Source organism: Exiguobacterium sp. J17977 (assembly GCF_018616375.1).
GTDB classification, from domain to species: domain Bacteria; phylum Bacillota; class Bacilli; order Exiguobacteriales; family Exiguobacteriaceae; genus Exiguobacterium; species Exiguobacterium mexicanum.
This window is the reverse complement of the sequence record NZ_JAEQBB010000001.1, coordinates 286,465-516,490: the sequence shown is the minus strand read 5'-3', so window position 1 is coordinate 516,490 and position 230,026 is coordinate 286,465. Positions and strand designations below refer to the sequence as shown.

Genomic DNA, 230,026 nt, shown 5'->3' with positions numbered 1-230,026 from the left:
CAAAACCACTTTTCATAATAAAAGTGGTTTTTTTTGCATATTCGGTTTTGAAACGCTTACATTTGGGGCATATAATGAAGTGGTAAGCCAAATTTAATATGGAAGGAAGGGAGTATCACATGTCAGCATTCGTCAGCGAAATTATTGGTACAATGCTACTCATCTTGCTCGGTAACGGTGTCGTCGCCGGCGTCGTCCTGCGCCATTCGAAAGCGGAGAACGCAGGCTGGGTCGTCATCACGTTCGGTTGGGGCTTCGCCGTTATGATCGGGGTATACGCGGCCGGAATTTATGGAGGGGCGCACTTGAACCCTGCCGTCACGGTCGGTCTCGCCACAGCAGGCTCATTCCCTTGGGCTGATGTGCCAGCCTACATCTTGGCGCAGTTTATCGGGGCATTCATCGGGGCTTGTCTCGTCTTCCTGCACTACAAACCGCATTACGATGCAACCGATGACCCAGGCGGCAAATTGGCCACGTTCTCGACTGCACCGGCCATCCGCAACACGCCGTTCAACTTGATTTCTGAGATTATCGGTACGTTCGTCCTCGTCTTCGGGATTTTGTCATTCGGGGCCAACACATTCACGGACGGTTTGAATCCGCTCATCGTGGCATTCCTCGTCGTGTCAATCGGGATGTCGCTCGGGGGACCTACCGGTTACGCGATCAACCCGGCACGTGACCTTGGGCCGCGGATTGCGCATGCGATCCTTCCAATTAAGAACAAAGGCACGTCGGACTGGGGCTATTCATGGATCCCGGTCGTCGGACCGATTATCGGGGCGATCATCGCCGCATTGATTTACGGTATTCTCGTACCATAATCTTTTAATTTCTAAGGAGGCTCTCTCATATGGAGAAAGAAAAACGTTACATTTTAGCACTGGACCAAGGAACGACAAGCTCACGCGCCATCATCTTCGACCACGACGGAAAAATCGTCACGGTCGCGCAACGTGAGTTCAAACAATACTTCCCAAAACCAGGCTGGGTCGAGCATAACGCCAACGAGATTTGGGGTTCTGTCCTCGCCGTCATGGCCGAAGCGTTCGGCTCGGCGGATATCGATCCAAAAGAGATTGCCGCCATCGGTATCACGAACCAACGGGAAACGGCCGTCGTCTGGGAAAAAGATACGGGTCGCCCGGTCTACAACGCGGTCGTCTGGCAATCGCGGCAAACGGCTGGCATCTGTGACGAGCTAAACGCGGCCGGACACGGGGACTTGTTCCGCGACAAAACGGGCCTCTTGATTGACGCCTACTTCTCAGGAACGAAAGTCAAATGGATTCTCGACAACGTCGAAGGTGCCCGCGAGAAAGCGGAAGCCGGCGACCTTCTCTTCGGGACAATCGACACATGGCTCATCTGGAAACTGTCAGGCGGTCACGCCCACGTCACGGATTACTCGAACGCCTCGCGGACGCTCATGTACAACATCTATGAGCAGAAATGGGACGATGAGCTCCTCGAAATCTTGACGGTACCAAAATCGATGCTCCCTGAAGTCAAACCGTCAAGTGAAGTGTACGCCAACACGATTCCGTACCATTTCTTCGGCTTCGAAGTGCCGATTGCCGGTGCGGCCGGTGACCAACAGGCGGCCCTCTTCGGTCAAGCCTGCTTCGAGTCAGGTGAAGGGAAGAACACGTACGGGACGGGTTGCTTCATGCTCATGAACACGGGCGAAGAAGCCGTCAAATCGGACCACGGGTTGCTCACGACGATCGCTTGGGGTTACGGCGGCAAAGTCGAATATGCGCTCGAAGGATCGATTTTCGTCGCCGGTTCCGCCATCCAATGGCTCCGTGACGGACTCCGCATGCTCAAGTCGGCGAAGGATACGGAACAGTACGCCAACCGTGTCGAAACGACTGACGGCGTCTACGTCGTACCGGCCTTCGTCGGTCTCGGTGCGCCGTATTGGAACTCGGACGTCCGTGGTGCCATCTTCGGCCTCACACGCGGTACGGAGAAAGAACACCTCGTCCGGGCGACGCTCGAGTCACTCGCTTATCAGACGCGCGACGTCTTGACGGCGATGGAACAAGATTCTGGCATCGAGTTGAAGACACTCCGCGTCGATGGTGGTGCGGTCAATAACAACTTCCTCATGCAGTTCCAATCGGACATCTTGAACGTACCGGTCGAACGGCCGGAAGTGAGCGAGACGACGGCCCTAGGTGCCGCCTACCTCGCCGGACTCGCCGTCGGGTTCTGGAAAGACCAAGCGGAAATCAAGCAACAGTGGAAACTCGATCACAAGTTCGAACCGAACATGGACGAGTCACACCGTGAACATCTGTATAAAGGCTGGCAACATGCCGTCGAAGCGACGATGGGCTTCAAACCATCGAAGCTTGAAGCATAAGGCCACACGAAAGGGAGCATCCATCGCGGATGCTCCCTTTGTTTTGGTTTACGCCCTTGAATCGAATCAAGAGCATCCATCGCGGATGCTCCTGATTATAATTTCCGTAACCGCAGACGCGGGCTCGCCGGCTCGGCGACGAACAAGATACCGAGCTCGTGCGGGTCGGTCTCATACATCGCCCGCTGTACGAAACGGATGTCTCCATTCAAGTTGAGCACCTCGAGCTTGATATACGGCTTATGGAGTTGGAGCGCCTCATAGAAGCTGCTCCCGCCCGTGATGACCGTCCCGTTCACTTTATAAATCGATTCGCCCGGTATGAGCTGCATCGATTCACCTGGCGAACCCGGGAGCGTGTCGATGATGACCGCGCCCCGGTTGCCGTTGATGAACACCGGTGTCGTCCCGCGGTTCTCGCGCTTAATCAATTGCAACGCGAGCTCATACAAGACGAACACGCCGAGCAATCCATAGGCCGCATACGGCACGTCGATCACGTACGACGCCCCGAACAAGCCGAGGGCGACGAACGCGAGCAGACCCCGATACAGGCTCAGGCGACCGAGGAGCGTCCCTGGCAAGGCTCCGGTCGATAACAGGCTGACCCCGATCGGAATCGGTAAGATGACCGGCACTGGCATGTCGAGACCGAACGACGGTGGCAAAAAGACGACGAGCGGGAAAAACCAAAGCCGTTTGACGACGTGTCCGCCGATGAACTGACCTCGTTTGGACAAGATGAGCGTCGGTGACGTCTCGACGGGTCCGTTCCAACGTAACAGAATCGCTTCCGCCAGTGTGACGACGCCGAATACGAGCGCGTATACCGGCCACTCGACCTCGGCCAACCGGTCCACCCAGCCCGTGACGGCGCCATACTCGACGACGTCACGCAGCGCGACGGCTGTCAGCATGAGGAGAAACGGGAACGCCGGACTGCTGAAGCGCGGGTGCATCGTCAAGACGATGAGCGCATACAGCACGCTGAACGTCACGAGCCACTCCCAGTTGACGGTCGTCTCGAGCAATATCAATACGGCTGAACCGATGACGGCGAGCAATAGGCTCGGCCATACGAAATGGCGCCAATCCGATTTCGGCGAACGTCGCCGCGAGCGGAACATGCCCCGCTCCCGTTTGATGCGCGTCATGGATATGTAAGCGAGGGCGACGAGCGTCGCCCAGAGTAGCGGACTGCCGATCAAGGTCAACAAAGCAGTAAAACTCATTCGTAGAACGTCCACACTTGTCCAATCCTTTCCCTAATCCTTATTTTGCAGCTTCTTCGAGCGCACGGTTCAATTGGGCATCGTTCGCCTCGTCTTGAATCACCTCGAGCAAGCGTGACTCGAGCGCCGACGCCGTCGCCTCGTTAACGACCCCGTCTTCCGGCAAGTTGTTGTCGGCTTGGAAGTCGCTGACGGCGCGGGCCATCGTGTCGCCGTAATACCCTGGCTGTCCGCCCGGCTCATAGCCGATGCCTGACAAGACCGTATGCAGATTCGACACCGCTTCGCCGAAATCTCCGACTTTGAGCTCGTCTGTGTCGGCGAGGATGCGGTTGACCCCGAAGTAATCAGGTTGATTGACCTCGACGTCCGGCTCGATGCCTTTCTCGTTAATCCAGTTGCCGTCGGGCGTGAGCCATTTGCTCGTCGTCAGCTTCAAATTGCTGCCGTCCTCCAAATCGAACGCCGTCTGGACGACCCCTTTTCCGAACGTCTTGTTACCGATGATTGTGGCACCGGCTCCTTCTTTGAGCGCCCCGGCCAAAATCTCGGATGCCGACGCTGATCCCTCGTCCGTCAAGACGAACAAATCGTATGGCTTCGCCTCTCGGGCGCGGCCGCTCTGCGATTCGCGTTCCCCGTCCGCATTCTCGATTTGGACGACCGGTTTATTCGTCGGGACGAACCCTTCGGTCATCTCGATAACGGCAGGAAGCAAACCACCCGGGTTCCCGCGCACGTCGATAATGAGGCTATCGATGTCTTCTGACTCGAGCGTCTCGAGCTGCTCCAAAAACTCATCGGCCGTCGGCTCAGAGAACTGGGTCACCTCGATATAACCGATTTTCTTACCATCCTGTTCTTTCACTTCTGAATAGACGGTCTCAATCGGAATCGTATCGCGTGTAATCTCGTAGTCGGCCTCTTGGCCGCCGCGACGAATCGTGAGCGTGACGACGGTCCCTTTCTCGCCTCGGATGAGTTGGACCGCTTCTTCAACGGCCATCCCTTCGATCGACTCCCCGTCGACCGCCGTGATGACGTCACCGGCCCGGAGGCCTGCCGCTTCGGCTGGAGCGCCTTTGATTGGAGCGACGATTAAGATGTCTTCTCCTTTCTTCTCCAAAGTCGCGCCGATTCCTTCAAAGCTCGACTCGATCGAGTCGGTGAACTGTGACGTCTCTTCGGCGTCGAGAAAGTCCGAATACGGGTCGTCAAGCGCTGCCGTCATCCCGTCGAGGGCACCGGTCAACAAGTCCTCCTCTGAGATATCCTTCAATGAATGCGTCTCAATCAACTGTCGGACTTGCTCGACTTTGTCCCAACCTTCTGCTTTCGGTTGGAGCGGTAACGGCGCATCGGTGAACGCCATCGTCGCGAGCCCAGCACCGGCTCCGGCGACGAACGTGGCACCGGCTAATAAACCTGCGGTTGTATTTTTCACGGGTAGTCCCTCATTTCTCTTTGTCAGTCTTTCATCCAGTATAGCAAAAAGTTCAGAAAAACGGACGTGTTCCAGAAATTTGGAACACGTCCGTCTCATCAGTAACCGATGTATGGACCCGGGTCGACCGCATTCGGTTGCCCTGGCGCCCATTGTCCTCGATGTAACTCGAAGTGGAGATGCGGGCCTGTCGACCAGCCCGTGTTGCCAAGCGTGCCGACGGTCTGACCGGCACCGACCGTCTGTCCCGACGTAACCGTGATTGCGTCGAGGTGGGCGTAGACGGTCGTCCACACTTCCCCGCCGACGATATGGGACACGAAGACGACGTTGCCGTAACCGGTCGCCGGTGCCGCCTTGATGACGATACCAGGAGCCGCCGCGACGATCGGTGTCCCGGTCGCATTGACGAGATCGATGCCGCGATGCGACTCCGCCACGCCCGTGAGCGGATTTTGGCGAGGACCGAACGGGCTCGACACGTAACCCGAGACCGGACGCACGAACGAAGTCGCCGGTCCGGTCACGTTCGTCGGCGCTTTTGCAGGCGGTGGTGGCGTCGGAGCAGGCGCCGGGGCGGTCGGCGCGTTGTCGTCCGACCGCTTATCCGCTTCCGCTTTGGCATCGGCCCGTGCTCGCGCCTCCGCTTCAGCTTTTGCCTGTGCTTCCGCTTGGGCCTTGGCCTGTGCTTCTGCCTGGGCTTTCGCTTCGGCCTCGGCACGGGCGGCGGCTTCTCGTTCCGCTTGGGCGATTGCCTCGAGCTGACCTGCGATGATACGGCTCTGCTCACTCATGAGCGCCTGTTCTTCCTCACGGCTCATCTTCTCAAGCTCGAGCAGTTCGACTTGTTCGTTCAGTTCGCTCAACAAGTCACGCTTCTGTTCAGCGGCGACGTCGAGCGCCTGTTTCGTCACGACGAGTTCGCGCTCTTTCTGTTTCAGGAATGAGAGCTGGGTCCGTTGTCGTGCCTCGAGCGCTTCTAGCCGCTCGACTTCACCCATATAGCTATGTATGAGGTCCCGGTCCTGATCAGCAATCGTCTGCGCGGTCAAGAGCCGCGTCACGAAGTCTCCGAATGAACGGGACTCAAAGACGACTTGGAGATAGGACCGATCCTCGTGTACTTGAAGCACACGAAGACGCTCACTAAGGAGCGCCTTCTGGCTGTCGAGGTACTGCCCTTGGGCAGTGAGTTGATCACGGGTGACCTCGAGCTCGGTGCGCGCCGCGTCCGCTTCTTCCTGCTGGACGGCAATCTGTTCACTTAAGCCTTCGAGACGTTCATTGACGGCGCGAATCTCTGTCGATACCGCGTCGCGTTCCGCCTCGGTGACTTCGAGCTCGGCGTCCGTCTCGTCTTGCGCTTTCTTGGATTCCTCCAATTGATTGGATAAACGATCTTGTCGTGCTTTCAGCGTGTCTTTCTCCGTCGCCCATACAGGCGAGGCAAGTAGCGTCAAACTTAATCCAAGCGCAAGCGAACGTTTCATCCGCCAACTCCTCCTCATATTTAAATTAGATTAGACTTTCAAGAATCGACCGAGCGATGTCGTCGAACCCCAGATCCCGATGAAGGCACCGAGCGCTAAGAGGACGAGTGACACTTGCGTCGTCAAAATCGATGGATCAATCAATTTAAATATATCACTATTCAGTTGATCTAGCGATGGTTGTAAAGCACTATATGCGACGTCATAACCGAAGTAGATGACGGCAATCGGGATGAGCGCACCGAATACACCGAGGAGAAGCCCTTCGATGAAGAACGGCCAGCGAATGAAGCTGTTTTTCGCTCCGACGAGACGCATAATCTCGATTTCGCGACGGCGTGAGAAGATCGTCATCTTGATCGTGTTCGAGATGAGGAACATCGCCATGAGCGTGAGACCGACGATCAATACGAGTCCGCCGATGCGAATCCCGTTGAAGAAGGCGAACATCTTGTCGATATAGTCCTGTCCATATGTGACCTTATCGACGTTAGCGAGCGATTGCACCGCATCCGCGACCGTTTCTGTCTCGAGCGGGTCTGACGCCTTGACGATATAGCGGTCATGGAGCGGATTGTCTTTCTCGACCGTTCCGTAGGCGTTGGCATCTTCCCCAAGTTGGTTGCGGAAGTTCTCGAGTTCATCCTCTTTCGAGCTGAACGTGACCGACTCGACGCCTGGAATCTGCTCTAAGTTCTCGCCGAGCTTCTCGACGTTCGCTTCCTCTGCGGTCCGGGTGACGAATACTTGAATCTCAACGTCGTTCTCGACGTTCTCTGAAATCTCATTGACGTTGAACATGACGAGGGCGAATACCCCGACGAGTAACAAGGTGATGGTAACGGCACTGATGGCCGCGAACGTCATCCAACCGTTGCGTAGTGTTCCCTTGAACCCTTCGCGTAGATGACGGAATCCACTTTTAAATATCATAGCCATATGCTCCTTTCTCTTCATCGCGTACGACTTTCCCGTTCTCGATCGCGATGACGCGATGGCGGATTTTGTCTACGATATCACGGTTGTGGGTCGCCATGACGATGGTCGCCCCGCGACGGTGAATCTCTTCAAACACTTCCATGATGCCCCAAGCCGTATCCGGGTCTAAGTTACCCGTCGGCTCATCGGCGATGATGAGTTTTGGCTTGTTGACGATGGCACGAGCGATCGACACACGCTGTTGCTCCCCACCCGAAAGTTCATCCGGATAGTTGCGCGCCTTATGCTTCAGTCCGACGAGGTTCAATACGTCCATGACTTGCTTGCGCATCGTGTTCGTATCGGCCTGGACGACTTCGAGCGCGAAGGCGACGTTCTCATAGACCGTGAGCGACGGCAACAACTTATAGTCTTGGAAGATGACGCCGAGTTGGCGGCGTAATTTTGGGACGTGGCGGTTTTTCAACTTGCCGACGTCAATCCCGTCAATCAAGAGCAGACCGCTCGACGGCTTCTCCTCCCGATAAATCATTTTCATAAACGTCGATTTCCCGGCGCCGGATGGTCCGACGACGTATAAGAACTCGCCGTCTTGAATCTCTAACTCGAGGTCATCGACGGCGACGACGCCGTTTGGATATACTTTGCTGACTTTTTGCATCGAGATCATAACGTATTCCCTACCCTTTTTATATATTTTTCATGCATCTATCACGTTTCATGCATTTATGACGAAGAATCGATTAGTTAGTTAAGTGAATATTTTCGTCTAGCCTCTGTTCTACACGATAAGCAGTCGTCCTGTCAAGGGACCCTGTTCGTGCCCACCCGTCCAAAAAAGGCGACAGGCGATATAGTTCAAGCGCCTACAATTATAGCAATCGGACTTTTAAATAACCATTACAGGAATGTTTCAGTTGGATTGAGTTCGGTGTGAAATTGTCGCGTTGAAGACAGGTTTCACGACTCGGACACAGATGATGAAACGCACATTCAACAGGCACCCGCGTCTGCTTATATCTTCCTTCATTCATCGTAGTTTCATTTGAGAAAATAAAAAAACCACGAGTCGCCTCGTGGTTTCCCATGATTATTTTTTCTCGGCGAGCCAAGCCGCGACGGCTGTGATCTCTTCTTCGTCCTCAATCACGTTCGCAGGCATGGCGCCTTTGCCGTTCTTGATGACTTCTTCGATTTCACTGGCCGATAGACGTGAACCGACGTCCGATAGTTTCGGACCGCTCATGCCTTCTAGGTTCGCACCGTGGCATGCCGCACAGTTTTGTGCGTAGACCGCTTCCGCGTCGACCGACGCCGTATTGGCACCGTCCCCGTTGCTTGTCGACTCTTCTTCATCGCCACCGCCGCACGCACCGAGCGTGAGCATGGCGCCAAGCCCAATCGCCATCATCCATTTCTTCATAATCAGGTTCCCCTCCTAAGTCGTAGAAATAACCTACTTTTACCATTATAGCCGTTATGAACCGCTTTCTAACCTAACTCACGAAAAATACACAAAGATTCCACATGTTAGGGAACGTTAATATAGCGCTTGTCGGACGTGAACCCTTGTCCCATCACCTCGTGCGCCTCGCTGAAGATGAGGAACGCGTCGGGATCGATGCGGCGAATGATCTCCTTCAGTCGGCTCACTTCGTTCTGGCGGACGACGACGAGAAGCATCGGGCGCTCGAGACGCGAATACGCTCCGATCGCTTGAATCTCTGTCGCGCCGCGGTCGAGCTCGTCAAAGACGGCACGCGTGATGACGTCCCGCTTCTCCGAGATGACGTACGCCATCTTGTCCTGCGTGAAGCCGAGCTGGACGAAGTCGATCATCTTAATCGTGATAAACAAGGCGATGAGTGCATACAGCCCCGTCGTGAACGAGAACGTGACGGCAGCGACGAGGACGACCGCCCCGTCGAGGATGGCGATACAGAGGTAGAGCGGGATATGGGTGAACTTATGTAAAATTTGCGCGAGCAAATCCATCCCCCCGGTCGAGGCCCGTCCCCGGAAGATGAGGCCGAGCCCGATGCCGACACCGGCCCCGCCGAACACGGCCGCGAGCAACGTGTCATTGACGGCCGCACCCGCGTCGATCGCTTCATAAAATAAGATCACGCCCGGCAAGAAAATCGACCCGACGAGCGACTTCACACCGAAGCCGAGCCCGAGAATCATCCAGCCGACGAGGAGGAGCAACACGTTCGACACGAGCTGGAACGCCCCCGGCGAGATGTTGAACAGCTCGTACGTGATGATCGAGATGCCGCTGACGCCACCCGAGGCGAGGTTGTTCGGCAACAGGAATAAGCTGAACGCCGAGGCGACGAAGACGGACCCGGTCAGTAAATAGATATAGTCTTTGACGATTTGCTTCATTAAAGGTTTTCTCCTCTACATACAACGTGGCCCAAAGACAGGAGTCCTTGAGCCACTTGCATCACATATTTGTCTTGCGGAGGTAAGCGTCGATGAAGCCCATGATGTCCCCATCCATGACGCCGCCCGTGTTCCCGACCTCATAGCTCGTGCGGTGGTCTTTGACCATCGCGTACGGGTGGAAGACGTACGAGCGGATTTGACTGCCCCAGCCGATGTCTGTCTTCTCGCCGCGGATCTCATCGAGCTTGCGTTGCTGCTCGTCGAGTTCGCGTTGATACAGCTTCGCTTTAAGCATCTTCATCGCCGACTCACGGTTCTTGATTTGCGAACGTTCCGTCTGACACGAGACGACGACACCCGTCGGCACGTGTGTGATTCGGACGGCCGAATCGGTCGTGTTGATGTGCTGACCGCCGGCGCCTGACGCGCGGTACGTGTCGACGCGAAGGTCCTCGGTCTTGATGTCGACTTCGATATCGTCATCGAATTCCGGCATGACGTCGCACGAGACGAACGACGTATGGCGGCGGCCTGACGAGTCGAACGGCGAGATACGGACCAAACGGTGAATCCCTTTCTCTGCTTTCAAATAGCCGTAAGCGTTATGCCCGACGATGCGGAGCGTGACCGATTTGACGCCGGCCTCTTCGCCCGGTAGATAATCGACCGTCTCGACTTTCCAGCCTTGCTTGTCAGCGAAGCGCTGATACATGCGGAGGAGCATCGATGCCCAGTCCTGTGACTCGGTACCGCCCGCCCCCGGATGAAGCTCGAGGATGGCGTTGTTGGCGTCGTACGGTCCGTTCAAGAGGATCTCGAGCTCGAACGCGTCGAAATCGGCTTTGAGCGCCGTGACCATCTCGCCTAACTCGCCTTGCATCTCGGCGTCCGGCTCTTCTTTGATGAGTTCGAGCGTGACTTCGCCGTCTTCATGCCCATCGGCGAGCTCTTGGTATTTGTCGACCATCGCTTTGAGCGCATTCGACTCGTCGATGACTTTCTGCGCCTTTTCTTGGCTGTCCCAGAAGTCTGGGTACGTCATCTCGTTCTCGAGCTCGGCGATGCGGGCCTGCTTCTCTGTCAGGTTGAGCGATTGGCGATAATTCTCGAGGCGTTTCGCCATCGCCTCGAGTTCGTTGCGAATATCTGAAATTTCCATAGTGTAGGTCACCTTTCCGTAGGAAAGAGGCGAGCGGGCCCGCCTCTTTCAAAATTAAGCCTGTTGTTTGCCGTGGCAGTTTTTGAACTTCTTGCCTGAACCACACCAGCACGGGTCGTTGCGCCCGAGCCGTTGGTCTTCCGTACGACGGACCGGCTTCTTCTTGAGCGGCGTGTCGTCCTTGCCAGACACCGCCACTTCCTCCTCGACGACTTTCTCGCGTCGGAGGTTGTCGCCGACTTCGGCACGAAGCACGAAGCCGGTCACTTCTTCGGAGATGGCCGCGTTCATCGCGTCGAACATGTTGACACCTTCCGCCTGGTACTCGCGGAGCGGGTCGTTCTGTCCGTAGGCACGCAAGTGAATCCCTTGACGGAGTTGGTCCATGTGGTCGATGTGTGCCATCCAGTGTGAATCGACGGCACGGAGCACGATAATCTTCTCGAACTCGTTGAAGCGTTCCGGCGGCGCGAGTTGGCGTTTCGCCTCATACTGCGCGTTCGTGCGTTCAGCGAGGAGCTCGATGATCTCCTCGCGCTCTTTGCCGTAGAAGTCCTTGCCTTCGACCGGCTGCTCGAGCGCGAGCGTCTGGTTGGCCCAGTGCGCAAGCTCGTCGATGTTCCACTCTTCCGGCACGAGCTCGAGCGGCGTATATTGCGCTACACCCGTCTCGACCGTCTCTTGAATCATCGAACGGACGATGTCCGTGACCGACTCGTTCTCGAGGATGCTGGCCCGGTCTTTGTACATGACTTTCCGTTGGTCGGCCATGACGTTATCGTAACCGAGGAGCTGTTTCCGAGCGTCGTAGTTGTTCCCTTCGACACGTTTCTGGGCCGACTCGACCGCTTTCGAGACCATGCGGCTCTCGATCGGTTGCGTGTCGTCCATGCCGAGGCGCTCCATCATGTTCTGGAGACTGTCCGTCCCGAAGCGGCGCATGAGCTCATCTTCGAGCGACAAGTAGAACTGGGATTTACCCGGGTCCCCTTGACGTCCGGCCCGTCCACGGAGCTGGTTGTCGATCCGGCGCGACTCGTGGCGCTCGGTCCCGACGATGTATAATCCACCGAGCTCGATGACGCCTTCGCCGAGCTTGATGTCGGTTCCGCGTCCGGCCATGTTCGTCGCGATCGTGACCGCGCCTTTTTGACCGGCGTTCTCGACGATTTCAGCCTCACGGGCGTGGTTCTTCGCGTTCAAGACTTCGTGTTTGATTTTCTTCTTCGAGAGAAGCTTGCTCAAATGCTCCGACGTCTCGACGGCGACCGTCCCGACGAGGACCGGTTGTCCCGTCGCGTGGGCTGCCATGATTTCTTCGACGACGGCTTTGAACTTGCCGTCCATCGATTTGAAGATGAGATCCGAACGGTCTTCCCGAAGGATTGGTTTGTTCGTCGGAATCGTTACGACCTGCATGTTGTAGATGTTACGGAACTCTTCTTCCTCCGTCTTCGCCGTCCCGGTCATCCCGGCCAGCTTCTCATACATCCGGAAGTAGTTCTGGTACGTGATCGTCGCGAGCGTCATCGATTCGCGCTGAATCTCGACGCCTTCTTTCGCCTCGATCGCCTGGTGCAACCCTTCCGAGTAGCGGCGTCCGTCCATGACCCGACCGGTGAACTGGTCGATAATCATGACTTGGCCGTCACGGACCATATAGTCGACGTCATGATGCATGACGGCGTTGGCACGAAGGGCGAGCCCGACGTGGTGGTTGACCGAGACGTGCTCGATCGCGAACAAGTTGTCAATGCCGAAGAACTTCTCGGCGAGGTCGACCCCTTTGTCCGTGAGGAGGACCGACTTCGTCTTCACGTCGACCGTGTAGTCGTCCTCGATTTTGAGCGTGCGGACGAAAGCATCGGCCCGCGTGTAAAGCTCAGTCGATTTTTGAGCCGAACCCGAGATGATGAGCGGGGTCCGCGCTTCATCGACGAGAATCGAGTCAACTTCATCGACGATCGTGAAGTAGAGCTCGCGTTGGACACGGTCTTCTTTGTAAAGGACCATGTTGTCACGCAAGTAGTCGAAACCGAGCTCGTTGTTCGTCGAGTAGGTGATGTCACAGTTGTACGCCGCCTGCTTCTCAACACGGTCCATGTTCGACACGTTGAGGCCGACCGAGAGGCCGAGTGCGAAGTAGAGCGGTTCCATGAGTTCTTTGTCACGGCGGGCCAAATATTCGTTGACCGTCACGACGTGGACGCCGCGGCCCGTGAGCGCGTTCAAATATACCGGGAGGGTCGCGACGAGCGTCTTCCCTTCCCCGGTCTTCATCTCAGCGATGTCACCGTTATGGAGCACGTAGCCCCCGATGAGCTGGACGCGATAGTGGCGCATACCGAGCACACGCTCAGACGCCTCGCGACAGACCGCGAACGCTTCCGGCAAGATATCGTCAAGCGTCTCGCCCTTGTCCAAACGCTCCCGGAACTCGACCGACTTCGCCTGAAGTGCTTCGTCAGACAAGGCCTTAATCGGTTCGGCGAACGACTCGACGAGGTCGGCCGCTTTTTCTGCTTTTTTCAATACTCGTTTCTGTGGAGCAAATAAATCTTTCAAAAAGTTCGCCATACGCTTTATCTCCTCTGCATTCACTGAAAAATGCATGTTTTTTCCCTAATGTACAGTTTAACCGAAGTGACCCTCGCTTTCAAGGAAAGGCCAAACGAAACGGCCCTCCGAGTTGGAGGGCCGTGTGGTTTCAAGGTTGAATTATTCTGGTTCGATCAAGCCGTATTTCCCGTCTTTACGACGATAGACGACGTTCGTGTTGCCCGTTTCTGCGTCTGAGAAGACGAAGAAGCTGTGGCCGAGCATGTCCATCTGAAGAATCGCTTCTTCCGTATCCATCGGTTTGAGCGTGAAACGCTTCGTCCGCACGAGTTCGAGTTCTGCCTCGTCCTCGTCGTATACGACCACGTCCTCAGGACCTTCGAGTGATTTGAAGTACTCGCCGATACCGCCTTCTTTGGCACGCGATTTACGGTTGAGTTTCGTTTTGTGCTTCCGGATTTGACGTTCCAATTTATCGACGACGAGGTCGATCGCCGCGTACATGTCGAGGTTTGTCTCTTCAGCACGGAGCAACAAGTTCGGCATCGGGATCGTCACTTCCACTTTTTGTTTCTCATTGTACACTTTCAAGTTGACGTAAGCCGTCTGTGCATCCGTAGGAGTTGTGAAATACCGAGTCAATTTGTCCAACTTTTTCTCGACATAGTCTTGAATAGCTGGTGTGACTTCAATGTTTTCGCCGCGAATGTTATAAATCATCTGAACTCCTCCTTAAAATAACCGCTTGACCCAATGATTCGTCGATGTGGACCGAATCTCCTGCTTCATTTCTGAAAAGAAAGTGGAACCAGGTGGCTCATTTATAGTATACCCCGAATTCAAATCGTTTGAAAACGTTATCATCAGAAAATAATGACAATTTTGTTCCGATTAGGTCGTCTTCAACTTGATTCGGCGGTATAAAAACAAACTACCCGTTCTCCCCGTTCTTAAACGCGATTTTGATGCGAAAGACGTTATGTAAAAAAAATAAAAGCCGGTTCCACGAGGGAACCGGCTTACGGCTTGAAATTATAATTTTGTAACGTTAGCCGCTTGTGGGCCACGCTCGCCATCAACGATTTCAAATTCTACCTCTTGACCTTCGTCAAGTGATTTGTAGCCGTCAGTTTGGATTGCAGAGAAGTGTACGAATACGTCTTTGCCGCCTTCTACTTCGATGAATCCAAAACCTTTTTCTGAGTTAAACCATTTTACTTTACCTACCATGTGTAAATCCATTCCTTTCACCATTGAAGAATACAGAGGCTTTCCCTCTATCGGTAATCTTACCACCTTCTTGGAAGCGTGACAAACACTTTCTCATATTTTTGTAAATGAATCGTCTTTTGGCTTACATTGGAATTCTATTCCCCTACTTTTCATATAGAGTTATTGAATTTACATATTTTGTGATATATCATGAAAGGGATGATTTAGGTTTGTACGCCATCTGGGCGAGCCGAGCCTGAAAATCTAATACGAAAAGGACGGTGCAGCCATATGCGCCCCTACCATTCCGAGGAAAAGTACCGTATTACAAAGCGGACGGTGGCCATCCTACCTTGTTATGAGATGTCCGCGCAATCGCGCGTCATTCTCGAGGATGGCAGTGAAATCACGACCCCGCTCCGGCCCTACCAGCTCCTGCAGCTCTCATGCCGCCAGTACAGCAGTTCGATCGAGGAGCGCATCTTCGTCGCCAAGCGCGTCGCCGGCATCAAAGGCAAAGTGCCCGTCGTCATCGAACCGACGTCCGGGCTCGTCTTCTTCCCGACGATGTCCCCGAAGCGCCCTGAATGTGAATGGTACGCCTGGTCGCACATCCGTGACATCACGAGTGACCCAATCGAGTCGAAAGGCTTGGTCGTCACCCAGAACGGTCACCGGATCACCACGAACGCGACCTCATACGTCCTCCGCAATCAATTGAAAGCGACGGGCGAACTCGTCGCCCGGTTCCAACAATTAAACCAGAGCACAACGCTCCACTCTTGACCCTTCCGTCGAATCGACGGGAGGTTTTTTTCTGTCGGTTTCGCTTCACTTTTTGAAAAAGAGGTCGATATATTGGTCGAGGTGACAACTATGCAAATCCAAGCCCCCATGACCGCGGCCGTCGCGGTCACAGCCGGCATCCAGACGAACCGCATCTATAAAGCCGAGCTCGTCAAACAGACCGGACCCGACTCCGGGATCGTCAAAATCAACGGCGAGCACGTCGAGGTCACGTTCGAGGGCGGGCTCCCGAAGACGAACCCGTTCCAACTGACGCTCGCCGAACAAGATGGCCAGCTCATCGCGACAATCGTCGTCAAGCCCGAACCGGAGACGCCGGATATACCGAGCGGCCAACCGGTAAAACTCGATACGAAAATCCATGTCTTGCTCGCATCGCTCCCGCCCGAGGTCCGGAGCGCCGTCAGCCGTCTGCTCCAATCGGGACGGTTGCCGATGAACGAGGACACGGTGCGACTGCTCGAGACCGTCTTCAAAGGCGACATGCGCGATGCCGTCCTCTGGCTGAAGACAGTCGAGGTGCCGACGCTCCCGCGTGACGTCGCGCGCAATCTCGCCGTCGCGTCATTAGATGAAGCGAGACAACAACTCAAACCACCGGCGCCCGACGCGCCGTACCCGCAGAAAGAACGGTTCATCGAGCACGTCAACCTGTCGCGCCCTGTCAGCGAGCGTATGACGCCGACACCGGAGACGGTCGACCGGCTCATCAACGAGTTGCCGGAGCCGCGCCCTGTGCGCATTGAGCCGCGTGAAGCGTTACCGCCCGTCCTCGGACGACCGGTGCTCGTCAAAGAAGTGACGACGCATCTCGCGACCGTGACGAACACGTTCCGAAGCGAACAAGTGACGGTGACGAAACAGCTCGGCCAAGTCGCCGCCCTCGTCGAGACGAACCCACATCAGGCACGTCCCGCGCTCGAGACGGTATCGACCCGACTGACGCAACTCCTCCAAAAGACGGACGCCTTGTTACATACGAGTGCGACCCAAGAGAAGGCGCTCGTCGCGATGACGGCGAAGCTCGACGTCGCCCTCGGCCTGCTGTCGACGAAACCTGTCGAGAGCGCGGTGCTCATCAAAGAAGTGCGCGCCAGCTTGAACGAGTTCCGTTACGTGCCGAACCACGTCCGGCTCGAATATATCCCGCATCAGGCGACCCGCGCCGGCGAACTGCCACGCGTCACGCCGTTCAAGGTCGACCCGAACCTATCAGGCCGCGTCATCCAAGAGACGGCGCAACGCGTCCAGGCCTCGACGTTGTCATTGAAAGCCGACGCGGCGACGCCCGAGGCGCAACGGCTCGCCTCGTTCTTCCAAGTCCAACAGACGTTGAACCGGCTTGACGGCGGGCAGCTCCATCAGCTCATCCTCGCCTTGCCGGCGAAAGTCCAAGAAATCGACACCGGCATCCACGTCCATATCCAAAACCGGGAGGCCGGGGACATCGTCGACTGGGAGAACAGCGTGCTCTATATCCGCCTTGAGACACCGCGACTCGGCGAGATTGGCGTCAAGCTCGAAGCGATTGACCGGAATCTCCGGCTCACGCTCGAACACGATGACCCGACCGTCGAGTCACTCGCGCGCCCCCTGCTCGGCAAGATCGAGACGACGCTCGAGGCGATCGGCTACAAAAGCGTGACGACCCAGTTCCGCCCATTGACGAAGACGGACCGACCGGAGACCGAGCGCCCGACGCTCGAGACAACCGGCTATGATTTCCGCATCTAGGAGGCTGCTATGTATCAACGTATGGATTTGACGAAACGCAAGACGGCCGCCGTCGTCCGCTATGATGAGACGGTCGACCGGGCCCCGGTCGTCGTCGCCCGCGGAACGGGCGCCGTCGCCGATAAAATCTTAGATGAGGCGAGAGCGCGCGGCGTCGCCATCGAGCACGATCACTCGCTCCTTGGCCACCTGCTCGACCTTGACCTCGGGGATGCGATTCCGCCCCAACTGTATGACGTCATGGCCGAAGTGCTATTACTGATTGAAGAACTCGACACCATCAAAGGAGACCCATCATGAATTCGAATCGACTATACGAAATGAGCCCGGAAGAGCTGACCCAAGCGATGCTCCACGCGCTCGTCTATCATTATGCAAACGCCAGGACGGCGACCATCGCCGAACGAAATCGCCATTTGCGTCAAGCACGCGAACTGCTCGCGAAACTCCATCAAGGACTTCACGACGGCGGCGGTATCATCTCGGCCCAACTCGACGAGCTGTACTTGTATATGGCGAAATCGAGCCTCGAGGCATTGATTGAACAGGACATGGACAAAATCGAGGAGCTGCACGGCCTCGCGACCGAGCTCGACCAGACATGGGCCGAGGCGATTGAGAACGCCCGACTTCAACCCGTACCGTCAGGAGGAAACCGTTATGAAAATTACCAATAACGTTCAGGCGCTCAAAGCGTATTCGTCGCTCACGGTCAACCAGGCGACGATGAAGAAGACGATGGACCGCCTCTCGAGCGGTGTCCGCATAAACAAGGCGTCCGACGACGCGGCCGGGCTCGCCATCTCTGAGAAGATGCGCATCCGGCTCGACTCGCTATCGATGGCCGAACGCAACACGCTCGACGGTATCTCGCTCACGCAGACACTCGAAGGCGGGATGAGCGAGACGCACGCCCTCCTCCAGCGGATGCGCGAGCTGTCGGTCCAAGCGTCGAACGGGACTCTGAGCGGTGATGACGCCAAGGCGATTCAAGATGAGATTGCGGCGCTCACGGACGAAGTGACGCGGATCGCCGAGACGACCGAGTTCAACTCGAAGAAAATCATGAACGGTGACTATATCGCCGGCAATGAGACGCTCTTCTTCCAACTCGGGGCCGGCAGCGGCGAAGGCGTTGTCTTGAACGTCGATGACATGCGCGCCGCCGCGCTCGGAATCGACGGACTGGATGTGACGACGCAAGATGGCGCCAATGACGCCATCGCCAAGTTCGACGCCGCTATCATGTCGGTTTCACTTGAACGATCTAAGCTTGGCGCCATTCAAAATAGACTTGAAGCGAACATGAATGTCGTCACAGTTGGTTCCGAGAACTTGACGGCTTCCGAGTCACGCATCCGCGACGCCGACATGGCGCGCGAGATGATGGACTTCGCCCGTCTCAACATCTTGAACCAGTCCGGCATGGCAATGATCGCCCAGTCGAACGCATTGCCGCAAGGCGTGTTACAATTGTTGAACTAACTTAAGGAAGGTCGGATTTTATGGACATTCGTCGCATCATGGAGACGCAGTCGCTTCACGGCGCCGGCAAGGCGAAACGCCCCGAGGCCGAGCCTGGCGTCTCGTTCCAGAACGTCATCGGTCAAAAACGGGAGGACCGCGAGCACGAGCGCTTCCAACGCCAAATCGCGGCCATCCACGAGAAAGGCGAACTTCTCGCCGAGAGCCAGACGGTCGAGTCGCTCGCCGAATATAAGCAACTCATCAAAGACTTTATGAAGGACGCCGTCGACGCGGCGCTCCGCCTCGAGGACAAGCGCGGCTTCAACCGCCGCGGCCGCGCCAAGATTTATAAGATTGTCGAACAGGTCGACCAGAAGCTGCTCGCCTTGACCGATCAAGTCATCTCGGGCGAGGCGTCACGTCTGTCGCTCCTCGACCAAGTCGGTGAGATTCGCGGCCTGCTCGTCAACGTATACGTGTGAGGTGAGATGATGGCAGAACATATCTTTTCAAAAAAAGTGAAATGTCCGTATTGTTTGAAACAGAGCGAGACGCCACGCGTCCTGTCGCGCCACATCCGACCGCAGGACGTCGCGAAGGACGGCTATACGACGTACGATGGCGCCAACCCATACTTTTATGAGCCGACCGTCTGTAGTCACTGTCAACTCGTGTTTCACGACTCTTTTGACAAAGTGCGGAAAAATAATCGTGAGGCGCTCGAGTCGGGCTACTTCGACCGCGTCAACGCCGAGGCGCTCACGGGCGACCGTTCGGCCGAACACGTCATCCGGCTGTATAAGTTCGCCGTGATGACGGCCCAATTGAGCGGCCAGAAACCGTCCGTCGTCGCCATGCTCGGCATGCGGCTCGTCTGGATGTATCGCCTGACGGGCGACGAGGCGTCCGAGAAGGAATGGATGAAGCGGACGCTCGACAAGTACAACGAGGTGCAAGAGGCGTACACGGACCAAGTCCGGACCGGCCTCCCGTACGACCAGCTCATGCTGCGAATCGCTGACTTGTCGGCCGCGCTCGGTCTGTATGAGGACGCGCGGCGTTGGTACGGCATCTTGCTCGGCAGCAAGGAAGTGTCGGAGCGAATTCGTACCCAGGCCCGGTCACACTGGGAAGACTTTAGAATCGAACACGTCTAAAAGGGAGAGCCGCGGCCCTCCCTTTTCGCATACAAAAAAACCGCGCTCATCCACTCACGGACAAACGCGGTCGGTTCTCTTTGCGAGTGAACCCCCAAACCGAAAAGAGATAGACGCGACATGACTCACGTCAAAACCTAAACAGGGCACCCAAGAACCGATCGCGCGGTGGCGTCTTGCACGGTTCATACTCAATTATAATTTGATTTTCACTATTTTACTATTATTTTTTATCACGTTTAGATTGAGGTATGCTTAGTAGGAATCCAAAGGAGGTCATTCCATGTTTGAAGCTCGCTATCTTGAAACGGTACGCTCGATTTTCCAGGAACAGAAACAGCTCGCCGAGGACGCGTTGAAGCAAGTGAACGACGAGGACATGCATCGTGTGCTAGCGAAAGATACACTCTCGCTCACGGTCATCGTGCAGCACATCTCGAACAACATGAAGTCGCGCTGGACCGACTTTTTGACGACGGACGGCGAGAAGCCGGACCGGAACCGCGACGCCGAGTTCGAGGATCAACAACAGTCCCACGCCGAACTGATGGCGACGTGGGACGAACGTTGGCAACTGTTGGACGACGTCTTGGCAAGCCTCACGCCAGAAGACCTCGGCAAGACCGTCTTCATTCGCGGTGAAGAGAAGACCGTCATCTGGGCGATTGAGAAGCAAGTGTCGCACTACAGCTATCACGTCGGACAGATTGTCTTTCTCGCGAAAGTATTCGCGGGCGAGAACTGGAACGTGTTGACGATTCCGTTGCCGCATCAACGGAACGACTGAGGTCTCATAAGAATACTTACCCGCCCGTTCCAGGCAGACGTCGTCACGCTTGGAGCGGGTTTTCTATCGAGGTAACAACAAGACGGCTTTCCTGATCAAGTAGATGGAGACGAGGACGATTGTTCCTTGGCGAGTGTCAGGAGCCGTCGTTCAAGTGACCCGTCGAACGGAAAAGTACCCAAATCGATTCGCCGTTTCACGTCTTCGATTGTGTTCCAAACATGTGTCACCACATCGTCCGGATAGCCGAACCGGACCCGATTCACTGCGAATTCCGCTTCGTCGACAAGCTGCCACTCGCCTCCTCTGTCAGCCACGAGGTCGAGGTCTAAATCGATGAATTCGATGACGTCCCCGTCTAATCGAGGAACGATACCGATGTTGCAATAATGACGGATTGACCCGTCCGGCTCTAAATCGAGCTGGACAGTGAATCCGTCGTGGCGCATGAAACACTCGAGCGAGTGCGATTCATATGTATAACAGGCTTGCCGGGTGTGGTGCTGTAGCGTCCGGCCCGGTCCGGCATATAGCAGGATACGTTCGTCATTCTCCTCGATGAGTCGGCTCGTCCACTCGTAATGGAGGATTCCATGATATTTCCTCACTTGAACGGTGCGTGTCTCGTTCAATGCAAACTCTCCTTTGGCAATTTCGATTAATCTCATCATGTCTGAAGCTGAAGTGAGATACAACTAATTTATGGATTTGACACACATAAATGGCCGCCGCAGTTCCCTGGAGCGGCCATCCTTTATTTCTCGACGTTGATTGTATATTCGTAGCGGGATTCCCCAATCGACTCATAGTTCGCGTCCGACGGTCCATCGATGACGATTTTCACGTCCGCCAACTCTTCCGGCATCGCCTTGACAAAGAAGAGGACGTTCCCTTCCTTCTTCACTTTCCCGAGGAACTCACCGCCGACATCATCTGAGAACCACAAGTCGGCTGATACTTGTTCTCCCGTGTTCGTGACGAGCGTCGCCTGGTTAGGGTGGAAACTGATGGTGTCGTCAATCGTATTCTCGACGATGACATTCATCGCGACGACCGTCACTTCTTCTTGCCCGTCAAACGAGTCGCGATACGCTTCGTTGACAGTGAGTCGGGACGTCTGCACTTTATCGATGGCGAAGTTGACGGAGCCAATCGTTTCTTTAATGTCGAGCGCTTTGTTATTCATATAAATTTGGTTTGACCCAAGTTCGCTCTCCTGCACTTCTGCTTCTTCTGTTGATTCTGCCGCCGGTTCTTCTGTCTTCTCTGCCTCTACAACTTCCTCCGTATCGGTCGCCGTCGTCTTCAGTTCATCGGCTTCCCCGCAGCCTACAAGTAGCGTCAATGGTAAGGCCAGCAACAATCCGTATCGTTTCATGTTCATCTTCATTCTCTCCTTTTTCGTGTGAGTGGTGGTTGATAAGATGAGCATACTGGATTGTCTAGCCTGACCGGTGTAAGAAAACGTATAGGGTCTTCACCCTGAATAAATAAAAGTCAAGGTCCGCGATTGGACCTTGACTTCAACTGATTTATCCTCGTGATTTGAGCTCTTCTTCCTCATACGGATCGGGACCGTCTTCGAGCGGCGCATCGTCTTCGACATACGCCTCAATTTTCGGGTCGCGTTCCACATACTCATCGTACGCCCCTTCTGGACCGTAGACGAAGTAACGACGGTCTTTCGCTGACTCAGGTTTCACTTTTTTCTCACTCATCTCGTTTCCCTCCCCTTTCCAGAAAAGAAGCAACGGTTATAGTGTTATTTACCCGGTTTTCAACCGGTTTAAATGGTATTGAGTCGATTGTAAATGAAATCAGACGTCTTTGCATCCCCATCAAATGGAATGAAACTTTCTCGGAGTTGGGTCGTAAATGATGATAACGAATAGATGAGGGGACGATATGGATGAGTTTATTGAAAACAGGATTCGTTCGTGGCGTGAAGTGGTTCGCGCTATTCGGATTGCTGGTGACGTATCAGTGGTGGAATGAAAATGTGGAAGGTGTACATAACATGCTCGTCTATGGTGGGATGGCATTCTTCCTCGGACTGACGAGCGTCATCTATGAAGTGAGACGGTGGTCATTCCGGAAACAGATTCTGATTCATTGGGCCACGATGCATGTGACGATTCTGCCGCTTATCATATTCAGTAGTTTTCTCCCGGTGACGTCGCTGCAAGACGCTTTACTCACGTATTTAAAATTCAATGTGAGCGGATTGATATTGTTTACCTTGTCTAGAATTCTGTTGAAAGTACGACGACAAATTAAAGCTTCATGAACAAAAACAGCTCGAAGGCGCGCCTTCGAGCTGTTTCATGTCTGTTGATCAAACAATCCCGAGAAGTTCGAGTCGACATCCTCGTACGGGTCGACGTACGACTTAACCGTCTTCCGTTCTTGACGCGCCGTCCCGAGCGTCATCCCGAGCCGTTGATGCTCCGCCTCAATCAAACGCGCGATTTGTTGACTGTCATCGACGAGCTGACGAATCACCGTCTGGTCGGCGTCCTTTAAGTCCGGTCCGTGCGCCGCGAGCAACTGCTCGCGGTCGTCGAGCAACTCATGGATTTGATCCATCCACGTGTCATACGTCGGCTCTTCCGGTACTTTCGCCAATAGGTCTTTTAATCGTTGTGTTTTAAAGATGATCTCATCGATGGGTCTCATGCTTGCTTCGCGAGTTTCATCGCTTCCTTCCACGCGTCGCGGAGTTCCGTTGTGAAATCGAGTACTTCGTCGAGGATGGTCGTATCGTTCTTGACGTTCGCATCGACGAGACGGCGCCACATGTATTCGTACAGCGAGTCCAAGTTCGCTGAGATGGCAACGTCCTTATTCAACGTCAAGCGCATCTCTTGAAAGATGGCTTGCGTCTTTTGGATGTTCGTGTTCTTCAAATCTGGGTTCCCTTGCTCGATGGCGAGTTTGGCGAGGCGCATGAACTTGAGCGCCCCATCATACAACATGAGCGTCAATTCCTGTGGGTTCGCGGTCGTGACCGCATTGTTTTGATATGCTGCATATGGATTGGCTACCATTTTAGTTCCTCCTTACATTCCTCCGCCTAAAAACTGTTGCAGTGAGGCGGCTTGCGAGTTCGCCTGGTTCATCGCCGTTTCCATCGCTGCGAAGCGACGGTAATAGGCGTTTTCTTTATCTACTAATAAATCGTTCAGACGTTGAATTCGATTATCTATTGCTGTCATTTCACGACCTAATGAATAGGCAGGAGCACCAGCTCCATCTGCACCAGCAATTCGAGTAATCGATGCTCGCGAAGAAATGGCAGTATCACGTATTTGCGGAAGTAAACCGTTCTCGGCATTTGTGAAAAGTTGATACACTTGTTCCGGATCTTTTTCAATCGCCGCCTTTAGCTTCTCTTCATTCAATTCAATTTTTCCACCGTTTGTGAAATCCGCACCTGTCGCAAGACCAATTTGGAACAATTGTTGCATCGTATCATCATTTGTTGACGAAGAGCTGCTCGACCACTTACTACGCATCGTATCCATCGCACTGCGAACAATCGTATCGCCACGCAGCATACCGCTCATTGCCTTCTCTTCCCACTTCTTAATTTCATCTTCAGACAACTCATCTCGTTGCGCTTGCGTGAGTGGTGTAAATGAACGGAAACGTTCTTCGCGGACTTTCTTATTCATGAGATCAATTGTCTCGTTATATTTATCGACGAATCCCTTAATGTTATCAAAGATTTTTTGAGTGTCAGTTGCCGCAGACAGAGTAACTGGCGTAGGATTGTCAGCAATTTTGAACTCAGATTTCAGAGTAATCGTCATGTTATCAATCGTCACCGTGTTAGTACTACGCGTCAGCTCAATCCCGTTCACATTAAAAATTGCATTTTCCCCTTTGATTGCGTCTGCAACACTCGCGTTGAAGAATGTTTCAGCTTTTCCAGTGAATGCAATAGTAGACTGACTACCAGTATTCCGATGAGTCAATGCCAATTCACCAGATGCTTCATTGAAAAAGGCTGAGTAATTCGTATCTTTCGAACTTAATTGAGTAATAACATCACTAAACTTTGCATCTGCTCCAATCGTCAATTGAGCTGGAGTACCACCTTCTTCATTAATATATTCAATTTTAAAACCAGATTCATATTTTAACTCTGCGCCTTCAGGAATTGCTGTATTAAAAGTTACTTTTTTTGTAGTGGAATCATACGTATATTCTGTTGGCAACAACTCTACATTATTTACAAAAAGCTTTCCATCATCATTCAGCTTTGCATCTAACGTAACTTCAGTCGGGGAACCCGTGAACGCTTGTATTTTCGTATTGATGTCTAGGTCTAAATCTTTTACAGCAGTCTCGCGGGTTACAAGGTTATTATTTTTATCTCTTAATTGGATAATATGACTTGCAGATGTAGCTAAATTTTCTACACTACGAATTTCTAGTGCTGCGTTACCGCTTGACGGAGCAGATGTCACCTCAATACGAGACGAATCAGAAGAGGAAGCCGTTTTAGCTTGAAAATTACGGCTAAACATAAGGTCAACCGCGCTATTACGTAATGTCATGAGCGAGCGATTGATTTCACGATAGGCATCCCGTTTCCATTCTGTCGTCTGTTTCTTTTGTTCAAGTTTGTCGACTGGTAATCGTTCAACTTGCATCAATTGTTTAATAATTGTATCGGTATCGATTCCACTGGCTAGTCCGCCAAATCTAATTGGTGTTGTCATTATGTACCTCCTTTAGACACGCTCATCAAAAAGCTGATTGAACTCCATGAACGCCGCGAAAAAATCGAGCGACTTCTTGCTTGGGATTTCGCGAATGACTTCATTGTTTGTATCCACGATTTGAATATAATAGTCATTTAATTTCTCATGTTTCATAAATTTTAAGCCGGTACGTTGTTGGTCCAGTACTTGATTTGCCTTCTCGACAGCCGCCTCTAGCTTTGTCACGTGTTGAGGCGTCGGAAGAATGACGATACCTTCGTCAGCGAGCGTTTTTTGATTCGCTTCTACGAACACGTTTTTTGTTTGCTCATACGGCAATACAGAAGAAGGTAGGTGAAGCCGGACTTCAGAAATAATTGGATTCATTAGCATTCACACCTCGTTATGATTTCTTCATTATCTATATCGGCATTTAAATGATAATTTTCAACGTTAATACGTTCACTAATTTGTCTAAGGTAATGTGACTACACATGCATGTAGGTACAATGTATGGGTATATAGTATACGAACGTACATTCTTATCAGGAGGGATATTTGGTGAGATGGGGAGAGTTAACGACTTATGAGAAAAGTTTATTGTTGGGAACACTGCTTGGAGACGGTCACATCAGTATGCATATGAAGAAATATCCGAATGCGAATTTGCGGTATGGTGAACACTTTTCACTAAAGCAGCTTGAATACCGTGAATGGAAACTGAAGCAGGCGCCCCGGATTTTTTCGAACATCGTTAAGAATAATAACGGAACAAGTGCATCGCTTACGTCAAGATACGATGAGTTGTTCACGTGGCTACGGAATCAACTCTACATCGCAGGAAAAAAAAGCATCCCGCTTCACCTACTATCTGAGTGTACGGACTCGGTGTTTTTGCTTGCCCTTTACCTTGATGACGGTAGTCTCTGCTTGACAAGATCTAATCGTTCAAATAAAAATCAAATCATCTTGACACCTCATATCGCACTCTATTTACAAGCCTTCCATCCTTCAGAACTAAACTATTTAAGTCAATTCATTCAAGAGACGTTCGGTCATCAATTCGTGTTAAGCCGACGAAATGACGGGCACAACTATATTCTTAGAATACAGAAAACGCAAGAAGCTCTCAATTTTCTGGAGTTCACCAAATCATATGCCATCGAAATCCCGTCGATGGCTTGGAAACTAGACTGGGAGTATCGATTGTCGTTAGAAAGAGATGCATATCCAGATAAGACTGTCATTACATCGAAACCTAAAAATGACTATACAGAGGAAGAGATTGAGTTTATCGTCACTTCTAAATTGAAAGGTCGAACAGATAAAGAAATTGCCGAGGCATTAAATCGAACCTATTGGTCTGTTGTCTACAAATGGCAGGATATCAAAAACAATCGATTACGCGAAGAACACACTATGTATATAAGTTAAAAACTCCCCCGGCTCTTGTGGAGTCGGAGGAGTTAGAGAGCTAATTAAACAGCTGATTAACGGAGCAATTGAAGAACAGCTTGCGGCTGCTGATTCGATTGCGACATCATAGCTTGTGCAGCTTGGTTAAGGATGTTGTTCTTCGTGAAGTTCATCATCTCTTTTGCCATGTCTACATCACGGATACGTGATTCCGCAGCTTGGAGGTTTTCAGCACCAACGTTCAAGTTGTTGATACGGTGCTCTAAACGATTTTGTTTAGCTCCGAGATTTGAACGCTCTGTTGAGACCGCGTTGATTGCTGCGTCTACAGCATCAAGTGCTGTCGTAGCATTTGTACGATCTTGTAAATCGTTAGAGTTGATTGAAAGTCCCGATGCACTCATGTTACCGATTGCTAAGTTCATTGTTTCACCAGAGTTAGCACCTGTTTGGAATGTGCCACCAGCACCAGCAGTCGTTACTACATCTGTTCCATTAAGGCTTGCAGCAACAAATCCACTGTTTGTTTGAATCGTAATTCCCCATTCACTGATGTTAAGTGATTGAGCACCATCAGCCATAGTCCCACCAGCGATAGTGATAGAATCTCCAGCGCCGTTAGTTACAGTTAAATCCGTACCATCATCTGCAAATGTATACGTATCAGCAGGACCACTTGCTTCGATAGATGCAACACCAGCAACTGCTAAAGCAGTAGTGTTAGCTGGATCAGTATCTACTTTATTACCAAATGAACCATCCAATAGATTCATTTTGTTGAATTTTGTTTGCGAAGAAATATCGTCGATTTCTGACTTGAGCTGTTGGAACTCTTGGTCCAATGCATCACGGTCAACTGAATCTTGGTTTGTATCACTTGAACCTTGTACTGCTAATTCACGCATACGTTGAAGAATAGAGTGCGTTTCGTTCAATGCACCTTCAGCTGTTTGAATCAAAGAAATGGCATCTTGTGAGTTACGTGATGCTTGATCAAGACCACGGATCTGGCCGCGCATTTTTTCAGAGATTGCAAGACCAGCAGCATCGTCACCAGCACGGTTGATGCGAAGACCAGAAGATAATTTCTCCATCGCTTTACCAGTTTGTGTTGTGTTGAATGACATGTTGCGGTGTGCGTTCATTGAGTTAAGGTTGTGGTTAATAATCATTGTAATTTCCCTCCATAGGTTTGAGTTTTTCCGCTCTTCCAAATCCATTTGTCCGAGCATACAAGGCTTAGGCCGGCCCCTCACCTTGTATTAGTTGGTAACGTTTTTGCGTTTCCATACTCTATATCGGAGTCATTGCGAATCTGTTTAGTGTTTTTATCAACTTTCTACTCATTTTCCGTAGTTTCTTACTTTTGAATAGAAAAACGACCCATCACTGGGCCGCTCCTCCTTACACTTCCACCTTCACTTGCTCCGTCTCGTTCTGTAAACTCTCCGCGACACGAACGAGCTCCGTCATCGCGCCGTTCACTTCACCGAGACTCGCCGCTTGTTGGCTCGCCGCTGACGTGACTTCCGTCGCGTAGCGTGACGCCTCTTCGACCATGCCGACGATGCCGGCCGAGTTTGTGACGACCGAGTCGATCTGGCCACGCGACTCATCTAAGAGCGCATCGACCGAATGGACGTGGCTGTACACTTCGTTCGCCGAGTTGTGGATTGACGCGAACGCACCGCCTGCCTTCTCGACGAGACCGACGCCCGTTTCCACTTCCGCTTTCACGTTCGCCATCGATGACGACGTGTCGCCGACGAGACGTTTGACGTCGACAATCAAATCCGTGATCTCTTGCGTCGAGTTCGCCGTCTGTTCGGCGAGCTTTTTGACCTCGGCCGCGACGACCGCGAAGCCGCGTCCATGTTCGCCAGCCCGAGCCGCTTCAATCGATGCGTTCAAGGCGAGCAAATTCGTCTGCGCCGAGATGTCGCTAATCACGTCCGTAATGCGCGAGATTTCACCTGTCATCTCTGTCAACTTGCTGTTGAGCGTCGATGATTGCTCGACCTTACCAGCAATCGCATGCATCGCATCGACCGACGACGAGGCGAGGCCTTTGCCGCTCTCTGCCTCTTGTTGCATCTCACTTGCCGCATTCAAAGCCGAGCCCATCTCGTTACGGATATTCTCCATCGTCCGAGCGACGGCACCGAGCAGATCCATCGAGCTGTACGTCGCACTGACGTTGTCCTCGAGCATCTTGTTCAAGGCGTCCATCGCTTGGCGGATATTCTCGCCGGCGATATTCCCTTCTTGGACCGCTGCCGCAATCTCTTGCGCCGAACCGGTGAGCTGGTCCGCTGTGTAGCGCATGTTCGTCCCTTGTTCACGAAGGTGTCCGACCATGTTGTCCATCGAGAGGAGCAGACGGCCCATCTCTGAACGGTCTGTCGTCGTCTCGTCCGCGAACACGACCGTCAAGTCGCCGTTGCCGACTTCGACCGCCTTGTCCGACGCCAATTCGATTGCCTTGAGCGGGCGACGGGCGATCAAGTAGATGACGGCACCGCCGATTCCTGAAATGAGCAAGGCCACGGCCGTCCCGACGAGCATGACCTGCCCTTTCTCCATCTCAAGCTCGGTGAGCAGCAAAAGCGTGATCCAGCCGACCGCTCCGCCCGTGATAAAGGATGTGACCAAAATCCAAGCGAGCAGTTGGGTCGTAAAGTTTTTGAATAGCTTCACTATGAGTTCCTCCTCTTATGTCTTCATCACCTTTTATATCGTCCGAACCCCAGCTTTTGTATAGCGTTTTCAGTTGAAGTTTTGGTCAATGAAAAAACGCCCTCGTCACCGAGAGCGTCTTCATTAAAAACGGTCATCTTCTTTTGTCATGTGCACCTGTTCGCGCGGGGTCAGGAGCGCATCAATCGCGAGTGCGATCGCAGCCGCCCAATGTAGCATCATGCCGAGGAACGGGATGAACCCGAGCACCGACGCTGTGATCCCTACGAGTGCCCCGACCGAAATCCGTTTCAGCCGCGACAGCGACACGACGAGCAAGACGATGTGGAACACGAGCATGAACCCGAGCGGTGTGTAGCCCATGCTGATGATGAACAGCCCACCGAGTGCTGGGATGCCGAGAAACGCCTCAAAGGCGGCCCCGAGCCATTTCAAATTCCGAACCATTTATCTCATCTCACAGTTCTAATAGATAGAACTCATAGCCACCGTTTTCCGCAAATCCGGCCCGCTTGTAAATCTCGAGCGCGGCCTTGTTCTCCGTCTCGACGTCGAGCTCAAGCTTCGTCCGGCCCATGCGGAACAGCTGCTGGACCATCTGCTTCAACATCTTCGTGCCGTAGCCCTTGCCTTGCTCGTCCGCCTTGACGCCGAACGCATGGATGCTGCCGGCATCTTCGCCCGAAAGGAGCGCGCGAATGACCCCCACCGGACGACCATCAACCTCACCGATATATGTCACGCGGTCCGGCGTGTCAATCTGTTGATAGATGTTCTCCGTCACGTCGAGCGGGTCGCCGAATGCCTCACTGAGCGTCTCGATGATAAGCGGACGGTCGGTGTCCGTCGCCTCGCGGAGCGACACCTCAGTCGGTTTCAAGAACAACTCGGCTTTTTTGAGCACCAAGTTGTATTCTGAGAATTGGTACGCCGCGCCGAGATGGTCGATGACCGCCTTGCCGTCCTTCGATTTGCGATCGATGACGAACGTGAACGCTTCACAGCCATTCTGTTTCGCGTCCTGCTTCGCCGTTTCAAAGAGCGCCTTGAAGACGCCTTGTTTCCGATAGTCCGGATGTACGAGCGCGTTCACTTCATACTCGTTCGGGAGATACGGAAAGAGCACCATATAGCCGACGAGCGTGTCCCCATCATAGACGGCGTAGTCGTTCTGACCGACCGCCACGTGTCCGAGTTTCACGTCAATCTTGTCATGTGCGTTGACCGTTGCCTCGAGGGCCCCTACCTGTTCTGCCTGTCTCACTTCTTCTACTGTCCAATTCATGAAATCACCTCACGTCATATTGTAGCATAATCGAAAAAGCCCGCCGTAGCGGGCGGACTCATAACGTCCGGAATTCGAGCTCCGGTAATGTCTCGAGCAGTTCGGCAATCTCGTCCGTGTGCGCCTCGGCACCCGGGACGGCCTCGGTCGGTTCGACCCAGAAGAACGTCTTGTCGCTCGCACCGAGGTAGTTGCCGTAGCCGACTTCCTGAGCGAACGCCTCTTCCGAGAGTTCACGGTCAATCAAGTCCAAATGGAACAACAACTGGTCGTCACCGTCCTCGACGTTATAGTAGAGATCGAACGTGCCGTAGCTGTTCTTGTCGCCGACATCGACGACGTCCTGCGCCTTCTCGATATAGACGTCCCCACGCTCAATCGCCTCGACGATTTTTGACGGGAGAATGATCTCGTATCCAAGCTCACGGTCACGAATCGTCTGCGTCGTATCCTCCGTCCGTCCCCGGGACGAGACGACACCGACCGTTGCGACGAGGGCACCCGTCACGCCAAGCGCGACCGCCCATTTCATTGTTTTATTCATCTGAACCACTCCTTCTGTGAAGTCTGTCATGACCTGATTATCTCATATCTCATCGAGCGTACACTAAATATTCTGAAAAAATGTTTTAGGATGCGTTGACGCACGTCCGTCAATCCCATACGATGAAGATATCGTATTATAGAAAAGAGGAACTGATATGTCAAACGAACAACAATTGTCACGCGCACAGCTCGACGCGCTCTTAAAGAACGTCTTCGCCCTTCAAATCCCGGTCATCGAGAAGTTCATGACCGACCTGTTCAGAAAGTACGTCTCGACGGCGTCCACGTTCAAGCAGGACATGGACACGATGAAAGCGACGGAATGGCATAAGCAGTTCTTCGGTCAAAAAGTGATGCCGCACTTGTTCATCGAGAACCTCGGCTTCGGCGCGTCGTTCCGTCATCAGGAGCAAGACAAAGTCGTCAAAATCCCGGACAACATGACCGTGGTGAAACCGGACTCGGACGACCAGATTGAAGAGATTCTCCAAAACCTCGACAAGACGATGGCGTCGATGGACAACATCAAAAACAAAGGACTCGTCAAAAAGTTCTATAAAGAGACGCTCGAACTCATCTGCCAGCTCGGTAGCCGAACTGGGATGATGGACGAGTTTTATGAGCAAGTCAAAGGCAGCTTGACGAAAGCATGACCTTTCATCCACGTCCACGGACGTGGATTTTTTTAATGACCGTTCCTCGGCTCGAACACGGCCAAGCGCTCGATATTGGCCAAAATCGGTTTCGCCTTCCCAATCAACGTCTGCGTCGTCTCAAGCGACAGCGATTGTTGATGCGCCTCCATACTTTCCCACACCTCATAGACGACAATCGACTCATCGTCGAGCGAGACGTTCACCCGGTACGCCGTACACGTCGGCTCTCGTTCCATCGCCGTCGCCGCCTCGAGCAAAATCGCGAGTAGCGTCTCACGCTCGCCCGGTACGGCCGTCAGTTTCCCAATCAATCCATAGGACATGTTCATCCCTCCTTCCCGTATCGATTCGCCGCCGGCACCAGACTCTCCTTTACGTTGAACTGGCTGCGGCTATGCAACACGACCCCAATCATGACGAGCGAGATGCCGACGAGCGACAGCCCGGACGGCAGATGCGCCTGCAGGAAAATCAACTCGCCGATGAGCGCGAACAGCACCTCGAGCGCCTGGGTCGCCTCGACCGTGGCCAGTTTCCCCATATCGTGTTTAACGAGATCGGTCGCCTTGAAGAAGAGTACTGTCGCGACGACGCCCGATAACAGGGCGACGAGAAGCGTCTGCGTCAGTTGCGAGCTCGATGGCGCCCCCGTCGTCAGCCCGTAGCCGAACAAGAGGAGCCAGACCGGGAGCGAGCCGATGCACATGCCGAGGATGCGCTCGAACACGTCGAGGTCGGTGTGAGCCATCATCTTCCGGTTGCCAAGCGGATAGGCGAACGCGGCAATCAACACCGGCACCACCCCGATCCATAGGAAGTGTGGCTCGAAGTCGGCGAGGAATTCGACTTGCATCAAGACGACGCCGAACAGGATGAGTCCCGAGAAGCGGAGCGCCGTCCACGGAATCCGCTCCCGCGTCCCGTCACCTCGACGGAACAGCGGCGACAACAGCGCCCCGGCGATAATCGTCACTTGCCACGTGCCGGCGATAAGCCAAGGCGGTGCGACCTCGGCGGCGAGACAGATTGGGACGTAAAACAGACCGAAGCCGACCGTCCCCCAGACGAGCCACGGCCATGGCTGATCGACGATGGCGCGGCGCACCCTTGTCATGCCACCCCGGACGGCCACGACGAGCATAAGTAGCGGAATCATGAACAGGAAGCGGAGCGAGGCGCTATACGCCCAACTGCCACCACCGACCTGCATCGATTCATTCAAGACGAACGTGCTCGCGAAAAACAAGGCGGCGAGTACACCTAATAACAGCGGACGCATACGGTCTCTCCTTTCTGAATCCCCACTTGTTCCCTATCCGTCCCGCATTTCCCTGCCTCCACCAAAAAAATCAAGCAGCGCCGGCTGCTTGATTCGTCTCAATGGATATCGCGTTTTCGGAAATTCCCGCCTTTGACCTCGGACACCTCGTACACGACGACGAACGCCTCGGGGTCGACTTGGTTGATGATTTCTTTCATCTTCCGCTCCTCGAGCCGGTTGATGACGCACGTGATCTCGTAGTAGCACTCTTTCGAATAAGCGCCTTGAATCTGGTTGAGCGTAGCGCTCCGGCCGAGCCGGTCCCGCACCGTCTCGACCATGACGTCCGGTACGCTCGTGATGATTTTGAACGTCTTCGCGCCGCTCAGTCCTTCCTCGACGATGTGAATCACTTTCGAGGCAATGAAGTAGGCGATGGCTGATAGGACTGCTCCTTGCAGGCCGAACACCGTCGAGACGACGATGAAGACGAACACGTTCAAGAAGAGAATCAAGTCGCTCGTCCCGAACGGCAACTTTTTCGATAACAAGACGGCCAGCATGTCGATGCCATCGAGCGCGCCCCCGTTCCGGAGCGACAGCCCCATCCCAAGTCCGAGGATGATTCCGCCGACGACCGTGACGAGGAGCGTGTCCCCATCGATAATCGTCGGGACGCGGTGCATGATGAGCGTCCCGACCGAGAGCGAGGCGATGCCCGTGACCGATAGGATGGCAAAGCTCTTCCCGATTTGCTTATAGCCGAGATAGACGAACGGGATGTTCAAAATCCCGAGGAACACGCCGAGCGGGACACCCGTGAGTTGGGAACCGACGATGCTGATGCCGGTGATGCCCCCGTCCGATACGCTGTTCGGGATCAACACCGACTCGAGGCCGTACGCCGCGATCATCCCGCCGATGATGTTCATGATGATTTGAAAGCCCATGAGCCAGGCTCGATTGTCACGTTTCATGAGTAACGTCCTCCTTTTGATTTCAACTTTCCTAGTCTAGCATAAAAAAATAGTGAAATAACATTCGTGGCATCAATCGAAAAGTTGTGTCAGATTGTCTGCCGCTTCTGCTTCATCCGGTGTGAGGTTTGCTATACTGAAAAGAAAAAGGAGTGACCCCCGATGCAGCGTCCACCGATGCCTTCCCCGTCCCCGGAGGAAGTGCTCCGTTTGAAACGTGTCCATAATCCAATCAAACCGACCGAACTCCTCGCCAAGGGGCTACTCCTGTTAATTGGGTCGTTCATCTTCGCCATCGGGCTCGAGGCGTTCCTCGTCCCGAACCAAATCATCGATGGCGGCATCGTCGGCGTCTCAATCATCACGTCGTATTTGACGGAAACGAAACTCGCCATCTGGCTCGTCCTGTTCAACTTGCCGTTCATCTTCTTCGGCTATCGCCAAATCGGGAAGACGTTCGCCATCGTCACGTTGATTGCCATCATGCTCATGTCCGGCTTCACGATTTTACTTCATACGATCGAGCCGTTCACGGACGATTTGCTTCTCTCGACCGTATTCGGCGGCTTCCTGCTCGGAGCCGGCATCGGCCTTGTCATCCGGGCCGGCGGGTCGCTCGACGGGACCGAGATTTTGGCCGTGTCGTTCACGGACCGGCTCCCGTTCTCCGTTGGTGAGATCGTCATGTTCTTCAACATCTTCATTCTCGGGACGGCCGGCTTCGTCTTCAGCTGGGACCGGGCGATGTACTCACTCATCACGTACTTCGTCGCCTTCAAGACGATCGACATCGTGCTCGAGGGACTCGACCAGTCGAAGGCGGCGTGGATTATCACGACGGCGCCGGACGACATTGGGCAGGCCATCATGGATCGGCTCGGTCGGGGTGTGACGTATCTGCACGGGGAAGGGGCGTACACGGGCGACGGCAAGAAAGTCGTCTTCACCGTCATCAGCCGGTTAGAAGAGACGAAATTGAAGGACATCCTCGACGACTATGACGAGAAGGCGTTCCTCGCCATCGGCAATATCCACGACGTCCGAGGCGGCCAGTTCAAAAAGAAAAATATCCACTAAAAAAATCGGCCCCTCGGGACCGATTTTTTTGTTTATCCGATTTTCGCTTGATCGCGCCCGCTCGTCTTCGCCGTGTAAAGCGCGGCGTCGGCCCGTTCGAACACGACCGTGCCCGGTTCTGCCCCGGCGAGCGAGGCCCCGAGCGATATCGTCATCGGGATATGCGTCCCTTCGAACGAGAAAGGGGTGTCGCGGATGACCGTGACGAGATCGTCAGCGATCAATCGGACATCGCCTGCATCCTCGAGCACCATCAGAAACTCTTCCCCGCCATAGCGGCCGACGAAGCCGTCCGGCGGACAGTTCGCCTGTAACGTTTGACCGATGTGATGAAGCGCCGCGTCGCCAGCCCGATGGCCATATGTATCGTTCAGCTGCTTGAACCGGTCGACGTCGATGACGAACAGCGCCCAAGGGAGACCCGACATCTCGACCTCGTTCAACCGTTCGAGCGTCATATAGCGGTTCGGAAGACCCGTCAGCTCGTCAATCGTCGCCCGCTGCGCGTGCAGCCGGAACATGCGCAGGTGCGTCTCGATCTGTTTCGCGACCCAATAACACATCCATCCGCCGAGGAACGTCATGACGAAATACGGCAAGAACACGGTCGTGAACGCCTGCATCGGGACGTTGCCCGCAATCCGGAACAAGACGAGCACGGTCCCAAACACGAGATAGGCCGAATACAAGTGGCCACGGCGTAGCACGATGCGATTCAACACGAGCGACAACATGAAGAACAGGGCAAGCGTACCGAACGAGCGGATGAATTGGTCGGTCATACCGTCGAGACCGAAGCGACCGAGCAGGGTCAGCCCCATCGTGACGGCGACCCCGACCGGTCCGGCATAGGCACCTGAGAGCGCGAGCGGGATCACCCGGAGGTCGACCCGCGCCTCCCCGACTTGAAACGAGTTGACCGTCAACAGCACGGCCGCGAGCCCCATGGCAATCCCGAACCAGATGCGGATTGCATAGGGGGAGCCTGCCTGAATCGGCAACAGCTGGCGCATGAGATACAGAGCCAGCGATAAAACGAGATAGATGATACTGACATTGATGAAAAAGATGTTGATGACTTGACCCAAGCCTTGTCCTCTCCCGCCATTTCTTTCCTCCTATCCTATCGTACAAAAGTGACACATGTCACCCTATCCAAATTTTAGGATAGCTAAAAAGCCGGAAGCTCACGCTTCCGACTTGTTTTGCATCATCTGTTTCATCAAGTTGGCGCTGGCGCGGGCCGACTCGTTCTCGGTCTGCATCTGGACGTACACCTCATGACGATGAATGTCGATATGGCGCGGGGCGTCGATGCCGAGTTTGACCTGGTCGCCTTCAATGGCGAGCACGGTGAGCGTCACATCGTCCCCGATATGGATGGCCTCGCCTTGTTTTCGTTTCAATACGAGCATCAGCGCACCTCTTCTTTCTGACCACCGAGCGGGAACCGGGCCGGGTAGACGTCATCCAAGATGACTTGCTTCCCGCGGCGCTCTTTCGTCTCGATGACGATCGGGGCCTTCAAGTTGAGCGTCGAGGCGTCGAACGGATCGCGGAGCGTCACGATGGCATACACCGAGACGTGTTCCGCCTCATCGATGCCGAGTTGCTCTTTCGCGCCGTCGGTCAATTCGAACGCATAGTCTGACTTGTGCCAGAACGGGTTCGTCACGACGAAGGCGCAGGCCGGGTCCTCGAGCGACTGGAGCGACCAGAACGGGAGCTCGTCGCCGTACGGGATGAGGGCGAACGTCTTTGATTCCGGGAACCCGGGAATCTCGCTGACGAACGAGATCGTCTCGTCTTCATTTACTTCGATCTTGCCAAAATAGTCTGTCTCAATGAACATGGGTCATCCTCACTTTCAACGCGTCTCATCATACATGCCACCGACCGGCCACATCTCGAGCGATGCCTGTTGACGGAGCGAGATGTCCGTCGTCCATGGCGTGAACGAGATGTCGGCCGGGGTGAGTGATACATCAATCTGTGCCGGCGTCAGGTTCCACTCGATTTTGACATCCGCCGGCGTATACGTCAACTTCACACGGTCGAGCGACTTCGGCATGAAGTCCATGTCGACGACCGGGTATGGGGAGCTCGTCTTCTCGGCGGCCATCGCGGCAATCGGATTGCCGTTCTCGATGCGCATGAGCCGGTCCCCATCCCGGGCCGTGGTCGACGTCGCTTCCCGGGCCGCCTGTTCCCCGAGCTGACCGAAATGGCGGCCGAGCTCGAGTGCGGCCTTTAGGTTGCTTTCACTGCGCGCGACCGACGAGTCGACTTCGAGCGTGCCGCCTGTCGTCTGTTGCGTCATTTCGACCTTGCCTTGTGTCATCGACACGTCGGCCCGGCCTTGCCGCATCTCGAGGTGCGGCCGGTTCGACGTGATTTGAATGGCGGCCTGCGTCTGCCGCATCTCAAGCCGGGCGATATTCATCGCTTACCGGAGGAAGTCGAGGAGCGTCGGTTGGATGATACGTGCCCCGGCCGATAGTGCGGCCCGGTGCACCGTCTCGTGCGACTTGAGCTCCATGATGACTCGTTCGATGTCGATGTCCTCGTTATCGGACATGATCGTCTTGGCAATAATCTCATGTTCTTGCAGGCGGTTGTCGACGAGTTCCAACCGGTTGGCGCGAGCCCCGAGCTCGGCCCGCTCCGTGATCAAATTTTGGGCGATGACGTCGAGGTCGGCGAGTTCGTTCGAGAGCACTTCCCCGGTCGTGTTCGGGTCGGCCAGTTTCGTGACGAGGTCGTGCAGTCCGGCGAATACGTCACTCCCGAACACCGTCTCCGGTTGCATGTTCACTTGAACGGTGATGCCTTTCGATACTTCGAAGGCGACTTTCCCGCTCGCGGTCGGTGCCCCACCCGGATAGATGCTGTTGACGTCCCCGTTCGGGTCGGCGAGATACGCCTTCAAGGCGTCCATATCGACGAGCGGCTGGTCCGTCTTCGTGCCGTTGTAAATATATTTCTCGCCCGACTTCGCGTTCGCGAGCGAGCCGAGATGTTCGATCAACTGATTGACCTCACTCTGGATGATTTGACGCTGCGACGACTCATACGTGTCGTTGGCCGCCTGTGTCGTCAATTCGCGGATCCGTTTGACGGCTTCCGTCACTTCGTTCAACGTCGAATCGGTCAAGTCCATCCAGCTCGTCGCCTCGCTGACGTTGCGACGGAATTGGTCGACCTCGCGTACCTCGGTCCGGTAGCGCATGCCCTGCATGGCGACGACCGGGTCCTCGGACGCCTTCTGGATCCGTTTCCCGCTGATGAGCTGTTCTTGGACTTGGGCGAGCTTGTTATAACTGCTCGATAAATGTTTCAAGTTCGTCTGTGTGAGCATCGTCTGTGTGACTCGCATCAAGCATTACCTCCCTACGACACCCATGCCGTTGATGATTTTGTCGAGCATCTCGTCGACGGCCGTGATGTTACGGGCCGCCGCGTTATAAGCGTGTTGATATTGAATCATCATCGTCATCTCTTCGTCGAGCGACACGGCGCTCACCGCTTGGCGACGCTGGTCTGAGCTCGCCATGAGCGCGAACGTGCTCTGGGCGAGGCGTCCGCTCTGGTCGGCGGCGACGGCCATGTTGCCGATGACGTTTTGATAGTATTTGCCGATTGACGTGTCCGTCTGGACCGATCCGTCGAAGCTGAGCGTGGCCGACTTCAAGTTCGCCAAAGCGAGGGCACCGCTACCGTCCCCGATGTTGCCGTCCTGTGACGCGGCGATCAAGTCGAGGTTGTTCATGACGGCGTCGCTCACTTTGATTGTCGCAGCGCTCGCCGTCCCTTCGAAGAAGTTCGCCGTGCCGGCGTTGCCTTTGGCGTCCATGTTGTTGCTGTGGGCCGTGTTGAACGCCGAGGCGAACTTGCCGGCCATCTCGTCCAAGTCTTTCAACATCGTCGCGTAGACGCCGTTCACGCTGCCTGATGCTGGCGTGTCCGTGCCGTACATCTCGACGAGCGCTTTCCATTTGCCGTTCGGCATCGTGGCGTGCGTGAGGGCCACGTCCGCTCCGCTTGCATCGGTCATATCGAGACCGTCGAACGAGCCGACCGTGCCGTTGATGCCGTCGACGAGTTTGTGGTCGACGCCATTGATGGAGACGACGATGTCGATGCGGCCCTCGGCGACCTTCTGTGAGTTCCCGCGTGACTCGCCGTTCGTATAGTCGACCGGGACGCGGGTGAAGTCCATATATTGGGCGAGCTCGTCCATATAGCGGTCCCGTTCGTCATACAGTTCGTTCGGGAGCACGCCGAGCGGCTCGGCATCCCCAATTTGACGGTTGACCTGACTGATTTTCGTCATCAAGTCGTTCACTTTTTTGACGACGACATCGCCTTCTGACGCCAGGTCGGCCTGCACTTTTTGGAGCGAGGACGACATATAGTTGAACGTCTCGGCAAGTGTCATCGCCCGCTGGCGCACGACGCTGCGCGCGCCGGCGTCATCCGGGTTGACCGACAAATCTTGAAGCGAGGCCCAGAACAAGTCGAGCGATTTGGCGAGTCCCGTCTCGGACGGCTCGTTGACGATGTCTTCCATCCGGCCGAACGCCGCCTCTTTCGTCGCGTAGTAGGCGTTCTTCACCGACTCGTCGCGGTACTGTTGGTCGATCATCAAATCGCGGATCCGGGCGAGCGTCTCACCGCGGACACCGGTCCCGAACTGCCCGGCCTTCGTTCCCCCGAAGTTGACACTGAGTTGTTCGGTCATGCCGAGCGACAAGCGTTGGCGCGAGTAGCCCGGGTTCGAGGCGTTGGCGACGTTGTTCCCTGTCGCCTGGAGCGCCCACTGGTGCGTCGTCAAACTGCGGCGCGCCGTCTCTAATCCCATAAATGTTGAGCCCATCAAACTTCCTCCTTATACATCCCGGCTGAACGAGCGCGTCTCGAGCGCCTGTTGGCCGTACGTGAAATCATCTGCCTCTGGCATGAGCATGTCCAAATGCCATTCGATATACCGGAGCGACTGTTCGAGCAGGACGGCGTTCAATTCATTCTGCCGTTTCAGCTCGAAGAGAACCGGTCGTAACGCTTCCTTCTCTTCATCGTCCAAAACGAGCGTTCCTTGAAGTCGTTCCGCTTCTTTTTGTTTGATTTGTCGGAGGAGCGTCGCCTCTTCTTTGACGAGTGCGCTGAAAGCGGGCATGTTCCCGCTCACGAGCAGCCGTTCTTTGTCATAAGCCAGTTCGAGTAAACGTGTATGTAATGTGAGCATAAGTCTCTCCTTTGTCCAAAAAAAGAGCCGACTAAAGAAAGGGTGCCCCTTGTTTAGTCAGCTTCCGTGCCATCTTATTTATGCGAAGGTCTCCCTCGGACCCCGCTTTCATTCATCCTTGTAGAAAGCGTTTGGCGATGTCGCGCGCGTCCCGTGAATACGTCCCGGCGTTAATCTCTGCCTTCAAGGCGTTGATCTTCTCCAGGCGCTCCGGGTGTTTCACCGGTTCTTCAAACCGGGCGCGGGCTTCGGCCGATATCGATAGTTGGTCCGTTTGGCGTGTCAGCTCGGGCTTCGTCTCAGGTTGCGTTTTCTTCTCGTAAGTGTTCGGTAAGTGTACCCACTTTGCAGAATCGATGCGCATACGTGTCCCCCCTCTTCTCAGTTGTTAATCCAAACGATAAGCGCGAACGCTTTGTTTCGTGACGCTGGCTTGTAGCCCTTTCAGTTCTTGCTGCATGTCGGTCTGACAGTCCGCGCATACCTTTCCTTGGTTCGTCGGATTGCCGCAACGCACGCAGGCGATGTTCAGTGACGGGTTGTCCTTGATGATCAAGCGTCCTTCATGGATATATCGCGTGATATCAAGTTCGGAGACGTTCGTCGCTTCGACGAGGGCTCCGATTGTCGTCTGTTTGTTGGCGGGTTCGCGGATGAAGTCCCGGACTTTCAAGAAGTTTTGGAAATCGACTTCCGCGCAGGATGGGCAGTATGGCGAGCGGCTTTGTTTCATGAACAGCCGTCCGCACGTTTGACAAGTTGTTGCTTCCACAGTCATTCACCTCTGCCCTTTATATCGGACGCATTTTTGATTTGTTTAGCGTCCGGAACAGGCAAACAGCAGAAACTTGTTCCGCCCCGGCCCGGCGCAAGGTGAGCGCCGCCTGATGGAGCGTCGTCCCCGTCGTATAGACGTCGTCGACGAGGACAATTTTGCCACAGCGCGGCAACTGCTGTACAGCGAACGGATTCGTACGGTGCCGCCTTTCTTCTTTCCCAAGTTGGCGTTGACTCGAAACCTCGGCTTTGACGAGCACCTGCTCCGTCGGTCCGATCATCCTTGCGAGCAGCTCGGCCTGATTGAAACGGCGTGACCGCAACCGCTCCTCACTGAGCGGGATCGGGACGTAGACGGCACCTCGTTCCCGCGTCGCTCGCAACACATCGCGTAGCTGTCGCGCCAAGACGACGTCGCCGCCGAACTTATAACGATGGAGCCAATTTGCGCCCGCCTCGTCATAGGCGTAGAGCGAATGGACGGTCAAGTCGAGGCCGAGGGCAAGCCAACGGACGCAATCTCCGCACGTCGCCCCGTCCACGGTCGGATGCCCGCAACGCGGACAACCCTCGTTCAGCGGTGTCAACATCTTGTCACAGTCTGGACAGGCCCAATCCCGCTTCAACAGCGTCGCCGGGCTCCACGGGACGGCGAACGGTTTCCGGCAGACGAGACAGTTCATCGCCGGTTCGCCTCCTCAATCTCACGGATGGCTTTGTCTTGGCGGAACGTGCGCTCGTCGTAAAAGAAGACGACGTCCCCGGTCGGTGCGGTCGGTTTGCGCCCGGCTCGGCCCGCCATCTGGATGATGGCGCGCGACGAGAACAAAGCGTGACTGCTGTCGAGGACGGCGACGTGCACCCCGGTCACGGTCATCCCCCGCTCCCAAATCGATGTCGCGAGCACAATCCCGTTCGTCGCCTCGAGCCACTCGAGCACGTCCGTCCGCTCGTCCGTGTCGGCCGAGACGGCCTGATAGGTGAATCCGTTCGCCGCGAGCAATTCCCCGTAACGGACGAGGTCCGGTTTCGTCGGGACGAACAACAGACGCGGTGCCGCCTCGTACCGGCGACAGAAGTCGAGGATGGCTTGCTCCGTCTCACGGACGAGCCGGGGCACGGGCAAATCGTGACCGTGATAGCGCCGCGACAGATGCACGGTCGGGAATTGACGTTGCCAGACGGTCGGCGTCGCCGTCACGAACAAAAACAGACCTTTCCCGGCCCGACGGAGCGTCCACCAGAGCGCGAAGTCGAAAGCGAACGGGAAGGCGTCAGACTCGTCGACGAGGATGTAATCGAATACGTGACGGAGGTTCACGAGGAGGGGCGCCGTCGCGACGGTGATCATCCCGATCGTCTCCTTGTCCCCACCGCCGTAGCGTCGGGTGATGGGAACGGAGAAGGTCGCCTCGAGCCGGTCGGCCCACTCGATGGCGACGTCACGTCGCGGCGAGACGATAAGGACACGCTTTCCATCATTGACGACGCGCGCGATGACGGGGAACGTCATCTCCGTCTTCCCTGCCCCGCAGACGGCATGGACGAGCCCGCTCGTTCGAGATGCCCACCATATGAGGAGCTGCCGGCTGACGTGCCGTTGCTCGGCTGACAGCTCGAACGGCATGACGAGGTCAGTCGTTTCAATCGGTGTCGTGATGTCCATTTCGGTAAGACAATCACATTGACAGACACGACCGAGATGAAGGCAGTTGCGGCAATAGCGGCACTGTCCGTGATGGCACGTATAAGCACGCGTGTCCATGCTCAGACAGCGCTGGCAGACGCCGAAACGGATGGCGGGAGTTCCTTCGGGTGCCACGATGAGTTGGCCCATAACATCAGTCCTTTTTCTGTTCACGCTAGCATATCCTCATCACATCCACATGTCATGTTCGTCGACGGAACGGGGACGGCTAACGGAAACACGTCTCTTCATTTCATACTGTAGACGGAGGTGAACGAGCAAACAATCGACTATACTCCAAGTAGACCAGTTATTGGAAATGAGGCAGATATCATGTTCAAACGACCCATCCACAACATCTTGACCGGTTTAGGCATGCTCGGCGTCCTGCTGGCTGGTCTCTGGCTTTCCTACGAGGTGCTCGGGAGCGACAAAGCGAAACAGCGGGCCATCACCGCGGCGGAGGCTTACGTCGCGACGACGTATCCCGCGCTCACGCTCGACGTGTCGGACACGCAATACATGTTCCCGTACGGTTCGAGCTATGCCGTCACGTTCACATCGCCTACGAGCGTCGACACGACGTTTGCGGTCCTCGTCACGAAATCCGGCGACGTCATCCATGATGAGTATGAGGACGTCATCAGTGGCGAACAGACGTATCAACGATTGAACGACGCCTACTTCGAACTGACGGACCGTCTGTTCACGTCGGGGCGTTTCCCGTTCGCGGTCACGTATGGGCATGGCCACATCCCTCGGGAAGACGATCAGACGAGCCCCCCAGGTGTCCGGCTCGCAGACCTTCAGCTCGATGAGACGCTCGACGTGTCCCGCTATGCGGCCGAGTATGGCCACATCCACCTCGATTTGCCGGACGGGCCGTTCTCGCCTGAGGCGATGGCCGACTCGTTGACGGCGACGAAGCGCTTCTTCGACACCGAAGACGTCCCGTTTCATTCCATCAGCCTCAGCCTCCTCGACGACGAGACGGTCTACTTCGTCCGCAGCATCCTGTACGAGGAGATCTCGTCACCGCGTCTTGCAGAGATCATCCGGGACCGCACATCCACTGACTGACAAAAGGTTCAACCGACGGCCGTCGGTTGAACCTTTTCGTCGTCCATCATGAGCAGACAAAAAAAACAGGCACGCCATTTCTGGCGCACCTGTGTTTATGATTCGTCCGTGTCTTCCGACGCCGTCTCACGCAAGGCGAGTCGCACCCGCTCCACGTGATTCTCCGTCATCTCGATGACGGTCAAGACGTAACGGTCGAACTCGAGCGTGTCACCGACCTCGTGCGTCTCGCGGTGGACTTGGAGCCAACCGCCGAGCGTATCGATGCCTTCTGAACGTTCGAACGTGATGCCGAAGCGTTCCTCGAGTTCTTCGAGCAAGACGCGCGTATCGATTTCATACGTCGTGTCGTCGACCGTATGAATCGGGTCGACCTCGTCCTCGTCGAACTCGTCACGGATTTCTCCGACGATTTCTTCGAGCAAGTCTTCGAGCGTGATGAGACCGGCCGTCCCGCCGTATTCGTCCAAGACGATGGCGATGTGGGTCCGGGCCTCACGCATCTGTTTCAATGTATCTTCCAAAGGCGTCATTTCATGCACGACCGGAAGCTCTTTCACATAAGTGGAGAGATTGATGGACGGGCTGACCGCGAGTCCCATCAATACCTCTTTGACGTTGATGTAGCCGATCAAGTTGTCCTTGTCGCCGTCTTCAGTGATCGGATAACGGGTATATTGACTGTCCGCGAACGTCTCGAGCACCTCGGCCCGTGTCGCTTCGATATCAATCGCCTCGACCTTCGTCCGGGGCACCATCACGTCTTTCGTGACGTGCTGGTCGAACGAGAAGATGTTTTGCATCATCGCGAGTTCCGTCTGGTTGATTTCACCGCTCTGAAAACTTTGCGCCATGATGATTTTCAACTCTTCTTCCGAGTGCGCTTGTTCATGTCCGGCCGGTTTGACGCCGAACAATCCGAGCAACAATCGGGCCGATCCGTTCAATAACCAGATGAACGGGAACATGATCCGTCCAAACCAGAACAACGGTCGGGCGAAGATGAGCGTCATCCGTTCCGCATATTGAATCGCGAGCGTCTTCGGTGCGAGTTCCCCGATGACGACGTGTAGGAACGTCACGATCGCGAACGCGACGGCGAACGAGATAATCGATGCGAGCGACGCCGGGATGTCGAACTCGTTAAAGAGCGGGGTAAGCAATCGCACGACCGACGGTTCCCCGAGGAAACCGAGTCCGAGCGCCGTCACCGTGATGCCGAGCTGACACGCCGATAAGTAATAGTCGAGGTCAGATGCGACCTTTTTCGCGAGAATCGCCGACTTGTTCCCTTCCGCCACCAATTGATCGAGTCGTGACATCCGCACTTTGACGACGGCGAACTCCGATCCGACAAAAAATGCAGTGAGCGCGATCAATAACGCCACCAACAACAACAATACCCAAATCGGGCCTTCCACTTCTCCGCCACCGCCACCGGCAGCCATTACGTGTGTAGAGTAGATCCTGTCCACATGTTCCTCGAGAGACTCGAGGGTCACCTCCATATAAATAATTTACAAGGTCACACGACTGTGTCCTTGCCTAATGAATAACCTACCATGAGAGCCCGCCTCTCGGCAACTAAAAGGAGGCGCTCACATGGAACGCCTCCGAACACTCAGTTTTGTTTATAGAACATGATCGCCTCGTACGCCCGGAGCGACAGCGTCGTCCCGTCGAGTTGCGGCACGTCATAGTTATGACTGACGACGTCGGCATGCGTGAAGCCGGCCGGAATCTCATACGTCGTCTCCGGTCCATAGAAGTTCGCGACGACGAGCACTTCCTCGTGTTCCGTCTTGCGCGTGTATGCCCAGACGTCGAGCGCGTCCGGCGTGAGGATCGTATAGTCCCCGTCCGTCAAGACGTCGAGCTCTTTGCGGAGCGAGATCAAGTTCTTGTAGTGATAGAACACCGAGTTCGGGTCGTCGAGCGCCGTCTCGACGTTCACATCCGCATAGTTCGGCGCCACGTTAATCCACGGCGTCCCGCTCGTGAATCCGGCGTGCGGCGTCGCGTCCCACTGCATCGGCGTCCGCGAGTTGTCCCGCGACTTTTGTTTGATGGCGGCCATCATGTCCTCGTGCGACACGCCCTGTTCGCGCTTCAACTTATACACGTTGAGCGTCTCGATATCGCGGTACTCGTCGAGCGAGTCGAAACCCGGGTTCGTCATCCCGATCTCCTCGCCTTGATAGATGTACGGCGTCCCTTGCAGGCCGTGGAGCACCGTCGCGAGCATCTTCGCGCTCTCGACGCGGTGGTCGGTGTCGTTGCCGAAGCGGCTGACGACGCGCGGTTGGTCGTGGTTGCACCAGAAGATGGCGTTCCAGCCCTTGCCGTGCATTCCTTCCTGCCACGTCGACATGATGTCTTTCAGTTGGACGAAGTCGAACGGTGCGGCGACGAACTTCTCGCCGTTCGGATAATCGACTTTCAAATGATGGAAGCTGAACGTCATGCTGAGCTCGCGCTCGTCCGGACTCGAGTAACGGACGCAATGGTCGAGCGTCGTCGACGACATCTCGCCGACCGTGATGACGTCGTGCCCGTCGAATACTTCGCGGTTCATCTCTTTCAAATATTCGTGGATGCGCGGCCCGTCCGTATAGAACTTGCGGCCGTCCGAATCGTCTTCTGGGAAGTCCTGCTGCTTCGAGATCAAGTTGATGACGTCGAGGCGGAACCCTTTGATGCCTTTGTCGCGCCAGAAGCGCATCATCTCATAGACGTCCTCCCGCATCTGCTCGTTCTCCCAGTTCAAATCGGCCTGGGTCACGTCGAACAAGTGAAGGTAATACTGGCCACTTGCCTCGTCATACTTCCAGGCGTTGCCGCCGAACTTCGACTCCCAGTTCGTCGGTTCGTCGCGCCAGATGTAGTAGTCGCGATACCGTTCGTCCCCGGCGAGCGACTTCTGGAACCATTCATGCTCGGTCGAGGAGTGGTTGACGACGATGTCCATCATGAGCCCGATGCCACGTGCTTCGGCCTCGCGTACGAGCTCGTCGAGGTCGTCCATCGTCCCGTAAGATGGGTCGATTGCATAGTAGTCGCTGACGTCATAGCCGTTGTCGTTTTGCGGCGACTTGTAGACCGGGGTCATCCAGATGTATTCGATGCCGAGCTCGGCCAAGTAATCGAGCTTCGCCGTCACCCCTTTGATGGAGCCGGTGGCATTGCCTTCCGGGCTATAGAAGCTTTTCGGATAAATTTGATAGACGACAGATTTGCGCCAGTTTGGTTGTGTCATAGATGTAGTCTCCTTTTGTAAGAGTTTTCATTTGTACAGGAAAAGGGGAAGAACCTCCGTCCCTCCCCTTGTCCGTAATCTTCTTATGCGACTTTATTTTTCTCAATCTCGCCTTTTTTCATGTAACGTTTCGACAGTGCGAGTGTCAACACGAACGGAATGACGAGGGCGATGACCATCCCGACGATGAAGATAAGAATCTTATCGGTGAAGATTGACAGGAATCCAGGAAGACCCCCGACCCCGACAGCGAACGCCTGGACGTCGTTCAACGTGATGAACACCGCCGCGACGGCCGACCCGATCATCGCCGAGTAGAATGGGAACTTGTTCGGTAAGTTCACCCCGAACATGGCCGGCTCGGTAATCCCGAAGAAGGCCGAGATCGATGACGTCGACGCCATGCTCTTTTGTTTGGCGTCATGTTTGAACACGAGGAACATCGCGAGTGCGGCTGCACCTTGGGCAATGTTCGACAAGGCGAGCATCGGCCAGAGGAACGTCCCGTTCGTCTCCGCGATGAGCTGCAAGTCGATGGCGAGGAACAAGTGGTGCATCCCGGTGACGACGAGCGGTGCGTAGAGCAGACCGAACAGGAGTGCCCCGACGACCGGTACCGCTTCGAACACGTTGACGATTCCCGTCGCGATCACGTTACCGAGGCCGCGTGTGAGCGGTCCGACGATTGAAAGCGCGAGGAACCCGGTGATGACGATCGTCGTGATCGGCACGACGAGCAATTGAATCGCGTTCGGGACATGTTTTTTCAAGAAGATCTCAATGTGGCTCAAAATGAAGGCCGCGGCCAAAATCGGAAGAATCTGACCTTGGTAGCCGACTTTCTCGATCTCGAACAAGCCGAGGATGTTGAACGTCGGAACGTCGCCTTCAAGCGCCGCCTGTCCGTAACCCCAAGCGTTCAAGAGATCCGGGTGGACGAGCAAGAGACCCATGACGATCCCGAGCACTTCGCTGCCGCCGAACCGCTTCGTCGCCGACCAACCGACGAGGGCCGGGAGGAAGACGAACGCCGTGTTCGCCATCATGTTGACGAGATCCCATAACCCTTGCAAGTTCGGATACTCCTCAATCAGCGTCGCACCTTCGACGAACAGTCCTTCTGAAGCAAGCAGGTTGTTAATCCCCATCAACAGACCGGCAACGATGATGGCCGGAATGATCGGCATGAACACGTCCGAGAAGACTTTGACGAGTTTCTGGAGCGGGTTCATCTTCTTGCCGCCGGACGATTTGACCTCGGCGACCGTCGCCGCTTCAAGCCCGGCGAGTTTGATGAACTCGGCGTAGACACGCTCGACGTCCCCGGCCCCGATGACGACCTGGTACACACCCGAGTTTTCGAATGCCCCTTTGACGAGATCGGCTTCTTTCACTTGCGCTTCATTGACGAGCGACTGGTCTTTCAACGAAAGACGGAGCCGCGTGACACAGTGTGCCGCTTTGTCGACGTTATCCTTGCCCCCGATGGCTTCAAGGATATCCGCGGCGATTTGACGATAATCTGCCTTCATATTGTAGGCCTCCTTTGTTTGAAAGCGTTTGTTGAAAACGGTTACTTATGAGTACAAACAAAGTTTAACTTATCTATATAAGTCATGTCAACAACTTATCTATATAAGTTAGATGTGACAACTTGGTGACAGGCGTTCAGTATTTTTGTTCCCTCTTGCCTTGATTCAAAACGAAAAAAAAAGACCCCTTTTGAAAAAGGAGCCTTACCGGCGCGCCACATCACTGAATTGGAACTTGTCGAGCCGGTGGCGGGACTCGGTATATTCGAACTGTCTGCCCTCATAGAGGAACGTGTCGTTCGTGATGACGATGACGTACTCGTAATCGTGCAGGTCGAGCCGCAACCGGTCGAGCTCGGTCACGTCCTCGGCCGCAATCTTTCGTTTGGCGTAACTGATTTGCATCCCGAGCTCGTGCTCGACATAGGCGTAAATCGATTGCGCGGCGATCTCTTCCGTCAGGCCGGGCACGAGGTCTTTGACGAAATAGTTCACGTCCAAGATGACGTTCTCGCCATCGAAGTTGCGGACCCGCTCGATCCGATACATCCGTGTCCCCGGCGCCAAGTTCATCCGGTCAGCGAGCCACGCCGGCGCCTCGATGTCCTCGAACGAGGCGACCGACGTCTGAATCGAGCGGCCGAGCATGCTGGCATACACTTCCGAGAAACTGACGATGCCGTTGAACTGGAACTCGATTTGATCGCGTCGCAGCACGAACACGCCTTTCCCGTGATGCTTCCGGACGTAGCCGTGCTCTTGGAGCAAGTCGAGCGCTTTCCGGACCGTGCCTCGGCTCGCCTCGTACTCGTGCATGAGCTCGGTCTCGGACGGCAGTTTCGACTCCGCCGCATATTCACCCGTCTTCATCCGCTCGGCGAGGCGCTCATAGATTTGACGATATTTGGCCACAGGCTCACTCCTTTCTATCGAAAAAGACGACCGGATGGCCGTCTTTTGTTTACCATTCGCGGCGATACCACGTGATGCCGATCGCGCCTGGTCCGAGGTGTGTCCCGATGACCGGTCCGAAATAAGCACCGGTGACATGCGCCTGCGGAAACTTCTGTTTCATCGAGGCGATTTCCTCGGCCTGACGTTCCGGGCAGTTGGCGTGGATGATGCCGATACAGTAGCCTGCCCCGTCGCCTTGAATCGACTGTTCCATCATCTCTTCGATGCGACGGACCGCCTTCTTGTACGTCCGAATCTTCTCGAACGGGACGATCATCCGGTCTTGGAAATGGAGCACCGGCTTGATTTGAAGGAACGACCCGACGAGCGCTTGCGCCGCGCTGAGTCGGCCGCCCCGTTGGAGGTGGTCGAGATCATCGACGACGAAGTACGCCCGAATCAACTCGCGCATCTTTTCAAGGTGGGCCATGATTTCTTGCGCCGACGCGCCTGCGTCGCGTAAATGAATCGCTTCCTCGACGAGGAACGCTTGAGGCATACATGAGATCTCCGAATCGAATGCGTGGACGTTGACGTCGACCATGTCGTTCAACGCGATCATCGATTGATACGTGCCGCTGATCCCGCTCGAGAGCGTGATCGCGATCACGTCCGTCACTTCGTCCGGGAGGCGCTCAATCAGTTCAATCGTTTCTCCGATGCTCGGTTGGGACGTCGTCGGCAAGTTCCCTGCCTCGATCCGGTCATAAAAAGCCTCGGTCGTGATATCGACGGCTTCGCGGAACGACTCCCCGTCAAAAATCACGCTGAGCGGTGCGACGTGGACGTCGTGGCGCTCACAAAATTCGGCCGGCAAATAGGCGGTACTGTCGGTCAAAATGGCTATGTTTCCCATGCTATATCCTCACTTTACATCGTTTCATTTTCCAATTGAATGTGGATTCCATTCCATATTGTAGCATAAAAACGATGCATTGCATCGATAGAGGTCAAATCTCGACCCATCCGCGACGGATGGCATCGACGACGGCTTGCGTGCGGTCGTTCACTTCCATCTTGCGGAGCACCGACGAGACGTGGTTCTTGACCGTCTTCTCGCTGATGAACAGCATGTCGCTGATGTCGCGGTTCGAGCGGCCCTCGGCGAGCAAGTGCAACACTTCGACTTCACGACGTGAGAGCAATTGGTAGACAGGATCGTCGGTACGGCTCTCGACGTTACGACCGGCCTGTTCGCCTTTGAATTGGAGCAAGCGACGGTACTCTTTCAAGACGTTCGTCGTCACTTTCGGGTGCAAGTATGCCCCGTCCTTCGCGACCGAGCGCACGGCCGAGATGAGCTCGGTCGATGCGACTTCTTTGAGCAAGAACCCAGATGCACCGGCTTCGAGTGCATGCGTGATGTACGACTCATCGTCGTGAATCGACAAGATGAGGACGCGCGTCTCTGGTGAGAGCACAGACAACTGTTTCGTCGCTTCAATCCCGTTCAATTCAGGCATGTTGATGTCGAGAATCAAGATTTCCGGCTTGTGGTCCGCGGCGATGCGAATCGCCTCGATTCCGGTGCGCCCTTCGGCGACGACCGTGAACTCGTCCTCTAAATCAAAAATCCGTTTCAAGCCTTCTCGAAACAGCTCATGGTCATCCACAATCGCGATGCGTGTTTGTAATTGTTCCATCTGGATACTCCCCCTTGTTCTTGTCTTACGTGATCGGAATCGACATGCGGACGACCGTCCCTTTGCCGACTTCCGAATCAATGGTCATGCTTCCGTTCACCAACTCGATCCGTTCTCGCATCCCAACGATCCCGAATGACTCTTCGCCAATCGAACTCGGCACGAATCCGACCCCATGGTCGCGTACATGAATATGTATCGCATCATGCGCTTGCTCGACGTTGACGATAATCTCCGCCGTCTTCGAATGTTTGATCGCGTTTTGGACGGCCTCTTGGACGAGCCGGAACACGTTGATTTCCAATTTCTCGGGAAGTCGGGCCCGTGAGCCCCGGTAGTTGAGCCGGGTCTTGATGGCCGTGTATTCCTCGGTCTGATGGAGATAGCGTTCGAGCGTCGGCAAGAAACCGAGGTCGTCAAGCGACATCGGACGAAGGTCGTAGATGAGACGCCGGACGTCGACGAGCGCACCGCGGATGAGGCGTTTCAGCTCGTGTAGTTCGGCGAACGCCTCGTCTTTCCCACGCTTGTCGAACGTCTTCTCAATCAAATCGGCCCGAATCAAGATGTGAGCAAGCGATTGCGCCGGTCCGTCGTGCATTTCACGGGCAAGGTGTCGCCGTTCACGTTCGGCCGCCTCAAAGACGCTGATTGCCATCTCTTGCTTCTTCATCATGTCCGAGTACTCTTGCTGCAAGTCGTCTCGTAGGAAGTTCAATACGACAGAGACGCGGCTGACAAGTCTGTCGGCCCGCTCGATCGTGTCCTCAAGGATGAGCAGGCGGCGTTCGAGGTCGTTGCGGCGTTGTTGGCCGGCCATCTCTTCTTTTTGGATGAGAAAACGCTCGAGCTGCATTTGGTTGGCGCGTTCGTACGCCTCCCGAATCTCTTGCTCACTATGTATATGAAATTTCTTGCTCACTTGGACGAGTTTGTTCTTCGCCGCTTTCACGAGCAGGTCGAGCCGTTCCGACTCCTCGATATAAAACTCAATCTTTTGCGTCAACTCTTTCAGTTCGTTCTGGATCAACGAATACTCGTTGGCCGAACTCTCGGTAATCCGGACGATCTCCTCTTTACTTTCCGTCACCGTATCAATCATATTTGTTATGATATGTTCTAAAGCTGTACGATCGGTAATATGATTCACGATGCCATCCCCTAATAATTCGGTAGTAAGTCCTCATCTATTCCTATTATCGTCTGCGGAACGTTCGTTTACAGTATAACGTGGAGGCTCTCCTTCCCATTTCGCCGCAACTGGCGTTGACGCCTACTTGAATTTTAAAAAAAATATTCAAAAATAGAAAGGAGAATTTTCAGAAATGTCTACTGAACCGAATTATACTATAAAACAAGACGGAGAATACGAGGTCGTCATTCAAAAGTCAAAATTTATCGCCCACTTCAAACGGGTCACGTCCGAGGACGAAGCGCAGGCGTTCATCCAAGCCATCAAGAAGGCGCATTGGAACGCCAATCATAACTGTTCGGCCTACATCATCGGCGAACGCAACGAGTTCCAAAAAGCGAATGATGATGGGGAACCGAGCGGGACGGCCGGGTTGCCGATGCTCGAGGTGCTCCGTAAACGCGGATTGAAGGACACGGTCGTCGTCGTCACCCGCTATTTCGGCGGCATCAAACTCGGCGGCGGCGGACTCATCCGCGCCTACGGTGGCACGGTGAGCGAAGGGCTCGACGCGGTCGGCATCGTCGAGCGCATCCCGATGCAACGGTTGACGCTCACGGTCGATTACGGCTGGATCGGCAAGGTCGAGAACGAGTTGCGGCAATCGTCATACCTTCTCGACGACATCGTCTATGCGGACACCGTCACGTTCCATATCTCGGTGCCGGTTGAAGAGACCGAGGCCGCCCTCGCCTGGCTCGTCGATTTAACGAACGGCCAAGGAGGACTCGAGACCCAGGACCAACGTATCATCGAACGTGATTTTGTGCGGTAGGTCACGTATACTAAAGGAAACGAATGAAATGAGGAGACGACATGGAACAAGACTCCCGCAAGAAACGTCCCGTGTGGAAAATCGTATTGCTCGTGCTCTGCCTCGTCCTACTGATCGGCGGGTCGGCCTTCGGCTACTTCGTCTTCAAGGCGAACGAGACGGCGGAGAACACGAACAGCGAACTGACACGCGGGGACAAGTCGGATCGCCGGGAAGAGACGGTCGATTTGACGAAAGATCACTTCTCCGTCTTACTCGCCGGCGTCGATGGCGGCGCCTCGCTCGAGGAAGGACGGACCGACTCGCTCATGGTGGCGACGTTCAACAAGGAATCGCGCCAAGTGACGCTCGTCAGCATCCCGCGTGACTCGTACGTCGACATCGTCACAACCGACGGCGAGTTCAAGGACAAAATCAACCACGCCTACGCCTACGGCGGCATCGACACGACGATCGCGACGGTCGAGAAGCTGTTCGACATTCCAATCGACTACTATGCGACAATCAACTTTGATGGCATCGAGGATCTCGTCGATGCGGTCGGCGGCGTCGAAGTCGATGTGCTCGTCCCCATCTCCGGGCGGGCGACCGGCAATGTCGAACTTGAGCCGGGCGTCCAGACGCTAAACGGCAAGGAAGCGCTCGCCTATGCGCGTATGCGCAAAGACGACCCTGAAGGCGACGTCGGACGGGCGAAGCGTCAACAGCAAGTGCTCGAAGCCATCATCAACGAGGCGACGACGATCAATTCGTTCACGAAGCTAAACCGGATCATGAATGCGGTCGGCGATAACATCCGAACGAACATGTCCCTCTCCGAGGCGTCACAGCTACAGCCGTACACGAAGTCGCTCCGCTCGTTCAATCAAGAGACGCTCGCAGGCGGCGATTTGACGATCGGCGGCGTCTACTATTACGAGCTCGACCCGGCCGACTTGAGTGAGAAGCGTTCACTCTTGAAGACCGAGCTCGGTCTCCCGCTCACGGCGGAAGACAGTGACAACGGGACGGGCGACGGCTTGAATGAAACGGAAGACGGTTTCAGCGAGACGACGACCTACTGACCACAACAAAAGCCCAAGGACACGATGTCCTTGGGCTTTTGTTGATGACTCACGTCTTCGGCCGTCCGAGCAGACGCCGGGACGTCTGGATAATCGGCTTATAGTTCGGGTGAATCAACTCGGTCGACTCGACAATCAGCTCGATGACGACGAGGACGATGACGAACGTGATGATGGCTCCGAGCATTGTCGTCTTAGCGAACAGAATCGAGGCGATGCCGAAGAAGAATGTCATCCCATACATGAGCAGAACGGCTTGCCGCGTCGTGAAGCCCATATCAATCAGCTGGTGATGCATGTGCGACTTATCGGGCGACATCGGCGGACGCCCCTGCACGAGCCGGCGGACGATCGCGAAAATCGTGTCCGAGATCGGCAGACCGAGCAAGAGGACCGGGACGACGAGCGAGAACAGCGTCACGTTCTTGAATCCGATTAACGAGAAGACGGCGAGCATATAGCCAAGGAAGAGCGCCCCGGTGTCGCCCATGAATATCTTGGCTGGATAGAAGTTATGGACGAGAAAACCGAGCGTACTCGCCAGGAGCAACAGCGCCATCATCGTCAAATAGACGTTCCCTTGGATGATCGCCAGCAAGGCGATCGTCCCGAGGGCGATGCTCGAGACCCCTGCGGCGAGACCGTCGAGACCATCGATCAAGTTGATGGCGTTCGTGATCCCAATCAGCCAGAGCACCGTCACCGGGATGCTCCATGAACCGAGATACAGCTGTTGGTCGAACGGCAGGTTAATCAATTCGATGCGCATGCCTGAATTCAAGACGATGACCGTCGCAATCATCTGACCCATCAGTTTGACACGGGCCGTCAGTTGGAAGCGATCATCAATCAAGCCGGTCAACAAGATGACGACAGCTCCAATCAAGATGGCATCGTTATAACGGCTCGTCGGCAACAGTAGCGCATAGCCGATAAAGAAAGCGATGAAGATGGCGAGGCCGCCGATCCGTGGCATCGTCCGTAAATGTACTTTTCGGGCGTTCGGGTGATCGACCGCTCCGATCAGAAAAGCAAACCGGCGAACGAGCGGCGTGATCAAGATGGCCATCACAAAACTGACCAACATGGCAATCCATAGCATGGGCCAACGTTCCTCTCTCATAAAAAAATAGACTCTGGCGAATTATAGCATATTTCCCGTGAGGCGAGACGTATCAGAAATGTTACAGCGAAAAAATCCCGACGAGCGCGTCTCGTCGGGTCTGGTCAGGCGTGGGCCGGGTGCGTCGTCACGTCATCCGTGGCTTCGTATGTATATAACCCGCGTCCCACTTTTTTAATGTCAGGATTGACGGACTCGATTTTCACCATCAATTGGTAAATATTACTAATATGATGGCGATAACGCAACTCGAGCTCCATTTGGATATCGCGTACGCTCATCGTCTTGCGTTCCTTCAATAGGTCTGTTACCTGATGGACGTAGACCTCGAGCGGATAACGTTGATTGACGCGGCGTGGACGCATCCGTTTGGATGGATCGAGGAACGACTCCTCTTCCCGTTTGCTCCGGTTCAATTCCGAAATCAAATATTCGGCTCGGCGCTGCAGCTGACGATACGATTCCTCGATCTCCATCAGTTCCCGATAAATGTTTTCATTGACGCCCGTAGATTCCATGCACAAATCCTCCTCTACACCTAATTGATGCTCCCCATTACCCAAATTCATCAATTATTGCCAGTTATTACTTGTTCCCATATAAAAGTGTAACGGTTTTGTAATGTACTTGTCATCTATTTTTAGGCATTTCTATCTATTTTAGGCCTTTTTACCCACAAAAAAAGATGACGACTGTTCGGGGCAGTCGTCATCTCACGGAAGATGATCGTAGTCTTTACGCGCCGACGCGTTCGAGGATGCGTGCGAGCGAGAGTTCGTCGGTCGAAGAAACGATGAGGTCTGCATGACCGAGCATCGACTCTTCCCCGACGGCGACAGCAAACATGTTTGCCGCTTTGATTGCAGTTACGCCTGCGGCTGCGTCTTCAACGCCGATGGCATGTTCGGGTTTCACGCCAAGGGCAGAGGCAGCCTTCAAAAACACTTCGGGATGTGGTTTTGATTCGGCGACAGTTGCTGCATCGACAATGTGATCGAAGTAATGACGGACACCAAGTGCGTCAACGACCGCGAATGCGTTTTTAGAAGCCGATGCCATTCCGATTTTGAGACCAGCCTCTTTAATTTCATCGAGGAATGAAATGATGCCTGGCAACAAGTCGGCTGAAGAGATGTGCTGAATGAGTTCAACGTAATGCTCGTTCTTCTTCTGCGCGAGTTCCGCTTTTTCATCCGGTGTGAAATCGTCCTGTCTTCCACCGAGCGCGAGGATGCGCTCGAGCGAGTCGGTCCGACTCACGCCTTTCAGCGTCTCATTGAACTCGCGGTCAAACGGAATATCGAGCTCTTCTCCAAGTTGTTTCCAAGCGAGGTAATGGTACTCCGCGGTGTCAGTGATGACACCGTCCAAATCAAAAATGACTGCTTCAATCGTCGACATACATGCTTTCCGCCTTTCCTTCTAATGCTTCTGTCGTCAGACTACATTAAGGGAACTTGACAAGTACCCGTTGCACGATTGGTCATTGATGCAAACGGTTGCACTTGTTCGATTTCTATTATAAATGATAAAGCCATCATCATGCAACCGCTTTCGCAAAAAAATAAAAAAGCAGGAGAAGCAGGTGCTTCTCCCACGGCTTATAATTGGATTCCGACGACTTTCACGTTCACCGATAACGGTGTCATGGCCAACATCGTGTCCATGTCTTGCGTGATGCGTTCTTGCACGGCCGTCACCGTCTTGACGATCGATTGACCGTATGCGATGTAAAGTGACAAGTTGATCGTGACGCCTTCTGACGACTCGTCGACTTTAACATGCTTCATGAGCGCGCGCTCTGACAATTTCGTATCTTCTTGTGTGAACGACACGTGTTTCGTCTCTTTGACCGCGACAGCGGCGATCATTTCCACGACGTGGCGTGAGACGTTGACGTCTCCTTCAGTGTTGTGCATTCCATTTTCGTATGGCATGGTGTCACTTCCTTAACTCTAGTTTCGCTTCCCATCTTAAAGTGTAGCGGAAAACCGCCATTTAGAAAAGGGTTTACGATTTCGCGTCTTTCACATCTTGGGCGCGGCGGACGTCAATCTCGACGAGCGGCTTCAACAGCTTGACGACCGGCGGGCTGATAATGACCACGACCATCAAGAATGAGACGCCGAACAAGACGAGCAACTGGAGCCACGACGTCGGCATGAAGCCGGCCGGGATGAACGCCTTCCACGCGACAACGAGGAAGACGTGCACCAGATAGACGTAAAGACTATACTTGCCGGCCCGGGTGAACACCGGCAGTTCGCGGCCCGGAATCATCAAGGCGAAACTGATTGCCATGAGCGTCGAAACCGTATAGACGATCAAGAAGGCGAACGGTCCGCTCCAAATCGCCTCCGGCACCGCCGATTCATAGGCGAACCGGAACTTGAACAAGTTACCGATATGATAGAACGCACCTTCCTGTTGGAAGCTCATCGAGGCGAGCAGCCCGAGCGTGAGCGTCGTGAAGACGGCAAAGCCGCCGATTCGGTAACGGTTGCGTTGCTCGGCCCGCTTCGGCAGTTCGAAGAAGTTCATCGTGTTCCGCTCGCTCATCCAGTTCCCGATCAAGAAGAACGGATAGAACATGATGACTTTCCGGAGCGCGAAGAACCCGGTCGACTCGGCTTGGAAGCCGAACAGGAGCGCGAACAAGAGCGCAAACAGCACGTATCCTTTTAATTGCGTCACGTACGGTGTGATGACATACCAGATGATGATCGCCATCAAGTACCAGAGCGCCCAATACGGCGTCAAGATGTTCAGCCCAGGATTTTCGAGCGACAAGAGCGGAATGCCCTCAGTGAAGGCGAACCATGAACCGAGAATCACTTGCCAGATGACGTAGACGACGAACAGCTGGATGACGCGCAAATAGCGGTTCTCCCGGAAGAAGTACCCGCTCAACATGATGAATAACGGCATGTGGAACGTGTATAAAAATAAATAGACCCATTTCGGCAAGATGTCGTCATAAGCGCCGCGCACATCGGTCAACAAGTGACCGAACACGACGAGCAGGACGAGCACGCCTTTAATATTATCGTACCAATGATTTCGCATGTCTTTCCCTCTAGTTCTGATTAGTTTTCTGATGTTCTCTCTTTTTTGCCTCATCTATCATAGCCGATTTTTTGAGCCGTTGAAATTACGATTCGACAAAAAAATGATGACGTCACTGTCATCATTCCCCGGATTTACATTCCGCAAGCCGAAACGTCAAGAAATCTTCATCCGGCAGCACGTTTCGCGCGTATTCAAATAGACGAGAGTGGGTACAGTATAGTATAGTAGTCTTACTAAATAATCAGAATATTCTAATAAAAGGAGGTGTGGAGAATGGCTTCCGTCATTCGTAACCGTCATCATATGGTACATGACCCGAAACGTTCATTCTCTAACTTCGGATTTTGGTGGTTCACCGGCGCCTTTTCCGTCGGACTGCTCATCGTCGCCTTCGAATCCATCCGGGAACGATTTACCGCCATCCATCCGATTTTGTCTGTCCTGTCGTTCGTGTTCATCTCGTTCTTCATCGGAGTCGCCATGAAGCTCGCCCGGGACGTCTGGTGGCTCAACTACTTGCTTGAGCGCACGGCGAACCGGTATATGTACATCGGCGCGGACACGCTCCGCGGTTGGCAGTACACGCTCGACTCCATCTGGTTATTGACCCGCACGTCACAAAAAAAGCTCGGCCGATTGTATATCCAAATCGACCGAACCGTCCGTTCTGAAGAGGCGAAACGTCTGTTCGCCGCCTATTTGATTGATCGCGGTGTGCTCGTCGTCTACTCGAGACCACCGAAACCGAAGAAGATGGCTTAACCGAGGAACGGTTCCAGCCATGCCCGAGCCGCATCGACTTCTTCCATGCGTAGCTCGTGCCCACCTCCGTGATAGAAGAGTTCAACGTCCGCTCCGGCATTCCGTAGCGTCGACGTGAGCTCTTCTGTTTCTGTTTGCGGGCAAATCGGGTCACGCTCCCCGGCCGAGATGAACACGTTCGCCCCAGTGAGGTCCGGTAGCGTGAGCGAGCGGTCCGGGACCATCGGGTGGAACAAGAGCGACGCGTGGAACGCGTTTTGCCGGTACAGTGCCGAGCCGATCAAGTTGGCCCCGTTCGAATAGCCGAGCGGAATCATCTTGTCCCGGTCGATGCCGTACTCCGTCGTGGCGTCATCCAAGAACGTCAAGAACCGTTCCGTCTGTTTCTTCAAGTCCTCGAGGTCGAGGACACCTTCCGCGTGACGGCGGAAGAAGCGGGACATGCCGTTCTCGAGGACGTCCCCGCGCAGCGTCAAAATGTTCGCCTCCGGGGCGAGGATGCGGGCGAGCGGAATCAAGTCCTGTTCCGTCCCTCCTGTGCCGTGTAATAAAACGAGTGTCGTCTCGGTCGTGCCTTTGATGAATTGATGAATCATGTCATATCTCCTTTCGGGATTGTAATTGTCGGTAACGTGCGTGTGATTGCCTCACGGTCTTGTTCGAACCAGGCCGGGAGTTTGAGCGTCGAGCCGAGGCCCTCCAAGCTCTCATCAATCAAGAAGCCAGGAGCATCGGTCGCCAGTTCATAAAGAATCCGGCCGCCGTCATGGAAGTAGACCGAGCGGAAATAATGACGCTCTTTCACCTCGGTCGGGCGCAACCCGAGCTCGAAGATGGCGTCTTGCCACGAGGCATAGTCTTCCCCGTCATTGATGCGCCAGGCGATATGATGGACCGTTCCCGATCCCGGAACTCCATTCGGCAGGATGGTCTTCTTCACGTCGATGACGTTGCCATAGTCGGCCGTCGCCTCGAGGCGAATCCATTCTGAATCTTCCCCTACCGTCTCAAAGCCAAACAGTCCGGTCAATAGGCGGACCGTCGCCTCCGGGTCTTTCGACAACAGCGTCGCCCCGGCGAACCCCGTAATCGCTTCCTGTGACGTCACACCCGGCACGACCCAATTGGTCTGTTTCGTGCTGGCCCGGGCGACGAGCTCGACGACGAGTCCGTCCGGGTCTTCAAAGAGAAGCGACGGCTCACCGAACCGTTCGGTCGCGACCGTGCCGACGCCGTGGTCGTTCAGTCGTTTCTCCCAGAACAAGAGACTGCCTTTCGGGACGAGATAAGCCGTGACACCGACCTGTCCGCTACCGACGCTGCCCTTGCCGATGCCTGGGATCGGGAAGAACGTGATGACCGTCCCCGGTGCTCCTTGCTCGTCCCCGAAATAAAGGTGATACGTCCCAGGGTCGTCGAAGTTGACCGTCTGTTTGACGAACCGAAGTCCGAGGACATTTCCGTAAAAATCGATGGTACGTTGTGGGTCTTTCACCATCGCCGAAATGTGATGGATACCCGCTGATTGCTTCGTCATATCATGTCCTCCTTTTTATTATCTTGATTTCAAGATAAATCATTTTCGAAGAAATGTGAAACTTTTTGCTCAACATGGCGTACGCTAGTAGTAGACACTAATAAGGAGGTACATACTATGACGTTACAAATCGAACGTGTCTCAAAACAGTTCGGCGACTTCACGGCCGTCGACGACTTGAGCTTCCACGTCCCGAAAGGTGAGATGTTCGGCCTGCTCGGGGCGAACGGGGCCGGGAAGACGACGACATTCCGCATGATTCTCGACATCCTCAAACCGAGTGCCGGGACGATTACGTGGGACGGCCGCACCGTCGACCATCGTATCGTCGGCTATCTGCCGGAAGAACGTGGCCTGTATCCGAAGTCGCCCGTCCGTGACCAACTCGTCTTCTTGGCGAGCCTGAAAGGCATGCGCCAGGTCGAGGCGAAAAGGGCCGTCAAGACGTGGCTCGAACGGCTCGAGATCCCGCAGTATGAGACGATGCGCGTCGAACAATTGTCCAAAGGGAACCAACAGAAGATTCAACTCGTGGCCGCCCTGCTCCACAACCCGGAACTGCTCATTCTCGATGAACCGTTCAGCGGACTTGATCCGGTCAACGTCGAAATCTTAAAACGTGAAGTGCTCGCCCTCCGTGATGCCGGGACGACAATCGTCTTCTCGAGCCACCGGATGGAACACGTCGAGGAGCTGTGCCAGCATATCGGCATCTTGAAAGGCGGCCGTGCCGTCGTCAGCGGCGACGTCCCGACAATCAAAACTCGTTATGAGGAGCCGATACTGTTCATCGAGACCGATCGCCCTGACCTGCTTCAAACCCTCCCGGTCGTGCGGGCGGTCGAATCACATAAGGACGGCCACTTCGTCCGACTCGACTCGTTCGACGACAGCGATGCGGTGCTCGGCGCCCTCGTGGCGAACGGCGCCGCCATCAAGACGTTCATGCGCCAGCCCGTCTCATTAAACGATATCTTCATCAAGGAGGTCGGCCAACATGTTTCATAACTTCGGACCGCTCTACTCGTTCACGTTACGCTCGAAACTGCGCTCGAAAGCGTTCCTCATCTCGACGCTGTTGACAGTTCTATTCATCTTCGGCTTCACGAACATCGACCGCTTGCTCGCGAACTTCGAGGACACGGACCAGGCGCAAGCCATCCTCGTCACCGACAATAACGAACTGACGACGCTCATGCAGTCGCTCGGCTATGAAGATATCGAATCGGCCTCCATCAGCGAGTCCGAGGCGCGCACCGGGCTCGATAACGGGGACTATGAAATTGTCGCCTTCATCGAAGGGGACTCGGCCCGCGTCCTGTCAGAACGACCGGAACCAGATTTCACGACGGTGCTACAGACGGCGCTACGTGAATTCCGGAACGCCGAGCTGATCGAGGCGTCGAACATCGACCCGACCGTCCTCGCGGCGTTGAATGCGCCCGTGACGGTCGAGGAATCATATCTCGGCCGCGGCGGAGAGAACTCGGACGAGCTGTTCTCGTCATTCGCCTTCGTCTACGTCATGCTCATGTTGCTCTACGTCTCGATTATCACGTACGGATCGATGATTTCGACCGAGGTCACGACCGAGAAATCGTCGCGTGTCATGGAGCTCATCATCTCGACGACACATCCGGTGACGCACATGCTCGCTAAAATCTCGGCCATCGGGACGCTCGCCTTGCTCCAAATCGCGATTTTCCTCGGCTTCGGGTACTTCAGCGCCCGCAGCAACGAGATGGCCCAGTCGGTCATCGACAACGCCGGCAACGTCCGCGCCGTCGTCTATCTGTTGACGTTCTTCACGCTCGGCTACCTGCTCTATGCGGCCATGTTCGCCGTGCTCGGCTCGCTCGTCAGCCGGGTCGAGGAGTCGCAACAGATGACGATGCCCGTCATCATGCTGCTCGTCGCCGGGTTCCTCGCCGCCATGTTCGGCTTGAACAATCCGGAGGCGCCGATCGTCACGATTCTGTCGTACGTGCCGTTCTTCACGCCGATGCTCATGTTCCTTCGCGTCATGCTCGTCGACGTGCCGGTGTGGGAAGTCGCGTTATCGATTGGCATCATGATCGCCACGATCGGTGTGATTTTGTGGGTCGGCTCGAAATTTTATCGCGGCGGCGTCTTGTTCTACGGCAACAATGCGATTAAACAATGGCGACAAATATTACAGAATCGACAATAACGTTTACAGCATTTTCGTTTTCGTATACTCTAAAGAATGTGCAAAATGAGGAGGAAACGAACTATGCGATCACGATTACTCGCAGCTTTAATCTTTACTTTCATGACGACGCTCACGACGTTCATCTGTTATACCGTCTTCTTGGACGCCGATGCGCTGTGGCAAATCTTGCTCGCATACGCAGGAAGCACGTTCCTCGGGACGCTCGCTTTTTGGTATCCGGTCAGCCGGCGTCCGGAGACGTCGCGGTTCGGCGGCGCGTGGATCGGCATCTTGATCACGGCGACGACGCTCATCGGATTCACCGCAATCCGCTTCACCGTTCGCGGTGACGCCTCGTCCTTACTCGACTGGCAGACGATGCTCGCGAGCCTCGCCTATACGTTCGGTTACGTCGGCTGGGTGCTCACGATTCTCAATATCGTGCTCGGCTTCCTACTTGCCGGGACACGACCGAAAGTACGCTATGACGCGCGCATGGCGCGTTAACAGAAAACAGCCGTTCCTCGGAGCGGCTGTTTTTGTATGCAAAAACCGCGGTCTCCCACGGCCCTCACTGCAGTTTATACGATTTAGCGACGACTCCGAATTCCGTGTATTGGAACGAGTTGTCCACGAACTGGTCCGGTACGAGTTGCTCGATGTAACGAGCGAACGGGACGATTCGATGCGTCGGTTCGTGCGAGCGGCCCAGGTCGAGTACAGCATCGACGAGCGCCTCGAGCGCTTGATGTGACGTCGGTTCCTCGTCTTCGGCGAAGATGCGGCGAAGTTCTTCCTCGTGCATCAGGTCGAAGATGCGCATGCGCGCCTCGAGCTGTCGCTGCATGTCCTCGGTCGACTTGCCGTGCATCGCCTCATCGTAGGCGAGCTTCATCTGCTCGAGCTCCGGGACCGTCCCTTTCATGAGCACTTTGAGCGACTCGCCCGTCCAAATATGGCGAGCCAAATAGTTCGCGTCAATCTTGAGCGCCTCGGCGAGCGCCTCTATGTAAGGCATCGTCGGGTAGACTTCACTCAGTTCGGTCCGGCGAATAAAGTACGGGGCGACGCCGATGCGATCGGCAAGCGCCTCGACCGAGATACCGGCCCGCTCACGTAAAATTCGAATCCGATCCCCATACCCCCGATACGGTGCGTTCTTTCCATCCATGTGTCTCTCCCCCTCTCTTTTTAGTATAGTTCCCGAATCCATAAAAAAATACTCGGAAGCGTATGCCTCCGAGTAAAATGTTCAACTTATTTTTTCGTCAATTCGACGACTTCTGAAGAACCGGCTGTGACCGTGTCGCCTTCAGCAACGAGTTTGTTCACGCCAAAGCTGTCATGGTTCGTGATGATCACCGGTGTGATCGTCGACGGCGCATTCGCTTTGATGAAATCGAGGTCGAACGTGACGAGCGTGTCGCCAGCTTTAACCGCTTGACCTTCTGTCACGTGCGTTTCGAAGCCTTCACCTTTAAGGTTGACCGTGTCGAGACCGATGTGAATCAAGTACTCGGCACCGTTGTCAGCGTTGATCCCAATCGCATGTTTTGTCGGGAAGACAGTCGCGATTGTACCGTTGACCGGCGAAACGACTTTGCCGTCTGTCGGTTCGACGGCGATGCCGTCACCCATCATTTTTTGCGAGAACACTTGGTCAGGAACGTTCGTGATGTCAATGACCTTCCCTGTAAGCGGTGAAACCGCGTTAAGTTGTTCTTCTTTACCACCGAATAGTTTTTTAAAGAATCCCATAGCTTAATCCCTCCAACATGTTCTGTTAATCGAAGTCTTAGCTTTTATACCCGAAAAGCTTCCTCTTCAATCCCTACCCTAGAAACGGTATAGTTGTAATAAGGTAGTGCGAATTCGTTTACACATCGTAAGAATACGAGTGTGCAATCGCTTTTGCAAGCCCTTTTTACACTTTATAAAAATTTCACATGATGGAGGCGCTTACAATGACGACTTTCACAAAATTGTCATATGAACGGCCCGATTTGGACGCTCTAAACAGCCGATTGTCGGACTATTCAGTCGAATTGCAACAAGCGAGCACACTCGAGGAAGCGAACGAATTGATTCGCCAAATCAACCAGGAACGGAACGAATTCGAGACACAAAGTCAGCTCGTCTCGATCCGCCACTCGATCGACACACGCGATGCGTTCTACGAGGCCGAGCAGACGTTCTTTGACGACGCGTTGCCGGTGTACGAGAAAGAAGTACAGGCATATTATCGCGTCTTGACCGAGCACGACCTCCGCAGCCAACTCGAACAGGAATGGGGCACCCAGTTGTTCGAACTCGCCGAGCGCGCCCTCAAGACGTTCGACGAATCGCTCATCCCGAAACTGCAGGAAGAGAACCGTTTGGCGACCGCTTATCAGAAAGTGATGTCGGCGGCCCAAATCGAGTTCGATGGCAAGACGCTCAACTTGTCCCAGTTCGGCCCGTATCTGCAATCCCCTGACCGTTCGGTACGTAAAGCGGCGTCCGAGGCCCGTTATACATATCTCGCCGACAACGGGGACGAACTCGACCGCATCTACGGCGAACTCGTACGCGTCCGGACCGACATCGCTCACGCGCTCGGCTTCCCGTCGTTCGTCGAGCTCGGTTACGCCCGGATGCAACGTGTCGGCTATGACGAATCAAAAGTCGATAACTTCCGCAAGCAAGTGCGCGACGTCATCGTCCCACTCGCGACGACGTTAAAAGACAAGCAGGCGAAACGGATTGGCGTCGACGCGCTCACGTACTACGACGAGTCGTTCGTCTTCCCGGACGGCAACGCGACACCGAAAGGCGACGAGGCGTTCATCATCGAAGGCGGCAACACGATGTACCGCGAACTCTCGAAAGAGACGGACGAGTTCTTCCAGTTCATGCAACAGCGCGGCGCCCTCGACCTCACGGCGAAGCCAGGCAAATCAGGCGGCGGTTACTGCACGTACCTCCCGTCAGAAGGTCTCCCGTTCATCTTCTCGAACTTCAACGGGACGGCCGGCGATATCGACGTGCTCACGCACGAGGTCGGTCACGCCTTCCAAGTGTATGAGAGCCGTCATTTGACGACGCCGGAATACGCGTTTCCGACATACGAGGCGTGTGAGATTCACTCGATGTCGATGGAGTTCTTCTGCTGGCCATGGATGGAGCTGTTCTTCGGCGACCAAGTCGACAAATACAAGTTCAACCACTTGGCCGGAAGCATCACGTTCCTCCCGTACGGCGTCCTCGTCGATGAGTTCCAGCACGTCGTCTACCGTAATCCGGACATGACGGCCGCTGAGCGTCGTCAGGCGTGGCGCGATCTTGAGAAAGTATACCTCCCGCACCGTGACTATGAGACGAACGACTATCTCGAGTCAGGCGCTTGGTGGCACCAACAAGGGCACATCTTCCAGAGCCCGTTCTACTATATCGACTACACGCTCGCCCAAGTGTGTGCCTTCCAGTTCTGGGTACGCATGCATGAGGACCGTGAAGCCGCATGGAGCGATTACCTCACGCTCTGCCAAGCCGGCGGCAGCCGCTCGTTCCTCGAGCTCGTCAAATTGGCCGGACTCAAGTCGCCGTTCGAGGATGGCGTGTTGAAACAGACGGTCGGACAGATTGAAGACTACTTGTTGAAGCACCCACTCGCGAACTGAACTAAACGAACCCACTCACGCTGACGTGAGTGGGTTTTCTGGTTCCAGCCCAAGCATGGCGCCGACGTATTGTGAGGCCGTCATAAAGGCGATGAAGGCGCACAGTTCACTGATCTCGGCATCCGTGAACACGTCTTGGAGCACACGGATCGACGAGGCGGGCGTGTCGCCTTTCAGTTGTAAAAACACCTCGGCGAACCCGACGGCGACTGCCGTCCGTTCGTCGAAAATATGAGGTTCAGGATTTCCTTTCGCCCGGCAGTAGTCACACCCGTTCTGTTGGGCGAGCGTCCGTCGTACCTGTTCTTTCAACTCGGCGGACAGCTTCCCGTCGCCCGTCAACGTGTCTCCGAGCGCGGACCATATCGTCATCATATCTTCGTCATGTCCAAGCAAGCGCTCGAACGGCGTCTTTCCAATTATCGCTGGTTGGATTCGACTCATCTCAACACCTCCTATCTGTAGTATAGAAGGTGATTATACGGATTCCCATTTCATTCATAACGAGTTCACGGTACAATACATGACATATGAAACGAGATGAGGAGGATTTCATTCCATGCTGAAAATCGACGATACCGACCGGCTCATTCTGGCTGAACTGACCGCAGACAGCCGTCTCTCGATGAGCGAGCTCGGACGTCGCATCAATTTATCGGCCCCGTCCGTCGGTGAACGCGTCCGCCGGCTCGAATCGTTTGGCGTCATCAAAGGCTATACGATCGAGGTCGACCATGACTTGCTCGGTCACCCGATTCAATGTCTGATTGAGGCGACCGTGAAAAACGGCAACTATGAGGCGTTCACTCAGTTTTTGGGCCAGCAATCGAACGTGGCGTTCTGTTACCGTATCTCCGGGAGCGCCTGCTATATGTTGAAGATGCAGTTCGCGACGTTCGCTGAGGCCGAGCAGTTCATCGATGCGGCCATCCCATATGCACAGACCGAGACTCGGTTCATCTTTTCCGAGGTCGACTTCAAAAACAGGTGAGCCCCATCAATGGGACTCACCTGTTTTCAGATTACATCTAACGGCTCTTTCCCACTCGGTGGCGGGAACGCCTCGTCGAGCGCGTTGAAGTCATCCTCGCTCAAATTGAGCAGCATCGCCGCTCCGTTCTCTTCGACGTGCGCTTTTTGCCCCGCTTTCGGGATAGCGATGATGTTTCCGCTCCGCACCGTCCACGTCAGCAGAATTTGGGCCGGTGTCGCGCTATACGCCTTCGCAATCCGGTTCACCGTCTCATCCTCAAAGATGTCCGCTTTCACGTCGCTACCTTCCGCGAGCGGTGAATACGCCATCATCGGGATGCCCTGCTCCTGTAAGAACGGCAACAAGTCGTACTCGATGCCACGGCTGCCGAGATGGTACAGCACTTGGTTGACGGCGCAATGCTTCCCGTTCGGCAAGGCGAGCAGTTCTTTCATGTCGTCGACATCGAAGTTCGAGACGCCCCACGCCCGAATCTTGCCGTCCGCCTTCAATTGCTCGAGTCCATCGACCGTCTCCTCGAGCGGGATATTCCCGCGCCAATGGAGCAAATATAGGTCGAGGTAATCGGTGCCGAGCCGCTCGAGGGTGGCGTCACACGCCTGGACGAGTTTGTCGCCCCCGGCGTTATGTGGATACACTTTCGAGACGAGAAACACGTCCTCCCGTCGATCTTGAATCGCTTCGCCGACGAGCGATTCCGCTTTCCCTTCCCCGTACATCTCGGCCGTGTCGATGAGGTGTAACCCGCAGTCGAGTCCCGTCCGGAGCGCCTCGATTTCAGCGTCCCGTTTCGATTCGTCATCCCCCATGCGCCACGTGCCTTGCCCGAGGACACGTACCTCGTGCCCGTTCGGCAGTTTGACGACGTGTTGTTTCAACGCTGCCAAAATCAAGCTGTGTGGAATTCGATTCATACCCTCTCCTCCTTCGTCCATTGTTCATGTAACGGCCCGGTCGTCCCGAAGACGGGATCGGTGGCCGGCTTGTCGACTCGTTCAATACGCAACACACTGTCCGGCCGTTCTTCAGGTTTTCCCGTCAACGTGTCGTAGTCACGACCTTCTGGATACGCGCCGACGATGGCGAAGTCCGCACTCGCCTCGAGACGGCGATGTCCCGTCCCGGCCGGTAAAATCAAGACATCCCCCGCTTGAAGCGAGACGAGGTCTCCTGTCGCACCGCCGAGTTGGACCGTCGCCCGGCCCGACTTCACACCGAGCACTTCATGCGTGTTGCTGTGATAGTGGTGATAATCGAACACGCCGTTCACCCAGCTATTTCCCCATCCGTTATGTTCGAACGTCGCCTGTATGCCGTCCGTCTCGTCGAACACGCCCCGGTATAACAGCACCGGAAAATCTGGATTGTTCGGGATTGACCCGTCGTCTTCAAATCGATATGTCTTCACATCCATTTTTGTCCCCTCCTTTGTCTCTTGTGACTGTACCCGACATGAGGCAACAAAAAACGGCTGCTCGGCATGAGCAACCGTTTCGTCAGGAGATGACGTCTTCCCCTGTCTGTTCAATATGTCCTTCGCCCCAGGCACACATCGCATCCAAAATCGGTTGGAGCGACCAGCCGTAGTCGGAGAGGGAATAGACGACTTTCGGCGGGACTTGTTCATATACCGTGCGGATGATGACACCGTCCGCCTCGAGCTCGCGCAATTGTTGCGTGAGCATTTTTTGCGTAATGTTCGGCATGAGCTTTTTCAACTCGCTCGTCCGGCGTTCCCCTTTAATCAAATGGCACATGATGACGACTTTCCATTTGCCGCCGATGACGTCGAGCGTCGCCTCGACTGGGATGTTGTATGGCATGATGCTTCCTCCTTATGGACCGGGATAGGTACTTTTCGGTGCCTATCGTACTTGAAAGTGCGTACTTCCCAATTAAATTCGATGGACTTATGATAGCAACTGTAGCTCAGTAATACAAGCTCATCTCACCTGTAACTACTTCTTGAGACAGTAAGGTACTTTTTCGACCGTACTGGACAATAGAGAAGATTGAGATGCTCGAGCTGCCTCGAGACGAAGGGCCCTCGTCTCAACAAACAATTTTAGGAGGAACTACTCATGAATCAACCGTACACGCAGCCTGTCGACGAACAGGCACCGAAAAACGGAGGGCTTGCCTTGCTCGCCCTCGCCATCAGCGCCTTCGGCATCGGGACGACCGAGTTTGTCCCGGTCGGGTTGCTCGCCTCGATCGCCAGTGACTTAAATATCGGCATCACGCTCGCCGGACTCATCATCTCCGGTTATGCCATCGGCGTCGCCGTCGGTGCGCCGATTTTGACAGCGCTCACGAACCGGATGAATCGCAAAACGTTGCTCATGGCACTCATGGTTGTCTTTATCGGCGGGAACTTGGTATCTGCCTTGTCGACCAGCTTTGAACTATTGATTGCCGCCCGATTCATCACCGCTTTCGCACACGGTGTTTTCTTCTCCATCGGGGCAACGATTGCCGTTCAACTCGTGCCACCGCATAAAAAAGCGAGTGCAATCGCCCTCATGTTTACCGGCTTGACGGTCGCGACCGTCACCGGCGTCCCGCTTGGCACGTTCATCGGCCAAGCGTTCGGCTGGCGTGCCACGTTCTTCGCCGTAGCCGCACTTGGAATCGTCTCGATTATCGCCAGCTTCTACTTGATTCCGAAAGATTTGAAACAATCACCGCCCGCGAAGTTCTCAGATATGAAGAAATTGCTCACGAACGGCCGCATCATGCTCGGTTTCTTGATCACCGCACTCGGTTACGGTGGAACGTTCGTCGCCTTCACATACTTGACGCCAATCATGCAGGACGTGACGAACATCAGTCCGAGCTTGATCAGTATCGTCCTACTCGTCTACGGGATCGCTGTCGCCATCGGCAACTGGGCGGGCGGGAAGTTCGCCAATGAAGACCCGGCCAAGGCGTTGTTCTATATGTTCATCGTCCACGCCGCCGTCATGATCGTCATGTCGTTCATGATTCCGTTCAAAATCGCGGGACTCATCGCCATCGTCTTGATGGGACTGCTCGCCTTCATGAACGTACCTGGACTTCAACTATATATCGTTCAATTGGCTGAAAAATATGTACCGGCCGCGGTCGATGTCGCGTCGGCGCTCAATATCGCCGCCTTCAACATCGGCATCGCACTCGGTGCGACCATCGGTGGGTTTGTCGCGGACTCAATCGGTCTCGTGCACACACCTTGGGTCGGTGGCATCATGGTCATCCTCGCTGTCATCTTGACCGCCGTCTCGCGTCGTTTGGAAGCGAAATAAGGAGGAACTTATGTTCAATAATCACAAAAGCTACAATCGGATGTATCGGGAGGGCGAGCTCACGCTCGGCCTCCACATCCCGTTAGAAAATTTCAAAATGCGTACCCCGACGCTCGAGCGTCAAGTCGAGCTCGCTCAAAAAGCAGATGACTATGGCTTCACGGCGCTCTGGCTTCGGGACGTCTTACTGAAAGACCCGAACTTCTTGGACCCGGCAGTCGGTCAGATTTACGACATGTTGATTTACGGGACGCACTTGCTTGGTCAGACAAAACGAATCGCCCTTGGCACGTCGGCGCTTGTCTTACCGCTCCGGCATCCGCTCCGCTCGGCGAAAGAAGTCGCGACGATTGAAGCGCTGTTCCCGGAACGCTTGATTCTCGGCATCTCATCCGGTGACCGTCGAGCCGACTTCAAAGGGCTCGGCGTCGACCATCCGACACGGGGCGAGCAATTCAAAGAGTCGCTCCGTGTCATGGAGCAGGCGCTCTACCGCAACTATCCGACCATCGATTCGTCGTACGGCGAGGTCCATGAGGCGACGCTCGTTCCGCGTCCGAAGAAGCGCATCCCGACGATGATCACCGGGTTCGCGCAGCAGGACATGGACTGGCTCGGGCAACACGGGGACGGGTGGATGTATTATCCGCAGGCCCCATTCGCCCAGCAACAAGTACTCAACGATTGGCGCGAGTCAGGTCAGACGCATGGCAAAGGGTTCCGCCCGTTCTCGATGCCGATGCATCTCGATTTGGCGCATGACCCTGACGAACTGCCGACTCCAATCCGGCTCGGCTTCCGTGTCGGTCGCAATCAGTTAATCAAACTGCTCGAGGCGTATCGGGCCATCGGCGTCAATCATTTGTTCTTCGCCTTGTTCGACGGGCAACGTCCGGCCGACGAAGTCATCGAGGAGCTCGGGGAATATGTGCTCCCGCATTTCCCATCGCTTTCATAATACTCAGGTACTCAAAAAGACGACTTTCCCTAAGTGGAAGTCGTCTTTTGCATTACAGCCAATGGCTCGGTCGCGTGTAAACGGGTGCCAGTCTTGTATGCCGGTCGCCTTTCATCGCGTTCACTTGCATCTGTGTCAAAAACAGACTGTCGGTTAACACCGCTCCCCGCACATCGAGATCTCGTACGTCGGCGCCCATGAAGTCGACATAGGACAGGTCTTGCCCACGTAAGTTAGCGCCAATCAACAAGGCGCCCCGGTAACACGTTCCTCTCACGTCATGCTGACTCACGTTTCGGCCAATCAAATCGGCCCGATCTTGCTCGTGTCGTGACGTCAACGTCAAACCGCCCTGCTTCAGTCCTTCCGCACGTATGTGCTGACTGAGTCGGACGAACAGCGGGCGGGCCCGTTGTCGGAACGCCATCAGTGCCGTTCCGGTCAACTGTTCAGGCGGTGACTCACGGAATGACAATAAGTCTTCCAATAATGTCTCGAGTATCCGGGCATCGTGCTCTGGGATGTCCCGGCTCAAGATGTCAGTGATGTAGAGCAGCAGCTCATGGACTTGGCTCATGATGGGCACCGTCGCGAACATGCGCGCGCCGTCCACATCATCCTCCCGCCAGCTTCGTCCGTGAAACGTCACTTGTGACACGAACTGCCCGGCCCCGAGACAGTCGTACACCGTACATCCTTTGAAGCCCCGCTCACGCAGTTCGGAATGGATGTTGCAGGCATACGAATCTGCCAAATGGACACACGGCTGTCCTGCGGGTTTATCCATAGGGAAATCCTCAGATTTCAAGTAGTGGAACGCCACACAACAGAGACCGAAACAATTCGCACAATCCGGTTTGAGCGATTCACGCAACATATGTAAATCGGGCATCGCCATCCATTGTCACTCCTTTCTTGTATGTCTTGACTCTATATATACAAGTATAAAGCATGCCCCTGTTTTTCCCATACAAAAACCAACCTACTTTCACACAGGTTGGTCCGTTCGTTCAGTTCACTTTATTCTCGAGCTGTTGCAACTTCGTCGAGTAATACTCGATGATGTCGCGGCGCCGGATGATGCCGATGAAATACTTCCCGTCATCGACGACCGGCACGAAGTTTTGATCTGTGATCGCATCGACGAGCTCCTCGATTTGCGCCGTGATGGCGACCGGCTTATACCGTACGCGTTGCTTGATATCTTTCAACCTTGTCCGCAGCACTTTTTCGTAGTCTTCTTCCCCGCGAAGCTGTTCGGCGAGTGCCCAGAGTAAATCCCCTTCCGTCATCGTCCCGGCATAAAAGCCGTTTTCGGATACGAGCGGCACCGAGGTGAAGCGATGATGCTTCATCTTCTCGAGCGCTTGGCGCACCGTCGATTCCGGGTCTAGATATTTGACGTCTTCTTTCGGATATAAAAAGAAAGCGATATTCATGTACAATCTCTCCTCAATCTAAAAATCCACCTCTTCATTGTACCATGTATTAGGGTCTAGTCAGCACAAAATGACCATCTAATCTGCATCTGTTCTGTCACAAGGAGGCTTATTCTCTCTTTACCATAAAGCGTTTCCAAACAATCCGTTCAAAGGTATTTCGAACACACAAACAGGCACGGCCCCGAACAGCTTCTCCAAAGCCAATCTTGACCGTGAATCAAACTTCTTGTCTCACATGTTTGGTTGACCAATCTAAACGGAATTATCCAAAACGGCTTCACTGTAGCTATACCCGAGTGGAGGTCATTCTAGCCTCAAAAACCGTAACAAACGTGCAACAGATCTCCATCAAAAAAAGCCTAGGAACGTTCCCTAGGCTTGTCATATGCTCAAATAAATTCGAGCAACGTCTTGTTGAACTTGTCCATCTCATCGAGGACGGTACCGTGACCGCTCTCCTCGAACCGCTCGATGCGGGAATTTGGGATTCCTTTTTCCATCTCGAGCGCGAACTCGAACGGACAAATTTTGTCGTGCACGCCATGGATGATGAGCGTCTCGACGTTCACTTTCGGCAAGTCCTCACGCAAGTCCTCATCACGGAGTGCTTTCGCCGAAGCGATCGTCCCGTGACTCGACGCGACGAGCGAAAGGTGATGGAACCAGTTTTGCATCGGTTTCGAATGTTCTTTCTCGAAGAAAATCTCACCGAACCCTTCGAGCATCTTCGGTCGATCTTTCTTTGTGTCCTCAATCAACGCATCGACCTCAGCTTGCGTCATCCCGTACGGATAGTCCGGTCGTTGCGTGAACACCGGTGCCGCAGCACCTGACAGGACAAGTTTCTTCAGACCGTCGTCCGGGAAGTCGACGGCGTAACGGATGCCAATCGCCCCACCCATTGAGAAGCCGACGAGTGTGAAATCTTTGATGCCAAGCCCGTCAACGACCATGTGCACGTCCGATGCCATCGTCGCATAGTCATAACCTGTCGCCGGCGCATCCGACTTGCCGTAGCCGCGATAGTCGATTCCGACGTAACGGTAGCCTGCTTCGAGCAACGCATTCTTTTGATACTCGAACATGTTGTTGTTCGCTGGCCAGCCGTGTAAGAAGACGACGGCGTCGCCTGTCCCGACGTCTTCCACGTAAATACTCGTTCCATCATGTGCTGTAATATAGTTCCCCATTAGTCAAAACCCCCAGTTGAATTGTTGAGCGGCGTGCGTGTTTGCCCACAACCCACTTTTTCCCGTTTAACCAAAGTAGAAACCTGTTAACTGTCGCGCCAAAGCGATTCGGCCTTCAAGACGTGCTCGATTGCGCCTGCTCCTTCGCGTAATACGGACGTCCGCCACGACTCGTCTTCCGGATAAAACATGGCCATGAATTCTTTACGAATGCCGTTGCGGGCTTCCGGGTCTTTCGTCCCTTCAAAGTAGAGACGGTTCTCGAGAATGATCGTCAAGAACTCGCGAATCGTCGCTTTCGTCGATGTCCCGAACGTACCGAACTCAAATAACGCCGAGACGAGCTGTTTATCCGGATAGTGCGTGTCCCGTACGTAATAGAAATGGTTCGTCGAGTCCCCGAGGACGTCGGTCGGGTCATACGTCTGGATATTTTTCAATCCGTACGCCCGCTTCAGTTCGTCGACGTCACGCCCGTCCCGTTCACTGATGACCATCGTCACTTCGTTCGTCGGACCGAGCGCCGTATGCCAGTCCATATGGATGACGCGGTCGTAGCGGTCGAGCAAATCGTGCTGCACCTCTTTCAAGAAGATGGCGGACGGCTCATCCGATTCGCCGCCGTAATAGACACCTTTCGGGAACTGATACTGCCCCATTCCTTTCGCCTCTTTCATCGCATCAAACCCGTCGAGCTTGATGCCCGAACCGAGGAATGAGTAGATGTGTTCGCGCGCCTCGTGATAGTCATCGATGACACCGTCCGGGACGAACAAATGGCGCATGACCTCATACTCTTTGTTGACGTTGCGCGGGAGCGACTCCCGGTCGATGACATAGTTTCGGTTCAAATCGACGTTATGTTCATTGACGCGGCGGAAGTGTTTCATCCCCCACGGATTGACGGCATGGATGAGACAGATGCCGGTCGACTCGTGCCGAAGGTTTTCGAGTTGCGTCTCGACGAACTGGTGTGTCACAGCGGCACCAGCGTATCCTTCGATGCCGTGTTCGCCAATCGTCATGAAGAGGATTGCCTCGCGCGATCCTGCCGGCTCTCCGATGATGACATCGATTGTATCCTCCCCGATTGAGTGGGACATCACGCGTGCGGTCGGATAATAGGGTTTGACGCGGTCGAGCAGGGCAAGAAACTTCTCGCGTGACTCCTCGTAGGATGATGAAAAATACTGACTCATAGTGACTCCCTCCATTCTAAGCTTCTGTATCCCATTCCCATTCCAGGCCAGACTAAAAACGCCTCCTTCCGGAGACGTCTTCTGATACTTAATGGGCCCCAGCTTTCGTGCCCCGGTTTTGACGGCGGAACTCAAACAAATAGACGAGCGGGGCGAGTAGGACGGCACCGAACAGCCAATACGCACCCGGACTCACGAATAGCGTCTCGAACGCCCGGAAGAACCAAGCCATGAGCGAGAAGCCGACGACGAGTTCGGCTGTCCAGATGATGCCACGACGCACGGCGAGCATGAGCGTGTTCGTTTTTTGGAAGAGGGCTGCGAGAAAGGCAATTAAAAAGGCCGGGAAACTACTGAACCAAAGCATCCGATTGAGCGTCGATTCGGCAAAATACGTGTTGCCGAGCGACACCGTGATGACATAATGCGCGACGAGCACCAATAAGACGACAATCCAACCGATGAGGACGTCACGTTCCCATTTTTTCATTGTTCTCCCTCCGTTCCACGCAACAGAGCTACCCTTATATTTACCCGTTTTGCGAATGCTTCGGACAATTCCACATCAAAAAAGACGCGTCCCCTAAGGAACACGCCCGATTATTTGTCCATCAAGTGACGAGCCCATTCGGTCGCCCGCTCGAGCTCTCCGTCTTTGAGCGGACCTTCTTTATCGAGGACGATGAACGACTCTTTCAACACCGGTTCCGCTCCTTTGTCCAGCAGCAATCTTTCGATTCGGGTCGACGCGTGGCCGAACCATTTGACGATTTTTCCGACGAAAAAGCCTTGATCTTCTTCAGCCATGCTCGTATCGAACGCCGCAGCCCGGATGCCTCGGAGCGCATGATCCGACAGTCCGTCGAGAAACGTCTTCACGTCCTCGGTCTCACGCCCGCCGTGCGTCGGTGAGCCAACGATGAACAAATCGAGATTGGCGAGGTCGCCATATCCGACGTGGCTGATTTGCATGATTTCAACTTGGTGCAAGTCGCTGAACCCGTCCTTGATGGCATATGCGACTTTTTCCGTACACCCGTACATCGAGTCAAAGATGATGAGGATTTTCATAGAATATCCCTCCATTGAGTGAAATCTCTACGTATCTACATATGACTCTTCCCTTAATGAACGATACCTCATCATGCAATCATTTAATTTTTGTATCTTTTCTTTACTCGTGTAGACACAAAAAGGACAGCGCCGATCCCAAGTACCACATATGCGACTGTATCGAGATGGTCACGCATGCTGAACGGGGCGTCATGCCGATATTCGGCCCGCTTCCATCCCGACTCGTCCTCGACCGCGAGCACATCCTCCATCGCTTCCCCGTTCACTTCTCGATAGGTCGTCCCAATCGGATACATGTTCGAGGCATCCCCATAATAGCTGCCATCCATATCGTCAGCCATCGTCTTCACCTCGCCGACGACTTCTCCCAAGTCAGCCTCCAATACGGCAACATCCATCACTTCATACACTCGTCCGTCCAACACGACGAACGCATACGCCCACGACAAAGCCTGAGCCGACAAAGAGACAGACAGAAGTAGCAATACTAATCCGATAACGCGTCTCATCGAATCGCCCACACGAACGTCGCCGAGTCACTCAAGTCAATCTCGTCCGGTTCAAGTTCCGGCATCGCCGCCTCCGAGAAAAGCACTTCGTCATGAAGCGTGAGACGTGTCGGGGAATAAAGATGCAGCTCGCCCCACGTATAATCGATTTGAAGCAAATCTCCGAGCGTCGCCCCGGCACCTTTCGCCAACAGTTCGGCCCGATGGCGCGCGTTCGCCGCCGCACTCGCGAGCAGTTCGTCTTGAATCGTATCCGCATCTTTAATTGTGAACGAAATGGACAGTTTCGGTTCGGCTAGTGAGTTACTGACGTGTTCGATGACAGAAGACAACTGTTTTGTATCGAGGGGAAACTCGAGCTTCGTCTTTTGCTGACAGACGTAACCCCTGAACCGCGATTTATAGTTGCCTTGTTTGTCCCGGTAGCTCTCATAGTCCGTGTCAATCGAGAAGTCGGTCGTCTTGAGTGCCGCCTTCTCGAATCCGGCCTGCTCGACTGCCTTTTGTAGACGCGTGACGGCCATCGCCGCCCCGTTCATCGTCTCTTCGTAACGGACAGCCTTCGAGGTCAACTCCATTTTCACGACAATTAAATCTGGTTTAGCCGATACTTTTCCTGTTCCTTTGACGGTGATGGTGCGGTCCATGTGATTTCCTCCTTCTGAGTTTAAAAAAATGTAAATTCTTTATCTGGAAATTAATTATTCCATTACCCTTTATTGTTAAATGATGGTATATTGGTAGAGTTGTTTTTCATATATACGAGGAGGATTTATTCATTGAACAAAAAAATATTCGAACGAACTGATGTCATTATCATTGCACTCATTTTACTTTTCCCTTTAGGATTATTCCTGATGTGGCGTCATCAAAAATTTAACGAATCCACGCGTGTCCTAATCACTTGCGCCATCTTGATTTTAGTTGGTTCGGCTTACACACAAGCGACGAAAGTGAGTCGACAAGTATATGAGCAGGATCTTTCGGCAGAACAAGCTAAATACGTCGCTCTCCAAACCAAAGTCGAGGCCGCCCAACAAGAATTAGACGATTCGATGGAAGAAGTCGAAGTACTTCGTGTAGAAGCTGACGAAAAAGCCAAGCTTCAAATTGCCGAAGCAGAGAAACAAGCCTTACAACTTGTAAAAGAGGCAGAGTCTAAAGCCGACACGATTGTTTCCAAAGCCGAGGATGAAGCGGCTAGCGTCGCTCAATCTCAACTCAATGAAGCGAAAGAAGAAGCTGCCGATCTCATTGCACAAGCCGAACAAGAGGCGAGCGCTTTGAAAGCCGCAGCCGCAAATGAAAGTTCGTCTTACTCGGCCGCTGCTGCGTCGACAAGCCAAAAGTTCCAAAACTGTACGGACCTCCGCGGCACTTACCCAGGTGGTGTCAGTTCAGATCATGCGGCTTACCAGCCAAGCATGGACCGTGATAAAGACGGCTGGGCTTGTGAATAATGGATGCCAGAATCAACCTCCCATCATCGGCGAGGTTGATTTTTTTACGCTTCTCACTCCTCACGCCCGAGTTGTCAATGACATCACGAGTCCGATGAGATAGCCGAACGCTGCACCTGCCGCAATCCCATACACCAATTCAAATCCAAGTAGGAGCGAACTGATGATGCCAATTCCGGCTCCAAACACCAGTCCGAGTCCTACACCCGACGCTCGCCAACTCTGCTCTGTCATCGTAGTCCCCCTCCCTTCCGTATCCTCTTCCCGTTAACGGAATCGTTCCATCATGAACGCCTCTATGTCATCGAGTGTTTCAGCGCCACGTAACGACGGGTAAGCATCTCGACTAAAGACGAGTCCTTCGTCCGTGTCCAAGAACATGTATCGCTCACCGTCCGGAAAACCGTAATCACTCACGTCCATCACTTGAAGCGTGGCACCGTTTTGTGACCAGACGTGGGAAGCATCATGACGTCTCGGCATAAAAATCCCTTCCATGCCGAGGCGAAGTTCGGAGACGACGTCCGCATCCGATTGAAGTACTTCAGAACCGACACCGGCAACTGTGAGGACTTGAATCGTGCTCCCCTGCTCAATGTCTCCCCGATAGACGTCTGTCACGGCAATCGTCACAATCGATTGATATTCCTCTTGTCCGTTGAAATCAAGTTCGATGTGGTCAATCTGCTTCACGACGCCCCGTACCACCGCAGGATCCCATTTCGAGAACAGCTCGTCCTCACTCATCTCGACAAGGTTTGCCGACGACATCCCGACATCGATGTCCTCTTCATCAATATATGCGACCGACATATTGCTCGAGTTGTCCGACAGTGGAATTAATTCTTTGAAACCGTCCCATGTCACGGCGAAGAGTGTGACCGCGGCGGCTGCGATGAGACCGCCAATCCAACGCCAATGTCTTCGTTTCTTTACCTCGACTTCCATCGATTCCTCGACGAAACGGTCATCGACGTCCCCCATCAAACGTGTGAGCCGATCTCCGTTCATAGCGCCACCCCTTCCGCTTCGAGCACTTGCTTCAAGTCGTTCCGCGTCCGAAGCAGCACCATTTTGACCTTGCTCTCGCTCACGTGGCGCATCTTCGCAATATCCTTAATCGATTGAAAGTGAAAATAACGTCCCATGAAGATTTGTCGGGTCTCTTGCGGCAACTGGCCTAAAAACTCGTTCAATAACTCGACGATTTCAGAATCGGTCGCGACCGAGGAGGCAAGACAGTGCTCGAGCTCACTGACGATGAGCGGGACTTGCCCGGCTCCTCGTTTCTTGGCGTTCGCTTTCTCATACTTATGGAGCGAGACGTTACGGACCAGCTTTGCCAAATAGGCGGCGAGTCGCGTTGGACGCGTTGGCGGAATCGCTTGCCACGCCTTCATGTACGTGTCATTGACGCACTCGTCCGCGTCCTCTCGACTATGCAAAATGTTATAGGCAATCGTATGACAGTAGCCGCCGTACTTTTGTGCCGTCGCCTCAATCGCCCGCTCGGAACGCCTCCAATACAAATCGATAATCGCTTGATCGTCCAATCGAATCCCCCTCTCAATGTACTTACATCTTTATAGACCGGAAGTGAAGTCCATCGGTCACAACTTCTGTAAAAGTTTTTTGGCGCGGCTCTTCAAGGCCGGACTTCCCTCCTCGAGTTGGGTCTCGAGCAAGGCTCTCAGTTCGTCACGGAATCGCGGATGCACGGCGCTCAAGTCGAAGATCGCCTGCAGAGAGTTGACGATGACGATGTTGCTCGTCTCCGTGTCAATCCAATCGGTGAGCACATGAGCGATGTCAGCCGCCTCTTCCTCCGTCCACGTCATCCGTGGCATCACTTGCGCCAAGTGCCACCTCACTTCTTGTTGGGTGGCACGATGTAACTGTTGGAATAAGGACGCCTGATGCGCTTGCAGCAGCTCCGGGTGATGGCGTGTCACTTTTTCCATCGCGTCTGCGCTCCGCATCCGGACGACGGGACGGTCATCGGTTAAGCCGTTCATCAATTCTTTGAATCGGTCCGGGTCATTCCCGACGTATTCAATCACCTGATCGACGTGTCCAATCGAACGCAAATCTCCATCACTCAATAATTCTCGTATATCCATTCTCCCACCTCTTTTCTCATTCTTAGTTTACAAAAAAAGGGACTCAGTAGACACTGAATCCCGCATCCCACTTCAATTGTCGTCACTTATGAATTGACTGGAAACAGTAACGAAGCCAGACCTGGCTGTTCCTGCTCCGCTCGCATCGGTTCACGCGCATCACTTAAGTACACACCCATGACAGGTGACTGAAAATCCCAATACGTGTAGCCAATCTCATGTTGACGAAGCAACTGCACGACGTCACGCACGTATGCCAATCCACCCCGCTCATTCTCAAAACAATGATGAATCAACCCGAACTCACTGACGAGGATTGGAACGTCATGTTGCTCTCGAAACCGGATCAAGTGCTCGAGACGGCTTGCCAAATACGTGATATCCCGCGGATACTCCGTGCCGTCGACGGCATACTCGGCCATGTCCGAATCCGGATAACGTCCTCCTTCCCCATGCACACCGACCCAGTCCGCGTATTGATGCGTATATAGGAACGGTGCGTAAAAATGGGCATCATAGATCAGATTCGGCGCATCGAGTTGGATGAAGGTCTCGAGTTCTTTGTCGTGATTGATACCGTTCGTCCCGTACAGTTTCCCGATGATGAACAGACGGTCGGCATCGATTCGGCGAAGTCGTTCGACCGTTCGTACAGCCAAGGCACGGTAAGCTTGTCCAGAGCCATCATTTGTCGCCGGAGCGTTGAACAAATCAAACGCCTCAATCGCTTCACCCAAGTCGGTGCCTCGATAACGCTTCGTCAGCATCTCCCATAGACGGATGAATCGCTCTTGCTTCGTCGCGTCTTCCCACAACGAGAAATCAAGTTCCGGTTTCTCATCCATCCAGTCACCCCCGGGCGGTAAAATCAAACAAAGGATGACGTAAAGGCCGTGAGAAGCGGCAAATTGAATTTGACGATCGAGCCACACCAATCCGTCTTGTTTGTATTGAAATGGCGCGGCGTCGTCTTCAAACAATCGATAATGCACCGTCAATCGGACCGTGTTCGCGCCCATCTCGGACATGCGCCGGTAGATATCGTCTGTGGGATACAATGATGTCACGACTTCAGGATTCTCCCAATACAGAGCAGTCAATGTGAACCCACGGAAGTGCACTTGATTGTTGACTTCGTCTACAATATGGCGTCCATTTACGTGTAACATGATTCGGCCTCCTTGTACTCGCTTCGCTCATAACGTGTTCGATGATTCGTCGTCGATATCCTCTAAAAGCACATATAGCAGGGACTCAGTCTGAAAGATAAACTGAGTCCCTGCTGATTGATTGTTTCAGACATACACATAATTCGATTCAATTGTTCTCTTGCTTCAACCGATCGATGATATTATCCGACTTCACTTTCGAAATCGCGTACACCATCGAAGAACCAACGATTAGAAAGATTACGACCGTGACGAACAAAATATCGCCCCACGGCAACGTGAACGCTGCTTCGAACGTGTTGATTTGCGCCCGGTAAATCAAGTACATGATGAGCACACTGATTGGCACCCCATAGGCCAATGCTTTCATGCCGTAGAAAATGCTCTCATAGTACACCATCTTGTTGAATCCCTTCGGTGTCATCCCGACCGACCGCAGCATCGCGAATTCGCGGCGGCGGAGCGAGACGCTCGTCGAAATCGTGTTAAAGATATTCGCCACCGAGATGAGCGAAATCAAGACGATGAATCCATAGACGAAAATCGATAGCAGTAACAACACTTGCTCTTGCTGCTCACGCTGCTCCGACACGTTGAAGATATATTGGTCCATGTTCTGTTCCGCTTCAATCACTTGTTGCGTCGCCTCAGGATTACTCGTGTTCAAGGCGATCGACGGGCTCGATTGTTGCATCAACTCACCGATCGCATCCTCTTCAAACGTCCCTTCCCGGACGATTACATCGAGCCATCCGAGTGAACTCGTCATCACACCGGTCGGGGCGACGTCGGTCATGGCCGCGACTTTGATCGTTTTGAGCGGTGCCGCCTCGTCCGTTGCATTCTCGTCCCGGAGTTCGAGCGTATCGCCGATTTCGGTCTCAATCGTCTTCGAGTTGACGAATTTTTTCTTGTCCACGTCTTCATATGACACTTCATCAATCAAGACGGCGCCTGGGACGTCCCCGTTTTCAAAGTTGCTGACGGCTGCCCCGATTTGTTTCAAGTACGCATCAAAGCTGTCGTCATCCAATTGGTAGAGGGACACGTAATACGTGAATTTCCCATCGACGAACGTGGACGCCAAGTCTTCGTTTTCGGTGACCGCGCTCGGTAACCGGGCTTCGTCGACCATCGTCTGGACGGTCGTATTCTCGAAGTACGTCCCGCCCGTCACATTGTCCAACGTCTCATAGCGACGCAAGTCATCCTTCGTGAGATTCGACCCGTTTACGAGAATGTCGAACTCGTACGATCCTTGCGACATCTCGAGCGATTGTTCGAGCCGATCCGTGAAGTAACTGACGACTAAAAACAGCACGATACTGATGACGAGTGAGAACACCGTCGCCAAATACCGTTTCCGGTTACGTTTCGTGTTTTTCAATCCGATCTCTGCTTCCAACCCGAAAATCCGTCGCACGAGTTTTGACGTCTTCACGTTTTTCGATGTTAACCTCACGTCCTGTGTTTGACGAATCGCGTCAATCGCCGAAATCTTCGAAGCACGGCGCGCTGGCAGATAACACGAGATGAAAATCGTCACGCTTGAAATGAGGACCGTCAACAAGAGCGTGACTGGTGTGACGACGACCTCAAACTTCTCCGTCACGTTGAGCGCCTTCTCCGCAAAAGCGTTGATGAATAGGAACGTGACCCCAATTCCGGCCACCCCGGCAAGGATACCGATTGGGATGCTGATCCCTCCAATGACGAACCCTTCAAAAAAGACCGAGTTCCGCTTTTGCCGCTTCGTCGCCCCGACACTCGCGAGCATCCCGAGGTAGCGTGAGCGCTCGGACACGCTGATGGCGAAGGCGTTATAGATGAGCGAAATCGAGCCGATGACGATGACCGCCATGATGATGCCACCGAACCCGTACAGTGTCTTGCGCAAGCCGTCATCATCGGTCACCCCATAATAGCGGAGCAACGATGCGTTATAGGCAATCCCTTCAATTTTCTGTTCGCGCATCAGTTGTTTCGTCTCTTCATAAATCGAGCCGTTCACGTCGTTCAAGGCGACGAACGTATCGACGGTCGCACCGTTCAACGCTTTGTCGTCAATATATCCAACGACCGTATAGCCCGGCGACCACGTCGGCTCCCAGGCTGGGCGCGTCATCGTGCCGACGACGGTCAACGTCACTGTGTCTTCGATGTTCAACTGTTCTAACATTGTCTCCCCATCACGGATTAAGCCATCGTTTTGTGTCAACACGCGACCTGACGATTCGTCCATGCGCTCGCCGATTTCGAGCGTCAATTCGTCCCCGATATTGTACGTGACTTGCGCGTTTTGACGGATGGCCTCAGAAATGACAACTTCGCCTTCTTTATTCGGCAAGCGTCCCTCCGTCAAGTCGACGGGAAAGTTCTTCAGCCCTGACGTGTTATAGCTCCGGACGTATAAGTACGGTTTATAGGCATTCTTTGATTCTTTTAATTCCGCATAGCCGTCACTCGACAGGATGACGTCCTTCGTCGATGCATCATTCCGAATCGCCTCGACCTGGTCTTCGTTCGTGTTGACATATTTGACGTGCCACTCCCCGTTGTCCGCGATGTCTTGACGGATCATCAAGTCTAAGAACGATGAACCGAGTGTCGTCACAGCCGTGATCATCGAGACCGAAATGATGACCCCGATGATGGTGACGAGAGAACGTCGTTTGTTCTCGCGTAAATGCCGAAGCGTCATTTTATTGATGATGTTCATGCGCGGACGACCTCGTTCTTCGCAATCTTCCCATCCTCGATCGAGATGATGCGATCGGCCTGCAAGGCAATCCGTTCGTCGTGGGTGATGATGATGAGCGTCTGATTGAACTTCTTGTTGAACAGTTTGAGAAGGCTCATGATTTCTTCACTGTTTTGACTGTCCAAGTTCCCCGTCGGCTCGTCGGCCAAGATGATGGCTGGGTTGCTGATAAGCGCCCGGCCGATGGAGACGCGTTGTTGCTGTCCGCCAGACAGTTGGTTCGGCAAATGCGTCATCCGGTTCGATAGCCCGAGGATGCCGATGATGCGCTCCAAATGGGCGGCGTCGACTTTTTGCTCGTCCAACAACATCGGTAGCGTGATATTCTCCTCAACCGTCAAAATCGGGATCAAGTTATAAAATTGATAAATCAAACCGATTTGACGACGTCGGAAGATGGCGAGCTGTGTCTCGTCCAACTTGTAAATGTCGGTGTTGTCGATTAACACCTGTCCGCTCGTCGGGACGTCGACGCCGCCCAGCAAATGTAACAACGTCGACTTTCCCGAGCCCGACGGTCCGACGATACAGACGAACTCACCTTTTTTTACGGTAAACGATACATCATCGAGCGCCCGCACTTCCATCTCGTCTTTCCCGTATACTTTTGATAAATTTTGCACTTCTAATATGTTCATGTTTGCACCCTCCAGTACTTAATCTACTTTGAGTGTACCGAGCGAGTGTGACACGTCCGTGACTCAAAAGTGACTGTTTCGTCACTTAAACGATTGCTTTGTAGAATCGAATTTGAAATGCGGTCCCGGCCCCACGTTCACTGCGGACGGTCAGTTCACCTTGTTGGCTCGTGATGATGCTGTGTGCCATGGCGAGTCCGATGCCGACGCTGTCGTCGCTCGCATTCATGCCTTTATAAAAACGCTGGAAAATGTACGGGACGTCTTGTTTGGCGATGCCGCTCCCCGTGTCACGGATGATGATTTCCGTATACAGTGTGTTCTCACTAAAGTCGATGAACAACTCGCCTTGTTCCGGTGTATGTTCTACGCAGTTCTTCAAGATGTTGATGAGCGCCTCGGTCGTCCACTTCATATCGCCTTCGAACGCGACGTCACGCTCACCCGTAATCTGGAGCCGTTGCATTTTAATATCGATTGGCACAAGCATCGGTTCTGTCACGGCTTGAACGAGTGTAGGGATGGACACCGGTTCCCGTTTGAACTGAATCGTCCCGGCATCGATTTTAGACAGTTTGAGAAGCGACGAGACGAGCCACTCCATCCGCTCGAGCTGTACCTGTACGTTATGCGTGAACTCTTGCCGCTTGTCATCTGACAGCCTCGGGTCACTGAGTAAATCCGCCATGACCGTCATCGACGTGAGCGGGGTCTTCAGTTGATGGGAGATGTCAGAGATGGCATCCGTCAGCTTCTGCTTGTCTTCTTCAAGATGCGTCCCTTGTTCCGACAGCATCTTCGTCACTTTATAGATTTGACTTTTCAATAGACTGAGCTCGCCTTCGAGGTTATCGCGGACGTCGAGTTTATAGTTGCCGTTGCTGATTTCTTGCAGGTAACTCGACAGTCGGTCAATCTCCCGATAGCGCCACACCGTGAAGCGATAGGTCACGGCGACAAATACAATCGATAAGACCGCGACAAGGAGTGTAGCCTCGATCGAGATGTACAGCGCGACGCTCACGGCCAAGCCGATGATCACAAAGAGACTCAATAAATAGATTCGGACTTCTCGATTTCGTAGCATGTTAAGCATCCACCTTATAGCCGATGCCACGAATCGTCTTAATCAACGTCGGGCGCTGTGGGTCGTCTTCGAGCTTCTCACGTAACCGTTTGATGTAGACAGTCAACGTATTGTCATTCACAAAATCCCCACCCATGTCCCAAATCTGGTCGAGTAGTTGGGCCCGTGACAACACTTGCCCTGTATGTCTGCCGAAGATGAGCAATAATCGGTATTCAAGCGCCGTCAATAAAATCTCATCCCCGTCCTTTTTCACTTTCGCGTCTTGCGTATTGATTTCGACCGACCCAATTTTAAGAATAGGCGAACTGGTCTGCTTGTTGTAGCGGCGCAACACCGAATGAATCCGCGAGATGAGTTCGCGGACCCTGAACGGTTTCGTGATGTAGTCGTCCGCTCCCATATCGAGTCCCATGACGACGTTCACTTCATCATCGAACGCTGTCAAAAAAATGACAGGTATGTCCTGTTTTTGCTTCACGAGCCGACACAAGTCATAACCGCTCCCGTCCGGCAACGACAAATCGAACAGACACAGGTCGATCGTATGTAACTGTTGTTCAATCAAAGGTGTGGCGTCGGCCACGTTCTGGCATAACGTCGTCGTGAATTGTTCTTGTTCGAGCGAATATTGGAGACCGGAGGCGATTGTCCGGTCGTCTTCAACAATTAAAATGTGCATCTGATTCCCTCCTGACTCTTCTCCTCATAATATAGCAGTCTTTTTCAAGTGAGGAGACAAAACTAAAAACCGAACGAGACATCTCGTTCGGTCAGGTTATGCTTTTGTCACGCGAAGGCATTCCGGCCGATTGAACCCGACTGCACCTAAAAATCGCAGCGCATCAGTCGTCAACTCGTCGAGCGTGATGGATTGAACGTTTGGTACTGTCTGTTCATCGACCCATACTTTCCAAATCTCGACTTCACCCGCTGTCTTCAAGTGGTCGGTTATATACTCAACGATCTGTTCGGCTCTCGCATCCGTATAGCGCCAGCGCAATTCCACGACGTGCGGTTTTTCCGAGTACGCCTCAACGTTCTCCACGTCATAGTACAAGTCGCGCTTGATCTCAATCTCGTCGAGCTGCTCTTCCGACTCGACGTTCATCAAAATCTTTTCGTCACGATCGAGGTCTTCGTCGTCTGTGAGCATCTCAGGCAAGATAACACCTTTTTTGATGGCCTCGTTGATCGATAAGAACTCGATATATGGATTTTCGACTTCTTTTAGTGGGTGATTGCTCGCAATAAATTGGAATTCACTCATATAGAAACACTCCTCCTGTATTAATAATGGGTCGTTATCGTTTCATCGCACGGATCGAGATAATCAGTCCAATCCAATATCCAATGATTGAACCGATGACAATACCATACATGGACGGAAAATCGAGTAAGACAGAGATGAGTAGTCCGCCAGCCGTTCCAAACACAAGCCCAAGACCGACCGCTGATTCACGCCATTCGTTCATGTTTAGCCTCCCCTTCCATCCACTTCATACGAAGCAGCCCGACCAAACGTTTCATCGCCCATCTACTATTTTTCATACAAAAAGGGATCCAGTATACACTGAATCCCGGTAGAACTTATTCGACTGTCGACGCCGCCTCGGCAAGCGCCGCTTCTTCTTTGTGATAGTTCTCGACAAACGCATCAAGGTGCGCCCGCACTTCGTCTGTCGATTTCGTGTCCATGAGCTTCACACGGAGGTCGCTCGCCCCGCGGAATCCTTTCACGTAAATCTTGAAGAAACGGTGCAAGTTCGAAATCGAACGCGGCACCTCTTCTTGGAATTTGTCTTGCAAATCGAGTTGGAGGCGAAGCAAGTCGAGGTGTTCTTCCATCGAGTGCTCACGTGGCTCTTTCTCGAACGCGAACGGGTTCTTGAAAATCCCGCGACCAATCATGACGCCGTCGACGCCATACTTCTCGACGAGTTCGAGTCCCATCTGACGATCGAGGATGTCACCGTTGATTGTGATGAGCGTATCCGGTGCAATCTCATCACGCAATTTGACGATATCCGGGATCATCTCCCAGTGCGCGTCGACTTTACTCATCTCGTTGCGTGTGCGCAAGTGAATCGACAAGTTGGCGATGTCTTGCTTCAACAGATGCGTCAACCAGTCGCGCCACTCGTCGAGCTTCGCGAATCCGAGACGCGTCTTGACGCTGACCGGGATGCCGCCGGCTTTCGCCGCTTGGATGAGTTCCGCTGCGACGTCAGGACGGAGGATAAGGCCACTCCCTTTCCCGCGCTTGGCTACGTTCGGGACCGGGCAACCCATGTTGATGTCGAGGCCTTTATAGCCCATCTCGGCCATGCCGATGCTCATCTCACGGAAGTAGTCAGGGTTGTCGCCCCAAATGTGGGCGACCATCGGCTGTTCGTCCTCGGTGAACGTCAAGCGCCCGCGCAGGCTGCCTTTCCCTTCCGGATGGCAGTAGCTGTCCGAGTTCGCGAACTCGGTGAAGAACACGTCCGGTCGACCGGCATGGGCGATGACGTGGCGGAAGACGACATCGGTCACGTCTTCCATCGGGGCAAGTATAAAGAATGGACGCGGAAGGTCGCGCCAGAAGTTTTCTTTCATCAAAATCATTCCCTTTCGTAGTCAATCCAACAAAATCACTTTATCTATCTTATTATGGACGGGGGAATGTATCAACTGTTTCACCCAGACATTCGAGTATAATAGATTAAACAAAAGCATTTCAAAGGAGAACTCGGATGATCATTTGGATTAACGGCGCTTTCGGTTCAGGCAAGACGACAGCCGCCAAACAATTGCAACAACGGTTGCCGAACGCCTATCTTTATGACCCGGAACAAGTCGGCTTCTTTATTCGCGACAATCTGCCCAGCGATATGCGACTGGCCGATTTCCAACATCACCCGGAATGGCGGACGTTCAATGTTGAGATGTTGGCAAAGATTGCCCGTTCATACGATGGCGTAATCGTCGTCCCGATGACGCTCGTGGACCGCCTCTACTACGATGAAATCATCGGAGCCTTACAACGTGATGGAATTCGGGTCGACCATTATATTCTCCACGCCGATAAACGGACACTCGTCAGAAGATTGAATAAACGTTTCGAATGGTTCAATTCGTGGGGCAAGACACAAATCGACCGTTGCCTTCACGCTTTTCGTCACGACATCACTCATGAGAAAATCGAGACCGATCACCTTACAGTCGAACAGGTCGTCGAGAAAATCGCTAAGCGGAGCGGCTTGACATTACAAGCTTCAAAGCGCTTTTTTTCCGCTCGCTCGTTCTGGACATAACGAAGTAAAAACCCTCCAATCCGCACGATTGAAGAGTTTTTGCTTTAGGAGTCTTTTATCATGGACACGGTCAACTCGTAAATCGATTATTGTGTCAGTTCACCAAAACCAAAATCCGCATCGAAGGCTCGGCACCAAATCACGATTGTCGAATATTGAGTGAGGTCAACGTCTTCAGGGACTAAATAGTTTTGATTCCCCGTGTTTCCTTTCAAAGCCCCTAAGCTGATCCCTTCTGTCGTTTCCGTCCCAGGCTGAATCAAATAAACAAACAGGTCGGGTCCATTGGTCGTTTGAAAATCTTCAAATCTGAGGTATACCCCATCGTCCGCGTTAATCGTTTTAATCGTTCCAGAAGTTTTGTAATTCTTTTCTCCATCCATGAACATTCCTGACAAACCGAGAGTCTCTGTATCCATTGTTTCATCTTCCGCCTCTGGCGCTACAGCTTCCGGATCTTCGGTCATATCAACGGTGTCTGTAGAGACGGGTGGGAGCCCTTCATCTACTGTTTGATCGAGAAAGAGAGGAGAGATTAGCCACCAACCAATGACCATGATGAAGACGAGCAAGAGACCGAGTACGAGTTTAGTGAAAGCCTTCATTTTTTTCGCTCCCTTTCGTTAGGAGAACATGGGTTTACTTGAATTATATGTTCTCGTCTATGGATGCTTCAAGCTCCACTCAACCCGCAATGTGTCACTACTTTCTTTGGTAATGAGAAACGATGACCCCGTTTGGCATCAGATGATGCGCCATTGATGTAAAAGTGATCGGATTCATTTCACCATTTGGGAACAAGCGCTTCCCTGACCCGATGATAATCGGATAGATGATCAACCAACATTCATCGACTAGGTCGTTTTGAAACAAAGCATGGGCCAAACCACTGCTTCCCCAGACATGAAAATCTGGCCCAGCTTCCAGCTTCAACAATTTTAACTGCTTGATTGGGTCCGTCAAAAAAACGGTTGGTTCCCATAAACTTTCATGCAACGTTTGTGACGCTACGTACTTTGTCGCAATTTGTGCTTCTGGCCAAACATCCGCGTGATGGGGCCAATAGTCTCCCCATTGTTCATACGTCTTTCTCCCGAGTAGCAATGCAAAGTCGCTATGCATTTGCGTCCGAATCAAACGACCTAACTCATCACTCGCAAACGGTCCTGTCCACCCTCCATACGTAAACCCTTCGCTTACGTCTTCGTCTTGCCCACCCGGTGACTGAATCACACCGTCCAAGGATACATGTTCAAGTACAATGATTTTCCTCATCTTCACCACCCCTTTTGACACGACTAGACAAAAAACCTCCGATTTCAAACAAAATCGAAGGTCCATCTGCATTCATCTTATTCCATTTTTTCTAACCACGCCACCGTCTCCACATGCGCCGTATGCGGGAACATGTCGACCGGTGTAACTTCGACAAGTCGGTAGCCACGGTCCGCAAGATAACGCATATCGCGCGCCTGCGTCGCGACGTTACACGACACATAGACGATCCGCTTCGGTGCCATCTCGACCATCGTCTCGAGGAACGACTCGGCACAGCCTTTACGTGGCGGGTCGACGACGATGACGTCCGGATTGATGCCATCCTGCTTCCACTTTGGAAGCACGTCTTCGGCTGCGCCACACGCGTACGTCACATTGTCGATCTCGTTGACGAGCGCGTTCTGTTTCGCGTCCTCAATCGCTTCCGGTACGACTTCGACGCCGTACACGTGCGCCGCTTTCTGGGCGAGGAACAGACTGATCGTCCCGATGCCGCAATAGGCGTCGACGACTTGCTCGGTCCCAGTCAGTTGCGCGTATTCAAGCGCCTTGCCGTACAACTTCTCCGTCTGGACCGGGTTGACCTGGAAGAACGAGTGCGGAGAAATCGTGAACGTCAGTCCACCAATTTTATCCTCAATCGTCTCATGGCCATATAACAGTTTGTTCGTCGACCCCAAGATGACGTTCGTCTTGTCCGGGTTGACGTTTTGCATGATTGACGTCACGTCCGGCAGACGCTTCAAGATGTCGGCGACAATCTCGTTGACGCCTTTGATTTTCGTCGTCTTCGTGATGAGGACGATCATCAATTCACCCGAATGATACCCGTAACGGGCCATGACGTGGCGGATGACGCCGCGCCCGGTCTTCTCATCGTAAGCCGGCACACCGTGCGCCGCGAGCACGTCACGGACGACTTGGACGGCCTCATCGTTGCGCTCATCTTGGATGAGACATTCCTTCATCTCGACGATATCGTGCGAACGTGGACGATAGAAACCGGCGACGAGGCGACCGGCCTCGTCTTTGAACGGCACTTGCGCCTTGTTGCGGTAACGCCATGGTTCCGGCATGCCGATTGTCTCGTGGACGGGCACATCGAATTGGCCGAGGCGCTTCAACGCATCGACGACACGGTCCCGTTTTTGACGGAGCTGGCCGTCGTAACTGAAGTGTTGGAGCTGACAGCCCCCGCACTGATAGAAAATCGGGCACGGTGGCTCGACGCGGTCCGCACTCGATTCTTTCACATCGAGCAAGCGGGCGAACCCGTACTGTTTATTCGTCTTCGTCACGACGATCTCCACGGTCTCTCCCGGGAGCGCGTTCGGGACGAACAGCGTATAACCGTCGACACGCGCCACGCCTGCGCCCTCATGGGTGAGGTCGTGGATGTGGACATCGAGACGGTCATTCTTTTGGACTGGTAACATGAGTCTCTCCTTTCCCGATTCAAAAAATAGTGTGTATTGGTTCATACCCGTTCCAAGCGAACGAAAAGCTCGGCGTGTGCGCCACGCCGAGCCGAATCATTCTGCTTTCTCGTTTGACACGTTGAACAGCTGTTTAATCATCTGTTCGCGTTCATACTGGGCGTTCAAGTCTTCCATCTCACGGATGCGCGCGTTCGGGGCGAGTACCGTCAAGTGACGGAACAAGTTTCGCATCTCGCCCGTGCATTCGCCGCCGTATTCGCCGTCGATATTGAGACTCATCCGTTCCGTCGTCGTCTTCATCTTGACGCGTCCCGTCTTGACGTGCTCGACGAGCGGACTCGACAAGTGCTCGCCACGGAGCAACAAGCGGACGACGTGGATGAACTCGAACAAGTTACACTTGCGCAAGATGAACAAGTCGAACAGTCCATCGTTCAATGACGCATGTGGTGAAATCTTCTCAAAGCCACCGACCGAGTTCGAGTTCGACGTGAGGAAAATCATGACCTCGCCGCTGAACGTACCCTCGTCGTGCTCGAGCTCGATATACGTCGGCTTGATGAGTGGAAGTTTCTCCATCCCTTTGACGTAATAGGCGAGCTGACCGAGTGCCGTCTTCAGTTTCGACGGCACCTCATACGACAGCTCCGTCATGATACCGCCCCCGGCGATATTGATGAAGTAGTGGATGTCGCCCTTCTCCCCTTCAATCTCACCGAGGTCGACCGGCATCTCGAATCCGTCACAGATGACGTCGAGGGCACCGACGACGTTGAGCGGAATCCGCATCGCTCGGGCAAAGTCGTTCGTCGTTCCGACCGGGATGAGACCGATTGTCGGACGCGTGTCGAGCGGGGCGAGTCCCGAGATGACCTCGTTCAGCGTCCCGTCCCCACCGGCCGCGATAATCAAGTCGAACTCGGCCTCCGCGGCTCGAACGGCTTCGAGCGTCGCGTCGCCGATTGCTTTCGTCGCGTACGTCGACGTCTCATAACCCGCATCCTCGAGGCGGTTCAAAATGTACGGGAGTTCCCGTTTGATCACTTCTTTTCCAGATGTCGGGTTATAGATGACCCGTGCGCGTTTTCGTTGCATAATGTTCTCTCCCCATGCTCAAGTCGAGCGAAAAGCGAGACACAAGTGCCTCGCCGCTTGTTTAGCGTTTGGCAATCTCTTCGTGGAACAAGCCATCGAGGAGTGCCGGGTTCGCCATCCCTTTCGTCTGCTTCATGATCTGCCCGATGATAAAGCCTTTGGCACGGTCTTTTCCGTTCTTAAAGTCTTCAATCATCTGCGGATGCGCTTCGAACAAGTCGAGGATGTAGCCGCGGAGCAAGTTCTCGTCCGAGATTTGGGCGAGACCGTTCGCTTCGACGTACGCCTTCGGCTCGGCGCCTTCTTCGATCATGGCTGTGAACACGCGTTTGGCGATCTTCGAAGAAATTGTACCTTCTCCAATCAAACGAATCAACTCCGCGAGCGAGCTCGGCGTCAATTTCATCGTCTCGATCGTATCGTCCGATTTGTTCAAGTGACCGAGCACTTCGCCCATGAGCCAGTTCGCGGCCGCTTTCGGTTCGGCACCTGCTGCCGTCGTCGCTTCGAAGAAGTCCGAGAACTCCCGCGTCGACGTGAGCGCCTTGGCGTCATACGCCGACAGCCCGTAGTTGTTCATATAACGTTCGCGACGTGCAACCGGCAGTTCCGGAAGTGTGGCGCGGATGCGTTCTTTCCATTCCTCATCGATTTCGAGACGGACGAGGTCCGGCTCTGGGAAGTAGCGGTAATCGGCCGCGCCTTCTTTGACACGCATGAGAATCGTCTTCTTCGCCGCCTCGTCAAACCGGAGCGTCTCTTGACGCATGACGCCGCCCGTGATGAGCAGTTTGCGGTGACGGTCTTCCTCATACTCGAGCGCCTTCAAGACGTTCGAGAACGAGTTCAAGTTTTTGAGCTCCGTCTTCGTACCGAACGGCTCTTGACCGAACGGACGGACCGAGATGTTACAGTCGCAACGGAGCGACCCTTCTTCCATCTTGACGTCCGAGACGCCCGCGAACGAGAGCACTTCTTTCAAGCGCTCGAGGTAAGCGACGGCGTCTTTCGGTGAACGCATGTCAGCCTCACTGACGATCTCGATGAGGGGTGACCCGGTCCGGTTGAAGTCGACGACCGAGTGTTTCTCGCCCGTGTGGTTCATCTTCCCGGCATCTTCTTCAAGATGGACGCGTTCGATGCGGAACCGCTTCATCTCACCGTCGACTTCGACATCGACGTGACCGTTGAAACCGATTGGTTGGTCAAACTGCGAGATTTGGTACGCTTTCGGCGTATCTGGATAGAAGTAGTTCTTGCGGTCGAATTTCGTGTCGGTCGCGATTTCGCAGTTGAGTGCCATCGCGGCCTTGATAGCGAGATTGACCGCCTCTTCGTTCAATTTAGGCAAGACGCCCGGATGTCCGAGACAAATCGGACACGTCTGTGTATTCGTTTCGGCACCGTATGTGCGCGAGCAGCCACACCAAATCTTCGACTTCGTGCTCAGCTCGGCGTGCACCTCGATCCCGATGATCGTTTCAAAGTTCATCGTACGTCCTCCTTAGAGCTGTGGCATCTTGAAACCGCCGTTTGCTTGTTCAAAAGCATGGGCCACGCGGTAGAGTGTTGGTTCACTGAAATGGTTCCCGATGATCTGTAAACCGACCGGGAGGCCTTCTGACAAGCCAGCCGGTACCGAGATGGCCGGGATGCCCGCCAAGTTGACCGGAATCGTCATAATATCGTTGGCATACATCGTGAGCGGATCTTCGAGCTGGTCACCGAGTTTGAACGCGACCGTCGGCGCAGTCGGTCCGATAATCGCATCGTAGTCGGCGAATATGTTCGCAAAGTCTTGCTTCATGAGCGTGCGGACCTGTTGCGATTTCTTGTAGAACGCATCGTAATAACCCGAGCTGAGCGCGTACGTCCCGAGCATGATGCGGCGTTTCACTTCTTCTCCGAAACCTTGTTCGCGCGAATACGTGAACACTTCTTCGAGCGCATCGGCCTCGGCACGGCGTCCATAACGGATGCCGTCAAACCGGGCGAGGTTCGAAGACGCTTCTGATGACGCGAGCAAGTAGTATGTCGGGAGCGCGTATTTCACTGTCGGGAGCGAGACCTCCTCGACCGTCGCACCGAGCGACTTGAGCGTCTCGACCGCTTCTTCAATCTGTTTGCGGACACCGTCTGACACGCCTTCGGCCATGAACTCTTTTGGAAGCGCGAGCTTCATGCCTTTAATGTCGCCGTGAAGCGATTTCGTGTAGTCTGGTACGTCGACCGTCGCTGACGTCGAGTCCATGTCGCAATGACCGGCAATCGCGTTCAACAAGTAGGCGTTATCTTCGACCGTACGTGTGAGCGGACCGATTTGGTCGAGTGACGAGGCGAATGCGACGAGCCCGTAACGTGAGACGAGACCGTACGTCGGCTTCATCCCGACGACGCCACAATAGGCCGCCGGCTGACGAATCGAGCCACCTGTATCCGAGCCGAGGCTAAACAGTACTTGGCCGGCCGCGACCGTTGCCGCTGAACCGCCTGACGAACCGCCTGGTACGCGCGTCGGGTCCCACGGGTTGCGGACGACTTTGAACGCCGAGTTCTCGTTCGATGAACCCATCGCGAACTCGTCCATGTTCAACTTCCCGATTGTGACGGCACCGGCGTCATGGAGACGCTCGACGACCGTCGCGTCATGTGCCGGGACAAAGTTCTCGAGGAACTTCGAGGCACACGTCGTGCGTGTCCCTTTCGTGACGATGTTGTCTTTGACGCCAATCGGCAAACCGAAGAGCGGATTGTCCGAGGTCTTGGCGAGTTCGTCCATCCGTTTCGCCTGTTCGAACGCGTCTTCATTGAGCGTCAAGAAGGCACCGATTTTTTCGTCGGTCGCCTCGATGCGGTCAAATGATTCTTTGACGAGGTCCGATACCGTGACTTCGCCTTCTTTTATAAGCGTATGCAGCTTGGCTACACCGTGATCAAATAAACTCATGAAGGGCCTCCTTATTCAAAGACCGCTGGGACACGGACTTGGCCGTTCTCCCAATCAGGTGCCATCCGTTCGACTTCCTCGCGTGGAAGTGAAGGACGAACCTCGTCTTTGCGTAGTACGTTTTTCAAATCTAGGGCATGGGTCGTCGGGATGACGCCCGTCGTATCGAGTTCATCGAGTTGCTCGGCGAACTCGAGGATTTTTGTCAATTGCTCCGTGAAGTGCGTCACTTCATCTTCTGTGATCGCAAGTCGGGCGAGTCCGGCGACGTGCCGAACTTCAGCTTCTGTGATTCGAGCCAAAGGTTCCACCTCCAACAGTTTTCAATACATCGTCCATTATCATACCACTTTTTTATAAGACAAAAAAGAAAATCCCATCTCGCCAAGGAGGAACGATTTTTTGAAAAGTTAGGGAATCCGCCCACACTATTGACTCGTTTCCCAAAACCCCTATTCGGTCCGCCCCCCAATCTCATTATGCTTAGGAAGAAGCATCATTTTTTCGAGGGGGATTCCTATGTCAATTCGTAACAAACTGATTGTCGCCTTCACCGTCTTGCTCGTGTTGCTGCTCGGGGTGAGCGGCTACTCGTTTTATGCGTTGAACGCGTCCAAGGCCGCCCAGCAAGATATGAACGTCTCGTGGGTGCCGGGGATGGACCAAATCCATCAAGTCGATAAACAACTGCTTGAGATTCGTCAGCAGATGATGCGCCACGCCTTGGTTGAGGATGAGGTGACGAAGCAAAACGTCGAAACGAACCTCGACACGGGCATCACGATTCTTGAGCAACAGATGAGCGGTTATGAGTCGACGATTATCACGAAAGCCGATCAGGAGCTGTTCGATCAAGCGACGGATCAATGGACGACATTTAAAACGAATATCGAGGAGCTCATCCGCATCTCGAACGCGGACGGTCAAGCCGCGGCCGACACCTATATCCGGGATACGGCGACACCGGCCGCCGACGCCCTCTCGAACACGCTCGGTCTGCTCGTCAACTTGAACCGCGATGAGATTCGGTCTGATACGGAAGCCGGTCAGGCATTGTTCGAGCAAGTCCAGCTCACGCTCATCATCATTATGGCCGCGGCCATCGTCTTCACGGTGCTCATGATGCTGTTCATCTTCCGCTCGATTTTCGAGCCGCTCAAAGAGTTCAAAGTGAAGATGCGGGAGCTGGCCACGAGCGAAGGCGACTTGACGACGGCCATCCCGGTGAAGCGCCGCGACGAGTTCTCGGGACTCGCCCGCGACTTCAACCAATTCCTCGCCAATCTCCGCCAATTGATTTTGCAAGTGAACGGTGTGTCTCACGGGGTGACCGAACAGTCGGCACGCATGTATGACGAGCTGCGCGAGCTCGATACGTACATGACGACGACGGCCGCCACGACCGAGGATTTGACGGCCGGGATGCAACAGACGGCCGCGAGCGCCCAAGAGATGAACGCGTCGGCTTCTGACATGGAACGAACGCTCCATAACATCGTGACGATGGCCGCCGAGCGAAAAGCCGAGGCCGAGCAAGTCGATGCCCGCGCCGTCGCGCTGCGCGACCATGCCGTCGAGGCAAAAGCGTCTGCGCTTCACGTTCTCTCGTCGACACGCGTCAACTTGGAACAGGCAATGCAAGACGCCAAAGCCGTCCGGGAAATCGCGACACTTACGAACGACATTTTAGACATCGCCGCCCAGACGAACCTCTTGTCGTTGAACGCTTCGATCGAAGCCGCTCGGGCCGGCGAGGCGGGACGCGGGTTCGCCGTCGTCGCCGATGAGATTCGGAAACTGGCCGAGACGAGCCGGACGACCGTCGAACGGATTCAAGCCATCTCGACGAACGTGCTCCACTCCGTCGACCATTTGAACGACACGTCGAGCGAGATGCTCCATTTCCTCGATACGAACGTGTTGAAGGATTACGACCAGCTCGAAGAGGCGGCCGAGCATTATAGCGAAGACGCCGGCCGGTTCGAAGCGACCGCTTCAGAGTTCGCCGTCGCCGCCATCGAACTCGAGCAGTTGACGTCGAACATGATCGGGGTCATCCAAGATGTGGCCGTCACGGTCAATAACGGCGCGCTCGGCACACAGGAGATCGCCGAGAAAGTGACGATGTCCGTCGACCGCTTTAGCGAGTTAAACCGCGCCACCGAGGCATCGCAACAGAAGATGGATGAGTTGAACGCGTTGATCGGTCAATTCAAAGTATGACAAAAGGAAGCGTCCTCGCATGAGGATGCTTCCTTTTGGTTAAGCGGCTTGCCGCAGTTCTTTTTGCCGTTCGAGCTCGAAACGCTTCGTCTCGGCGACGACGACACCCGACAAGAACAAGAGACCAATCAAGTTCGGAATCGCCATCAGGCCGTTGAAGACGTCCGAGATGGCCCAAATCAGATTCAAGTTTGTCGTCATCGCGCCGAGTCCGGCGACGAGGATATAGACGACACGATACGGGACAATCGACCGTTCACCGAGCAAGTAATAGACCGAACGCTCCCCGTAGTAACACCAACCGATGACCGTCGAGAAGGCGAAGAAAACAAGTGACACCGTGACGATGATTTCCCCGATTGGACCGAGGAAGTAAGCGAATGACGCTTGCGTCAACTCGATGCCTTGCAGCCCGCTCGTATACTGACCGCTCATGACAATCGTCAAGCCTGTGATCGAACAGACGATGAGCGTATCAATCAATACTTGCGTCATCGAGACGAGCGCTTGCCGTCCCGGGAAATCGGTCTTCGCGGCAGCGGCTGCGATTGGTGCCGAGCCGAGGCCCGCCTCGTTCGAGAATACGCCGCGTGCGACCCCGTAACGGATGGCGGCACCGAGCGCACCGCCGCCGATGGCTTCCGCGCTGAACGTGCTCGAGAAGATGGTCGCGAATGCCGACGGAATCAACTCGAAGTTCATGACGAGAATGACGAGACCCCCGCCGACATATCCGATAATCATGACCGGCACGAATACGCCGACGACTTTGCCGATCGATTTGACGCCACCGAGGATGACGAATCCTGTCAGCACCATGAGCACGATGCCCGTTACGAGCATCGGAATCCCGAATGACGTGTTGAGCGCCATACTGATCGAGTTCGTCTGGACGCCGTTGCCGATACCGAACGCGGCGATCGCCGCGAACAAGGCGAACGTCATACCGAGCCACTTCTTCTTTAAGCCGTGCTCCAAGTAATACATCGGTCCACCGGCAATCTCGCCCCGCTCATCGACGACACGATATTTGACGGCGAGAATCGCCTCGGCGTACTTCGTCGCCATCCCGATGAAACCAGAAAGCCACATCCAGACGATGGCGCCCGGTCCCCCCAGGACGACCGCCGTCGCGACACCGACCATGTTCCCGGTCCCGACCGTGGCCGCGAGCGCTGTCATGAGCGCCTGGAAGTGCGAGATGTCCCCGCGTTGCGTTTTCTGTTTTTCCGCTTCCGCTCCCGTTTTCGGTTTCGGGAGAAATGCTTCTTTCAACCCGAACCCGAGCCGCGTCACTTGGATGAAGCCGAGCCGGAACGTCAAATAGACGCCCGTCCCAATCAGTAAAATGAGGAGATGTGGTCCCCAGACGAGGTTGGATAGACTCGTCACCCATGATTCAAATTGCTGCATACGCTTATGCCCCCTATGTATATCTCATGTTCACCGTTCCTTCATATTTTTCAGAACATTCTCAACTTCGTCAAGTTGACAAATGAGCCAAACATCTGATATCAGCGTAATACTTTCGTAATATACCTCTCTAACCTATTGAAACACCTCGATTCCGATTTTAGTATTTGAAATAAATTTGTAATGCGAGACGCACAAAAAAACGGCACCCATAAGGAAGCCGTCCTGCCTCATTTTGTGAGCGCCGCGACGACCTCGTCGACGTGCCCGTTCACTTTCACACTACGCCATTCCTGTTCGATATAGCCGTCCTCGTTGATGAGGAACGTCGAACGGACGATACCGTAGTACTCTTTCCCGTAATTCTTTTTCAATTGCCAGACGCCGTATAGTTCCGACACCTCATGCGTATCATCGACGAGCAAATCGAACGGGAGCTCGTGTTTGGCGATAAAGTTTTGGTGCTTCTTCTGGCTGTCAGCCGAGATACCGATGACGACGGCCCCGTTCAGTCGCGGTGTCGCGTCGCGGAAGTCACACGCCTCGGTCGTACAACCCGGCGTTGCGTCCTTCGGATAGAAATAAAGAACGACTTTCTGTCCACGATAGTCCTCGAGCGAGACCATGTCCCCGTTTTGGTTCGGTAATGTGAATGTCGGTGCTAACATATGATTTCCTCCTTATCCGAACGACGGGTCGACGAGGTTCTCGTCATACCCATCGATCGCTTGTTCTAATTTTTGTTTGAGCGGTTCGAGCGACTCGAGATACTCGACCGGGTCTTCTGTTGCAGCGGCCTTTTTAAGTGCTGCCTCATTGTCGGTATACCACGTCCGGTACGCCTCGAAGTAGTCGGCCATCGTGTCTTGATTCTCCGGCACGGTGAGCGTCTCCGCCATGAGCAAGAAGACGTTATTGTCGGCCTCGAGCGCGACGTAGTCGGTCTGGGCGTTCACTTGATCATAAATCGGGCCGGCCTCGTCTTCCGGCACTTCGGCGAGACGCGCGTTTGCCTCTGCGTTCACGCCATACTCATTCGCCTCGATGCCGGTCAACATGTCGCCGACCTCCCCAATCACATCGGCCGGGATGAGGGCCGGGGTGACGACGAGTTTCCAGTCCTCACCGTCTTTGATGGCGACTTTCGACAGTCGGTTCGGCAGTTCGTTGCCGTCCGCATCCTCCATCTCGTGGACGATGAACGCGACGTCCCCGTCCTCGTTCACCCAGCTCTCGTACATATCGCCCGGCGTGAGATCACGCATCTCAGCTCCAGTCGCCGGAATGTCGGTCAATTCGCCCGCATAGTCGATGTCGGCGAGAGCTTCCGCATCCCCGCTTTCGAGCGCTTGTTGGTATGACGTATACAACGTCTCGACCTCTTCCGGGAGCGGCGCTTTCGTCTCTTCGGCTGCCTGTTCCGTCGGTGCTTCGTCCGCCGTCCCGCATCCCGCGAGCAATACGGTCAGCGCGAGCGGCATCATCCACTTGTACATTCAATCATTCCCTTCGCAAGTCGTCCTGTACCCTCATCCTACCACGACTCGATTTCGAGCGAAAACGACACGCTTTTCTGGAAAATTGTTTCACTAGGATTTCACTAGGTTTTTCGATACAATACAGACGTAAGCGCTTCAATATACGATCACTTTTAAGGGGGAACGAGAATGATTCCATACAAACATGAACCATTCACAGACTTTACAAACAAAGAGAACGCCGCAGCTATCCAAGCGGCGATCGAGAAAGTCAACGGTGAGCTCGGAAAAGACTATCCGCTCGTAATCGGTGGGGAGAAAGTGACGACGGAAGGCAAAATCACGTCTTACAACCCGGCCAATAAAGAAGAAGTCATCGGTCACGTCTCGAAAGCGAACCAAGAGCTCGCGGAGCGTGCGATGCAAGAAGCGCTCACAGCGTTCGACTCGTGGCGCCATGTCGACCCGGCCGTCCGTGCCGACGTCTTGTTCAAAGCGGCGAACATCGTCCGCAAGCGCAAGCACGAGTTCTCGGCTTACCTCGTCAAAGAGGCAGGCAAGCCTTGGAACGAAGCGGACGCGGATACAGCGGAAGCCATCGATTTCATGGAGTACTATGCACGTCAAATGCTCGAGCTCAAACCAGGCAAGAAAGTCGAGAGCCGCCCGGGCGAATATAACCGCTATGACTACATCCCACTCGGGGTCGGGATCGTCATCAGCCCTTGGAACTTCCCGTTCGCAATCATGGCAGGGACGGCCGTTGCGGCCATCGTTGCCGGTAACACGATTCTCTTGAAACCAGCATCGACGACACCGATCGTCGCTGCGAAATTCGTCGAGGTCATGGAAGAAGCAGGTCTTCCGAAAGGTGTCCTCAACTTCATCCCAGGACCAGGCGCAGAAGTCGGTGACTATCTCGTCGACCATCCAAAGACTCGCTTCATCAGCTTCACAGGTTCACGTGACGTCGGCTTGCGCATCAACGAGCGTGCCTCGAAATTGAACGACGGCCAAATCTGGCTCAAACGCGTCATCGCAGAGATGGGCGGAAAAGATACGATCGTCGTCGACGAATCAGCGGACCTCGAACTCGCGGCCCAGTCAATCGTCAAATCGGCGTTCGGCTTCTCTGGTCAAAAATGTTCGGCATGTTCGCGCGCCGTCATCGTCGACAGCGTCTATGACACAGTACTTGATCGCGTCGTCGAATTGACGAACGAACTCTCGGTCGGCAACACGGAGCAAAACGAACACTTCATGGGACCGGTCATCGATGCGGCCGCGTTCAAGAAGATCACGTCGTACTTCGACGTCGCCAAAGAAGAAGGCAAAATCGTTGCCGGCGGTAAAGCTGACGACTCGACAGGTTACTTCATCGAGCCGACGGTCGTCGCTGACGTCGCACCGAAAGCACGCCTCATGCAAGAAGAAATCTTTGGACCGATCGTCGCCTTCACGAAAGCGAAAGACTTCAAAGAAGCGATCGACATCGCCAACAACACGGAATACGGCTTGACGGGTGCCGTCCTCACGCGTGACCGCTCGAACCAAGAGTACGCGCGTCAGAACTTCCACGTCGGGAACTTGTACTTCAACCGTGGTTGCACAGGCGCCATCGTCGGCTATCAGCCGTTCGGCGGGTTCAACATGTCAGGGACAGACTCGAAAGCAGGCGGACCGGATTACATCCAGCTCCACATGCAAGCAAAAACGACGTCTGAGACGTTTTAATCCATCAGCCCGGCTCATCTGAGTCGGGCTTTCTTATCACCAAAGGAGGATTCCCATGGAGACGTTTGACGATTTTTTAGCAACGATTGACGACCCGGAACACCGGGCCAAACTGGACGACGTATTCGCTTTTGTCCGGAAGACGTTTCCGCAACTCGAGGAGCGCATCGCCTGGAATCAGCCGATGTTCACCGATCACGGCACGTTCATCATCGCTTTCAGCGTGGCCAAAGCACACTTTGCCGTCGCCCCGGAGGCCGTCCCACTCGAGGTGTTCCAGATGCGAATCCAGGAGGCGGGCTACACGCAGACGAAGCAACTGTTCCGTATCAAGTGGAGCCAAGACGTCGATTACGACTTGCTCCGTGACATCATCGCGTTCAATATCGAGGATAAGGCTAGTCACACGTCATTTTGGCGTTGATCTAAAAAGAAGGAGCGATGACGCGCATGTCATCGCTCCTTCTTGTGCTTATCCTAACGCCACGTCCAACATCATCATGATTGTGAAGCCGAGCATGAGCGCCATCGACGCCATATCTTTATGTCCGTTCTCTTGCGACCCGGGGATGACCTCTTCGACGACGACGAAAATCATCGCCCCAGCGGCAAAGCTGAGCGCGTACGGCAACAGCGGTTCCATGACGAGCACGGCCCAGACACCGACCAAAGCGGCCACCGGTTCGACCATGCCCGACAACTGACCGTAGAAAAAGCTTTTGCGCCGGGAGAGTCCATCCCGTCTGAGCGGAAGTGCAACGGCAGCCCCTTCCGGAAAGTTTTGAATGCCGATGCCGATGGCCAAGGCGATGGCGCCCGCCAGCGATGCGGACGGGAAATCGGCGGCGACCGCTCCGAAGGCGACGCCGACGGCCAGTCCTTCCGGGATATTGTGCAGCGTGATGGCCAAGACGAGCAACGTGCTCCGCTTCCGTTTTTGCGGACGGAAACCTTCCACTTCTTTTAAGGAAGGCGTCGGATGCACGTGCGGAATCAGTTTGTCGACGACCGCTAAAAACAGTCCGCCCGCTAAAAAGCCGATGGTGGCCGGCAACCAGGCCGGCATCGCGTCTTGTTCCGCCATCTCGATGGCCGGGGCGAGGAGTGACCAAAAACTGGCCGCAATCATGACACCGCCGGCAAATCCGAGCATGCTGTCCATCAACCGCTCGTGAATCGACTTCGTCATGAAGACGACGGCCGCCCCGAGCGCAGTCATCCCCCACGTGAACATCGTCCCGAGCAGCGCCTGCATTGCCGGGCTCAAATCAGCTACCCATCCCCACATCACGGTCGCCTCCTTCACCCTATTCTTTTCCCGGCAAACATGCGTCGCTAACGAAAAAAGAGGAGAGCTGGTTCGCTCTCCTCCATCATTATTAAAACGCGCGCATCAAGTTCGCCATCTCGATGGCCGCCGTGGCCGCTTCCCAACCTTTATTCCCCGCTTTCGTCCCGGCCCGCTCGATGGCTTGCTCAATCGTCTCGGTCGTCAAAACACCGAAGATGACCGGTACTTCTGACTGGTAGCTCGCCTGGGCGACACCTTTCGCTGCTTCACTGCAGACGTAGTCGAAGTGTGGTGTCGCCCCGCGAATGACGGCACCGAGTGTGATGACGGCGTCATACTTCTTGCTCATCGCCATCTTCTTGGCGACGAGTGGAAGTTCGAACGCTCCCGGGACGAACGCGAGCTCGACGTCGTCTTGTTCGACGCCGTGGCGCTTCAACGCGTCTTTCGCCCCATCGAGCAAGCGCATCGTGATGAGATCATTGAACCGTCCGACGACGATTCCGACTTTCAAGCCTTTTCCAACCAAGTTTCCTTCAAATGTATGCATCATGATTCTTCTCCTCCAAAGTGATTCATTTTTTGTTGTTTCGTCATTCGGTACTTCTCGTTCGCCGCATGGGCGCCGACGATAATCGGGACACGTTCGATAACGGTGATGCCGCACGCCTCCAAGGCGTCGACCTTCTCCGGATTGTTCGTCATGAGCCGGACGCTCGTGACGCCGAGGTCACGCAACATCGCCGCACTGACGCGGTAATCGCGCAAATCGGCATGCAGACCGAGAGCGACGTTCGCTTCGACCGTATCCAGCCCTTGTTCCTGTAACTCGTACGCCTTCAACTTGTTGAGCAGACCGATGCCGCGCCCTTCTTGTCTCATGTACAAGATGACACCACCTTCGGCTTCCACTTTCGCCATCGCGGTATCGAGCTGTGGCCCGCAATCGCAACGATACGAGCCGAACACGTCGCCGGTCAGACACTCGGAATGGATCCGGACGAGCGGCGCATGTTCGAGCTCACCTTTCAGGAGTGCGACATGTTCTTCCCGGTCGAGGACGTTCCGATAGCCGATCAATCGGAAGTCCCCTTTCACCGAGGGGAGCGAGACGTCCGCCTCCCGTTCGACGAGGTCCGTCTCCATATAGCGGACGAGCGCCTCAATCGTGATGAATTTTAAATCATGCGCTTCCGCGACGCGTACAAGGTCCGGCACTCGGGCCATCTCGCCGTCTGGGCGGATGATCTCACAGATGACGGCGACCGGCTCACTGCCGGCGAGGCGCGCCAAATCGACCGACGCCTCCGTATGTCCGCGTCGGACCGAGACGCCACCTTTTTTCGCGATAAGCGGGAAGATGTGTCCCGGACGTTGGAAATCGGCCGGGCGGGCGTTGATGTTCGCGAGTTCGCGCACCGTATGGGCCCGTTCGCTCGCCGAGATGCCCGTCGTCGAATCGACGTGGTCGACACTGACCGTGAACGCCGTCCCGTGCGGATCGGTGCTGTTCGCGACCATCGGCTGCAAATCGAGCCGGACGGCCACTTCTTCGGCGAGGGAGGCACAGACGAGCCCTTTCCCTTCCGTGATGAGGAAGTTCATTGTCTCCGCTGTCATCTTGTCCGCGAGGACGACGAAGTCCCCTTCGTTCTCCCGGTCCTCATCATCGACAACGATGATCGGTCGTCCCATCTTCAAGTCTTCGACTGCTTCTTTAATCGAGTGGAACATTACCATCCCGCCTTTCCATACCCTTGCGACGCCAATGATTCGAGCGTCATCGGTTTTTGACTTACGAGTTTTTCCATATATTTAGCCAACATGTCACATTCCAAATTGACCGCGTCCCCGGCCTGCTTCATCCCGAGCACCGTCTCACTGTACGTGTGCGGGATGAGCGACAACGTGAATCCGCGTTCCGTCACGTCAAACACCGTCAAGCTCGTCCCGTCGACCGAAATCGAACCTTTCGGGACGATATAGCGGAGGAGCGATGGCTCACAGCTGATGTCGACATAGACGGCGTTCGCGAGCGACCGTTTTTTGACGATGCGCCCGACGCCGTCGACGTGACCCGAGACGAAGTGACCGCCGAAGCGTCCGTTCGCGGGCATGGCCCGCTCCAAGTTGACGCTCGTGCCGGGGCGGACCCCGTCGAGACTCGACGCCTTGAGCGTCTCCGGCATGACGTCGACCGAGAAACTGTCACGGTCGAACGTCGTCACCGTGAGACAGATACCGTTGACAGAGATGCTGTCACCGAGCCTCACATCCTCAAGCACGACCTTCCCGGCAAGCGTGAGCCGGAGGGATGGCCCGTTCCGTTTCACTGCTTTCACACTGCCGATTTCTTCAACGATTCCCGTGAACATCGGACTCCTCCTTTCGCATGATGAGCTTGATGTCGGTGCCGACCGTCTCGACCGATTGCACGTCATACCGATTGACCGCATCGAGCGGACCGTCATGATGCGAGCGGTAGAAACCACCCTTGCCGCCGAACACGCGTGGCGACTGATACATGACCCACTCGTCGACGAACTGTCCGTCCAAAAGCGAGGTGACGAGCGTCGGTCCCGCTTCGACGAGCAGGCGACCGATGCCGCGTGCGTAGACGTCTTGGAGGACAGCGTCGAGCGACGTGTACGCCGCGAGTTCGACGCCACGCTCGATAAACGCGTCCCGTTTCGATACATCGTCAGACGTCGTGTAGAGCAACACCGGCACGTCTTTCGCCGTCCGGACAAGCTGACTCGAGAGCGGCGTCCGCAACTCACGGTCGAGCACGACCCGGAGCGGTTGCGTCGTCTCGTGGTCTAGACGAACGGTGAGGGCCGGATCATCGGCGAGCACGGTGCCGACACCGGTCAACACCGCGTCGACCGTCGACCGCAGTTCGTGGACGTCCCGTCTCGCTTCCGTCCCGGTCACCCATTTGCTGTCACCGGTATCGAGGGCGACTTTGCCGTCGAGGCTCGTCGCCGTCTTCAAGATGACGTACGGCCGTCTCGTTTCGAGCGAACGCAAGAACGCCACGTTGAGCGCTCGCGCCTCGCGCTCGAGCAGACCGACCTCGACGTCAATCCCCGCCGCTTTCAACCGAGCGATGCCTTGACCCGCCACGAGCGGATTCGGGTCGGTCATCGCGATGACGACACGCTTGATGCCCGACTCCACGACTAAATCGGCACACGGCGGTGTCTTGCCATGATGCGAGCACGGTTCGAGCGTGACGTACATCGTCGCGCCATAGGCGGCGGCCCCGGCCATGCGGATGGCGTGCACTTCGGCGTGTGCCTCTCCGGCCTTCAAGTGGGCGCCGAACCCGACGACCCGTCCGTCCTTGACGATGACGGCGCCGACACGCGGATTGACGCCGGTCGATGAGGCGGATTTGGCCAATTGGATGGCTTGTTGCATGTACTGATTCATAATCTCCCTCCTTGTTTCGTACAAACAAAAAGACCTCAAGGAATGATCCTCAAGGTCTCGGTGGGAGTCGTCCATCGTCATTTGGGCAAGCCAAATAAGCGTTTTCTTTACAGAAAAACGTACGACGAACTACAGGTCGCGTGGACCTGTCATGTTTCCTTCTCCCATCCAGACTATACTGTCGGCTCTAGAATCGCACTAGATCCACCGTTCGCACACGTGCGCCCGGGTCACGGACTTAAGGCTCGCGCCCATCACCGCCGGTTGGGACTTTCACCCGACCCCGAAGGAATATTTGTTTGTACGTCTCCACTTTAACGCAAAAATAAGGGAATGGCAAAAACGAAATGCGCAAAAAAAGCGCCGCTCGTCTGAGCAGCGCCTTGCACATTAAGCTAAGAATAACACGACGAGGAGTCCGACGATCCAGCAATAGAACGAGAAGTATTTGAGCTCGCCTTTCGCCATGATGTGCTGGAACCACTTGAGTGAGATGGCCGTGAGCGCATACGAGGCGATGAACGCCAAGATGAGCGGTCCGAACAAATCGCGTGTTTCTGGATTCGTGAACAGCGCCGGTCCGTCTAAAATCATCGTCCCGACACTGATCGGGATGAAGAGGAAGAACGAGAAACGGAGTGCCGACTCTTGCTTGATGCCGAGTAGCATCGCCATGACGATCGTCGCTCCAGAACGACTGATGCCTGGGATGAGCGCGACCGCTTGGGCGAGACCGATCAAGATGGCGTCACGGAGCGTGATGCCGCCGTCGCCTTTGTTCCCGCGCATGTTCCGGATGAACCAGAGCGCGATACCCGTCAAGATGAGCGTATACCCGACTGTGGCGACGCCGCTGAGCGTCTCGCCAATCCAATCGCCGAACAAGACGCCGAGCACTCCGGCCGGGACCGTGGCGACGAGCAACAGCCCGATGAACTTTACGTCGACCATCGTCTCGTCACGGCGGTCCTTTTTAAACAAGAACGTCCATAGACTGACGATGAGACGGACGACGTCCTGCCGATAAATCGTCAACACGGCGAGCAGTGAAGCAAAGTTCACGAAAATCTCGAATGAGAGACCTGGTAATTGGATATCAAACAGCTCTTGGAAGATGACCAAGTGACCGCTCGATGAGATTGGAATCGGCTCGGTGAACCCTTGAATCAAGCCGAGCAGGAGATAAAATAACCATATTGTCATATCGTAATATCCTCTTTTCTTTTTTACATCAATTCCATTATTTTAGCAGACCGTCCGTTTCACTGACCACCCTTTCAAAAAAAAATCGTTATTTTCAAAACTTTCATTTGATTAGTCTGAAAATTAAATTTATTATAGAAGAGTACTCAACTGGTGCGACGGTGATGACCCCATTGGCCAGTTGGGTACTTTTTCGTACAGATTATTACATATTAGCCACGATAAAACTTTTTGTTTACAATTGAACCCATTTAATATTAAATTTGTAATAGAACTGTTACCATTTTTTCAAAGTAGTAACAGGACTTTAGACCTAACCATTCATAAAAACGGTTTAAAAAACTTGAAAAATGCACTTATAAATTGTAAAAACTGGCCGATAGTATGATTGTAGAAGCAACTTCGTCATCTTTGTCGGTTCAGATATGAGTCCATGGAAGGAGGAACCATCATTGAGTCAAACGTTATCCACTAAATCCCACCACTTGTCCACCGAACAGCAGAGGATGATTCACTGCATTCGGCTGCTCGGCGACTTGTTGAAGGAACGTCCACGACGCTCTGTGTATCGCCGCTTCGCGATGGAACAAAGCTGGCCGTCTCCCGAGTCGATTATCCGACAGTTCGGATCGTGGGCCGAGGCACTCGCCATCGCCGGTTATGAATGGCACGGCGAGGCGACCGTCGATCTCCCGGACAAGATGCCGAAATACACGCGTGAAGATATCATCGAGACACTCGCCCTCTACTCGCGCGACATGGGATCGATTATCACGCTCAAAAAGTATCAGGAATGGCGCAAGCTTCATCCGAAAGCACCGAGCCATTACCATATCGTCAAGACGTTCGGTTCGTGGCATGACGCCTGCGCCGAAGCGGGACTTGAAGCGAGTGTGACCTACTCGAAATCCGAGCTCTCCACCGCACTCCGCGAGGCGATTCACGAGATGGGCTTCTCTCTTTCATTCGAAGCGTATCGCGAATGGGCAAAACGGAACAACAAACCATCCACGAAAGCGATTCTTCATCGCTACGGTTCGTGGTCAGCTGCGATTCATGCAGTCGAGTCAGAAATTTTCAATCAGAAATTATAATCTCTCATTCATAAGGAGGACGCCGGGTATCCGGTGTCCTCCTTTATCGTGGTAACAATTGATTGCTTGATTATAGAGGATCTCCACCTCAGCCGGCACCCTCCGTTCCTGGGGCGATGCGGATGCCTCCGTAGCGCGTGCCGCGCTTTACGGTGTCATCCTTGCATCGCTCTCCCCTAGGAGTTCGGGCGCCGGCCTTGGTTAGCAAATCCGAACACATATCACCTGCGTTACAGACAAATCTCAAATGATAGAAACTGGTTAAGCTTCATGTCTGTTCGAGTCTAGTCATGGCGGAACATAAGTAAAGGAGAATCTCGATGATTGAGATTCTCCTTTTTATCATTGAATCCGTTCCGTCGACGTATCGCGATAATGGGCGACACGGTCCCGGCCGTTGAATTTCGCACCGACATACATAGCTCGATCGGCATGGCGGAGCAGCGTGTCAAGATCCTCGTACTCATGAATCGTCTCGATACCGATGCTCGCCGTCACTTGGACGCGGATCCCTTCGGAGCCGAACGGATGGACGCGGAGCGCTTGACGAATCTTCTCCCCCGTCACGAGCGCGGCCGCCTCGTTCATGCGCGGGAAGACGAAGACGAACTCCTCGCCGCCGTAGCGGGTGACGAGGTCCCCACTCCGGACGAGACGACTAAACAGCGCCCCAGCCTCGATGAGCACTTCATCCCCGAACGCATGGCCGTACGTGTCGTTAATCGCCTTGAAGTGATCCAAGTCGACCAAGAACACGGACAACGGATACGAGGCGATGTCGTTCAACCGCTCCTTCGTCCACCGTTTGAGCGCCCGCTGGTTCGGCAGTCCCGTCATCGGGTCGGTCAGGCTCTCATGCTGGAGCCGGTTCCGCTCGTCGATCCGCTCGAGCGACCAGGACAAGGTTTTCAATAGTCGGTGAATCTCGACGGCAATCGCCTCTTCATACGCGCCGTTCGCCGTCGTCGAAATCATGCAGCTGACGGCGTTCGTCGTGCTCGACACCGGCTGAATGACGAGGGCCGAATGATGCAGCTCGGTCTGGTGCGCTTGCAGGTCGGGATGCCACTCATGGAGCGAATCGTACACGAAATACGGCTCTTCCGCATCGCGATGACGTTCGAGCGTAAAGGCGTCGCCGATCGGTTTCGACTTTCGTCCGCTGACGTCGTAGAACGTGCGGTCGCCGGTTCGATTGACTTGCAGCCAGCCGCGCTCGAGTTCGACGACTTCCCGCAATCCGTTCCAAAACTTCTCGATGAGCAGTTGCTCATTGTCGACCCGGTAGAGCTGTTCTTTCAAACGTTCGACTTGGTCGATTTTCGACTGTGTCTCCTCGGTCTCGGTCGCTTTGGACAATCCCATCTTGAGGAGCGATAAGATGAGGAACGTCGCCATCAGGCCGGTATAGCCGAACAATTGGAACGCCTCGATCGCGACCATCGTGAACAACAGCTCGAGCGAGATGACGAGCCAGTCGAATCGGAGCAGACGCCACATGATCGGGAGCGGAATCCGTTCGCCGATCAAAAACCGTGATAAGAGGAAGCTGAATCCGAGAACAAAGAACAAGACGGCGAAGAAGCCGAGTAACGCCGTACCTTGTTCGAGCAGATGGACGTTCGGTCCAATCTCTCCGCCGAGACGCAAATAGACGAGACCTGGAAAGACGAGCAGCATCGCCTCAATCAACGTGTTGAGCGGATAGAAATGTAAAAACCGTCGCCGCCCGACCTTGTTCGTGAACGTCCGGGCCTGGAACGTGAGCAACAAGAGTTGCCCCATCAGCAGGGCCGGGAGCAGACCGTACAAGAAGAACGTCATGAAGACGAACATCTCATGGAACGTGAAGTGCAAGTGCCGCCGCTTGAGCGGGTTCATGACGAACAGGGCGCCGAGTGTAAAGATGAACCAAAACAACGACCAATCAAACGTTCCGATCCCGAGCCACATATAGGCGAGAATCCCCATGAAGACGATCGACCACGAGAACCAGCTCCTGACGAGGTACTTCCGAAATCGCATCGTCTCCCCCCTTTCCTTTTCCGTTATCATTCTTACATAGTATGAAGGTTCTTGGTTGAAGATTCCAGCCGTTGTTTGAAAGTTTTGACAATGAAAAAAAGACCGCGACTCTCGTCACGATCTTTTGGTCACTTCGCTTTTAAGAATGAGATGCCGATGGAGCCCGATCCCGTGTGTGCTCCGAGAAGCGGTGCGAGCGTATCGACCCGAATCTTGGCTTTGTCACCGAGTTCTCGTTTCCATGACTCGGCCAGCTCGGGCACATTCCCGTGGAAGATCGAGACATCTGTGCATTCGCCTGAGTCGATGGCTTGACGGAGCGCTTCGAACAGTTGGGCTTGCGCCTTTTTATACGTCCGAACCGTCTGATATGGGACGATGAGCCCGTCCTCGAAGCGAAGCACCGGTTTCAACTGCAACATGTTGCCGATGAGCGCTTTCGACTTCGAGATGCGCCCGCCCTTTTGCATCTGCGTCAAGTTTTGCAAAATCAACTCGATGCGGACGTCCTCGACACGTTGTTTCATATACGCCTCGACATCCTCGAGCGCATCGCCGCGTTCGACCCGTTCAATCAACTCTTCGAGCATGAGTCCCATCGTATAGATGCCGGCCCGTGAGTCAATCGCGAGCAGTTTGAACTCGGCAATCTCTGCGCCTTGGACCGACGCTGAATACGTGCCGCTCAAGTCGGACGACAAGTGGACGGCGATGCCCATATCATATTGGTCTTTGATGCTTTCATACAACGTGACGAAGTCGCCGATGGCCGGTTGGCTCGTCGAGACGCGTTCGCCCGCGTCAATCCATTCGTATACGGTCTTAGCGTCAACCTCGACCCCATCTTTATACGGTTGGTCACCTTTGACGACGTAGAGCGGGACGATGTGAATATCCGGGTGGTGCTGAATCGAATCTGGAAGGACGACGGTGCTGTCCGTGATATAAGCAATTTTCATGTTAAGGCTCTCCTTCAATCAAAATTAGTACCTGGTAATATTATTTTATCACAAGTGAAGCGGTTTCACTATTTTTTCAAAAATTGATTTCCCTTGAAGTTTCACATATTCCCGTCCAGATTGCGCTTGAAACGGGTAAAAGATAGCATCGGACAAAGGAGGAGTCACTATGATTCACATCGAGCATGTCAATAAAATCTACAAGACCGGGGACGTGGAGACGGCGGCGCTGAAAGACATCGAGTTGACGATTCAGGACGGCGCGTTCGTCGTTATCCTCGGCCCGAGCGGGAGCGGCAAGAGCACGCTGTTGAACGTCATCAGCGGACTCGACACGGTGACGTCCGGGACGATCACGTTCGACGATACCGTCTTGACCGAGCTGTCCCCGGAACAGATGACCACGTTCCGACGCGACCATCTCGGCTTCATCTTCCAACAGTATAATTTGCTGCAAAATTTGACCATCTATGAAAACATTCAAATCGGGGCCGACCTATCCGACAACCCGCTCCCGATCGATGAGCTGCTCGAGCAGGTCGGGCTGACGGACGCCCGCGACAAATATCCGTATCAACTGTCCGGCGGCGAGCAACAGCGCGTCTCGGTCGCCCGCAGCCTCGCCAAAAATCCGTCCATCGTCTTCTGTGACGAACCGACCGGGTCGCTCGACGAGGACAACTCGAAACGGGTGCTCGAACTGCTCGAACGGTTGAATAAGGAGTATGACAAGACCGTCGTCGTCATCACGCATAACACCGGCATCAGCGAGATGGCAGATGACGTCATCAAAATGAACTCGGGTCGAATTATTGAATTGACGCATAACCCGATTAAACGATCTGCTCGCGACATCCATTGGGGGTGAAACAGATGCTGTATAAAAACGTGTGGAAGACGCTCGCCGGCAAGTGGATGCAACTCCTCGCCATCGCCGTCATCATCGTCATGAGTTCGCTCACGTATACGATGATGTTTTACGGCATCAGTGGCATCGAGGTCCCGACCGAGGAGTTTTTGGCGTCCTCGAATCAAGAAGATTTCGCCGTCGAGATGCTCAACCGCGTCACCGAAGAAGAGGCGGCTGCGCCCGAGTTGGCTGCCTTTCTCGCCTCCGGGAAGTACACGCTCGCCGACTTGAAACAAGCCGACGCGGAAGCGTTCGATGACTTGATGGTGGCACGCCTCGACGCCGTCGAGCGCGAGATGGGCGACGTGACGCTCGAGCTTCGCTCCACGAAGCTATTCAATTACACGTTCGATGACCGCGAACATCGCGGGCTCGTTGCAAAGGATGCGGACGCCATCAACCTGTCCTATCTCGAGTCAGGTCGTCGTCCGAGCGCGGACGATGAGGTCGCCATCAATACGAAATCGGCTGAAAAGAACGGAATCAAAATCGGTGACACGATTGATCTCGGTGAACCGTTCACGGTGACCGGGTTCGTCCTGTTCCCGGACTACACGTTGCCGCTATTCGACGACAATTTCTTCAATCTCGACCCAGGCACACAGACGCTCCTGCTCATGACAGATTCGGCCTATGAGGCGATGAACGGGAACGAATCGTTCCGTCTGGCCGGTGTCACCGATGGGACGGTCGTGACGGACGTCGAGCTTCCATTCGTCATCTCGGTCATGGAGACGGAGAATATCATGCGCAGCGGGGCCATCTATAGTGAAATTTCTTCCGGAAAGGCGATGGCACTCGGTTTGAGCCTCTTCATCGTCTCGATCGCTGTCATCATCGTCGGCATTCTGATTTCGAACATGCTCGAGTCTGAACGTGGCCAAATCGGTCTCTTGAAAGCGATCGGCTATAGCCGTCGGCAAATTGCGACGCCGTATCTCATGCTCATTCTAGCTTTCGCGACCATCATGCTCATCGCCGGGTATTTCCTCGGCCTCTATTTCGCCGACCCGCTCAAAGACTTGTATCTCGACTTTTATCTCTTGCCGTCCATCACCATCGCCCAAAGCCCATTTGTTTTTCTCACGGCGGTCTTCGCCCCGCTTCTCTTTTTCGCACTCGTTGCCGGGGCCGTCATTTATAAACTCATGGGTGAGAGCGCGCTCGCCTTACTTTCGCCACGAGACAACTTGTCGCTCAATCGTCTCAGCCGGTTCGTCAGCCGCCTGCTCCGCAACGCCCGCGGCAAGACGAAGTTCAAATATTTGTACGCCGTCAAAAGCACGGGCAGTTTCATCATCTTTTTCCTCGGCATCCTGTTCTCGACGCTCCTCATCGTGTTCGCTCTCATGATGAACGGCGCCGTCGATCGGATGACTGTCGGAGAATTGAATGAGGCCGACTATGCGTACGAGGCGTACACGACGACACAACCCGAACTTCGTGACGGACAAGAGCCGTTCCTCACCTACCCGTTCGCCTTTGTCGATGACAAGCTCGTCACGTTGAAAGGGCTCGATGAAGCGAACACGCTTTACCGTCTTGAAGACGAGAACGGAGATAGATTGACGCCGGAAGCAGACAGCATCATCGTCAGTGCCTCGCTCGCCTTGAAGCTGGGACTCGAGACCGGGGATATGCTCGACATCGAACTCGACGACGAGACGCTGTCGTATCCGATTCGCGGTATTGCTGACGAATATATGGGTGACACCATCTATTTGTCACGCACGAGTTTGAGCGACCAGCTGACCGACGGGGAGACAGATGAACTGTTCAACGGCATCTATGCGACCGAACGACCGGACGAGACCGACTATGCAACGATCGTGTCACGTGACAGCCTGATTGACCAGTCTAAGTCCATTAATGAATATATGAACTTGATGATGAACGTCATGATCGGCGGCTCTGCCTTGATTGCCTTCAGTATCCTGTTCGTCTTGACTGCGCTCACGGTCGAGAAAAACTATTACGTCATCTCGCTGTTGAAAGTGATGGGCTATGACCGCCGTGAAGTCCGTTCGATGATTTTGAACAGCTACTTCATCTATGCGCTCGTGTCGGCGCTGCTCAGCATCCCGATCGCCCTGTTCGTCCTGCGCGTCATCATCGTCTTGTTTGCCCAAGACTATGGACTCGTCCTGCCGCTCGAATTCGAATGGATCTACCTGCTCTATACGCTCGGAGCGGTCTCCATCCTCTTCTTTGCGAGCACGTTCGTCAGCCGTCGTAAAATCGATCAAATTCCGTTGCAAGAAGTATTGAAGACATATCAAGAATAATTTGTCGCCAAATAGGGCATAATAAGAGAAGAGACCGGGCCTCTCCCTGTGAGGGGCCTGACTATTTGAAGAAGAGGATGATTCTTATGAACCGTACACAAGTATTGCTCGCCATCCCAGGAAACTGGTCATCGGCCGAGGCAGTCAGCGAACAAATCAGTTTACATAGTGAAGGCTACACGATGGCAGGCCTGTTGCTGTTAGAAGACGAGACCGGAAAAGCGTTCACGGTCGAAGTCGTCGAGCGCGACCCGGCCCTCGCCGAGGCGATGATTCATGCCAGTTCAGGCGGCTTCACGCCGAAAATCGCGAAGGGTCTCGCCCGCCACACGCACATCGTCTATTTGATTGTCGACGTCAATGACGTGTCTGACATCGCGGCGGCGCGCCGTGCGGCCAACGCCATCTTGAACGCCGGTGGCCTCGGTGTCATGGTCGAGACGGCTGGTGTCGCCTACTCGAAAGACGAGTGGCAGGAGTCGAAAGAAGAAGACCTCGCCCTTGACTACTCGCTTCTGACGGCCATCACGGAAGAAGAAGACGCCTACGTCTCGTGGGGCATGAAAGCGTTCGGTCACGCCGACGTCGCCGTACCGGCCACGCTCGAGATTGAAGACGCGATTCACGTCGTCCACTCGTTCAACTTCCACCTCATCTCGGGTGGTTCGATGTTCGGAGACGGTGACAGCTTCACGTTCGAGGACGGCAAGACGTTCACGGTCGAGATGGGCGAAGACGAGCGGACGTCAATCGACAACTTGCTCCATAACCCGTTCGGCTTGATTTACCTTGTGCCACAAACAACTGAAGGTTGAACATAGTGATCGATTTGGACAGGAGTCCGAATCGATTTTTTTTGATTAATCGATTATAATCGATTATTTTTAATCATTACAAATAATCGATTGAAATAAACAAGAGCTCACAGACTTTCGTCTGCGGGCCCTTATTTTGGTTGCGGCGGCATATCGAGTGGCAAGAAATAGTGCGCGCACCCTTCCCAACCGAGCTGTTCGCTCAACACATCGAACGACGTCCGGAAGAAGGCTTGGACGTCACCGGACCGCCCAACCTTCTCGAGCGATAAGAAACATTCGCTCATCTTGGCGTCATAGTAGGCGTCCGCCGGTTGAATCCGGTCTGAGGCGAGCTCGGTGTATTGGAACGGATACGGCAGGATAAAGAACGTCGGCACGTCGACGGAATCATCCCCGAGCCAAAATCCGAACTCGATCATGTGCTCATCGAACGCCGCCTTCTCGATCGGTTTGTCTTCCAGGAACGGCTCATACTTCCCGTAGACGATCATCGAGGACACGTCGAACGTGCCCCAGAACAAGGCCGGTTTCACTTTCCGGCATCGGAGCGGCGCGAGAAACGCCGCTTGTTCCCGCGCGGCGAATTGGAACAAACGCACCCCTTTCAACGCGGCATCGGCATCATAAGCAAGCGGCGCCTCATCCCGGTCCAAGTATCGAAGTTCTTTCATCTCCTGCGTTTTCGGATTGAGGGTAAGACGAATACCGGCCGCTTGAAGCGTACCGATCATCTCTGCGTAATACGTTTTGAGCGATTTCCCGTCCTCAAGCGGAAACATCGTCCGATTTGACTCGACGTGCACCGTGATGATTCCGGCCGCGACATCGATGTCGACCTCGAACAACGTCTCTCCGCTCCAGAGCGGACCGGTCGAAAATCCGTTCACGGTGAGCGGCAACGTGACGTGGGCCCATTGTGGTTCTTGCGGGGCGAGTGAAAGCTTTAGTTTCCCTAGAATCTGTGACAATAGATGCAGCGTGAGCTTCGTGTCGGCCCAGTCGGAGTGGCGGATAAGATTCATGAGCGTTTCCCCATTTCTTCCTTCGAAAAAGTGACGCGACTACTCTCCTGATTCCCCGTGTCCGGCTCCGACAACCAAAAAAATCCACAGACACGTGTCTGTGGACTTAATTGCGCATCTCTTGAAGACGCTCGAGTTGATGGGTCAGCTCGCCAATCGGGACGAACCGGGCCCGGCGAAGCGTTTCTCGGCCGTCAAGGAAAAACAGGACGACCGGTACGGTGAAAATCGAATAGGCGCCGGCAATTTCCGGTACTAAATCCGAATCGACGGCGACCGCCTCGATTTCGGGGAACTCCGTCAACATCTCTTCGACTTGCGGTTTGAGCGAGTGGCAGACGCTACAGGTTGGATGCGAGACGTAGACGAGCAATTGGTCCGAGTCCGCAATCCGGTCCTGTAACGCCGTGAGCGTGGTGACAGCTTCCATCAAACTCCCTCCTTTACGTACGGTTACGCGTTGAGCCAGAGAATCCCGACCGTCTCAAAACCTGCGTGGACGGCAATCGACGGACAGAAACGCGTCTTGACGATTTCAATGTCTGGCAATTTCGCTTGAATGAGCGCGACGATGTTGTCTTGCATCTCCGGCGCGAGTGCCGTCTGGACGAAGACACGGTTGTTGTGGATGCCGTTCGCAGCGTGACGGCGTTCGAGCTCGGTTACCATCTCGGCGTATGCTTTCTTGAGCGACCGTGCTTTTTTGAACGGGATGACTTTCCCCGTCTCATCGAGCGTGATGATTGGTTTGATGTTCAAGATATTGGCGAGGAACATCTCGCCTGACGAGACACGGCCTCCGCGGCGCATCGTTTCCATGTTGCCGATAATCATGAAGAAGTTTTTCTTATCGCGCCATGCCTCGAGCAAAGCGACGATTTCCTCGACCGACTTGCCTTCCGCCTCGGCGGCGAGACCGAGACGGACGAGTTCTTGCTGCGCTTCGAGCGCTGCGTGCGAATCGACCGTATAAACTTTGAAGCCAGCCGCTTCAGCCGCCGCACTCGAGTTTTTCACGGTCGAACTCAAGCCGTTCGAGCAGTGGACGGCGATGGCGCAGTCATACCCTTCTTCTTTCAAACGCTCATAACGGGCGATGAAGTCACCGAAAATCGGCTGTGATGTCTTCGCCTCTTTCTTTTGGTCGATCATGTAGCGGTGCAAGTCTTCGAGCGACAAGTCGACTTCGCTGTAGCCGCTGCCGTCTACAATCAGTTGAATCGGGACGATATCGACACCGAGACGGGCCGCCTCTTCCTTCGAGAAATTGGCCATACTATCGGTAATCCATGCGATTTTGGTCATAACAAAAATCCTCCAATGGTCGTTCAATTTTTTCCTTTCTCATTATACCTTATTTTTTGGATTCGTTCCTTTCCGACTGATTCGCCCGAAAAAAGACAGCCCGACTTGTCGTCGCGCTGTCCTCGGCTTCGACTCATCGTGTCGAAATCAGTTTCGTATGGGCAAATTCATCGTGCGGCAATTCCATGTCTTTGCCCGACTTGATCTGTTGCAACGCTTTTAACAGCGGCAGACCGAGCGTGGCCGGGTAGACGACGTCTTTATATAACGTCCGCTTCACCACTTGTTCGAGCGAGAGCGGGCGCCCGTCTTGACTGACGACTTTAATCCCGACGACCTGGTCGCCAATCGTCTGGCCATTTTTGTTGAGCAGGAAGTACACTTCCCCAGCTATCGTCACGAGCGTCGGTAAATAGTAACGTTTCACTTCTTTTCCAGGAAACAACTTTTTCCGAATCGTCTTCTCGACGAGTTTCGCCGGCGTTTGAAAAATAAGTTGGTCGATTTGACTGGCAACGGCACGTTTCCAAATTGGGACTGCCACGTTCATCATCCTCTCGTTTCGGTTCTAGGCTTTAGATTCCTCTTTTGCCTTCGCTTGAAACGCCGAAAACGGACAACCCGAACGCGCGAACAAGTTCGGCGTCACAATTTTGTCATCATAGTGGCGGTGAAACACGTGCGTGGCGGCCGGGGACAGCGGCGGGATGAGCCAGCTCCATTGCCCGGTCACGTCGCGCCCGGCGTCCAGCTCGTTCTTTTCGAACCGTTTGAACTGCTTCGCCGCCGTATGGTGGTCGACAATCGTCACGCCGGCCCGTTCGAACGACTGCAAGACGGCGACGTTCAATTCGACGAGGGCCCGGTCGCGCCAAAGCGTCCGCTCTTTCGACGTATCGAGCCCGAGCGACGCGCCGACGATCGGCAAGAGGTTATAGCGGTCCGTATCGGCCAAGTTTCGCGCCCCAATCTCGGTCTCCATATACCAGCCGTTGAACGGGACCGATGTGAAGCGCAGGCCGCCAATCTCGAGCTCCATGTCGGCGATGGCCGGGACGGCATGCCATTTAATCGGGCGACCGTCGAACAAATCGTACGTATCGTGCCGAATGTCGACCTCGAGTACCGCGTCGTCCGGCAGTTCATAGAGCCGAACCTCGCGACCGTCCGTAATCAACAGCGGCAAGACGTCAAACGCGGTTCCCGCCCCGCTCCAACCGAGTCGTTCGGCCTGTCGCGTCATCGTCAAGGACAGCGGATCGCCAACGATGCCGTCTTCCGTCTCATACGCCGCGTAGCGAACGAGTTGCGCGTTCAACAACCGGAACTCGTTCGGGAGCACCGTCATCGTCGAGCGGATTTTCCCGCCGTTCGTCGCGTAGCGCAGGTGGTCGACGAGTGCCTCGAACACGTCGTCGAACGTCTCTGCATGCCGGGCGTCCCGGACGGTGAGCGTTTGCCAAAACAAACGGCCGATGCAGCGGTTCGAGTTTCGCCAGGCGAGCTTGGCGCCTTCCGTCAACTCTTCGGTCGTGAGCGTATACGTCCCTGTACGTGCAATCGACTGCTCGATTTCTTCAATCCGGTCCGCGTGATCGCCTTCTAATTGTGAGAAAAAGTGTCGGGCTGCCTGAATGTCCATCTCATGTATCTCCTCTTTCATTCTGTCCCTCCCATCTTAAGGGAAACCTCACCCGTTTTCTACCCGGACGCCATAAAAAGAGCGGACCGATGTGCGGTCCGCTCGTCTCACTCGGTCTCGACGACCAAGTCTTTCGGTTGTTCAATCGTAAAGCCTCTCGGTTTCTCACTCTCGAGAGCGGTCAGTCGTTTCTCGAGTTCGACCGTTTGTTCATAAGACGCCTCGTACTGATACAGCCCGTTGGCGAGCTCGGTCAAACGATTCACCCGAATCGAAAACGGATTTTTTCCATCGTTCAGAATGATGACCAAACCGAGTTCGCTATCGACCGGAAGCCGAATCGATCCATAAAAGGCAATCATATTGAAGCCGCGCCGCATAATCAAAATCGGGGAAGTCCCGACTGTGACGTCGCGATTGCGCAGACGGGTGATGGTGATACCTGCATGAATCAATCGATTCGACGGCTGAATCATCTCGACCATCTCCTCGACCGGTGTCAGCACGCCATCAGCGAGCGCCCGTTCGAAATCGGTTTCTTTGAGCGGACGACTGAAGATGAATCCTTGAATGACTTGGCAACCGAAGTTACGCAAACAGAGCAGGTCTTCCATCAATTCGACACCCTCGACGACGACGTCCATGCCGAACTCCTCGGCGATGACGAGCAGGCTGCGCACGATGCCTTGTGCTTTCCGATTCTGGCTGACGTGATGGGCGAACACGCGGTCAATTTTAATCGTTTGAGCACTGTACGCCTGCAAGTAAGCGAGCGACGAATAGCCTTTTCCGAAATCATCGAAGGCGATCGGAATGCCGAGACGATTCAAGCGTTCGAACGCTTGCGTAATCTGTTGGGCGTCCTCTAACAGCGACGTCTCAGAGATTTCGACTTCGAGATAGCCGTTCGGGACACCGAAACGGTCGAGCGTATCCTCGAGTACGCGCTCGAAATGCTCCTGATACAAATATTTGGCCGACACGTTAATCGAGATTGGGATTTTTTTCGGAAGCGTCATCACATAGCGGCACACTTCTTCAATCAGCCAGTTCGTCAAGTCGAGGTGAAGACTGCTTTCCTCGGCGAGCGGGATGAATTCGGCCGGCGAGATCGAGCCCCACGTCGGATGCGTCCAACGCATGAGCGCCTCGGCCCCGATGATTTCACCCGTCCAGGCGTTCACTTTCGGCTGATACATGAGATAGAACTGTTTCGTCTCAAGAGCGCCCCGCATATCACGGAGCAGTTCATAGCGCTTCAGCGATTCGATGTCCATCTGAGACGAGTACAGCTCGAGCTGGCTCCCCACTTTGCGATCGGACCGGTTCATTGCGATACAGGCCCGTTGAATCAATTCGCTCGCTTGCGCCCCGTCGTCCGGATAGCGGCTGACCCCGATGGAAATGCGGGCGAACAAATCGTACACGTCGACCCGGAATCGGTGTTTCGAGAGCGTACCGAGTTTATTGCCGAGCGCGAGCACGTCCGTATCTTCCATCCGCCGCGGCAGGACAATCAATACGTTGTCGGCATCTAAATGACCGAGCACCGCATCCTTCGGTAGCAAACGAATCAACCGGTTGACGGTCACGACGCGCCATTGATCTCCGAGCTCAAATCCGAACGTATGATTGATCTCCGCAATCCGATTGAACGACAACGAGAACAACGTGAACGGGGCCCGTTTTTGCGTCAGCTCGTATACCGTCTCCGTAATCGATTCGCGGTTCGGCAGGTTTGTGATCGGGTCGAGCGAGGCGAGACGGAAAATCTCTTCCTGTTGCTGTTTCAATTGCGTGATGTCTTTGACAAGGGTGCGCAGCCCGATCACTTGCCCGGACTCTGAAAACATCGGTTCCCGGTTCTCTTCGATCCACTTCACTTCCCCTTTAGCAAATATCCGGTACGAGAACGTGGAAGATTTCCCACTCAGTGTCATTTCCCGCGCCTGATGAATTTTCGGGATGTCATCCGGGACGACGACTTTTTGCCAGTAATCCGGATGGGCATTGAACTGCTCTTCCGTATACCCGAAGACGTGCGCAAAGCCCGGCGTCAAAAACTTGAACTGTTTCGATTCGAAATAGCGCTCGAAAATGACCGAGTCGACAATCTCGCACAACTGCTTTACTTTTGACCGTTCCTCGGTCAGCTCCGCTTCCACGCTCGTCAAGTTCGTGACGTCGAACATGGCCCATGTAATTGTTTTTCGATCTTTAGACATTCCGACTTTCACAATCATGTTTAAAAAACTTTGTCGCGTCGGATTGAAGACTCGCAGTTGTGTCTCATACTGAAACTCGTTCGTTTTTTGAATCAATCGATTGACGGCTGCCGCGAACGTCGGCCGGTCTTCTTCGTGAATCAAGTTACGGAAATGTTCACGCTCCATCATGTCTAGTTGACGTTGTGACAATCCAAGCAACTTTCCTGTTTGTGGAGAGTGATAGAACTCACCCGTCTCAAGGTCGAGTTCAACCAAAATCAACCCCGGAATCCGCTCAAATAATACCCGACTGACAACCAACTTATTGTATCGTTCGCGCAGTTCCGTCTGTGTCGTCAAGTCTTTCACGATACCGTACAATCCGGTAATGACATGTCCCGTATAGAGCGGCGTATTCGTCACGGACAGGTGGATTCGTTTCTGGTCCTCATTCACGGCCTTCAGCTCGTAATGGACCGTCTCGCCTTGAAGAGCTCGTTGATGAAACGAGATGATACGCTCCATCTCCTGCCTGCTCAGCCAAGTGTCTGGTTTTAAAAAGCGCGCTTCTTTTCCTTGGAACAAAAGGGAGAGCTTCTCGTTCGAATCTATTAAATTCATCTCACTGTCTAGCACGTAAACCGCGTCAGGATATTGATCAATCAGGAGGGGATCAAGGTTGATTCGTTCATTTCGATTGATTTGTTCAACGTTCACTTCCAATACTGGTTTCCAATTCCGGAAAAAGCCCATGCACTTCACTCCTTAGTGTGACGAATGTCATGCTAAACGTCTCTAATTGTATAAATTATATAAAATTGCATAATCACATCTCGCTGTATATTGGATAATCATGGGAATGAGTTTCCGGAATTGCACATTGGGACGTTTGAGCACACAAAAAACCAGAGGTCGTTTGACCTCTGGTGCGTAGCTTAACGTTGTTTCACGACGACCGAGCTATAAGCCGGTACATCGACCGTGCCCGAGACGCGTTTAATCGTCTTCGTGCCCGCTTGTTTCCCGTCGACGATGAGGTTCCATTGCCCACTCGGCAATTTCACTTTGACCGTCTTGGCGTTGGCGTTGTGCGTGACGAACAAGTCTTTCTTCTGGCCTGGTGCTTTGTCATCGATTGAGTAGCTGATGACGTTCGCTTCGGCTTTATAGAATTTCAAGTTTTTCTTCACGTCGACTGCCTTCGTCATGCGAAGACCTGGGTTGTCTTTACGCATTTCAATCAAGCCTTTCATGTACTTGACATCCGCTTTGCGGTCAGCGGCCCGTTTCCAGTCCATTTGGTTGATGCGGTCCGGCGATTTATACGAGTTGTGGTCGCCCTCTTTCGTCCGCATGAACTCTTGACCGGCATGGATGAACGTTGTCCCTTGGCTCGTCAAGAGGATGCTTGACGCGAGACGGTGCATCTTCGTCCGGTCCGCTTCCGACGTTTTCGCGTTCGTGAGTTCGAGCTTGTCCCAAAGCGTATGGTTGTCATGCGCTTCAACGTACGTGATCGCTTGCGTCGGTTCTTTCGTGAATCCTTTGATGTCGGCGCTATAGTCGATTTCACCGACGATCCCTGTCTTGATGCGGTTCTCAAGGCCGGCTTTTCCGTTGATGAAGCCGTTGTCCGTATCGATGAAGACACTGCCTTTCAAACCGTCACGGATATTGTCGTTAAAGTGCGCGACGCCCGGCATTTTGTAGGCGTTCTTTTGGTTCGCTTTTTTCGCCGGGTCGAGCGGTGTGCCAAGGTCCCAACCTTCGCCGAAGACGAGGATTGATGGGTCGACCTTGTTCAACGCCGAACGAACTTGGTTCATCGTCTTGACGTCATGGATACCCATGAGGTCGAAACGGAACCCGTCCCAATGGTACTCTTGCGCCCAATAGACGACCGAGTCGACGATGAGCTTCTGCATCATCTTGCGTTCCGAAGCGGTGTCGTTACCAACACCCGTTCCGTTCGCGAAGTCGCCGCCTTCTGTGTAGCGGTAGTAGTAACCTGGAACGATTTTATGCAAGTTCGACGCCTGGGCATCGAACATGTGGTTATAGACGACGTCCATGACGGCACGCAAGTTGTTGTCGTGGAGCCCTTGAATCATTTGTTTCATCTCACGAATCCGGACTTTGGCGTCATATGGATTCGTCGAGTACGAGCCTTCCGGCGCGTTATAGTTTTTCGGGTCATAGCCCCAGTTGTATGATGCATCCGGGTTCGTCTCATCGACCGAGGCCGTGTTATAGTCGTACACCGGAATGAACTGGACGTGCGTGACACCGAGGTCTTTCATATGGTCGAGACCCGTCTTCGTGGCTGTCTTCTTGCCGTTGACGAGCAGACGCGTGCCTGGCTCGACGACGCCGAGATATTTACCTTTGTGTTTGATGCCTGAGTCGTACTTGTCTGACGTGACGTCGAAAATCGACAAGTCGCGGACATGCGTCTCATAGATGATCGCGTCTGTCCGTTTCGCCAATTTCGGCTTCATCGAGTTCCAACGTTTCGGTTTCGTCTCGTTCAAGTCGACGACGACCCCTTGATCCCCGTTCACACCGACGGCCGTCGCGTACGGATCGACCGCGCGGACGCTGCCTGACGCGTGCTTGACGTTGTATGTGTAGCCGATGCCATCCAAGTCACCGCGAACCGTAGCGACCCATGTGCCGCGTTCGCCACGCTTCATTGAAATCGTCTTCTTCAAATCTTTATCTGAAGCTGGACGCGTTTTCGGCATATTCCATAGTTCGAGTTTCACGTCTTGTGCCGTCGGGGCCCAGAGGACGAATTGTGATTTTGACTGCTTATACGTCACGCCGAGTTTGCCGTCGTAAGCGTACTTCGCATCAAACTCCGGTGAGCGGAGCACGTCGCCCGCTTGGAGTACTTTGTCTCCGAACGTCGGGTGCTTCGCCGTGATGACCGCCGCCAAGTCGATATCGGCACTGAAACGGACCGTGACCGACTTGTCGCCTGACTTCTTAACCGATTCAACGGTCGCACCTTCGACCGTCAATTCGCTCAAGAACGTCTCATCGATGACGCGGTTGAGTGTGAGCTCCGCTTGACGGAACGTGTCCGCCTCGAATGAAACGATTTTCGGTGAACGATCGATTTCTGGTTCCGAGTAGTAAATCGTCGAATCCCCTTCGACGAGCCAAATCTCTTTCGCCGTGCTGAGCGCGAAACGGTCTGTACCGTCTTTTTCGGCCCATTCGCCTTTTTTCGTGACGAGTCCGATGAGCTTCTTCGCGTCCGGATTCGCGAACTTCACGTTCGCGACACCGCCGAAGGCGTCCGTCTCATCGAAGTTGATGCTTTGACCGTCCCCACCATCTGGCCAAGTCCAAAGACCCCAGTCCGTGTATGTATTGTCGTAACGGAAGTAATGAACTTTCATATCCACGTCCGTTGCTGCCGTCTCCCCGTCCGGGTTCGACGTATAGATCTTCGAGTCCCCTGACTTGATCCACACTTCGGCAACGCCGTCTTTAATCATATCGCTCGTGATGAAACGGTCGTTCTCCGACCCTTTATCTTTCTCCCAGTTGTCCGTTCGGACGATGAGACCGAGCTTCTCAGGTGAATCGACCGGGAATTCATAGGCCGCCACCTTGCCGAAATCGTCCTCGCCGTTGAAGGCGAAGCCTTTATTCGGGAAGTAATCTGGGTTATTCGCCCAAAGCCATAAGTTCCAATCCATTTGATTGTCCGGTGCCTCTTGATAGTGCACGACGACGAGCGTCGACTTGCCCTTATCGAGAGCGGACGATGACATCGGAAACATTGAGAGCACTAGTGCAAACGTTAGCACAACTGCCCATGCCTGTTTCCATCGTTTGTTGACCATGTGGGTCCCTCCTTGTAGCATAATTTTAGGAAAACGCTTACACAAAAATTGTAAACGTTTCCTTTTTGGAATACAATGTTTTTTTCAAGAACAGGGAATGACTGCTAGCTCTAGAATCCCATGACAAAACGGCGATCTGATTGCTCAGGCCGCCGTTTTGTTAGTTCCCGTATTTTTTGAATAATTGATAGTTCTTGTTCCCACCTGACAAGTTGTAGACGTCCGTGAATCCGAGGTTGCGGAGCACGTTTTGCGCCGCGTTCCCCGTCACTCCACCATTGCAGTAGACGACCGTCGGCTTGTCTTTGTCCATGTCCTTGGCAGCTTCGCGCAAGTTACCGAGCGGAATGTTGACCGCACAGTCGACGCACGCCTTCTCGAACTGCGAAGCTTTGCGCGTATCAATAATCTGCATATCCTCACCCGCATCGATTCGTTTCTGCAGCTCAGCCGGTGTAATCAGACGCGCCGATTGGTTCATACTATTCGCGAGTGCCATACCCGTGTACATGACCGGATCTTTCGTCGTCGAGAACGGTGGTGCGTACGCAAGGTCGAGATGGAACAAGTCATCGACCTTCGCTTTGAACGTGATAGCCGTGACGAACACGTCGATGCGCTTGTCGACGCCTTCAAAGCCGACGATTTGAACGCCGAGCAATTGACGTGTCGCCCGGTCGCCGATTGCTTTAATCGTCAAGTCTTTCCCGCCCATATAAGCCGGCTTGTCCGGCTTCGTGTTATGGAGCACTTCGACGTCATACCCGAGATCGCGGGCCTCACGTTCCGATAGACCGGTCTGGGCGACGGCTTGGCCAAACACTTTGAAGATGCCTGTGCCGAGGATGCCACGGTGTTCAAGGTCGCCTCCTGTGATGAGGTCCCCGAGGGCACGACCCATCTTGTTCGCCGTCGAACCGAGTGGACGCCAAATCGGTTTGCCCGTGACGAGCGAGAAACTTTCGGCGACATCACCGGCCGCATAGACGTTCTTCACGTTCGTCTCCATCCGCTCATTGATGGCGATTGCACCCGTCTCGCCAATCGTGACACCAATCGACTTCGCGAGTTCCGTGTTCGGACGGACACCAACGGAGAGGATGACGAGGTCCGTATCAATCGTCTTGCCACTTTCCGTGACAACACGTTCGACATGACCATCACCGACGAGTTCGGTCACTGTCTCACCGAGCATGAGCTCAATGCCGTTCTTCTCGAGGTGATCCTCGACGCGGCACGCCATGTCTTTGTCAAGCGGCGGCATCACTTGTGGGAAACGCTCGATGACGGTGACGTCAACGCCACGTAGTTTGAGCTGTTCAGCCATCTCGAGACCGATGAATCCGGCACCGATAATCGTCGCGTGTTTCGGATTTGTCGCATCGACAAAGTTTCGTGTCGCTTCCGCGTTCTGAATGTTCCGGATTGGGAAGATGTTGTCCGAATCGACGCCTGGAATCGGCGGTACGATGCTCGAGGCACCTGTCGCGAGGACCAACTTGTCATAGCTGTCCGTGAACGACTCACCCGTCTCAAGGTTCTCGACCGTGACCGTCTGGGCGTCGGCATCGACGGCCGTCACGTTATGACGCGTCTTGACGTCGATGTGGTAGCGCTTCTTGAAGAACGCCGCATCGCGAGGCGTCAAATCGTCGCGTGATTCCACTTCTCCCCCGACGTAATACGGGATGCCGCAACCCGAGTATGAGATGTCATAGTCGCGATCATAAATCGTAATTTGTGCGTCTTCGTTGTTACGACGTGCCTTCGCCGCGACCGATGTACCGGCAGCGACCGAACCGATGATGACCAATTTCATAGAAAAACACTCCTTAGTAAAGTAGTAGACTGATATATAGTCCAAGCAACGTGATGGCGAGCGTCGGAATCGTCAAGATAATCCCGACTTTAAAATATTGACCCCAACCAATTTTAAGCCCTTTCGTACGGAGTACGTGGAGCCATAGCAAGGTCGCGAGTGACCCAATCGGTGTAATCTTCGGACCGAGATCGGACCCGATGACGTTCGCATAGATTAGCGCTTCCCGAATCTGACCGGTCGTATTCGTCAAATCGATGGCGAGCGCGTCAATCATGACGGTCGGCATATTGTTCATGACCGATGACAAGATGGCGGCCAAGAAGCCCATCCCGAACGTGGCGCTGAAGGCGTTCACGGCGAACCAGTCGATGAAGTTGGCGAGCACTTGCGTCAGCCCTGCGTTTTGCAAACCGTAGACGACGATATACATCCCGAGCGAGAAGAAGACGATGGCCCATGGCGCACCGCGAACGACCGACTGTGTCTTCACGGCTGGCGAACGGTTCGCCATGACGAGGAAGAACAGAGCGATGACCCCGGCGACGAGTGAGACCGGGATACCGATGATGTCGCTCGTGAAATAGCCGATGACGAGCAGTGCGAGCACGACCCACGACAAGCGGAACATCTTATGGTCTTTGATGACCGTGCTCGGCTCGACGAGTTTCGATAAGTCATATTGCTTCGGAATGTCCTTCTTGAAATACAAGTAAAGGACGAGCAAGCTTCCGGCGACAGCAAAGACGTTGACGAACACCATCCGGGCCGCGTATTCGGCGAACCCGATGCCGAAGAAGTCGGCCGAGACGATATTGACAAGGTTCGAGACGACGAACGGCAGACTGGCCGTATCGGCGATGAACCCGGACGCCATGACATAGGCCAAGACGACCGCATCCGGCAGCTTGAGCGCGCGCACCATGGCGAGGACGATTGGCGTCAAAATGAGTGCCGCCCCATCGTTGGCGAACAATGCCGCAACGAGCGCCCCGAGAAGCGTGATATAGACGAACAGTTTGACACCGCCCCCTCCAGCGATGCGGGCCATATGTAAGGCGGCCCATTCAAAGAAGCCAATCTCGTCCAAGATGAGCGAGATGAGGATGATCGCGATAAAGGTGAACGTCGCGTTCCAAATGATGCCCCAGACGGTACCGACGTCATCAAAATTGACGACACCGGTGATGAGGGCGATGACCGCCATCCCCATCGCCGAGTAACCGATGCCGAGGCCTTTCGGTTGCTTGATGATGAGGAAGAGCGTGACTAAAAAGATGATACTAGCAATCCACTGCACAATGAGTTCCTCCAATAATTCTCTATTTGTTTAGCACGTCTGTTGTAAGCCGCGTAGCACGAGGCTCGCGCTGTCTTCTGTCGATTCGACGTCGAGCGTGACGTTCTCCGCCATCGCTTCCGCGTCTTTCGCGACGGCGAACGTGAGGCCGTCGAAGTCTTTCACGTCGTCCGATGCTTCCGGCGCGGCGATATGAAGACCGAGCGTCAGTCCGCAGCACCCTGCTTCCGTGCAGATGCGTACCGATTGAATATCTTCCTCGGCAAGCGCCGCTTTCATAAAGTCGATTGCTTCATTGGTAATGTTCATCTAACTTCCTCCTTCAATAGGTGTGAGAGCGCCGGATAACCGACCGGCAGTTGTGCTTGCCACGCGAGTAGTGTCGGTCGCGGATATGCGCTGATTCGCGCGAGCCACGGCGCCTCGCTCGCGACTTTCGCCGTAAGCAGCTTGCTTGTCACATCGAGCGGTGTGAACGATTGGTTGACGACCCAAGCGAACGGTTGAATCTCGGCCCGTTTCAAGTCAGCGACGAGCCGTTCGGCCTCGTATACCGGTGTCGCTTCAGGGAGCGTCGTGATGATGACGTGCGTCTGCTTCGGATCGCGCAGTTTCGGTAACAGCTCGCGAACCGCTTCCGGGACGACCCCAGTCGACCGTTCAAGTTCTCGATGATAACTCTCGGTTGCATCCAACAAGAGAAGCGTATGTCCCGTCGGCGCCGTGTCGATGACGACGAAGCGGTCTTTCGCTTTCGCCACTTGATCGGCGAAGGCGCGGAAGACGGCGATTTCCTCGGTACACGGCGAACGCAAGTCCTCTTCGAGCATCATGCGCTGCTCGTCGTTCATATCCCCCGCTTCCCGGAAGACGTCCATGCGATACTTCTCAATCTCCACCTTCGGGTCGATTGCGTCGACGGTGAACGTCTCTGGAACATCGGCTCCAATCGTGAACGAAACGTGCGCGGCCGGGTCGGTCGTCGTCAAATGGACGGCGTGCCCGCGTTCATGGAGCGCCACGGCGACGAGCGAGGCCAGGGTCGTCTTCCCGACGCCGCCTTTCCCCATCGTCATGATGACACTCGGTCCGTCCGCTTCGATTTCCTCGACGAGCGCATCGATCGAGCCGTAACGGTCCACGTCGTAAGTCGTCGTCGGGACCGTGACCGTCTCCCCGTTCACGAAGCGGCGCAGTGCCGAGACGCCGATCAAATTCTCATACGCATACGGCAGCGTGAACGTCTCGAGCGTGTCGACGCCTTTAGGTAAGCATGCGAGTGCGTCTTGCTGGCGTTCGATGAACCGTCTCGTATACAGGTCCGTCCCTTCGGCTGGCGCGACCACGCCATTGATGACGAGTTGCATCCGTTCAATGCCGATCGCGTGAAGCTCGGTCGCGGCGCGTGCCGCCTCGACGAGCGTCGACGTTTCGGGACGGGCGACGAGCAACAGTGTCGTCTCATTGCTGTCAGTGAGCGTCTCGACGGCCCGTTTATATTGGCTTTGCTTATCAGCCAGTCCGGCGAGCGGGCCGAGGCACGACGCACCGGTCGTGTTCGTCTCTAAAAATTCATCCCACGCGCTCGGCAACGTCAATAACCGTAGCGTGTGACCGGTCGGGGCTGTATCAAAGATGACGTGGTCGTATGTGTCTCGGGCCGTCTCCGACGTCAACAGCTCGGTGAACTGATCGAACGCCGCGATTTCGACCGTGCAGGCACCCGATAACTGCTCTTCCATCGACTGGATGGCCACGTCCGGCAGCATACCACGATACGGGCCGACCATGCGTTCCATGTATTGTTTCGCCGCTTCTTCCGGGTCGAAGTTGGCGATAAATAGACCGGTCTCCGGGACGAGACGCGGGGTCTCGTCGAGCTCCATCTCGAATACGTCCTGCAGATTGCTTGCCGGGTCAGTCGAGACGAGCAAGACGCGCTTGCCACGATCGGCGAGCGTTAAGGCGAGACTAGAGGCCGTCGACGTCTTGCCGACGCCACCTTTCCCGGTCAAAAACACGTACCGGGTCGGCTCAATCGTATGGAAATCAAAGCGATTCATCATGACGCGCCTCCTTATTTTTTCAGCGTGATGCGGACTTTCGGTTTTTCGCCATCTTGTTTCGCGAACGCATCGACGGGAAGTCCCGTCAATTCGGAAATCTCTTCGTTCGTCATGTACGCTCCGCGTTTGACAATGTCCCCGTCAATGACCGTGAGCGGCAACGTCTCGAGACCTTTCGTAATTTCGGCCTGGACGTTTGCGTTCTCGACGAACCGGTTCGGCTCCGAGGCGAGATTGTAGCGCGCAACATCGAATCCACGTTGCTTCAGCACATAATGAACCGTCGCGATTCGTGTCAACTCTGGATCGATTGACGGACCGCATAGTCCGGTCGGACAGCACATGGCCGGTTCGAACACTTCCAATTTCATCATCCATTCCTCCTTAAATCGCACAGTCCGTGTCGCAGCCACAGCTCGCATCGACCGTCTCGATTTTGTCGAGCAAATCGACGACGATTGAATAGAACGGGCTCATCTCATTCAACCGATAGTGAATCCATTGCTTGTCCCGGCGCTCGAGCAATAGCCCAGCTTGACGCATCATCTTCAAATGACGGCTGATGGCCGGTTGCGAGATGTCAAAACAATCAACGAAGCTACAAGCGCACTGCTCCCCTTCTTGCATTTGCTTGAGCATCGTCAGGCGTGTCGGATCAGCCAACACTTTGAGCACTTTACTGAGTTCTTCTGCGGTATGCATCGTCATTCTCCTTCTCTGTATAACAAAACCGTTATATAACATTCACGTTATGAAAGTACCATAGTTTTTCATGATAAGCAATTGTCTTCTTAGAAAAAGTTCGGTATGATGAAACACGTTGTGAAAACATGTGTCAGTCGAACGACTTCTTTCATATAATGCGGCGTTTGATCTTCGTGAGACTCGGAGGTCAAAGTCAAAAAATATATAGAGAGGTGTGTTCTTTTGGAAAAATTGAATACGATTAAACAAGATTGGCTCGGCAACGTCCGGGCTGACGTCCTAGCCGGCTTCGTCGTCGCGCTCGCCCTTATCCCTGAGGCGATTGCCTTCTCCCTAATCGCTGGAGTCGATCCGATGGTCGGGTTATATGCGTCGTTCATCATTGCGATGGTCATCTCGATTGCCGGTGGGCGTCCGGCCATGATTTCGGCTGCGACCGGTGCGATGGCGCTCGTCATCGTCTCGCTCGTCGCCGATTACGGGTTGCAGTATTTACTCGCTGCCGGAATTCTCGCCGGAATCCTTCAAATTGCGCTCGGCTATTTCGGCATCGCCCGGTTGATGAAGTTCATCCCGCGCGCCGTCATGGTCGGCTTCGTCAATGCCTTGGCGATTTTAATCTTCCAGGCGCAATTGACGAACTTTGAAGGTGAAAGCTGGATTATCTGGGCGCTCGTCATTGGATCGCTCGCCATCATCTTCTTGTTCCCACGCATCAACAAAGTCATCCCGGCACCGCTCGTCGCCATCGTCGTCATGACGATTCTGGCAGTCACGCTCGGGCTCGAGACGAAAAACATTAGCGACATGGGTACGATTTCAGCAACGCTCCCGGAATTTTTATTCCCGAACGTCCCGTTGACGTTTGAGACGTTGATGATCATCCTGCCTTACTCGATTTCCCTCGCCTTCGTCGGATTGATCGAGTCGCTGTTGACGGCACAAATCGTCGATGACATGACCGGAACGGATTCAAACAAGAACCTGGAATCAAAAGGACAAGGCATCGCCAATATCATCGCCGGTCTCTTCGGCGGGATGCCAGGGTGTGCGATGATCGGTCAATCGGTCATCAACGTCTCGTCCGGTGCCCGTGGGCGCCTGTCGACGTTCGTCGCCGGACTCGCGTTATTCATCATGATCATGACGATGAGTGACGTGTTGATGCTCATCCCGGTCGGCGCACTCGTCGGTGTCATGTTTTTCGTCTCGTATGCGACGTTTGATTGGGGCTCGCTTAAAGCGATGCGCACCGCTCAAAAATCGGATACGGTCGTCATGCTCGTGACGGTGCTCGTCACGGTCGTCACGCACGACTTGTCACTCGGTGTGTTCGCCGGGATCTTGACGGCAGCCATCCTCTTTGCCGCCAAAATCTCGAAAATCGAACTTGACCGCAGTGTGGACGCCGACCGTGCCCGCTACATCGTGAACGGTCAGCTCTTCTTCGCTTCGACGTCTGAGTTCGTCAATCAGTTCGATGTGACCGAAGACGCCGAAGACGGTGTTAAATACGTCACCATCGATTTCTCGAACACGCATCTTTGGGACGACTCGGCCATCGGCGCCATCGACAAAGTCGTCTTCAAGTATCGCGAAGTCGGAATCGAACCGGAATTGTTGAACTTGAACAAGGATTCAGAGAAACTGCTCAATACGCTCGCGCTACACTTGAAGCAACAAAAAACAAGCACCGGCCATTGATTCAATTTCTTCGGGAGCGAACCTTCACGTTCGCTCCCTTTTTTATATCCATGGCTCTAGTAAATCGCATATACTAAAAGTAGATTGTGTGAAAGAGGAGGACGTTTCAATGGGAAAGGTATTTTTAGCGGCAGACGGATCTGCCCACTCGAAGCGGGCACTTGAGAAAGCGATCCAGCTCGCCAAGGCATCAGACGCATCCATCGACATCGTCCATGTCGTCAGCGCCAAAGAATCGAAAGAAGCCGCACTCAACTCGACCGGAAAAATCGATCTTGAAACGAAGCGCCAACAGATGTTGCAACCGCTCTTCGATCAAATCGTTGCAGCCGGGCTTGAGTATGAATATATCGAACTTCGTGGGGAGCCGGACGTCGAACTCGTCAAATATGCGAACCATCAACCATACGAGTATGTCGTCGTCGGTTCACGCGGACTGAACACGTTCCAAGAGTTCGTGCTCGGCAGCGTCAGCCATAAGCTCGCCAAGCGCGCCCTCGCCCCGGTCATCATCGTCAAATGATCGTCACCCTTTCTTTACGGAGAAAGGGCTTTTTTCTGTTCCATACAGGAAATAGGTCCTATATGTGGAATGGAGTAGTGAACTCATTTATGAAGGAGGAACATAATTGGACATTACCAATGACTCAAATTTATTGCTCATCCTTTTGCCGTTGCTCGTCCTGCAGCTCATCTTGCTCGTCGTCGCCTTGATTGACCTGCTCAAACGGCAAGAAACGAATGGACCGAAATGGGTATGGCTCCTCGTCATCCTATTCATCAACATCCTCGGCCCAATCGTCTACTTCCTATGGGGACGGACGAAGCGATGAACGTCACTCAACTGACGAAACGGTTCGGCACGTTCACCGCGCTCGACGACGTCAGCTTCTCGCTCCGCCCTGGCTGTACCTCGCTTCTCGGTGAGAACGGGGCCGGCAAGACGACACTGCTCAACATGATCGCCCGCGTGACGACACCGACGTCCGGACAAATTGTTGGACACGATGCCATCCGCATCGGTTATCTGCCGCAACGTCCGGCGCTCTATCCCTCGCTCACCCCTGTCGAGACGATTCGCTATGCGGCCGAGTTGACCGGCGTCACGACTATCGACCCGGTCCATCTGTTGAAACGGGTCGGACTCGAGCCTGTCAATCGACCAGCAGCGCACTTGTCCGGCGGCATGCGACAGCGACTCGGCATCGCCCAGGCGCTCGTGCATGACCCCGAGCTGTTGTTGTTAGACGAACCCGTCTCTGCGCTCGACCCGCGCGGCCGCCGGGAAGTACTCGACCTGTTGAGCGACTTGAAACGAGAGCGGATGATTCTCTATTCGACGCACGTGCTCCCCGATGCCGAGGAAGCGAGCGACTGGGTGCTCCTGCTCCGGCAAGGACGGCTGCTCATGGAAGGGACCGTGACCGATTTACTCGGCTCGAAGTCCTCGATTCAAGTCCGTCTGTTCAATGACGTCGTGACGGAGGATGAGTGGCGAACGCTCCCGGGTGTCAGCCACGTCACCCGCTCCGGGACGACATGGGAACTCGAGACGGACGCGAAAGACGTGACGGAACGGGCGCTACTGCAGCTGCTGCTGGAGCGCGGTCTAAGACTCCAATCGCTCCATGTCGGGCATCCATCGCTCGAGTCACTCTTTTTGGAGGTGAACGCCTGATGAGACTGGCCATCTTCAAACAAGAATGGAAAGAGTCATGGCGCAACAAGCGACTCGTCTGGGTCCCGATCGCCTTGATGTTGCTCGCGGCGATGCAACCGCTCACGCTCTATTTCCTCCCGGACATTTTGGCCTCGGGTGGCAACCTGCCGGACGGGGCGGTCATCGAGATTCCGACCCCGTCACCAGAAGAAGTGCTCATGTCGGCGAGCGAACAGTTGCGACAAATCGGCCTGCTCGTCGTGCTGTTGTCCGCGATGCATACGTTCAGTCACGAACGGTCGCTCGGTACGCTCGCCTGGCTCAAGTCGCTCAAGATTCCGGGCACACGCATCGTCCTCAGCAAATGGGGACATTATTCATTGCTCGCCGTCGCCGCGATTGGCCTGGCCCAATTGAGCGCCGCCTACTATACAATCGTTTTGTTCGATTCGTTCGCCGTCAGCGATTTCTTGGTAGCGACCGGACTGCTCATGCTTCATTTCGTCGTCCAGCTGTCAATTTTCTTCTTGTTCGCGGCGTTGCTCGAGAGCGGTCTCGTCGCCCTCGTCATCACGCTCGCGCTCCATTTCATCATGTCACTCCTCATCGGCTGGCTCGAGTGGGATTGGATGCCATGGCGGCTCGGCTCGTTATCGGCCGAGGTGCTCATGGGTGAGAGTTTACTTGTCTGGCCGATTTTCAGTAGCCTGTTGCTGGTCAGTGTGACGCTCTTCGTCGCCTCGAAACGGTTGTTGTTCATAAGCCGTTCGTCCTGATGTAGCAATTTCTCAAAATAGTCCTTTAGCCGCCGAGTCAGGGCGGCTTTTCTCATGTATACTTAATTTACAAAATAATACCAATTTTGCAAAATGATTGCGGAGGAACGCCTATGAAGTGGAGTCATGTAGTAGCCGGATTGGCCGTGAGTATGAGCATCATCATGAGCGCAGACCACGCCTATGCCGCGGCCGGGTTTCAAACGACGGCAACGGGAACGGTTTATACGACAGAAGACGGCACGGTGCTGACCGGCTGGCAAGTGATTGACAGCAAGACCTATTATTTCGCAGCAGATGGGACGATGGCCATCGGTTGGCAAGCCATCGATGGCGCTACATATTATTTTGAAACGGACGGCGTGCTTGTCACCGGGCGCTATTCGATTGACGGGGCGACCTATTTGTTCGCCGCCGACGGGAAGCAGCTGAAAGGCTGGCAACAACTCACGGACGGTCTCTATTACTTCAAATCGAACGGCGTCAAGGCGATCGGCTTTTTGACCGTGGACGGGAAACGCTACTTGTTCTCTCTTGAAGGGAAACGGTTGAGCGGTTGGCAAACCGTCAACGGCGTGAAGCATTACATATTCGAAAACGGAACGATCCGGTCGGGCATGTACACGATTAACGGCAAGAAATACTTGCTCTTGAAAGACGGACGCGTCGCCACCGGCTGGCAACAGGTCGGGACACGTCACTACTACTTCGGGACAAGCGGTGTACGCCAGCACGGCTTGAAAAAGATTGGGACGACCGTTTACGGCTTCCATGAGACGTACGGCTATCGGTTGGCCGGCGTCCAAAAAGTCGCCGCCCGCTATTATTATTTCGGGTCGGACGGAAAACGTCGTTACGGTCTGCAGACGATTGACGGGAAAGTATACGGGTTCCATCCCGTCTATGGCTATCGCCTACAAGGAAAACATAAGGTCGGGAGCCACTACTACCACTTCCACTCGACCGGCGTCCGCGAGACCGGTTGGAAGTATACGACGCAATACGAGTATTACGCGCCCACTCTGACGAAGAAGACAGACTGGCAAGTCATCAACAGCAAATGGTATTTCTTCGATTCATCGGGTGTCATGTACAAGAACAAACGCATCGGCAACGCCGCGTTCGACGCCCGCGGTGTCTATAGCAACCCGCTGTCTTCATACAAGATGAGCGTGCCGCTCTATCGTCAATTCCAGATGGGCTACCCGTCCGGATGCGAGTTCTTCTCGCTCAAGATGGCGCTCGAGAAAAAAGGACGCGTTGTCAGCGCCGAGACGCTGTACCGGGAGATGCCAAAAAGTATGTGGAACGCCCGCTACGAGAACCGACTCTACCGTTGGGTCGACCCGAACGTCATGTTCACAGGCGACCCGAAAGGCAAACTCAGCCAATATCGCAATTACGGCATCTATCCGAAAGGCATGATTAACTTCTCGAGCAAGTATCGTCCCGTGAAAGACTTGTCCGGCCAAGGATTAGCTTCAATCGAGCGCGAGCTGTCGCTCGGCAACCCGGTCATCGTCTGGGCGAGCGTCGACTTCAAACAGCCTTACGGTTACTTCAATTGGTACACCGCTTCAAATAAAAAGTTCACCGGTTTCGTCAATTATCATGTCATGCTCGCGACGGGCTATGATAAGAACAACCTCTACATCAACGACCCGTACCGCGGCCGCCTCGTCATCCCGAAAAGCCAAGTCAGCTCTGTCATGGGCGCGACGGGATGGAAAGCTCTCGCCGTACGATAAGCATCTAGCCATCAGAGAAATCTGATGGCTTTTTAGGTACAACGAATCAAATGCAGAAATAAAATTTCCTATTTTAGTTACTTTATATTGAATTAAAAATACAAAATGGTACACTTTCCAGTAAGTAGTAAAGCGCTTACATTTACAGAGGAGGAACTGTTATGAAGAAATGGATTGGCGGCCTCGCCGCTCTCACACTCGTCACGTCATCTGTCATGTTACTCGATGCCGATGCCAAGTCAGGGCCGAAGAAACCGAAAGTCGAGCTCGGGGTCGACCGGTTGATGGACAACCCCGATATCTTGTCTGGCAAACGCGTCGGTTTGATCACAAACCCGACCGGAATTGATGCCAACATGACAAGTATCGTCGACTTGTTCCACAACGCCGATGATTTCGAATTGACGGCACTGTACGGACCGGAACACGGTGTCCGCGGTGATGCGCAAGCCGGATCGACAATCAGTTCCTATATCGACGAAGTGACGGGACTCCCGGTCTATAGTCTGTATGGGGCGACGAAAAAACCGACGGCCGAAATGCTCAAAGACGTCGATGTGCTCGTCTTCGACATTCAAGACGTCGGTACACGCTTCTATACGTATATCTATACGATGGCATATGCGATGGAAGCCGCAGCCGAGAACGATATCCCGTTCGTCGTCCTCGACCGACCGAACCCGCAAGGCGGCCTCCGCGTCGAAGGGCCCGTGCTCGACCCGGCCTATTCGAGCTTTATCGGCCTCTATCCGATCCCGCTCAAGCATGGCATGACCGTCGGTGAGCTCGCCCGCTTGTTCAACACGGAATACCAGATTCAAGCCGACCTCGAAGTCGTCAAGATGAAGGGCTGGAAGCGCTCGATGCTTTACGAAGATACGGGACTCCCGTTCGTCATGCCGTCACCGAATATGCCGACGACGGACACGGTCAATGTCTATCCGGCGACCGGTCTGTTCGAAGGGACGAACCTGTCGGAAGGACGCGGCACGACGAAACCGTTCCAATTGATTGGTGCTCCGTATGTGAAGGCGCATGACTATGCCAAGACGTTGAACGAGCTCGAACTTCCGGGTGTCACATTCCGCGCCGCCTCGTTCACACCGACGTTCTCGAAGAACGCGGGCAAACTGTCGCACGGCGTCGAAGTGTACGTCACGGAGCCAACGAAGTTCGAAGCGGTCAAGACCGGCATCGCCATGGTGAAGACGGCGCACGACCTGTATCCGGACGACTTCGAGTTCCTCGCCAATGACTTCATCACGAAGCTGACCGGGAACGCCTATGTGAAAGATATGATTCTCGCCGGCGAGTCGCTCGAGGCGATTATGACGAAAGTCGATGCCGAGCGTGATGCGTTCTTGCCGATTCGGAAAGAGTATTTACTGTATAAATAAGGACCAGGCAGGCTCCACGGAGTCTGCCTCTTTTTGTAATCAAATGGTAATACTCACTATCGCCCTATTCAATATATTATATGGTTATATTATCGAAAAAGGAGCTTCCCATTTTGAAAAAATCTGCCTCAGTCTTGCTCGCTGCCGCCCTTGCAACTGCGTTTACATTTACCCCGTCGACCACTCCGCTCACCGTCAATCCGATCACGGTCGAAGCCTCGTATCGTGAGACCGCCGTCAACACGAAAGGTTCCGTTACGGGAATCAGCCAAATCAACGTCCGCAAAACACCGTCAAGCTCAGCGACAAGTGTCGGTAAAATTGTTCGGGACGGCACGATGATGGTCCGGACGTCATTCACGACGAACGGGACTCGCTGGTACAAAATCCAATGGGGCACGGGTTACGGGTACGTCCCAGCCACATATGTCAAGCTATCGACAGCCGAAGTCGCGTTCACGAAGACGACGTACGTCGCCCCATCGAGCGTCTACTTAAAGTCGCGTCCGCTCACGACCTCATCGAACGTCGTGTTCTTGCGCCAAGGGATGAAGCTCGAGACGATCTCGTACCGGTACACAGGCACGACGCGTTGGTATAAAGTGAACGTCGGCACGAAGACTGGATATATTTTGGCAAAACATATCACGTTCAAAACACCGGCCAGTGGCATCTTGGCCGAGACGAACGAAGAACGTCAGACGGCTGGCTTATCGGCGCTCGCCGCGTCGAGCGAGGCGAACCGCGTCGCCCAAGTCCGGGCCGACGAGATGGCACGGACGGGCCAGTTCTCGCATCAGCTCCGTGAGAACGGGAGCCCAGGTGACACACTCGACGCCTACGACGTCAGCTATCGCGGTTGGGGCGAGAACATCTATATGGGGTCGAGCGATCCGGCACAAGCCGTGAACGCCTGGATGAACTCGAGCGGCCACCGCGCCAACATCTTGAACGGAAACTTCACGCATCTCGGTGTCGGTGCCGCCAAGAACGCGCAAGGATCGACGATTCACGTCCAAGTCTTTTTGACGAAATGAAAAAACGGGAAGTCGCAGTTGTCGCGACTTCCCGTTTTGTATTAGCGGCGTTCGTCTTTCAGGCTTTCGAGGTTTTGTTGGGCTTGGCCGGTCTTCTCTTTGGCCGTCCCCTTCACTTGATCTTTCTGGCCTTCACGCTTGAGCGATTGGTTGTCCGTCGCTTTGCCGACCGCTTCTTTCGCTTTGCCTGCCGCTTTATCAATCAAACCATCAACTTTTTTGTTAAGTCCGTCTTTCATGTAAATCTCCTCCTCGTTGTACATGCTGTCTAATTGATGTACCACTCTGAGGAAAACTCAAACATAGTGCTCTTTGACGAGTACCCGGAAACGCGGTCGCACGGTCAACTCGATCGTGGTCACCGTGCGGTTCCGGTCCTCGTTCATGACAATCAACAGTTCGCCGTGGTCGCGCCGATCCTCGAGCACCTCGACTTTCCCGACCGTTCGCAACAGCTGATAGTACAGCAACTCGCCCGTCGCGTCTTTGACGTTCACCTCAAACTCGTGATAGCTCGGGGAGATTTTAAAATAAAATGACTCTGTCCCGTTCGAGAAACGGAACACCGACTCGTCATAATAAAACGGGAGTGTCGTATCCATTCGCTTCGGCTCGACGGTGCAAAATAACGCCCACGCCATCTCGTCCGGAAACTTCTCGCTCGACTCTTCTTTATTGAACTGCCACCCTTTCATCGCGATCCCTCACTTCAACTTCCATTAATTGTCTGAATAATTCGACTATTATAATTCATTCGGCATCGGGTTCGGAAGTTCCTGCAAACGGGAACAAAACATTGTATGCTTTTTCACGTTCCTCATTTGAAAGGAGTTGCGTCCACGTGTCTATCATCGCGCTCGACCACGTCACCAAACGGTTCGGTGAGACGATTGCCTTGAACGACTTTTCACTTCACGTCGAGGCCGGCGAGTTGTTCGGCTTACTCGGACCGAACGGGGCCGGGAAAACGACCGCCATTTCTGTCATGCTGAACTTATATCCCGCCGACAGCGGCACCATTCGAATTTTTGACCACTCGATGCCAAAAGACGAGCAGACGATTAAACGACGCGTCGGTATCGTCCCGCAGCATGTCTCCGTGTACGACCAACTGACGGTGTTCGAGAACATTCAATTTTTCGCCGAGCTGTATGGGTTCAAACCGGCCGAGGCCAAACAAAAGACCGTGGCCGCCCTCGACTTCGTTGAACTCACGCCACACCAAAAGAAACGTCCGCCGGAACTGTCCGGGGGGCTCCTTCGTCGTCTTAACATCGCCTGCGGCATCGTGCATGAACCAGAACTCATCTTCATGGATGAGCCGACCGTCGCCATCGACCCGCAGTCACGCAATACCATCCTCGAGAATATCCGCGAGTTGAATCGACGTGGGGCGACCATCATCTACACGTCCCATTATATGGAGGAAGTCGAGATGCTGTGCGACCGTGTCGCCATCGTCGATGAGGGACGGATTATCGCCGAGGGGACGCAAGACGAGCTGAAAGACCAAGTCATGACGCTTGAGACGGCCCGCATCAAAGTCGACGCCCTCACCCCGAGCCTCTTGGAACGACTCGAATCACTCGAACGCGTGAAGAAAGTCGAGTACGAGGAACCGTTCCTCGACGTGTCGCTCGAGAAAGATACGCCGCTCGCCCCGCTGCTGGATGTGCTTCATGACGAGCGGGTCCGCTTCACCTCGATCACGGTCGACCGTCCGTCCTTGAATACCGTCTTCCTGGCCCTGACCGGTAAGACACTTAGGGAGTGATGACGATGAAACTATGGACGTTCATCAAATATGATGTCAAACAGCAACTGCGCGACCGCTCGACCCTGTTTTGGATGCTCATCTTCCCAATCATCCTTATCTTCGGGCTCGGGACGATGCTATCGGCCATCTTCAATAGCAATTTTTCGCTTCCGGTCACGGATGTCGCCTACGTCGAACAGTCGACGGATGATTATCGGGTGCCGCTCGAGTCGTTCCTCGCCGACGATGATATCAAAGCATTCATCAATCTCGTCCCGTACGATAGTATCGCCGCTGCTGAAACCGGCGTGAACGATGGCGACACCGATGTCATCCTTCATTTGGACGGTCCCGATGTCCGTCTGCTATACGAGGAACCGTCGACAATCGAGTTCGACGTCATCGAGGCCATCCTCCGGCAATATACGGACGTCGCCAATCAGCAGATTATGCTCGCCGAGGCAGGCGTCTCCGCCCCGTTCGAGAGCGAAACGTTCATCGATAGCGAGAGCATCGATTTGTCGGGCCGGACCCCGACGTCACTCGAATACTTCACCGTCACGATTTCCATCATGACGGCGCTGTTCGGTGCGTTTTATATTACCGGCATGCTCAGCGAGGAACAGCCGATGACCGGGAGTTATCTCCGCATTCAGGCCGCTCCGGTCAAACGGATCGAGTATCGCCTGGCCCGCAGCCTGAGCCGATACACCCTTATCTTCCTGCAACTCGTACTCGTGTTTTGGTTCAGTCACTTTGTGTATCGTAGCTTCTCACTCGACTATGTCCATTTCGGACTCTTGTTCATCGCTTGGCTCGCCCTTGCCTTATACGGCACCGCGTTCGGCTTTCTCGTGTCGAGCCTGCCTCGTCTCTCGCGCAGTACGAAAGACGCGATCGTCAACGGGTTCGTCGCCATCATCATGATTCTCTCCGGCGGTTACGTCCCTGGTTTCGATCAAGTGACGCTGAGCGTGGCACCATGGGCCCAGTACGTCTTCATGCCGATTTTCATGCGGGAAGGCATACTCCAGGTGCTCCTGCGCGGCGGAGATCCAGCCGTGTTTTGGCAGAGCCTCGGTTGGCTCGCCTTGCATCTCCTCGTGTTCGCCGTCCTCAGTCTGTTGCTTTGGAAAGGGGTGAACCGCCGTGGTGCTATTTAGACATGTCGCCAAGCGCATGCTTCGAAAAAAAGGGCTGTGGGTGTTCACGTTCGTCTCCGTGTTCGGTTTCGCCTTGATTCTCTCGTTTCTCAGCTCGACATCGGCGTTGAACGCTTCCATCGGCATCCTTGACCGCGATGGCGGGACACTCGCCGGTCGTGTCATTGAAGAAGCCGGACGTTTCGGCGAAGTGACACCGCTCAATACGGATGAGACCGATGAGGCTTTACTCCAAGGACAAGACATCGTCTTGACGATACCGGACGGATTCACCGAGGCGCTCTTGAATGGGGAGACGCCGCGTCTCTCGTTCAGCGCGACTGAAGGAAGTGACGCCGCGTTAATCGAGCAAGCGCTCAACTCGCACCTGTCGCGCGAGCGGCAGTTACTGCTCGCAAGTGATTTTGACGAAGAACGGTTCAACGAGCTGGCCGAGCGTGAGACGGAGAACGGCTATACGCTCTCGAGTGAACCGTTCCAACAGAGCGTGGCGACGACGGCGCGGACGCAGGCGTTCCTCGGTCTCTTATCGTTCGTCATGATGTCGGCCTTTCTCCAGTTCATCCCGTTGTTCGTCGCCGACGACCGGGATGAGAAGATTTACTCGCGCCTGTTCGCCGCCCCGGTCACGCCACGGCGTTACATCGGTTCGTTGTTCGTGTCGTTCTGTGCGGTCGGACTGATTTATGTGCTCATGCTACTCGCCTTCAGCGCCGTGCTGTACCGACAAGATATTCTGGCTCATCTGCCTGTCCTGACGTTATTGTTCATCGTCTATCTGTTCGTCTGTCTCGCCATCGGGTCGCTCATCGCCATTCTCGCGACGAATCGGGAGAAAGCGAACATTTGGCAGACGTCCGTGACGATGGCGGCGGCCATCACTGGCGGCGCCTTCATCAGTCTGACGTGGCTTCCGGAGACGCTTCAAGCCGTCGGACGCTTCTTGCCGACATATTGGTTCAACTACGGGGTCGCCCAGATGTATGAGGACCGTTTCCCGCTCAATTCAATCCTCATGTTGCTCGGGATGGCGCTCGTCGTCTTCCTCGTCATCGCCTGGGCGTTGAAGAAACGACCGCTCACTTAATCCAATGCGAAACCCCTTTGAATATGTTTGTTAAATTTTACCTTTAATGCTAAACTGTAAAAAAATACTAAAGGGGTTATCATATGCTTCAAGATTGGTTTCCTTTGATTATGTTGTTTATGCATTTGCCTGTTCTACTCATTCACGAATACGGTCACGCCTGCGCAGGTCGACTCGTGGGGACACACATGATTGGCATTTACATCGGGGAAGGAAAGCCGGTCTTTTCCATCGGTCATGTGCATTGGTCACCTCAGAAATTCTGGCTAGGTCGGTACTCCTACAAACATATACAACTAAAGTGGGGACAACGTCTTCTCCTCATTTCAGGCGGGGTTTTGGCTAACCTGGTCACTGGCTCCCTTGTTTGGGCGTTCGCCCTTCTATATCCAGAATGGTTTGCAGGTGTATTCACGTCCGCTTTCGTGACGACGTCGTATTTATTCGTCATTGTTAATCTGTTTCCACACACCCTATCCAATGGCCTCAAAAATGATGGTTTGAACTTAAAAGAACTGTGGCTGTCACGAAAGACAGACAAATAAGCAAGGCGAGATGCTCAGTATAAGCATCTCGCCTTGCTTTGTATTCACCGCTGCAACGTCGGCACGACCTTCTTGAAGAACACCTCGACGAGTTCAGGGTCGAACTGCCGACCCGCTTCTTCTTCGATGACCGCGAGCGCTTCATCGAGCGTCTTTGCTTTCCGGTATGGGCGTCCCGTCACCATCACGTCGAACGTGTCCGCAATCGAGATAATCCGGGCCGCGAGCGGAATCTGTTCGCCGCTGATCCCTTTCGGATAACCGTTCCCGTCCCAACGTTCATGGTGGGCGAGTACAATCTCGGACAGCGGTCCGTATTCCGGTACCGTGCTCAAAATGTTATAGCTCACTTCAGGATGACGTTTGATTTCGCGCCACTCGGCATCGGTCAACGCCCCGGTCTTGTCTAAAATCTCATTGCTGATGGCGACCTTGCCGATGTCGTGAAGCGTCGCGGCCGTGACGAGTTCGTTCACTTCAGCGCTCGTGAAGTTCATCGCCTGCCCGAGTTGTCGTGACAGCTCGGCGACACGCTGCGAGTGGGCTTCTTCACGTGGGATTTTCTCATAGAGCGTCCGCATGATGAGTTGAATCGAATAATGTCGTCGGCTCTGCTTCTCGGATACTTTATGATGGTACATCCGGTCCTCGGCCAAGTTGAACACTTCGACAACGGAAAGGGAATCGTCATGCTTCACCGCTTCTCCAAACGACGCCGAGATTGGCAATCCTTCAATTGATTTGGCCAAGAACTGCTGGCTCAAGTTATCGGACAACCGCTTCGCTTCCTCCAATGTCGTATTCGGGAGGATGATCACGAACTCATCCCCACCGATCCGGGCGACCGTGTCCTTGCCGCGAATCTCACGTTTTAGCATCATCGTCGCCTCAATCAATAAGCGGTCTCCAATCAGATGGCCGAACGCATCATTCGTCAGCTTCAAACCGTTGATGTCGACAACAATCAAGGCGAGCGGATAATAGCAAGGCTCGTCGTATGTGATGAGCGCCTCATCGAAATAACGGCGGTTCTTCACGCCGGTCAATTGGTCGTGATAACTCAAATATTCGATTTCCATCTCATATTTCTTCTTCTCGGTCACGTCGCCGATATAGCCGTGCCAGAGGACGTGCCCTTCGTCGAGCTTCTCAGGACGCGACGACCCCAAAATCCATGTCGTTCCGCCATCCGGCGTGATGACACGGAACTCCGCGTCCCATATCGTCAAGTTCTCATACGACGCCTCGATGCTCGCCATCACATGCGGATAGTCATCCGGATGAATTTTTGAGAAGACGAGGCTCGTATCTTGTTTCATCTGTTCGAGCGTGATGCCCGTCAAATCCTCAAACCCCCGGCTAAAGAACGGGAAGTTGAAACTACCATCCGGCAGGCGCTCGAATTGATAGATGGCACCAGGCACTTGATCCGACAGTTTCGTCAGCAGGCGGTCCCGCTCGGCCAGTTCTTCCTCGAGCTGAACCCGCTCCGTCACGTCTTTTGCGACGGCATAGATATAATTGCCCTGTACTTTTGAGTGCCATTCAATCGAGCGATAGTCCCCATCGATGGTGCGGTAACGGTTGACGAAGCGATAAATCTCTTCCCCTTTCTCAAGCAAGGAGAACGCTTCATCGGTCTTGTCGACATCTTCAGGATGCACGAGACTGGTGAAGTCCATGTTTTCCAGTTCCTCGAGCGGAAAACCAAGAACGCGCTCCCACGCTACATTCAAGTGGAAGATTTCGTGTGTTTTCAACGACATGATGCATTCCAAATCGACGTTGGCGAATCCTTCGAACATCGATTCTTTTGTCTCACCAATCTGTTGGTCCGCTTTTGTCATCTGTTCGAGAATGTGGACGATATATAATTCCACGAGACCGAGCCGGCTAGCCTGTTTGTGTTTCTCCATGACAATCGTCAAATCCCCGTAAAAGACCCCATCCTTCTCAATTTTGAAAAGGATGACTTGCCCGAGGTCGAAGATGCGCAATATGTTTTTAATCAACCGTCTCGGCAACATCCCGTCGATGATTGGCATGATGTCGTCGAACACGATAGGACTCGGTGCTTCGAGTAGCACTTTCCGTTTGGCACTGATCGGCCATTTCTTGCCGACCGGATGGAAGCCGAGCACATCGAGACTTCGTTCGAGCAGCTCATCCATCCCTGACAGCGCCACGGTCGAATACGTCTTGCCGTCATCGTCCATCAAATTGAGCGTCACGGCCTTGGCCCCGGTGAAGCCACGAATCTGATCGAGGAAATGTTGGTTCATCAACAGTTCGCGTCCGGTCGTGACGAACCGATGCGACACGTTAACAAGTTGCTTCAGCGCGTTGTTCTCTTGGACGTGAGGCGTGATGTCATGGAACAACGTCGACACGTAGCCCGGACGTTCACTGAATACGGACAGCTCATACCAGGCCTTGTTGCGGCGCGAGAAGTGTTCGAACGTGATCGTCTCACCACTATCGACGGCCCGCGCGACTTGGACAATCCACTCCCGCTCGCTGTATTCAAAATCTTTCAGCTTATCGGTGATGCGTCCCCCGAGAAACTGTTCGCGCTTCGCTTTCATAATGCGTTCGAACGCCTCGTTCACTTCATTGAACTCGTAATCGACGGGCTCCCCCACCTCATCGTAGAGCACTTTAAATTCGACGTAGCCTTGGGGCATATGGCGCAACAAGGATTGGAATTTGGTTTGGTCTAGGTCTGCCACGTCGGTTCCTCCTCTGCTTACTTCTATTATTCAGTTTACCTCATTTTTTATGAATTCCCTATATTTGCCGAATCGATTCTTGTGAATCGGTTACATTACGTTTTTGTAAAGGTACACGTCCGACGGTTGCATAATTTTTTGTAGGTTGTTACACTGATTTCGGTATCCGATATCGAAAATCGATTTCAAGGAGATGATGAACGTGGAAGACCGCGTCCTTCGCAAACTGTTCCTCGGCTTCATTCATATTCACATCTTGCACCATGCGGCCGAACATCCGGTATATGGCGCGTGGATGGTCGAAGAACTTCGGGAGCACGGCTACTCAATCAGTGCCGGCACGCTCTACCCGATTTTACACACAATGGAGCAGGATGGCCTGCTCATCCGGACAAATGAGCTCGTCGGAGGCCATATCCGGAAAAACTATACGACGACCGAAAAAGGTCTCGTCGTCTTGGCGGAAGCCCGTCAAAAAGCGTACGAACTATTTAAAGAGATCAAGGAGTGAATCACATGTCTAACCAACGTGTAACGTTCAAGACGTTACTAGAGATTTTATTCGTCTCGACCCGGCTCGGCTTGACGTCGTTCGGCGGACCGGTCGCCCACCTCGGCTATTTCCATGAGGAGTACGTCCGTCGCCGTAAATGGATGGACGAACGCGCCTATGCCGACCTCGTCGCCCTCTGTCAGTTCTTGCCTGGACCGGCCAGTAGTCAGGTCGGGATTGGGATTGGCATCGTCCGAGGCGGGATTCTCGGTGGAATCACGTCGTTCATCGGCTTCACATCACCGTCCGTCATCGCCCTCATCTTATTCGCCTTGCTCGTCTCGGGACTCGACGTCTCGGACGCGGGTTGGCTCTATGGGTTAAAAGTCGTCGCAGTCGCCATCGTCGCCCACGCCATCCTCGGGATGGCCGGCAAATTGACGCCCGATGCGAAGACGCGCACGATTGCCTTCTTCGCGCTCGCCGGCGTGTTGTTATGGCAAACCGCCTACAGCCAGGTGCTCGTCATCTTGCTCGCCGGTCTGGCCGGATTCTTGCTGTTCAAACCGCAAAACCTCGACGTCAAGTCAGCTTCATTCCCGCTCTCGAAACGACTCGGGGCGGCGTTGCTCGGTCTGTTCGGTGCGTTGCTCGTCATCTTGCCGATTTTGCGTGAGACGATTGAAAGTCAATCGATTGCGATGTTCGACAGCTTTTACCGGGCCGGGGCGCTCGTCTTCGGTGGCGGTCACGTCGTCTTACCGCTCCTCGAGCGTGAACTCGTGCCGACCGGTTTCTTGAGCGAAGAGGCGTTCCTCGCCGGTTACGGGGCCGCCCAAGCCGTTCCAGGACCGCTCTTCACGTTCGCGTCTTATCTCGGGACGGTCATCAATGGTGTGCCGGGCGGACTGCTCGCGACGCTCGCCATCTTCTTGCCGGCGTTCCTGTTGATTCTCGGTGCCTTGCCGTTTTGGGATGCGCTTCGTCGCAACCCGAAAGTCGCGGGCGCACTCATCGGGGTCAACGCCGCCGTCGTCGGGATTTTGATTGCCGCGTTCTATCAGCCGATTTTCACGAGTACCGTCAACGGTGTGGTCGATTTCGTCTTCGCCGCCTTCTTGTTCGCCATGATCGCGTATTGGAAGATGCCGCCTTGGGCGCTCGTCATCGTCGGCGTCATCGGTGGGATGATCATCGGTACGTTATAACATCAAAAAGGGACTTCGCGATGAAGTCCCTTTTGTCATTGGCGCCATTTCCAACGCATATAGTTGATGAACAGTTTCACGTACGCCAGCTGTTCGCGGACGACGTATTTCAGCTTCGTGGCCGTCGGCGTCTTCGCGTAAAGCGCGTCGGTCGAGAGCCCAAAATATAGCCGCCCGACGAGTCGGGCCCGTCTGACGTGAAAGTCGTTCGTGACGATGGTCAGCCCCGGCTCGCCGTCCCAAATCGAGCGGCTCAACTGAAAGTTCTCCACCGTCGACGTCGACTCCGCCTCGATATGGATGCGGGTCTCGTCAATCCCTCGGGCCATTAATTCCCGGGCAATGACGTCTGCTTCGGCCATCCCTTCATCTGGACCTTGTCCCCCGCTAGCAATCAGTTCGACGTACGGATACCGTTTCGCATAGGAAGCGGCCGCCTCAATCCGGTGCAACAAAGCACGGGACGGTTGAATGCCATTCACTTTGGCGCCGAGGACGAGGACGTACCGATACGTCCCGTCGGCGGTTCGTCGTTTCATCACTCTCACCTGCCTCGACATGATTATAGCAATCTTTTTAGAATTGAGGGACGAGAAAGGACCGATGGAATTTCCACCGGTCCTGGATATGTTTCAGTCGTCTTACATAAAGAACTTTCCAATCGGATGTGATTTGGCTTTGTCGAGTTGTTGCTTCAACGTCTCGACTTCTTGAGCCAAACGCTCTTTTTCAGAATCAAGTTGGTTTACCGCAGCTTCAAGGGCTTTCACTTGTTTGTCCTTGTCACGATTTGAACGGTTCGCCGCAATCAAGTCACGTTTCACTTGGTTCGTGTTCTTCCGGGCTTGATCGCGTTCTTCTTTCGTTTGTTTACGAAGGGCTTCTTTCTTATCGAGCTTCCCTTCTAACAGTTGAGCAGCTCGGTAATAGTTGAGCTGTTCGAAGCGGCTGTACGGATACATCGCTTCCACATCGATTTCTGGTCCACCTTGTGCAATCACTTCTTGAAGCAATTGTTCGAGGCGTGTCTGCGGTACGACGTCTCTAAACTCTTGGTCAACTAGTTCGGCTGAGAATGCTGCGAGTTTATCACGATATGTCTCATCCTGTAAGCGTTCGATTTCATCACCAATCGAGCCGCTCTTATAGCCGTCGTACTTCTTTCCGATACCGCCGAAGTTGATTTTAGCAGCGTCACGCCATGACTCTGGGGTAATCAAGCCGTGATAGCCTTTACTCCCAACCGCAATCGTTGGCTTTCCGACAGCCATTGCTTCGAGTGCTGCTCGACCTGGGGCGATAACGAAGTCAGCCTCGCCCATGGTCTCTGGTAGCTCTTCTTGGCTAAGCCAGCCGAGCCATTTGATGTTTTGGTTTGTCCCCTCGACGGTCTCTTTATAGCGGGTCTCGTACTTCTCACGCTGCGTTCCGTCCCCGATGACATACCAATCAATCGGCATCTGCTGAACGCGTTCATCTTTCAATCCGTCTAAAAAGACATCTAAGATGAACAACTTATCCGGGTCAATCCGGGATGAGAACATTCCCACCAGACGTTCTTTTTGACGCGCTGGTTTTTTTGGTTGGAACAAGTCCGATACCCCGTTTAAAATCACTTCTACTTTCGGTGCGATTGCCGGACAATGCTCAACCAGATATTCCGCAATCTTGTCAGACACGGCAATCACTTTTGAGATACTCGTGTGGTACTGGTCAATGTCGTCATGATACATGCCATGGATGACGAGAACGAACGGGATATCTTTCGCTTCTGCGACCGCTACACCGAGCTGACGCGAGTTGAACGGGTGCGCATAGACGACGTCGAATGGCAGTTCAATCAACTGCTCGATCACGTCTTGGACGTTCTCGTTCGTATAATCCGTTTCGATGACGGTCCCGCCGAGCGAACGAACTTCATCCGCGAACGGCCCCGGCTTCGAGACGACCGTGATGTCGTGCCCATTGTTTCGTAAATGGCGTACCGACGCTAAAATGTGTAAGTGCAGCCCACCCATCGCCGAGTGGAAAAAGACAGGTAACAAAATCCTCATTCAATTCTTTCCTTTCATAAATGGAGTGGCTGTACAACGTTAAAACGAATCTTCATAATCCCCAGACATCCCGGAGATGCGATCGTTATGCATGAACAAGACGAGGTCGACATCGTTCTCTTCGACGTAGTCCGTGATATCGACTTTGCCTTCCGCGTAGCGGACGTCAATCGCCGATACCGTCCCGAATGACTCCCCGAGGAAGCCGAGCACCGGGTTGGCGTACGAATCCTTCAAGACGAGCACGTGCAAGTCATTGACCGGATCTTTCTGCTCGATGCGCAACTGTCCATAGTTGTCTTTCATGAACACTTTATAGAAATCAGCGAATCGGTTCGTCTCTTCCGCTTCCTCGCGGGCGATGACCGAATGACCGCAATCATCCCCGTTCCGGCATACCTCGGTCGTGAAACCGTCTTTCGGTTCCATCCATTCCAAGTAGTCGAGCTTCTCGACATACGGGAGGGAAATCTCACGCGCGTAAGAGCCGTAGTAAGGCTGATCGATTTTGAACGTCTCCATGTCGGACGCCTCTAATTTCGGGATGTCCTCATAGTCTTGTTGGAGCCGTTCGATGATTTGCTGATACCCAAGGAAGGCCCCTTGGACGTTCCAATGGTGATCGTTATAGAAATAGATGTCTTCCATCGGCTGCTCAAAGAGTGTCTCCCCGAGGTCGATGAGCTCAAAGTCGGCTCCTTCGACCGCGTCATGAAGATTACCGCGGCTCTCTAAGTCGCCGCTGATGACGTAGTCCGGAATCATCTCGTTTTGCGCCGCATGGACCGGCTTACTCGGCGCGGACGCGAAGTAGACCGGGACATCCTGTTCTTGCATCGTGGCCCCGAACTCAGGGAACAGACGCTTCATGTTATCGAACCCGCGTACGGGCTCATCCGGACCGATGAGCACGCCATTGTCGAGGGCGAGCACCCCGTTATTGATTTTTTGTTGGAAGACGTTCTTTTGGAAGCCCGCCTGCAGACCCATCCAACGGTCACGTTGGAACACTTGGTCGCTCGAGTAGCTTTCAAACTCCTCCATATACGAACCATCCCGCACGGCACTGACCGAGGCTTCCGGTTGTTGCGCCAGTTCACGCCCTTCTAGCACCGACACTTCCCGATCTTGACCGAACCAATACGTGGCCAGTCCGAGAAAGAGCACGCCTAGAAAGACACCGAGCAACAGAAAATCGGCAAACCAGGATTGTTCGAGCCCTTTCGGCTTTTTCTCAATCGGCCGCGGGCTAGGTTTTCTAGAATCTAATGGCTTCTGCATCATATTGCTCCTTTCTCTTTAGAAGCGGAAGTAGATGAACGGATTGAACGTGCTCGACACGATATAGGAAATCGACAAGAAGAAGAGCACGAGCACACCGCTCACCCGGACGAGCCCGACGATTCGGCGGGTCGCCGTCGTTTTCGTGTCATCGAGTTCTTGACTCAAGAACTTCCCGACGACGATGCGTGGAATCGGCGTGGCCGCAATGATGGCGACCAAGAGCACGACTCCATATTGGACCAAGTAGTAGAGCGCTTGTTGATCGAACAGCGGTCCGCCGTGAAGGCCGAACATCGTCTGCAAATAAGCAATCGCATACGGGAAATCGTCAGCTCGGAAGAAGACCCAACCGATGATGACGACGAACAACGTGAATGACAGCGACAGCCATGACGGCATCGCCTTCAGCCATTTCCCGAGGAAGGCACGTTCGAGCATGATGAATACTCCATAGTATACACCCCAGGCGATAAACGTCCAGCTAGCCCCGTGCCAGATTCCAGTCAAGAACCAGACGACAGCCAAGTTGCGGTACGTCTTCCATTCGCCTTGGCGATTTCCGCCGAGCGGGATATAGACGTAGTCACGGAACCAGCTACCGAGTGACATATGCCATCTGCGCCAAAACTCCGAAACAGAACGAGAGATATACGGGTAGTTAAAGTTCTCTAAGAAGTGGAACCCGAACATACGCCCTAGCCCGATGGCCATATCTGAATACCCTGAGAAATCGAAGTAAATCTGGAGTGAATAGGCGATAATCCCGATCCAGGCGAGTGTCGTCGACATCTCTCCTGCCGGCATGCCAAAAATCTGGTCGGCGACGTAGCCGGCACTGTTCGCTAAAATCATTTTCTTTCCGAGACCGATGACGAAGCGCTGAATCCCAGACACGAAGTCATCAATCGTCTCGCGGCGGTCGACAATCTCATCGGCGACCGTTTGATAGCGGACGATTGGTCCGGCAATGAGTTGCGGGAAGAACGAGACATACAACGCCAAGTCAAAGATGTTGCGCTGGACTTGCCCATCCTTGCGATACACGTCGATGACGTAACTCATCGCTTGGAACGTGAAGAATGAGATGCCGAGCGGGAGCGGGATTTCCGGGTCGTTCAGCGAGAAGCCGAGCACACTGTTGACGTTCTCGACGAAGAAGCTCGCATATTTGAATACCCCAAGCATCCCAAGGTTCCCGAGCACCATGAGTGTCATCCATAGCTTGATTTTCTTTTCATGATGCCGGTCGCGGTCGACGAGCAGTCCGAAGACGTAGTTCATCGCAATCGACGCGAGCATAATCAACACAAATCGCGGTTCACCCCAGGCGTAGAAAAACAGACTCGCGACGAGCAAAATCGTGTTTTTGATGGGACGCGGCGAGATAAAGTACAAGCCGAGTACAATCGGCAAGAAATAAAATAAAAAGACGGTTGAACTAAATAGCATATCAGTTAGTCCCTTCCTACAAGATTACTCCTCGAACGAGAGATACAAATCATCGAGTCGAATCGTCTGCGGCTCCGTCGTCTCAATCACATATTTGTAAGAGAGTTTGAAGTACTCCGCCCCTTCGACTTGAGGGATTGACTCCTCGATGTGGTTGTCGCCCGGGTTGAGCGTCAATTTGAAGCGTTTATTCGAGACGCGTTCTTTCTTCGTATACTGCATGAAATACATCTCGAGCTTCACAGTCTTGTCACTGAGCACGTGAATATGCGTATCGAGGCCAATCGTCTGGCAAGGGTCCATCTGCGCGTCCGGCAAAAACATTTGCGACGGCGGAATCTCGAATTTCAAATCGAACAGTTGCACGTAAATCGAGTCGGACTCACTCTCCGGCATGAACGTAACCTCTGTCTTATACCCTTCTTCGCGCATCCGTAAGTGATCTTTCTGGTAACCTCGCGGATAATAATGATAAATCGCAGGGCGGATTCTTTTGACTGCCATATCGTTTCCTCCGTTTATAAGAAAAGAGTTGCCGTACGCGTGTACGAGACAACTCTTATTCTTTTACATTAAATTATTAGAAATCGGTTGCCAAAATGGCGTCGACGATGCGACGTGATGCTTCTCCGTCACCGTATGGGTTCGAGGCTTGTGACATCAACTTGTATGCGGCTTCGTCTGAGAGAAGCTCGTCAGCGAGACCGAAGATGACTTCCTCTTCGACACCGGCAAGTTTCAACGTACCTGCGGCCACGCCTTCCGGACGTTCCGTCGTGTCACGAAGGACGAGGACTGGAACACCGAGTGACGGTGCTTCTTCTTGTACGCCGCCCGAGTCCGTGAGGATCAAGTGCGAAATCGATGCATAGTTATGGAAGTCGAAGACGTCGAGCGGTTCGATCAAGTGGACACGGTCGATATCGTGCAAAATCTCGTTGGCGAGTTCGCGCACGACCGGGTTCATGTGGACCGGATAGACGACTTCGATATCGTCATACTTCTCAATCAAACGACGTACGGCGCGGAACATGTTGCGCATCGGCTCGCCGAGGTTTTCGCGGCGGTGGGCTGTGAGCAAGACGAGACGACGTCCCGATTCACGGATCGAATCGAGCAACTCGTTCGAGTAGTCCTCACGGACCGTCGTTTTGAGTGCATCGATTGCCGTGTTGCCGGTGACAAAGATTTTATCTTCCGGCTTGCCTTCACGTAGCAAGTTTTCTTTCGACGTTTCCGTCGGTGCGAAGTGAAGGTCGGCCATGACGCCCGTGAGCTGACGATTCATCTCTTCTGGGAATGGCGAGTACTTGTTGTACGTGCGAAGACCGGCTTCGACGTGCCCAACCGCAGTTTGGTTGTAGAACGCCGCGAGCGAGGCCGCGAATGTCGTCGTCGTGTCACCATGGACGAGGACGATGTCCGGCTTCGTTTCAGCGATGACTTCGCCCATTCCTTTGAGGACACGTGACGTCACGTCATACAACGTTTGCTTGTCTTTCATGATATCCAAATCGTAGTCTGGCTTGATTTCGAACAACTCGAGCACTTGGTCGAGCATTTGACGGTGCTGCGCCGTGACGACGACGATTGGTTCGACCCCTTCACGTTTCTTCAATTCAAGAACGAGTGGTGCCATTTTAATCGCTTCTGGGCGTGTCCCGAAGACAGTCATTACTTTTTTCATCGATTCGCTAACTCCTCTTCTGTGAGCGGCGGCAAGATATACGTCTCGCCGAGCTCTGTAGATTCGACAACGGTTGTCCGGCGTTTCAACTTATCCGCTTTGAACGCGTCTTGCTGATCTTTCGATAAGTTACGGAACCATTTTAAAAACTTATTGTATTCACGAGCGACTTCTTCGACCGGTCCGTACTCACGGACCTCACCGAACTCGAGCCAAAGTCCGAGCGTACAGAACTGTCGGACTTGGGACACAGAGTGGCTGATGAAGAAAATCGTCTTGCCTTGATCCTTGAACTCGTTCATCTTGGCGAGACACTTGTCGGTGAACGTTTGGTCACCGACCGAGAGCGCCTCATCGATGACGAGGATGTCCGGATCGATGTTGATGGAAATCGCAAACCCGAGGCGCGATTTCATCCCACTCGAATACGTCTTGACCGGTTGATGAATGAAGTCACCGATATCGGCGAAATCAATGATTTCTGGTGTCAGCTCGGCAATCTCATGTTTCGTCATCCCGAGCATGAGCCCTTTCAATTCGATATTCTCCATCCCGGACAAGTTCCCGTTCAGGCCAGACGAGATCGCGATGAGCGCCGTCTTGCCTTTCAGTTCGATTTGACCGTGCGTTGGCGGCATGACATCCGCGAGCAGGTTCGACATTGTCGACTTCCCTGACCCGTTGATGCCGATGATGCCGACGACTTCACCCGGCGGCACTTCAAACGTGACGTTCCGGAGTGCGTAGAATTGCTTGCCGTTCGTTTTATTGAGGAAAATCTCCTTCAATTTGTCGGTCGGCTTATTATATAACGTATAACGTTTTGACACGTTCTCAAATTTAACTTGATACATGGTAGCCTCCTCAAATGTAATCGATGAAATAACGGCGGAAGCGCATATGGATCATCGAACCAACAAAGAAGAGGACGAGCACGATCGCCCAATAGTAGAGACCATACGCCCAGTTGTTCGCGAGCCAATCGGTGCCGAGGAACATCGAACGATACCCTTCAATCAAATAATAGAGCGGATTGACTTGAAGGATGTCTGCGAGACGGCCGGTCGGAACCCAAAAAATCGGCGTCAAGTACATGAGCATTCGCATGAGCGATTGCAGTAAGTTTTGTAAGTCGCGCACGATGGTCGTCAGTGCGGATGTGATTAACGCTAGCGAGTAAAGTAAGGCAAGAGCACTGATCGCCAAGTAAATGAACCATAGCGAATGGAGCCCCATCGGATAGCCGAACGCCCACATTAACACGAAGGATACCGCCACTAAAATGGCATGGCGATAAAACAACGATAACAGGACGTAAGCAGGAATCGTTGAGATTGGAAAGCTCATCTTGGAAACTAACCCAATCTTCGAATAGACAGACCGAGCCGTAGAAGTGATTGCCGCGGCAATAAAGAACCAGACGACAATCCCCGCAACGAGCCATGGCAGAAACGGCACGCCATCAATCGGCCTGCCGCTTCGAATACCAAATCCAAATACAAACCAATAGACTGCGATTTGCAGCAATGGCGTGACGAATTCCCATAAAAATCCGAGGTACTGCATTGAATAGTTGCTCTTCGTCTCATACGTCGCGAGACGCATGATCAGATACTTACTCGACTGCAGTTCTGAAAGAATAGCTTTCGCGGATTTAAACATGTGAATTCACCTTGAATCAACGTACGAGATTCGTTTCCTTTGTAAATTTGTACAAGTTGCCGTAGTTGACGACAGCGACATCGTCGCCAGCCGGCTTCACGATGTTGCGCGTATCAAAGATCATCGGACGACGCATCGCTCCGCTGAGTTCAGCGAAATCGAGTGTCTTGAACTCGTTGTGGTCGACGAGGACGAGCACGAGGTCCGCGCCTGCGATCGCTTCTTCTTTCGAGACGAGGTCGAAGCGGCTCGATGTCGACTTCTCGACGTGACCGTCATGAACCGAGATGTTCACGCCGCGGTCGAGCAAGATTTCACAGATGTCGACGGCTGGGCTTTCACGCATGTCGTCGACGTTTCCTTTGTACGTCACGCCGAAGACAGCGACTTTCGCGTCTTCGATGCCCGCGACGAGCTTCTCGACATTGTCGGCCACGTAGGCTGGCATCGAGACGTTCGTCTCACGCGACAAGTTGATGATGTTCGCGAGGTCCGGTGACTTCGCGACGATGAAGTATGGGTCGACCGCGAGGCAGTGACCACCGACGCCAGGACCTGGGCTATGCAAGTTGACGCGCGGGTGTTTGTTTGCCATTTCGATGACGTCGAGGACGTTGATATCGAGGTCGTTACACACTTTGGCGAGTTCGTTCGCGAGGGCGATGTTGACGTCACGGAACGTGTTCTCCATGAGTTTCGACATTTCAGCCGTCTTCGCGTCCGTCTTGACGATTTCGCCTTCGACGAATGTGCCGTAGACGCGTGCGCCAGCTTCCGCACAGGCAGGCGTGATGCCGCCGACGATACGGTTGTTGTGCACGAGCTCATGCAAGATTTGTCCAGGAAGGACACGCTCTGGGCAGTGAACGAGGAAGATGTCTTCGCCGACGACGAATCCAGCCTCTTCGACGAGCGGCTTGACGAAATCGTCCATCGTACGTGGCGCGATCGTCGACTCGACGATGATGACGTTGCCTTTCTCGACGAATGGAAGGACTTTACGAGTCGCGTCCAAGACGTATGTGAGGTCGCACGACTTGTGCTCGTCATCATTGTTTGGTGTCGGGACGGCGATGATGAATGCGTCCGCTTTCTCCGGTGAGAGTGACGCACGGAACTTGCCTTGCGCGACGACGTCTGCGACGACTTCGCCGAGACCTGGCTCTTCAATGTGGATTTCACCACGGTTCAATTTATCTACGACGTTTTGAGAGATGTCTACCCCAACGACGTCGACGCCGTATTTAGCGAAGACTGCCGATGTCGGCAAACCAATATACCCAAGACCTACTGTACATACTTTCATTTGTAGTAACCTCCAAGTGTGTGTGTGCCCTGCGATTTATAGATGCGAGCATGTCCATCATTTTATTTCAGTTTCGACAATAAAACAATACTCATTATACTCTTGAACAAATCAGCCGGGCAATTACATTTTAATGACAAATCAATGTTTTTCCGTTTCGGACAACGCCTCTAGTATAAGCTGTTCCAGCTTTTTAGCAAGTGTTTCGACCGCGAAGTGCTCAAATGCATAGGCTTGAAGCGGTTTTCCCGCTTCGAGAAGACGGTCGGAATCGTCGGCGTACGAACGGATGATGCCGACCGCGTCGGACACATCTTCGAGCAATAAATCGTCAGGATAAATCGTCTCACTCCCCGTCCAGTGACGGATGAGTGGGTATGTGCCTGACGTCATCGCTTCGGCCGGTGCCAAATGGAAGCTCTCGAGATCGCTCATCGAGAGGACGAACCCGATTTTTTGCAGCCATTCGGCGACATCATCGCCGTGTCCGTCGAACTGGACGCTCGACTGGAATTGCGGCTCTTCGAGACGGGCGAGCAATTTATCGTAATACGCTCTTTCATCTTCCCGTTTATTGATCCAATAAATCTCGTTCGGATGATGTCCTTTAATGAAGAGTTTATAACGGCTGTCTTGTTGCAACAGTTGCTCGAGGATGTCGAGCGCCAAATCGAGTCGCTTCAGTTTCGGGTTGACGCCAATCATGCCGAGGTGGAACGTCAAATCTTGTTTCACTTTCGGTTGATTCAAGCGATTTCCGTCGACAGCGTTATAAATCATCGTCATCTTATGGCGTGGGATGCGGAACAGACGGTACATCTCTTCAAGCATATACGGCGAGACGAGAATGATTTTATCGATGTTGTGCAAGTTGTACTGACGTGGGAACGGTGTTTCTTTCTCCTGCCGGTGAATTCGCACAATCAGCTTCTGGTGCGGCAGCTTGTGCTCCGAGTACCAGACGGCGTTGCCGAGTCCCCATTCACAGAAGATGATATCGGCCTGCTCGAGGCACGCTTTACTATGGTTGACGTTGTGAATCTTATGGCCATCCCATTGGTCGATGAGCACGTTGAAGCGCGGGTTCTCCGAGAACTTCTGCATGAACAGTTTCAAGAACTTCAAGTCGTGGCCCGCGAAGACGATCGTCAACTTCTTCATCGCCCACAACTCGTCACGGAGACGCGCATGCGTGTTCGTGAACGTATAGTATTGGGCCATGTCGTATAGACGCTTGGCGGCCTCACGGTAGATGGTGGTGTCCGTGAGCGCGAGACGCGCCTTGTCGATGAACTCTGACTCTGAATTGACGAACAACGGGTAGTCGGCACCAAGGATGAGCTCGTGCATCGGGTTACGGTTAAGCAGCACCGGTTTTCCGAGCGCACCGTACTCGAGCAGCTTCGTCGAAAGTTCGAGCGAAGCGTCGAGCTCCGGATGACGCCAAGACACCCCGACCGCACTCGACTCGATTAACGTCTCGACATCGCGGCGCGGAATCCCTTTCAGCCACGTCACGCCCGGGTCGTGTCCAAGCCGGTGTGTCACGTCTTTGCGGAAGTTCGGGTTATTCGGGTCTTGATTGAACTTGTCGCCGGCGACGTGAAGCTCGGCCGTCGGATGTGCGGCGCGCAGTTTCGCGAACGCCGTCAAAATCTCGCTCGAATACCAGAGCGGGGCGAACTTGCCCGTATAGACGAGGCGGTCGTTCGGTTTCGTGAACGACGGCGTCGCTTCTTTCACGTTCGGAATCATCGGGTTCAAGATGAGGAACGGTCGCTCCGTTGGGAGGAACGTCTCAAAATAATCCTTCATCGCCGACGTCTGACAGAGCATGCGGGCCGAGCGTGAGGCGATTTGCTTCAAGCGGGCCAGCTCCTCGTCCGATGCTTGCGTATGGTCGTGGGTGAAGTCGGTGATGTACGTCCACGTCTTCGCCATCGTGTCCTCATACGCCGACAAGTTGTAGGCGAGCTGGAAGCCGCGGATGAAGGCCAAGTCGTACGAACCGCTCATCATGAGCTCATGGATGAGCTGGGCCGCTTCAGACGGCTCGAGTACTTTCTTCTCATAGTACGGTTCGTCTTTCTTCGGTGACGTCTCGCCGAATACGTCGAGGAAGCGGACGTTCGGCAACTCACGAATCGACGCCGTCACTTCCGGTTTGACAATCGAGCGTTTCAATAAGACGTCGACGTGAATCGACGGGTCTTGTTTCAACATATGGACGACGGACGTCAGCCAGATGGCCGACCCGTCAATCAAGTTCAAGTTCACGTCCCCATAGACGAGGACGCGAAGCGGTGCTTTCGTCATAACGTTACCTCCTGGGCCATCTCGTCGGAGAGATTGGCTCCGCCTTTGACGTATTGATACGGATCGATGCTGAAGATCCGCTCGCCGGACTGGGCCAACTCTTGAAGCGATGCATCGTTCGTCAGCACGTCGAGTGCCTCTTGAATGCTGTAGAAGCGGAGCGCCGCCGGTTTGACGAGCGAACGCGTCGGCACGGCGTCGAACACGTAGCGATAACTTGCATCCACATCTTGTTTCTCGAGCGTCCCATCAAACGTATAATGGTCCCCTTTCGTCAAGATGTTGGAATCGGCATAACGTGCCGCCAAGATATAGTCGGACACGTACGACGGGCCGTAATAGTCGTCCCGATTCACGAACGCCATCCATTCGAAACCGTCCAAAATCTCAGACAAAGCGTTATATTGCGTCAAATAACTGAGCATGAACGTCGAGATTGTCTCGGTGTTGTACTCGTTATAGACGTCGATATAGCCATCGAACTTGTCGAGGAACACGACGAGGTGTGTATGCGTGTAGTCTTGCGCTTGATAAATCGACACGACCCGCTCCATCTCTTCTTTCGAGCGGACGATGGCAACCATGGCCACGCGCGCGTGGTCGACACGGTACGGGATGCCGATTGCACCGACGACTTGGGCGAGACGTTGCGTATACGTATGGTACGTCAACACGTGACGCATCCCGCGCATAGCGACATCCTCATAGAACGCGTCATCGGTCAATAGCTTCTTGAACGTCTCATCGAGCATGGCGTCACCCTCATCAAGGAAGACATAATCGCCAAGCATCTGTTTAACACCGATCGAGCGCGTGCTAACGACCGGCGTCGCACAAGCGAGCCCCTCGAACACGCGACGCGAGAACATCGTCGGTGAGTCGTTGACCGAGTTGACGTTCAGCATGACTTTGAAGCCTTTATACGCTTTTGCGATTTGATTATATTTCAGGCTGCCGCGAATTGAATCACGGAACTGTTCCGGGAATTGGAGCTGATCCGTCTCACCGCGTTGGTTCATCTCATAGTTGCGGTCGTAAATGACAAGGCCGTAACGGTCCGCCGCGGCGAACAAACGGTCCATGTCTTGACGACGCGACTCGTGACGGTTCGCATAATACGAGCCCGCGAACGAGGCGTACGGTTCACGCGTCCCCGGCAAGCGAATCGGGTTGTGTTCTTTCGGTTGTGCGGCGAACGGAAGTGCGCCGACACGGTCGTGCCCGCAGTCGCGGATATAATCCTCGACCCGGTTCTCGTCGGTCGTATAGACGTAGTCGAACCGTTTCGCCGTCTCGATGAAGCGGTCGTAGTGAATCGGGTCTTCCTTGTTCCAGAACACGGTCGGGATATTGTTGTGACGGCACCATTCGAGTAGGCCGTCGAGCTCTTCCCACGTGTTCGTGCCGTATTTGACGACCTTCTTCTCCCACGCCCCGGCGTTTCCTTTCCATGCCGACTCGACCATCAAGAAGTCCGGTTGTTCATCGGAGAGGACGGCCGGCCAGTTGTCCGGCGTGAACGTGATCAAGTCACATTCCGGACGGTACGAAGCCGTCGTGAACTCATCGAAGATGGCCGCGACTTTCAATTCGTGCAGCTCACGCGGCACGGCACGGAACAGACGGGCCTCGCGCACATCGAGCCATTCCGGGCTCCGTGTGCGGTCGCTGATAATCTCTTCGGTGACACGGATTCGGTCGATGACCGCTTCCCCGTCGCCGTCGACACGAAGCGCGAAGCGGAGACGACGCGCCTCTTTCTCGAACTCAAAAACCTTCTCCGATCCGAGTTGGACTTGCTGCATGTTCAAACGGCCTTCCGTCGAATACGTGATGATGTAGAGGACGACGTTCGTCCCCTCTCCCATCTCGCCGTCGAGCGTGACACGGTAACGGCTGTTCGATTTGACGTCGAACAAGAAGTCGACCGGCAACAGTTTGAAGCTGTTGTTCGTCTCAGCGTAGGAGATATAGCGACGATTGCCTTCACCGGTTTTTAATTTAAGGACAAGTTGTTCGTTCTTATGCTTCAGTTTGATCGTGTCCGGTGTCGGTACCGTCCACATCGATGGTTTTAAGGAGAGAATCTCCTCACGACGCACGCTCTTCTCACGGACCATGCCGAGTTTCAACCCTTGCAGTTCACCATGTCCAGAGAAGCGGACGAAGTAACGGACCGTCGTATGGCTCGGTGTCAGACGGATGATTCCACTTAGTCCGAGCGGGACCTCAATCATTTGATCTTGTCCATCGGCCGTATACGTGACGACGAACAACGAGGCGTTCGCGGCACCCGTCACCGTGCCTTTTAAATAGAAACGATAGACGTCATCGTCCATGTCTCCTAGCGGGAAGTCGATGGCACGTTGCGTGTTCACGTGTGGCAAGGCTGACTCGCCGACACCGAAGTGGGCGTATTGGCTGCCGACGCCGTGAAGGACGAGCTTGTCCTCTTCGAAATCGACGACACGATTGATGGCCGAGATGAGTTCAAGCTGTTTCGGCGTCAAGTCGATGCGATAATCGAAATCACTGTCTTGCATATGGTACGCCATGCCTTCGACGTCCCAGAGTGAGACACCGTTGACATTCAACTCGATGACACTGTAAGAGCCTTTCCCTTCCGTTTCGACAGCAAAGCGAACTCGCGTCTCGCTCGCGAGCAAGGCAATGTCACTCGGTGCTTGATTGTAAACGAACACGTCACGCGAGTGCTTATTCCGTTGATAGAGCGAGACTTTCACGACAGGAACGACGTCCCCTGTTGCCTTCGCCCGAAACTGAACGTGCAGTTGACGCGTGGATTTTGAAAACATTTGCTTGAGGTCGAGCGCCTCTTCTTTTCCATCCGCCCGGTACGCTAAAGCTACCGCTTCCGGACGGGAGACGATCACGTCTGCCCCTTCTAAATGCACCGCGTTCGAATCGGTATACCAATTCGGGACGATTGGTCCCCCCTTACGGGAAATCACTCGATTGCGCGTCTTATTAATGATGCGTTTCCCGACGCGACGTGAACGCTGTAAACCTAGATGCGCCGCCCGACGTGCTTTCGTTTGCCAACCCATATGTCTTTCCTCCAAACTACGGGGATGCTCCCCTTAATTTCACTAATAAGGAAGCGACATATCACATGTCGCTCCCAGGTGGTCATTTTGAATTGACGATTTTGCCGATTCGGCTACGGACGGCTCGTACTTTCAGAAGTACTTTACCGGCTTTTGATTGCGTCAACCCTTGATATTTACGCTGGACTTGCTTATATTTCCGAGTCATCTGCTGATAACGTTTATCTGCCTTCTCGGCTTCTTTTGAAATCCATTCCACTGTATAGAGGAGTTCGGCATACCGATGCAATAGACGTTGATATTGTTGACCTCTGATGCGGTATTCACGTTGAAGTCGCTTATTCTCCTCGATTTGTTCAGCAAGCTGTATCTCGAGAAGGTTCTTTTCTTGTTTCAATTGTTCACTCATGTTGTCACCTCAACGGAATACGTCGAAATACAGACGTTTCAATTCATTTTTTTGACCGCTCTCATACAGATCGATGAACTGTTTGAAGCGGGGACTCTTCGGTTCGAGCGGTTTGAACTGCTCGTAGATGGCATATAGTAGTTCAGCATTGCCGAAGAAATCCTCGTCCCGCGATCGGCGGATGAACTGGAGATACCACAGCTCAAAGAATCGCTCGAAGCGCGTCTCGCGATAGACGTCGAGAACGCCCTCCCGCTTGAACGCTTTTGCTCGGGCCGTCTCGCGCAACACACATTTCTCGAAATAACGACGTGTGATCGTGTTGACGGTCGATCCCGCCACGGCCGCGTAATAGTCGTGAATCGTCAAGTCGACGAGCGCGACGCGTTCGGCCGTGAGGAACATCTCTTGGAAGAAGAGCGAGTCTTGCCCGACGGCCCCGATGACTTGTTTCAAGCCGTTGTCGACGATAAAATCACGACGGATGACCATCGCCTGGATGCTTTGCACTTTGAAGTTGTGCTCGAGCAAGTAGGCACGCGGGTCTTCAATCATGCGGATGCCGCCTTTTTCTAAACCTTCGAGTTCAATCATCGCTTCGCGGTTCGACAGTTTCAACATGCTGCCGACGGCAAGGTCGAGTCCCGGTTCGCGTGTGATCAGTTGATACAGTTCGTGATACCCGTCGTTGACCGCTTCGTTATCCGGGTCCAGGAAGGCGATATATGGAGTTGTCGCCAGCTCAACGCCTTTGTTACGAGGGCGTGAGGCACTGCCGCTACCGCCGTCTGCGAACGAGTACGTATAAACGTTTTTGTGTTCGCGCGCCAAGCGCTCGACATAACGGCTCGTCTCGTTGTCGGTCGAACCGTCATCGACGAGCCAAATCTCCATATCGTCAAACATCGTGCTCCGCTTCAAGCTGAAGAAGCACTTGTTATACAAGTAACGACCATTGTTATACACCGGTACGACGACGGACAGTTTATACGTGCCCGGCGCGTTCGCTGTCACGATGACCTCACCTTTAACGAGCTCATAGCGATCGACAGCGTAGCCCGGCAAGCTACGGCTCTTGAGCGTGCGCGTCACGACTTCTTTATGTGACAGCTGCTCGGCGACGAACACGGAACGGTGCACGTCGGTCACGTCGGTCACGTAGTCATGTTCCGGCCCTTCGACGAACGTCTCTCCGTCGAAGTAGGCCGCTTTTGTCACGAACGACACGTCCGTATATTTGAAAGCGTTAATCAAATCTTCTAAATAATAAGCTTCATACGTGTACGCCGAGTCGAAGAACGCGACGAACGCCGCTTCCTGCAAATCAGTCTCCGTTACGGCGTCGGCCATCCGGAAACGAACGTTGTCATACGTTTGGTCAGCAACCATGGCTTGAAGATGCGACTCGTCACCTGATCCGACGACGAGGACCGGACGGGCCCCGAGTGTTTCCGTCTCGAGTCCGAGCGCGAACAGCATCTCTTCGAAGCGGTCGTGCATCGTGTGTCCCGACATGATTGTCCGGATGCCAGATAGCTGTTGACGATACATTTCATCCTCAGTCTTGAACATGTTCAAAATCTGTTTCGCGTCGAGACGGCCCGTGGCGATGAACACGTTCGGGAAATCGTTGTTGACGGCGATATTATAGTTCGTCAAGACGAGGTTGCCGCGCGCCTGTGCATCGTAAATCTCTTGCGCACAGTAACTCGGACTGTTTTTCACTTCGTTGATGTGAAGGACCCAATCGACCGACTTTTTCAAGCGGTCCATGTCGGTCTCGCTCGCGACGAGATACTGACGATACGCTTCGCCGACTTCTTCGTTCTGCTCGCGGTCCGATTTGACGACATGGAGACGGTGGTCCGTCTCTAAGACGCCATCCATCAATTTGTCGACGTCTTCCATGAACGCTTTTCGCATCGGGAACTCATTCGTGACGAGCACGTCTTTCAAACGGGCGCGCGTCATGCCGATCGGGTTATGGACGAACTGATTGACGAACGGTTTGATGACGAAGACACGGTCATGTTTGCACAGTTCCGTATAGTCTTGTACCCGCTCTTCATTGGCCGTGAAGACGACGTCACATTTCGCTGCGAGTGAGGCGAAACGTGCGTAATGGTTCGTGTCCATTTCCGTATGGAATACAGTCGGAATCTCGCGATAGTTCGCTTGTTTGACTAGCTTTTCAAGCCATTCGCGCGAGTGCGACCGCGGTGTGCCCATATGTTCAAAACTCGTGGCCGCTTCTCCAGGAAGGATTGGGCTAATCATCAAGAATTCAATGTTGACTCCGGCGTTGATGAGTTCTAAAAACTCGGTGACCGTCTTGAACGTATGAATATTGCAGACGTTGTTCCATACCTCGGCTCGTTCGACCGGTCCGACGAACGCCACATTGATGAGTTTCTTCTTATAGTAAGTACTCCCGTTCGATGTCGGATATTCCGGTAAGTCGTTCGGGAAGCGCTCGGTCGCCAAGTCCCACTCTTGTTGGAGGCCAGTATGATACGCTTCGAGCTTTTGCTCATCCCAATACGGGAGTTGCGTTTTCTTCGTCAAAGACGGCAAGTCATTGATGAGAATGACATCGCCTTCATCCAGCGGTTCTTTTAGTGAAATCCGTTCCCGCTCGGCACGTACCCATTTCGTATGCGCCTGAACGTCGGACAATAATCGTCTTACATCCATTCAATTCGCCTCATTCTTTCCTCATGTCGTATCGTAGGTGTCATACCTACATCCTCTGTCATAGTACCAAATATCAGATAGGCAAGCAATTTCAGTCAGATGACAATCCACTGGTTCACCATTCCCCTCTTTTGTAATACCCGACTTTTTGAACCGGTAACAAAAAAACTCCCCTGAATCATCAGGAGAGTTTGACTGCTTAATTGGCTGCTTCGTCAACGATGCGACCTTCCACTTTCGGATCGACCGTAACAAGGCTTTGCACGTGGTCACGCAAGTTTTCCCAGTCCGACAGACCGAGGTCTTGGACGCGGCCTTGTGCGTAGGCTGCGCCGAGTTCTGCGAAGCCGTCGCCGCCTTTCGCTGTGAACGCGTTCGTTGCGACTTTATATTTCGTTGGTCCGTTTTCCACAAGTACCGGTGCTCCGTCTTTCATGTACTCGATTTTCGTCACGCGTTCGCCTGACGGTTTCGAGCTATCGTACGTCACTTTCAAGCCAGCGACGTGAAGGAAGCCACCGTTTTCGTTCGGAAGCGGTCCGACACTGCGCTCGAACGTTTGGTAAATCTCTGTCCCTGTGAGGTCAGCAATCGCGAGCGTGTTCCCGAACGGAAGCGTCGTGAGCACTTCGCCGATTGTGATCTCACCTTCGTTGATTGCTGCACGGATGCCTCCGCCGTTTTGAATCGCGCCGATGACGTCAGGGCTGAACGTCTTCGCTTTCGCGAGCATGCCGTCTGTGATCAAGTTCCCGAGTGCCGTTTCATTTTTACGGACGCTCTCGCCAGTCGTGTTGCCTGGGTCGCTCGTACGTGGGTTTGTAAGGGCAGCTGTTGCCGTGGCGCCAGTCGGTTGGTTTTTCAACTCATCGACTTCTTCTTTGAACGGTGCGAGGAGTTGAGTCGCTTTCGCATCCGCTTCAAGTTTCGTCACATCGATTAAAGCACCCTCATGGGCGACGACTTTTCCGTCTTGGTCGAACGTGACGTCAAGTGTGCCGAGGTATTGGCTATACTGATACGCTTGGACGATCAACGTCGGGTTGTCCGTATCCGCGTTCTTCACGACCGGTGCTGCGAGAAGCGAGTGCGAGTGTCCACCGATGATGACGTCGATGCCTGCGACTTCTTCTGCGAGGATTTGGTCGTTGTCGACCTCTGGGTTATCATCGTAACCCAAGTGCGTGACGGCGACGATCTGGTTGACACCGGCCGCTTCGAACGCTGCGACTGCTGCTTTCGCTTCTGCGATGTAGTCTTGGAATTGGGCGCTGCCAGGGCTTGCGATTCCGGCCGTCTCTTCTGTCGTGAGACCGAAGAATCCGACTTTGACGCCGTCAACTTCTTTAATGACGCCTTCATACAGACGACCGTTGTATGGCTTGTCCGTCACTGCGTCACGGAAGAGCGGGTTCAAATCTGTATCTGCTGAGAAATCGAGGTTTGAGCTGACGAACGGGAAGTTCGCGTAGCGGATGAACTTGGCAAGTTCAGCGTTGCCGTCCTCATCGCCACCGAGATCGAACTCGTGGTTCCCGAGTGTCATCAAGTCGTACTTCATGTAGTTCATGAGTTTCAAGTCAGCCATGCCTTCAAACTTGTTGAAGTAAAGTGAACCTGAGAATACGTCCCCAGCGTCAATCAAGAGCGCGTTCGGCTTCTCGGCACGAACTTGCTTCACGGCTGTTGCGCGTTTTGGCGCCAAATCGAGTGACGCGTGTGTGTCGTTCGTATGCATGAACGATACCGTCGTCCCACCGACCGAATATGGAAGGTCAGCTTCGATTGTGCGGCCGTTGCTCGTGAATTTCGCATGAGCCGTGAACGAACCGATTTTTGATGTATCGATGCCGTGAACACGGACGAGACGCTCAACCGTACCATTTGCGAAGCGAACATCGAGACGAAGTGCGCTCGGCACTTTCTCCCCTTGTTTGAATGAGAGGCCCTCAGCCGGAACAATCGCCACCGGATAGTTCAAGACGCGGACGCGCTTCTCGACTTTAATCCCCTTGCCAATCACGATTCCTTTCGCCGTTTGGTATGTACCGAGTTTGTTCAACTTCACCGATGATTTGTACCAATGGATGTTGGCACCTTGATATGTCTTGTCGAGCGCGGCGTCGAGGTCGCCTCCGCGGACGAAGTCAGTTTTCAATTTAACCGTCTTAACTTTTGGTGCCGCGTCAGCTGTCGCTGCCGGAACGATCGATGAAGCGGTGATCGCCGCTACAGCGAGTGAAGCGTACAGCTTGTTCGTTTTACGTGTGAGCATTTGATTTTCCCCTTTCAAATGTGGTGAAGCAGAACTAAAACGAATGATAGCGCTTACAATGTCCGACGGATGATAATCGGCCTTGCTCCCTATTCCGTCTTCAGACCTATCGTTTCAGAGACCACTTTCCTCTCTAAACATATCCAATTCCACTAGTAAATACAATTAATTTTTCGTTAATTCCGTGTATCTTTTCCAAAAAATCCCCCGATTGCAACATCGAGGGATTCTATGGAAACACAAAACAAGGTAGGCAAAAAGACCTTATTCGGTTTCAACGAGTTCGTGAAGCTGGGTGAACGGACTCGATGCCCCAGCCTTCAAATGTCCATGTTCAATCTCTTGTAGGCAGAGCGCCTCGAGCTGCATCTTCGAGGCCGCGCCCCATTTGTTCGGCCCGCAATCACGAAGGGCGACCGTACGGACCACCAGTTCCGTCGCGTCATCTGTCGCATCGAACTCGACCCACACTTGGTTCGGCCCACCCCAGGCGGCGATATCTTCGGATAAATAAAGCACGCCACCGACCCAAATCTCATAGCGCATCCGCCCTAATCCTAGCGACGACCGCTTCTCGAACGGGTTGAGCACGTTCAAGTTCAGGCGATACGTCTGTCCCGATTTTGTCGTGAGGATTTGGGAATACGCCATATGGTCACCTTTTCTCATCGCGTTCGCCTCGAGGTGGTATGACACGTTCGTCGTCAAGCGCCGGACGTTCAATGGAATCGTCGTCTCGTCCAATCGACCGCTCGTGATGACCCCATTAAGCGCCATCCATCCTTGATCGAGCGTCGGATGCAAATAGTCACGCATCGTGTCCCGCTTGTTCACACCCCAGAACGCGAGCACCGGCCACTCATGTCCAATCACTTCATAGAACAGCTTGGCGTATAACCGGTCGCCGAATTCCGGCGTCAAGAACAGTTCAAGGATGGCGCGCGCGTTGAACGGAATGTACGTCTCAAACGCGACATCACTCTCGGCGAGAACTTGTTGGTGCCAAACGCCCATCCGGTACTCCCAATACAACAAATCGTATGGGTCGTAGCCGTATAGCGTCTCTGTCGTTAAACCTACGGCCGCCACGTAGGACGTCCAAAGCGAGACGACACGCTCGTCTTCCCGTGATTTCCACGAATAGCAACGAATCGCCCCTTCGACCGTGAACTCGGCCGGTAACGTCCGATTCTTCCGATAAAACGCTCGCCCGATTTCGAGGATGTTCGACCGCAAGTGCCGCGTCGGACGGTCTTTATATAGTTTCATATATTCGTACGCATGGGCATGTCCATGGTTTGACGTCACGCTCCGCTTCATCATGTCCCGAAACGGCTTCGCCTCCTCCGAACGTTCATACGCCGCACCATCCACAGGGATGATTCGATGGTTGAATTGAAGATCACGCGCCATCGCCGTCGCCACTTCCGCATCGATATCGAGTGACTCGACATGCGCCACGTTCTGATACGTGAACGTCTCGATGTTCGCGAGGAACGGTTTGAGGAGCGCCAACGACAAACGACTGTCAATGCCGGCCGTGAGCGAGAAAATCATGCGTTCGTCCGACTCGAACAGCTGATGCAACTGATTGTCGAACCACGTCCGGAGCGGTTCGAGGGCCGCCTCGACCGGTAATGCGTCGAGTGGGCGCCGTGGATAATAGCGCGTCATCCGGTTCGATTCATCCACGAAATGGTTCGGGACGAGAATTCGAATCGACTCATAAATCGTGAAGTGACCCGGCAAGTGATAATGGTTATGTTGCCGCAACTCATCCGAACAGAGCGGGTGCGGCCCCGACTGGACGTCTTCTTGTAACAACTCGAGATGGGACGCCGCTCGGAGCGGCGTTTCCGTCGTGAAATAGACACCGCGCATCCCGGTCGCGTCATGATAGAGGCGAACCGATGACTGGTCGCCACGGATGAGCAGGTAACGCCCCCCCATGAAGTCGAGCGATTCGTGAAACTCGTTTGACGCTTGACCGTTCAATCGTCCAATCACATTAGCGCGGTTTCGCGTTGTCTCACGGATGTCAATCATGTCCCCGAAGACGAGCAGCCAGCGCGCGCCGTCTTGAACCAAGTCGACCGGGGTGAGCGGGTCATAAGTAAAGAAGGTACCATTCGGAAGTGATATCGTCTCCCACCCTTCACGATTTTGTTGTGTTGCGGTCAGTAAAAATCCACGTTGATAAGCTTGCATCATGTTCCCTCATTCTATTGTAAATTCGTGCATCAAGCTGAAAAAAGATGAGCACCGGCTTCGCCGGCAACTCATCAAGACTGACTGATGATGGTAATCCAAATATTAGAGTAAGCACTCGCTGCTTTTTTATAATCAGCCGGCTTCGCTAAATTTAGTTGAACACCATTTTGATATAAATACAAGTGGGTAATTCGCCCGCCCCCGGAAGCACCGATTGTGATCCCCCGTTTTGTGAGCGTCTCGTCTGGTTCGGCAATGATGGAGACGACAGAATCTCCGCGGTCTCGTCGGATAATGATTGTCCCACGTTTCGGGTCAATCTCTGCATTCGTGAAGCCGATTGGTTTATGGCTACTGTTGGAATGGATATATAGGCCTTTTGGATCCAAACGTAGAGCCATGCCACTAAATCGCAATGCATCTCCTGAAATAGATGCATGGAGCTTCATTGTCGCCTCTGCTTCCTGATTTTGTTGATAAATCACTCCAGATAAGATTAAACAAATTAAGACAAACGTCCTAATCAAAAACTGAAACTTTTTCCCCTGTTTTCTCTGTGTACGACTCATATGTACCTCCAAAGCATTAAATATTCTCAAATAAAATAGCACAATATAATCATACCTTATTTGTTTCAATTTTCCATATTTATTTGGAATAAATATGTATTTTTTATATGCATAGGGATTAATAACAAAATTTTCTGGTGATTTAAAGGTTCAAGAACAAGGTCTGGAATAGAAAACTACGAAAACACCTCTCGTAATTATGGTTCGGACTAACCACGATAGGAATTTTTCGCTTTGTTTCAACAAATTATCAAAAGAAATCATTTTCCATTTTTGATAAAAATTATAAACAATGATTCCAACACTTCTATATAATGGTTTTGTTGAAGGAGGAGAATTGTTATGTATAAAAAGTGGGTTATGGCTTTTATTATCGCTCTAGTCACATTTACCGTTGGAAACGCCGAGGCATCGTCGTTTCCATATAAAACGCTCGAGTCAACTCCATTGAAGGTGTCCGCAAGTTCTAAAGCAAAAACAATCCAGACTCTCAAAATGAACACGAATCTCTCGCTGATCTCGACACAAAACGGATGGGCCAACGTCCAAGTTGGCAAGACGAGAGGATACGTCCAACTCAAGAGTATCCTGCCACTTGAAATCCCAATCAAAAAACATGATAGCTACCATCAGGTCATGACATATAAAGGGACTGAGATTGCCAGTGTCAACGGAAAAAGCGCGAAAATCTCCTCAACGTTGCTCCCTTTCTTCAAACAGAACGCTGCAACGCTACGAAGCACGCTCGCAAAGCCAATCATACAAGACAACACAATCGTGGGATTCGAACGATTGGCACTCGGCCAATTCGCGCAGGTCAAGAATCCAATTATCATTGATCGGAATGCCGCTGCACGAATTCAGAGTTTAAAGTTGCCCGGAGGACCCGTTACGATCACGACAGCCGCCCCACTCCGGCAAGTTATCTTAGAAGGCTGGGGATTCGAGCCCTACAAACAGACGTCACAATGGAACGTCACGTTGAATGGTACGATTCAACAATTCCACTCAAACACGCGATTTACGCTTCGGGGGAAAGGAACAATCAATCGTTGGGACATCCATCAGGCTCAACTCTCTTATGATTTACCTATTACATACAATGGAGAGATTGGTTTCTTAAACGTTAAACATGCAGACGTCGTATTGCGCGGCACGTCAACCTTTAAAGTCAGAGCTGTAGCCGCTCCAACGAAAACGCATATCCTTGATGGACCGAACGGGTTACTCGGTGTGACTAAACCAAATCTTGTGATACAAGGCAAACAAATGGGCGCAGACGAAAGGGCGATTGCTACGGCATTACAAAATGTGACTGTCGCTAAGCTCACTCAGCTGTTTAAACAAATGAACATCGCACATAAATCAAATCATATGAATGACTACGTGAAAGCATTCGAATTGAACGAGACAGCCGGACCAAACAAGTTGTTCTTCACGACAAAATCTGATATCTCGTTCGTAGTCAGTGCAGTCGATCGCACACTTGAATTCAATCAGTTCAGCGAACCGTTTGTTGCACTGAGCAATCCATCGAATCGAACCCAAATTCAGATGAAGAACATCCAGTATGACTCTTGGGCTGAATCGATTTATCATAAGCGTGTCGTGAATGCTCTAATCGGAGAATCCGGCCTGATCACAATCTCGTTCAAAGGTCCTGAACAGCCTGTCAGCGAGTTTGCGCGACTGGAAAAACAAGGTCGCTACTTTATCTATAATCACCCTCACGGTCCCGGAACGTTCCGTGTTGTCTCGATTGATGGCAAGAAAATCAATGGCTTCACGTATACGATTGAGATGGGACGCGATTCGTATGACGAACATAACCATTTCAACAGGGAAGAGCTCGTTCGTATTGGCGACAAGACGCTCGACTCTTACAATCAAGCACCGCCTGCATTCGAAGTCAAAGTCGTAAAAGGGTTGCGCGGTTCCAATTCATATTTAGCGGTCCGCTCAAACGACAACCGATGGCTCAAGCACGTATATGGATACACTTTACAAGTCAACAAACACTACCGGGGAGGTGGCCGACTTAGTTCAGATGCAGTCGACCTCGCCGGTTGGGATCCAAAACAGACAATTATCTTATCGCAACTCGATGGAAAATTGAATGATACTTTGACCATCAAAGCATTCGGCTATCAAGACGCAAAACAAAAATAAGACAAGGCCATCTCGCGCGCGAGATGGCCTTGTCTTATTTCGGCTGGCTGATGACCGTGACACCGGTGTTCGAGAACGGTTCGGCGATAATCGTGTAGTCAGACAGCTTCACCAAGTCTAGTACACGCCTATTACGATTCCAGGCATTGTCCTTAAAACCTCAGTTTAACCTCACATTTTGGTGAGAAGCTAGACATAGTAAAACCGGTAGCGACAAACGCTACCGGTTTCAAGATGGCGCAGCCCGAAGGCTTTGCTCTATTTAACCCTAAGGGAGGGTCAATGAAGGTCAATGCTAATTACTTAGCGATGTTCACCGAAGTGAACAATGGGTGTTTGTTGTTCTCGAGGTCGAGGACTTCAAACGCAGCGCCTGGTTTGAGCGTGAGTGTCTTAGACGTCTCGGCCGGGGTCAACACGCGATCAACTTTAAGTTGAACTTGGTTCGACTGCGCGCCCATGACTTCTGCGATACCTGCAGATTTCGAGAGATCCGCATCGCCGACGAAGATTTTGAAGTCTTCATAACCATCGACAATCGAGTAGTCTGCAATCGACTCATCGAACGTGAGCGTGATGATCGCATAGTTTCCAGAGACGTTGTTCGACGTGAGTTCAGCTTTCGTCAAGCCTGGGAGGTCGTTCTCTGCGAACTTCTCGTTCAACGAGACCGTATCCATGACGTTGCCCGCTACATCCTTGATGTTTTGGATCACGAATGCATACTTACCAGACGTTTGGATCGCACCTTCCGCGAGCGTCAACTTGATGACGTCACGTTTTTCACTGAGGAAGACAGCCTTCTCAGCGATCGCTTTGCCTTCGATCAAGAAGTTGCCCAAGTTGAGTGACGATGGGTCGAGCTTCTCGCTAAACTTGAGGTAAAGCGTGCTGTTGTCCTTCTCTTGGAAGTAGTAGCCATCGAACGTCGGCTTCTCTTTCTCGATTGGGCTCGACACGATTGAGAACTTGATTGATTGCTCTCCACTCTCGTTACCGACGACATCCTTCACGAGGTCAGCCGGAAGTTTGACCGAGTAGTTTCCAAGCTCAAGGTCCGAGATTGGCGTCTTGATTTGGTTCTTCGAGTAGTACGAAGCGTCAGTCCATGCCGCCACTTTCTTCTCGACACCATTCGGCGTGATGTACGACCCGTACATCTTACCGTCGCTGTAAGCACCATGCTTGAGCTCTTCAGAATACGTGAGGACGAGGTAGTTCTTCCCGTCAATCACTTTCACTTCTGCGCCTGTCACATACGGAGCTTCCGCGTCGTTCGTGAAGTTAACCAATTTCGTTGACGCTGCGCCGTAGTTGCCAGCAAGGTCGCGGAAATGAGACACTTTCACGTCGATTTGACCGATGAACGAGTGGTCGCGGACTGTGAGGACTTTACCTGACTCATCGAGCCATGCGTTGTCATCGAGGTCAGCTTCGATTTCGCCGTTTGTGAGTGTGATTTTCGCGACGTGGTTGTAACGGTCCACGTAGACAGCCTCAGAGAATGTGACTGTGAGGTAACCTGGTTTCGAAGAAGACATCGCGACGACTTCAGGATTTACCGCGTCGATGACTTTCTTCTGAACGATCTTCGTCACTGGGTTTGGCGAGATGAAGTTGCCAGCGAAGTCACGGAGACCGACGAGCGTCAACTTGTAGTCTTTGCCTGCTACGAATTGAGCGTCTGACAAGTCAAGGATGAACGACTTACCGTCCCATGAGAGTTTGTCGACATCTACTTTGTAGCCAGCACCAGAAGCATCTTTCAATTCGAGTTTCTTCTCGAGCTCATCTTCCGAGTCGACGTTGACCGGCTCAGAGAACGTGAACTTCACGCGGTTGTTTTCGAGGTACTCAGGGTCGTTAAGGACCGGGCGTACGTTGTCTGTGAACGTGTAGATTTCTTTGAACGGGACGAGCGCTTTGCCGTCGAGCCCAAGAATTTTTGCACTAGCAAGCACGGCGTAGCGGCCATCGAATGTCTTCTCGGCGCGAACGACGAGCGTTTTGCCGTCTTTCGAGAGTGTGCCGCGAAGTCCTTTGAGGCGTTGCGCGTCTGGAATGTGATCGATTTCGACTGTTCCATCTTTGAGCATGCCGTTGTAAAGGAGCGTGCTCGCGTCGACCGGTTTCGAGAAGTTGATTTCAAGTTCCTTCGCATTGAGCAACTTGACGCTCGATACCATCGGTGCTGACTCAACAACTTTATACTTGAACGATTTCGAGACCGTTCCGTAAGCTTTGTTCGAATACGTGAACGTCGCGTAGAACTCACCGACTTGTGACGTATCGATACCAGACCATGAACCCGGCTTCATGTAGACGCGATCCGCGAATTTGACCGGCTGTGAACGAATACCCGCAACAGATTGACCTTTTTCGAAGACGAGCATGTCTTTCGGTCCGATCACCGCTTGGGCATAGTTCAAGACGCGAACACGCTTCTCGACTTTGATGCCTTTCCCTTTGACGAAACCGACCGCCGTTTGGAAGACACCCAATTTGTTCATGTTGACAGAAGACTTGTACCAGTGGATCTCTGACCCTTGATACGTCTTGTCAAGCGCTGCATCCAAGTTCCCTTGGCGTACATAGTCTGACCCTAGCTTGACGACCGGTGTTGCTGCTGAAGCCGACATTGCTGGCGCGACTGCTGCCGCTGTCACCGCAAACGCTGCCGCTGCTGTGACAAATTGTTTTTTGTTTGCCATCTTGTTTAAATCCTCCCTTTGGTAAAATGCGATTTCTGCGTCTTCGACATTCTCGCGCCCTCTCGATCACTCCTCGGACACCCTTACTGCCCAAGTTATGTATAACCTCGATAGGACCCGAGTCATACAAAAAAAGGTATCCGAAACCATACATTGACTTTTAGCCTATGTATCATCCCAGATTGCTTACATCCATAATATACATAACGTTTCCAGTTGAAACAAGCGACTTTTTAGCGAAAAAGGGAAATGATAATGCAATTTCGTGATTATATTTAGAATAATCAATTCACACTTGATGAATTACCAGTGTAATAAAAATCGCATTAAATCAACAAAGTAAGCGCTACCAATTATTTTAAAAGAGTTCAGACTTCTGTCATCTGATTAGATTTTTATGAAATTGAACAGTAAAATATAATTACCAATTATATTTTTGTAATTTACAATTGATAATAATAAATATACATTTAATACCATATAATTATGTAAATAACGTTTTCTGATAAACCATTTCATTACCAGTTATATCTTTGTTGGATTCATAACTAAATGATTACACTTTTCGAATAGGACTTTTGAAGGTGAGTCTAATGGACGATACACAAAAAAATGAATGGTTTTTCGCAGAAATGTTTGAATTTATCCAGTAAATGGATATCTGATTGTGAGGTCCGTTGTTGCATACAACATCGGTCTTGCTTATTTTAGAGAACAAAAAAATCGCCCTTCTCTTATGAAGGGCGATCAAAAATAATACTGATTAGTAACCGACAAAACTGAGCGATTCCATAAACGCGCGTTTCTCCGGAGCGTAGAGCGGCCATTCGATGACATCTTCGCTGCCTTCAATCGACACGACGATCCGGTTCTCCGGCCGGACGTTCGCTTTCACGAATTGGACGAGCTTCGCATCTGGTTTGAACTCAACGTACTCTGCGACCGTTCCGTCTTCATATTCAATGTACTCGACATCATCTTGATCGAGGTTCACTTTATACGACTTGCTGCCGACTTTCAGGCGGAGGGTGTCCATCTCAAGGAAACCATCTTCTGATTCGATGTTGAGGAAGAACTGCATGTTCGCTTTCGATGGTGTCCCGTAGAAGACCGGCGCGAACGTCTCTGCGTAACGGAACTCGCCATAGCTTTTGAGCACTTCACGGTGGACCGTCACCGGGCCCGGGAAACGATAGAACTTGTTGTAGAGCGCATGTTGGACGCCTAGTTTAAGCGTGCCGCCTTTATTGCCGGCCCCGTCAACCGCATACAACGAGATGGCTTGCCCTCGTTTTTGTGTCGGGATTTTAATGGCGAATTTACCAGTCGACATGACCGGCGCTTTGTAGAGCTTCGTCCCGATTTGAGCATAGACCGTCGCATACGCCTCGGCCGTACCTGTGATTGACGTTGATGTCGTCGTCACGCTCTGCGCGACGCGTGGACGCGCCGGAGCCACACCGTCTTTAATGACTTTCGTCGAGCGCGTGATGCTTGTCGCGCCTTTCGCGTCGACCGTTGTCGCACGGATGACCGTCCCGATTGGAAGGGCGACCGTTGCACGGCGATAGACACCTTTCGCGTCATAGCGCGCCGTATACGAGGCTGCACCGACTTGAAGTGTCACTTTTGCGCCGGGCGTCCCTGTGACGACGATTTGACGGGCCGAGTTATTGACCGTCCCGATTTTCGGCGTCGCCGGGCGTGCAGCCGGATCAACGGCGACGACGACTTCCGTCGCCTCACTGACGTTGCCCGCGGCATCGCGCAAGCTGACTGAAATCCGTTTGCCGACCGATTGCGGACTCATGTTGAATTGAGCCGTCCCCGCTTGCGTGACGACACGTGTGTACACTTTGCTGTTGATGCCAATCAATGCCGTCGTGCCGGCCTCGCCCTCGATGACAAGTGACGTCGACGTGTGGAGCGGCGTCGAGACGACTGGTGCGAGCGGTGCCGTGACGTCGACCGTCTCGACGACCGGTGCTTCTTCCGTCGACCCTTCCGCTTGCGCTTGGAGCGGCACAAGTGGCGAGACGATGAGTGAACCGGCTAAGAACAACTTTAAATACGATGAATGATTCATAATTTTCCTCCATTATGTAGGTTTAACATTTATTTGGTTGATTACCATATTCTATTGTAATAATTCATACATCAAAAATGGATGTTTTTTTAATAAATCAGGTAAATGATTTCATGAAAAAACTGCTTTGGTTTCCCAAAGCAGTACTCGTTTCACACTTCATGAATCATCGTCGCCTGGCCACCTTGCCAGAGCCACGTATCTTCTTGTTTCACATAGACATGCAACACCCAGAATCGGCCCTCGTAGGCGTTCGTCCCGAGAATGAAACGCTCCTCGAGCAACAGTTGCACGAGCGCGATCTCGCCAGCCACCGTCTCGTCGAACGTGACGGTCTCCTGGGTAATCCATTGGACCGACGCCGGGTCGACGAACTGGTCTAAAAATGTTTCTTTATCGAACTGACGTCCGCTCGAGTCGACGTAACGAAACTCGTCATGCATGATGCCGCGCATCGCGTCCAGGTCGCCCTCGACTTGAAGCGCGGCCCGTTCGTCAGAAAGTTGTTTTAAGTTGATGGTTTCCATTGATGTACCTACCTTTCGCGTCCATCATATCATACTCATAGGGCGGAGTCGTCCGCTTCGATATCCAATAAAAATAATTTCCCATCCTCATTTTTGATGAAACCATGTTATTCACTATTTTTTTGTTTAGTCTGATTCATAGTTCGCATCTTGACATTCTGACTTCAGCCCGTTAAAGTAACGATAACATTCATACGAACTCGCGATGAGAAAGAAGAGTAGCGTGAAGATACGTCTCCAGAAAGCCGGTGGTCGATGCGAACCGGTGACGTGTCTCACGTGAATGGACTTTTGAGCGTTCAGACCGATACGTAGGCTCTGACGGGTCCTCCCGTTACCGAGGATAGCGAATGATGGTTCGCGATGAGTGGGGGGAGTTCCCCCAACGAAGGTGGCACCACGGGTCCCCCGTCCTTCATGTCTTTTTTAGACATGTCGGGCGGGGGATTTTTTGTTTGAGCGTTTGGAGGTGATTATGCGACGAGGCACGGATATAAGCACCGCGGTCATCATAAATGAATAAACTGGATGGCAGGATAAGACATCCCATTGTCCCGTAATCTTGGCGTCAACGGCGGGAAGTCTTGATTACAAATCGCCTCCAACAAACGATACACACGAATCTGTTCTCGATCGACAATTGGCACAATATACGTCCAGAGCGTTTCATCCTCTGTATTGAAACGAGTCGCCGTCGTCTGATAGCCCAGAGACTTGTCTCGAATGAATCGAAACATGCCGGTGTTGCCGGGGTGATTTCCGTAAACGTGATACACAAGTGCGAACGGTTCATCTTTTGGAAACAAGGCGTCGAACAATCCTTTCGCCTTTCGCGTCACGGCCTGAAAGTATGCTTGGTTCAACTGATCCGACTGCGCAACATATGGACTGAGTTCTTCTTCAAGCTCGATATGCTCAATGAGCGCATCTCCTGAAAACTGATTCGGTTTCAATACATGCATCTTGTTCTCCCCTTTTCATTCAAATTATAAGGAGGTTATCGAAATGAAACAACTCATCATCAACGGCGACGAACTGACACCGGTGGCAATCTTTCATCGATTAGAAGGCGAACGGAAAGTGTTGCTCGAGAGCCGCGCGGAAGGCAAGCACGGCCGTTACTCGATTATCGCCTCCAATCCGGTCGAGACGATTCGCGCCAATGGCAACGAAGTGACCGACGCATCCGGCACGATGCACACGGACGACCCGCTCGCCCTGTTATCAGAACTGGTTTCGCGAGACACGCCGGACGCCCCCTATCCGTTCATCGGCGGTGCTGTCGGTTATATCGGCTATGACATGCAGCGGGTCTATGAACCGATTCCGAACACACCGAGCGAGACTCGAGGTTTGCCGGACGCCTTGTTCCAACGATATGAGACGGTCGTCCTCTATGATCATGTCGAGGAACAGGTCATCGTGATTGATACCGGGGATGATGATGTTGAGAAGCGACTCCACCACGTCAAACGGGCCCTTGAGACGGCGAAGACACATGAGCTCGCACCCGTCGTCCGAACGAGTGAACGGGTGTTGACCGGCAAAGATGAGTTCGTCGAACGCGTCTTGCAGGCGAAAGAAGCCATCCTCGCCGGCGAGGTGTTTCAACTAGTCTTATCGCAACGGATTGACGCGACGTTCACCGGCGACCCGTTCCACTTCTATCGGACGCTGCGGAAACAGAACCCGAGCCCGTACTTGTTCTATATTGACCTGGGCGAAGCGATTGTCCTCGGAGCCTCTCCGGAGAGTCTCGTCCGTGTCGAAGGTAGCCGCGTCTCGACGAATCCGATTGCCGGCACGCGCCCCCGTGGCAAGACAGTCGAAGAAGACGTGCGTCACGCCGCTGATCTCATTCAAGACGAAAAAGAACTAGCCGAGCACCGGATGCTCCTCGACCTCGGTCGCAACGATATCGGCCGTGTCGCCAAAGTCGGTTCGGTCACGATTCCGAAACAGATGGAAGTCGAACGCTTCAAAAACGTCATGCATCTCGTCTCCGAGGTCGAAGGCGAACTGCGCGACGACTTGAATCCGATTGACGCGTTGCGGGCCTGTCTCCCAGCCGGTACCGTCTCGGGCGCCCCGAAGATTCGGGCAATGCAACTGATTGACGAACTGGAGACGGTGAAACGTGAAGTGTATGCCGGGGCCGTCGGCTATCTCGACGTCCGAGGCGGTTACGATTTCGCCCTCGCCATCCGAACGATGGTCGTTCAAGGCGACACGGCCTACGTCCAGGCCGGCGCAGGCATCGTGTATGATTCAGACCCGGTGTCAGAATATGAAGAGACGTTGCATAAAGCCAAATCCCTTTTGGAGGTGTTCGCATGATTCTACTTATCGATAACTACGACTCGTTCACGTACAACGTGTATCAAGATGTCGCCCGGTTCAGCGACGTGATGGTCATTCGTAATGATGAACTGACAATCGAGGCGATTCGCGACCTCAATCCGGCTGGCATCATCATCTCTCCGGGTCCAGGTGGCCCACTGGATGCCGGTGTCTCGCTCGACGTCGTCCGCTCTTTGTCTGGCACCATCCCCATCCTTGGCGTCTGTCTCGGTCATCAAGTCATCGCCGAGGCGTTCGGCGGGGCGGTCGGACGGGCCGAGCAGGTCATGCATGGGAAGACGTCCGTGATCGAGACAATACCGAGCATCTTGTTCGATGGGAATCCGAGCGAGGTCATGCGCTATCATTCGCTCGTCGTCTTGGAGACGGATCTCATCGTGACCGCTCGCACGACGAACGGTGTCATCATGGCACTCGAGCATCCCGAACACCCGACATACGGCGTCCAATATCACCCCGAGTCAATCGGCACACCGGACGGACGCGACCTGTTCGAGCGCTTCGTTGAGATTTGCCATACAAAAAAACCGAGGAACATGTCCTCGGTCTGAGCGTTAGGCTTTCAAGAAATCTTCAAATTGAAAGTCATGCTTATCGAGCATGATTTGATCGGGCGTGACACCGCTTTGACGCAACGTCGCAATCGTCGCATGCAAGAAATCATCGCTACCGACCACATAAAACAACCCACCTTTGTCTGCGGCGAGCGTCTCGACACGCTGATAATAATCCGGACGACTGTCGACGAACTCGGCCGTGAAGGCGGCTGTTGACGCGAACACATCGCTGAACAGATAATCCTGTGAGGAATCCACGTTCAACGAATGAAGGTGCGGCACACCTTTCCCATTCGTCAAATACGCGAGCACGAGCGGACGGAACGTCGCAATGCCAACTCCCGACGACAACAGATAGACGTTCTTCCCTTCTCGCTTCAGCGGTACGTTCGAATGCGTCTTGAAGATGGCGACCTTGTCCCCGATGTTCATGTCACGCAAAATCGATTTGAACGTCGAACATTCCGGTTTGACCCGGGTCGTGATGCCAATTGCGCCTTCCTGCGGCAACGTCGAAATCGACATATGGCGAATCAACGTCCGGTTCGGTCGATCTTCCTTGTTAAATCCCTCGAGCGCGAAGTGTGTGTGCGCCCCTTCTTCCCATGTGAAGCCAGCCGGCAGTTCAAGTTTGAACGTGTAGGTGTCTTTTGATTCCTCCACGACTTGTTGAATTGGTGTCCAGTAAATCTGCATCGAATCCCGTCCTTTCTTTAATAGACTGCGATTGGCCCATACGGCCCTTGAATAATCTCCAGTTTCGTCTCGAAAATGTCAGATAGGATGTCTGCATCCATGATTTCCTCGACCGTACCGAAGGCGGCGATGTTCCCGTCTTTCATCGCACAGATGCGGTCCGAATATTTCGCTGCGAAGTTGATGTCATGGAGCACCGTGACGATTGTCCGTCCGAATTCGTCGGCGACGTGGCGCAAGTACTCCATCATCTGGACCGATCGAGCGATATCGAGGTTATTGAGGGGTTCATCGAGGAGCACGTATTCCGTCTCCTGACAGAGCACCATCGCGACATACGCCCGCTGACGCTGTCCGCCCGACAGTTCATCGAGATAGCGATGCTCGAGCTCCGTCAAATCGAGAAAGTCGATATATTTCGAGATGATGCGTTCATCCTCTTGCGTCAACCGCCCCTTCGAATACGGGAAACGCCCAAAGCCTGCGAGCTGTCGGACGGTGAGACGGGTCACGAAGTGATTCTCTTGCCGCAAAATCGTGACGATTTTCGCCAAGTCCTTCGATTTCGTGCTCGACACGTCCATGCCGGCGACTTGGATTTGACCCGCGTCTAGGTCGAGCAGTCGGCCAATCATCATGAGCGTCGTCGACTTCCCCGCCCCATTCGGTCCAATCAACGACGTGAATCCAGCTTTCGGGATGTCGAGATTGATCGGTCCGATTTGGACGTCATTCGAATATGATTTTTGTACTTGTTCCAGTTGAATCATAGCGATTTTCTCCTTAAGATAACTGCCAAGAAAATGATGCCGCCGAACAGTTCGATGATGACGGACACGACACTCGGTGTATTGAGAATGTGATACATAATGAAATACGCGCTCGTCAGAACGAAGAAACCGAGCGCGAACGCCAGCGGAAACACGTACTTATGGTCGTACGTCGCTGCCACTTGATAGCTGAGCGTCGCCACCAAGAATCCGAAGAACGTCAACGGTCCAACCAGCGCCGTCGATACCGACATGAGGAGCGAGATTAAGACGAGCGTAAAGATGACGCTGTGGCGATGGTTCACCCCGAACGACGTCGCCACGTCTTTCCCGAGTGCGACGACGTTCAAGCGATTCGAGAAGCTATATAACAACGTCCCGACGACAAGCACGATCGGAATGACGATCGGGAAGTACGCGGCATCGGCATGCATCACCGAACCGAACAGACGGGCCTGCAGGACGTCGAACTCGGACGGCGCGAGCATGCGCCGCATGAATGAGGACACCGAGTTTAAGCCGGTCCCGATGATAATGCCGATGAGAAGCATGAGTTGCAGGTTGCCGTATTTCCCTGACAACAGCCAGCCATACAAGAGCAGACTCATGAGCACCATGAGGACGACCTGCGTCAAAAAGGCACCGGTTCCCGAAAAAGCGATTAACGCCCCTGCCCCGAAGAAGAAAATCATGCTTGTCTGAATCGTCGAGTAGAGCGCGTCAAAACCGAGTAAAGACGGCGTGATGATCCGGTTGTTCGTCACCGAATGAAACGCGACCGTCGCCAAACTCTGACAGAGCGCGGCGATTGCCATCGTGATGACGGCGACGACCCGACGTTCGACGACCGGGATGAACGACGGTGAATCAAACGGGACCGGATTGTTATAGACGAGCAACCCGAACGCACAAAGTAATCCTCCGACGATGAAGAACGTAAGGAATAACCAATAACGGCGCTGTTCTCGCTTCGAGCGGAACGCCGTCGCACACCGTTCTTCTGTATGCAGGGAGCGACCATCGACCGCGTACGCTTCCCGTTGTTTCGTCTTCTCTTCAATCAGTGTGCTCATCGTACCCCTCCCGTCTTCCGTTGTCGTAAGAGAATCACGATAAATACAATCGACCCCATTGTTCCGAGAATGAGCGATACCGGCAATTCGAACGGCATGATAATCGTCCGCGAAATCAAGTCGCTGACGAGGACCGTTCCCATCCCAATGACGCACACCCACGGCAAGTTGCTGCGCAGGTCATCCCCGCGAAACATCGAAACGATGTTCGGAACGATTAGCCCGAGAAACGGCAGATTGCCGATGACCGTCGCCACGACCCCGACCGCGAGTGCAATCAGTCCCGTCGCAATCAAGATGAGGCGGTTGTAGTTGACGCCGAGGCTCGTCGCGATGTCTTCTCCGAGTCCAGCGAGCGTCAAGCGATTCGCAAGGATGAAAATGAAGAACGTGACGAGGATGATGAGCCACAAGTATTCATAACGTCCGACCTGCACCGATGCGAACGACCCGACAAACCAACCTTCGATCGTCTGGCTCGCTTGAAAGAATAGACCGAGAAACGTCGACACGGCCGAGACGACCGCCCCGAGCATGAGTCCGATAATCGGGACAATCAACGACGAGCGGAGTTTGACCGACCGCAGAAACCAGAAGAAGACCATCGTTCCGATGAATGAAAAGACGATTGCCCCCGTCATCCGCATCATGAGCGTCGGAGCCGGGACGAGCAGATACACAGCGAGCAGGCCGAGTCCCGCCCATTCGAGTGTCCCGGTCGTCGTCGGTTCGACGAGACGGTTTTGCGTGATCAGTTGCATGACCAGTCCCGACATCGCCATGGCGGCACCGGTCAACATGATCGCAATCGTGCGCGGGACGCGGGTAATCCAAAACATGTCCGACCCACCTTCTTGACGAATGTCATAGACGCCGGTCACGAGCGAAAGGCCCGCCAATATGAACACCACAAGCATTGCTACGATAAAGGACTTCGTCCATATGTTAGAAAAGGAGGGCTGAGACATTGTCTCAACCCTTGCTGTCATTGGTTTTTGCACAACGTGACTCCCTTACTTCGAAAGCGCGGCTGCGATGTCGTTAAATAGTTCAGAATACGTTTGAATCGACTCGTTGATGTACGTATCATTCGGCGCATACACGATTTTTTCGTTTGTCACGGCTTTTGTTTTTTGGAGTGCCGGTGCGTTGTCGATCACGTCCGCTGCAGGCACAGCGTCTTCCATACTTGTAATCGCCGCATCACGGTCGAGGACGAGCAACCAGTCTGGGTCACTCTCGGCAATCGCTTCGACCGAGACTTCATCTCCTTGATGGTCACCTGTCGTTTTCGCTACTTCGAGGGCAGGTGTCCAGTCAAAGATGTCATACATCGGTCCGAAGACACGACCCGTGTTCGGTGCCGAGAAGCCGATATCGCCGCCTGAGACGATGACTGACATCACCTTGTCTTCACCGTTGTACGCTTCTTTCACACTGTCGATTGATGCTTCGAAGCTAGCGATGAGTTCGTCTGCTTCTGTTTCTTTTTCAAAGATTTGGCCGAGTGAGCGCGTCGTCGTCTCAAAGCCTTCCACCAAGATTTCTCCTGGCGTGCCCGCATCTTCTGGGAGCTCGATGTCCAAGTTGATGACGGCCGCTTCCGGGACCAATTTTTTAATGTCTTCATAGTAGTCGGCGAATCGTTGTCCGACGATGACGACATCCGGATCCACACCGGCAATTGCTTCTAAGTTCGGTTCATTGTGCATCCCGACGTCTACGATGTCTTTATCGTTTTTATAAGGCAAGTCCGCTGGAATCAATCCGATTGGCGCTGCCACTAGTTCGACGTCCCACTCCGCAAGCGTCTCGAACGTGCGGTTGTCGAGCGCGACGACCTTCTCCGGATTGACCGGTACGTCAATCGTTCCATGTGCGTCCGTGATTTCAACCGTCTTCGGTGCCGTCTCGGCTTCCGCATTTCCCGCGTCTTTCGTCTCGTCCGTGCTACCGCATGCGGCTAGCGTGAAGACAAGTGATGTGAGCATGACTGCTGCTTTCCATTTCCCCATTCTTTCCATCTCCCTATGTATCTGTTTTTTGAATGACGATCGTCTCAGTGAGTCCGCAACCGTTTCATGGTTCTGCTCTATGTAAGGAAAACTAGCACTTTCTCACTGATAATGATTATCATTGTCGTTTTCATTGAGAAGCATAACAAACAAAAATAGGTTGTGCAATGCCAAATCTTTAAATTGGAAATGGAAATATTATTCTTTCTATATAACGCCAACAAAAAAAGAAAGCGGAACGCCTGTCCACTTTCTGAGTAAATTGAGTTCGCTTGATCATTCTCATTTGTCCGATTATGCTTCCGAAATTCCGTTAGCGAGCAACAACAAAAAAATCCAAATCGATAGCGGTACAATCAATCCAAGATTTCCAACGAGACTGAGCACACGCACCGTCTTGTCTTTTGAGAACAGGCCCCAAATCAATGTGGCAATCAGAGTGACATCCAGGACAATATAGACCCATATCGCTGTAATCAAGTTCAAATCCGGGAAAAAGCGGCCGTTCACAGTGAACAGCGCCACGATTGTCAAAACAGAAAGTCCAAACGTCACGTAGAGCGGTGCATAATGCCGTTGAATCATATAATCACCCCACTCTTCTGTTGAACCATCTGTCGACATCGAAGGATGCACGTCTCGACGTAACCATCGAGCTGTTGCGGCAAAAACATCGTGTACGTCCCTTCCTTTGTTGTCTCCGCATCCCGCTCGACTTTTCCTACGAGTTCACGTAGTTCATTCGTCGCATGATTTTTCAACGAAGTGAAATCGAAGACACCTAATCGTTGAGCTAGGCGTGCATTGTACACATCAAAATCGGCATAATACATCGCCTGTGTTTCTGGGTATTGCGTGATGACCTGTTTGAGCCAGCCTTTATAAAACCCTTGCAGCCAAATCTCGTCGGCGACGAGGTGGCAATAATAACCGAGGCGGAACGATTGATTCTCGTCCACACTGTCCACCCAATATTGATTGAGGTCGAGCCGTCTTGTCATATCCTCATGCCGTCCCGCGTAATAGTGAGTGTTTTGTTTAGACGTCGTCGCATCAGGAGCGAGATTCCCTAATAGAAAAGCCGTGCGATCGACGTCTGTCAAATGCGTCCACACCTCATTCGCGATGACGAGGTGCATCAGATGAGAACCCAATCTAATCCCTCCTTTTCTGATTGGTGCCGTCTAACAATTTTCATATTCCCTGATAAAAATCCGTTGTCATCTTTATCCATTATGGTACTATGGAAAATAGTGCAAAATAACCACGTTGTATTTTTATATAGGAAAAGGAGTCTCTCATGTCCAATATTTCTTCCGCTACCACAGAGACAGCAACCAAAGCCCCAAAGAAGTTCCGTCCTGAAATCGAGGGCTTGCGTGCCGTCGCCGCCTTACTTGTCGCCATTTATCATATCTGGCTCGGACGTGTGTCTGGAGGGGTCGACGTTTTCTTCGTCGTCTCTGGATTTTTGATCACGGCCTCTCTCTTGTCACGTTATCGTCGACTCGGGAGCGTCAATTTCTTTGACTACTTATTTGGCCTGTTCAAACGGCTGTTTCCGGCCGCGTTCTTCGTCTTGACCGTCGTCACCATCGCGAGTTTCTTCTTCTTACCGAGCTTACGCTGGGGACAGACGATTCAAGAACTGTTCGCCTCAGCCCTCTATTTCCAAAACTGGGAACTCGCCTTCAGCGCTGTCGATTACCTCGATGCTGGGAATGACAAGAGTCCGGTCCAACATTTTTGGGCGATGTCGATTCAAGCACAGTTTTATGTAATCTGGTTCTTCTTGATCACCCTCGCCATCTTCTGGGTGAAGCGCAGCAAGACGGAAGATATTCGTCCGAAACTGCTCACCCTCTTTATCGCCGTATTCATCCCATCGTTCGCCTACTCGGTGTGGATGACCGGATATAACCAACCGTGGGCCTACTTTGACACGTTTGCGCGTGTCTGGGAATTCTCGCTCGGGGGCATCTTGTTCTTGGTCATTTCGAAGGTTCGTCTGACGCCAATCGTCTCGACGCTTGTCGGTTGGCTCGGTCTAATCACGCTCATTTCAACGGGTCTTCTCTTGGACGTCGGTGGCGTCTTCCCTGGTTACGTCGCACTCTTGCCGACGTTCGCAGCGGTCATGATTTTAGTCGCCGGTGAGAACGGGAGCACGTATGGGGTCGAGCGCTTGCTCGGCGCGAAACCACTCGCGAAACTCGGCAGCCTGTCGTATGGCTTCTATCTATGGCATTGGCCGCTCCTGACGTTCTATTACGTTTGGAAAGGGACAACCGCTGTCTCGCTCGCAGACGGAGTCGGCATCATGTTGATTTCGCTCGCATTATCATATGTGACGACAGCCATCATCGAACGTCCGGTGCGCACGATCAAAACGAAGACGAACTATCATCCGAAAGTCGTCGGTGCCCTCGTCGCCTTCATGTTGCCTGTCCTCGTGATGAATGTCGCCTGGCAAGCTAAAATCGAGGCGGAACAGAGTGAACAATCCGCTTTGGCGACGTCACCGGACTATCCAGGTGCCCTCGTTTTCACCGATACGTTCGCTGATACACCCGAACTTCCGTATATCCCGTTTGATGCGGACATTATCAACGATCGCTCGGAACCGTTCTGGGACGGTTGCCACGCCGGAGTACCAGAGACGAACGTGTTGACGTGTGACTATGGCGAGACGAAAGACCCGCTGTACAAGGTTGCCCTCGTCGGTGGCTCGCACTCGAGCCATTGGCATCCGGCCCTCAATACGTTCATCAAGGACGAACGGATTCACCTCGTCAATATGACAAAGAGCGCTTGCCGCTTCAGCACGGGTATCATCGGGAATTATCCGGAGTGTAACGAGTGGAACACGAAAATCGTCGAGGCCATCGTCGAAGCCGACGTCGACCTCGTCATCACGATGGCCGACATCGGACATCAAAAGAGTACGGCAATGCCTGAAGGCTACGTCGAACGATTCAAACAACTCGAAGCGCTCGACATCCCAATTTTTGCGATTCGGGACACACCGTTCTTCGATAATAAAGTGCCGGCCTGTCTTGCTAAATTCGGCCGTAACGCCGATGAATGTAGCGTCGAACGTGAGAAGACGCTACCGGCCGTCAGTGACTGGGAGCGATTAGCTGATAAGCCGTCGAACGTCTATTACTACGACTACTCGGATTACATTTGTGAAGCCGATGTCTGCCGCCCAGTCGTCGGCAACGTCGTCGGTTACGTCGACAGTAACCATATGACCAAGTCGTTCAACGAGACGCTTGCCCCGTTCATTCGTGAAGACTTGGTGGCTTTGCTTCAACAATTAAAACAGCCTGCAACACAAACCGACTGACTTGCGCGCTCCTCTAAAAGAGGGGCGCGTTGTTTGTGTTCACGTTCAAGTCTCGGCTACAATGACCGTATTGATTTTCAATCGAACGAGGAGGAAATACATGCAAAACATAAATCCCTTGATTCACCATCCTTGTGACGTTCCATCGAAAGGAACGAGTTGACATGGGCTTTGTCTATCTCGTCGGGGCCATCGTCTCTGAACTGTTCGGTTCGAGCATGCTCAAATTGAACGCCACGACATCGAGCCGCCTGCCCGTCCTCGGTGTCGCCTTCGGTTATGTGACGGCATTTTACTTGTTGTCGCTCGCCCTCCTCTCGATCCCGCTCAGTTTCGCCTATGCGTTTTGGAGTGGGGTCGGCACGGCCGCGACGGCGTTGATCGGCTTCCTCGTCTTCAAAGAACGAGTCCGGATTCAGACTGTTGTCGGCATCGCGCTTGTCATTGTCGGGCTCGTCTTGATGAAACTGTGAGGAGGGAAATCATGAAATCCTATGGAATCTTACTCGTATCGATCGCGTTCGAGGTGCTCGGGACGTCGATGTTGAAGCTGTCGGACGGATTCACCAATCTGTTCCCGAGTCTCGTTCTCTTGATCAGCTTCGCCATCTCATTCACGTTGATGGGCATCGTCTTGAAGACCATCCCCCTCAGCATTGCCTATAGCGTCTGGGCCGGGCTCGGCACGGTCGCGACCGGGCTGATTGGGGTATTCGTGTACGGGGAAGTGCTGTCGACCTTGAACAGCATCGGCCTGATTGTCATCGTCGTCGGTGTCATCGTCATGAATTTCGGGAAAACGAATACGGTAGACGGATAGCAGTCATCCAGGAAGGAGTGGCACATGTGCTTGCACCGTTGATTGAAGAAAAAGAACGACTATTGTTGACTTCGGCTGTAAGAACGTCGCCGGAACGATTGCGTGATTTGTTGACAGAAGACTTTTTTGAAATCGGCAGTTCGGGGAGAATGCTCTACAGAGAAGAGGATACGAACACGATGGACCTCGGGGAGATTGACATCACGCTCGCAAACTTCAAGCTCGATGTGATCCGGGACGACGTAGTCCTCGCCACATATCGGACCGAGAATCATACGACGGGGCAATCCGCGCTTCGCAGTTCAATTTGGGTCAACATTGACGGGACGTGGAAGATGAAGTTTCATCAAGGGACGATTGTCTCGGCATAACATATGGCAAAGGAGCGTCCAACCAAATGGACGCTCCTTTCATCTAAATTGCTTGAATCATCTCGACCCGATTGCCGAACGGATCGCGGAACTCGAACCGGTCAAATCCAGGAATCGGGATGCCCGTGAGCCGCTCGATCCCTTCCGCCTCGAGTCTTTGCCCCCACTCCACCAAATCGGTCACGGCATAGGCGACGTGTCCTTTCGTCGTCAACCGGTCGAACCCGTCCTCGGTGCCGACGTGGACGCTACGGTCGCCGACCTCGAGCCAAAACCCGCCCCGCCCTTGAAGCGATACCGGTTTCTCGATTTCTCGAAGACCGAGCACGTCACAATAGAACGCACGGGCACGGTCTTCTTCCCCTTTTGGAATCGTGATTTGCACGTGATGGATGCCTTGAATCATGTCGTTTTCCCCTTTCGATACGTCAACCCGACGAACTGAAGTTTTTGATTGAACAGGCGCGGATACGCCAGATAGCCGACCATGACCGCCGAAATCGACGCGGTCGTCAAGATGAGGAACAAGATGAGCAATTGATAGAGCACCGCCTCCATCGGGTCGGCCCCGCCGATGATGAGACCGCTCATCATACCCGGTAGTTGGACGAGCCCCATCGTCTTCTGCGCCTCGACGGTCGGGATCATGCTCGTGCGGATGGCGCTCTTCAAACTGCGCTCGATCGCTGCCTTCGGTGTGCCGCCGAACGACAAGATTAGTTCAATCACTTCATCGCTCCGCTCGACCTCGTCTTTGAACTTGTTCAAGAACAGGAGCGACAACACCATACAGTTTCCGATGACCATGCCGCTGATCGGGATGACTTTCTCCGGCTCGAACGGGATGATGCCGAGCCCGAGCATAAGGCCCATCGTCAGCGTCTCGACCGTGACGAGCGTGAGCAGAATCATCCATGTGATGCCAGGGATGCCGTCCCCTTTCTTGATAATGTTCTGCGTCGCCGCCCCAATCATTAAGAGAATCATGAGCAACATGAACACCGGGCTGTCGCTCTCGAAGACGAACGTCAAAATGTAGCCGATGATGAGCAACTGAACAATCGACCGCACCGTCGCAATCAAGATGTCGCGTTCGAGCCCGAGTTTCAAGAACAACGCCAAACCGAGCGGGATGGCGACAAAAATCAATGAGGTCATCAGTTCGATGAACGTCATAGCTCTTCCCCCCTCACAAAACGACCGATCATCGGATTGTCGGACTCGTCGATAAACGTCGCGTCGCCGAATTCAATCAATTCCCCGTTTCGCAAAAACCACATGTCATCACTGACACGTCGGGCCTGATCCAAGTCGTGCGTGATCCAGACGACGGTGACCCCGAAGTCTTTTTGCAGTCTCACAATCAACCGCTCAATCTCTTTCACGGTCCGATAGTCGAGGCTCGCCGTAATCTCGTCCAATAACAGCACGTCCGGCTTGTTGACGAGCGTCCGCGCAATGGCGACACGACTCCGTTCCCCGCCTGACAACGTCTTGATCGGTTGATCGAGCGAGATCCCGCCCAAGTCGACTTTCTGAAGCAAATCCGCCGCCCGCTCCCGTTCGAGCGTCTCGCCGAAGATGGCTTTCGGCAAGTTCATGTTGTCGTACACCGTCCCGTCAATCATCGGCGCGCTTTGGAACGCCATGCCAATCCGTTGGCGCAGCTCGATGACGTCGATGGAATCGATGTTCTCCCCTTTGAAGTAAATCGTGCCCGTGTCCGGTGATAACAGGCCGTTGATGTGTTTCAGACACGTCGTCTTACCGGCGCCGCTCGGGCCGACGAACGTCGTGATGCGTCCTTCCCGGAAATAACCGGACACGTTATGTAAAATATCTCCATGACTCACGTTTTTGAATTCGATAATCTGCATCGTCGTCGCCTCCCATCATGTCATGCTGTCTGTCTCAAGCAATGAATACATATATAAATCGTCGTACTTACCGCACATGAACTCATAACCTCGCAGCAACCCTTCTCGCGTAAATCCGACCCGCTCGAGGAGCTGTTGTGACGCGGCGTTCGCCGGCTCGACAAGCGCCTCGATCCGATGGAATCCGAGTTGTGTGAATCCATGACGAACGACCGTGCGGAGCGCTTCACCGGCAATGCCTCTTCCCCAATGATTCGAGCAAAGCTCAAACCCGAGTTCGGCTCGTCGGTGCTTCGCTGAAACGTTCAAAAATCCGCAACTGCCGATGACCTCATCTTGCCCGGTCAACGTGATGCCCCAGCGGATACCTGTCCCTTCCTCGAGAATCGAGTCGTACCAGGCAATTTCTTCTAACGCATCCTCTAACGACGTGAACGGGTCGAGTCCCTTATGACGGACGACCTCGGGTTTCGATAAATACGCCACCATGTGCGGCGCATCGTCCGTTGTCACCCGCCGTAGCGTCAGCCGATCAGTGCTGAGTGACATCACGGTCGGTACCCTTCCTCGACCACAACATCACCGTTCGCATCGAATAGCGGTGTGATGCCTCCACCTGTCCCGACCCATGTCTGGATATAGTTCACGCCAGTGGCCGTATCGACGAGAATGGTGATTTGACCGAGTTCCGGCAGTTGTTCCGTCAACTTGACTTGAAACCGTTTTGTTCCCGCCGCTTCTTCTGTTGTTTTCTTTTTGAATAACATCCTACCCCCACCCTTCTAATTCTAACTGTACGCAACATATCTTCTCGTTTCAATGAATGAGACACATCCATGACTGTCGGATGTGAAACCCCTTTAATCCCTACAAAAAAACACGCCAGATTGTGGCGTGTTCATGAATAGCTCCGCTCGATGACGAAGCTCGTCTTATCCCCTCTAAAGTAGGACCGTGAATATTCGATCGTATGTCCCGAGGCGTCCTCGGTCACCGTCTCGATATAGAAACACGGCGTCCCGAGCGGACAATCGAGCAGCCCGCTCACTTTCTCATCGGCGAGCGCGATCTCGAGCGCCTCCGTCGTCTTGGCGACGTGGACGTCATGGACTTGCGATAACGTCTGGAAGAGCGAGTGCTCGGCCTGGTCTTTCGTGATGCCCGGTGCGATTTGCCATGGGATGAACGATACCTCGTATTGCGTCGGTTCGCCGTCGGCATGACGGATCCGCTCGATTTTCTGAATCGGTGCCTGTTCGTCGACCGTGAACACGTCCGCGAGTTGTTTCGTCGCCGAGACGACGGACAAGTCGATGAGCGATACTTGCCCGCGCTTCCCTTGGACGGCGAGCTGGGCCGCGTAGTTGTTCGGTGTGTGCGATAACGTCTGTCGTACCTTCTTGCCGGCGACGAACGTGCCGCGTCCTTGCTGGCGGACGAGATACCCTTCCGTCGTCAATTGGTTGAGCGCACCGCGTACGGTCGTCCGACTGACGTCGAACTCCTCACACAAGGCGTATTCGGTCGGGAATTTCTCCCCTTCTGTATAATGGCCGCTCTTGATGCGAGCTAGCAACTCTTCTTTGATTGCGGTTTGAAGCGTCGATTGCGACATGCTGTCACCCCTTCTGTCGTCCTTCTTTCCTTTATTGTGATACAGGAAACATACAAATGCAAATACAAAAAACAATTTGTATTATTTGTACTTTTTATATTGCGACAAGTTGTATCATTTGTTATATTTGTTACAACAAAAAGAAATCGCTTTCACAAAGGAGGAGTTGGCACTATGGCAGTCAAGGTTGTCATCATCGGTGGAGGTTCAAGTTATACCCCCGAAATCATTGAAGGATTTATTCAGCGGCAAGCGACGTTCCCGGTCCGGGAGATCGTCCTCGTCGACATCGAGGAAGGGAGAGACAAATTAGACATCGTCGGCCGTCTCGCCGAACGGATGATTCAAAAGGCCGGAGCGGACATCTCGCTCAGTTGGACACTCGATCGAAGAGAGGCACTGCAAGGCGCGAACTTCGTCTCGACACAGATTCGCGTCGGTGGTCTCGCGGCACGTGCGCTCGATGAGCGTATCCCACTCAAGCACGGCTTCATCGGCCAAGAGACGAACGGGGCCGGTGGCTTGTTCAAGGCGTTCCGCACGATTCCGGTCTTGATCGAGCTCGCCAACGAGATGGCCGAAATTTGCCCGGACGCTTGGCTCGTCAACTTCACGAACCCGGCCGGTATCGTCACCGAGGCCGTGTTGAAGCATTCGGCCCATCAAAAGGTCATCGGCGTCTGTAACATCCCATTCAACATGCGCAACTCGGTCGCCGAGATTTTACAGACACCGGTCGAACGCGTCGGCATCGAATTCATCGGACTCAACCATTTTGTCTTCGGCCGTCACGTCTGGGTCGATGGGATTGACCGCACTGACGACGTGCTCGCAGCCTTGAACGATGGCACCGATTACTCGCCGGCGAACATCGTCGGGCTCGGTTGGAGCGAATCGTTCTTGAAGTCGCTCCACATGTTGCCGAACCCGTACCACCAGTACTACTTCCAGACGAAAGATGTGCTCGAGAAAGACCTCGCCGCCTACGAACAGAACGGGACGCGGGCCGAGATCGTGCAACAAGTCGAAGCGCAACTGTTCGAGAAGTATAAGGACATCGAGCTCGACGTGAAGCCCGAGGAGCTCGAACAACGCGGAGGGGCCTATTACTCGGACGCCGCCTGCAACTTGATGGACTCGATTTATAACGACCGCGGCGATATCCAGACCGTGAACACACTGAACCGAGGCACAATCCGCGATTTACCGGACGATGCGGTCATCGAAGTGAACGCCGTCATCACGAAGTCGGGACCGCGACCGATTGCGATTGGTTCGCTCCCGCTCCCAATCAAAGGACTCATCACCAACTTGAAGACGTTTGAACAACTCGCGATTCAAGCGGCCATCTCGGGCTCGTACCACGACGCCTATCTCGCCTGCTTGATGAACCCGCTCATCCAAGATGAGAAAAAAATCGATTCGCTCCTCCGTGAGCTGTTCGATGCCCATGAAACGTACTTACCACAATTCAAGAAGGAGGTTTACTCGTGAACAAATTTATCGAAATCGCTGGGCGCATCGGCTCCCAGCGTCACTTGGTCGCCATCCGCGATGGCTTCGTATCGGTCATGCCGCTCATCATCGTCGGCTCGCTCGCTGTCCTTATTAACAACTTCCCAGCCATCAATTTAGGTGGCCTCTCGCTCGACTTCGTCGGTATGATGAACAACGCTTTCGGTGAAGGCAATTGGCAAGGGCTCGGCGGCAACATTTGGACCGCCTCGTTCGCCATATTAGGACTTCTCGTCGCCTTCTCGATCGGTTATAACTTGGCCCGATCGTACGGGGTCGACGGGCTCGCCGCCGGTATTCTCTCGGTCGCGTCGTATATCATGCTCGTCCCGGTCACCGAGGACTGGGGACTGAACTTCGCCTGGCTCGGCGCGCAAGGGTTGTTCGTCGCCATCATCGTCTCGATCGTCGTCACCGAGCTGTTCCGTTATCTCATCAACACGAAACTGACAATCAAGATGCCGGACGGTGTGCCTGGCGGGGTCACGCGTTCATTCCAGGCGCTCATCCCATCGATGCTCATCTTGACGCTCGTCGCTGCCGTGCAACTGTTCATGACGCTCCAAATCGAGCTCAGCATTTTCGAAGTCATCTTCAAAGTCATCCAGCAACCGCTCCAAGGGTTCGGCGATTCGCTCGCAGCCGGTCTCGTCATCGCCTTCTTGAACCACATCCTTTGGTTCTTCGGGTTGCACGGCACGAACATCATCGGTTCGGTCATCGAACCGATTTATCTGCCGCTCATCGAACAAAACTTGGCCGCGTTCCAAGCAGGCGCGTCAGCGTATGACGTACCGTTCACGGTCACAAAGCCGTTCCTCGATACGTTCGTCTTCATGGGCGGATCTGGTACGACGTTCGCACTCCTGCTCGCCATCTTCATCGTCGTCCGCAAGCAGCGCAACCACCCGTACCACCAAGTCGCGAAACTGTCGGCACCGGCCGGACTGTTCAACATTAACGAACCGGTCATCTTCGGTCTTCCAATCGTGTTGAACCCGATCATGTTGATTCCGTTTATCTTGGTCCCGGTCACGCTCACAATTGTGTCATACGTCGCCTTGACGACCGGTATGGTGCCGAAGACGGTCGCCATCGTGCCTTGGACGACACCACCAATCATCAGTGGTTATCTCGTCACTGGCGGTAGCGTCCGCGGTATCTTGCTCCAACTCGTCAACTTGACGATTGCGACGGCGATGTACATCCCATTCGTCATGGCCGGCGCGAAGGCGATGACGGCCGAAATCAACAAGAACCAATCTGATGCCAACGAAGGAGAGAAAATTTCGTGAAAACTGAAACGATGCAACAACTGTCATTCATGATCATCTTGCACGCCGGTAACGCCCGCTCGTCGGCGTTTGAAGCAATCGCAGCCGCCAAGCGCGGTGAAGTGGAAACTGCCGAAGCGAAAATGAAGGAAGCCGATGCAGCGTTTTTAGAGGCACACAAAATGCAGACCGAGCTCCTGCAAGAAGAAGCTCGCGGCACGGCAAGCGACATGAGCGTCTTGCTCGTCCACGCCCAAGACCATCTCATGACGGCGATGACCGTCAAAGAACTCGCCATCGAGATGATTGACATGATCACTCGACTCAATCGATTGGAGGAAACGAAATGAACATCTTACTCGTCTGTTCGGCAGGCATGTCGACATCGATCCTTGTTGAAAAAATGCGGGCCGAGGCCGCAACCCGTGGCTTAGAAGCGACAATTGAAGCGATTCCTGAGTCCCGTTTAAAGGAGCAAACGAACGTCGACGTCATCTTGATCGGACCACAAGTCCGCTACCTTGAAAGCAAAATCAAGTCATCGGTGTCGGTACCGGTCGCCGTCATTGACAACATGGCGTACGGTCTTATGAAAGGCGACCAAGTGCTCGATCAAGCGCTCGGTCTCGTCCAAAATGCGTAAGACGTACGTCTTGATTAACGCTGACGATTTCGGACTGACGACCGGGGTGAACAGTGGCATCATCGACAGCCACGTCCACGGAATCGTCAACTCGGCGACGATGATTATGAACGGTCACGCCGTCGAGGAGGCTGTGATGCTCGCGAAGCAACATCCGACGCTTCACGTCGGGGTGCATCTCGCCTTGACCTGGGGCCGACCGCTCGCCGAGACGAGCACACCGCTCACGAAAGAAGACGGGACGTTCCGCTACACGAACCGTTTTCTGACGGAAGCGGCGCCGGACTCGGAACTTGTCTATCTCGAGTGGAAAGCCCAAATCGAGGCGTTTCGTGCGACGGGTCTCCCGCTCCATCACCTCGACAGTCATCACCACGTCCATGGCTGGCCGGCGATTCAAGACGTCATCGTCCGTCTCGCCGAAGAATATGGCACGACCTTTCGGGCCTTAACGAGCCTCGACGCACGCCAGGATTTGTGGGTGACCGAACGGTTCAGTGACGCGTTCTACGGCGATGGCGTCACCAGAGAGACGCTCGATGCGATTCAACCGGGCGGCTCGATTGAGGTCATGGTCCACCCGGCCGATCTCGATGCCGTGCTCCCGAGCGTCACGTCTTACCTCGATAAACGTCTCGTCGAGAAAGACATGCTCATATCCTATCAACGCCCCGATTGGTGGGCATAACGAAAGCGAGTCCTTATGAGGGACTCGCTTTTGTCATAGCTGGAAATGTTGTTTGATTCGTTCGGCGACCGTCGCCGCATCGAGATGCGTGTTGTTGATGCGCAAATAGTTGTCGACGTCGAGTTCCCCGTCCTGTGAGTTCAATCGATAGAGCGTCGCCGTCTGCTTCAACTCGCCTTCCGACCAGGCGATGTCCCGCTTCGTCGGCTTATGCGTCAGCCGGTTCTCCGTTTGGTTGCGGATCAGCCGCTCCTCGATGTCCGCCTCGAGTTCGACATAATAGATGTCGGCCCCGTTCGACTCGAACAGGTCGGTCACTTGTTTGATATACGCCCAGTCCTCTTCTAAATCAAATGCCCAGACGAACGTGAAAATCATCCCGTCCAAATCACTTTTCGCGACCGCTTCGAACAGTTCGCGACGGAACAGCTGGACGAGGCGGCGGCCTTCGTCCGTCCCATAACTGAAGAATGGACTGACGAGGTCGATCGTCATATGGTTATGGAACAGCTTTAAATCCGTGATGCTGGCGAGCTCTTGCCCGACTGTCATCTTGCCGACGGCTTGTGGACCAAATAAGACTACAAATTTCATGATTCCCCCTACTTTCCAGATGCTTTTTGTTATTCTAGCATGCCAAATCGAAGAGAAGATACAACATTCCACCTCATTTTCTAACATTTTCCTTTTTCAAGTCGATATAATAACAGATGAAACTATAGACCTGAGGTGCTACATATGTATAAACGCTTATTCAGTTTGCTTGTCTTATTCAGTTTTTTATTGGTGGCTTCCGTCTCTGCAGAAGCGACCACACGTTTGATTAAAGCCGACACACCACTCCTCGTGTCGATGGAAGACAGCGATAGCTTGACCGTGTTATCGAAAGGGACGGCCGTCACCGTCCTCAATCGGTCCGATACCCATGCCCACGTATCGGCAGGTGAACAAACCGGGTACGTCTCGAACGAGGCCCTCGTCGAACCGGTCATGAAAACCGTCATCGCTGAAACGTACCTGCTTAATGAAGCAGGGAACGCGGTCGAGTTTTTGTCATATGGTGTGACCGTGAGCGTTTACGATTTAGGCGATCAGGCTGCCCTCCTTCGCATCGTCGGAGAGACGCCACAGTTCATCAAGCGTACCGCACTCGCTGATAATGCCCCTGTCCTTGCCGGGGAGACCCGGTATGTCAAAGCGAAGGCGAATGTTTACGCCACACCACGTATCGGTCCAGTCGTCAGTAACGTTCAACTCGGTCAGACCATCACCGTATTCGGGCAGACAAAGAACGGCTATTACCGGGTTCGTTCAGGAGACACTTATGAGTATGTAGCGATGAGCGCGACACTCAGTCGCCCAATCAAGACAGTTGAACGATACATCACGAAAGATACACCGCTTTACGCGGATGCGAGTGAAAACACGATTGTCGGGACCGTCAAACGTGGCCAACGAATTAGCATGTACGGAGAAGTCGGGAACCGCTCACGTGTCTTCACGGGTGGCCAGTACCGATTCATTCAAACGAGCCATACGAGCACGACCAAACCAGCCCCTTTAAAGACCGGGCAGCGCTATATCACGAAAGCCGCTCCCCTCTACAACGAGTCGTTCAAACAAGTCGGGACGCTGAAGCGTGGGGCGTTCGTCAACATTTACGGGACATACGGCAAGTACACGCGCGTCTACACTGGCGGGCAGTATCGCTTTGTCGCCACCAGCCTGACGAGCACAACAAAACCCCCGCTTTATGACGCGACGGGCAAGCGTTATGTCAAATTTGATGAGGTGGAAGTGTATCAAACCACATCTACCTTCTCGAAGCAGATGGCTCAATTTAACCGTGGTCGCTTGATTGAGACGTACGGCACGAGTGGACATTATACACGGGTCAAGATTGGGACGAAGTATTACTTCGTCGCTTCATCTTACTTGAGTCTGAATAAGCCGCTCCCAAAACCGAAAGCCGGCACCGTCTTTTATACACAACTTAGCGGGACGCCATACTTCTCGAGTGATATCGCCTATACGCGCCCAGCCGGCCAGTTAGCGCGCGGCGCAAAGCTCGTCGGGATTCGTTCGATTGATGACGACTTTTGGCAAGTCCGGCTCGCATCCGGCAAGAAAGTATATGTCTTGAACCCTTACATTGCGACGACGAAACCGAAAGCCGTAGGAAAAACGGCGGTTTCGGTCAAAGCTCATTACTATACGGTCAAACAGACACCGTTCTATGCGAATCCGTATGATACAAAACCGATCGGCTATCTCGATACAAATCGTCGCGTCTATCCACGTTCTCTGCATGGTGATTCGTATTTGATTCAAGACAGTTGGCGACCGATTTACGTGAAAAAGCAAGACATCCGCGTAAAATCGGATCCGTTACTCACGTCACGCGGCAATACGCAGGCCGAACGCATGATTGCTGCTGCCGCGAAACATCTCGGGACGCCGTACACATGGGGCTCACAGTCTCCGCTCAATGGCGGATTTGACTGTTCCGGACTCATCCATTATGCGACGAATCAAGCCGGAAAGGTCGGTGGCCGAACGAACGTGAGCGGTTATTGGCAAAGCAACCATTTCAAGAACCGCCGGACAAACATTTCGACTGGAAAACGAGGCGATATCATCTTCTTCCATGGGACGTATCGCAACGGTCCGTCTCACATCGGTATCATGCTCGACAAAGAGACGTTCATTCATGCAGGGGGCGAGATGCTCCAAATCAACTCGATTCATGACCCGCAGTGGCGGCCTCACTTCCTCGGCTACAAGTCACTTTAATTCATACACGCCTGTCCTCCCATGAGGTCAGGCGTGTTTTCTGTCGACACCGTATGTTCGAAACATATGATTGTCCACAAGTGGGAAAATAGAGGTATATGCCATCATTCATCTGATTCAAGGGAGGCCTCCCCTATGCCGAAAGACCCTCAGCTCGAGCGTTACGTCCTGCGCGTCTCTGTCGTTTGCTCATTCGTCTTCGCTATCGCCGGCATTCTCGTCGGCTATTGGCTATCTTCCGCTTTCATTCTCTTCGATGGGATTTACTCGTTTTTGAGTGTCATCATGAGTTGGATTTCGCTTCGGGCAGGTGTCTATATGTTGACGACCGATAAGCGGTTCCCATTCGGCAAAAGTTTGATTGAACCGCTCATCATCCTATTCCAGTACGGCGTCCTCTTGTACGTCATCGTTGACGCCTTCCTCGGGGCCATCGACGACGTCCGTGCCGGCGGCAATGAACTCGTCCTCGGCGGGGCTCTCGTGTATTTGGCGATCAGCGCCGCGTTGACGTACGGCATCTTCCGCTACTTGCGCACGTTCCAGATGAAGGCGAGCTCGGGTCTCGTCAGTGCTGAAATCGTTCAATGGCGGCTCAGCTTCATCTTGACCGGCGGGGCTCTCATCGGCTATTTGATTGCCCAAGTTCTCGTCTGGCTGTCGTTCGACGCCATCTCTCCGTACGTCGACCCGGTCATGCTAATTATCATCACACTCTGGCTCGTCAAGACGCCGCTCATCGAGATGTGGACCGCCATTAAAGAGTTGATTGGGATGAATACGGAGACGCCGTACAGCAAACAAATCACGCTTACCATCCTTCAAGTCGCCCACCACTATGATGTGTTGAAAACGTATGTCCGCACGACCAAGTCGGGCAACATGCTCTTCATCGAGATTGACCTCGTCGTCCCAAAGGACTACCGGTATGACAAGATTGCCGAGCAGGACCGCATCCGTCAGAAGATCGAGGACGCGCTCGCGTTCTTGCCGTATGAGAAATGGCTGACGATTTCGTTCACGCAAGACAACCGTTGGGCCGAATGAAAAGCGAGCGACACGTGTCGCTCGCTTTAATCATGCTTCAAACGCCCGCCGCAATACTTCTTCTTCCTCAGCATGTCCCAAGTTCCGGTTCACGACCCGCTCGACCTCGAGTCCGAGTTCATCTTTCAACAAGTTGGCGCTCCGGTCCTGTCCGATGATGACGATCTCACTCCACTTGTGATGCTTATGCAGTTTACGAATCTCTTCGGCGACGTCCCGATAAAATTGCCGGACTTGATTTTCTTTCCGGCTGTCGAATTGATCGGTTTGGCTACTCGAAGCGGCTTCCCCGCCTTTCCCACGCCCTTGATACCGTCTCCATTGGTCGGTATCGAGATCAAGGTCGAACACGACAATATCCTCGATTTCACCAAGTCGTGTGTCATACGCCGTGATACTGTCGAGTTGGGCGAGCAAGATGCCCGTGTTCGGGAACTCGGCGTCGAGCTTCTCGATTTGATCTAAATTTGGTTTGTCGCCGTAATGGAACTCGTTGTCGACATCGAGCTGTAGGAAATGCAGTTCGAACAAGCCGTCATTCCCTTCCGCGAATAACACGATGCTACGCAACAGCTTATGTTCGTTGCTCCGAATCTCTCGCTCGGCCCGGTCCCGGAGCTGTTTGAACGCTTGCAGTTTCGTCTCGTCTTCGCTCTTGATTTCTTGCTCGAGCCGGCGCAACTCGTTCTTCAAATGAATCTCCCATTTGTCACGCTCACTCGGTTTCGTGCTCAAGTACAGACTGAGCACCCCCGCCTCCGCATTGTGAAGTTGCTTGATTGTCCCGAGTTCAGTTGATAATGCCATGTCGTTTCCTCCTTAATAGATGAACGCAGCAAGTATCCCCGTGATAAACACGGATGTGATTGTCACCGTCGAGAAACCGGCGACAATCATTTTCGGTAATATCTCATCCTCGATGATATGCACCTCCTCTTCCGTCTCCCCGATACTCTTCGCCGCCTCCTCGCTCAAGATAAGCGTTCCCGGGAATCCATAGAGTGCCGTCAACCCAATCGCCATCGACATCTCTTTCGAGTAGCCGAGGAAGCGTCCGACAATCAGTGCGAACAAGAGAAGTCCGGACACACCGAGGACGAACGAGATGGTGATCGGTACAATCAAATCGAACAAGGCGCTCGGAGATAGCGTCGCGAGCGGACCGAAGATGATGAGAAGAATCGCAATCATGATGAGACCATAAGCATCAATCCCGTTCAACGCGTTCGCTTTCAAAATCTTGAAACGGCGCAACACGATCCCGAGAATCAAGGCGATGACGAATGTGTTCAAGTAGCCGTTCGTCCATCCGCTCAAGACGGTCGAGATGAGGACGACGACCCCCATGACGAACAGCGTCCCCGCCGTCGTGTGGAACGCGGCTGGTAAAATCGAATCGTCCGTCTCGTCATGGACGACCGCATGTTCTTTCGGTGTGGCGAGCGTACCGTCGCGATGCGCCGTCCGGATGCGTCGTGCTTCTTTCCGTAAGATGATCGATGTGAGCGGGAACCCGATCAACCCTTGCGTCGCCGCAATCAACACCGGAAAGACGGCGACCGAGACGAGACCGGCATTGACGGCCGCGTCTTGGACGAGGATGATGGAAATCGTCCCACCGCTGATGGCTGCAATCGCACTGAGCACATAATTCGTGTCGAGAAAAAACTGGCCGATGCCATATAGGAAAGCGGCAATCCCAAGGACAGCGGACACCCCGATGACGAACGTCTTCCATTGCCGTTTGAACTCATCGAGACTGATTAACGTCCCGAGGTGGACGATGACGAGACCGACGACCGTTTGACCGAGCGTGAGTAAAGAAGATGAAGGCAGTAAGTCTTCCGGGAACAAGCCTGACTTAAACCCGATGAGAAAAATGACCGAGGCAACGAATAGAGACGACAGGAGCGCTTTCGTTTTCTTTGAGACGTAGTCACTAATCGTCCAGATGAGCATGACGATCGTGAAGGCGAGTAAGGAGTTCATGAGGGGCTCCCCTTTCAGAAGTTAGACACGCGGTTGATAACTGAAGCCGAGACCGTGAACATCAGCGACATTGTAGACAATCATGAACGAACGCTGATCGATGGCATTGATGGTTTTGAGTGCCGTCTGATATTCATTCCGGGTCAATACAATCATCAACATCTCTCGATTTTCTCCTTGAAACCCTCCTCTCACGTCGAACACGGTAATACCTCGGTCGACGTCCCGGTACAACGCCTGCTTGATATCATCGAGATGCGACTCACTCATAATGAAAATCGCCTTCTTCCGGTCGAGCCCGAGCTCGATATACGCCATGACGGCGGACGTCAAGATGATCGAGGCGATGGCAAATAAGAACGATTCGACCCCGAAGACGAACAGGCTCGAGAAGACGATGAGCGCATCGGTCAAAAAGAAGCCGATGGCCGTGTTCAGTCCCGTGTACTTATGCAGAATGAGGGGCGGAATCGTCGTCCCGCCACTTGAGGCGCCGATTCGATACAGCATGGCCACGGCGACGGCGAACAAGATACTGCCAAACACGACCGAGAAAAAGCGGTCCGACGTCACCATGTATTTCGGAACGACGGCAAGAACGAGCGGCAAGAACAGGCTCCCGAGCAATGTGTTGAAGAAGACACTTTTCCCGAGAAAGATGAACGTCAAGACGAGCATAACCCCATTCAAGACGAACACGACGAGCGAGCGGTCGATGCCAAGGACATCTTCTAACAAAATCCCGATACCGGTCACACCGCCGGCCGCGATGTCATGCGGACCTAGAAATAAATTGATGGCCAATCCGAGGACGGTGATGGACAGCAAAATGATAGCGACGTCTTGTAGTCGTTTGCGCACGACAACCCCTTCCCTTCCGTTAAGGCCGAAACGATGCCATCGTCTCAATCAACCGGAGCACGAACCGGACACTGTTCTCGAGTTCTTCGATTGGTATCGCTTCGTCGACCGTATGGATGGCCTCATACCCAATCGACACGTTCAGTCCGACCTTGCCATACTCATTGAACACGTTGGCATCACTTCCGCCGCCACTATGCTCGTAACGCACCGGGAACACTTCACGTTGCAACGCATGCGCTACTTGGCGCACGAACGGCTCGTCTTCGGAAAAGTGATAACTTCGAATCATCTGTTTGCGCTCGATATCGACCGTGCCGCCGTGGTTTTCGGCTGCTCGCTCAAACGTCTCCACCATATGATTTACCTGCTCGACACAGGCATCGTGGTTGAGCGATCTCGCCTCGCCGATGAGTGTGACGTGACCCATGACGACGTTGCTGCCGGTCCCGCCGGAAATCTTCCCGATGTTTGCTGTCGTTTCAACATTGATCCGTCCGAGTTTCATCTGGCTGATCGCCTCGGCCGCGATAACGAGTGCCGAAATGCCTTTCTCCGGCTCGAGTCCGGCGTGAGCAGCCTTCCCATGGATATCGATGGTGAGACTGAACATGCTCGGAGAACTTAAGATGATCCCGCCGACCGGTCCTCCGTTATCGAGGATGAGCCCATGTTTCGCTCGGAGCGACGAGAGGTCGAGCGCTTTCGCCCCGAGCAAACCGACTTCTTCGCCCGGCGTCAACACGAGTTCAATCGGCCCGTGTCGGACTTTCATTTCGCTCAGCCGTTCAATGACCTCAATCATGATGGCAATCCCCGCCTTATCGTCAGCCGCGAGAATCGTCTCTCCTTGTGAATAAATGATGCCATCTCGGATTACGGGCACAATCCCTTTTCCTGGTGCGACGGTGTCGATGTGGGCCGATAAAAACAACGGTTCGATGGACGGATCCCCGGCGAGCCGGGCAATCAAGTTATTCGAACCGAGACCTGTCGACGACTTCGAATCGTCTTCCTCGAGCGTCAGGCCGAGGGCGAGTAACCTCCCTTTCACATACTCAAGAAATGGACCTTCGGCATATGATTCTGAGTCCACTTGAACCAAGGCAGCGAATGTATCGACGATTCGTGTTGACATGGTCAACGGCCCCTTTCATCAGAGAACTTCGACTGTTTGCGGAGCGCATATAGTTTTTGGAGATTAAGGAACGTGACTTTGAGGACGGCGTAGAACGGGACGGCGAGCAACATACCGACGATACCGGCGAGACGCCCCGCCACGAGCAGGACGAGCGTGATGGTGATGGGATGGACACGGAGTGATTTGCCTTGGACGAGCGGTGAGATGACGTTGGCGTCAAGTTGTTGGACGATGGTGATGGCGATGATGACGTAGATGGCTTTGACCGGTTCATCGATGAACGCAATCAAGACGGCGGGTGCGGCCCCGAGAAACGGACCGAAATACGGGATGATATTCGTTGCGAAGATGAACAGACCGAGCGGCAGGAAGAATGGGACGTCGAGCAACCAAAGAGCAAGCGTGGCGAAGAAACCGACGAACGTACAGACGATGAGCTGGGCGCGGACGTAGCGCTTAATCGTCTCGTGCATATCGTGCAGGATGTGACGGGCGTCCTGTTCATACGTCGGCGGAATCCAGCGGACGATTGCACTCGCGAGCTTGCCGCCGTCAATCAACATGAAGACGTATAAGAATAAGGCGATGAACAACGTGAACAGCCCTGAAATGATGAGGGCAAGCAGACGGCCGAGCGAACCGGCGACCGAGCCGATGACGACACCGAGCGCATCGGCCAATTGACGGACCCACGTCTCGACGGACGTCGCGTTCTGTTCGGCGTACTCACGGAACCAGCTATACTCCTCGAGGCGCGCGTACAATAACAAGAATTGACGATAACTCTCTTCGGCAAAGCGCGGGAACGTATCGAGCAAGGCGAGCAGTTGTCGTGTGATGAGCGGACCGAGCGTCAGGACGAACAGGACACTCAATAGGAGCAACAGCAACAAAATCGTTAAAATCGCGAGCGACCGGCGCTTGAACTTCCCTTCCAACCAATCGACAAGACCGACCGTCAAATAAAATAAGATGCCGGCGAACAAAAACGGGGTCAGGACGGTGGCGAAAAAGATGCCGATCGGATAAAACAAGAACTCGACTTGCTTCGCCATGAACACGATCGTCAAGATGAGCAACACCCAAATCCCATTACGGAAGGCACGGGTCGTCCAAAAGGGCTGCATGTCGGTTTCCCCTTTCTGAAACGTTACTTTAACCCATTCCCGTTTTAGAAAAAGTCAGTCCATTTCCTTATAAATGTATATGCCCCCAATAAATATTTGTTTACCCCTGCTTCATATGAGGAATAGGCATATCATCTATGTGTAAAGAAGGAAGGTGTCATCCCGTGACTTGTCCACGCTGCGGAGCGAAGACCCGCTCAAAAACAACTGTTTGTCCGACGTGTGGCCATCGCCCACGCCGCTTGAAATGGCTTGCTGTCCCTATCGTTATCGCACTCATCGCATTCGTCTCGTTTTTAACGAACGCCTATCTTACCGACAGCCCGCGCTCGAGTGATTCGCTCGCCGACAAAGTCGATTTGAACATCACGGAAGACACGGTCTCAGCCGATGGTGCCACCACCGTCGACCTCGAGACGTTGCAAGATAGCCTGTATACCGTCGGCACAGGTACCGGGTTTTTGATTAGCCCACAAGACGTGTTGACGGCGGCCCATAACGTCGCCGGCATCACGCGTGTCACGATGAAACACGGTGATAAGGCGGTGAACGGAACCGTCATCGGTCGGACCGACGCCATCGCCGTCATCCGCATCGAAAAAGTGAAAGCGACCCCGTTCTCGTTCAGTCATGCGATTGTCGGACCAGACGAATCGGTATTGACACTCGCACCGAACGAACAGATTGAAGGCACGCTCACGTTCGAAGAAGATAGCTATCGCCGCGAATTCGATTTACCGAACCGCGCCATCGGCAGCCCGATCGTCACGGCCAATTGGCGCGTGCTCGGTCTTCACTTGGTGACGAAGACACTCCCAGTCGCCTTGTTCGAACAAGACGTGCTGTCGTTCCTCGAGTCGGACACACCGGCCCCACCACCGACGACAAAGCGGAGTACCCCGGCCGCTGAACTTGCACCGGTCGCACCAATCACACCGGTCCCGAAACGTGAAGATCCGGTCGAACCCGCTCCGGCACCTGAACCGGAACCAGCTCCAGCTCCGGAAGCCGAGCCAGCACCAGAAACACCGGCACCGACCGAGCCGCCAGTGGAAGAACCGGCACCGGTCGAGGAAGCGCCGCCGGTCGAGGAAGCGCCGCCGGCCGAACCAGAACAACCGGCTGAAGAACCTGAGGCGCCTCCCGTCACGGAGCAACCGACCGAACCAGATGTCCCCGTGACCGAACCGGCCGAACCGGTCGAGCCGGAACAACCGGCCACTCAGGAAAAAGAAGCGGAGGCGACGGCACCGGTCAAGAAACAAGACAAGCCGAAAGACACCGCCAAACCTGATAAGAAAGAGACACCGACCGCCGCCAAAGAGAAACCGGTCGCCGATGACGCGACCGAAGAAGCTAAGGACGAGCCGGCTGAAGACGAAGAAAGCACGCCATCGGAATGATGACGTGCTTTTTACGTGTCTTTTCGCGTGCGTCGCTGCAAGTTGCCGACCGCCGCCCCGAATAGGAGCAGGATGATGGATAACATCCAAAACGGCATCACGTCTTGCAACAACCAGACGATCAGCGCACTGATGGCGATGACGACACCCATCCATAAGAAATTCGACTGTCCCATTTCGTTCACCTCGGTCTCATCATAGCACATCGACCCGATGCGCCGTCGCCTGGGGTGGCAGCGAGCGGGTCATCTTCTCATCGTGTTCGACGCGGACGTATTGTCCGACGGCAAGCGGCGTCTCGTCCTCTCGCAAAACGCCTTCCCAATGAAACACAATCCCATCGAACGGCTCGGCATCCACGTTCGGTGCAACCCGGATTCGTGTCGGCTCGAGTTCGACGATATAGCCCGTGAACGTGACCATCTCCATCCCTCCATTTCCTCGGAAATCCTTCTCTTTTCTTTTCCCATTTTTTGAAATAACTCTACTCGTACGTCCGATTGCTCGGTATAATGAAGCCACACTCATTTACGCCGGGAGGGACCTCCATGAAACACACCATCGATTTACACCATCCAGACTTTCAACGCACCTTCCTCGAGATGATGCTCCTTGAAGAAATGATTGAAGACTATAACGCGGAAGCGATCGAGTCGCTCGTCGTCCGCGGTGAGACGAACTTCCCGGACGACCCGTTCTTCACGGCGATGCGGGCCTATCCGCTCATCCGCGAAGGCGAGTTCGGCCGGGCGCGTGACGTGCTCGAAGCCGCGAGTGCGAAAGGCGACCATTACATGATTCATTGCCTCCACGGGATTTTGAGCGACGATACGAATTTCTTGTTCGAGGCCGAGCAACATTTCCTCCGTGCCGTCGAACGCTATCCGAACGTGCCGATGGTCCAGCGTGCCATCGCTGTCCATTACTTCAACCGTAAATTTCACGGGGAGGCCGGTCTCCATTTGATGCATTACGTCCGACTCGCCGGATTCAACGAAGAGACCGTGCCGATGCTACTCGAGTTCTTCCAAGTGTACGATGAGATTCCGCTCGAGATGAACGATGAGCTGCTCAAGGTGGCCATCGGGTACTTGAACGCCAACCCGCGCAACCCGCGCGCCCATTCGCTATATGCATCAATTTGCAGCCATCGGGTCGAGATGCTCGTCAAACGCTTGCCGGAAGACAATCAACAGCTCGACGATGAGACGATTGCGATGTTGCTCGAGGTCGAAGAGCACGGCATGTGGAGCGCGACGTATGACGACAGCGAGGACCAGATGTTCCGCGCCATGTTCGCCGATTATATCGACAACGTCGTCTTGCCGAACACGTCTAAACTGTATGTATATCGCTTGCGCCTCCGCTATTGGTATCACCGGCTCACGCACCGCTTGACCGGGGGCTACGGGGATTCGATGCGTTCATCTTAATTAAATCTGAACAGGGGTCCTGCCACCACATGTCGGTGACGGGACCCCTGTTTGTTTTCTTGTTTGACTTGATCACATATACGGATGAATCGGTCCGCGCAACTCGAACGAGTAATCCTCGTGGTTGACGATGCCGACGACTTGATCGCTCTCGAGCAGTTGCACTAAGAACCCGGCCATCTCTTCGGCCGTATGATACTTCTCGACGTTTTGGCTATAGTCGAAGTCGTCCTCTTCGCGGGCACGGTTCGCAAAGCCCGTCTCCGTCGCAGCCGGCGCGAGCACTTTCGCCCGCAGTTTGTCCCCATCGTTCATCAGTTCACGAGCAAGCCCTTCCGTATACGCGCTGACGAAGAATTTGGTCGCGCTATACGTTACGCCTTTTTTGGCGATGTGATAGCCGACGACCGATGCAACGTTCAACAGCGTCGCCCCTTCGACGTTATGATAGTCGCGGACGTACAGGCTCGACAGCACCGTCAACGCCTCCACGTTCAAGCGAATCATGTTCTCGATTTTCCCGACCTCGACGTCCTTCACGAAATTCGAGTCCCCGAACCCGGCGTTGTTGATCCACGTCTCGATGTCGAGATCGGCGAGCGACTCATACAGCCCGTACACGTTCTCGCTGTATGACAAGTCTTTCGCCTTGATGATGACATCGCTCTTCGGTGCAATCGCCTTGATTTCGCTCCGCAACTTCTCAAGCTCGTCGTGGCGGCGTGCCACGAGTACGAGTGACCTCCCTTGCTTGGCGAGCAATTTCGCTGCCTCGTATCCAATTCCTGAACTTGCTCCTGTGATGACGGTATATTTCATAATGTGTCCCCTTTTCACGTTAGTCGAGATGTTGTCTCTCTCCCGCAATTCCCGTAACACCCTCTCGTCAATCCTGACAACACGCAAAAACCGTCCTTTCCCTAAAACAGGAAAGGACGGTCCGTCTCATGTTTGGAAACGTCCGATGAGCGTCTGCAAGTCACCGGTCATATTGCCGAGCGACTCGGCGACGCCGTTCAACTCTTGAATCATCGCGAGCTGGGCGTCGGCCGTCTCGCCGACGCTGCGCATCGTCTCGGCCGTGCCTTCACTGTCACTCGCCATATGAATCGCCGCTGTCGCTACTTGTTTCGTCGTGATCGCAATCTCGCTCGAGGCAACACGAATCTGTTCCGTATTCTCGACCGAGGCGTGCAATTGCCCGACGATCTGTTGGAACGACGTCGTTGCTTCTTCGAGCAGCGCCGTGTTCGTCTCGACGCGGCGGGCGCTGATGGCGTGACGCTCGAGCACCGCGTTCGACTGGACTTGAATCGATTCGATTAAGCCCGCAATTTGGGACGCCGATTGTTTCGACTGTTCCGCGAGCTTCCGCACTTCCTCGGCGACGACGGCGAACCCTTTTCCTTGCTCCCCGGCGCGGGCCGCTTCGATGGCCGCGTTTAAGGCGAGCAGGTTCGTCTGGTCGGTGATCGATTGGATGACCTCGGTGATGAGGGCGATCTCATCCGACTGTTGTTTCAACGCTGTAATCGATTGTCCGGTCGTGACCGTCTCCGATTCGAGCGCGAGCACTTCTTGTTTCGCTTGTTGAATCGTCTGTTCGCCGCGTTCGGCGAGCTTCAGACTCGTCTGGACGTCTTGACTGATTGTCCCGATTGATGTGGCGATTCGCTCGACGCCCTCATCGGCCGCTGCGACCGCTTGCCCGCTCTTCGAGGCCGCCGCTGCCTGGTTGATTGTTTCGCCGACGACTTGTTCAATCATCCGCGTCGTCTCTTCTGTCTGCGAAGACATCTCTTCCGTGCTCGCGTACAGTTCTTCCGACTGGGCCGTGATCTCTTGGGCGTTTCGGCTCACTTCGTCGATGAGTTCGCGAAGGTTGCCTTTCATCTGGTTGAAGCCAATCATGAGCTCACCGATTTCATCGCGTGTGAGCGCTTGAAGGTCGGCGCGCGTCAAATCGCCGTCAGCGACGATGCCGACCTCGTTCGATAGTTGACGGAGCGGTACCGTCACCATGCGCTGGAGCATATATCCGGCCCCGAGCGTGAGCAGCAAGATGAGGAGGGCAATCCCTGTCGAGTAAAGGAACGCCTGTCCGCCAAGTCGCTCGAGCTCTTGTTGTTTCTCGACAATCGTCGCTTCGGTCTCGGCTTGCAACCGTTCACCCGTCTCCGAAATCGATGCTGTCACATCTGGCATGAGGCGGAGCGTCAATCGATCGATGTTGTCCTGGTCTTGATTGTCGGCCGCGACGATGACTTCTTGCGCCAAATCATCATAGCCGTTGGCGTAAGACAGCATGCTCTCGAGTTCTTTCGTCTCGGCTTCCGTCTTCGATAGCGCGAGTAATTGTTCGAGCGCTTCTTTCTTTTCTTTGGCGCCGCGTTCGATTTGGGCACGTCGTTCGTCATTTTGGACGAGAATATAACCACGTACACCGTACGCTTGACGCGTCATGCCGAGTGACAAGTCGTCGGCCGCTTTCATCTTCATGACATCATGCGAAATCATGTCTTCGTATTGGCTCGTCATATTTTGCAGCGTCCATAGGTTATAACCCATGCCGATCGTGACGAACAGCAAAATCAAGCCGATGCCGCTAAACAATTTTTGAGTCAATGACAGTTGATTGAATCGTTTCATAATCCTTCGAGGAACGCGTCCTCTCCCACCTCTATCTCTCTTTTTTTGGAACTACATGGGTTTTATCGGATAGCGCAAACGGTTTTCCAACCTTCTGGCACATTTATTTGAACATTGACCTCATTTCCTAGTTTCCTGTCCCTCGTTTTGCCACAAAAATAGACCGCAGCTGTGGGCAACGGTCTAGAAAACACGTTCATATTTTAGCCGATGTTAGTGGCGTCGGTTTCAAATGAGATAAATCATGTCGTCTCAACAGCACCAATTGCACAACAATCGCAACGATCACAAAGACTTGTGTGATCACGGTAGGAATCGTCAAATTGACAGCTAATACGTCGCCTGCGATGCTGCTAAAATCCCAGAGCGCATGAAAGATAATGAGCGGCCACAAATTGTTCAGCTTCAATGCAACGAGAGCAAAAAATAATCCGAACAAAAACGTATTCCCAAGTTGGAAGAGCATCGCCCCCGGAGGAATGAACGCGATGAGATTGAGAAGATGGAATGAGGAGAACAAGAGAGCGCTAATCACAATCGCACGATATGGGTGAACATCCGGTTTCAACATGCGCAACAAGACGCCGCGGAACGTCACTTCTTCATTGAATCCGACGAACAATGTCGTCACGAAAATAATGGCCAACAATTGAATGGTCGAGCCCGATAATTGATCAAATCGCGATATAAATTCAGTGACAATCATCCCGAACTGATAGAGGACGACTAAAAAGATGGGGACAAGCCATACGAGGCCACGTACTTTTAACGTTGAGAATCCCACGCTCGCGAACGACCCTTTCCTGCGAATCCAAAAGACGATGAAAACAGCCGTCAACACTTCACCGAAAATAGCGATGCGCAACAGTTCCGGATTTCCATAATAAAGCTGGAACCCGAACGCCGAAACGGCCATCACGACACCCATCACCATAAACACGACCGCTGCTAAGATGATTGAGTTTTTTCGAGACATGTCTTGTTCCTCCTTAAGCAAAAAAGGCCAAAACGATTTCACACTATGTATATATATACCTCGCTCAATCGAAATCAATCACCAACCTAAAACGACTGGCACATCCAAAGATGGCCAGCCGCTTCATCAATTCAATGCAATTTAAATTGTGACACGCGATTCGACAGTTCGACCGCACGCTGTTCCGTCTCCTGCATCCGCGTCTGCACATCGTTGAACCGCTCGACGGAAAGCTGGACCTTCTCCGAGATCGACTGCGTCCCGTCCGCCCCTTCGGTCACGGTCGTCGCGACTTCTTGGATGACGTGGAGAATGCTGTCGGTCATATGACGGAGTTGGAGCGCGTTCGTCTCGAACGTCTCTGCCGTCTGTCCGAATACGTTCGCATCCGACTCGTATTGCGTGGCCGATTCCTCGAGCCGGTCGTAATCGGCGAGCACTTTCGTGTCAAGGAACGTCAGCATATCGGCCGAACTCGTATTGAGCCGGGCGACGGAATCGATGACCGTCGTGGACACCGCTTGAATCTCGTTCACCGTCTGGCGCGAATTCTCGGCCAGCTTACGAATCTCCGAGGCGACGACGGCGAAGCCACGACCGGCATCTCCGGCCCGGGCCGCTTCAATCGATGCGTTCAAGGCGAGCAAGTTCGTCTGGTCGGCGATCGTCAAGATGGCTTTCGTCAAGACACGGATTTCTTCGACCGACTGCGCCCCTTTGATGGCCTCGTCAAGTTCGATGCGTTTTTGCTCAATGATGGCGTTCGCTTCCGTCTTCGATGCGACGGCTTGTTCACGCATCGCGTGGGCGCGACGTTCGACGTCGCCCGCTGTCGTCGCGCTGTCGTTCGACAAATCGACGATGGAATCGATGGAACTTCCCATCTCGGTCGTCGAGGCGCTCATCTCTTGTGACGAGGCGGCCGTTTCTTCCATACCGGCCGTCAGCTCCTCGACCGTGCCTGACGTCTCTTCCATATAACGACTCAGTTCGGTCACTTCCGTCGCCACTTCTTTTGACGAGACGAGGACGACTTTTGCCGTCTTGTCGACGTCGATCATGATGTCGCGAAGCGTCGCAAGGAACGTGTTGAATGAGCGGCTCACTTGCGCAATCTCGTCGTTCGACGTGACCGGGATAGCCATCGTCAAGTCACCGCCCTGTGAAGCCAACTCGTCGAATTTCTCTTGTAACACTCGCATCGGTTTGATGATGGAGCGCAATAGGCTCAATCCGAGGAACAATAACAGTGCGACCGCACCGATTGTCACGGCGAGCAATGCGATGAGCGACTGTTGAAACTCACGTTCCATGTCGGCGCCGACACGTTGCGAGCCTTCCGAGTTATAGTCGACGAGCTCGGTCAGGCGCTGTGTGAAGTTATCGTATGTCGATTGGGACTGGGCGTCATAATACGAGCGGGCCATGCCGTTGTTGCCGGACGTGCTGAAGATGAGCATGTTGTCCGACACGCGCTGATACATCTCCCACTGCTTGCTGAAATTGGCGAACAGCTCCTTGTCCGTTGCGCCTGTCGCCGTCTGTTCATATTTCGGGGCAATCTCATTGATGCGCGTCCGAATCTCTTTCATCGCGGTCATCAATTCTTCTTTCGCGGCCGCGTCGTCCGTCACGATATGCTCGAGCTCAAGCGCGCGATAGTTCGCCGCGAGCGTGTTCAGCTCGTGGGCGTAGTCGAGCCCTTTGTTCCAGTTGTTGACGATGTCATCGCCTTGACGGTTCGCATCAGCGAGCGACAAGAGCGAGTAGCCGCCGACACCTGCGACCATGAGGAGCGCGAGAATGACGAGTCCCCATAACTTTTGACGGATGGTCAGGTTCTTCCCGGTCATTCGTTTTCCTTCACGCGTGCTCGGCTTTCGTCGTTTCGGTTTCCATTGAAAGCGCCGGACGTTCAAACGGTTCCGCAACGCTGTCCACTTCTGTTTCACTGACATATGTATATTCCCCTCTCGCATGCAACGTTTCTTCCTATATCGTCTTGACGTCGAGGAATCTAAAGGGGATTGACCAAAATAAAAAAAGATGACTGAAAAATCAGTCACCTTCCCACTACATCATAAAACGGTCTTAACGGTCTGGCCGCTTCGGTTGGCCGGCGTCACGACTGTAATCGTCAACTTCGAGCCCCGTTTTTGCGGTTTGATGGACACGTTCGTCGAAGTCGATGTGATCGTCTTCTTCGCGACGAGCGTCTTACCATTATAAATCGTCACCGTACCGTACGGGACGTTCGTGCGAACGGCGATCGATTTCGTCGTCGAGCGAATCGTGCCGGTGCTCACCGTCGGGCGGACCCCTGCTTTGACGGTGGCGCTCTTCGCGTCACGGGCCACTCCGACTTTCGCCTCGAACACAAGCTTCGTACCCGCACGCTGACGGGTGAACTTCACTTGATAGCTGCCGGTCGAGTTCACCGTCGTGCGGCCAATCACTTTCGTCCCGGCCTTGACGGTGACCGTTGCGTTCGGCAATGTCTTCCCACTCCACGTGCTCACTTCGTCAGACGGGGCGAACGACGTCAGCGAAGCTGTCGGGATTTTGTACGTCGTCCGCTTCTTCTTCGACCCGATTGACGACTCGACGACGACCGGCATGCCAGGTTTCACCGAGATCCGGTAGCGGTCTTTCCCGACTTCCGTATGCGGCAACTGACGTCCATTCACGTAAAAATGGACGTAAGCTTTCGCATCTTTCAACACCGTAAACGTCGAAGTGGAGGATGTGACGAGCACATCTTTGATGCTGTGTGTCTTCGGCATGTCACTCGTCACGATTTGTTCGAACGTTTTACTAAGTTCCGGACGGAAACTGGCGACCATCCGAATCGTCTGTCCTTCCCAGAGCGGTTCTTTCAACGTGATGACGTTCGTCCCGAGCACGAGTCGTTTCGATGTCTCCACTCTCCCGTTCCGGTATACCGCGACCATTGGCGCAAGCGTCCCGTTATGAATTGTGAGCGTCGTGTCACCTGTTTTCGGTGGTTTTGTCCACGTGACGTCAGGGATTGGATAGTCTTTTGAGACGTATAGGTTCGCGTATGGACTGTTCGTGTCGAGAATGCGATAGATGACACGATAATACATCGGCTTGTCCCGATTGTATTCGGTCAGCTTCGCGACTCCCGTCGCGTCCGCCTGGACTTCACGAACTTCAAAGTTTGTCGGTGAGAATAATTGACGCACTTCGACTCGGACATTTGGTTTCGTACGAATCGTCACACCTTCCATCGCCGTCTCGGTCAACACTTCGGCGATGTTTGTCTCGGTCGGTTCGTTCATTTGGAACGTTTGCTTGACCGATGCTTTTGTGGCTTGGTTATACGTCGCATTGTCTGCCGCCCAAACCGTGATGGTTTGATTTCCCCAGAGAATGCCGCGTGAGAATGTGAAACGTCCTGTCTCATCGGCCGTGACTGATCCGTCACAGCTCGCGTATTTGTTGTTTTCACATGTCACATACACCGTCATGTTTGGCGAAGTCGTACCTGTAATCTCACCGACCGGTCCGTTGGTAAACGACGTATCGATTTGAAGCGGCACTTTCGTCACCGGATTCAAGGTGACCCTGCTGCTTGTGAGTTTTCCGAATCGAACCGCATAACTGAATGACTCATCGAACGATGGAACAATATATCCCTCATCGAATGAACGCGTCGCATAAAGCACCTCCGCGTCTGGACCCAAGTCGGAAACAGGGATGGTATGGCGGACTTCATCTAGCGTCGTCACCGTCGCCATCAATTGATACGACTCGCCTAACCAATAGTTGGCATCACCAGAGGCATCCACCGCTTTCAGTGATGTCGAGATTCCTACCGGGATGAGATGGAAGCGTGACATCGGGAATAGGCGCTCCCCGTTTTGAATCATGTATCCTTCTTGCATCGCCTCGTACTCATACCAGCGATTTGACGGATCTAAATCAAACTGTCGCACGATGTTCGTCGTCAAATCGATGGTAACCATGTGACTTGAACTGGTCATCGCGTAGTAAACACCGTCGTGATAATTTAGCGATTCGAAACTCCTCAGATAATAGGCATTCACCTTTAATTTCGTAATCGTCTGTTTCGTCATGTCGTACATATGAATATCCGACGATCCTTCCAACAGAAGATGGTCTGTCAACGGTTCAACAAATACCTTCGCTCGATCGTTCGAAATTTCGATTGTCTCAATTGTCTCACCAGTCGCGACATCAAGACGAAGTAACACGCCCAAATTAGTATTGGTGACGACGATTTCGTCACTGTTTGTCGCCAAGATGATTTGTTCCCAACTCGAACGGTCGCGAACCCACGTCGTGGCACCATTCAAATCGGTCATCATCCATTGACCTGTCGTCTCGTTTTCCCAAATCATCATGTCACGACTCACATCATACGTGATGAGTCGAATCGATTCTGTGTCGAATGGAGGGCTGAATGTACGCGTCGACCCATCACGATTAACATGAATCATGTCCCCGGTCCGATGATGTGTCGCCATGAACGCTTCACCATCTAGGCTCGGCTCGAACGTGTAGAAATCTCCATACGCCCCATCTTCATCATACGACCGATTCGCCGTCAGATTGTCATTAAAATCGATTGGAACGACGGTTTGCCGTTTTACATCATGCAGTCGTGTGAATCCATCTTGATAATCCAAATAGAACGGGGACCCTTCAATCGTCTTTGCTTCTTGTTCGAGTAGCGTGCCCAGCTCGAACTTCGGTGTCGCACTCACTTGACCCACCGGGAACATCACGAACAGCAGTGCGACGAATAAGAGTAAATAGTGCCATTTCTTCATTTACAATACCTGCCTTTTATTCAATATATTTTAAATATACCTTCAATTTGTGATTTTTAGAAGAATAACAGGAAAAAAGCACCGTCTCTTTTCTAAGAGACGATGCCTTTTGGATTATTGAACGTTCAACACGGTCTGCGTGCCTTCAATCATCTTGATCTCCGTCCATTTGACGACGCTCTTGCCGAGCGGGTCGTTGGCGACCATGAAGTCGGCGAGCGCTTGCACTTTCAACGCATCGACCGGTTGTTTCACGTTATTCAAACGGAAGCGCGATACTTTATTGAACATATCCAAAAATGCGATTTCTACTTTAGTCTCAGTCATGGGTTAGTCCTCCTTGGATGTGGGTGTGATTAGACGACGTCGTATTCGCGAACGACCGACACGGTGAAATCTTCTTGCTCGGTCAAGTCGAGCATGAGGTGACCGAACGCCTCGGCATTGTCAGCCGTGAGCGCCGCCCGAATCGGACCGAAGCGCTGTGTTTTCTTCGTCGGTTTCAAGCTGTTCAAATCGTGGTGCGTCGTCAAGACGAGCGTGGCTTTCTTTTCAGTCAATACGGCCATGAGGGATGGCTCCTTTCGGGGATGGATTACAATTCAGATGGATAGGTCGAGTCGAGACGTTCGAGCAGTTGAATCATGCGCTCAAGACGCGTCTCGATCCGGTGGAGCAGATAGAGCGAGACGACGATCGGGAAGCCGAGGTTCGAGATGAGTTCGGGCCAGCTCATGGGCCCACCCGCTCATCGGACAAGGCTCCGGCGGGACGCTTCGGTACACGCATCAGGGGTTCCTCCAATTAGAACGTCACGTGGAATTCACGCGACACGACGTATGCGGCGGATTCGACCGCGAGAAGCGGAATCAACAGATCACCGAACTGCTTGATTTCCTCGGTCTCCATCCGCGCACCGAGTGGACCGAACCGGACGAGCTGACGCTTTTCCTTGCCGTCAACGAGCCGCTTCGTGTCGAGATAAAAGACGCTTGCGTATTCTCGATACACTGCCATATGTCTCACCTCCTTCGCCCCTATTAACCGAAGTTGGTGAATGTTTGCTCAAATTCCCTTGTAACCTTTTCGTAACGACTATAGACCTATTCTGAATGAAGACGCATTCATCGGTCGAAATCGGCTTTATTCCTTGAAATTCCATACCAATTAGGGTATCTTAATAGTCGTCAATCGAATTTCGAAAACACGCCTAAAGTCCCACGAATTCATTTCCCCACTTTGAAAAAACTGGCAGTTAATTGCTTAGAAATGGGTTACTATACGTAGGAGGGCATTTTCGAAATGACCAGTTTGACTTGAAGAAGGAGATACTCTAGATGAACAGCTTAGACTTCGCACTCAACACTTCTATTCCTTCCGCTCAACTCGACTTCGACCACACCGACCTGACGTTTTACGCGACTGACTGGGATGCTTACCGCCCTGAGAACGCGAAGCCGTTCCTGTACAACGAACGCCCATTGACCGTCTATCCACTCAAAGAACTGAGCCGTGCGTTTCATGTCGCCGGGATTCCCCGTAGCCAGCAACAGCTGATCAAATGGGAAACCGACGGCGTCTTGCCACCGACCCCGTTCACGATGGGACGCAAGCGCTTCTATACGGAAAATCAGATTCGGACAATCGTCGACATCGCATTGGAATGCGGACTACGGCCCCGGACACACGTCAAAAAGACGAACTTCTCCGAGCTGGCCCATAAAGAATTGGCGTACATACTCCAACTGGAATTGAAAACCGAACTCCCGCATAAATGAGCGGACATGAGACAGCCCTTCCTGAATCGTCAGGAAGGGCTGTTTTGGTTTTCATAATTTCTCCCGTGCCGCCTCGGGGACGTCCGCGACCGACACTTCGTCGTAGGACGTGACTTCATCCTTGTTTTTGACGTAAAGCTTCAAGTACGCCCCGCTCCGAAGCTCTTTCGCTGCCGTGAACGTGACCGTTTGCGGATCTCCGTCCTTCGTCAGCCCCTCGGTCGAGTAGACGTAGCGGCGGACGACATCTCCCGAATCGAGCGTCGTCTCCTCCACTTCCGTCACCTCACCGACCTGCACGTAGACATGATTTTTCCCGAGCCGTTGCCAATCGATATTGATGAGACCGATGACAACAATGACAAGCACGATGCTCGCAATGATTGCTTTTTTCATTCTTCTCTCTCCTTCACAAAATTTGTTTCGTGAACCGACGTACGGTCAACACGTAATAGAGCGCATAAATCGCACTGTACACGCCCATCCAGACGAGCACCGGCACCGTGAAGTCCATCGCCAGCAACCGCGAGAACGCGACGAGGGCGACCGAGGCGTGAACGAGCCCGAGTGAGAATGGGGCCAAGAACACGACGGCGATCTGTTGGCGGACCGTCCGTTTCACGTCCCGTTTCGAGATGCCGACTTTGCGGAGTACCGCATATTTGGTGCGGTCCTCTTCCGCCTCGGTCATCGTCTTGAAATAGATGATGCTACCGGTGGCAACGAGGAAGACGAGCCCGAGGAAGCTGCCGACGAACAACAATGCACCATGCACGGCCATCGCCTCGCTATATAAGGCCGTCGCGCTCGAGAAGTTCGTTTCGTTCGATAACGACTCGGACAAGGCGGTCTGTTCTTTATAATCGGCGACCGAGACGGCCTGATACGTCGCCGCCGGTTCCGACAGTGCCGTGAACACGTCATCCGGCGTCACGAGGAGCAGGCCGCCGAACGTCATGACGTTGAGCGGTGTCTCTTCATAGCGGGAGGCGACTTCATGCGTCACGCCGTCGAGTTCGACCGCGGTCACCTGTTCTGAGAACCGTTCGTCATAGAACGGGTCGATTAAATAGACTTGATTGGTGGCTAGTCGTTCTGGTGTGTCCCAACCCAGATCGGACGCGACGTCTCGAAACGTCGACTCGTCGATGACACCGTATTCCCGTTCGCCCATTTCGCCTTCGACCCGGACCGTCTTCTCGAGGACCGTCGCCCGATGAAGCACGTCGGCGTCGATGTCACGCGCCTCTCCTTGCCAGGCGAACGTGTACGGGGCGTACGATGTGACTTGTTGCTCGGCGTAATAATAGACGCTGAAGATGGCGCCTCCAGCCGTGATCGCCGTCGCACTGATGATGCTGATGAGCGTGAGCGTCTTGGCGTTACCACGGATTCGGTATAACAACTGCGATGTCGTCAACAAGTTGAGACGGCGCCATGACCAGCGCTCATTCGCTTTCAAACGGCCAAGGATGAAGATGAGGACACTATGGAACAACAGACCCGACCCGATAATCGTGAGCCCAATGATGAGGAGCGGCATCGCCGCCGTGAGATATCCCCAAAGCGGTGACGTCGCCAAGTCTTGCAAAGCGAGCCAGTAGGCCGCGCCGAGTACGAGCAACCCGAGGAGTGCCATGAACGGACTCGCCTCCGGGACGTCCTCGCCTTTCTTGTCGGCATGGAACAGCTCAATCAGCTTGAAGCGATAGATGACCCGATAGCCTTGGAACGACGTGAACAAGAAGATGGCCACGAACACGAATGTCGTCTCGATGAGCGCCGACGTCGCGACCGTGAAGCCGATCGACAAGTCGCTGTTCATCAAGCGGAGCAACAGCTGTAACAGCGCATTCGATCCGAGCAGGCCGAGCCCGACTCCGACGACGAGCGACACCGCACCGATGACGAGGTTCTCGAACAACAAAAGTGTCCCGATTTGTTTCTTGCGTACCCCGAGGAGCGAGTAGAGCCCGACCTCGCGTTTACGTCCTTTCAAAAAAAAGGCGTTCGAGTAGGCGATGAACAACGCGACGAAGACGAGCAGGATGAACGTCGAGGCGCTCATCAGGCTACGAATCTGCCCCGACGTCTCAGCCATACCGCTAATCTCATCGCTATGTTTGAGCGTCGCGAACGTGAAATAGATGATGATGGAGAAGATGGTCGTCCCGACGTAGAGCGCATAGCGCGACAAGTTGCGGGCGACATTCTTCTTCGCTAAATCAAACAGCGTCATCAGACGCACCGCCCTTCAGCTCATCGAGGATCGTCTGATAGAAGGCGTCGCGCGATGTCGTCCCGCGAATCAGTTCTTTCGACAACCGTCCGTCCTGGATATAGAGCACCCGGCGGCAAAAACTCGCGGCGTAGGCATCGTGCGTCACCATCATGATTGTCGTCTCGGCCTCGTTCAATCCGGCGAGCGTCTGGAGCAGATCCGTCGCCGACTTCGAGTCGAGCGCCCCCGTCGGCTCGTCGGCAAAGATGAGTTTCGGATTGGAGATGAGCGCGCGGCACACCGCCGTCCGCTGCTTCTGTCCGCCTGAGATTTGATACGGGTATTGGTCGAGAACGCTCGTGATCCCGAACCGATGCGCGAGCGCGTCGACGCGTGACCGTGTCTCATCGACCGGTGTCTTCGTGACGGCGAGCGGGAGCAGGATATTCTCCCGGACCGTGAGCGAGTCGAGCAGATTATAGTCTTGGAAAATGAAACCGAGATGGTCGCGGCGGAAGTCAGAGAGCGCCTCTTCCTCGAGTTTGGCGATATTCTCTCCATCGACGAGGATGTCCCCGTTTGTCGGCGTGTCGATTGTCGCCAGCACGTTCAATAGCGTCGACTTCCCGGCCCCCGACGGCCCCATGATTCCGACGAACTCGCCGTGGTCGATCGTGAACGACACCCCATCGAGTGCGTGGAAGGCATGGCCCCCGGTCGTGTATGTCTTTTGGATAGCTTCAACTTGTAGTAATGGATTCATTGTTCAGCACCTCTTTCTGAACACTACGATACAGGCCGTACCTTAACTGAAAATCACGCGTACCTTACAAAAAGCTTAAGTGTTATGCTTGAACGAGAGGTGATGATCATGGAACAACCACGTATCTTAATCGTCGATGACGAGAGAGACTTATGTACGCTCATCCAAAAAGCGTTAGAGAAAGAAGGCTTCCGCGAAATACGGACGGCCCACACGATTCGAGACGGACTCGCGGCGTTCATGGCGTTCGCGCCCCATCTCGCCATCCTCGACGTCATGTTGCCGGACGGTGAAGGCTATGAGCTGTGCCGGCAAATCCGGAATACGTCGAACATCCCGATTCTATTTTTGTCGGCCAAGTCCGACGAGGTCGACAAGATTCTCGGCCTCGCCATCGGCGGCGACGACTATATCACGAAGCCGTTCAGCCCGAAGGAGGTCGCCTTCCGCGTCAAGGCGCAGCTTCGCCGCGTGTCACTCTACGACGCACCCGAGTTACCAGCCGACACGGTCGTCGGCCCGTTCCGATTGAACGCGGACGGCACCGAAGTGTTTCGCGACGGCGTCCGGCTCGAGCTGACGGCCAAGGAAGTCGGCCTGCTCGCCTGCTTCATGCGTAACCCGAACCGGATTCTCAGTAAAGAGACGCTGTTCACGCAAGTGTGGGGCGAAGATTTCTATGGCGCCGACAACACCGTCATGGTGCACATGCGCCGGCTCCGCGAAAAAATCGAACCGAACCCGTCCCAACCGACCTATATCAAGACGGTCAAAGGGCTCGGCTACAAGTTCGAGGCATAGGAGGCGGTCACACGTGAAATGGAAACTGACCGGCAACTATTTGGTGTCGATTTTGGCCATCGTCGCCATCGTCGTCATCTTGAACGTCGTCATTCTCGTGACGCTCCTCATCAATCAACGGACCGGCATCGACGACGTCGAGAGCAACTCCGGCGAGACGTTCACGCGCACGTTCAATCAATATATGACGCTCGAGGACGGCGAACCGGTCGTCAGTCCGGACGGAGTCCGGGCGCTCGAGGCGAACAATGCCTTCCTGCAAGTGCTTGACACGACCGGCCGAGTCGTCAGTGACATCGATGCGCCGGCGACGGCACCCGACGCGTATTCACCGATCGAGTTGATTCACATCTACAAATACAAGGACGACGACCTCGTCCTCTACTTCATCGGGGAGTTCGAGGACTACAGCTATCTCGTCGGCTTCCCCGAGGCGACGGAGGGCCGCATCGTAACGATGTTCGACCCCCAGTCCGTCCTCGCCTACGTCTCAAAGGCCGGACTTATCCTGCTCATCGTCGACCTCGCCGTCGCCGCGTTGATCGGCCTCGCCTTCAGCTCGATGTTGACGAAGCCGGTCTATCGGTTGACCGAACGGATCGCCCAGTTGAAGGCGCGCGACTTCTCGACCGTCGAACCGAAACGGCCCGGCATGTATCGGCCCGTCTTCGCCAACTTGAACGACGTGTCTGCGACGCTGACGATGTACGAGTCGGAACGGGAAGAGCTCGAGTTGCGCCGGAAAGAATGGATGAGCAACGTCTCGCACGACTTGAAGACGCCGCTCGCCTCGATCCAAGGCTACGCCGAGTTGCTCGACGATCCCGACCTGAGTGATTCCGATCGACGCCAATACGCCGAGGTCATCGAGCGACAGGCGTTGTATATGAAAGAACTGATTGACGACTTCAATTTGACGATGCGCCTCCAACACGGCGACTTCCCGCTCGAGACGGTCGAGACCGGGCTCGAAGGGTTCGTCCGCGAGCTCGTCATCGACGTATTGAACGACGCACGATTCTCCGAGCGGAACATCACGTTCACGAGCACGAACGCCGAGACGCGCCCCATCGACCGGCACTTCATGAAGCGGGCGCTGCTTAACTTCTTGTATAACGCCCTGCTGCATAACGATGAGACGGTCGCCGTCCATGTGACCGTCGCGCAGGATGTGATCACGATTCAAGACGACGGCATCGGCATCGACGCGAACGAGCTGCCGTACATTTTCGAGCGCTACTACCGGGGCACGAACACGACCGACGCGCTCGGGAGCGGGCTCGGCATGGCGATTTCCCGGGACATCATCAAAGCGCACGGTGGCACCGTCACGGTGACGAGTGCGCGCGGGTCCGGGACGACGATTCGCATCGAGTTGCCGGCATAACAAAGAAGGATCCGCTCAACGGAGCGAATCCTTTTTCGTCGTGCCATAATCCTCAATCCACGTCTCGAGCTCGTCAATCGGGAGCGGACGCGAGAAGTAGTAGCCTTGCATCTCGTCACAGCCGAGCGAGCGGAGCGTGTCGCGCTGGTCGGTCGTCTCGATGCCCTCGCACACCGTCTTCAAGCCGAGCCCGCGGGCGAGCTCGATAATCGATTGGACGATGACGTTGCCGGTCGGGTCGTTGTCCGTCACTTGGATGAACTGCCGATCGATTTTAATCTCATGAATCGGATAGTGCTTCAAGTAGACGAATGCCGAAAAGCCCGTCCCGAAGTCGTCAATCGAAATCGAGAAGCCTTGTTCCCGGAACGCGACGAAACGTTCGATGACGTGTTGCTGATTCTCCATGCCGACACTCTCGGTGATCTCGAACGTCAAGTAGTTCGGGCAGACGCCCATCGCTTTGACGATATGGGCCAATTTGTCGACGACCCCGTCCGATAGAAAATGCCGCGCCGACAAGTTCAAGGCGAGCTGATACATCCGGCCCGAGTCATGCCACGTCTTCAACTGACGGCATGCGGCCTCGAGCGCCCATTCCTCGAGAGCGATGATGACACCGGTCGATTCGGCGAGCGGGATGAAGTCGAGTGGCGGAATCAACCCTTGTTTCGGGTGAATCCAGCGCATCAGTCCTTCAAACCCGTTCAGCTTGCCCGTCGCCGCTTCGATCTTTGGCTGATAATAGAGCGTGAACTCGTTCAAGGCGAGCCCTTTACGCAAGTTCATCTCGAGCGTCAGCCGTGCCGTCGCCTTCTCGCCCATCTCTTCCTCATAGAAGGCGATGCCGCCGCGCTGTACGTGACGCTCATTGGCCGTGATTCGGGTCGTGTCCATCATCTCGAGCGTCGAGCGTGACTTGTCCTCAATCGAGATGAACGCGCTCATCGTCAAGACGACGTCGAGCTCCCCGACCGCGAACGGCTCGCTCGTCACCGTCTCACAAATCAAATCGGCGAGCGCCTTCACTTTGATGCGATCACCGTAAGGCGTCCATAGCAAGAACCCTGCTTGCGAGACACGTGCCAACAGTGACGCATCGACGACTTGTTGGAGGCGTTCCGACAGTTCGATGACGATTTCGTCGGCGCGCTGAATCCCAATCGCCGTCTCGACGGAACGGAACTCGTCTACCCGGAGATAAATCAATGAGCCAAGTTGGTTCGGTGTCTGTTCGCGAAGCGCGTCCACTCGCTCGACGAACCCGTTCAAATTCATAATTCCCGTCTGTTCGTCCGTATAGGCGAGCTTGGCGATATGTTCATCGACCTCGCGGCGGTCGAGCCGGAGATAGAGGATGGCGATAAAATCGGACAGCGTGCTGACGATCAGCTCTTCGATGAACGTCCATTGCCGCGGCGCGAACGTCTCGCAACAGATGACCCCTTTCGCCTGATTGTTCGCATAAATCGGGGCGTCGAGCATTGAATAAATCCGTTGCCCTTCCACGAAGTACTGTTGATACAAGTCCTTCACCCACTCGTGCGTCCGCACGTCCTCGAACGGGAGTACCCGGTTCGTCCGCAACGCGTCGAAATAGACAGGTGCGTCCCCACGCATGACCGTCAACACCGGTTCGCTCGGCCCGTTCTCTTTCGAATAGGCGACTTGGCAGGAAATCGAGGCGTACGATTCGTCAAAATGCCAAATCGAGACTGTGTCGACGTCGAGCATATCCGAAACGACCTCACACATGTAGGAGAGCGCTTGTCGCACCGCCGCCTCCGTCACCTCAGGCATG

At 53.7% G+C, this 230,026-nt stretch carries 232 protein-coding genes, 1 pseudogene, 1 riboswitch and 1 other annotated feature (2 of these 235 running past the window's edge); of the genes and pseudogenes, 68 read left to right on the top strand and 165 right to left on the bottom strand.

What is annotated here, in order from left to right; translation table 11 throughout:
• From KNO58_RS02585 to glpK, 3 genes are all read left to right on the top strand, one after another.
• On the top strand, nt 1-18 hold the 3' portion of the coding sequence (locus KNO58_RS02585; protein ID WP_214751739.1) for a sulfite exporter TauE/SafE family protein. The gene continues 867 nt to the left of window position 1, outside the view; 18 of the gene's 885 nt are visible here — the last part of the coding sequence; the start codon falls outside the window, past its left edge; its stop codon occupies nt 16-18.
• A gap of 101 nt (nt 19-119) precedes the next feature.
• Nucleotides 120-827, top strand: a complete 708-nt coding sequence (locus KNO58_RS02580; protein ID WP_214751738.1) for an MIP/aquaporin family protein — start codon at nt 120-122, stop codon at nt 825-827.
• A 29-nt stretch (nt 828-856) separates the two neighbouring features.
• The gene (gene glpK, locus KNO58_RS02575; RefSeq protein ID WP_214751737.1) at nt 857-2,374 is read left to right on the top strand and encodes a glycerol kinase GlpK; all 1,518 of its coding nucleotides are present in this window, start codon (nt 857-859) and stop codon (nt 2,372-2,374) included.
• A 95-nt stretch (nt 2,375-2,469) separates the two neighbouring features.
• Here the strand turns inward: glpK and KNO58_RS02570 are convergent, their stop codons facing one another.
• The 11 genes from KNO58_RS02570 to cspD all read right to left on the bottom strand — a co-directional run bounded on the left by KNO58_RS02570 (nt 2,470) and on the right by cspD (nt 14,818).
• Nucleotides 2,470-3,606, bottom strand: a complete 1,137-nt coding sequence (locus tag KNO58_RS02570) for a PDZ domain-containing protein (RefSeq protein ID WP_214751736.1) — start codon at nt 3,604-3,606, stop codon at nt 2,470-2,472.
• A gap of 40 nt (nt 3,607-3,646) precedes the next feature.
• Nucleotides 3,647-5,050, bottom strand: coding sequence for a S41 family peptidase (locus KNO58_RS02565; protein WP_214751735.1), 1,404 nt, complete (start codon nt 5,048-5,050; stop codon nt 3,647-3,649).
• A 98-nt stretch (nt 5,051-5,148) separates the two neighbouring features.
• Entirely contained in the window at nt 5,149-6,540 is a 1,392-nt protein-coding gene (locus KNO58_RS02560; RefSeq protein WP_214751734.1) for a murein hydrolase activator EnvC family protein, read from the bottom strand.
• A gap of 30 nt (nt 6,541-6,570) precedes the next feature.
• Nucleotides 6,571-7,473, bottom strand: coding sequence for a permease-like cell division protein FtsX (ftsX, locus tag KNO58_RS02555; protein WP_214751733.1), 903 nt, complete (start codon nt 7,471-7,473; stop codon nt 6,571-6,573).
• Complete coding sequence (gene ftsE / locus KNO58_RS02550) at nt 7,463-8,149, bottom strand: cell division ATP-binding protein FtsE (protein WP_214751732.1); 687 nt, start codon at nt 8,147-8,149, stop codon at nt 7,463-7,465. The genes ftsX and ftsE overlap by 11 nt, the downstream gene beginning before the upstream one ends.
• A gap of 420 nt (nt 8,150-8,569) precedes the next feature.
• Nucleotides 8,570-8,902: a cytochrome c551 gene (gene cccB, locus KNO58_RS02545; RefSeq protein WP_021065416.1), complete on the bottom strand. Its 333-nt coding sequence runs from the start codon at nt 8,900-8,902 to the stop codon at nt 8,570-8,572.
• A 107-nt stretch (nt 8,903-9,009) separates the two neighbouring features.
• Nucleotides 9,010-9,867, bottom strand: coding sequence for a YitT family protein (locus tag KNO58_RS02540; protein ID WP_214711552.1), 858 nt, complete (start codon nt 9,865-9,867; stop codon nt 9,010-9,012).
• A 61-nt stretch (nt 9,868-9,928) separates the two neighbouring features.
• On the bottom strand, nt 9,929-11,029 hold the full coding sequence (gene prfB / locus KNO58_RS02535) for a peptide chain release factor 2 (protein ID WP_214751731.1): 1,101 nt from the start codon (nt 11,027-11,029) through the stop codon (nt 9,929-9,931).
• 54 nt (nt 11,030-11,083) lie between these two features.
• Entirely contained in the window at nt 11,084-13,606 is a 2,523-nt protein-coding gene (gene secA, locus KNO58_RS02530) for a preprotein translocase subunit SecA (RefSeq protein WP_214751730.1), read from the bottom strand.
• Between the two features lie 141 nt (nt 13,607-13,747).
• A complete protein-coding gene (gene hpf / locus KNO58_RS02525; RefSeq protein ID WP_214751729.1) occupies nt 13,748-14,308 on the bottom strand; it encodes a ribosome hibernation-promoting factor, HPF/YfiA family in 561 nt (186 codons plus the stop codon).
• 312 nt (nt 14,309-14,620) lie between these two features.
• Complete coding sequence (gene cspD / locus KNO58_RS02520; RefSeq protein WP_021065411.1) at nt 14,621-14,818, bottom strand: cold-shock protein CspD; 198 nt, start codon at nt 14,816-14,818, stop codon at nt 14,621-14,623.
• A 273-nt stretch (nt 14,819-15,091) separates the two neighbouring features.
• Between cspD and KNO58_RS02515 the strand changes: the two genes are divergently transcribed.
• The 8 genes from KNO58_RS02515 (at nt 15,092) to KNO58_RS02480 (ending at nt 20,752) form a co-directional block, all read left to right on the top strand.
• On the top strand, nt 15,092-15,586 hold the full coding sequence (locus tag KNO58_RS02515; RefSeq protein WP_214751728.1) for a competence protein ComK: 495 nt from the start codon (nt 15,092-15,094) through the stop codon (nt 15,584-15,586).
• A gap of 90 nt (nt 15,587-15,676) precedes the next feature.
• Nucleotides 15,677-17,341, top strand: coding sequence for a hypothetical protein (locus KNO58_RS02510; RefSeq protein ID WP_251026023.1), 1,665 nt, complete (start codon nt 15,677-15,679; stop codon nt 17,339-17,341).
• A gap of 9 nt (nt 17,342-17,350) precedes the next feature.
• Nucleotides 17,351-17,641, top strand: coding sequence for an EscU/YscU/HrcU family type III secretion system export apparatus switch protein (locus KNO58_RS02505; RefSeq protein WP_214751727.1), 291 nt, complete (start codon nt 17,351-17,353; stop codon nt 17,639-17,641).
• A complete protein-coding gene (locus KNO58_RS02500) occupies nt 17,638-18,018 on the top strand; it encodes a flagellar export chaperone FliS (protein ID WP_214751726.1) in 381 nt (126 codons plus the stop codon). The genes KNO58_RS02505 and KNO58_RS02500 overlap by 4 nt, the downstream gene beginning before the upstream one ends.
• Nucleotides 18,002-18,826 (top strand): flagellin N-terminal helical domain-containing protein, encoded by an 825-nt coding sequence (locus KNO58_RS02495; RefSeq protein WP_214751725.1) that lies wholly within the window; start codon nt 18,002-18,004, stop codon nt 18,824-18,826. Before KNO58_RS02500 ends, KNO58_RS02495 begins: the two co-directional genes overlap by 17 nt.
• A 20-nt stretch (nt 18,827-18,846) precedes the next feature.
• A complete protein-coding gene (locus tag KNO58_RS02490; RefSeq protein WP_029595028.1) occupies nt 18,847-19,290 on the top strand; it encodes a YaaR family protein in 444 nt (147 codons plus the stop codon).
• Between the two features lie 9 nt (nt 19,291-19,299).
• Nucleotides 19,300-19,965: a DUF2225 domain-containing protein gene (locus KNO58_RS02485; RefSeq protein WP_214751724.1), complete on the top strand. Its 666-nt coding sequence runs from the start codon at nt 19,300-19,302 to the stop codon at nt 19,963-19,965.
• A gap of 283 nt (nt 19,966-20,248) precedes the next feature.
• Nucleotides 20,249-20,752, top strand: coding sequence for a DUF1572 family protein (locus KNO58_RS02480; protein ID WP_214751723.1), 504 nt, complete (start codon nt 20,249-20,251; stop codon nt 20,750-20,752).
• Nucleotides 20,753-20,847: 95 nt separating this feature from the next.
• Here the strand turns inward: KNO58_RS02480 and KNO58_RS02475 are convergent, their stop codons facing one another.
• From KNO58_RS02475 to KNO58_RS02465, 3 genes are all read right to left on the bottom strand, one after another.
• Nucleotides 20,848-21,384 (bottom strand): DUF402 domain-containing protein, encoded by a 537-nt coding sequence (locus tag KNO58_RS02475; protein WP_214751722.1) that lies wholly within the window; start codon nt 21,382-21,384, stop codon nt 20,848-20,850.
• 122 nt (nt 21,385-21,506) lie between these two features.
• Nucleotides 21,507-22,136 (bottom strand): DUF4352 domain-containing protein, encoded by a 630-nt coding sequence (locus KNO58_RS02470; RefSeq protein ID WP_214751721.1) that lies wholly within the window; start codon nt 22,134-22,136, stop codon nt 21,507-21,509.
• Between the two features lie 148 nt (nt 22,137-22,284).
• Nucleotides 22,285-22,470: a hypothetical protein gene (locus KNO58_RS02465; protein ID WP_214751720.1), complete on the bottom strand. Its 186-nt coding sequence runs from the start codon at nt 22,468-22,470 to the stop codon at nt 22,285-22,287.
• A 191-nt stretch (nt 22,471-22,661) separates the two neighbouring features.
• Here KNO58_RS02465 and KNO58_RS02460 point away from each other — a divergent pair, with 191 nt between their 5' ends.
• Nucleotides 22,662-23,039, top strand: a complete 378-nt coding sequence (locus tag KNO58_RS02460; protein ID WP_214751719.1) for a DUF3021 family protein — start codon at nt 22,662-22,664, stop codon at nt 23,037-23,039.
• Nucleotides 23,040-23,074: 35 nt separating this feature from the next.
• Here the strand turns inward: KNO58_RS02460 and KNO58_RS02455 are convergent, their stop codons facing one another.
• From KNO58_RS02455 to KNO58_RS02440, 4 genes are read right to left on the bottom strand one after another with little or no spacing between them, the layout of a single operon-like run.
• The gene (locus KNO58_RS02455) at nt 23,075-23,428 is read right to left on the bottom strand and encodes a flagellar protein FliT (protein ID WP_029595022.1); all 354 of its coding nucleotides are present in this window, start codon (nt 23,426-23,428) and stop codon (nt 23,075-23,077) included.
• Entirely contained in the window at nt 23,425-23,799 is a 375-nt protein-coding gene (gene fliS, locus KNO58_RS02450) for a flagellar export chaperone FliS (RefSeq protein ID WP_214751718.1), read from the bottom strand. The genes KNO58_RS02455 and fliS overlap by 4 nt, the downstream gene beginning before the upstream one ends.
• Before the next feature lie 12 nt (nt 23,800-23,811).
• Nucleotides 23,812-25,479 carry a flagellar filament capping protein FliD gene (gene fliD / locus KNO58_RS02445; RefSeq protein WP_214751717.1) on the bottom strand — a complete coding sequence of 556 codons (1,668 nt, stop codon included), beginning with the start codon at nt 25,477-25,479 and terminating at the stop codon, nt 23,812-23,814.
• Between the two features lie 12 nt (nt 25,480-25,491).
• Nucleotides 25,492-25,848, bottom strand: a complete 357-nt coding sequence (locus KNO58_RS02440) for a flagellar protein FlaG (RefSeq protein WP_214751716.1) — start codon at nt 25,846-25,848, stop codon at nt 25,492-25,494.
• 174 nt (nt 25,849-26,022) lie between these two features.
• Between KNO58_RS02440 and KNO58_RS02435 the strand changes: the two genes are divergently transcribed.
• Complete coding sequence (locus KNO58_RS02435; protein ID WP_214751715.1) at nt 26,023-26,895, top strand: endonuclease; 873 nt, start codon at nt 26,023-26,025, stop codon at nt 26,893-26,895.
• Between the two features lie 56 nt (nt 26,896-26,951).
• On the opposite strand, the gene KNO58_RS02430 is transcribed toward KNO58_RS02435, so the two are convergent.
• The 5 genes from KNO58_RS02430 to KNO58_RS02410 all read right to left on the bottom strand — a co-directional run bounded on the left by KNO58_RS02430 (nt 26,952) and on the right by KNO58_RS02410 (nt 31,403).
• Nucleotides 26,952-28,049: a flagellin N-terminal helical domain-containing protein gene (locus KNO58_RS02430; protein WP_214751714.1), complete on the bottom strand. Its 1,098-nt coding sequence runs from the start codon at nt 28,047-28,049 to the stop codon at nt 26,952-26,954.
• A gap of 232 nt (nt 28,050-28,281) precedes the next feature.
• Nucleotides 28,282-29,574, bottom strand: a complete 1,293-nt coding sequence (locus KNO58_RS02425; protein ID WP_214751713.1) for a methyl-accepting chemotaxis protein — start codon at nt 29,572-29,574, stop codon at nt 28,282-28,284.
• Nucleotides 29,575-29,697: 123 nt separating this feature from the next.
• A complete protein-coding gene (locus KNO58_RS02420; RefSeq protein ID WP_214751712.1) occupies nt 29,698-30,021 on the bottom strand; it encodes a hypothetical protein in 324 nt (107 codons plus the stop codon).
• Between the two features lie 10 nt (nt 30,022-30,031).
• Nucleotides 30,032-30,859: a GNAT family N-acetyltransferase gene (locus KNO58_RS02415; protein WP_214751711.1), complete on the bottom strand. Its 828-nt coding sequence runs from the start codon at nt 30,857-30,859 to the stop codon at nt 30,032-30,034.
• A 58-nt stretch (nt 30,860-30,917) separates the two neighbouring features.
• The gene (locus KNO58_RS02410; protein ID WP_214751710.1) at nt 30,918-31,403 is read right to left on the bottom strand and encodes a hypothetical protein; all 486 of its coding nucleotides are present in this window, start codon (nt 31,401-31,403) and stop codon (nt 30,918-30,920) included.
• Between the two features lie 157 nt (nt 31,404-31,560).
• On the opposite strand from KNO58_RS02410, the gene KNO58_RS02405 reads away from it, so the two are divergent.
• Nucleotides 31,561-32,058, top strand: coding sequence for a hypothetical protein (locus KNO58_RS02405; RefSeq protein WP_021066568.1), 498 nt, complete (start codon nt 31,561-31,563; stop codon nt 32,056-32,058).
• A 32-nt stretch (nt 32,059-32,090) separates the two neighbouring features.
• Here the strand turns inward: KNO58_RS02405 and KNO58_RS02400 are convergent, their stop codons facing one another.
• From KNO58_RS02400 to KNO58_RS02390, 3 genes are all read right to left on the bottom strand, one after another.
• On the bottom strand, nt 32,091-32,384 hold the full coding sequence (locus KNO58_RS02400; RefSeq protein ID WP_214751709.1) for a putative quinol monooxygenase: 294 nt from the start codon (nt 32,382-32,384) through the stop codon (nt 32,091-32,093).
• A 2-nt stretch (nt 32,385-32,386) separates the two neighbouring features.
• Nucleotides 32,387-33,340, bottom strand: coding sequence for a DMT family transporter (locus KNO58_RS02395; RefSeq protein WP_214751708.1), 954 nt, complete (start codon nt 33,338-33,340; stop codon nt 32,387-32,389).
• Between the two features lie 98 nt (nt 33,341-33,438).
• Nucleotides 33,439-34,299 (bottom strand): YitT family protein, encoded by an 861-nt coding sequence (locus KNO58_RS02390; protein ID WP_214751707.1) that lies wholly within the window; start codon nt 34,297-34,299, stop codon nt 33,439-33,441.
• A 162-nt stretch (nt 34,300-34,461) separates the two neighbouring features.
• Between KNO58_RS02390 and KNO58_RS02385 the strand changes: the two genes are divergently transcribed.
• Nucleotides 34,462-35,376, top strand: a complete 915-nt coding sequence (locus KNO58_RS02385; protein WP_021066564.1) for a YitT family protein — start codon at nt 34,462-34,464, stop codon at nt 35,374-35,376.
• A 32-nt stretch (nt 35,377-35,408) separates the two neighbouring features.
• Here KNO58_RS02385 and KNO58_RS02380 read toward each other — a convergent pair whose 3' ends face one another.
• The 11 genes from KNO58_RS02380 to KNO58_RS02330 form a co-directional block, all read right to left on the bottom strand.
• A complete protein-coding gene (locus KNO58_RS02380; protein WP_251026022.1) occupies nt 35,409-36,464 on the bottom strand; it encodes a GGDEF domain-containing protein in 1,056 nt (351 codons plus the stop codon).
• Between the two features lie 99 nt (nt 36,465-36,563).
• Nucleotides 36,564-36,791 (bottom strand): carbon storage regulator CsrA, encoded by a 228-nt coding sequence (gene csrA, locus KNO58_RS02375; protein WP_214751706.1) that lies wholly within the window; start codon nt 36,789-36,791, stop codon nt 36,564-36,566.
• Nucleotides 36,791-37,228 (bottom strand): flagellar assembly protein FliW, encoded by a 438-nt coding sequence (gene fliW, locus KNO58_RS02370; RefSeq protein WP_029595007.1) that lies wholly within the window; start codon nt 37,226-37,228, stop codon nt 36,791-36,793. The genes csrA and fliW overlap by 1 nt, the downstream gene beginning before the upstream one ends.
• A gap of 15 nt (nt 37,229-37,243) precedes the next feature.
• Entirely contained in the window at nt 37,244-37,819 is a 576-nt protein-coding gene (locus KNO58_RS02365; RefSeq protein WP_214751705.1) for a DUF6470 family protein, read from the bottom strand.
• 3 nt (nt 37,820-37,822) lie between these two features.
• Nucleotides 37,823-38,752 (bottom strand): flagellar hook-associated protein FlgL, encoded by a 930-nt coding sequence (gene flgL / locus KNO58_RS02360; RefSeq protein WP_214751704.1) that lies wholly within the window; start codon nt 38,750-38,752, stop codon nt 37,823-37,825.
• 6 nt (nt 38,753-38,758) lie between these two features.
• Entirely contained in the window at nt 38,759-40,252 is a 1,494-nt protein-coding gene (flgK, locus tag KNO58_RS02355; RefSeq protein WP_214751703.1) for a flagellar hook-associated protein FlgK, read from the bottom strand.
• 12 nt (nt 40,253-40,264) lie between these two features.
• Nucleotides 40,265-40,621, bottom strand: coding sequence for a flagellar export chaperone FlgN (flgN, locus tag KNO58_RS02350; RefSeq protein WP_214751702.1), 357 nt, complete (start codon nt 40,619-40,621; stop codon nt 40,265-40,267).
• Between the two features lie 112 nt (nt 40,622-40,733).
• A complete protein-coding gene (locus KNO58_RS02345; RefSeq protein ID WP_021066556.1) occupies nt 40,734-40,985 on the bottom strand; it encodes a flagellar biosynthesis anti-sigma factor FlgM in 252 nt (83 codons plus the stop codon).
• Between the two features lie 24 nt (nt 40,986-41,009).
• Entirely contained in the window at nt 41,010-41,399 is a 390-nt protein-coding gene (locus KNO58_RS02340) for a flagellar protein (RefSeq protein ID WP_251026021.1), read from the bottom strand.
• Between the two features lie 13 nt (nt 41,400-41,412).
• The gene (locus tag KNO58_RS02335; RefSeq protein WP_214751701.1) at nt 41,413-42,081 is read right to left on the bottom strand and encodes a ComFC family protein; all 669 of its coding nucleotides are present in this window, start codon (nt 42,079-42,081) and stop codon (nt 41,413-41,415) included.
• On the bottom strand, nt 42,078-43,235 hold the full coding sequence (locus tag KNO58_RS02330; RefSeq protein ID WP_214751700.1) for a helicase-related protein: 1,158 nt from the start codon (nt 43,233-43,235) through the stop codon (nt 42,078-42,080). Before KNO58_RS02330 ends, KNO58_RS02335 begins: the two co-directional genes overlap by 4 nt.
• A 183-nt stretch (nt 43,236-43,418) precedes the next feature.
• Here KNO58_RS02330 and KNO58_RS02325 point away from each other — a divergent pair, with 183 nt between their 5' ends.
• On the top strand, nt 43,419-44,165 hold the full coding sequence (locus KNO58_RS02325; RefSeq protein ID WP_214751699.1) for a hypothetical protein: 747 nt from the start codon (nt 43,419-43,421) through the stop codon (nt 44,163-44,165).
• Nucleotides 44,166-44,260: 95 nt separating this feature from the next.
• On the opposite strand, the gene KNO58_RS02320 is transcribed toward KNO58_RS02325, so the two are convergent.
• From KNO58_RS02320 to KNO58_RS15450, 7 genes are all read right to left on the bottom strand, one after another.
• Nucleotides 44,261-45,586: a hemolysin family protein gene (locus KNO58_RS02320; protein WP_214751893.1), complete on the bottom strand. Its 1,326-nt coding sequence runs from the start codon at nt 45,584-45,586 to the stop codon at nt 44,261-44,263.
• A 200-nt stretch (nt 45,587-45,786) separates the two neighbouring features.
• Nucleotides 45,787-47,421: an alpha,alpha-phosphotrehalase gene (gene treC, locus KNO58_RS02315; protein WP_214751698.1), complete on the bottom strand. Its 1,635-nt coding sequence runs from the start codon at nt 47,419-47,421 to the stop codon at nt 45,787-45,789.
• 83 nt (nt 47,422-47,504) lie between these two features.
• Entirely contained in the window at nt 47,505-48,953 is a 1,449-nt protein-coding gene (treP, locus tag KNO58_RS02310; protein ID WP_214751697.1) for a PTS system trehalose-specific EIIBC component, read from the bottom strand.
• Between the two features lie 204 nt (nt 48,954-49,157).
• Nucleotides 49,158-49,823 carry a trehalose operon repressor gene (treR, locus tag KNO58_RS02305; protein WP_251026051.1) on the bottom strand — a complete coding sequence of 222 codons (666 nt, stop codon included), beginning with the start codon at nt 49,821-49,823 and terminating at the stop codon, nt 49,158-49,160.
• 91 nt (nt 49,824-49,914) lie between these two features.
• On the bottom strand, nt 49,915-50,763 hold the full coding sequence (locus tag KNO58_RS02300; RefSeq protein ID WP_214751695.1) for a DegV family protein: 849 nt from the start codon (nt 50,761-50,763) through the stop codon (nt 49,915-49,917).
• Between the two features lie 94 nt (nt 50,764-50,857).
• Nucleotides 50,858-51,550, bottom strand: a complete 693-nt coding sequence (locus KNO58_RS02295) for a response regulator transcription factor (RefSeq protein ID WP_021066543.1) — start codon at nt 51,548-51,550, stop codon at nt 50,858-50,860.
• A 25-nt stretch (nt 51,551-51,575) separates the two neighbouring features.
• The gene (locus tag KNO58_RS15450) at nt 51,576-52,700 is read right to left on the bottom strand and encodes a sensor histidine kinase (protein WP_214717886.1); all 1,125 of its coding nucleotides are present in this window, start codon (nt 52,698-52,700) and stop codon (nt 51,576-51,578) included.
• 175 nt (nt 52,701-52,875) lie between these two features.
• On the opposite strand from KNO58_RS15450, the gene KNO58_RS02285 reads away from it, so the two are divergent.
• On the top strand, nt 52,876-53,517 hold the full coding sequence (locus KNO58_RS02285; RefSeq protein ID WP_214751694.1) for a YigZ family protein: 642 nt from the start codon (nt 52,876-52,878) through the stop codon (nt 53,515-53,517).
• A gap of 41 nt (nt 53,518-53,558) precedes the next feature.
• On the top strand, nt 53,559-54,581 hold the full coding sequence (locus KNO58_RS02280) for an LCP family protein (RefSeq protein ID WP_214751693.1): 1,023 nt from the start codon (nt 53,559-53,561) through the stop codon (nt 54,579-54,581).
• Nucleotides 54,582-54,630: 49 nt separating this feature from the next.
• Here the strand turns inward: KNO58_RS02280 and KNO58_RS02275 are convergent, their stop codons facing one another.
• The 5 genes from KNO58_RS02275 to KNO58_RS02255 form a co-directional block, all read right to left on the bottom strand.
• Nucleotides 54,631-55,683: a glycosyltransferase family 4 protein gene (locus KNO58_RS02275; RefSeq protein ID WP_214751692.1), complete on the bottom strand. Its 1,053-nt coding sequence runs from the start codon at nt 55,681-55,683 to the stop codon at nt 54,631-54,633.
• Nucleotides 55,684-55,808: 125 nt separating this feature from the next.
• Nucleotides 55,809-56,222, bottom strand: a complete 414-nt coding sequence (locus KNO58_RS02270; RefSeq protein ID WP_214751691.1) for a Rok-like winged helix domain-containing protein — start codon at nt 56,220-56,222, stop codon at nt 55,809-55,811.
• A gap of 217 nt (nt 56,223-56,439) precedes the next feature.
• Nucleotides 56,440-57,105: a beta-phosphoglucomutase gene (pgmB, locus tag KNO58_RS02265; protein ID WP_021066537.1), complete on the bottom strand. Its 666-nt coding sequence runs from the start codon at nt 57,103-57,105 to the stop codon at nt 56,440-56,442.
• A 200-nt stretch (nt 57,106-57,305) separates the two neighbouring features.
• A complete protein-coding gene (locus KNO58_RS02260; protein ID WP_214751690.1) occupies nt 57,306-57,641 on the bottom strand; it encodes an Asp23/Gls24 family envelope stress response protein in 336 nt (111 codons plus the stop codon).
• A 73-nt stretch (nt 57,642-57,714) separates the two neighbouring features.
• Nucleotides 57,715-58,770 (bottom strand): acyltransferase family protein, encoded by a 1,056-nt coding sequence (locus KNO58_RS02255; RefSeq protein WP_214751689.1) that lies wholly within the window; start codon nt 58,768-58,770, stop codon nt 57,715-57,717.
• A gap of 276 nt (nt 58,771-59,046) precedes the next feature.
• Here KNO58_RS02255 and KNO58_RS02250 point away from each other — a divergent pair, with 276 nt between their 5' ends.
• Nucleotides 59,047-59,535: a hypothetical protein gene (locus KNO58_RS02250; protein ID WP_214751688.1), complete on the top strand. Its 489-nt coding sequence runs from the start codon at nt 59,047-59,049 to the stop codon at nt 59,533-59,535.
• Here the strand turns inward: KNO58_RS02250 and KNO58_RS02245 are convergent.
• Together KNO58_RS02245 and KNO58_RS02240 are read right to left on the bottom strand one after the other, a co-directional pair.
• The gene (locus KNO58_RS02245) at nt 59,532-60,131 is read right to left on the bottom strand and encodes an alpha/beta hydrolase (protein WP_214751687.1); all 600 of its coding nucleotides are present in this window, start codon (nt 60,129-60,131) and stop codon (nt 59,532-59,534) included. The two genes, KNO58_RS02250 and KNO58_RS02245, sit on opposite strands and share 4 nt — an antisense overlap.
• Nucleotides 60,128-61,072, bottom strand: a complete 945-nt coding sequence (locus KNO58_RS02240; RefSeq protein ID WP_214751686.1) for a ring-cleaving dioxygenase — start codon at nt 61,070-61,072, stop codon at nt 60,128-60,130. Before KNO58_RS02240 ends, KNO58_RS02245 begins: the two co-directional genes overlap by 4 nt.
• Nucleotides 61,073-61,189: 117 nt before the next feature.
• Between KNO58_RS02240 and KNO58_RS02235 the strand changes: the two genes are divergently transcribed.
• The 3 genes from KNO58_RS02235 (at nt 61,190) to KNO58_RS02225 (ending at nt 63,752) form a co-directional block, all read left to right on the top strand.
• On the top strand, nt 61,190-62,080 hold the full coding sequence (locus KNO58_RS02235; RefSeq protein WP_214751685.1) for an ABC transporter ATP-binding protein: 891 nt from the start codon (nt 61,190-61,192) through the stop codon (nt 62,078-62,080).
• Nucleotides 62,070-63,263, top strand: coding sequence for an ABC transporter permease (locus KNO58_RS02230; protein WP_214751684.1), 1,194 nt, complete (start codon nt 62,070-62,072; stop codon nt 63,261-63,263). The genes KNO58_RS02235 and KNO58_RS02230 overlap by 11 nt, the downstream gene beginning before the upstream one ends.
• Before the next feature lie 63 nt (nt 63,264-63,326).
• The gene (locus KNO58_RS02225; protein WP_214751683.1) at nt 63,327-63,752 is read left to right on the top strand and encodes a hypothetical protein; all 426 of its coding nucleotides are present in this window, start codon (nt 63,327-63,329) and stop codon (nt 63,750-63,752) included.
• Nucleotides 63,753-63,816: 64 nt separating this feature from the next.
• Here the strand turns inward: KNO58_RS02225 and KNO58_RS02220 are convergent, their stop codons facing one another.
• Both KNO58_RS02220 and KNO58_RS02215 read right to left on the bottom strand, forming a co-directional pair.
• Nucleotides 63,817-64,416, bottom strand: a complete 600-nt coding sequence (locus KNO58_RS02220) for a helix-turn-helix domain-containing protein (RefSeq protein WP_214751682.1) — start codon at nt 64,414-64,416, stop codon at nt 63,817-63,819.
• A gap of 86 nt (nt 64,417-64,502) precedes the next feature.
• Nucleotides 64,503-65,003, bottom strand: a complete 501-nt coding sequence (locus KNO58_RS02215; protein ID WP_029594982.1) for a PTS sugar transporter subunit IIA — start codon at nt 65,001-65,003, stop codon at nt 64,503-64,505.
• A 206-nt stretch (nt 65,004-65,209) separates the two neighbouring features.
• Here KNO58_RS02215 and KNO58_RS02210 point away from each other — a divergent pair, with 206 nt between their 5' ends.
• Nucleotides 65,210-66,904, top strand: a complete 1,695-nt coding sequence (locus tag KNO58_RS02210) for a M3 family oligoendopeptidase (RefSeq protein WP_214751681.1) — start codon at nt 65,210-65,212, stop codon at nt 66,902-66,904.
• 15 nt (nt 66,905-66,919) lie between these two features.
• Here the strand turns inward: KNO58_RS02210 and KNO58_RS02205 are convergent, their stop codons facing one another.
• A complete protein-coding gene (locus KNO58_RS02205) occupies nt 66,920-67,348 on the bottom strand; it encodes a carboxymuconolactone decarboxylase family protein (protein ID WP_214751680.1) in 429 nt (142 codons plus the stop codon).
• A gap of 118 nt (nt 67,349-67,466) precedes the next feature.
• Here KNO58_RS02205 and KNO58_RS02200 point away from each other — a divergent pair, with 118 nt between their 5' ends.
• Complete coding sequence (locus KNO58_RS02200) at nt 67,467-67,895, top strand: Lrp/AsnC family transcriptional regulator (RefSeq protein WP_214751892.1); 429 nt, start codon at nt 67,467-67,469, stop codon at nt 67,893-67,895.
• A gap of 26 nt (nt 67,896-67,921) precedes the next feature.
• On the opposite strand, the gene KNO58_RS02195 is transcribed toward KNO58_RS02200, so the two are convergent.
• The 3 genes from KNO58_RS02195 to KNO58_RS02185 all read right to left on the bottom strand — a co-directional run bounded on the left by KNO58_RS02195 (nt 67,922) and on the right by KNO58_RS02185 (nt 69,724).
• A complete protein-coding gene (locus KNO58_RS02195; RefSeq protein WP_214751679.1) occupies nt 67,922-68,812 on the bottom strand; it encodes an aldo/keto reductase in 891 nt (296 codons plus the stop codon).
• Entirely contained in the window at nt 68,809-69,312 is a 504-nt protein-coding gene (locus KNO58_RS02190) for a cupin domain-containing protein (RefSeq protein ID WP_214751678.1), read from the bottom strand. Before KNO58_RS02190 ends, KNO58_RS02195 begins: the two co-directional genes overlap by 4 nt.
• An 82-nt stretch (nt 69,313-69,394) precedes the next feature.
• Nucleotides 69,395-69,724: a winged helix-turn-helix transcriptional regulator gene (locus KNO58_RS02185; RefSeq protein ID WP_200881502.1), complete on the bottom strand. Its 330-nt coding sequence runs from the start codon at nt 69,722-69,724 to the stop codon at nt 69,395-69,397.
• Between the two features lie 255 nt (nt 69,725-69,979).
• On the opposite strand from KNO58_RS02185, the gene KNO58_RS02180 reads away from it, so the two are divergent.
• Nucleotides 69,980-71,182, top strand: coding sequence for an MFS transporter (locus KNO58_RS02180; RefSeq protein ID WP_214751677.1), 1,203 nt, complete (start codon nt 69,980-69,982; stop codon nt 71,180-71,182).
• Between the two features lie 10 nt (nt 71,183-71,192).
• A complete protein-coding gene (locus KNO58_RS02175) occupies nt 71,193-72,140 on the top strand; it encodes an LLM class oxidoreductase (RefSeq protein ID WP_214751676.1) in 948 nt (315 codons plus the stop codon).
• Between the two features lie 52 nt (nt 72,141-72,192).
• Here KNO58_RS02175 and KNO58_RS02170 read toward each other — a convergent pair whose 3' ends face one another.
• From KNO58_RS02170 to KNO58_RS02135, 8 genes are all read right to left on the bottom strand, one after another.
• Nucleotides 72,193-73,038 carry a pentapeptide repeat-containing protein gene (locus tag KNO58_RS02170; RefSeq protein ID WP_214751675.1) on the bottom strand — a complete coding sequence of 282 codons (846 nt, stop codon included), beginning with the start codon at nt 73,036-73,038 and terminating at the stop codon, nt 72,193-72,195.
• Nucleotides 73,039-73,150: 112 nt separating this feature from the next.
• On the bottom strand, nt 73,151-73,579 hold the full coding sequence (locus KNO58_RS02165) for a CBS domain-containing protein (RefSeq protein ID WP_021066516.1): 429 nt from the start codon (nt 73,577-73,579) through the stop codon (nt 73,151-73,153).
• 392 nt (nt 73,580-73,971) lie between these two features.
• Nucleotides 73,972-74,772: an alpha/beta fold hydrolase gene (locus KNO58_RS02160; RefSeq protein ID WP_214717950.1), complete on the bottom strand. Its 801-nt coding sequence runs from the start codon at nt 74,770-74,772 to the stop codon at nt 73,972-73,974.
• Between the two features lie 86 nt (nt 74,773-74,858).
• Complete coding sequence (locus KNO58_RS02155) at nt 74,859-75,971, bottom strand: M14 family metallopeptidase (RefSeq protein WP_214751674.1); 1,113 nt, start codon at nt 75,969-75,971, stop codon at nt 74,859-74,861.
• Nucleotides 75,972-76,059: 88 nt separating this feature from the next.
• On the bottom strand, nt 76,060-76,461 hold the full coding sequence (locus KNO58_RS02150; RefSeq protein WP_214751673.1) for a hypothetical protein: 402 nt from the start codon (nt 76,459-76,461) through the stop codon (nt 76,060-76,062).
• A gap of 110 nt (nt 76,462-76,571) precedes the next feature.
• Nucleotides 76,572-77,042, bottom strand: a complete 471-nt coding sequence (locus KNO58_RS02145; RefSeq protein WP_251026020.1) for a flavodoxin family protein — start codon at nt 77,040-77,042, stop codon at nt 76,572-76,574.
• A gap of 83 nt (nt 77,043-77,125) precedes the next feature.
• Nucleotides 77,126-77,554 (bottom strand): hypothetical protein, encoded by a 429-nt coding sequence (locus KNO58_RS02140; RefSeq protein WP_214751671.1) that lies wholly within the window; start codon nt 77,552-77,554, stop codon nt 77,126-77,128.
• Entirely contained in the window at nt 77,551-78,201 is a 651-nt protein-coding gene (locus KNO58_RS02135) for an SIMPL domain-containing protein (protein ID WP_214751670.1), read from the bottom strand. Before KNO58_RS02135 ends, KNO58_RS02140 begins: the two co-directional genes overlap by 4 nt.
• Before the next feature lie 210 nt (nt 78,202-78,411).
• Between KNO58_RS02135 and KNO58_RS02130 the strand changes: the two genes are divergently transcribed.
• On the top strand, nt 78,412-79,014 hold the full coding sequence (locus KNO58_RS02130; protein ID WP_214751669.1) for an excalibur calcium-binding domain-containing protein: 603 nt from the start codon (nt 78,412-78,414) through the stop codon (nt 79,012-79,014).
• A 60-nt stretch (nt 79,015-79,074) separates the two neighbouring features.
• On the opposite strand, the gene KNO58_RS02125 is transcribed toward KNO58_RS02130, so the two are convergent.
• From KNO58_RS02125 to KNO58_RS02070, 12 genes are all read right to left on the bottom strand, one after another.
• Complete coding sequence (locus tag KNO58_RS02125) at nt 79,075-79,248, bottom strand: hypothetical protein (RefSeq protein ID WP_214751668.1); 174 nt, start codon at nt 79,246-79,248, stop codon at nt 79,075-79,077.
• 33 nt (nt 79,249-79,281) lie between these two features.
• The gene (locus KNO58_RS02120) at nt 79,282-80,025 is read right to left on the bottom strand and encodes a hypothetical protein (RefSeq protein WP_214751667.1); all 744 of its coding nucleotides are present in this window, start codon (nt 80,023-80,025) and stop codon (nt 79,282-79,284) included.
• Nucleotides 80,022-80,567 (bottom strand): RNA polymerase sigma factor, encoded by a 546-nt coding sequence (locus KNO58_RS02115; protein ID WP_214751666.1) that lies wholly within the window; start codon nt 80,565-80,567, stop codon nt 80,022-80,024. The genes KNO58_RS02120 and KNO58_RS02115 overlap by 4 nt, the downstream gene beginning before the upstream one ends.
• 57 nt (nt 80,568-80,624) lie before the next feature.
• The gene (locus KNO58_RS02110; protein ID WP_214751665.1) at nt 80,625-81,134 is read right to left on the bottom strand and encodes a hypothetical protein; all 510 of its coding nucleotides are present in this window, start codon (nt 81,132-81,134) and stop codon (nt 80,625-80,627) included.
• A gap of 86 nt (nt 81,135-81,220) precedes the next feature.
• Nucleotides 81,221-82,303, bottom strand: a complete 1,083-nt coding sequence (locus tag KNO58_RS02105) for a glycoside hydrolase family 5 protein (RefSeq protein ID WP_214751664.1) — start codon at nt 82,301-82,303, stop codon at nt 81,221-81,223.
• Nucleotides 82,304-82,451: 148 nt separating this feature from the next.
• Nucleotides 82,452-85,022, bottom strand: a complete 2,571-nt coding sequence (locus KNO58_RS02100) for an ABC transporter permease (RefSeq protein ID WP_214751663.1) — start codon at nt 85,020-85,022, stop codon at nt 82,452-82,454.
• Nucleotides 85,019-85,702: an ABC transporter ATP-binding protein gene (locus KNO58_RS02095; RefSeq protein ID WP_214712876.1), complete on the bottom strand. Its 684-nt coding sequence runs from the start codon at nt 85,700-85,702 to the stop codon at nt 85,019-85,021. The genes KNO58_RS02100 and KNO58_RS02095 overlap by 4 nt, the downstream gene beginning before the upstream one ends.
• Nucleotides 85,703-85,787: 85 nt before the next feature.
• Entirely contained in the window at nt 85,788-86,789 is a 1,002-nt protein-coding gene (locus KNO58_RS02090; protein ID WP_214751662.1) for a sensor histidine kinase, read from the bottom strand.
• Between the two features lies 1 nt (nt 86,790).
• On the bottom strand, nt 86,791-87,471 hold the full coding sequence (locus tag KNO58_RS02085; protein WP_214751661.1) for a response regulator transcription factor: 681 nt from the start codon (nt 87,469-87,471) through the stop codon (nt 86,791-86,793).
• Nucleotides 87,472-87,567: 96 nt separating this feature from the next.
• A complete protein-coding gene (locus KNO58_RS02080) occupies nt 87,568-88,059 on the bottom strand; it encodes a hypothetical protein (RefSeq protein ID WP_214751660.1) in 492 nt (163 codons plus the stop codon).
• Between the two features lie 34 nt (nt 88,060-88,093).
• Nucleotides 88,094-88,264 (bottom strand): hypothetical protein, encoded by a 171-nt coding sequence (locus KNO58_RS02075; protein WP_158001039.1) that lies wholly within the window; start codon nt 88,262-88,264, stop codon nt 88,094-88,096.
• A 115-nt stretch (nt 88,265-88,379) separates the two neighbouring features.
• Nucleotides 88,380-89,387, bottom strand: coding sequence for a tRNA dihydrouridine synthase (locus KNO58_RS02070; RefSeq protein ID WP_214751659.1), 1,008 nt, complete (start codon nt 89,385-89,387; stop codon nt 88,380-88,382).
• 137 nt (nt 89,388-89,524) lie between these two features.
• Between KNO58_RS02070 and KNO58_RS02065 the strand changes: the two genes are divergently transcribed.
• Nucleotides 89,525-90,085: an AAA family ATPase gene (locus KNO58_RS02065; RefSeq protein ID WP_214751658.1), complete on the top strand. Its 561-nt coding sequence runs from the start codon at nt 89,525-89,527 to the stop codon at nt 90,083-90,085.
• A gap of 86 nt (nt 90,086-90,171) precedes the next feature.
• On the opposite strand, the gene KNO58_RS02060 is transcribed toward KNO58_RS02065, so the two are convergent.
• The 7 genes from KNO58_RS02060 to gatC all read right to left on the bottom strand — a co-directional run bounded on the left by KNO58_RS02060 (nt 90,172) and on the right by gatC (nt 97,146).
• Nucleotides 90,172-90,690, bottom strand: a complete 519-nt coding sequence (locus KNO58_RS02060) for a DM13 domain-containing protein (protein WP_214751657.1) — start codon at nt 90,688-90,690, stop codon at nt 90,172-90,174.
• A gap of 97 nt (nt 90,691-90,787) precedes the next feature.
• Complete coding sequence (locus KNO58_RS02055) at nt 90,788-91,360, bottom strand: dihydrofolate reductase family protein (protein ID WP_214751656.1); 573 nt, start codon at nt 91,358-91,360, stop codon at nt 90,788-90,790.
• Nucleotides 91,361-91,437: 77 nt separating this feature from the next.
• Nucleotides 91,438-92,799 (bottom strand): 23S rRNA (uracil(1939)-C(5))-methyltransferase RlmD, encoded by a 1,362-nt coding sequence (rlmD, locus tag KNO58_RS02050; RefSeq protein WP_214751655.1) that lies wholly within the window; start codon nt 92,797-92,799, stop codon nt 91,438-91,440.
• A gap of 96 nt (nt 92,800-92,895) precedes the next feature.
• Nucleotides 92,896-93,897 (bottom strand): diacylglycerol kinase, encoded by a 1,002-nt coding sequence (locus KNO58_RS02045; protein ID WP_214751654.1) that lies wholly within the window; start codon nt 93,895-93,897, stop codon nt 92,896-92,898.
• Between the two features lie 61 nt (nt 93,898-93,958).
• On the bottom strand, nt 93,959-95,389 hold the full coding sequence (gene gatB / locus KNO58_RS02040; RefSeq protein WP_021066489.1) for an Asp-tRNA(Asn)/Glu-tRNA(Gln) amidotransferase subunit GatB: 1,431 nt from the start codon (nt 95,387-95,389) through the stop codon (nt 93,959-93,961).
• A gap of 12 nt (nt 95,390-95,401) precedes the next feature.
• A complete protein-coding gene (gene gatA, locus KNO58_RS02035) occupies nt 95,402-96,844 on the bottom strand; it encodes an Asp-tRNA(Asn)/Glu-tRNA(Gln) amidotransferase subunit GatA (protein ID WP_214751653.1) in 1,443 nt (480 codons plus the stop codon).
• A gap of 11 nt (nt 96,845-96,855) precedes the next feature.
• The gene (gene gatC / locus KNO58_RS02030) at nt 96,856-97,146 is read right to left on the bottom strand and encodes an Asp-tRNA(Asn)/Glu-tRNA(Gln) amidotransferase subunit GatC (RefSeq protein ID WP_021066487.1); all 291 of its coding nucleotides are present in this window, start codon (nt 97,144-97,146) and stop codon (nt 96,856-96,858) included.
• 217 nt (nt 97,147-97,363) lie between these two features.
• On the opposite strand from gatC, the gene KNO58_RS02025 reads away from it, so the two are divergent.
• Nucleotides 97,364-99,067 carry a methyl-accepting chemotaxis protein gene (locus tag KNO58_RS02025; protein ID WP_214751652.1) on the top strand — a complete coding sequence of 568 codons (1,704 nt, stop codon included), beginning with the start codon at nt 97,364-97,366 and terminating at the stop codon, nt 99,065-99,067.
• A 39-nt stretch (nt 99,068-99,106) separates the two neighbouring features.
• Here the strand turns inward: KNO58_RS02025 and KNO58_RS02020 are convergent, their stop codons facing one another.
• From KNO58_RS02020 to KNO58_RS02010, 3 genes are all read right to left on the bottom strand, one after another.
• Nucleotides 99,107-100,480: an alanine/glycine:cation symporter family protein gene (locus tag KNO58_RS02020; RefSeq protein ID WP_214718009.1), complete on the bottom strand. Its 1,374-nt coding sequence runs from the start codon at nt 100,478-100,480 to the stop codon at nt 99,107-99,109.
• 230 nt (nt 100,481-100,710) lie between these two features.
• Entirely contained in the window at nt 100,711-101,148 is a 438-nt protein-coding gene (bcp, locus tag KNO58_RS02015; RefSeq protein ID WP_214718011.1) for a thioredoxin-dependent thiol peroxidase, read from the bottom strand.
• Between the two features lie 12 nt (nt 101,149-101,160).
• Nucleotides 101,161-101,976, bottom strand: coding sequence for a nuclear transport factor 2 family protein (locus tag KNO58_RS02010; RefSeq protein WP_214751651.1), 816 nt, complete (start codon nt 101,974-101,976; stop codon nt 101,161-101,163).
• Between the two features lie 171 nt (nt 101,977-102,147).
• On the opposite strand from KNO58_RS02010, the gene pruA reads away from it, so the two are divergent.
• Both pruA and KNO58_RS02000 read left to right on the top strand, forming a co-directional pair.
• Nucleotides 102,148-103,692, top strand: a complete 1,545-nt coding sequence (gene pruA / locus KNO58_RS02005; RefSeq protein WP_021066482.1) for an L-glutamate gamma-semialdehyde dehydrogenase — start codon at nt 102,148-102,150, stop codon at nt 103,690-103,692.
• 55 nt (nt 103,693-103,747) lie between these two features.
• Nucleotides 103,748-104,116: an iron chaperone gene (locus tag KNO58_RS02000; RefSeq protein WP_214751650.1), complete on the top strand. Its 369-nt coding sequence runs from the start codon at nt 103,748-103,750 to the stop codon at nt 104,114-104,116.
• Nucleotides 104,117-104,164: 48 nt separating this feature from the next.
• Here KNO58_RS02000 and KNO58_RS01995 read toward each other — a convergent pair whose 3' ends face one another.
• From KNO58_RS01995 to KNO58_RS01970, 6 genes are all read right to left on the bottom strand, one after another.
• Nucleotides 104,165-104,980: a ZIP family metal transporter gene (locus KNO58_RS01995; RefSeq protein WP_214751649.1), complete on the bottom strand. Its 816-nt coding sequence runs from the start codon at nt 104,978-104,980 to the stop codon at nt 104,165-104,167.
• Between the two features lie 91 nt (nt 104,981-105,071).
• On the bottom strand, nt 105,072-105,536 hold the full coding sequence (gene ribH, locus KNO58_RS01990; RefSeq protein WP_285222545.1) for a 6,7-dimethyl-8-ribityllumazine synthase: 465 nt from the start codon (nt 105,534-105,536) through the stop codon (nt 105,072-105,074).
• A complete protein-coding gene (ribB, locus tag KNO58_RS01985) occupies nt 105,533-106,717 on the bottom strand; it encodes a 3,4-dihydroxy-2-butanone-4-phosphate synthase (RefSeq protein ID WP_214751648.1) in 1,185 nt (394 codons plus the stop codon). The genes ribH and ribB overlap by 4 nt, the downstream gene beginning before the upstream one ends.
• A complete protein-coding gene (ribE, locus tag KNO58_RS01980) occupies nt 106,717-107,358 on the bottom strand; it encodes a riboflavin synthase (protein ID WP_214751647.1) in 642 nt (213 codons plus the stop codon). The genes ribB and ribE overlap by 1 nt, the downstream gene beginning before the upstream one ends.
• Nucleotides 107,339-108,418 carry a bifunctional diaminohydroxyphosphoribosylaminopyrimidine deaminase/5-amino-6-(5-phosphoribosylamino)uracil reductase RibD gene (gene ribD / locus KNO58_RS01975; protein ID WP_214751646.1) on the bottom strand — a complete coding sequence of 360 codons (1,080 nt, stop codon included), beginning with the start codon at nt 108,416-108,418 and terminating at the stop codon, nt 107,339-107,341. Before ribD ends, ribE begins: the two co-directional genes overlap by 20 nt.
• A gap of 152 nt (nt 108,419-108,570) precedes the next feature.
• Nucleotides 108,571-108,713: riboswitch (FMN riboswitch) on the bottom strand.
• Nucleotides 108,714-108,808: 95 nt separating this feature from the next.
• Entirely contained in the window at nt 108,809-109,621 is an 813-nt protein-coding gene (locus tag KNO58_RS01970; RefSeq protein ID WP_214751645.1) for an undecaprenyl-diphosphate phosphatase, read from the bottom strand.
• Between the two features lie 452 nt (nt 109,622-110,073).
• Between KNO58_RS01970 and KNO58_RS01965 the strand changes: the two genes are divergently transcribed.
• Complete coding sequence (locus KNO58_RS01965; protein WP_235045171.1) at nt 110,074-110,715, top strand: homing endonuclease associated repeat-containing protein; 642 nt, start codon at nt 110,074-110,076, stop codon at nt 110,713-110,715.
• Nucleotides 110,716-111,057: 342 nt separating this feature from the next.
• On the opposite strand, the gene KNO58_RS01960 is transcribed toward KNO58_RS01965, so the two are convergent.
• The gene (locus KNO58_RS01960; protein ID WP_214751643.1) at nt 111,058-112,740 is read right to left on the bottom strand and encodes a GGDEF domain-containing protein; all 1,683 of its coding nucleotides are present in this window, start codon (nt 112,738-112,740) and stop codon (nt 111,058-111,060) included.
• A 128-nt stretch (nt 112,741-112,868) separates the two neighbouring features.
• Complete coding sequence (locus KNO58_RS01955; RefSeq protein ID WP_214751641.1) at nt 112,869-113,699, bottom strand: DegV family protein; 831 nt, start codon at nt 113,697-113,699, stop codon at nt 112,869-112,871.
• A 169-nt stretch (nt 113,700-113,868) separates the two neighbouring features.
• Here KNO58_RS01955 and KNO58_RS01950 point away from each other — a divergent pair, with 169 nt between their 5' ends.
• The 3 genes from KNO58_RS01950 (at nt 113,869) to KNO58_RS01940 (ending at nt 117,709) form a co-directional block, all read left to right on the top strand.
• Nucleotides 113,869-114,567, top strand: coding sequence for an ABC transporter ATP-binding protein (locus KNO58_RS01950; RefSeq protein WP_214751639.1), 699 nt, complete (start codon nt 113,869-113,871; stop codon nt 114,565-114,567).
• Nucleotides 114,568-114,572: 5 nt separating this feature from the next.
• Nucleotides 114,573-116,894 carry an ABC transporter permease gene (locus KNO58_RS01945; protein ID WP_214751637.1) on the top strand — a complete coding sequence of 774 codons (2,322 nt, stop codon included), beginning with the start codon at nt 114,573-114,575 and terminating at the stop codon, nt 116,892-116,894.
• An 86-nt stretch (nt 116,895-116,980) separates the two neighbouring features.
• Nucleotides 116,981-117,709: a DUF4261 domain-containing protein gene (locus KNO58_RS01940; RefSeq protein WP_251026019.1), complete on the top strand. Its 729-nt coding sequence runs from the start codon at nt 116,981-116,983 to the stop codon at nt 117,707-117,709.
• A 131-nt stretch (nt 117,710-117,840) separates the two neighbouring features.
• Here KNO58_RS01940 and KNO58_RS01935 read toward each other — a convergent pair whose 3' ends face one another.
• From KNO58_RS01935 to KNO58_RS01875, 13 genes are all read right to left on the bottom strand, one after another.
• A complete protein-coding gene (locus KNO58_RS01935; RefSeq protein ID WP_214751633.1) occupies nt 117,841-118,734 on the bottom strand; it encodes a DUF5996 family protein in 894 nt (297 codons plus the stop codon).
• Between the two features lie 106 nt (nt 118,735-118,840).
• A complete protein-coding gene (locus KNO58_RS01930; RefSeq protein WP_214751631.1) occupies nt 118,841-119,164 on the bottom strand; it encodes a thioredoxin family protein in 324 nt (107 codons plus the stop codon).
• A gap of 23 nt (nt 119,165-119,187) precedes the next feature.
• Nucleotides 119,188-120,039, bottom strand: coding sequence for a DegV family protein (locus tag KNO58_RS01925; RefSeq protein ID WP_138858978.1), 852 nt, complete (start codon nt 120,037-120,039; stop codon nt 119,188-119,190).
• Between the two features lie 133 nt (nt 120,040-120,172).
• Nucleotides 120,173-120,589, bottom strand: coding sequence for an RDD family protein (locus KNO58_RS01920; RefSeq protein ID WP_251026018.1), 417 nt, complete (start codon nt 120,587-120,589; stop codon nt 120,173-120,175).
• Between the two features lie 18 nt (nt 120,590-120,607).
• Complete coding sequence (locus KNO58_RS01915) at nt 120,608-121,681, bottom strand: nitric oxide synthase oxygenase (RefSeq protein WP_285222544.1); 1,074 nt, start codon at nt 121,679-121,681, stop codon at nt 120,608-120,610.
• 107 nt (nt 121,682-121,788) lie between these two features.
• Entirely contained in the window at nt 121,789-124,641 is a 2,853-nt protein-coding gene (locus tag KNO58_RS01910; RefSeq protein ID WP_214751625.1) for an EAL domain-containing protein, read from the bottom strand.
• Between the two features lie 182 nt (nt 124,642-124,823).
• Complete coding sequence (pulA, locus tag KNO58_RS01905) at nt 124,824-127,745, bottom strand: type I pullulanase (protein WP_251026017.1); 2,922 nt, start codon at nt 127,743-127,745, stop codon at nt 124,824-124,826.
• 160 nt (nt 127,746-127,905) lie between these two features.
• A complete protein-coding gene (locus KNO58_RS01900) occupies nt 127,906-129,564 on the bottom strand; it encodes an FAD-dependent oxidoreductase (RefSeq protein ID WP_214751623.1) in 1,659 nt (552 codons plus the stop codon).
• Between the two features lie 13 nt (nt 129,565-129,577).
• Nucleotides 129,578-130,864: an arsenic transporter gene (locus KNO58_RS01895; RefSeq protein WP_214751621.1), complete on the bottom strand. Its 1,287-nt coding sequence runs from the start codon at nt 130,862-130,864 to the stop codon at nt 129,578-129,580.
• Nucleotides 130,865-130,894: 30 nt separating this feature from the next.
• Complete coding sequence (locus KNO58_RS01890) at nt 130,895-131,173, bottom strand: Fe-S cluster assembly protein HesB (protein ID WP_214751619.1); 279 nt, start codon at nt 131,171-131,173, stop codon at nt 130,895-130,897.
• Entirely contained in the window at nt 131,170-132,927 is a 1,758-nt protein-coding gene (gene arsA / locus KNO58_RS01885) for an arsenical pump-driving ATPase (protein WP_438821722.1), read from the bottom strand. Before arsA ends, KNO58_RS01890 begins: the two co-directional genes overlap by 4 nt.
• A 14-nt stretch (nt 132,928-132,941) precedes the next feature.
• Nucleotides 132,942-133,304: an arsenite efflux transporter metallochaperone ArsD gene (gene arsD / locus KNO58_RS01880; protein ID WP_312845865.1), complete on the bottom strand. Its 363-nt coding sequence runs from the start codon at nt 133,302-133,304 to the stop codon at nt 132,942-132,944.
• 10 nt (nt 133,305-133,314) lie between these two features.
• Entirely contained in the window at nt 133,315-133,632 is a 318-nt protein-coding gene (locus tag KNO58_RS01875; protein ID WP_214751615.1) for an ArsR/SmtB family transcription factor, read from the bottom strand.
• 225 nt (nt 133,633-133,857) lie between these two features.
• On the opposite strand from KNO58_RS01875, the gene KNO58_RS01870 reads away from it, so the two are divergent.
• The 8 genes from KNO58_RS01870 to KNO58_RS01835 all read left to right on the top strand — a co-directional run bounded on the left by KNO58_RS01870 (nt 133,858) and on the right by KNO58_RS01835 (nt 141,957).
• Nucleotides 133,858-135,339, top strand: a complete 1,482-nt coding sequence (locus tag KNO58_RS01870) for a SulP family inorganic anion transporter (protein ID WP_214751613.1) — start codon at nt 133,858-133,860, stop codon at nt 135,337-135,339.
• A gap of 109 nt (nt 135,340-135,448) precedes the next feature.
• Nucleotides 135,449-135,862: a universal stress protein gene (locus tag KNO58_RS01865; protein ID WP_214751611.1), complete on the top strand. Its 414-nt coding sequence runs from the start codon at nt 135,449-135,451 to the stop codon at nt 135,860-135,862.
• 106 nt (nt 135,863-135,968) lie between these two features.
• A complete protein-coding gene (locus KNO58_RS01860; RefSeq protein WP_021066453.1) occupies nt 135,969-136,172 on the top strand; it encodes a PLD nuclease N-terminal domain-containing protein in 204 nt (67 codons plus the stop codon).
• Complete coding sequence (locus tag KNO58_RS01855) at nt 136,169-137,017, top strand: ABC transporter ATP-binding protein (protein ID WP_214751609.1); 849 nt, start codon at nt 136,169-136,171, stop codon at nt 137,015-137,017. The genes KNO58_RS01860 and KNO58_RS01855 overlap by 4 nt, the downstream gene beginning before the upstream one ends.
• Nucleotides 137,017-137,775: an ABC transporter permease gene (locus tag KNO58_RS01850; protein ID WP_214751607.1), complete on the top strand. Its 759-nt coding sequence runs from the start codon at nt 137,017-137,019 to the stop codon at nt 137,773-137,775. Before KNO58_RS01855 ends, KNO58_RS01850 begins: the two co-directional genes overlap by 1 nt.
• Before the next feature lie 113 nt (nt 137,776-137,888).
• Nucleotides 137,889-139,523: a C39 family peptidase gene (locus KNO58_RS01845; protein WP_214751605.1), complete on the top strand. Its 1,635-nt coding sequence runs from the start codon at nt 137,889-137,891 to the stop codon at nt 139,521-139,523.
• A 161-nt stretch (nt 139,524-139,684) separates the two neighbouring features.
• Nucleotides 139,685-140,920, top strand: coding sequence for an exo-beta-N-acetylmuramidase NamZ family protein (locus KNO58_RS01840; RefSeq protein ID WP_214751603.1), 1,236 nt, complete (start codon nt 139,685-139,687; stop codon nt 140,918-140,920).
• A gap of 113 nt (nt 140,921-141,033) precedes the next feature.
• Entirely contained in the window at nt 141,034-141,957 is a 924-nt protein-coding gene (locus KNO58_RS01835; protein ID WP_214751601.1) for a CAP domain-containing protein, read from the top strand.
• A gap of 41 nt (nt 141,958-141,998) precedes the next feature.
• On the opposite strand, the gene KNO58_RS01830 is transcribed toward KNO58_RS01835, so the two are convergent.
• The gene (locus tag KNO58_RS01830; protein ID WP_021066447.1) at nt 141,999-142,196 is read right to left on the bottom strand and encodes a CsbD family protein; all 198 of its coding nucleotides are present in this window, start codon (nt 142,194-142,196) and stop codon (nt 141,999-142,001) included.
• Nucleotides 142,197-142,253: 57 nt separating this feature from the next.
• Nucleotides 142,254-142,652, bottom strand: coding sequence for a hypothetical protein (locus KNO58_RS01825; protein WP_214751599.1), 399 nt, complete (start codon nt 142,650-142,652; stop codon nt 142,254-142,256).
• Nucleotides 142,653-142,798: 146 nt separating this feature from the next.
• Here KNO58_RS01825 and KNO58_RS01820 point away from each other — a divergent pair, with 146 nt between their 5' ends.
• The 4 genes from KNO58_RS01820 to KNO58_RS01805 all read left to right on the top strand — a co-directional run bounded on the left by KNO58_RS01820 (nt 142,799) and on the right by KNO58_RS01805 (nt 146,508).
• Nucleotides 142,799-143,731, top strand: a complete 933-nt coding sequence (locus KNO58_RS01820) for an ABC transporter ATP-binding protein (RefSeq protein WP_214751596.1) — start codon at nt 142,799-142,801, stop codon at nt 143,729-143,731.
• 5 nt (nt 143,732-143,736) lie between these two features.
• A complete protein-coding gene (locus KNO58_RS01815; protein WP_251026015.1) occupies nt 143,737-144,876 on the top strand; it encodes an ABC transporter permease in 1,140 nt (379 codons plus the stop codon).
• Nucleotides 144,863-145,963 carry an ABC transporter permease gene (locus tag KNO58_RS01810; RefSeq protein WP_214751592.1) on the top strand — a complete coding sequence of 367 codons (1,101 nt, stop codon included), beginning with the start codon at nt 144,863-144,865 and terminating at the stop codon, nt 145,961-145,963. The genes KNO58_RS01815 and KNO58_RS01810 overlap by 14 nt, the downstream gene beginning before the upstream one ends.
• A gap of 83 nt (nt 145,964-146,046) precedes the next feature.
• On the top strand, nt 146,047-146,508 hold the full coding sequence (locus KNO58_RS01805) for a zinc metalloprotease (protein ID WP_214751590.1): 462 nt from the start codon (nt 146,047-146,049) through the stop codon (nt 146,506-146,508).
• Nucleotides 146,509-146,552: 44 nt separating this feature from the next.
• Here the strand turns inward: KNO58_RS01805 and KNO58_RS01800 are convergent, their stop codons facing one another.
• Nucleotides 146,553-149,237, bottom strand: a complete 2,685-nt coding sequence (locus tag KNO58_RS01800) for an HD domain-containing phosphohydrolase (RefSeq protein WP_260570831.1) — start codon at nt 149,235-149,237, stop codon at nt 146,553-146,555.
• Nucleotides 149,238-149,439: 202 nt separating this feature from the next.
• On the opposite strand from KNO58_RS01800, the gene KNO58_RS01795 reads away from it, so the two are divergent.
• On the top strand, nt 149,440-149,748 hold the full coding sequence (locus KNO58_RS01795; RefSeq protein ID WP_214751588.1) for a PadR family transcriptional regulator: 309 nt from the start codon (nt 149,440-149,442) through the stop codon (nt 149,746-149,748).
• Between the two features lie 5 nt (nt 149,749-149,753).
• Complete coding sequence (chrA, locus tag KNO58_RS01790; protein WP_214751586.1) at nt 149,754-150,938, top strand: chromate efflux transporter; 1,185 nt, start codon at nt 149,754-149,756, stop codon at nt 150,936-150,938.
• A gap of 35 nt (nt 150,939-150,973) precedes the next feature.
• Here chrA and KNO58_RS01785 read toward each other — a convergent pair whose 3' ends face one another.
• The 16 genes and pseudogenes from KNO58_RS01785 to KNO58_RS01710 all read right to left on the bottom strand — a co-directional run bounded on the left by KNO58_RS01785 (nt 150,974) and on the right by KNO58_RS01710 (nt 173,922).
• Entirely contained in the window at nt 150,974-151,477 is a 504-nt protein-coding gene (locus KNO58_RS01785; RefSeq protein ID WP_214751585.1) for a YdcF family protein, read from the bottom strand.
• 102 nt (nt 151,478-151,579) lie between these two features.
• Nucleotides 151,580-152,992, bottom strand: coding sequence for a glycosyltransferase (locus tag KNO58_RS01780; protein WP_214751583.1), 1,413 nt, complete (start codon nt 152,990-152,992; stop codon nt 151,580-151,582).
• A 39-nt stretch (nt 152,993-153,031) separates the two neighbouring features.
• Complete coding sequence (locus tag KNO58_RS01775) at nt 153,032-154,273, bottom strand: DHHW family protein (RefSeq protein WP_214751582.1); 1,242 nt, start codon at nt 154,271-154,273, stop codon at nt 153,032-153,034.
• Nucleotides 154,274-154,291: 18 nt separating this feature from the next.
• Nucleotides 154,292-155,725 carry an MBOAT family O-acyltransferase gene (locus tag KNO58_RS01770; RefSeq protein ID WP_214751580.1) on the bottom strand — a complete coding sequence of 478 codons (1,434 nt, stop codon included), beginning with the start codon at nt 155,723-155,725 and terminating at the stop codon, nt 154,292-154,294.
• 24 nt (nt 155,726-155,749) lie between these two features.
• Nucleotides 155,750-156,229: a hypothetical protein gene (locus tag KNO58_RS01765; protein WP_021066436.1), complete on the bottom strand. Its 480-nt coding sequence runs from the start codon at nt 156,227-156,229 to the stop codon at nt 155,750-155,752.
• Between the two features lie 76 nt (nt 156,230-156,305).
• Nucleotides 156,306-157,412 carry a non-hydrolyzing UDP-N-acetylglucosamine 2-epimerase gene (wecB, locus tag KNO58_RS01760; RefSeq protein ID WP_214751578.1) on the bottom strand — a complete coding sequence of 369 codons (1,107 nt, stop codon included), beginning with the start codon at nt 157,410-157,412 and terminating at the stop codon, nt 156,306-156,308.
• 80 nt (nt 157,413-157,492) lie between these two features.
• Nucleotides 157,493-158,266: pseudogene (gene tagH, locus KNO58_RS01755) on the bottom strand (teichoic acids export ABC transporter ATP-binding subunit TagH); the annotation flags it as partial.
• A 10-nt stretch (nt 158,267-158,276) separates the two neighbouring features.
• Nucleotides 158,277-159,074: an ABC transporter permease gene (locus tag KNO58_RS01750; protein ID WP_214751574.1), complete on the bottom strand. Its 798-nt coding sequence runs from the start codon at nt 159,072-159,074 to the stop codon at nt 158,277-158,279.
• A gap of 16 nt (nt 159,075-159,090) precedes the next feature.
• Complete coding sequence (locus tag KNO58_RS01745) at nt 159,091-160,380, bottom strand: nucleotide sugar dehydrogenase (protein ID WP_214751570.1); 1,290 nt, start codon at nt 160,378-160,380, stop codon at nt 159,091-159,093.
• Nucleotides 160,381-160,521: 141 nt separating this feature from the next.
• Nucleotides 160,522-162,696, bottom strand: a complete 2,175-nt coding sequence (locus KNO58_RS01740) for a glycosyltransferase (protein WP_214751567.1) — start codon at nt 162,694-162,696, stop codon at nt 160,522-160,524.
• Nucleotides 162,693-165,764, bottom strand: coding sequence for a CgeB family protein (locus KNO58_RS01735; protein WP_214751564.1), 3,072 nt, complete (start codon nt 165,762-165,764; stop codon nt 162,693-162,695). The genes KNO58_RS01740 and KNO58_RS01735 overlap by 4 nt, the downstream gene beginning before the upstream one ends.
• Nucleotides 165,765-165,846: 82 nt before the next feature.
• Entirely contained in the window at nt 165,847-166,173 is a 327-nt protein-coding gene (locus tag KNO58_RS01730) for a hypothetical protein (RefSeq protein WP_214751561.1), read from the bottom strand.
• Between the two features lie 9 nt (nt 166,174-166,182).
• Nucleotides 166,183-168,867 carry a glycosyltransferase gene (locus KNO58_RS01725; RefSeq protein WP_214751558.1) on the bottom strand — a complete coding sequence of 895 codons (2,685 nt, stop codon included), beginning with the start codon at nt 168,865-168,867 and terminating at the stop codon, nt 166,183-166,185.
• Between the two features lie 199 nt (nt 168,868-169,066).
• Nucleotides 169,067-171,142, bottom strand: coding sequence for a bifunctional metallophosphatase/5'-nucleotidase (locus KNO58_RS01720; RefSeq protein WP_214751555.1), 2,076 nt, complete (start codon nt 171,140-171,142; stop codon nt 169,067-169,069).
• Nucleotides 171,143-171,406: 264 nt separating this feature from the next.
• The gene (locus KNO58_RS01715) at nt 171,407-173,350 is read right to left on the bottom strand and encodes an asparagine synthetase B family protein (RefSeq protein WP_214751553.1); all 1,944 of its coding nucleotides are present in this window, start codon (nt 173,348-173,350) and stop codon (nt 171,407-171,409) included.
• 74 nt (nt 173,351-173,424) lie between these two features.
• Nucleotides 173,425-173,922, bottom strand: coding sequence for a hypothetical protein (locus KNO58_RS01710; RefSeq protein WP_251026013.1), 498 nt, complete (start codon nt 173,920-173,922; stop codon nt 173,425-173,427).
• A gap of 342 nt (nt 173,923-174,264) precedes the next feature.
• Between KNO58_RS01710 and KNO58_RS01705 the strand changes: the two genes are divergently transcribed.
• The gene (locus tag KNO58_RS01705) at nt 174,265-176,091 is read left to right on the top strand and encodes a hypothetical protein (RefSeq protein ID WP_214751551.1); all 1,827 of its coding nucleotides are present in this window, start codon (nt 174,265-174,267) and stop codon (nt 176,089-176,091) included.
• Between the two features lie 299 nt (nt 176,092-176,390).
• On the opposite strand, the gene KNO58_RS01700 is transcribed toward KNO58_RS01705, so the two are convergent.
• From KNO58_RS01700 to KNO58_RS01685, 4 genes are all read right to left on the bottom strand, one after another.
• On the bottom strand, nt 176,391-178,802 hold the full coding sequence (locus KNO58_RS01700) for an Ig-like domain-containing domain (protein WP_214751548.1): 2,412 nt from the start codon (nt 178,800-178,802) through the stop codon (nt 176,391-176,393).
• Nucleotides 178,803-179,565: 763 nt separating this feature from the next.
• Complete coding sequence (locus KNO58_RS01695; protein WP_214751545.1) at nt 179,566-180,888, bottom strand: Ig-like domain-containing protein; 1,323 nt, start codon at nt 180,886-180,888, stop codon at nt 179,566-179,568.
• A 152-nt stretch (nt 180,889-181,040) separates the two neighbouring features.
• Complete coding sequence (locus KNO58_RS01690) at nt 181,041-181,415, bottom strand: nuclear transport factor 2 family protein (RefSeq protein WP_214751543.1); 375 nt, start codon at nt 181,413-181,415, stop codon at nt 181,041-181,043.
• 196 nt (nt 181,416-181,611) lie between these two features.
• Nucleotides 181,612-181,834 (top strand) — a binding site (T-box leader).
• Nucleotides 181,835-181,924: 90 nt separating this feature from the next.
• Entirely contained in the window at nt 181,925-182,377 is a 453-nt protein-coding gene (locus tag KNO58_RS01685; RefSeq protein ID WP_214751540.1) for a DUF3885 domain-containing protein, read from the bottom strand.
• Nucleotides 182,378-182,420: 43 nt separating this feature from the next.
• On the opposite strand from KNO58_RS01685, the gene trpE reads away from it, so the two are divergent.
• A complete protein-coding gene (gene trpE / locus KNO58_RS01680) occupies nt 182,421-183,752 on the top strand; it encodes an anthranilate synthase component I (protein ID WP_214751537.1) in 1,332 nt (443 codons plus the stop codon).
• Nucleotides 183,749-184,327, top strand: coding sequence for an anthranilate synthase component II (locus KNO58_RS01675; protein ID WP_214751535.1), 579 nt, complete (start codon nt 183,749-183,751; stop codon nt 184,325-184,327). The genes trpE and KNO58_RS01675 overlap by 4 nt, the downstream gene beginning before the upstream one ends.
• A 3-nt stretch (nt 184,328-184,330) precedes the next feature.
• Here the strand turns inward: KNO58_RS01675 and KNO58_RS01670 are convergent, their stop codons facing one another.
• The 7 genes from KNO58_RS01670 to KNO58_RS01640 all read right to left on the bottom strand — a co-directional run bounded on the left by KNO58_RS01670 (nt 184,331) and on the right by KNO58_RS01640 (nt 190,041).
• Nucleotides 184,331-185,029: a ferredoxin reductase domain-containing protein gene (locus KNO58_RS01670; RefSeq protein ID WP_214751532.1), complete on the bottom strand. Its 699-nt coding sequence runs from the start codon at nt 185,027-185,029 to the stop codon at nt 184,331-184,333.
• Between the two features lie 17 nt (nt 185,030-185,046).
• Nucleotides 185,047-185,799, bottom strand: a complete 753-nt coding sequence (locus KNO58_RS01665) for an iron ABC transporter ATP-binding protein (RefSeq protein WP_214751529.1) — start codon at nt 185,797-185,799, stop codon at nt 185,047-185,049.
• Complete coding sequence (locus tag KNO58_RS01660; protein WP_214751526.1) at nt 185,796-186,872, bottom strand: iron chelate uptake ABC transporter family permease subunit; 1,077 nt, start codon at nt 186,870-186,872, stop codon at nt 185,796-185,798. Before KNO58_RS01660 ends, KNO58_RS01665 begins: the two co-directional genes overlap by 4 nt.
• Nucleotides 186,869-187,861, bottom strand: a complete 993-nt coding sequence (locus tag KNO58_RS01655; RefSeq protein WP_251026047.1) for an ABC transporter permease — start codon at nt 187,859-187,861, stop codon at nt 186,869-186,871. The genes KNO58_RS01660 and KNO58_RS01655 overlap by 4 nt, the downstream gene beginning before the upstream one ends.
• 24 nt (nt 187,862-187,885) lie before the next feature.
• Complete coding sequence (locus KNO58_RS01650; RefSeq protein WP_214751522.1) at nt 187,886-188,887, bottom strand: siderophore ABC transporter substrate-binding protein; 1,002 nt, start codon at nt 188,885-188,887, stop codon at nt 187,886-187,888.
• 294 nt (nt 188,888-189,181) lie between these two features.
• On the bottom strand, nt 189,182-189,472 hold the full coding sequence (locus KNO58_RS01645) for a hypothetical protein (protein WP_214751519.1): 291 nt from the start codon (nt 189,470-189,472) through the stop codon (nt 189,182-189,184).
• On the bottom strand, nt 189,469-190,041 hold the full coding sequence (locus KNO58_RS01640; protein WP_214751516.1) for a zinc dependent phospholipase C family protein: 573 nt from the start codon (nt 190,039-190,041) through the stop codon (nt 189,469-189,471). The genes KNO58_RS01645 and KNO58_RS01640 overlap by 4 nt, the downstream gene beginning before the upstream one ends.
• 146 nt (nt 190,042-190,187) lie before the next feature.
• Between KNO58_RS01640 and KNO58_RS01635 the strand changes: the two genes are divergently transcribed.
• From KNO58_RS01635 to KNO58_RS01620, 4 genes are all read left to right on the top strand, one after another.
• The gene (locus KNO58_RS01635; RefSeq protein WP_214751513.1) at nt 190,188-192,236 is read left to right on the top strand and encodes an acyltransferase family protein; all 2,049 of its coding nucleotides are present in this window, start codon (nt 190,188-190,190) and stop codon (nt 192,234-192,236) included.
• A gap of 164 nt (nt 192,237-192,400) precedes the next feature.
• The gene (locus tag KNO58_RS01630) at nt 192,401-192,709 is read left to right on the top strand and encodes a DMT family transporter (RefSeq protein WP_214751511.1); all 309 of its coding nucleotides are present in this window, start codon (nt 192,401-192,403) and stop codon (nt 192,707-192,709) included.
• A gap of 11 nt (nt 192,710-192,720) precedes the next feature.
• The gene (locus KNO58_RS01625; RefSeq protein ID WP_214751509.1) at nt 192,721-193,056 is read left to right on the top strand and encodes a DMT family transporter; all 336 of its coding nucleotides are present in this window, start codon (nt 192,721-192,723) and stop codon (nt 193,054-193,056) included.
• 26 nt (nt 193,057-193,082) lie between these two features.
• Nucleotides 193,083-193,427: a nuclear transport factor 2 family protein gene (locus KNO58_RS01620; RefSeq protein ID WP_214751507.1), complete on the top strand. Its 345-nt coding sequence runs from the start codon at nt 193,083-193,085 to the stop codon at nt 193,425-193,427.
• A 43-nt stretch (nt 193,428-193,470) separates the two neighbouring features.
• Here KNO58_RS01620 and KNO58_RS01615 read toward each other — a convergent pair whose 3' ends face one another.
• From KNO58_RS01615 to KNO58_RS01590, 6 genes are all read right to left on the bottom strand, one after another.
• Nucleotides 193,471-193,833, bottom strand: a complete 363-nt coding sequence (locus KNO58_RS01615) for a VOC family protein (RefSeq protein ID WP_214751503.1) — start codon at nt 193,831-193,833, stop codon at nt 193,471-193,473.
• Complete coding sequence (locus KNO58_RS01610; protein WP_214751501.1) at nt 193,830-194,603, bottom strand: ABC transporter permease; 774 nt, start codon at nt 194,601-194,603, stop codon at nt 193,830-193,832. The genes KNO58_RS01615 and KNO58_RS01610 overlap by 4 nt, the downstream gene beginning before the upstream one ends.
• Nucleotides 194,600-195,304 (bottom strand): ABC transporter ATP-binding protein, encoded by a 705-nt coding sequence (locus tag KNO58_RS01605; protein WP_214751498.1) that lies wholly within the window; start codon nt 195,302-195,304, stop codon nt 194,600-194,602. The genes KNO58_RS01610 and KNO58_RS01605 overlap by 4 nt, the downstream gene beginning before the upstream one ends.
• A gap of 15 nt (nt 195,305-195,319) precedes the next feature.
• Nucleotides 195,320-195,853 (bottom strand): GNAT family N-acetyltransferase, encoded by a 534-nt coding sequence (locus tag KNO58_RS01600; protein WP_214751886.1) that lies wholly within the window; start codon nt 195,851-195,853, stop codon nt 195,320-195,322.
• Nucleotides 195,853-196,071 carry a DUF6440 family protein gene (locus KNO58_RS01595; RefSeq protein ID WP_214751495.1) on the bottom strand — a complete coding sequence of 73 codons (219 nt, stop codon included), beginning with the start codon at nt 196,069-196,071 and terminating at the stop codon, nt 195,853-195,855. The genes KNO58_RS01600 and KNO58_RS01595 overlap by 1 nt, the downstream gene beginning before the upstream one ends.
• Nucleotides 196,072-196,202: 131 nt before the next feature.
• Nucleotides 196,203-196,919 (bottom strand): GntR family transcriptional regulator, encoded by a 717-nt coding sequence (locus KNO58_RS01590; protein WP_214751493.1) that lies wholly within the window; start codon nt 196,917-196,919, stop codon nt 196,203-196,205.
• Between the two features lie 174 nt (nt 196,920-197,093).
• On the opposite strand from KNO58_RS01590, the gene KNO58_RS01585 reads away from it, so the two are divergent.
• From KNO58_RS01585 to KNO58_RS01565, 5 genes are read left to right on the top strand one after another with little or no spacing between them, the layout of a single operon-like run.
• The gene (locus tag KNO58_RS01585; protein WP_214751491.1) at nt 197,094-198,413 is read left to right on the top strand and encodes a 6-phospho-beta-glucosidase; all 1,320 of its coding nucleotides are present in this window, start codon (nt 197,094-197,096) and stop codon (nt 198,411-198,413) included.
• Nucleotides 198,410-199,729, top strand: coding sequence for a PTS cellobiose transporter subunit IIC (gene celB, locus KNO58_RS01580; RefSeq protein WP_214751488.1), 1,320 nt, complete (start codon nt 198,410-198,412; stop codon nt 199,727-199,729). The genes KNO58_RS01585 and celB overlap by 4 nt, the downstream gene beginning before the upstream one ends.
• An 11-nt stretch (nt 199,730-199,740) precedes the next feature.
• Nucleotides 199,741-200,058 (top strand): PTS lactose/cellobiose transporter subunit IIA, encoded by a 318-nt coding sequence (locus KNO58_RS01575; protein WP_031200063.1) that lies wholly within the window; start codon nt 199,741-199,743, stop codon nt 200,056-200,058.
• Nucleotides 200,055-200,351: a PTS sugar transporter subunit IIB gene (locus KNO58_RS01570; RefSeq protein ID WP_214751486.1), complete on the top strand. Its 297-nt coding sequence runs from the start codon at nt 200,055-200,057 to the stop codon at nt 200,349-200,351. The genes KNO58_RS01575 and KNO58_RS01570 overlap by 4 nt, the downstream gene beginning before the upstream one ends.
• On the top strand, nt 200,344-201,039 hold the full coding sequence (locus KNO58_RS01565) for a ChbG/HpnK family deacetylase (protein WP_214751483.1): 696 nt from the start codon (nt 200,344-200,346) through the stop codon (nt 201,037-201,039). Before KNO58_RS01570 ends, KNO58_RS01565 begins: the two co-directional genes overlap by 8 nt.
• Nucleotides 201,040-201,072: 33 nt before the next feature.
• On the opposite strand, the gene KNO58_RS01560 is transcribed toward KNO58_RS01565, so the two are convergent.
• Nucleotides 201,073-201,633, bottom strand: coding sequence for an AAA family ATPase (locus KNO58_RS01560; protein ID WP_214751480.1), 561 nt, complete (start codon nt 201,631-201,633; stop codon nt 201,073-201,075).
• A 144-nt stretch (nt 201,634-201,777) separates the two neighbouring features.
• Here KNO58_RS01560 and KNO58_RS01555 point away from each other — a divergent pair, with 144 nt between their 5' ends.
• Both KNO58_RS01555 and KNO58_RS01550 read left to right on the top strand, forming a co-directional pair.
• Nucleotides 201,778-203,832: an SH3 domain-containing C40 family peptidase gene (locus KNO58_RS01555; protein ID WP_214751477.1), complete on the top strand. Its 2,055-nt coding sequence runs from the start codon at nt 201,778-201,780 to the stop codon at nt 203,830-203,832.
• A 135-nt stretch (nt 203,833-203,967) separates the two neighbouring features.
• Nucleotides 203,968-204,879, top strand: a complete 912-nt coding sequence (locus KNO58_RS01550) for a cation diffusion facilitator family transporter (protein WP_214751474.1) — start codon at nt 203,968-203,970, stop codon at nt 204,877-204,879.
• Nucleotides 204,880-204,909: 30 nt separating this feature from the next.
• Here KNO58_RS01550 and KNO58_RS01545 read toward each other — a convergent pair whose 3' ends face one another.
• From KNO58_RS01545 to KNO58_RS01525, 5 genes are read right to left on the bottom strand one after another with little or no spacing between them, the layout of a single operon-like run.
• Entirely contained in the window at nt 204,910-205,686 is a 777-nt protein-coding gene (locus KNO58_RS01545; RefSeq protein ID WP_214751471.1) for a VLRF1 family aeRF1-type release factor, read from the bottom strand.
• A gap of 12 nt (nt 205,687-205,698) precedes the next feature.
• Entirely contained in the window at nt 205,699-206,868 is a 1,170-nt protein-coding gene (locus tag KNO58_RS01540; RefSeq protein WP_214751469.1) for a hypothetical protein, read from the bottom strand.
• Between the two features lie 21 nt (nt 206,869-206,889).
• Complete coding sequence (locus KNO58_RS01535; RefSeq protein WP_214751467.1) at nt 206,890-207,729, bottom strand: YitT family protein; 840 nt, start codon at nt 207,727-207,729, stop codon at nt 206,890-206,892.
• A gap of 19 nt (nt 207,730-207,748) precedes the next feature.
• Entirely contained in the window at nt 207,749-208,867 is a 1,119-nt protein-coding gene (locus tag KNO58_RS01530) for a M20/M25/M40 family metallo-hydrolase (RefSeq protein WP_214751465.1), read from the bottom strand.
• A gap of 2 nt (nt 208,868-208,869) precedes the next feature.
• Nucleotides 208,870-209,997, bottom strand: coding sequence for an AI-2E family transporter (locus KNO58_RS01525; protein WP_214751463.1), 1,128 nt, complete (start codon nt 209,995-209,997; stop codon nt 208,870-208,872).
• Nucleotides 209,998-210,161: 164 nt separating this feature from the next.
• Between KNO58_RS01525 and KNO58_RS01520 the strand changes: the two genes are divergently transcribed.
• Complete coding sequence (locus tag KNO58_RS01520) at nt 210,162-211,400, top strand: hypothetical protein (RefSeq protein ID WP_214751460.1); 1,239 nt, start codon at nt 210,162-210,164, stop codon at nt 211,398-211,400.
• Nucleotides 211,401-211,411: 11 nt separating this feature from the next.
• Here KNO58_RS01520 and KNO58_RS01515 read toward each other — a convergent pair whose 3' ends face one another.
• Nucleotides 211,412-211,576, bottom strand: coding sequence for a hypothetical protein (locus KNO58_RS01515; RefSeq protein WP_214718166.1), 165 nt, complete (start codon nt 211,574-211,576; stop codon nt 211,412-211,414).
• Nucleotides 211,577-211,595: 19 nt separating this feature from the next.
• Nucleotides 211,596-211,823: a DUF3221 domain-containing protein gene (locus KNO58_RS01510; RefSeq protein ID WP_214751456.1), complete on the bottom strand. Its 228-nt coding sequence runs from the start codon at nt 211,821-211,823 to the stop codon at nt 211,596-211,598.
• A gap of 125 nt (nt 211,824-211,948) precedes the next feature.
• On the opposite strand from KNO58_RS01510, the gene KNO58_RS01505 reads away from it, so the two are divergent.
• A complete protein-coding gene (locus KNO58_RS01505; protein ID WP_251026012.1) occupies nt 211,949-212,833 on the top strand; it encodes a tetratricopeptide repeat protein in 885 nt (294 codons plus the stop codon).
• Nucleotides 212,834-212,905: 72 nt separating this feature from the next.
• Here the strand turns inward: KNO58_RS01505 and KNO58_RS01500 are convergent, their stop codons facing one another.
• The 9 genes from KNO58_RS01500 to KNO58_RS01460 form a co-directional block, all read right to left on the bottom strand.
• Nucleotides 212,906-213,652 (bottom strand): SDR family NAD(P)-dependent oxidoreductase, encoded by a 747-nt coding sequence (locus KNO58_RS01500; protein WP_214751454.1) that lies wholly within the window; start codon nt 213,650-213,652, stop codon nt 212,906-212,908.
• Nucleotides 213,653-213,778: 126 nt separating this feature from the next.
• A complete protein-coding gene (locus tag KNO58_RS01495) occupies nt 213,779-215,482 on the bottom strand; it encodes a methyl-accepting chemotaxis protein (protein WP_214751450.1) in 1,704 nt (567 codons plus the stop codon).
• 196 nt (nt 215,483-215,678) lie between these two features.
• Complete coding sequence (locus KNO58_RS01490; RefSeq protein ID WP_214751447.1) at nt 215,679-216,458, bottom strand: CPBP family intramembrane glutamic endopeptidase; 780 nt, start codon at nt 216,456-216,458, stop codon at nt 215,679-215,681.
• A gap of 131 nt (nt 216,459-216,589) precedes the next feature.
• A complete protein-coding gene (locus KNO58_RS01485; protein ID WP_214751444.1) occupies nt 216,590-218,416 on the bottom strand; it encodes a methyl-accepting chemotaxis protein in 1,827 nt (608 codons plus the stop codon).
• A gap of 120 nt (nt 218,417-218,536) precedes the next feature.
• Nucleotides 218,537-221,275, bottom strand: a complete 2,739-nt coding sequence (locus KNO58_RS01480; protein WP_214751442.1) for an Ig-like domain-containing protein — start codon at nt 221,273-221,275, stop codon at nt 218,537-218,539.
• A gap of 114 nt (nt 221,276-221,389) precedes the next feature.
• The gene (locus KNO58_RS01475; protein WP_021066376.1) at nt 221,390-221,602 is read right to left on the bottom strand and encodes a DUF2922 domain-containing protein; all 213 of its coding nucleotides are present in this window, start codon (nt 221,600-221,602) and stop codon (nt 221,390-221,392) included.
• A gap of 29 nt (nt 221,603-221,631) precedes the next feature.
• Entirely contained in the window at nt 221,632-221,844 is a 213-nt protein-coding gene (locus KNO58_RS01470) for a hypothetical protein (RefSeq protein WP_021066375.1), read from the bottom strand.
• Between the two features lie 26 nt (nt 221,845-221,870).
• Entirely contained in the window at nt 221,871-222,011 is a 141-nt protein-coding gene (locus KNO58_RS01465) for a YvrJ family protein (RefSeq protein WP_021066374.1), read from the bottom strand.
• A gap of 68 nt (nt 222,012-222,079) precedes the next feature.
• On the bottom strand, nt 222,080-222,292 hold the full coding sequence (locus KNO58_RS01460) for a hypothetical protein (RefSeq protein ID WP_029594867.1): 213 nt from the start codon (nt 222,290-222,292) through the stop codon (nt 222,080-222,082).
• Between the two features lie 320 nt (nt 222,293-222,612).
• On the opposite strand from KNO58_RS01460, the gene KNO58_RS01455 reads away from it, so the two are divergent.
• On the top strand, nt 222,613-223,053 hold the full coding sequence (locus KNO58_RS01455) for a MerR family transcriptional regulator (RefSeq protein ID WP_214751439.1): 441 nt from the start codon (nt 222,613-222,615) through the stop codon (nt 223,051-223,053).
• A 51-nt stretch (nt 223,054-223,104) separates the two neighbouring features.
• Here KNO58_RS01455 and KNO58_RS01450 read toward each other — a convergent pair whose 3' ends face one another.
• From KNO58_RS01450 to KNO58_RS01440, 3 genes are read right to left on the bottom strand one after another with little or no spacing between them, the layout of a single operon-like run.
• The gene (locus KNO58_RS01450; RefSeq protein ID WP_214751436.1) at nt 223,105-223,449 is read right to left on the bottom strand and encodes a YxeA family protein; all 345 of its coding nucleotides are present in this window, start codon (nt 223,447-223,449) and stop codon (nt 223,105-223,107) included.
• A gap of 13 nt (nt 223,450-223,462) precedes the next feature.
• Nucleotides 223,463-225,292 carry an FtsX-like permease family protein gene (locus KNO58_RS01445; RefSeq protein WP_214751433.1) on the bottom strand — a complete coding sequence of 610 codons (1,830 nt, stop codon included), beginning with the start codon at nt 225,290-225,292 and terminating at the stop codon, nt 223,463-223,465.
• Nucleotides 225,279-226,037: an ABC transporter ATP-binding protein gene (locus tag KNO58_RS01440; protein ID WP_214751430.1), complete on the bottom strand. Its 759-nt coding sequence runs from the start codon at nt 226,035-226,037 to the stop codon at nt 225,279-225,281. Before KNO58_RS01440 ends, KNO58_RS01445 begins: the two co-directional genes overlap by 14 nt.
• 108 nt (nt 226,038-226,145) lie before the next feature.
• On the opposite strand from KNO58_RS01440, the gene KNO58_RS01435 reads away from it, so the two are divergent.
• Together KNO58_RS01435 and KNO58_RS01430 are read left to right on the top strand one after the other, a co-directional pair.
• Nucleotides 226,146-226,838 (top strand): response regulator transcription factor, encoded by a 693-nt coding sequence (locus tag KNO58_RS01435; protein WP_214751427.1) that lies wholly within the window; start codon nt 226,146-226,148, stop codon nt 226,836-226,838.
• A 13-nt stretch (nt 226,839-226,851) separates the two neighbouring features.
• Entirely contained in the window at nt 226,852-228,225 is a 1,374-nt protein-coding gene (locus tag KNO58_RS01430; RefSeq protein WP_214751425.1) for a sensor histidine kinase, read from the top strand.
• Nucleotides 228,226-228,240: 15 nt separating this feature from the next.
• Here KNO58_RS01430 and KNO58_RS01425 read toward each other — a convergent pair whose 3' ends face one another.
• Nucleotides 228,241-230,026: the 3' portion of a sensor domain-containing phosphodiesterase gene (locus KNO58_RS01425; RefSeq protein ID WP_214751420.1), read on the bottom strand. The gene runs 68 nt beyond the window's last position; only the last 1,786 of its 1,854 coding nucleotides appear in the window; its start codon lies off the right edge, out of view; the stop codon is at nt 228,241-228,243.

Excerpts from the sequence above, each read along its gene's own strand:
- KNO58_RS02025 (WP_214751652.1), top strand. The coding sequence starts at position 97,364 with ATGTCAATTCGTAACAAACTGATTGTCGCCTTCACCGTCTTGCTCGTG.
- KNO58_RS01690 (WP_214751543.1), bottom strand. The coding sequence starts at position 181,415 with ATGGAAACCATCAACTTAAAACAACTTTCTGACGAACGGGCCGCGCTT.
- KNO58_RS01465 (WP_021066374.1), bottom strand. The coding sequence starts at position 222,011 with ATGAGCTGGCCCGAACTCATCTCGAACCTCGGCTTCCCGATCGTCGTC.
- KNO58_RS01735 (WP_214751564.1), bottom strand. The coding sequence starts at position 165,764 with ATGGGTTGGCAAACGAAAGCACGTCGGGCGGCGCATCTAGGTTTACAG.
- KNO58_RS01530 (WP_214751465.1), bottom strand. The coding sequence starts at position 208,867 with ATGTCAACACGAATCGTCGATACATTCGCTGCCTTGGTTCAAGTGGAC.
- KNO58_RS02295 (WP_021066543.1), bottom strand. The coding sequence starts at position 51,550 with ATGGAACAATTACAAACACGCATCGCGATTGTGGATGACCATGAGCTG.
- KNO58_RS02090 (WP_214751662.1), bottom strand. The coding sequence starts at position 86,789 with ATGCTACGAAATCGAGAAGTCCGAATCTATTTATTGAGTCTCTTTGTG.
- KNO58_RS01740 (WP_214751567.1), bottom strand. The coding sequence starts at position 162,696 with ATGACGAAAGCACCGCTTCGCGTCCTCGTCTATGGGGACGTGAACTTG.
- KNO58_RS01540 (WP_214751469.1), bottom strand. The coding sequence starts at position 206,868 with ATGAACTCCTTACTCGCCTTCACGATCGTCATGCTCATCTGGACGATT.
- KNO58_RS01550 (WP_214751474.1), top strand. The coding sequence starts at position 203,968 with ATGCCGAAAGACCCTCAGCTCGAGCGTTACGTCCTGCGCGTCTCTGTC.
- KNO58_RS01455 (WP_214751439.1), top strand. The coding sequence starts at position 222,613 with ATGAACAGCTTAGACTTCGCACTCAACACTTCTATTCCTTCCGCTCAA.
- KNO58_RS02170 (WP_214751675.1), bottom strand. The coding sequence starts at position 73,038 with ATGGCGATGCCCGATTTACATATGTTGCGTGAATCGCTCAAACCGGAT.
- gatA (WP_214751653.1), bottom strand. The coding sequence starts at position 96,844 with ATGAGTTTATTTGATCACGGTGTAGCCAAGCTGCATACGCTTATAAAA.
- KNO58_RS01485 (WP_214751444.1), bottom strand. The coding sequence starts at position 218,416 with ATGTCAGTGAAACAGAAGTGGACAGCGTTGCGGAACCGTTTGAACGTC.
- KNO58_RS01645 (WP_214751519.1), bottom strand. The coding sequence starts at position 189,472 with ATGATTCAACGGCATTATGCACCGCTCTACGTGACGTTTGGACTTTCT.
- KNO58_RS02465 (WP_214751720.1), bottom strand. The coding sequence starts at position 22,470 with ATGAGTGAGAAAAAAGTGAAACCTGAGTCAGCGAAAGACCGTCGTTAC.
- pgmB (WP_021066537.1), bottom strand. The coding sequence starts at position 57,105 with ATGTCGACGATTGAAGCAGTCATTTTTGATTTGGACGGTGTCATCACT.
- KNO58_RS02245 (WP_214751687.1), bottom strand. The coding sequence starts at position 60,131 with ATGATTCATCAATTCATCAAAGGCACGACCGAGACGACACTCGTTTTA.
- KNO58_RS02215 (WP_029594982.1), bottom strand. The coding sequence starts at position 65,003 with ATGGGATTCTTTAAAAAACTATTCGGTGGTAAAGAAGAACAACTTAAC.
- KNO58_RS02270 (WP_214751691.1), bottom strand. The coding sequence starts at position 56,222 with ATGGAATCTACGGGCGTCAATGAAAACATTTATCGGGAACTGATGGAG.
- KNO58_RS01480 (WP_214751442.1), bottom strand. The coding sequence starts at position 221,275 with ATGAAGAAATGGCACTATTTACTCTTATTCGTCGCACTGCTGTTCGTG.
- KNO58_RS02365 (WP_214751705.1), bottom strand. The coding sequence starts at position 37,819 with ATGAATATCGCCCGGCTTGAGATGCGGCAGACGCAGGCCGCCATTCAA.
- arsD (WP_312845865.1), bottom strand. The coding sequence starts at position 133,304 with ATGATGAAATTGGAAGTGTTCGAACCGGCCATGTGCTGTCCGACCGGA.
- KNO58_RS01700 (WP_214751548.1), bottom strand. The coding sequence starts at position 178,802 with ATGGCAAACAAAAAACAATTTGTCACAGCAGCGGCAGCGTTTGCGGTG.
- csrA (WP_214751706.1), bottom strand. The coding sequence starts at position 36,791 with ATGCTCGTATTGAAACGAAAACAAGGCGAGGCCATCCATATCGGGGAC.
- KNO58_RS02395 (WP_214751708.1), bottom strand. The coding sequence starts at position 33,340 with ATGCGTCCGCTGTTATTAGGTGTACTCGCCGCCTTGTTTTTCGCGAGC.
- flgN (WP_214751702.1), bottom strand. The coding sequence starts at position 40,621 with ATGCTCACATTACATACACGTTTACTCGAACTGGCTTATGACAAAGAA.
- KNO58_RS01950 (WP_214751639.1), top strand. The coding sequence starts at position 113,869 with ATGATTCACATCGAGCATGTCAATAAAATCTACAAGACCGGGGACGTG.
- KNO58_RS01730 (WP_214751561.1), bottom strand. The coding sequence starts at position 166,173 with ATGAGTGAACAATTGAAACAAGAAAAGAACCTTCTCGAGATACAGCTT.
- KNO58_RS02230 (WP_214751684.1), top strand. The coding sequence starts at position 62,070 with ATGTTTCATAACTTCGGACCGCTCTACTCGTTCACGTTACGCTCGAAA.
- KNO58_RS02210 (WP_214751681.1), top strand. The coding sequence starts at position 65,210 with ATGACGACTTTCACAAAATTGTCATATGAACGGCCCGATTTGGACGCT.
- KNO58_RS02405 (WP_021066568.1), top strand. The coding sequence starts at position 31,561 with ATGTCAAACGAACAACAATTGTCACGCGCACAGCTCGACGCGCTCTTA.
- KNO58_RS01545 (WP_214751471.1), bottom strand. The coding sequence starts at position 205,686 with ATGGCATTATCAACTGAACTCGGGACAATCAAGCAACTTCACAATGCG.
- KNO58_RS02300 (WP_214751695.1), bottom strand. The coding sequence starts at position 50,763 with ATGGGAAACATAGCCATTTTGACCGACAGTACCGCCTATTTGCCGGCC.
- pruA (WP_021066482.1), top strand. The coding sequence starts at position 102,148 with ATGATTCCATACAAACATGAACCATTCACAGACTTTACAAACAAAGAG.
- KNO58_RS01595 (WP_214751495.1), bottom strand. The coding sequence starts at position 196,071 with ATGTTATTCAAAAAGAAAACAACAGAAGAAGCGGCGGGAACAAAACGG.
- KNO58_RS01615 (WP_214751503.1), bottom strand. The coding sequence starts at position 193,833 with ATGATTCAAGGCATCCATCACGTGCAAATCACGATTCCAAAAGGGGAA.
- KNO58_RS02065 (WP_214751658.1), top strand. The coding sequence starts at position 89,525 with ATGATCATTTGGATTAACGGCGCTTTCGGTTCAGGCAAGACGACAGCC.
- KNO58_RS02150 (WP_214751673.1), bottom strand. The coding sequence starts at position 76,461 with ATGAAAAAATGGGAACGTGACGTCCTCATCGGTTGGATTGTCGTCTTA.
- KNO58_RS02455 (WP_029595022.1), bottom strand. The coding sequence starts at position 23,428 with ATGAGACCCATCGATGAGATCATCTTTAAAACACAACGATTAAAAGAC.
- gatB (WP_021066489.1), bottom strand. The coding sequence starts at position 95,389 with ATGAACTTTGAAACGATCATCGGGATCGAGGTGCACGCCGAGCTGAGC.
- KNO58_RS01720 (WP_214751555.1), bottom strand. The coding sequence starts at position 171,142 with ATGCTCACACGTAAAACGAACAAGCTGTACGCTTCACTCGCTGTAGCG.
- KNO58_RS01460 (WP_029594867.1), bottom strand. The coding sequence starts at position 222,292 with ATGGCAGTGTATCGAGAATACGCAAGCGTCTTTTATCTCGACACGAAG.
- KNO58_RS02080 (WP_214751660.1), bottom strand. The coding sequence starts at position 88,059 with ATGAGTGAATTCCAATTTATTGCGAGCAATCACCCACTAAAAGAAGTC.
- KNO58_RS01750 (WP_214751574.1), bottom strand. The coding sequence starts at position 159,074 with ATGTTTAAATCCGCGAAAGCTATTCTTTCAGAACTGCAGTCGAGTAAG.
- KNO58_RS02480 (WP_214751723.1), top strand. The coding sequence starts at position 20,249 with ATGTTTGAAGCTCGCTATCTTGAAACGGTACGCTCGATTTTCCAGGAA.
- KNO58_RS01770 (WP_214751580.1), bottom strand. The coding sequence starts at position 155,725 with ATGCTATTTAGTTCAACCGTCTTTTTATTTTATTTCTTGCCGATTGTA.
- KNO58_RS02060 (WP_214751657.1), bottom strand. The coding sequence starts at position 90,690 with ATGAAGGCTTTCACTAAACTCGTACTCGGTCTCTTGCTCGTCTTCATC.
- cspD (WP_021065411.1), bottom strand. The coding sequence starts at position 14,818 with ATGGTAGGTAAAGTAAAATGGTTTAACTCAGAAAAAGGTTTTGGATTC.
- KNO58_RS02085 (WP_214751661.1), bottom strand. The coding sequence starts at position 87,471 with ATGCACATTTTAATTGTTGAAGACGACCGGACAATCGCCTCCGGTCTC.
- KNO58_RS01705 (WP_214751551.1), top strand. The coding sequence starts at position 174,265 with ATGTATAAAAAGTGGGTTATGGCTTTTATTATCGCTCTAGTCACATTT.
- KNO58_RS02105 (WP_214751664.1), bottom strand. The coding sequence starts at position 82,303 with ATGTTACACGTAAATGGACGCCATATTGTAGACGAAGTCAACAATCAA.
- KNO58_RS02155 (WP_214751674.1), bottom strand. The coding sequence starts at position 75,971 with ATGAGTCAGTATTTTTCATCATCCTACGAGGAGTCACGCGAGAAGTTT.
- KNO58_RS01670 (WP_214751532.1), bottom strand. The coding sequence starts at position 185,029 with ATGCAGATTTACTGGACACCAATTCAACAAGTCGTGGAGGAATCAAAA.
- KNO58_RS02505 (WP_214751727.1), top strand. The coding sequence starts at position 17,351 with ATGTATCAACGTATGGATTTGACGAAACGCAAGACGGCCGCCGTCGTC.
- KNO58_RS01565 (WP_214751483.1), top strand. The coding sequence starts at position 200,344 with ATGCGTAAGACGTACGTCTTGATTAACGCTGACGATTTCGGACTGACG.
- KNO58_RS02335 (WP_214751701.1), bottom strand. The coding sequence starts at position 42,081 with ATGAACTGTCTCGTCTGCCGGAAACCGTTCGCCGTCCCGTGGAGCCCG.
- ribD (WP_214751646.1), bottom strand. The coding sequence starts at position 108,418 with ATGAATCAGTACATGCAACAAGCCATCCAATTGGCCAAATCCGCCTCA.
- KNO58_RS02165 (WP_021066516.1), bottom strand. The coding sequence starts at position 73,579 with ATGAATATCGCTTTCTTTTTATATCCGAAAGAAGACGTCAAATATCTA.
- KNO58_RS01925 (WP_138858978.1), bottom strand. The coding sequence starts at position 120,039 with ATGACCAAAATCGCATGGATTACCGATAGTATGGCCAATTTCTCGAAG.
- KNO58_RS02560 (WP_214751734.1), bottom strand. The coding sequence starts at position 6,540 with ATGAAACGTTCGCTTGCGCTTGGATTAAGTTTGACGCTACTTGCCTCG.
- KNO58_RS01470 (WP_021066375.1), bottom strand. The coding sequence starts at position 221,844 with ATGGCCGTATTGACTGAAAAGAAAGCCACGCTCGTCTTGACGACGCAC.
- KNO58_RS02420 (WP_214751712.1), bottom strand. The coding sequence starts at position 30,021 with ATGGTTCGGAATTTGAAATGGCTCGGGGCCGCCTTTGAGGCGTTTCTC.
- KNO58_RS02255 (WP_214751689.1), bottom strand. The coding sequence starts at position 58,770 with ATGCGAAATCATTGGTACGATAATATTAAAGGCGTGCTCGTCCTGCTC.
- KNO58_RS02410 (WP_214751710.1), bottom strand. The coding sequence starts at position 31,403 with ATGAATAAAACAATGAAATGGGCGGTCGCGCTTGGCGTGACGGGTGCC.
- KNO58_RS01490 (WP_214751447.1), bottom strand. The coding sequence starts at position 216,458 with ATGTCTCGAAAAAACTCAATCATCTTAGCAGCGGTCGTGTTTATGGTG.
- KNO58_RS01625 (WP_214751509.1), top strand. The coding sequence starts at position 192,721 with ATGAAATCCTATGGAATCTTACTCGTATCGATCGCGTTCGAGGTGCTC.
- arsA (WP_438821722.1), bottom strand. The coding sequence starts at position 132,927 with ATGAATCGCTTTGATTTCCATACGATTGAGCCGACCCGGTACGTGTTT.
- KNO58_RS01665 (WP_214751529.1), bottom strand. The coding sequence starts at position 185,799 with ATGATTCAACTGGAACAAGTACAAAAATCATATTCGAATGACGTCCAA.
- KNO58_RS02140 (WP_214751671.1), bottom strand. The coding sequence starts at position 77,554 with ATGAGACGCGTTATCGGATTAGTATTGCTACTTCTGTCTGTCTCTTTG.
- cccB (WP_021065416.1), bottom strand. The coding sequence starts at position 8,902 with ATGAAGAAATGGATGATGGCGATTGGGCTTGGCGCCATGCTCACGCTC.
- KNO58_RS01715 (WP_214751553.1), bottom strand. The coding sequence starts at position 173,350 with ATGCAAGCTTATCAACGTGGATTTTTACTGACCGCAACACAACAAAAT.
- KNO58_RS02330 (WP_214751700.1), bottom strand. The coding sequence starts at position 43,235 with ATGGGCCAACTCATCGTGGCACCCGAAGGAACTCCCGCCATCCGTTTC.
- KNO58_RS01850 (WP_214751607.1), top strand. The coding sequence starts at position 137,017 with ATGAGACTGGCCATCTTCAAACAAGAATGGAAAGAGTCATGGCGCAAC.
- KNO58_RS02240 (WP_214751686.1), bottom strand. The coding sequence starts at position 61,072 with ATGACGAAGCAATCAGCGGGTATCCATCACATTTCGGCGATGGTGAAA.
- KNO58_RS02345 (WP_021066556.1), bottom strand. The coding sequence starts at position 40,985 with ATGCGCATCGATTCTGCAAAGTGGGTACACTTACCGAACACTTACGAG.
- KNO58_RS01945 (WP_214751637.1), top strand. The coding sequence starts at position 114,573 with ATGCTGTATAAAAACGTGTGGAAGACGCTCGCCGGCAAGTGGATGCAA.
- KNO58_RS02495 (WP_214751725.1), top strand. The coding sequence starts at position 18,002 with ATGAAAATTACCAATAACGTTCAGGCGCTCAAAGCGTATTCGTCGCTC.
- KNO58_RS02280 (WP_214751693.1), top strand. The coding sequence starts at position 53,559 with ATGGAACAAGACTCCCGCAAGAAACGTCCCGTGTGGAAAATCGTATTG.
- KNO58_RS01600 (WP_214751886.1), bottom strand. The coding sequence starts at position 195,853 with ATGTCACTCAGCACTGATCGGCTGACGCTACGGCGGGTGACAACGGAC.
- KNO58_RS01660 (WP_214751526.1), bottom strand. The coding sequence starts at position 186,872 with ATGAGCACACTGATTGAAGAGAAGACGAAACAACGGGAAGCGTACGCG.
- pulA (WP_251026017.1), bottom strand. The coding sequence starts at position 127,745 with ATGGTCAACAAACGATGGAAACAGGCATGGGCAGTTGTGCTAACGTTT.
- KNO58_RS02415 (WP_214751711.1), bottom strand. The coding sequence starts at position 30,859 with ATGAATTGGACAGTAGAAGAAGTGAGACAGGCAGAACAGGTAGGGGCC.
- KNO58_RS02510 (WP_251026023.1), top strand. The coding sequence starts at position 15,677 with ATGCAAATCCAAGCCCCCATGACCGCGGCCGTCGCGGTCACAGCCGGC.
- ribB (WP_214751648.1), bottom strand. The coding sequence starts at position 106,717 with ATGTTCCACTCGATTAAAGAAGCAGTCGAAGACTTGAAGATGGGACGA.
- KNO58_RS01830 (WP_021066447.1), bottom strand. The coding sequence starts at position 142,196 with ATGAAAGACGGACTTAACAAAAAAGTTGATGGTTTGATTGATAAAGCG.
- KNO58_RS01785 (WP_214751585.1), bottom strand. The coding sequence starts at position 151,477 with ATGAAACGACGAACCGCCGACGGGACGTATCGGTACGTCCTCGTCCTC.
- KNO58_RS01590 (WP_214751493.1), bottom strand. The coding sequence starts at position 196,919 with ATGTCGCAATCGACGCTTCAAACCGCAATCAAAGAAGAGTTGCTAGCT.
- KNO58_RS01495 (WP_214751450.1), bottom strand. The coding sequence starts at position 215,482 with ATGAAACGATTCAATCAACTGTCATTGACTCAAAAATTGTTTAGCGGC.
- KNO58_RS01745 (WP_214751570.1), bottom strand. The coding sequence starts at position 160,380 with ATGAAAGTATGTACAGTAGGTCTTGGGTATATTGGTTTGCCGACATCG.
- KNO58_RS01450 (WP_214751436.1), bottom strand. The coding sequence starts at position 223,449 with ATGAAAAAAGCAATCATTGCGAGCATCGTGCTTGTCATTGTTGTCATC.
- KNO58_RS02020 (WP_214718009.1), bottom strand. The coding sequence starts at position 100,480 with ATGCAGCAATTTGAATCATGGGTGACGAGTCTATCCAACCTCGTCTGG.
- KNO58_RS01585 (WP_214751491.1), top strand. The coding sequence starts at position 197,094 with ATGGCAGTCAAGGTTGTCATCATCGGTGGAGGTTCAAGTTATACCCCC.
- hpf (WP_214751729.1), bottom strand. The coding sequence starts at position 14,308 with ATGATTTATAACATTCGCGGCGAAAACATTGAAGTCACACCAGCTATT.
- fliS (WP_214751718.1), bottom strand. The coding sequence starts at position 23,799 with ATGGTAGCCAATCCATATGCAGCATATCAAAACAATGCGGTCACGACC.
- KNO58_RS02175 (WP_214751676.1), top strand. The coding sequence starts at position 71,193 with ATGTTCAATAATCACAAAAGCTACAATCGGATGTATCGGGAGGGCGAG.
- KNO58_RS02195 (WP_214751679.1), bottom strand. The coding sequence starts at position 68,812 with ATGAATCGAATTCCACACAGCTTGATTTTGGCAGCGTTGAAACAACAC.
- KNO58_RS02340 (WP_251026021.1), bottom strand. The coding sequence starts at position 41,399 with ATGACTGTGGAAGCAACAACTTGTCAAACGTGCGGACGGCTGTTCATG.
- KNO58_RS01475 (WP_021066376.1), bottom strand. The coding sequence starts at position 221,602 with ATGACTGAGACTAAAGTAGAAATCGCATTTTTGGATATGTTCAATAAA.
- KNO58_RS02580 (WP_214751738.1), top strand. The coding sequence starts at position 120 with ATGTCAGCATTCGTCAGCGAAATTATTGGTACAATGCTACTCATCTTG.
- KNO58_RS01840 (WP_214751603.1), top strand. The coding sequence starts at position 139,685 with ATGAAGAAATGGATTGGCGGCCTCGCCGCTCTCACACTCGTCACGTCA.
- KNO58_RS01875 (WP_214751615.1), bottom strand. The coding sequence starts at position 133,632 with ATGCATACCGCAGAAGAACTCAGTAAAGTGCTCAAAGTGTTGGCTGAT.
- KNO58_RS02070 (WP_214751659.1), bottom strand. The coding sequence starts at position 89,387 with ATGAAAGAAAACTTCTGGCGCGACCTTCCGCGTCCATTCTTTATACTT.
- KNO58_RS02095 (WP_214712876.1), bottom strand. The coding sequence starts at position 85,702 with ATGAACATATTAGAAGTGCAAAATTTATCAAAAGTATACGGGAAAGAC.
- prfB (WP_214751731.1), bottom strand. The coding sequence starts at position 11,029 with ATGGAAATTTCAGATATTCGCAACGAACTCGAGGCGATGGCGAAACGC.
- KNO58_RS01570 (WP_214751486.1), top strand. The coding sequence starts at position 200,055 with ATGAACATCTTACTCGTCTGTTCGGCAGGCATGTCGACATCGATCCTT.
- KNO58_RS01575 (WP_031200063.1), top strand. The coding sequence starts at position 199,741 with ATGCAACAACTGTCATTCATGATCATCTTGCACGCCGGTAACGCCCGC.
- KNO58_RS02250 (WP_214751688.1), top strand. The coding sequence starts at position 59,047 with ATGGCTTCCGTCATTCGTAACCGTCATCATATGGTACATGACCCGAAA.
- KNO58_RS01845 (WP_214751605.1), top strand. The coding sequence starts at position 137,889 with ATGAAGTGGAGTCATGTAGTAGCCGGATTGGCCGTGAGTATGAGCATC.
- ftsE (WP_214751732.1), bottom strand. The coding sequence starts at position 8,149 with ATGATCTCGATGCAAAAAGTCAGCAAAGTATATCCAAACGGCGTCGTC.
- KNO58_RS01695 (WP_214751545.1), bottom strand. The coding sequence starts at position 180,888 with ATGAATCATTCATCGTATTTAAAGTTGTTCTTAGCCGGTTCACTCATC.
- KNO58_RS02145 (WP_251026020.1), bottom strand. The coding sequence starts at position 77,042 with ATGAAAATCCTCATCATCTTTGACTCGATGTACGGGTGTACGGAAAAA.
- flgL (WP_214751704.1), bottom strand. The coding sequence starts at position 38,752 with ATGCGAGTCACACAGACGATGCTCACACAGACGAACTTGAAACATTTA.
- ftsX (WP_214751733.1), bottom strand. The coding sequence starts at position 7,473 with ATGATATTTAAAAGTGGATTCCGTCATCTACGCGAAGGGTTCAAGGGA.
- KNO58_RS01930 (WP_214751631.1), bottom strand. The coding sequence starts at position 119,164 with ATGGAAGCTGTCACCACGCTCACGGCGTTACAGGACCGGATTGCGGAC.
- ribH (WP_285222545.1), bottom strand. The coding sequence starts at position 105,536 with ATGATGCATACATTTGAAGGAAACTTGGTTGGAAAAGGCTTGAAAGTC.
- KNO58_RS01995 (WP_214751649.1), bottom strand. The coding sequence starts at position 104,980 with ATGTGGGGATGGGTAGCTGATTTGAGCCCGGCAATGCAGGCGCTGCTC.
- KNO58_RS02190 (WP_214751678.1), bottom strand. The coding sequence starts at position 69,312 with ATGGATGTGAAGACATATCGATTTGAAGACGACGGGTCAATCCCGAAC.
- KNO58_RS01960 (WP_214751643.1), bottom strand. The coding sequence starts at position 112,740 with ATGCGATTTCGGAAGTACCTCGTCAGGAGCTGGTTCTCGTGGTCGATC.
- KNO58_RS02460 (WP_214751719.1), top strand. The coding sequence starts at position 22,662 with ATGAGTTTATTGAAAACAGGATTCGTTCGTGGCGTGAAGTGGTTCGCG.
- trpE (WP_214751537.1), top strand. The coding sequence starts at position 182,421 with ATGAAACAACTCATCATCAACGGCGACGAACTGACACCGGTGGCAATC.
- KNO58_RS01935 (WP_214751633.1), bottom strand. The coding sequence starts at position 118,734 with ATGAATCTTATCCGCCACTCCGACTGGGCCGACACGAAGCTCACGCTG.
- KNO58_RS02470 (WP_214751721.1), bottom strand. The coding sequence starts at position 22,136 with ATGAACATGAAACGATACGGATTGTTGCTGGCCTTACCATTGACGCTA.
- KNO58_RS02430 (WP_214751714.1), bottom strand. The coding sequence starts at position 28,049 with ATGATTATTAACCACAACCTTAACTCAATGAACGCACACCGCAACATG.
- KNO58_RS02440 (WP_214751716.1), bottom strand. The coding sequence starts at position 25,848 with ATGAATCCAATTATTTCTGAAGTCCGGCTTCACCTACCTTCTTCTGTA.
- KNO58_RS01970 (WP_214751645.1), bottom strand. The coding sequence starts at position 109,621 with ATGACAATATGGTTATTTTATCTCCTGCTCGGCTTGATTCAAGGGTTC.
- KNO58_RS02055 (WP_214751656.1), bottom strand. The coding sequence starts at position 91,360 with ATGAGGAAAATCATTGTACTTGAACATGTATCCTTGGACGGTGTGATT.
- KNO58_RS01655 (WP_251026047.1), bottom strand. The coding sequence starts at position 187,861 with ATGACAGCAAGGGTTGAGACAATGTCTCAGCCCTCCTTTTCTAACATA.
- KNO58_RS02235 (WP_214751685.1), top strand. The coding sequence starts at position 61,190 with ATGACGTTACAAATCGAACGTGTCTCAAAACAGTTCGGCGACTTCACG.
- KNO58_RS02500 (WP_214751726.1), top strand. The coding sequence starts at position 17,638 with ATGAATTCGAATCGACTATACGAAATGAGCCCGGAAGAGCTGACCCAA.
- KNO58_RS02180 (WP_214751677.1), top strand. The coding sequence starts at position 69,980 with ATGAATCAACCGTACACGCAGCCTGTCGACGAACAGGCACCGAAAAAC.
- rlmD (WP_214751655.1), bottom strand. The coding sequence starts at position 92,799 with ATGTTACCAGTCCAAAAGAATGACCGTCTCGATGTCCACATCCACGAC.
- KNO58_RS01445 (WP_214751433.1), bottom strand. The coding sequence starts at position 225,292 with ATGACGCTGTTTGATTTAGCGAAGAAGAATGTCGCCCGCAACTTGTCG.
- KNO58_RS02075 (WP_158001039.1), bottom strand. The coding sequence starts at position 88,264 with ATGAACGAATGGCGTGAATCAGCGGTCGGTCTTGGGCTTGTGTTTGGA.
- KNO58_RS01650 (WP_214751522.1), bottom strand. The coding sequence starts at position 188,887 with ATGGGGAAATGGAAAGCAGCAGTCATGCTCACATCACTTGTCTTCACG.
- KNO58_RS01725 (WP_214751558.1), bottom strand. The coding sequence starts at position 168,867 with ATGGATGTAAGACGATTATTGTCCGACGTTCAGGCGCATACGAAATGG.
- KNO58_RS02010 (WP_214751651.1), bottom strand. The coding sequence starts at position 101,976 with ATGTACAAGTGGATGATGCCGCTCGCGCTGACCGTATTGCTCGCGGGA.
- KNO58_RS02385 (WP_021066564.1), top strand. The coding sequence starts at position 34,462 with ATGCAGCGTCCACCGATGCCTTCCCCGTCCCCGGAGGAAGTGCTCCGT.
- KNO58_RS01500 (WP_214751454.1), bottom strand. The coding sequence starts at position 213,652 with ATGAAATATACCGTCATCACAGGAGCAAGTTCAGGAATTGGATACGAG.
- KNO58_RS02120 (WP_214751667.1), bottom strand. The coding sequence starts at position 80,025 with ATGAACGGAGATCGGCTCACACGTTTGATGGGGGACGTCGATGACCGT.
- KNO58_RS01940 (WP_251026019.1), top strand. The coding sequence starts at position 116,981 with ATGAACCGTACACAAGTATTGCTCGCCATCCCAGGAAACTGGTCATCG.
- KNO58_RS01505 (WP_251026012.1), top strand. The coding sequence starts at position 211,949 with ATGAAACACACCATCGATTTACACCATCCAGACTTTCAACGCACCTTC.
- KNO58_RS02100 (WP_214751663.1), bottom strand. The coding sequence starts at position 85,022 with ATGAACATCATCAATAAAATGACGCTTCGGCATTTACGCGAGAACAAA.
- KNO58_RS02110 (WP_214751665.1), bottom strand. The coding sequence starts at position 81,134 with ATGGATATACGAGAATTATTGAGTGATGGAGATTTGCGTTCGATTGGA.
- fliW (WP_029595007.1), bottom strand. The coding sequence starts at position 37,228 with ATGTTCATTGAGACAGACTATTTTGGCAAGATCGAAGTAAATGAAGAC.
- KNO58_RS01555 (WP_214751477.1), top strand. The coding sequence starts at position 201,778 with ATGTATAAACGCTTATTCAGTTTGCTTGTCTTATTCAGTTTTTTATTG.
- KNO58_RS01610 (WP_214751501.1), bottom strand. The coding sequence starts at position 194,603 with ATGACGTTCATCGAACTGATGACCTCATTGATTTTTGTCGCCATCCCG.
- KNO58_RS02225 (WP_214751683.1), top strand. The coding sequence starts at position 63,327 with ATGCGATCACGATTACTCGCAGCTTTAATCTTTACTTTCATGACGACG.
- KNO58_RS02000 (WP_214751650.1), top strand. The coding sequence starts at position 103,748 with ATGGAGACGTTTGACGATTTTTTAGCAACGATTGACGACCCGGAACAC.
- KNO58_RS01815 (WP_251026015.1), top strand. The coding sequence starts at position 143,737 with ATGAAACTATGGACGTTCATCAAATATGATGTCAAACAGCAACTGCGC.
- flgK (WP_214751703.1), bottom strand. The coding sequence starts at position 40,252 with ATGGGCTCAACATTTATGGGATTAGAGACGGCGCGCCGCAGTTTGACG.
- KNO58_RS02540 (WP_214711552.1), bottom strand. The coding sequence starts at position 9,867 with ATGAAGCAAATCGTCAAAGACTATATCTATTTACTGACCGGGTCCGTC.
- KNO58_RS02125 (WP_214751668.1), bottom strand. The coding sequence starts at position 79,248 with ATGACAGAGCAGAGTTGGCGAGCGTCGGGTGTAGGACTCGGACTGGTG.
- KNO58_RS02275 (WP_214751692.1), bottom strand. The coding sequence starts at position 55,683 with ATGCTATGGATTGCCATGTTGGTCAGTTTTGTGATGGCCATCTTGATC.
- KNO58_RS02220 (WP_214751682.1), bottom strand. The coding sequence starts at position 64,416 with ATGGATGGAAAGAACGCACCGTATCGGGGGTATGGGGATCGGATTCGA.
- wecB (WP_214751578.1), bottom strand. The coding sequence starts at position 157,412 with ATGAAAAAAGTAATGACTGTCTTCGGGACACGCCCAGAAGCGATTAAA.
- KNO58_RS01515 (WP_214718166.1), bottom strand. The coding sequence starts at position 211,576 with ATGGGACAGTCGAATTTCTTATGGATGGGTGTCGTCATCGCCATCAGT.
- KNO58_RS01780 (WP_214751583.1), bottom strand. The coding sequence starts at position 152,992 with ATGAGGATTTTGTTACCTGTCTTTTTCCACTCGGCGATGGGTGGGCTG.
- KNO58_RS02515 (WP_214751728.1), top strand. The coding sequence starts at position 15,092 with ATGCGCCCCTACCATTCCGAGGAAAAGTACCGTATTACAAAGCGGACG.
- treR (WP_251026051.1), bottom strand. The coding sequence starts at position 49,823 with ATGAAGACGGGTGAATATGCGGCGGAGTCGAAACTGCCGTCCGAGACC.
- KNO58_RS01825 (WP_214751599.1), bottom strand. The coding sequence starts at position 142,652 with ATGAAAGGGTGGCAGTTCAATAAAGAAGAGTCGAGCGAGAAGTTTCCG.
- KNO58_RS01890 (WP_214751619.1), bottom strand. The coding sequence starts at position 131,173 with ATGAACATTACCAATGAAGCAATCGACTTTATGAAAGCGGCGCTTGCC.
- KNO58_RS01525 (WP_214751463.1), bottom strand. The coding sequence starts at position 209,997 with ATGCAGCCCTTTTGGACGACCCGTGCCTTCCGTAATGGGATTTGGGTG.
- KNO58_RS02490 (WP_029595028.1), top strand. The coding sequence starts at position 18,847 with ATGGACATTCGTCGCATCATGGAGACGCAGTCGCTTCACGGCGCCGGC.
- KNO58_RS01510 (WP_214751456.1), bottom strand. The coding sequence starts at position 211,823 with ATGGTCACGTTCACGGGCTATATCGTCGAACTCGAGCCGACACGAATC.
- glpK (WP_214751737.1), top strand. The coding sequence starts at position 857 with ATGGAGAAAGAAAAACGTTACATTTTAGCACTGGACCAAGGAACGACA.
- KNO58_RS01855 (WP_214751609.1), top strand. The coding sequence starts at position 136,169 with ATGAACGTCACTCAACTGACGAAACGGTTCGGCACGTTCACCGCGCTC.
- KNO58_RS01440 (WP_214751430.1), bottom strand. The coding sequence starts at position 226,037 with ATGAATCCATTACTACAAGTTGAAGCTATCCAAAAGACATACACGACC.
- KNO58_RS02390 (WP_214751707.1), bottom strand. The coding sequence starts at position 34,299 with ATGAAACGTGACAATCGAGCCTGGCTCATGGGCTTTCAAATCATCATG.
- KNO58_RS02130 (WP_214751669.1), top strand. The coding sequence starts at position 78,412 with ATGTGGCGTCATCAAAAATTTAACGAATCCACGCGTGTCCTAATCACT.
- KNO58_RS01900 (WP_214751623.1), bottom strand. The coding sequence starts at position 129,564 with ATGAAATTGGTCATCATCGGTTCGGTCGCTGCCGGTACATCGGTCGCG.
- KNO58_RS02325 (WP_214751699.1), top strand. The coding sequence starts at position 43,419 with ATGTTCAAACGACCCATCCACAACATCTTGACCGGTTTAGGCATGCTC.
- ribE (WP_214751647.1), bottom strand. The coding sequence starts at position 107,358 with ATGTTCACGGGAATCGTTGAAGAAATCGGCAGTGTGAAAGCAGTGAAA.
- KNO58_RS01605 (WP_214751498.1), bottom strand. The coding sequence starts at position 195,304 with ATGCAGATTATCGAATTCAAAAACGTGAGTCATGGAGATATTTTACAT.
- KNO58_RS02205 (WP_214751680.1), bottom strand. The coding sequence starts at position 67,348 with ATGAGTCGAATCCAACCAGCGATAATTGGAAAGACGCCGTTCGAGCGC.
- fliD (WP_214751717.1), bottom strand. The coding sequence starts at position 25,479 with ATGACAACACCAATTAGATTTGGCGGACTAGCCAGTGGAATCGATACC.
- bcp (WP_214718011.1), bottom strand. The coding sequence starts at position 101,148 with ATGTTAGCACCGACATTCACATTACCGAACCAAAACGGGGACATGGTC.
- KNO58_RS02285 (WP_214751694.1), top strand. The coding sequence starts at position 52,876 with ATGTCTACTGAACCGAATTATACTATAAAACAAGACGGAGAATACGAG.
- KNO58_RS01685 (WP_214751540.1), bottom strand. The coding sequence starts at position 182,377 with ATGCATGTATTGAAACCGAATCAGTTTTCAGGAGATGCGCTCATTGAG.
- KNO58_RS01955 (WP_214751641.1), bottom strand. The coding sequence starts at position 113,699 with ATGAAAATTGCTTATATCACGGACAGCACCGTCGTCCTTCCAGATTCG.
- KNO58_RS02485 (WP_214751724.1), top strand. The coding sequence starts at position 19,300 with ATGGCAGAACATATCTTTTCAAAAAAAGTGAAATGTCCGTATTGTTTG.
- treP (WP_214751697.1), bottom strand. The coding sequence starts at position 48,953 with ATGAAGGCAGATTATCGTCAAATCGCCGCGGATATCCTTGAAGCCATC.
- KNO58_RS02260 (WP_214751690.1), bottom strand. The coding sequence starts at position 57,641 with ATGCCATACGAAAATGGAATGCACAACACTGAAGGAGACGTCAACGTC.
- KNO58_RS01765 (WP_021066436.1), bottom strand. The coding sequence starts at position 156,229 with ATGGCAGTCAAAAGAATCCGCCCTGCGATTTATCATTATTATCCGCGA.
- treC (WP_214751698.1), bottom strand. The coding sequence starts at position 47,421 with ATGACACAACCAAACTGGCGCAAATCTGTCGTCTATCAAATTTATCCG.
- KNO58_RS01435 (WP_214751427.1), top strand. The coding sequence starts at position 226,146 with ATGGAACAACCACGTATCTTAATCGTCGATGACGAGAGAGACTTATGT.
- chrA (WP_214751586.1), top strand. The coding sequence starts at position 149,754 with ATGTCTAACCAACGTGTAACGTTCAAGACGTTACTAGAGATTTTATTC.
- KNO58_RS02570 (WP_214751736.1), bottom strand. The coding sequence starts at position 3,606 with ATGAGTTTTACTGCTTTGTTGACCTTGATCGGCAGTCCGCTACTCTGG.
- secA (WP_214751730.1), bottom strand. The coding sequence starts at position 13,606 with ATGGCGAACTTTTTGAAAGATTTATTTGCTCCACAGAAACGAGTATTG.
- KNO58_RS01675 (WP_214751535.1), top strand. The coding sequence starts at position 183,749 with ATGATTCTACTTATCGATAACTACGACTCGTTCACGTACAACGTGTAT.
- KNO58_RS01910 (WP_214751625.1), bottom strand. The coding sequence starts at position 124,641 with ATGGGCTTTTTCCGGAATTGGAAACCAGTATTGGAAGTGAACGTTGAA.
- KNO58_RS01710 (WP_251026013.1), bottom strand. The coding sequence starts at position 173,922 with ATGAGTCGTACACAGAGAAAACAGGGGAAAAAGTTTCAGTTTTTGATT.
- KNO58_RS01865 (WP_214751611.1), top strand. The coding sequence starts at position 135,449 with ATGGGAAAGGTATTTTTAGCGGCAGACGGATCTGCCCACTCGAAGCGG.
- KNO58_RS01775 (WP_214751582.1), bottom strand. The coding sequence starts at position 154,273 with ATGCAGAAGCCATTAGATTCTAGAAAACCTAGCCCGCGGCCGATTGAG.
- KNO58_RS01920 (WP_251026018.1), bottom strand. The coding sequence starts at position 120,589 with ATGAACGTGGCAGTCCCAATTTGGAAACGTGCCGTTGCCAGTCAAATC.
- KNO58_RS01630 (WP_214751511.1), top strand. The coding sequence starts at position 192,401 with ATGGGCTTTGTCTATCTCGTCGGGGCCATCGTCTCTGAACTGTTCGGT.
- KNO58_RS02400 (WP_214751709.1), bottom strand. The coding sequence starts at position 32,384 with ATGTCCTATGGATTGATTGGGAAACTGACGGCCGTACCGGGCGAGCGT.
- KNO58_RS02045 (WP_214751654.1), bottom strand. The coding sequence starts at position 93,897 with ATGCAACGAAAACGCGCACGGGTCATCTATAACCCGACATCTGGAAAA.
- KNO58_RS02135 (WP_214751670.1), bottom strand. The coding sequence starts at position 78,201 with ATGGACCGCACCATCACCGTCAAAGGAACAGGAAAAGTATCGGCTAAA.
- KNO58_RS01635 (WP_214751513.1), top strand. The coding sequence starts at position 190,188 with ATGTCCAATATTTCTTCCGCTACCACAGAGACAGCAACCAAAGCCCCA.
- KNO58_RS01915 (WP_285222544.1), bottom strand. The coding sequence starts at position 121,681 with ATGGACATTCAGGCAGCCCGACACTTTTTCTCACAATTAGAAGGCGAT.
- KNO58_RS01560 (WP_214751480.1), bottom strand. The coding sequence starts at position 201,633 with ATGAAATTTGTAGTCTTATTTGGTCCACAAGCCGTCGGCAAGATGACA.
- KNO58_RS01805 (WP_214751590.1), top strand. The coding sequence starts at position 146,047 with ATGCTTCAAGATTGGTTTCCTTTGATTATGTTGTTTATGCATTTGCCT.
- KNO58_RS02160 (WP_214717950.1), bottom strand. The coding sequence starts at position 74,772 with ATGGGGAACTATATTACAGCACATGATGGAACGAGTATTTACGTGGAA.